The sequence below is a fragment of the Desulfogranum aggregans genome, from assembly GCF_055398265.1.
In genome coordinates, this window is record NZ_AP042447.1 from 10,001 (window position 1) to 240,686 (window position 230,686).

Sequence of the window (230,686 nt, forward strand, 5' to 3'; positions counted from 1 at the left end):
CCACCGACCTCACGCTTATCAGGCGTGCGCTCTAACCAAGCTGAGCTATAGGCCCATGACCTTGATCTCTCAAAACCGAACAGTAATATCCAAGCAGGGTTGATCCCATACAGAGTAACCTCTGTATCTTTCCTTATAAAGGAGGTGATCCAGCCCCAGGTTCCCCTAGGGCTACCTTGTTACGACTTCACCCCAGTTACCAGCCATACCTTGGCAGCCTGCCTCTGAAAGTTAGCTCAACTGCTTCTGGTACAACCGACTCCCGTGGTGTGACGGGCGGTGTGTACAAGGCCCGGGAACGTATTCACCGTGGCATGCTGATCCACGATTACTAGCGATTCCGACTTCATGGAGTCGAGTTGCAGACTCCAATCCGGACTGAGACCGGCTTTTCGGGATTTGCGCCTTCTCGCGAAGTGGCTGCCCTTTGTACCGGCCATTGTAGTACGTGTGTAGCCCTGGTCATAAAGGCCATGAGGACTTGACGTCATCCCCACCTTCCTCCGGTTTGACACCGGCAGTCCCTTTAGAGTGCGCAGCCGAACTGCTAGCAACTAAAGGTAAGGGTTGCGCTCGTTGCGGGACTTAACCCAACATCTCACGACACGAGCTGACGACAGCCATGCAGCACCTGTCACCAAGTTCCTTCTAATGAAGGCACTTTTCTGTTTCCAGAAAATTCTCGGGATGTCAAGACCAGGTAAGGTTCTTCGCGTTGCATCGAATTAAACCACATACTCCACCGCTTGTGCGGGCCCCCGTCAATTTCTTTGAGTTTTAATCTTGCGACCGTACTCCCCAGGCGGTGAACTTAATGCGTTGGCTGCGGCACAGAAGGGATCAACACCTCCTACACCTAGTTCACATCGTTTACGGCGTGGACTACCAGGGTATCTAATCCTGTTTGCTCCCCACGCTTTCGCGCCTCAGCGTCAGTATTCAGCCAGAAAGTCGCCTTCGCCACCGGTATTCCTCCTGATATCTACGAATTTCACCTCTACACCAGGAATTCCACTTTCCCCTCTGATACTCAAGCTTGGCAGTTTCAAATGCACTTCCACGGTTAAGCCGTGGGCTTTCACATCTGACTTACCATGCCGCCTGCGCGCCCTTTACGCCCAGTAATTCCGAACAACGCTTGCACCCTCCGTATTACCGCGGCTGCTGGCACGGAGTTAGCCGGTGCTTCCTTTAAAGGTACCGTCAAACATAACAGGTATTAACTGCTACGCATTTCTTCCCTTTTGACAGAGCTTTACGACCCGAAAGCCTTCCTCACTCACGCGGCGTCGCTGCGTCAGGGTTTCCCCCATTGCGCAATATTCCTCACTGCTGCCTCCCGTAGGAGTCTGGCCCGTGTTTCAGTGCCAGTGTGACGGATCATCCTCTCAGACCCGCTAACCATCGATGCCTTGGTAGGCCATTACCCCACCAACTAGCTAATGGTACGCAGACCCCTCCTCATGCAGTAGCTTATATCAGAGGCCACCTTTGCTTATTACACTTATGAAAAACAAGCACATCCGGTATTAGTCCACCTTTCGGTGGGTTATCCCAGACATAAGGACAGGTTATCTACGCGTTACTCACCCGTGCGCCACTCTACTAGTCTTCCGAAGAAGACGTTCGCGTTCGACTTGCATGTGTTAAGCACGCCGCCAGCGTTCGTTCTGAGCCAGAATCAAACTCTCCAGTTTAATATCTTCTGCTCAATCACTAACGATTGGACTTACAAACTTCAAAAAAACCAAAATCAATTGGCCCGCTTGTTATTACTGTTCAGTTGTCAAAGATCAAAACCATGGCATCCATGGCCGACGCATATCCAGTTGATATACGGTATGTTCTGCGTGAACCCCTGGTGAAAGCCGGGGCTCGTTTTGCTTGTCGATGTTTCGTCAAGCAACGGAGCGGGAAACTACCTTACTTCCGCCTTGCAGTCAACCTTTTTTTCAGCTCGATGTGAAAAACAAGCTGTCAGAAAGGCGGCATCAACGACCTGGCGCTGATGCCTTTGCTGCTGTCCGGCAACTGTCTGCTGAGCAACGGAGCGGGAAACTACCTTACCTCTGCCTTGAAGTCAACTCTTTTTTTGCCGCTTGCTGTCAAGAAAGCAATTTGTAAAAACATGTTGAAATCATTGGATAAGTAATGCGGCATCCCTGCCGCTGTTTGCCACCTGCGCAAGCAACGGAGGGCGAAATTAACGGAACCGACTACAGAAGTCAATACCTTTTTTGTCCACTAGCAGAAGTTCCTCGGCTCATGGTTATGCTCTGTCACGCTCAAATGCGTTGTTGACTACCGATTGTGTTTGCCTTGTACAAAGGTTTTGTCGTAACATGCCGACAATGTCAAAATTATTTAATTCTATCGTTTTTTAGGGGTCTGGAATTTATAGTCATGTCATCTCTCACCCATTTGCTTCCAACTATTCCCAATGTTAATGACTGCCTGTTCTCTCTTGCCGAGGTCGAAGAAATCGCAGATGTTCCACGTGATCGGCTGAAAAAAATTGTTCGTGATTTTCTTGACCATATTCGAAGCGAGATCCTTGCAGGCAGGGACCCTGGGCCCCTCTCTCTTGACAAGTACGGTTTACTTCCACGATTGATAAACGCGGTTGTCTCCGGCCACCAATATCATTTTCGCAGGGTTATCAACGGTACCGGCGTCATCGTGCATACCAACCTGGGGCGCTCACTGTTGCCTGATGAGGCGATGCATGCCATCCACATTGCCGGCTCCAGGTACAGTAATCTGGAATTTGATCTGTTTACCGGAAAGCGAGGAAGTCGCTACAGCCACATCGAGTCTATTCTCTGCGAACTGACCGGCGCTGAAGCTGCCCTGGTGGTCAACAACAACGCAGCAGCTGTATTGATTGTATTGGATACCCTCGCCAAAGGCCGGGAGGCCATCGTCTCTCGAGGCCAACTTGTTGAAATCGGAGGTTCTTTTCGCATACCTGATGTTATGGCGCGAAGTGGGGCCAAACTGGTGGAGGTCGGTGCGACTAATCGGACCCATATTGCCGATTATGAGCAAGCGATCAATGAACAGACCGGCATGCTGCTGAAAGTGCACTGCAGTAATTACCGTATCATCGGTTTTACCAGCGAAGTATCCAATGAGGATTTGGTCCGACTTGGTCGGTCACATGGTATTCCGGTGGTCGAAGACCTTGGCTCCGGATCTTTTGTTGATTTGAGCCGTTTCGGTCTGGAAAAAGAACCAACCGTCCAGGAAGTCGTAGCGTCCGGAGTCGATGTGGTCACCTTTAGTGGTGATAAACTGCTTGGAGGTCCCCAGGCCGGGATTATTGTCGGTCGTAAAGAACATATTGAGCGTATCAAAAAAAATCCGCTGAACCGGGCACTGCGTATAGACAAGTTTACGCTTAGTGGCTTGGAATCAATTATGCGATACTATCTCGATCAGGATAGGGCTATTGCCAGTATTCCCACCCTTGCCATGATCTCCGCATCACCTGATGAGGTGAAGGAACGTGCCGAGCGCTGCTGCAGTGCTTTGCTCGCCCAAAAGTTACCGGGAGGGAGCGTGTCGGTTGTAAAGACTTTTTCCAAGGTCGGCGGCGGAGCAATGCCGGAACAGCGAATATCCAGCTGGGCTGTCGCTCTTCAGGCCACAGCTCTATCCATTAATAGCCTGGAAGGGAAGCTTCGTCAGCAGGTCCCGGCCATCGTCGGCCATGTCGAACAGGATGCTCTATTGCTTGATATGCGTACGATTGCAGATGATGAAATTGAGCTTGTGGCTGCCGGTATCGGTACAGCTCTTGCCGAATCCTCCAGGAGGTGAGCGTCCTATGTCCCTCCTTGCAATCCATGATCAGGAGCGGCTGACAGTTGCTGACTTTGTTCTTCTGCAGACTCCTTTTACCTCGGCCGTAAATGCGCTGCTTCCGGTGCCGGCGTCGGTTTCCTTTGGCGCATATCAGGCTGGCGCACTCTTGCCCTCGCTATCCGACAAGGGAGTGTTTCCCTCGCTTGACCTCACGATGGGTGAGCCGCCTTCGCAGGCGACTGTTTACCATGATACATTGGTCATTCCGCTGTCAATGGGCGAGGGGGAAGGGGTAGGGGTGGTGGCCACAGGTGTTGACCCGTCATTGCTGAAAAAGTTCTCCAACCACTGGCTCCGTGATTTTCAGGCACAGGTATTTCGGCAGCTGCTGTTGGTGCGCAAGGTGCACACGGATCCTGATTCAGGCATGTATAATCGACGGGCTCTCCATCTCGTCCCCTCTCTTTCTGGTATTGCGGAGGTATCCTTGCTTTTTCTTGCCGTAGGTTTTGCCAGTCGTTCCGCCGCAATGGGTGCGACTCGTCTCCAGCAGGTGACCGATCTTCTGCATGCCGTTATGCCCGGTCTGTTCTTTTCTCTCGGTCCGCAGCTTTTCGGGCTGCTGCTTTTTGACACCTCGGCAGCAAAAAGCCTCCAGGTCTGTCGCCTGTTGCAGAAGCATCTCAAACGCGATGGCGTGCGGAGAGTGCAGGTCGGCATTGCCTCCGGAGAGCAGAAGAACGAGGTGGTCGAGGGTGCCTGGCGCGGACTCGTGGAAGCAGAGAAAAGAGGACCATTCGGGGTGTGCGATACCCGTGCACTGGCTGATCAGCCGTTTACAGTTGCCGATGCAGCTGTCTTGAAGCAGTTGCGTCGAGAGTGGCGTGGGTGCCTGCGCTTTACACTGGTAATTTTTGCCTGGGGGGATTTTTCAGGTACAGCCCGTGAAATGGAGAGAGGGTTACAGCACCTGTTGGCGGATGTCTCGCCAGTACTCATCAGTGAACCCGGGCACACCTACGCCTTTTTTCCAGCGCTTGAGGAGGGGTACCCGGCACAGCTTGCAGACCTGCTCGGGCTGCTTGGGGATCGTCTGGTCAAGCAGGGGATTGAGGCTGTGGGTATTGCCGGGTGGCCGATGTTGGACTTTTCTAAAACACAAACCGCTTTCAACTGTCATAAGGCCCTGTTGCACTGCTCTTTTCTTGAGCCGGGGAGCGTCACCGTTTTCGATCATCTCTCGTTAAACATCAGCGGTGACTACTATTTTGATCGTGGTGACTACCACGCTGCCAGTCGGGATTATCGTGATGGGCTGCGTTTGCGGCCGGATGATATCAATCTGTTGAACAGCCTGGGGGTAACACTGGTGGAGTTCAACCGTTATGCTCGAGCTGTCGAGTGTTTTTCTGCAGTGTTGAAACAGGAACCTGCTGATTACATGGCGCTTGTCAATCTCGGCCTGGCCCAATTGGCTGGCGGCAAGAAAATAAAAGCAATTGAAGCGCTGGAGCAAGCGCGTCAGGTCATACCCGATCTCCAGGCCGGAGCCGAGCTCTTTCTTCCCTTGGGCCGGCTCTATACCGAGTATGGTCAGACAGCATTGGCCGTGGCGGTGCTCCAACAATGGGCCACCCTTCCCGGAAGCGACAGGGAATACCTGCTTCATCGGTTGCTGGGAAAGAACTATTTTGAACAGGCAGAATACAAGCAGGCGATCAGTGCCTGCCAGCGAGCCCTGCGCATTTATCCTCAGGATGCCGTAAGTCTCAGTTTATTGGGCCTGCTGTACGTGATCGAGGGACAGGGCGATGATATCGGCCTGCGTCTCTGTGCCCAAGCAGTTGAGCTTGATCCTGCCAACCCTGATAACCATTATCGGCAGGCCCTGGCGCTCTTTCAGGCAGGCAAAGTTGCGCAGGCCAGAGAGACTGCCGGCCACTGTTTGCGGCTGCAAAGAAAGCATGTGGATTGCGGTATGCTGGTTGCACGGATAGAGCTTCTGGAAGGCTACACTATCCGGGCGGGCGGACGTCTGAAACGGCTGCAACGGCGACCGGCACTTACCCACCGGCAACAACGGGAAATCGAACGGATGCTGGTATCCATTTCGACCGGCGGAGTTGAGGGGGGAGATCTATGAGAAAGCATAAGATTCGAAGGGAAAATCAGTACTGTCTGGACAACATGGAACGTGGGGATTCATGGAGAATGTTTCGCATCCTCTCGGAATTTGTAGAAGGTTTTGATACCCTTTCGGGACTGCAGCAGCCGGCAGTGACCATCTATGGGTCTGCCCGCACCACTGAAGCAGACCCTGAGTACCAGACTACGCGGGAACTCGCAGCTCGGTTGTCCCAACTTGGCTGCGCCATCATCACCGGTGGAGGACCAGGTATTATGGAGGCCGCAAATCGCGGGGCCATGGATGCCGATGGGCTTTCCATAGGATTGAACATAGATCTGCCTCACGAGCAGGTGGGAAACCCGTACGTTAATCTGCCCCTTGATTTCAGGTATTTTTTTGTACGCAAGGTCATGTTCATGAAGTATTCGATGGCCTTCATCTGTATGCCCGGAGGATTCGGGTCGCTTGATGAATTGTTTGAGTCACTTACCCTTATTCAGTCGAGAAAGATCAAGCGGTTTCCGATTATTCTTGTGGGTACCGCGTTCTGGGGAGGATTGGTGGACTGGCTGCACGATCAGGTCCTGGGCTCAGGAAAAATCGAAAATGATGATTTATTACTGTTTGAGCTTCTGGATAACGTGGATGATGTGATACGATATGTTCGAAAGACAGTAATAGGGTGATATTAACACATTCAATGCAGGGGGAAGGAGTGCTATATGGCTCAAATTGATGCCTTTTTTAAACTCATGCACGACGAAGGCGCCTCGGATTTACACGTAATGGCCGGCCAGCAGCCGGTACTACGTATTCGCGGCGATATGGAACGGGTCAAATTCAAAGTGCTGGACAATGAGACCCTGAAGCAGATGCTGTATGAAATCTGCCCTGAAGATAAAATAAAGATTTTTGAAGAAACCGGTGACATGGACTTCGGGTATGAAATACCCGGGCTTGCCCGTTATAGGTGTAACTTTTTTCAGCAGAAAAATGGTATAGGTGCGGTTTTTCGTGAAATTCCCAGTGAGATCATGACCTGTGAGCAGCTGGGGCTGCCCAAGGTTATTTCTAAATTGGCCAGCCTACCTAAAGGGCTGGTGCTGGTTACCGGACCAACCGGTTCGGGTAAATCCACTACTCTGGCGGCTATCCTCGATGAATGCAATAAGACGCGAAAGGATCATATCCTGACCATCGAAGACCCCATTGAATTTGTGCATAAATCGCAGCAATGCGTCATTAATCATCGTGAGGTGGGGACACATACCAAATCCTTTACCGCAGCGTTACGAGGAGCGTTGCGCGAAGACCCGGATATAATTCTGGTAGGGGAGCTTCGCGATCTGGAAACCATTACTCTGGCCATGGAGGCATCCATGACCGGACATCTGGTTTTCGGCACATTGCATACCATGAATGCCATGAAAACCGTTGACCGTGTGGTTGAGGTGTTCCCTGCCAATCAGCAGGGGCAGGTACGGTCAACGCTTGCCGATGCCCTGAAAGCGGTCGTCTCACAGACACTGTTTAAACGGGTGGATATTAAAGGGCGGGTTGCCGCACTGGAGGTCTTGGTGTGTACCCCGGCTGTCCGAAACCTGATACGGGAGGCCAAAACCTACCAGATCCCCTCCATTATGCAGACTGGAAAGAAGTTTGGCATGCAGACCCTGGACGATGCAATAATGGATCTTTTACAGAAAAAGCGAATCAGTGCGGAAGATGCCTATACCAACTGTTTCGAAAAACAGAAGTTTGTCAAGTACCTCCGGCGTGCACCGGTTGATTTCACGGAAGTGTGAAACTCTCGGCAGGCTTGGTCTGGTCCAGCCTGCCGTGCGATTGAATACACCCTGCCAGAAGCTTTTTTTGGGCCTGGGTCAAGTGAAGGAAACGTGCTCCCTTAGTGAGCAAGAGGGAGGACTGGTCTGATTCTTGCCGCGCAAGGGGGGAGGTGGCAATAATCTCCAGCGGGAGTTGTTCGATAACCGTCCCGCTGTTGCAATCAAAAATATCAACCCGAAGGGTCTGGTCAGCTGCCAGACAACAATTGGTATTGGAGAAACATATCCCATTCTGGCTGATATTGTGAATTCTGGAAAACTGGGGAGGCTCCCCTGGTATTCGTAATACAAAAGAGGGCGGAAGTTGGTACCTGGCGTGACGACGTTGCTCCGCTGATTTTGTATACAGGCCGAAAGAGGTCAGGCGTTGCCCGCATTGTGCGCACACCAGAGGGGACACCAAAGAGGTTCCCTCGATCCATGAGTTTTTCCCTCTGTTCACCATTTTTTTCCCACCGCAGCACGGACATCTTTTCCCCAGACATACCATTTTCTCTCCTCCAGTACTGATGGTCAGACGATGTGGAGGGTGAAAATATTGCATGCCGCATAAAATTTCAAGGTTTAATAGACCTTATGAATGGGTGCTTTCAGCAAAGACCAACGGGGAAACGTTGGGCAGCGGAAAAAATTCTACCGGCCAAAACGCAAGGGCTGATTGATTACTGATTGAGGAACACGGTTTGTCTGACTGCCGATGGGGTGCGGCTTGCCGGGACAGCCAGTGATTTTCCAGTAGCGGTCGTGGCTCTCAGGTTTTTGCCGTCGGTAGTGCAGGTGATGGTGCCATCTCGGGACGTGAGCAGAACCTGATAATTGTTTTTTTCCCAGGCGGCTAAAAGTTTTGGGTGGGGATGGGTGCCGGCTTTGCCATAGCCCGCCGAGACGACGATCAGCCGCGGATTACTTGCCCGCATAAACGCCTCACTGCTTGAGGTAATGGAGCCGTGATGCGAGGCAATCAATACGTCGGTTGTTAAATCCTGGTAGTGTTTGAGGAGTACATGTTCCATGGATGACGGAATATCGCCGGGCAAGAGAAACGTTCGTGCCTTATGTCGGAGCCGTATGACCAGGCTCCGTTCATTATCCACCCCACCCCTGCTTTGGTCCACAAGGCCGTTCATCCCCATGCATGAAAGGCTGAAATATCTATCCGCGGCAATGGTCTTTCCTGCTTGCAGAGGCTGTATGTCGACCCTATGACTTCTCGCCGTCGCCAACAGGGCCTGGTAGGAGCGATTTTCTCTTGCATCCTGCCCGTTGACGTAAAGCACTGAAGGGGAAAAACGCTTCAGTACAAAAGGAATGCCGTTGAAGTGGTCGGCATCGGGGTGGGAGACAATTATGCCGTCAAGGCGCCAGATTCTCTGTTTCCATAGAAACGGTGCAATTACACTCTTGCCGATGTTGAAACGCCTTGAGCTGCCGCCGCCTCCATCGACGAGAATGTTCTGCCCGTTGGGAAGTTGCAGCAGGGAGCTGTTTCCCTGGCCAATATCGAGAAAGTGAACCGTTGTAATTTTACTTTGTGCCGGCCTATGCAGTGAGGAAAAAGAGCCGGCGATGATGCAAAACAGGACCAGGGCTGCCATCATCGGAACTTTGCTGCGACCCTTAACGAGTAGTATGACCGCGAGGTAGTAAAGGAAGATCTCAATAGCGCTGGGGGTGATTGTCCACAGGGTGGAAGAGGGGATTTGCGCAGCCGCTGCCGCAGCCCGTTGGGCAAACCATAATCCCGGCTCACCGCTTTTCAGGAAAACGAGGGCAAGTTCGGGTGCAGCATCCATGAAGAGGATGGAAAGCAAACCGGCGGGGAGGGCCCAGAGACAGATCAGCGGTTCGAGCACCAGGTTCATCAACGGCCCGACTAAAGAGAGGCGGTTGAAATGAAACAGCATTAAGGGGGCGGTTGCAGCAGTGGCTGCGCAGGAAACAAAAAAGAGCGATGTTGTTGCGGAAAAAAGGGTGCGGTACCATGGACGGGAGCTAGTCAACGGCTTTTGACTCGGACGAAAAAGAGGAAGGACGGGGAGGATGACGACAATGGCGATGATTGCAGCGAAGGAAAGCTGAAAAGATGCGGTGGGTAAAGATAACGGCGAGAGGAGCAGCATGAAGAGCGCGGCTGCAGCGATGAGGTGCAGCAGGTCTTTACTGCGTCGAATCAGCAGGGCATAGAGACCTAATCCGGCCATCAGCGTTGCCCGCACGACCGGTGGGTTCGCTCCGGCAAGAAGGCAGTACGCCACAAGGATTGGCAGGGTCATGGTGATGGCAAGGGTGGGAACATGGGTGTGCAGAAGCAACCACTGAGACCGTTTGCCAATGAACATCAAGCAGAATGCCGTCATCCCGCCAAGAAGGCCGAGGTGGAGCCCGGAAATAGCCAGAAGGTGCATAGCGCCGGCGGCTTGGAAATGCTCGATCAGAGGTGGCGGGACATTGCCGCGATAGCCAATAAGCAGTGCTTGGAAGAGACCGGCGTTTTCAGGGGAAAGATGTGCATGAAGAAAGCCTGCGATTTTCTGGCGTCTCCGTTCGGGTTCGTAACGGAGACGCTGAAGGAGAGACGAAGCTGCTGCCTCGGACACCAATAGCTGATTTCTCCCATTGATCCAGCCGGAAAGTCGGATGTTTTTTGCTGCCTGAAACCCTTTGTAATCAAAGGCTCCGGGGGTCTGGTAATTCCTGATAGGGGCAATGGTGGCAATGACCATGATTTTTCTGCCCGGTTGGACAATGGCAGTAATATCATCATGTATTGCCAGTTGGATACGTCCCTGGACAGCATGAAAATGGGGAGGTCGGTGTCCCTCCGGAGTCGGGAGGAGGGCGGCTTCGGTTTCCAGGACGAACCGGCTTTTTTCACCGTCGTATCCCACCATGGTGGAGACCGTGCCGATCAGTGTCGTCTTTTGCTTGGTGGTGATACTCTTGGCGATGTGGTCCTCAGGCCATGGTCCCTGCCTGGCATTATGGGTAAAAGCCATGCCGAGAAAACAAAAAAACAGCAGGCAGGAAACGACGCCGAAAAAGGGGGGGACTTTTCGTGAAGCAGTCACCGCAAACAGTGCAACCGCGAGGGCGGCGCCGGCAAGGATTGCCGGAGGAGGCGAGGAAGCGACGAGGCAAAAAGAGAGGGTGGATCCGGTAATATAGGCTCCAGTGACCCAGGGCAGCAGGTGTGTGCGGATATGATTGGCAAGAGAAGCGAACAACACCCGGGACCCTAATTGAGTTGTGGTCCGTCAGGTGTAAGCAATGGCTGCAGGAGTTGGAGATGTTGATTCACCACACCCTGGTGCTTGTGTACCCATTGTTTGGCCATGGTGCCTTGTTGACGACGTCGGCTCGAAGACGAGAAAAGCCCCAACAGCACCTCGAAGAGCCTCTCACCGGATTCTATCTCAACCCCCCCGCCACTGTCGACCAGACCGCTGGCAATCTCTGAGAAATCTTCCATATGCTTCCCAAAGAGGACCGGAATGCCGCATATGGCCGCTTCGAGCGGATTATGCCCTCCCTGTTCGATCAGGCTGCCGCCGATAAAGGCTGCATCAGCAATTTGATAGAGGACGGCTAATTCCCCTATGGTATCAAGGATAAGCACTTCTGCAGGTGCTGCTGCCGTCAAGACCGATCTTTTTCGGCAGGCAAGGCCGCTGCTGCGAGCGATGTTCAGGACATCATCACTGCGATCGATGTCACGCGGTGCGACTATAAGCTGCAGCCCGGGTATCTGCTTTTTCAATCGTGCATGGACTGACAGGAGTATGCTCTCCTCACCGGCATGGGTTGAGCCGCATATCCATATCGGGGCGCCGGGCTGCAGCCCCAGTTGACGGTAGAGGCTTGCCGGCATTGAGCGGGCGGCAGTGGGAAGATGGGTGTCGAATTTCAGGTTGCCGAGGGTATGGACGCGTTCTGCCGGTACGCCCAATTGAATCATCTTATTGCGGTCATTTTCTGTCTGCATGCACAGGGCACTGAACTGGGAAAAGAGAGGGCGAAAAAACCAGCGCAACCGACGGTACCGGATGAATGATGTCCGGGATATCCTTCCGTTGACCAGCACAGAAGGGATACCGGCCCGGCGAAGAAAAAAGAGCCAGTTGGGCCAGAAATCGGTTTCCGTCAGGATAAACAGGTCTGGCTGGAGGGTGTGGATGAAAGACCGTATACTGAAAAAGAGATCAAGGGGCGCCGCAATCACAGCGTCGACGTACGGCTGGACACGTTCTTTGGCAAGCCGCTCTCCTGAACTGGTAGTGGTGGAGAAGATGATGACAGCCGTGGGATAGGTCTTGCGAATGCCTTTGACAAGCGCCAATGAGGAAGTCGTCTCCCCCACGGAAAGGGCGTGGAGCCAAATGGTGGGAGAATGCGTTTTTCCTGGGGCAAGAGGAACGGCGCCCAGGCCCTTTCCCAATCGTGCACCAATACGCGAGCGGTATTTTTTTTTGCCTGCTACGAGCAACACCAGCAGGGGGAAGAACAAAAGGATGGCAAGGATGCTGAGCAGGTTATAGAGCAATATGGTGCTATAATATATCAAGAAATTTTCCTACCTGGGGAGCTTGCTGCGGTGTGAAAATCGATACCGACAGTTTAAGTTATTGGGCAGCGGCCCTGGTGATGTCGGCCAAGGTGTTTTCCAGGCGGCCGATAAGCTGTTCGCAGTCACGGATTGCGTGGCGTTGCTTAAGGTAGTGCGCACTGTTGTAGGTTATCCATACCTTGCCGTTTTCATCCTCCCAGATGAGCGCCTTTTGGGGCAGGTCCAGAGCCACACTCTGTTGGCACCTGATTAATGGTGCTCCTATCTTTGGATTACCAAAAATAAGCAGTTCTGTTTGTCGTAAATCCACACCAACAAGCGCCCCCCCCTCGGTGTGCTTGATGCGATTGAAGATGGTTATTCCTTTTTTCTGCAGGAGAATTTCCAGACGGTCGGCCGTTGCCCGTACCGAATGAGCGCTCTCCACATCAACGGTTCCACTTGCTGCTTGCAAGGGGCCAGCAAGAAAAAAGACAAGCAGCAGGGCAAGGTAAAGGTATTTCATGGTTGCTCCTTTTCTCAACATTCCGGGTGAGGAGAGGTCTTCAGCGCGATTCGTTGCACCATACGAATTTTGAGCAAAGACGACACAGCGGGTATCCTTCATCTTTATCCGGGAGAATACTAATCATTTCTTTATGGATTGATTCATCTGCCAGGGACTGACTCTCCCTGGGCCGGGGCAGCGATGAGGCAACGTGCCCGGCCTAGTTTTTATTCAACAGGGAGAGCTTCAACAGAGCCAATCGAACACCGTACCAGAGGATTGCCGCAACTTCCCGCAAGTGATAGAATATCCATTTTCCCGTTGCCGTGTCGCCGCGGCCTTCGGATGCGACACCTCTGGCCTGACGGCCGAGCGCTCGAAAAACAAAAACACTGCGCAGGATATGGTAGGAATCACTGACGACAAGCGCATCTTTCCAGTGGTGTTGTTTCATTATAGCAACACAGTGGCGGGCATTGTCAAAAGTGGAAGAAGAACTGTCCTCGAGGATGATCGCGTCAGGCGGCACCCCCATGTTCACCGCTAGTCTTTGCATGACCACCGCTTCCGCGGGCGGATGCTTTCCACGTCCACCACTCATAATTATATGTCCAGCCACGCCGTGCTTGTAGAGTTCCACGGCCTTGGTTACCCGTCGCGCTAGCGGGGGGCTTGGCTGTTCATTCGGCCATACCGCCGCTCCCAGGACGATGATCACATCGGTCTGCATGATGCTTCTCGAAGTATGATAGCCAAATCCCCCCTTGATGTGTCAAGCAAATCCTGTTCCGTAGCAGTAGGATACCCCATGAAAAAAAGGCGACCCTCATCCTGGTGGGAGAGTCCGGTTTGCTTAATATGACCCTTTTCGGCGGCTGGTCGGCAGTGGTGGTGGCCGGTGGCATGAAGGGAAACAGGCCCTGCAGCTCCCGCGTTAACAAAGAAGAGAGCAGCCGCCGGGAGGGTTGTGGTCCATCGTGTGGCAAAGGACATCGCGAGGGAGGTTTCCTGAAGGACAGAGCAGAAAATGAAGTACTCAATTTTGCTGCAGAGTGCGGTTTCGGGGGCGGCAGCGGAAAATGCGGCAGTTCATTGGTTCCTAGTTCACCAGTATCACAGTTTTTTTTATCTTTCTGCACTATAGCGGACCAAAGATGGTGCGTCAACGTCGTCGCAAGGGGCCGGCTGCCTATGATGTTGTCGATATATCGGGCAAGGTCCATTGCCCATGCCTGACACAGGGATACCATCGGAAATTGTGCCCTTGCCCCGTCGAAAGATGTGCTATAGTGAGTGTAAAAATACAAAGGGACACAACCGCTCACCCCACCATAGTAACGGTATATTTTATGAACAGTCAGCTGGCAGCGACCGGAATAGAGACAGAGGCAGCCGGGAAAGACTTTTCCTCAGCGTACACGGTCTATTCGCGTATTGCAGACAACATGCAGCAAGTGGTGAAAGGAAAGGAGGCAACCATCCGGATACTTCTGGCAGCGTTTTTCAGCGGCGGCCATGTGTTGCTCGAGGATGTTCCTGGAACCGGAAAAACAACCATCGCCAAAACGCTCGCCCGGTCGGTGGATACCGCATTTGGTCGAGTGCAATTTACTCCGGATATGCTGCCGTCAGATATTCTCGGCGTCTCAATTTACCGACAGCACAGCGGGCTGTTTGAATACATCAAGGGGCCGATTTTTGCCAATATTTTGCTTGCAGATGAAATTAATCGTGCCAGTCCGCGTACGCAATCGGCACTATTGGAGGCTATGGAGGAGGAGCAGGTGACGATGGAAGGAAGAAAGTATGATCTTCCTGAGCTGTTTTTCGTGATAGCGACGCAGAACCCAGTGGAGTCCCATGGGACCTATCCTCTGCCCGAATCACAACTTGACCGATTCATGGTGGAATTGTCTCCTGGATATCTTGACCGGGATACGGAAAGAGAAGTACTCGCAGATCAACTTACCAGCCATCCACTTACAGCTATTGAACCGGTAACTTCGCAGGAAGAGGTGAGGAATGCTGGACGTGCAATGCGGCATATTCGTCTGTCAACAGAGATGCAGTACTATATCGTTGATATTGTGGGTGCAACCCGCCAGGCTGAAGGCGTACTCCTGGGTGCCAGCGTCAGGGCCTCCCTGGCCTTGTTGCGAATGTCTCAGGCTCTTGCCCTTTTTCGTCAAAGGGAGTTTGTGACGCCCGACGACATCATTGAAGCCGCACCCTTTGTTCTTGGCCATCGTCTGGAGTTGAGTTCCCAGGCGCGTTATTCGGGGCTTACTTCCCGTGGAGTGGTGCATACTTTGCTTGAGCAGGTCCCTACACCGCGATGAGGTATCTACGCTATCGGCTCTATTGTTGGTCGTCCGGGGTGCGGCGCCGTGTAATGACATGGGTGACTCCCTTTGGCCGACACTTTCTCCTGTTTGCCCTGCTGATGAGCCTGTTTGGGCTCAATACACGGCAGACCATGATGTATCAGTTGGCGTCCATCGCCGTAGTTGCCGCGCTGATCGCTATACCTTTTGCCCTATTTTTCTCCACTTCTCTTCGGCTGCGACGTTTTTTTCCGCAAACCTGTGCGGTGGGCGAAGGCTTTGCTTACTCCGTAGAGGTTTACAATCCCGGGCCACGAAAGGTTCAAGGGGTGTTTTACCGGGAGCAAGTCTCCCCCGAGCTGCCAAGTTTTCAGCGATTTACTCATTTTTCCGACAGCCCTGGGGGGCGTCACCATTTCATCGATCGCCTTTTCGGCTATCGTCGCTGGCTTCATCTTGTTCAGCTCACTATCGGTTTTACTGATGAACCTTTTCCTTTACCGTCACTGCCTGCAGGCGGAAGCAGACAGGTTGAGACCCGGATCATGCCGCTGCGCCGAGGGTATATTCTTTTGCCCGGCTATGTGTTGTTTTCGGTAGATCCTTTGGGGATATTCAAAAAAGAAATATATTTTCGTGAACCCGAGAGGGTACTGGTTCTGCCAAAACGCTACCCCGTGATTGCTGCTGCTTTGCCTGGTTCGAGGAAGTACCATCAAGGAGGAGCGGGGGCTACCGCCGGCAGCGGGGATACAGGAGAGTTTGTGGGCCTGCGGGAATACCGGCCCGGTGATGCGGTCAGGCAAATTGACTGGAAAGCCACCGCCAGAACCCGGTCAACTATTGTACGTCAGTTGGAAGAGGAATACTTTCCGCGGATTGCCCTGGTCATCGACACCTTTTGCAATGAAGGGGCTGAACAGCTCTTTGAGGACGTTCTATCGATTGGGGCATCAATTATGAGCGAACAGGATCTCTCCCACCACCTGGTTGATCTGTACCTGGCCGCGGAAGCGGGCGTAGCACATTTAGCTGCGGGCAGGGGGCTGCCAGAGCGTTACCCTATGGTTGAGGCTCTCGCCTGCGCTGCACCGTGTACAAATGGAAGTTTTCAGCGCATGAGCGACGCAGTATTGGAACATGCCGATCTGCTCAGTGGTGCGATCGTCGTCTTGCTGGATATTGACGAGTGTCGAACCCGACTGGTAGCTCAACTGGAGCTGGCAAAAGTGGAGTGTCGGGTAATCGTCGTTACCAAAGACGAGCAGCAGACATTGAAAAGACTGGCGGCATCTTCCCTGACAGAGGCAAAATGTTTTCCTGTGGATACCCCCACAAAGCAGGTCGATCTGCGATGAAAACCCCTCCTTTTCTGCTGGCAGCATCGGTTCTTTTGTGGGGCGTGGAAGCCGGTCATCCGGTCATGGGATTGCTCGCTTTCCTGATAATATCCTGGGGACAGGTTCAAGGAGGCAGGTGGCAGCTCGAAACCGAGGATTTTGTCCGTGTGTCCGACCTCACATCCATACTTTTTCTGGCAGCAGCTGCTCTTATTCTGCTTCATGTTGATAAGCTGTTTTTTCTCAAGACGTTGATCGTCTGGCAACCATTGGTGTTGCTGCCGCTTGTACTCGCCCAGGTGCTCACCGGGGAAGAGAAAATAGTTATCGGCACCAGGATCGGTTTGCGGCGGAAGCGGATCTATGCTCATGAGCCGCTGGATTTCCGGCCCTATTATCTCGGGGTCTGCCTGGTCGCAACAGCCATGGCCAACAGTCGATCCCTCCTGTTTTTCCCCGGTGCCGCCGGTATTCTGCTCTGGTTAGCGGCCGCGAACAGAGGGCGCAGGTTTCCCTGGTGGGTATTTGTCGCCACCTGTCTGGTTGCCGTGGCTGGAGGGTACTGGGGTGCGAGAACCGCTGAACAGATGCATGGTATGCTGCGGGATCGAACCCGTCAGTTTTTTCGTTCATATTATTCCGGAAAATTTGCCGATCCTTTCCTGTCGCATCTCTCCTACGGAAAAATCGGTCAGCTTAAACTTTCGTCATCCATTGTTCTGCGTGTTGACGGTACACTGCCCGCACCTTCCCTGCTGCGGCAGAACAGCTATGAAACTTATCGGCGCAATACCTGGCACAGCAATAAAAAATTTGATTACCTGGTTGTCCGCGACTTGGGGTGGGATCTGCTCCCTCAGCCGCATCATCCGGGCGGAGAGGTGTCCATCGAGTACTATCTGCCAAAGGAGAAAGGGGTGCTGCCGCAGCCCTATGGGAGCTATCGGGTTGATGGGAAGACCCTGTACGAGCTGGCTCGAAAAAGCGATGGCGTTATCCGGATTATTGATGGGGCACCCCTTGTCAGCTACGATATTCGCTTCAACCGGGCAATGCATCCGTCGGTGGATCCACCAACCTACAGACACCTTGCCGTCCAGGCAGAAGATCGAAAGTACCTCGAACCCATCGTCCAACAATTACAACTGGGTGGACTTGCTGCAGCAGACAAGATCGAGCGGGTGCGGCGGTTTTTTGCAGAGGGCTTTTCCTACTCAACCCGACTACAAACCGACGAGCCGGGAGATTCGGCCTTGGAACTCTTTCTCTCCCGGGAACGCCGTGGTTATTGCGAGATATTTGCCACAGCCACCGCTCTTCTGTTGCGGCAGACAGGCGTTCCCACCAGGTATGTTACAGGGTTTCATGTTGCCGAGCGAAGTGTCCTGGAAGATAAATTTGTAGTCAGGGATCGCCACAGCCACGCATGGGCTGAGGCCTTTGTAGGGGGGCAATGGATTGTCGTGGACACCACTCCGGCCGACTGGTTGCACCGCGAGGAGGTGAACCGGTCGCGCCTGCAAACGGTGAAGGATTTTTTTTCGTATCTGCGGCTTCAATATGAGCACTTCCGTATAGGGACTGAGCAGAATTATAAAGTACTTTTGACTGCCGTGGTTGTGGTGCTGGCGGTCATTCTCCTTGTAAGGATTTATAGAAGGGTGAATGCACGGAGCCGCGCAAGGGAACCGGGCGCACGGAAAACGGCCCAGCCGGTGATTGATTCTCCTTTTTATCGGATTGTAGAGCGGCTTTCCGGATATGGTATGCCCCCTCAGCGTGGTGAACCGTTTGTGGGGTGGATGACAAGGGTCGCCAGACAGCAACAGTTGGATACGGAAAAACTGTTTGCAATGTTTGCCTTGCATCAGCGATTGCGGTTTGATCCCCAGGCAATAGACACTGCCGAGCAGCACCGGCTAGAAGTGATGGTTGAGCAATGGCTGGCCCGGCAGGATGCCGGGGATATTGAGCGTGGCACCCTATCCGCTCAGGACTGAGGGAAACATTGGAAGTCGAACAAGGCGAAGCTGACCGACGAGAACAATTTGGGCGCCCCATGGAGCTGTTGCGCACAGCCCTTGCTGGTTGATTCAGCTCAGGAAGAGTGAGCCGTCTCCTCGTAGATGAAAAGCGTTTGCACTTTCTCCCAAAAATTACCGCCCAAGACAAAAAGGCTGATGATCAGGAGGAGGTCTCCACCTAGGGCGTAAGGGATAGGGTGGTTGATAAAACCGGGAATAAAGGGTGCGATGTAGATCGATAGCCAGCCAAACAGGAGAGGTATGGAGAAAAGAACCAGGCCAATGTAATAACGCGTTCGACTAACATGTGCGGGGGAAACATGTTGCCTGAAGAAGGTTAAAAAACGTTGCCTACAGTAGTGATACCCGGGTTTCCCCATGATAGCGACCGCCAGGATTCCCAACACCTCCCCGCCAACGAGCATGACTCCCGAGAGCATTGACGTCGCGGCAGTCGACAGCTTGAGTGCCGTGACCAGCGGTATGCCAACCACCGGTAAACAGATACTGAAGAGAAAGGAGAGTGAACCGCACAGCAAACGCCATCTGGGAACAAGGTATCTTTTCTCACTGTTGGTTGAGCGGTTTATCCTGTTTTTACCTGTTTGAGGTGGAGGGAGCTTCATCTGTCAGTGTAATTTGCTCATCAACCGACTCAACAGCACCCCTGCAATGGCACCGATGATGGGGCCGATAACCAGCACATATTGAAACCCTTTGTCGCTATAGAAAACAAGCCATAGCCACAGTAAGAGGTGGGCGGCAAGAAACCCGCCGCTGAAAAAGGTGAGGGCACGATACGATCGTGGAGTGAGGAGTGCTGCCAGGGCGCCGAAAAAGCCGTAGACAACCCATCCTTCAGCCATTGCCGCTACGTTTTGCCCTCCCAGATTCAGTCCCCTGGTGATAGCGACCCCGTACACACCGCCGATGCACATGCCCACCACAGCCCGTTTAAAGGAAAAGCTCCTGATTCCGATCCATTGAATGCGTCGCAGTATCCCCGGGCTCGCGGTTTCTGTAGCTCCGCTATCATGAAGGAGCGACGTGGTGAGAGCCTGTAAACCGGCACTGTAGTCGAATGAGCAGTCGGCAACCTGAGAGTCAGCAATGAGCAGAGGAATTTCCGTTGGCTTGGCCAGGAGCGGATACACTTTTTTGTGGTGGTTTTGGGCAAAGAGTATTTCTTTGCGCACAAAGGCAGAATCTGCAGAAGCGGGAGTAAGGACAACAATAATCCCTTCTGATGCGCGCAGGGCTTGCTCAAGCACTTCATCCCAAACCGCGCCCGTGCTGATGTCACGGGTGTCAAGCCATACGTTTATCCCGGCTGCCCGCAGGTCGTCAGCTAGCCGCAAAGTAAAGTCGGCATCATAATGGCTGTAGCTGATGAAATAGGTGGATGTGTTCTGGTTGTTGTTGGTCATTGCAATATGGAGCGCTCCCAGTAGCCGCCAGCGGCCAGGTGGTCGATAACCTGCAGTCCGCTTGTTGCCAGTTGCCTCACCTGTTCCCGGGAACGTTCGAATTCGTAGACGTATGCAACGCATTGAGTCAACGGGAGGATTTCCTTCTGGCGCAGCACTGCGGGCAGCGAACTGGCCCCCTCATGGAGTAGGCGTTGCAATCCCTCGGAAGTGGCCTGGTCAGGTCGAGTTTCCAGGTTGCGGTGGGTAATGGCAAATAAAATAATACGGTACCGTCCCGGCTTTGATTGAAAAAGGGTAGTGAAATAATCAGCAATACTCATGGGCTCATTCTCCTCAAGTATGGCTGCCCAGCGGTCGGGTTCGGGAATGGGCTTTCCATGGCTATCGATGGCCTCCATCTGTGTCACAAGTGCAAACCCATCGTCGTGAATGGCATATGCAGACCAGGAATACATTTTTGCCCGTCGCATGGAATTTTTCAGACGGTCAAAAACTGATCCCAAGGTTTCGGCTTCAGTGCCTGTAAACAGGACGGAATGTGGGAGCAGGTACCTTGAGGTCCAGTTGGGAATCGGACGAGGCAACTGGCGAATATCGAGCAGGGGTGAGCTTTTTTTATCCGCAGCGGCTTCGGATTTCGCAACGGCTTCTGTTTCGACCTCCTGGATGGGTTCTGGAGTGGGTTGAGGAGCAGCTTCCACTGCTTTTTTTTGGTAGGAATAGGTCGTAGCCGGGCTTTCTTTTTTGAGGGCGCGACGAGCGGCCAGATAGCGGAGCTGCTGTGCCCCAAATTTACCTTCAGCAACGGAACGATAGATGGCACCGTCTGCCAGGGTAAACACATGGTCACTTCCTCTTTGCTGAAGAAAGAGGGTGCCTGTTTTGTCGTCCCACATTCGATAATACCCTGGTTCGAGTCGCGTCCCCAGGGCCCGTTCAAGGCGCAGCAATTCCTGCCTCGGCAACTCCCGGCCATTGCACAGGATACCGGTATCTCCTGCCGAAGCATTCCGTTCCAGCCTGCCCTGGGATACATCAGAAACAACCTTCCAGGCTCCACCCCTGCCGACAACGCCAAGCAGACCAGCCGTGGAATCGTACCAGTACTCATGCTGAGGCAGCAGGGGCGCAGTCATCCTGAGAATATGATTCGGTTGGGTAAGGATGCCATTGATACGAATGGCATTTTTTTGGGGGTTCGCAGAGGAAGCAGCCTGCAGGGGAGCGGGGGGCGATGAAAGAACGAGGAGAAGACAGACAATCAGGACGTAGAGAATTGGCTTATGTTTGATGCTGTACATGGGTTCCTCCAGCCGATGTATCCGTGCGGCCTCTAAGTGATATCGACACTTCACAGTGACCCTGCCACAGGGCAGATGGTGCCTGTTTTTTGTGCTTCCGTTCCTGCACAGTAGTTTTGCCGGCCGTACGGAAAATTTTTCCGCTCCTTTTTTCAACACTTTATGCTCATGTTCTGAGCTTCGCAATAGCCGGGAATCATACTTTTACCACTTTTTTCATTCTCAGAGAGAAAAGAGGTGGACCGATGAGCGAAGAGTAATGACCACTGACGGGTTGCGAATACGGGCAGGTATAGACTGGAATTCGGGCAACTGGCGGCACCTTTTTTGCTGTGCATCGATCGCCGGTGTGGAAAACGTCATGTGTTCTATTGCTGTTGCTCCGGGGCGATTGTGGTTGGTTTTGGTGAGAAGAGAGGAAGATTGTAGGAAGTGAAGTTTTTTTCCATTCGATTTCACTCTTGTAACCAGAGGTGGTATACTCTGCTCCAGAAGGGGAGTGCCCGATTATCATGTCACAAGGATGAGGAATCCTTAAGTGGGCAAAGCCGCGCTTGCGACCACGATCAACAGCATGCCTGCAATATCCTGAAAAAAGGTAGAGTACGCATTACCGCTGATCGCACTCTGTCCCAAATACAAAGAGAGCAAAGGGACTGCAATCATTTTTTGAAGAAAGTACAGCCTGTGAAAGGGACAAAATGAAGGAATCCGAACTAATTCGTTTACAGGTGCGGCGAACAGTCACCCTGCTGAAGAGCACCATTGCCAGGTATTACGATACCCTTTATGAACTGCGGCGATTGACGCTGATCCTTTTTGACACTCACCAAGGGAATGAGCTGCAAGTGGAAAAGTGGCTTGCCCGGGAAGGGTTCGACGTTGATGCAGATGGTTTTTTTCTTGCTCTGCCACTGCTTGAGCAGTTTCGGGCGGGTAAAGCCCCTGCAGATGCAATCAGTCATTCCTGGAATCCTGGGCTGCGGCACCACCCGGATGCCCGGTCAAGGATGTACAGCCTGCGGACCATTGGACCCTACCTGCAAGAGATCCATAGTCGTTTGTCTGGTATAGCCTGGATTTATTATCAGGATGTGAGCAATACATCTTTTCAGTTCCCCTACATAGATCAAGTCGAGGCTATTACCCCGGATTTTGAATGGTCTGGTTATCACACCTTTGTTTCTGTCAAACCCTCAGTCAATCCTGAGCGGGCAATTCGCTGGACCCCTCCGACTATTGATTATGCCGGGGAAGGACTGATCCTTTCAGCCTCTATCCCGGTATATCACCAGGAGCGTTTTGTGGGGGTCTGGAGCATCGATATTCCAGTGCGAAACCTGTACCAGGATGTGCTCAACGAGGCCTGTATCGCAGACCAGATCAATTTCCTGCTGAACTACCAGGGAGATATCATTGCCCATCCGGATATTCCCCTGAAAATAGATAAGGAAAAAGGCAGCTTCCTGCAGGAAAAGGTAAGTACTCTTGGTGGCGATTTTCATCGTATTGTGCCCCAATCACTTGTCGAGCAACAGGAGGGAGAGCTCCTTCTTCGGGGGGAGCGCAACCAGGAACTCTTTGTTTATTATGGCGTCGTTCCTGAGATAAACTGGATATTTTTGGTTTCCGTACCGGTTTCCTGCATGCTCGATGCAGCCAACAGGAGGATGCGAGCCGCTTTCGAGAAAATAAAGCAGGGTGATTTGGACTATCGACTCCAGGAACAGGATGCCAGCGGCCAGCACGAGCTGCTGATCGAGGGCTATAATGAGATGGTGGAAGCCCTGCGGAGACAGCGAGCGGTTCGCCTGCAGGCGGAGCAGGCCGAGAGGGAGAGTGCGGAAAAGTACCGACTGCTGGTAAATAATGCCAATGACGCCGTTTTTATTGTTCAGGGGAATTCCATTGCCTTTGCCAACCCCAGCTTTGTAGAGATGACCGGCTACACGGACCAGGAGCTGCCAGTCATAGACTTTTTTGACATCCTTCCGGCAGCCCATAAGAATGCTGTGATTGATTACCATGCAGCCATTCTCAGTGGGGACGATACGGAGTTGACACATACCTATAGCCTCTTCAATACGAACAAACAGAAGATTTGGGTCCAGGTCAACAGCGCCTTGATATCCTGGGAAGGTCGTCCCGGAATTCTAAATGTCGCCCGTGATATTACCGAGCAGAAGATGCTGCAGAGCCAACTGAATCATGCCCAGAAGATGGAGGCAATCGGTACGCTTGCCGGTGGTATTGCTCATGATTTCAATAATATCCTCTCCGCTATATTCGGCTATACCGAACTTGCCCGGTTGGACCTGCAGGAAGGAAGCGAACCGTATAAGTACCTGCAGCAGGTGCTGCAGGCCAGTCACCGGGCCAAAGATCTCATCGTTCAGATACTTTCCTTCAGCAGACAGCAGGAGGAAGAACTTGAACCCATACAAATCAGTCCGATTATCAAAGAGAGTATCAAGCTCTTAAGGGCGTCGTTTCCCGCCACCATTGAAATTAGGGAGCAGATTATTGCTGATCAGGCGATAATTTTTGCTGATGCGACAAAAATCCAACAGGTGTTTATGAATCTCTCCACCAATGCCTATCATGCCATGCGAGACAGGGGGGGGATTCTTGAGATCGCGCTTGATATCGTTGACATGCAGGATGAACCTATGGTTGCCCGTCTTGATCGTAACCAGGGGAAACATGTCAGGCTCCGTGTGCGCGATACCGGGTGCGGCATGGATAAGAAAACGTTGAAGCGGATTTTCGAACCATATTATACCTCCAAGAAAAAGGGTGAGGGCACAGGGCTGGGACTTGCGCTCGTTCATGGTATTGTTAAAGGATTTGAAGGTGTTATAACAGTTGACAGTGAAGTGGGGCAGGGCACAGAGTTTACTATTTACCTGCCGCAGACCACGGTTGAGGAGGATCAGGCAGCTCTCCTGAGCGAAGCGCTGCTGCAGACCGGTAATGAGCATATTCTGGTGGTCGACGATGAACATGCCATAGTGGATATCAGCAAGCGGATGCTGGAGACGTTGGGCTACACGGTGACAACCAGAACGAGCAGTGTCGAGTCCCTCGAATTGTTCCGCTCTCAGCCCGATCGTTTCGATCTGGTAGTGACCGATATGACCATGCCCAACCTGACCGGTTTGGAACTGGGCCAGCAGATACAGGGGATTCGTCCCGGATTGCCCATTGTTCTCTGTACCGGGTTTAGTGAACAGATCACCAGTGGTCGGGCCAAGCGGTCAGGCATCCTTTCCATTGTCATGAAACCGCTGGTACGGCAGGAACTTTCCCAGGCCGTCAGGCAGGCATTGGATCTGTCCGCGGGATCGAAGGAGCAATAGGACCCATATGGCAGTTTCCATTACTGAAGTCATCACCAAGGCCGAACAGAGGGAGCTATACAGGTTTCGGTATGGCATTTATGGCGAAGAACTGGGGAAGCAGCTTCCAGGCATGGATCATCGGCAAAAGCTGTACACCGACGGCCTTGACCGCAGTGCCTGTATTGTGGTTGCCCGGGATGATGCTACCGGACAAATCGTCGGTACCGTTCGCACCAATTATGCAGACCAGACCAGCTTCCCGCAGCAGTTGAGCGATGTTCTTCGGTTTGAATCCCTCCTGCCCCTGTTTGGCAAAACTTCTGTGAGTTATACCAGCGCTCTCATGATCGATCCAGGGTATCGGGGGACAACCATTGCCTCGCTGCTTGCGCACTATTTGTATGAGCGGGGCACCAGGCTTGGCTATGTCCTGGATATCTGTTTGTCGGAGTTGTCACTGGTGCACCTCTATTATCAGCTGGGATACCGACCATATGCACCTGCTTGTCGGATACAGAACAAAGCAGGGCTTCGTCTGCCGCTCCTTCTTGTTTCCCATGACCACGCCTATCTTGAACGGGTGCGGAGTCCATTTCGTCGTTTCTGCCAGGTGGACGGGGAAGGTGGTGGAGCTACTGCGGCGTTGATGCAGCAGCACTTTCCCGATTGGGAGGAACCTGCTGTTACTCCGTTGCAGAAGAAGGCCCTGTGGGCTGGGATAGCCCATAGATTGAGCGCCCTGCCATCGTCCAATTTTTTTCACGGTTTTTCCGAGGAGGAAATGCAGCGCCTCATGCAGTACATGCGTCGCTACCCGAATATCCGTATCCAGCGTGGAGAGCGGCTGTTCACCATGGGAGAAAAGGAGCGCAGCATGGGACTCGTTCTCTCAGGGCAATTGGGAATTACTTTTGATGAGGGCGAAGTCCCTCATTTCGTAGGTATACTGGAAGCAGGAGCCCTTTGCGGAGAGGTAGAGGCCCTCGTTGGCGGTGTCCGCTCAGCGGCCCTGGTAGCCCTACAGGATTCCGAAGTATTGATTCTGCCGTATAACCTGTTTGAGGTCATGGATAGTCATGATGTTGTCTTTGCCGGCAGGTTACGCATGAATCTCAACCTGCTTTTGGTCTCGCGACTGCACATGCTACACCTGCAGTTTATGCAGACTTATCGTCGAGCTTCCCATCGACATTACCTCAAGGATACTGTCATGCCCAAACAAATATCCACCCATCAGCAGATACCTGATGATTCCTATGCCATTTCTACCCTTGACGATCCGGTAAGGGAATTGGAGCGCCTGCAGCGACAGGCCTGGATGGGCAGAGAGTTGGAACAGTATTGGCTCAAACGAATCGGCTGCACGGACAACTGCACCTTTCTTGACCTGGGATCTGGCCCCGGCCTGACCTCCATTATGCTGGCGCAGTTGTTTCCCTGTAGCCGATTCATCGGGGTGGAACCGGACAAGCTGCTACGGGACCGCGCAAGAGAGCATGCCAGGCACCATGGCGTTGCGGAAAGGTGCACTTTTGTTGAGGGACGGGGAGAGGATATCCCTCTGGAGGATGGTCAGGTTGATTACTGTACTGCCCGTTTTGTTTTTCAGCATCTGTCCAATCCCTCGGAAGTACTCAAGGAACTGCAGCGAGTAACCCGGCCGGGCGGTAAGGTGATCATCCTTGATGTGGATGATAAAGGGGTTATCGTACACCCCGAACCTGAAGGGTTCCATGATTTTCAACAACGGACAGCCTCGGCACAGGCGCAGCTGGGCGGTGACCGCCACATAGGAAGAAAACTCGGCGGTCTCCTGCTGGACGAGGGGTTCAGTGCGGTCAACACCGAAGTCGTACCGGTCACCTCCCGGGAAATTTCGCTGGATGCCCTGGTAGACGCGGCTTTCAGCTTTAAAGAACAGACTTTGAAACGGATGGGGGCGTGGAAAAAAGAAGATCAGGTGCTGATCGATGCACTGAGGGGCTTCTCCACCATCGCCGGAGCATGGATGTTTGTCCCGATCTTTCTCGCCCATGGTGAGAAAGCGGAGGTGGACAAGAGGGCCTGACCGATAGGGACTACGGCCGGAAAGGGAGGCCGGATCCTTGAGCGTTCAAGAAAGGTACAGGTCCCGGCAGCGAAGGTATTCACTCAACAGCTGAGAACCGACAAAGGTTGTGTGCAGAAATTGGGCAAAGAAATCTGGCCCCCATTCTCTGGCCCCATCCAGGCATAGTTGGAGATAGGCAGGATGGGGCAGGAGTTCAGAATTGCTTTTCTCGCTTTTCCCCTGGTAGATGAAAATGGTTGCACAGGAGATGGTGTTTTTTCCTTGGGTCCAATGCCTTACGCTTTCGCTGGCAACCATTACCCGTTCATAGCCCTGCTCGCGTTTGTCCAGGAGGTGGAGATGTTTGGAGGATATCCCCTGCAGTAGTATGCCGTTCATCGCATGATTACGAGCCGGCATCACCGACAATACCGCTCGCTCTCTACCGCTGGCTGACCGCCAGGAGGGTTCCTGGGAAAATTGACGTCTGTACCCATCTACCAGCACTGGGAGCATTGTACGGCCAGCAAGCTGCTGTGCCTTTGCTTCACGCCTGTTCATCAGACTGCCATAAACAAGTATTCCAACCATCGATCCGTCAAGTAAGTCGCATGCCCCGCTCCGGGAGGCAGAGGGAATAAAGAGACCGGAGCGGAGGAGGGACGGAATACCACCCCATACGTGCCTCGGGTTGTGCTCCTGGTGATGGAAAAGAGCCCGCTTGTGTTTGTATATCTTACTCGCCTGACTATATCTCCTCTCTACAGTATGACTGCAGTATGAAGAAGCAAGGGGGGGCTGTTTTTTCCCTTCTGCAGGTGGGAGATGACGGTTTGGGGAAGAGCGTGCCGTCCCCTGTCAGTGAGCGACCGGACGAAAGCCGGTTCCGGGCTGTTCACCACCCTGGTAAAGGGAGGCAGGCAGTGGGGTCAGCAAAGGCAAGGAGGCCTCCTGGCCTCAGACCAGGGAGGCAAAAGCAGAAGAGGTCAGCTCGGCAGGCCGATTATTATCCAGGAGCCTATCTATTCTTTTTATTTTACACATAAGAGAATTTTTGTCTCTTTTTTAGCTTTCAAGCAGAATATTTGTCTTGACAGTCAGGATCTGGCGGTTATTTTGTTGGGACGAGGAAAGGATAACAGCCATGAGTGACGGCTGATGGAAAACAAAGGAACCGGGGTGCACTCGATGATCGATGCAACTAGCCTGAAAATACTGCAGATACTCCAGGAGAAAGCGCGAATACCCAATGTTGAGGTAGCCCGACAGATGGAAATGGCGCCCTCTGCGGTACTGGAGCGTATCCGCAAGATGGAGCGGCAGGGGGTCATCGAAGGATATGAAGTACGGTTGAATCCGGAAATGTTCGATCGCCGTCAGGTCGCCTTTGTCCAGGTTCGGGTGGCAGCTGGTGCAGCTGATGCAGGGGAGGCCTTTGCAGCTGTTCCCGAGGTGCAGGAAGTGCATTATGTTGCCGGCGACGACAGCTACCTGCTGAAAATGCGGGTGGCTGATACCGAAGAACTGGGTACTGTCCTCAGATGTAGGATTGCCGCGGTCGAGGGGGTTGTCTCTACCCGGACGGCAACGGTACTGAAATCGTATAAGGAAACGGCCAAACTGCCGCTCTCCACAACCCTCCATTGCAAGGATTAAGCGTATGCCCCTTTCATCTGACTATAAAGCACGACTGTATCCTCACCTGCCGGCCATGGCAGACCATTTCGGCACTCCTTTTCATGTGTATGATGAACAGGGAATTCGAGAGACTGGTGCCCGGCTCAAGGATGCCTTTGCCGGTATTGATGAGTTTCGCGAATATTATGCGGTAAAGGCACTGCCCAACCCGGCGATCCTTCGAATTATGCAGGACATGGGCTTTGGCTTTGACTGCAGTTCCATCACCGAACTGCTTCTCAGTCGCCAACTCGGAGCTGTTGGCGATGATATCATGTTTACCTCCAATAATACCAGTGAGGAAGAGTTCAGGCTGGCTGCAGCCGATGGGGGATGTATTCTTAACCTGGATGATATCTCTCTGCTAGATAAGATCGAAGAAATGCCGGAGTTGATCTGTTTTCGTTATAATCCAGGTGCGCGCCGATCGGGTAACGAAATCATCGGTAACCCGGTGGAGGCCAAATACGGGGTGAGTCATGATCAAATCATCGATGCCTACCGGAAGGCTCGCGACCGGGGGGTAAAGCGGTTCGGCATTCATACCATGCTCGCTTCCAATGAACTGTACCATGGCTACATGGTTCAGACCGCCGAGATGCTGCTCGACCTGATCGGCGAATTATACGCCCAGCTTGGGATTACCTTTGAGTTTATCAATATCGGCGGCGGTATGGGTATACCTTATACTCCCGATGCAACCCCGCTGGACCTTGAAGCCATGGGGCAGGGGATAACCTCCCTGTTTCAACGGTTCAAGCAGGCCAACGGGTATGCACCGGCATTATTTATGGAAAGCGGACGGTTCATGACCGGTCCCCACGGTGCCCTGGTGGTTACCGCCATCAATCGCAAGGAAATCTATCGTACCTATATTGGGGTGGATGCCTGCATGACAGCCCTGATGCGGCCCGCCATGTATGGGGCCTATCACCATATCGAGGTACTGGGGAAAGGAGAGGAAACAGCCGGTGAAGTGGTTGATGTAGTGGGCTCCCTGTGTGAAAACAACGATAAGTTTGCCATTCAACGGGCACTGCCAAAAATCGATAATGGCGACATCCTCATCATCCATGATACCGGTGCCCATGGACATGCCATGGGCTTTAACTACAACGGCAAGCTTCGGCCCAAGGAAGTGCTCTTCACCGTTGATGGGACGGTGGAGCTGATTCGCAGGGAAGAAACCCCGGCCGATTATTTTGCGACCTTGAATTTCGAACCCGATTCCCTCATCATCGGCTAACCCGGGGCTTCGTGAATCTGTTGATCTTTACAGGCGGCGAGTTGGACGTTCGTCGCCTGGTCCTCACCGACCGCAGGGCAGCGCATCTGCGCAACGTACTCCGCGTGGAGCAGGGCGATCTGGTCCGGGTGGGCATGATAAACGGGCCGATCGGCCATGGGACGGTCGTTGATCTTACCCCGCGTGAAGTGGTGCTGGAAGTGAGCCTGGAAAACCCGCCAGTGTGCAGCCTGCATGTTGAGCTGATCCTGGCGCTGCCGAGACCGATCATGCTGCAACGTATTCTCAAGCAGGCAACCGTGCTTGGCGTGCGTCGGTTTTATCTGATCCGCTCGCGCCGAGTGGAAAAATCCTTTTTTCAGAGTCCGGTTCTGGCGCCGGATAAGATACATGAACTCCTCATCGAGGGAATGGAGCAGGGGATGGACACCTGGCTGCCTGAGGTCAGTATTCATCGGCAGTTCAAACCCTTTGCCCAGGATTTCCTGCCCACCCTGGAAGGTAGCGGTATTATTGCCCACCCACGGGTAGGTACACCGCTGGCGGCGTTGGATGTGCCGAAGCCCGATGGAAGAGTGCTTCTGGCCGTAGGACCGGAGGGCGGGTGGAACGATTTTGAATTGGATATGTTTGCCAGTGCAGGCTTCCAGGCCTTCACCATGGGGGAGCGCATCCTGCATGTGGATACGGCCACCGTGGCCTTGCTTGCTCAACTCCAGTTGCTCTATGACCTGAAAAAACGTTGACGCATCTTGCCGGTCAGCAGGGTGTACTCCGGTAGCCCGCTCAGCTGCAGGGCGAGTGCGTAGACGACGCCCCCGCAAAAGACCAGGGCAAAAACGCCTGCGGCCTGGAATAGAACCGGTCCGTGCAACCAGGCTTCCAGTTGCCGCTGCAGTGCCCACACCGCAGCTCCCATCACCAGAGTGGCACTCAGGATTTTAAATAGCCCTCTCCCCAGGTAGGCCAGGGGCAGCCCATCCAGCTTCCTTATCAGGATAATTCCCAGAAACAGAAAATTACAGCCAATGGCACAGGAGGTCGAGAGAGCGATGCCGCGGTGCTGCAGCACGTCTATGATCATGCTGATGATCACCAGGTTGGCAGCCACCCCGATAAAACTGCCAATGACCGGATAGCGGGTGGTGTTGATGGCATAGAAGACAGGAACCATGACCTTTATGGCGGAATAGGCAAAAAGGCCGACAGCATAGAATTGGAGGGCCTCAGCGGTCTTGAGCGTATCAAAGGCGGAAAAACTGCCGTGCTCGAAAATGAGACGGATAATAGGCTCAGCCAGGAGTATCAGTCCGGCTGTGGCCGGCAGGGTCAGGCTGAAGACCAGAACCAGCGAGGAGATAAATGACTGCTTGAGTGCCTTTAGGTTTTTTTCCGCCGCCAGCTTGGCCATCACCGGCATGGCTGCAATGGAAAGGGCAACACCGAATATACCGATGGGCAGTTGTACCAGTCGAAAGGCATAGTTGAGCCAGGAGACCGACCCCTCAGCGCAGCTGGCGGCAAAATTGGTGTTGATGAAGATATTAAGCTGGGTTGCGGAAAGCCCGATGGTTGCCGGCAGCATCAGGAGCAGTATCCGGCGCAGACCCGGTTCGCGCAGGTTGAGGCGGGGGGTGAACCTGAAGCCTGCCCGCAGCAGGGAGGGTAGTTGAATGGAGAGCTGCATGGCCCCGCCGATAAGGGTTCCCCATGCCATTCCGGCAATGGCTGGGTGACCGTAATGGGGCAAGATAAAAGCCAGTGACACCCCGCCGACAATAGAGCCCAGGTTGAAAAAGCTGGAAGCCATTGCCGGAATAAAGAACCTGCCCTTGGTATTGAGCATGCCCATGACCACCGCTGCCAGGCTAACGAAAAGCAGAAAGGGAAACATGATCCTGGTCAGCTTGGCGGTAAGCAAGGTCTTTCCTTCAACCAGGGCAAAGTCAGGAGCGAGCAGGTGAACGATGAAGTCGGCGTAGTAAATCCCTACCAGGGATAATAGGCTCAGCAGGATGGCAAAGAAGATCAGCACAGAGGAGGCGAGTTCCCATGTGGCCTTGGCTCCCTTGTTGGTATCGTAATCGGAAAAAACGGTAACAAAAGCGGCGGAAAGTGCCCCCTCGCCAAACAGGTCTCTGAGCAGGTTGGGGATGCGAAAGGCGACCACAAAGGCATCGTAGGCATACCCGGCGCCGAAAAGGCCGGCAAAGAGCTGCTCGCGGACAAGTCCCAGAACCCGGCTGCACATTACAGCCACGCTCACAGCGCCAGCAGAGCGGGCAATTTTCCCCGTAGAACAACTGGGTTGGTCGGTTTTTTCAGTGGTCATGCATCACGTGGTGGTAAGGAGGTTATCGCTTGACTTTGCCAGTATAATCTGAATATATAAGAAACTGTTTTTTCAGGAGTAGATGGTTACCATTCCTGCCTGGAAAGAGAAAGTATTTTCCCGAAAACCGGATGGAAAGGTAATCTCCTTACAATTCAATCATGCACCCGTTTCACCGGAGGTATCCATGCAAGACGTTCAACACATAAGGAACACTGTTATTCTCGGACATGGCAACAGCGGTAAATCAACACTCGCTGAAGCGTTATTGTTTACTGCGGGCTCGGTGAAGCGGTTGGGTAAGGTGGATGATGGAACAGCCTCCATGGATTTTGAGCCGGAAGAGGTGAAGCGGCAGATTTCCATGAGTACGGCCTTCAACCATGTACCATGGCAGAAAAACGAGATATTCCTTGCTGATACCCCTGGAGACGATAACTTTGTCAATGAAAGTCGATTTGCCGCCCACGTAGCGGATAGCGCGGTGCTCACCGTTGGCGCGGTACTTTCCGTTCGTCCGCAGACAGAACGGTTTGTCGACATGGTGCAGGAGAATAATCTGCCCTGCCTCATCTGCGTGACGAAAATGGATCGCGAACGCGCAAATTTCTCTAAAACCGTGGATGACATCCGCGAAGCGTTTAAGCTCAATCCGGTGGTCCTCTACCTGCCCATTGGAGCAGAGGAGGATTTTAAGGGCGTTGTCGATATCGTTGCCAATAAGGCTTTGATATTCGATGATAAAGGCGGCGCCAAGGCCGAGGATGTGCCGGCAGAGATGCAGGACGAGGTGGCCGAACTGCGGGAAAACCTCCAGGAGTACGTAGCGGAAACCGACGACGACCTGCTGGAGCTCTTTCTCGAAGAGGGAGAGCTGCCCGATGATAAACTCAAGGAAGGGCTTGCCCAGGCGGTACGGAAAGCAGAAGTTGCCCCGGTCTGTGCGTGTGCATCCCTGGCCAACAAAGGTTCCAGCGTTATCCTCGACGCCATTGTCAATCTGTTGCCCTCGCCGGATCAGCGTCCGGCTGTGGAAGGCATTGATCCGGCCAGTGAGGAAGTGGTGGAGCGATCGGCAACCGTTGACGCCCCGTTTTCCGCCCTGGTGTTTAAGACCATGGCCGATCCGTTTGCCGGTCGATTGACTATTTTCCGGGTTTATTCCGGAAAGCTGGCAGGCGACAGCTTTTATAATACCAATAAAGAAACCTCCGAACGATTCGGTCAGCTGTATGTGATGGAAGGTAAGGAACAAAAGCCGGTAGATTTTGCCGTGCCCGGTATGGTTGTCGCGGTGGCCAAGCTCAAAGAAACCGCCACCGGCGATACCCTTTGCGCTGAATCGGATAAAATTCTGTTTGAAAGCGTAGAACCATTGCCCACGGTCATCTCTTACGCGGTCAGTGCCAAGAAGGGGGACGAGGAAAAACTGTTCGCCTCCATCACCAAGCTGCTCGATGAGGACCTGACCCTGAAGCTGACCAGAGAGCAGCAGACCAAAGAAGTGCTTATCTCGGGCGTTGGTCAGTCCCACCTGGAGATGGTCGGTGAGAAGCTCAAACGGAAGTTCGGTGTGGAGATGGAGCTGCGTCCGCCCAAGGTGCCGTATCGGGAAACCATCAAGGGCAGTACAACTGTCCAGGGCAAACACAAGAAACAATCCGGTGGTCGTGGGCAGTTCGGCGACTGTACGGTAGAGCTGTCGCCCCTTGCCCGAGGTGAGCAGTTTGAATTTGTTGATTCCATCGTCGGTGGGGTTATTCCCCAGCAGTACCGTCCGGCAGTGGAAAAAGGTATCCTGGAGGCCATGGAAAAGGGTGTTATTGCCGGGTACCCGTTTGTCGATTTAAAAGTCAATCTTATTGACGGTTCCTTTCATGCTGTAGACTCCTCGGAAATGGCCTTTAAAATTGCCGGGTCACTGGCATTTAAAAAAGGCGTGCTCGATGCGCAGCCGGTTCTGCTTGAGCCGATTATGGAAATGGAAGTAAAGGTGGGTAAGGATTTTGTCGGTGATGTAATGGGTGACCTGAACAGTCGCCGAGGCAAAGTACTAGGGATGGATTCCACTGATAAATATGAAATTGTCAATGCCCATGTACCCCAGGCAGAGATACTCCTTTATGCCCTGGATTTGACCTCCATGACCGGGGGACAGGGAACTTTTACCGTTAAATTCTCCCATTACGAAGAGGTGCCGGCAAGCATTGCGGAAAAAGTCATTGAAGCCCACAAGCAAAGTGAAGAGTAAGTCGTGATCAGCAATTCCCCAGCCGAGACCTACACCTGCGGCATCCTCACCCTCAGCGATAAAGGCTCTCGGGGGGAGCGTATTGATACCAGCGGTGAACTGTTGAAAGAGATGCTTGGTACGGCCGGTTTCGTGATCAAAGCCTATCAAATCCTGCCGGATCAGCAGTCGCTGATCGAACAGACCCTGGTCGACTGGGCAGACAACCTGGGGCTTGACCTGATCGTGACCACGGGCGGTACTGGGGTGTCGCCTTCGGATCAGACCCCGGAGGCGACCCGTACTATCCTGGACAGGGAGGTGCCCGGTATCAGCGAGGCCATGCGTGCGGCGAGTCTGGAGAAGACAATTCAGGGGATCTGGTCGCGGGGCATTGCCGGTATACGAAAGCACTCCCTGATCATTAACCTGCCCGGCAGTAGAAAAGCTGCCGGCGAAAACCTGGAGGCCGTACTTCCGGCCTTGGCTCACGGTATATACAAACTCAAGGGCGGAACCGCCGACTGCGCACAGGCCTGACGATGCTGCCGGGTCTGGCCGGCAGGGGCGGTACGACCGACGCACGAAAAAAGGGTAGAGTGAACAATCACTCTACCCTTTTTTTAGGCACTGTGCTTGATGCGTCCGGGGGGGGGCATGCTGTTTAAGGCTCAATAAAAACCTGTTTTCCCTTGCCGTTTCCAGCGGCAACCACTGAGCCGATCAGGTAGGGCTTTTCCCCCAGTGCCTGGAACTGGTGGAGGATATCTTCAACCTTATCAGCAGCGACTATGGCCAGCATGCCAATGCCCATGTTGAAGGTTCGATACATTTCGTCGATGTGGATATTACCTTTTTCCTGAAGATAATCGAAAATCGGAAGTACCGGCCAGGTGCCGGTCTGTATATGGGCGTCGCAGCCGGCAGGCAGTATACGCGGAATATTGTCGATAAAACCGCCGCCGGTGTTGTGCACCAGGCCGTTGATAGGGTAGCGCCGCAACAGTGTTGTAATGCTGTCCACATAGATGCGGGTGGGGCGAAGCAACTCCTCCCCAAGCGTGCAACCCAGTTCCTCGATGGTGTCTGCCACGTCCAGGCCCAGCTCTTCAAACATGATTTTGCGCACCAGGGAATACCCGTTGGAGTGGAGCCCTGAAGAGGCGAGACCTATAATCTGATCGCCTACCCGAACATCGCTGCCGTCGATGATATTGTTTCGGTCGCCAATACCCACCACAAAGCCTGCCAGATCGTAATCACCGGGCTGATACAGGCCGGGCATTTCCGCTGTCTCGCCGCCGATAAGAGAGCAGTTGGCAATCTTACAGCCAGCAGCAATCCCTTTGACAACTTCGGTGGCTACCTCCATGTCCAGTTTGCTGACCGAGAAGTAATCAAGAAAAAAAAGCGGCTTGGCGCCACTCACCACCACGTCATTGACACACATGGCCACCAGGTCGATGCCAATGGTATCATGCTTGTTGCATAACTTGGCGATATTCAGCTTGGTGCCCACACCATCGGTGGAGGCAATAAGCACCGGATCCTTGTAGTCTTCATTGCCAATGGCAAACAGCCCGGAAAATCCACCGATATCACTCAATACGCCGCGGCGGTGCGTATCCTTGACAATGTCTTTGATGGTGGAAACAAAACGATTGCCTTTGTCAATATCTACACCGGCTTCGGCATATTTCGAGGTTGGTTCTGTCATAGGTTTTTTGTGGGGGCAGCCTCCCTGCCTGGATAAAGGTAGGGAATGGTTGAGTAATAGTGGTGTATGCCTATTAAGGGTAAGTATAAAGAATACTTTTTTTTACTGAGTATTGTCAATATGTTTGTGGGGATTGCAACCCCTGTTTCTTTCTGGTAAGGAAATGGGATGGAATTGCTGATAACACTGATAGGTCTGGTTTGTGTTTTGGAAGGATTGCCTTATGTGGTCGCACCGGAAGGGATGAAGCGCTGGCTGGCGCAGTTGCTGGAAATGGAACCCGCCCAATTGCGAAAAATGGGCATCATAGCCATGGCTGTGGGTTTTTTTCTTTGCTTTCTCGGGCAACGAAGCGGCTTGTTTTCCTGAACGGAGCGCCAAGGTAGAGTAAATTACCACGCAGTATCCATGAGGAATGGTTGTCCCTCCTTTTATCGATTGACTTTTCTCCCCATCGTTCTGTAAGCTATATAGTTTTGCCACGATTGTCTGGAGGTGGAGAGCAACCTCCGGCAGTCAGCGCGAGGCATGGCCTGTTCAACCGGCGCTGTGTCCTTCAACTGCTCTTTTTTTCGCCAAAAAACGTTTTGGTCCGGACAGAGAGGACCATGAAACGATCTCCTTCAGGTTCATGAGGTAGGTATGATAGGAAAAACCCCGAAAAGGGAAATGGTCGGACTTGAGGGGAAAGTACTCCGCGATACCCTGCGGCGCCTGCATCGTCGGGCAGCAAAAGAAAATATTCGTAAGCTTATCCTCAAAACACATCCGGCCGATCTGGCCTGGGTTTTTCGATCCCTGAATTTTACCGAACAAAAATATATCTTCGAAATCCTGGCCCAGACCGATCAGGTAGCTCTCTTTCTCAGTGAGCTGGACGATCAGATCATGCTCGACCTGGTCGAAGGGCTGTCTCCCCGGTTTATGGCCAATGTGGTCACTGACATGGCATCAGATGATGCGGCTGATCTGCTCGAAGCGCTTCCCAACGAAGTGGCGGTGGAGATCCGAACCCACATGGAGGTCAAGGACCGGGACGAAGTCGAAGAGCTGCTCAAGTATGACCCTGACTCCGCCGGCGGTATAATGTCGCCCGATTTCATGTACCTGGATCAGGAGCTGACTGTTGAGGAGGCCATTGCCAAGGTACAGCGGCGGAGCGAAGAGAAGGAGATGGTCTTCTATCTCTACATCACCCATGGCGACGGTCAGCTTGCCGGGGTCCTCTCCCTGCGTGAGCTCATTCTCCATCCCATGCATCGGAAACTGAAAAATATCATGAACACCAACGTGATTACAGTGACCACCGATACGGATCAGGAGGAGGTGGCCCACATCGTTTCCCAGTACAACATGTTGGCGGTACCAGTGGTGGATGCAGCCTTTACCATGGTGGGGATCGTTACCGTGGATGATGTGATCGACGTTTTGCGTGAAGAGGCCAATGAGGATTTCATGCAGATGGCCGGGGCTGGACGCGACCAGGAGATCCTGCTCAAACCGCTTCACCAGAAGATTTTTATCCGCGCCCCCTGGCTGCTTGCCTCCTGGTTGGGTGGTGTCGGGGCCATGTATATTATCACCTCGTTTGAAGACGCACTGGCCAAGGTCCTCGCCTTGGCGGCATTTATTCCTATCATCGCCGGCATGGGTGGCAACATTGCCACCCAGTCAAGCACGATTATCGTCCGGGGGCTGGCTACTGGCCGGGCCAGTATGCAGCAGTTTTTTCAGATTGTCCTCAAAGAGTCCCTGGTCGGTATTGTGTTGGGGATTATTTTCGGCCTGCTCTTGGGGGTGATTGCCTTTTTCAGCTATGCCGACCCAATGGAGCTGGGACTGGTTGTCGGATTTTCCGTTTTTGCGGTGATGGCGATGTCCGCCATGGTCGGCGCCCTGGTCCCGCTGGTGCTGAAGCGGCTCAATATCGATGCAGCCGTTGCCACCGGCCCGTTTATCACCACGGCCGTTGATGTACTGGGCATTGGTCTGTACTTCATGGTTGCCAAAATGTTACTCAATCTATAGCCCATGAAACAATCATCTTTTTTTGGGGGCCCAGGCAGCACAAGGGGATTGTGGATACTGATTATCGGCGCGATGGTAGTGTGGCTGATTTTTCAGACTATTCAGCCCACCCTGCACGATCCGACAGCGGTACCGCGTACCATTGCTGCCCGAGGGGACCTGGCCGCTGATGAGCAAAATACCATTGATATTTTCCGCAATGCCGCTCCTTCGGTGGTGTACATCACCAGTATTGCCGTGCGCAGGAATCTTTTCAGCCTCAACGTCTACGAGATGCCCCAGGGGACAGGCTCCGGTTTTGTATGGGACAAGCAAGGGCGGATCGTAACCAATTATCACGTGATTTCTGATGCCAGCAGGATCGAGGTGACTTTGGCCGATCACTCCTCCTGGAAGGCCGTGCTGGTTGGCGCCGCACCGGACAGGGATCTGGCGGTGCTGCAGATAACCGCGCCGGCGAATAAACTCAAGCCCCTGGCCATTGGCGACTCCTCTTCCCTGTTGGTGGGGCAGAAGGTCTTTGCCATCGGCAATCCGTTCGGTCTTGATCAAACCCTGACCACTGGAGTGGTCAGCGCTCTGGGCAGGGAGATCCAGGCCGTAACCGGAAGAACCATCCATGATGTCATCCAGACGGATGCCGCCATTAACCCAGGCAATTCTGGCGGACCACTGCTGGACAGTGCCGGCAGACTGATTGGGGTGAACACCGCCATTTTCAGCCCCTCGGGCGCCAGTTCAGGGATCGGTTTTGCGGTGCCCGTGGGTGAGGTGAACCGGGTCGTGCCCCAGGTTATCCGACACGGCAAGGTGATCAAACCCGGTCTCGGGATAGTGCTTGCCAACAGGCGCTTGACCGACGATCTCGGCCTCGATGGCGTATTGGTGTTGCGCGTTGCTCCAGGCTCCAATGCCGAAAAGGCCGGGCTGCAGGGAACGCAGCAGGTTCGCGGCGGGCTTATTCTGGGAGATGTGATCCAGGCTGTAAACGGCGAGCCTGTGAAGGACTATGATTCCCTTCGTGATGCCCTGGAGCGCTATGCTGTGGGTGAGGAGGTTGTGCTCAGACTGCTGCGTGATGAAGGCACCATTGAGGTCGCCGTGGTGCTGGAGGCAAGCAATTAATCACCAAGCCGCATGACGGGAGTTTCCGCCAAGGGAGGCCGGTGGTGCTAGGAAAGCAGGGAAGGCTTTTTCCTGCGTGCTTTGCGCGAAATTCGGCCCAGCAGCCAACCGGCGAGCAGAACTCCGGAACCGGCCATGAACCACTTGATTGATTCGTTTTTCTTTAATACGGTGTTGGCAACGTGGATATCGTTGTTTTCCCGTTTCAACCGTTCGATTTCCGCCCGGGCATTGATCAACGCCTCCTTGGTCTGGACGACATCTATGGTCTCACGCTCCAGGGTCTGATATTTATCCCTGATATCGGTCCGTTCGGCGATGCAGCTGCTCAGCTCCACGGCCGTCTGGCTCTGGGCCCCTGTCAGTTCGTCGAGTTGCCCCTGCAGGGTGGCAACCTCTGCGGCCAGTGTTTCTTTTTCTTCAGTCAGCTGTTCAACCTGCTGCGATAACGGAGGCGTGGGGCTGAGGTAGCGCTTCAGGATCCATCCCTGTTTACCATTACCGAGCTTGACCTCGGCCCAGCCGTTCTTCTCCCCGATGTATTGCACTGCTGTTCCATCCTTGACAATGGAAACGATTTTAAACTCGGTTCCCTGTCCCCGTCTGACCGGAATCTCAGAAGAGGGCTGAACATACATGGTGCTGGCCCGGGCTGTTGCTGCCAGGAGCAGCGACAGGCCAAGAGCGGCGTAGATGGAATGACGTCGGCTGGTGCCGGTTGGCGGTACGGGTACTGTGCTCATCTCTTCTGTTGTAGGGTTGACGCTGAGGGGGTGCTGGCGGAGAAAGGACGCCTGAGCATGGCGGATGCCGCCTGCTTGCACGTGAACGGCTCCATATGTACCACGCTTTGGATGGTGTCGCCACCCCGTATCCGCTTGTCGTCCGCCATTGCCGTTGGGCAGCTTCACTGGTCGCTCGGTGTCGTCGGCGGGTTGGCGGAGACGTTTTCCTCCACCGGTGCAGAGACTTTGGCAGATATTTTCTTTATCCTCAGCCGGGCAAATTCCCGCATGTTCTGGTTTTTGTCGGATTCGTCAACGATTTCCCTGCCCAGAATTTCCTCGATAATATCTTCCAGGCTGATGACGCCGGTCACGCTGCCATATTCATCCACCACGACTTTGAGGTGCTGATGGCTCTCAAAAAAGTCGATGAAGACCCTGTCCAGGGGGGCGGTTTCCGGGACAAAAAAGACCGGACGCATGATGTGCGAGAGCTGCAGGTCGTTCTGGTCGAGTGCGGCCGCCATAAGTACCTCCTGGCTGAGCACCAGGCCGACCACGTTATCCTGGTCGCCGTCATATACCGGTACCCGGCTGTGCATCTGCCACTTGTCCTCGTCTTTTGAAGCTTCATCAATGGTCAGTGACTTGTCCACGGAAAAGGTAACAGTCCTGGGGGTCATCACTTTGCGGACCGATTTTTTGCCCAACTGGAGGATGTTGCCGATAATGGTCTCCTGGTCGGCTTCTATCTCCCCTGATTTTCTACTCAGGCTGGCAATGGTCTTGAGCTCGTCAGCCGAGATCTGCTGCGAAACCGAACTGGCGGGGACCAACCGGGTGACCGCCTGGCAGAGCCAGATGATGGGGCGCAGCACGGCGATCATCACCTGCAGCGGCGCGACGATATACGGTGCCAGTTGCCGGGTGAACACCACGCCGACAGTCTTGGGCAGGATTTCAGAGAAGAGGAGAATAACCAGGGTAAAGATGACGGAAAACCAGATCAGCGAATGCTGGCCGAAAAGGGCCACTGCCGCCGCGCCGGCAACCGATGCGCCGATGGTGTTGGCAATGGTGTTGAGGGTGAGAATGGCGGTGATCGGTTTTTCGATATTTTCCTTCAACCGGTTCATCCCCTCTGCCTGACGCGGATGCTTGGCCGCCATGAGTTCGACGTGCGGTACGGAAAGAGAATAGAGCACTGCCTCAAAAACACTGCAGAGGGCCGAGATAACTACCGCACAGCAGACAGATACCAGAAAAATAGTCAGCAAATGAACGTCCTCCGAATCGTGGATTTTTTTGCTATCTTAGCGGAAAAGAACAGTTTTGCCAATTGAGCTTCAGCCAACTTTAGTGTAAGAATTGTTCAACTGACTTATTCTTGCAATTCCAGCTGCGGTGGCGGCTCCCTCTGGAGCATCAGAGGGGGGCGTTGCACCCGGTGCCGAAGCATCTATTCTGTGGCAGCAGCACCATCAACGGATATCCAACTCGAGGTGATAATGATCAAACTGACAAGCAAGTCCCCGGAAGAGTTCGCTGGCGATCTCCTCGTGTACCTTGTTGAAGAAGGGAATGAGCGCCTGCCGGGCGAAACCGATTCCCTGGTCAACAGGGTGCTGTATCGGATAAAGGAACAGGGGGACTTCAAGGCGGAAAAAGAGGAAGTGTTCCTTTTTTATTCCGGGCTGACCGGTGAGGAAAGCGAGCTTGCCACCACTCGGGTGCTCTATGTCGGGCTGGGTAAGCAGGATGACAGCGTCGGGGGGCGCCTGGAACAGCTTCGTGTAGCCGGAGGCGTCGTTGCCGCCCAGGGATGCAAAGCCAAGGCCAGCGAGGTATTGGTGGTACTGCCCAAGGAATTTGTTCTTTCGCCGACAGAGATTGCCGAGAGCGTTACCGAGGGGCTGTTGCTCGGCAACTACCAATTCAACCATTATAAAACTGATGAAAAGGCGCTTGAGAAGACCAAAGCGGTGAAAACCTTTTTCCTGCACCACGGCGGATTGTCGTCCACTGCCGTACGCCGGGGCATGAACAGAGGGAAGATTCTGGCCGATGCTGCCTGCTCGGCCCGGGATATGGCCAATCAGCCCGGCAATGGCTGGACGTCTGCCGATTTTGCCGACTATGCCAAGCGGGCGGCAAAGAAAAATAAGCTCAAGTGCCGGGTGCTGGAAAAGCCTGCGCTCAAGAAACTGGGAATGGGCGGTATACTCGGCGTGAATCAGGGATCGGCCGAGCCGCCCCGGCTGGTGGCGCTTGAATATCGGACCGACAGGAAAAACCCCACAGTAATGCTGGTCGGCAAGGGATTGACTTTTGATTCCGGAGGGATAAGCCTGAAACCCGCTGCCGGAATGGAGGACATGAAATACGACATGTGCGGTGGAGCGGCGGTGATCACCGCCATGAAGGCTATAGCCGAGGATGAGCCCGCAGGGGTAAACGTCATCGGCCTGATCCCGACCACCGACAATATGTCCGGCTCTGCAGCGCTCAAGCCGGGGGACATTATCACCCATTACGGCGGCAAGACATCGGAGATTATCAATACCGATGCAGAGGGGCGACTCATCCTGGCCGACGCGCTTGCCTATGGAATCGAGACCTATGCACCTGAGGCGGTCATTGATCTCGCCACCCTTACCGGTGCGGTGATCATCGGCCTCGGGCATCACCGTACCGGTCTGATTGCCAACAATGATGAGCTCGCCCAACGCCTGCTGGAAGCCGGCGAGCGTTCAGGCGAGCTGCTCTGGCGGCTGCCCATCGGTCCTGAATACCGAAAGCAGATTGATTCCCAGGTTGCAGACATCAAAAATACCGGTGGCAAGAGTGCCGGGACCATCACCGCGGCCTGCTACCTGCAGGAATTTGTCGGCGAGGTTCCCTGGGCCCATCTGGACATTGCCGGAACAGCCTGGAACTATACGGAAAAATCATACGTCCCCAAAGGGCCTTCCGGGATCTGCACACGGACCCTGGTCAACCTGCTGCGCCACTGGAAGCCCCTGGAGGAACCGGCCGATAAGGATTGACAGCGAACACCCCAAGCCGAACACCAAAGAGGAAAATTCATGCTTGAAAAGAGAAAAGGAATAACCGTTTCCAGACAGATTATGGACGACCAGTTGCTCCATCCGGAAGCGACCGGCGGCCTGACCGGCCTGCTCAATGATCTGGTTGTAGCCGGAAAAATCATCAGCGCCGAGGTCAACATGGCCGGGCTTGCCGATATCCTGGGCCAGTCAGGGAAGACCAATATCCAGGGAGAAACGGTGCAGAAGCTTGATGTGTTTGCCAACCAGACCATCAAACGCCGCATGGAACAGTGCGGGTATGTCTGCATCATGGCTTCAGAGGAGGATGATGAGGTTATTCCTGTGCTCGACGGCTATGAAGGGGAGTACACTATTGCCTTTGATCCGCTCGACGGTTCTTCCAACATCGACGTCAACGTCAGCATCGGGACCATCTTTTCCATTCATCGCCGCCTGTCGGGCAAAGGCACGGGCAATGAGGCCGATCTGCTGCAAAAGGGAAACAAGCAGGTGGCTGCCGGCTATATCATCTACGGCTCTTCAACGGTGATGGTCTATACCACCGGGTCCGGGGTCCATGGGTTCACCCTTGATCCCAGTGTTGGAGAATTTTTTCTCTCCCACCCCTACATCACCATCCCGGACACCTGCCCCTACTATTCAGTGAACGAAGCCTACAGCAACTACTGGCTCGACTCCACCCGGGATTTCATCAATTACCTCAAGCGGGAGGAAGAGGGACTGGGACCATACAGCCTGCGCTATATCGGCTCCCTGGTTGCCGACTTTCACCGCAATCTGGTCAAGGGCGGCATCTTCCTTTATCCCAGGGACAAGAAAAGCCCGGAAAAGTCCGAAGGCAAACTGCGGCTGCTCTACGAGGCAGCGCCCCTGGCCATGGTGGTTGAACAGGCCGGCGGCAGGGCCATCACCGATGACGGTCGCCGCATCCTCGATATCGAGCCCAACAGTCTCCATCAGCGGGTACCGCTGATTATCGGCTCGAAAAAGGAGGTGGACCTGGCGGAACAGTTTTTTACCCGTGGAGGGCCGGCGTAATCCCAGGGGCCGCCATTCACACCGCGGCTCCGGGAAACAATGAGTAAGGTATAGTTATTTATTGTGTATTTGCCGGACAAGGTGCTTGATTTGTCCGGCGGCACTTGTCATAGTAGGCGACGTATCTGCTGTCAGCAGAGCGGTTACAGCTGCAGGCGGCCGGTAGGGGAAGTGAACGCATGACAACTCAACTGAGGAGGGTATGATGAAATTAGTTGTACGTACTGTTGTTGTACTTGCTGCACTGTCGATGATGGCCGCTCCCGCCTTTGCCCAGAAGGCTGTAAAATGGAAGCTGGCCATGACCTGGTCTTCGACCCTGACGCCGCTGGCGTCCCCGCCGTTGAAGCTGGCAAAGCTGCTGGAAGAGATGAGTGGCGGAAAATTCACCATCAGGGTGGAGGGCGCGGAAAAACACAAAGCCGCCCTCGGTATCCTGGATATGGTCAAGGGCGGGCAGTATGATATCGGCCACAGTGCTTCCTACTACTGGAAGGGCAAGGATATGGCCATGGTTTTCTTTACTTCGGTTCCCTTTGGCATGACTGCTTCCGAACAGTACGCCTGGTTCTACTACGGCGGCGGCATGGAGCTCATGCAGGAAGCCTATGACAAGTACAAGGTGATCAGTTTGCCGGGCGGCAACACCGGCGTACAGATGGGCGGCTGGTTTCGTAAGGAGATCAACTCCCTGGAAGACCTCAAGGGTCTGAAAATGCGTATTCCCGGCCTTGCCGGCGAGGTATTTGCCAAACTGGGCGTCAATGTAACCAATATCCCGCCGGGCGAACTCTACACCTCGCTTGACCGCGGAACCATTGATGCGCTTGAATGGGTCGGTCCGGCCATGGATATCAAGATGGGCTTTCACAAGATCGCTCCCTATTACTACACCGGATGGCATGAACCGGCTTCCGAGATGCAGTTCCTCATCAACAAGCGCGCCTATGAAAAACTGAGCCCTGAGTTCAAGGCCATGCTGGATACGGCAATCAAGGCGGTTACCGCGGAAATGTACATCGAAAACTTTGCCGGCAGCGTGGATGCCTGGGCGCAGATGAAGACCGAATTTCCGGACATCAAGGTCAAAACCTTTCCCAAGCCGGTACTCAAGGCAATGAAGGAAGCTGCAGACAGTCTCTACGACAGCTATGCTGAAAAGGATCCGCTGTTTAAAAAGGTGCTTGACTCTCAGCGATCCTACATGGAAAAAGCCCGAACCTGGAGCATCATTTCCGAGTTCAACTATATCGAGACCAGCAAGGTGCTTGCCGAGTAGGTTTCAGGCCTCCCGGGAATGTTGGTTGACCGCCCTGTCTAGTGGACCTCGACAGGGCGGTTTTGTGTTTACCCTGCTCGCGCGGCGAATCAACGCCTGCGCTGTCACGGACGCAGGTTCACGTCAGCAACGGATTACGCTCGCATGTTGAAAAAAATAGAATCCTTTATCAGTTGGACGGTCGATATCGTCGGCAAGGGGCTCTCGTTCCTGCTGCTCCTGATGGTGCTCAATGTCGCCTACGATGTGATGATGCGCTACCTTTTCCGGGCAAGTTCTGTGGGTATGCAGGAGATGGAATGGCACCTCTTTTCGGTGATCATCCTTTTTGGGGTGGGGGTCGCTTTAAAGCATGAAGGCCACGTCCGGGTTGACTTTCTCTATGACCGCATGGAAAAGCGGAAACAGGCGATGATCAATATTCTGGGCACTATCTTTTTTCTGCTGCCGCTGACACTGCTGCTCTTTTTCGGATCGTTTGAATTCGTGTACGATGCCTACAGCTCAGGAGAAATCTCCGAAGACCCGGGCGGGCTGCCTTATCGCTATATTATCAAGGGGATGATTCCCCTGGCATTTGCCTTCCTGCTTTTTGCCGCAGTCGGCTATATCCTCAAGAATATCGAACTGTACAGGAGGGGTAAATGACCGGGATAGTCATGTTTTTTGCCGCACTGGCACTGTTGGTCGTCGGGTATCCGGTTGCTTTCACCTTCGGGTCGGTGGCCATGCTTTTCGGTGCCATTGCCGCCTTTGTGGAGATGCTCCCGAACCCGACGTTCGTGGATGTGGTGGAAGAGTTCTTCAGCATGTTTTCGATGATGCCCTTTCGGACCTATTCGATCATGACCAATACCATCCTCATGGCGATTCCCCTCTTTATCCTGATGGGTATTATCCTGCAGAAATCGCAACTGGCTGAACGGCTGCTCGAGTCCATGGGCATCCTTTTCGGCAAGATCCGCGGCGGGCTGGCCATCAGTACGGTCCTGGTCGGCACCCTGTTGGCTGCCTCCACCGGCGTTGTCGGGGCATCAGTGGTTGCCATGGGCGTTATCTCCCTGCCGGTGATGCTCAAATACGGCTACAGTAAGAAACTCTCCACCGGTACCATCTGTGCTGCCGGGACCCTGGGACAGATCATTCCTCCGTCAATCGTGTTGATCATCCTGGGCGATGTCTTTCAACTGCCGGTCGGCGACCTCTTCCAGGCGGCACTGGCACCGGGGCTGGCGCTGGTCGGCTGCTATATTCTCTATATCCTGGTGATTGCCCTGATCGATAAGGGGGCCGCCCCGGAGATCGAGGTGCCGGCAGACCAACGCAAAGGCATGGTGTGGCGTGCGGTAAAAGCTATCGTGCCGCCGCTGACCCTGATTGTTCTGGTGCTCGGTTCTATCTTTGCAGGGGTGGCCACACCGACCGAATCGGCGTCAGTGGGTGCTCTGGGAGCCATGTTACTGGCTGCGGCCTACAGGAAACTGAGCTGGAAGATCCTGCTCGACTCGTCCATGGAAACGGTCAAGATTACGGCCATGGTGTTTGCGATCCTCATCGGGGCGACCGCGTTTTCCATGGTTTTTGTCTATACCGGTGCCGATCTGCTGGTAGAAGAGTTCATGATGAGCCTGCCGGGGGAAAAATGGGGTTTTCTCATTCTCTCCATGCTGTCGATCATGCTGCTCGGTTTTTTCATCGATTTTATCGAAATATCCTATATCGTGGTGCCGATTCTACTGCCCATCTCCGAGTCGATCGGCATCAATCCCATGTGGTTTGCCATTCTGATTGCCATGAACCTGCAGACCTCTTTTTTAACCCCGCCATTCGGCTTCTCGCTCTTTTACCTCAAAGGCGTGTGTCCGCCCGGGGTGATGACCGTGGATATTTACCGGGGGGTGATTCCGTTTATCGCGATTCAGATCGGGGTGCTGGCATCACTGGTTATTTTTCCCGGCTTCTACGGTTTTTAGCAGACAATCAAAAACGCGCCCTTTGGGCATTGGCCAGGGATGCAGAAGAGAAGACGATCATACCGACGGTTGTGGCTGCTGACAGCGATAGCAATGCTGCTGGCAGTGTTGAATTTTGAAGGGGGGTGCCTGGCCGATGCGCAGAAACCTGCACTGAACTCGTTCTTTAAGGTCAAGCGGCTGGGTGATCTTGATGCGATGAACCAGGCGCACGTCATCCGCTTCCTGGTGCCGTTCAATAAGGCCTTTTATTCCCTTGATCGGGGACAGCAAAAGGGCCTTTCCTACGAGGCTATCAAACTTTTTGAGCAGCATCTCAACCGGGAAAAGGCAAAAGGGCATGTCAAGATCAAGGCCGTCGTCATTCCCACCTCGCGCGACCGCCTGCTTCCCGACCTGGTTGCCGGATATGGCGACATTGCTATCGGCAACCTGACCATAACCCCGGAGCGCAGGCGTACGGTTGATTTTACAGACCCGTTTTTCACCGATGCCCGCGAGGTGGTCATTACTCCCAAGGAAGGGCCGAAGCTTTCCTCGCTGTTTGATCTGGCCGGCAAAGAAATTTTTGTCCGCCGGTCGAGCAGCTACCACGCCAGTCTGGTCAAGGTTAATCAGACCCTGCAGGCGGTAAACAAGCCGCTGATCACCATCACTCCGGCCGCCGAATACCTGGAAGATGAGGACCTGCTCGAGATGGTCAATGCCGGCCTGCTGCCCATGGTCGTGGTCGATCTGCATAAGGCCGAGCTGTGGAAACAGGTTTTTCCTGCAATCAAGGTGCACGAAAACATCGTGGTGCGCAGTGGCGGTCAGATCGCCTGGGCAATCCGCAAAAACAGTCCCCTGCTCAAGCAGACGCTCAACCGGTTTGTCAAAGCCAACAGGCAGGGTACTCTCCACTTCAATATGCTTACCCGCCGCTACCTGGAAAATGCTTCAGGGGTACGCAATAACACCTCGGAAGCGGAGATGAAAAAATTCCAACAGGTGGTTGCGATTCTCAAGCAATACGCCAACCGCTATGCCTTTGACTGGATAATGCTGGGCGCCATGGCCTATCAGGAGTCCGGGTTGGATCAGGCAAAGCGAAGCAAAGCCGGTGCGGTCGGCATTATGCAGGTGCTGCCGAGTACGGCCGCAGATCCCAAGGTCAATATATCGGAGATCGAGAAGCTGGAACCCAATATCCATGCCGGAACCAAGTACCTGCGCTTTTTGACCGACCGCTACTACGCCGACGAGGAAATCGACCCGCTCAATCAACACCTTTTCGCCTTTGCAGCCTACAATGCGGGACCGGCCCGCATCGCAGGTCTCCGCAAAGAGGCGGCAGCCCAGGGGCTTGACCGCAATACGTGGTTCAACAATGTGGAATTGATAGCTGCCCAGCGAATTGGGCGGGAGACCGTCCAGTACGTGGCCAACATTTACAAGTACTCTATCGCCTACCGCCTGATCCTGCGCAATATGTCCAAGAAGCAGGTGGGGAAAACGGTGCTGCGCGAGCAGTATGCCCGCTGACTTTTCTCCCGCTGCTTAATACATCTTGCGCTTGCCAAAGGAGGAGCCGATCACGTTAAAGCTGTCCTCAACAATAAACAACGCCTTATCGTCTTCATTGAAAACGATGTTCTCCAGTTTTTTGAGCTGGATATTGTTGGTGATTGCCATAAGAATCAGTTTATCCTGTCCGCTGAAGGCGCCCTTGCCTCGGATAAAGGTTGCGCCCTGGGCCATTTCCTCCTGCATCTGTTTGGCTATGCGCTGGCTGTAGTCGCTGATCACGTAGACGATTTTTCGCTGGTTGAACAGGACCATGACCCTCTCCATACTGATCGAGGTGATGAATACCATGATGATGGAGGCAATAACCATGTCCGGGGTGTAGAGCGTGGCCGCAAAGGCAAAGAGAACGGAATTAAACAGGAGAAAGACCCTGCCTACGCCGATGTTGAATCTGGTGTAGAGCACCACCGCAATGATATCAAGTCCACCTCCGGAGCCCAGGGAACGAAAGATAATCCCGCACCCGGCTCCGCAGGTGATTCCGCCGGCAATGGCGGCATAGATCTGTTCATGGATGTGGAAGTCGAGCGAAATAAACTGGGTCGCCAGGGTGGTGACGAGCATACCGTACAGGCTGTAGAAGAAGAATCGCCTGCCGACAAAAAAGTAGCTGACCGCAAACAGCGGCAGGTTCAGCAGCAGAAACCATATTGCCGGAGGCAGGAGACCAACGCTGTTATGTAACAGGAGCGCGGCTCCAAATACTCCGCCGGTGATAAAGTCGTGGTGAACAACAATGGCCTTGATGCCGATGGAAAAGATGACCGCTCCCACGGTGATCAGCAACAGGTTCCATGAGCGTGATTGCGTCAGGTTGGGCATGGTTCGCTCCTCGAAGGTAGCTCCGTACAGAGAGGTTTGCAAAAAAAGGTCGGGAACTGTATAGGAGGAAGAGGGAAAAGGGAAGTGTTTTGTGCAATGGGGCACCCTTTTTTTCTTTGCCTGGTGCGGACGCTTCCCGGCACAGACTGTTGAGTGGAATTGTTGCGTCCGTTGAAAAGGAGACCTGCGATGTACCTGCTACTCGGGGGAGGGGTGTTGCTCCTTCTGCTGCTTTTTTTTCTTGCCGGTCCGCGGGTAGAGGTCGATACCACCATCCGGCCGCTCACCCTGCCCGAGGATCTTGACCGCTACCTGGCTGAGCAGGAAGCTCTCTACAATGACCTGGTGCCCGGTACGGAAAAGATTATCCGCTGGGCAGGGGAACCCGGCCAAAAGACCCCCCTCTCGGTCATCTACCTGCACGGGTTTTCCGCGACCCGCCAGGAGTCGGCTCCGCTGGCGGACAGGGTGGCTGCAGCCTTGGGCGCCAACCTGTTTTATACCCGTTTCACCGGCCACGGCCGCACCTCCGAGGCCATGCTTGAATGCACGGTCAATGCCTATGTCAACGACATTGCCGAGGCCATGGCCATCGGCAGGCGGATCGGTGAGCGGGTCGTGGTTATGGGACTTTCCACCGGTGCGGCAGCAGCGACCTGGCTGGCCGTGCAGCCCATGGCCCGGCACGCCGCGGCCTTTATTCTGATTTCACCTAATTACGCCCTGGCCGACAAACGATCCGTGCTGCTGACCTTGCCCTGGGGCGGCCTGATCGGTGAACTGGTCAATGGGCCGGAGTACAGTTGGAAACCTCAGGGCGAGCTGCATCGCACCTATTGGACCTACCGTTTCCCGACCCGGGCCCTGCTGCCCATGATCGCCTTTATTCGCCTGGTCCGCTCTCTTCCCCTGGAAACCATCCATCAGCCGGTGTTAACCATTTATTCGCCCTATGACCGGGTGATTGATCCCCGGGCAATTCCCGCAACCTTTGCGCGGATAGGTGCAGCCGATAAACTCCTGGTGCCCATCGCCGATACCGAAGCCCCGGAGCGTCACGTCCTGGCCGGTGATATCCTTGCCCCCAACTGCACCAGCACCATTGCCGCAATCATTCTTGATTTTCTGCACAGTGCATTTTCGGGCACAGGTGGAGCCGGCTCCCACCACTGAAGGTCACTCTGCAAGAAAACCAGGGCCAACGACAGTTCAATCCCTGAGGCCACCAGGAGGGGTGCGAAGCTGCGATGCAACGTCAGCTTTTGTTGGCTGGCAAAAGAGAGCAGGAAAAGGAGATTACCTTCACTGCTGGCTTGCGTCCGCCAGATGGCCGACCATATCCAGAGGGCTGACCGCCGGGTTGCGCAGGTCCTTGACCACGTGGGTATAGACCATGGTGGTTTCCACCTTGGCATGCCCCAGGTAGTCCTGGATCTGGCGCAGGTCAACCCCATTGAGCAGCAGGTGGGTAGCAAAGCTGTGGCGCAGGGTATGCACCGAGGCATGTTTATCGATCCCTGCTGCCCGGACCGCGCTTTTCATCCCCCGCTGTACCGCACTGGCGCTCACGTGGTGCCGCCTGATCACCCCGGTGCGCGGATCAACCGACCGCTTACCGCTGGGAAAAACAAACTGCCACCCCCACTCTCTGGCAGCGTTTCGGTATTTGCGTTCCAGGGCATGGGGAAGGGAAGTTTCGCCACACCCCTCGTCCAGATCCTGGCAGTGCAGTTCCTTGATCCGACCCAGATGTTCACGCAGTTCCCCATGCACTGACTCGGCCAGAAGGGTGGTCCGGTCCTTATCGCCTTTGCCGCCGCGCACGTACACCAGCCCCTGATCGAAATCCAGATCCTGGATCCGCAGCCGCAAACATTCGGTGAGGCGAAGTCCCCCGCCATAGATGATGCGCAGCATCAGGCCGATGGTCCCTTCAAGATGGGGCAGCAGCCGCTGCATTTCTTCTACACTGAAGACAGTGGGCAAGCGTTTGCCCTGCCTGGCCCGTACGGTTTCCTTAAGGTCGCCGAGCTCCATTCGCAGCACCAGGCGGCCAAAGGTAAGGAAGGCACTGAAGGCCTGATTCTGGGTCGAGGCCGATACCCGACCCTGAACGGCAAGGCGGGCAAGATAATCACGGACCAGTGCAGGAGAAATGGAGATCGGCTCCCAGGTGGTCACGTTCTGCATTTTTGCTGCATATCGGAACAGGCGACGACACCACCCAAGGTAGGTTTTTTCGCTGCGATAGGCATAGTTTTTTAAGCGCAAGGCCTCGGTAAATGCCTGCAGGGCGGCATCCGGCAAAAAGGCGCCACGGGCATCAAGGGCAACCAGTGGTTTGGCCGGCTCCGCCTCACCCTTGATTTCCAGAAAGTTGACGAAGTAGAGCCGCACCGCCTGTTCAGCCTGACGCAGCTGCCATGATTCGACGGTGGGCTCGGCCTCAAGCACCTCAAGGTAGCGGGTCAACTGTTCGGTCCACGCATGTTCTGTTAGCGAGGAACGCTCCTTAAAAAAACGTCGGACCCACATCACGAAGTATTGTTCTCGACCTTGGGGTACCAGGTGATTGTTCAGGAGAAAATTCCCAAATTCCGTTGCTAGAAAAGTACTGTTTGTTGAGGACATAAACAAAAAAGCGAAATGAATAACGTATTATGCAGCAGACCGATAATAAGCACATAGTCCCAAAATACCGCGCCAAAAGCAGGTAAAGCAGGAGACAAAAGTGGGGGTGAACGAAAAGAAATTCCCGTTATGCGTCAACTGTAAAACTTCCAATATTTCCCCGGAAACCTGGACAGGTAAAAGTGCTTGCGATCAGGCATCCTGCGAGCTATATACTGTATATTTAATGCAATTTTTGCTAGTTATGAAAGATAAAAACACGGTGCAGACGCGTTCGCCGCTGGAAGTGTTGCAATGACAGGGGAAATTTTTCAGCAGGCAAAAGCTGAGCTGAAAAACAAAAAAGTAATCAGTGTGTGTAAAAACGTCTGACGCCTATTAAACGTTGGATTAATCAAATAAATTGCAGGAGACATAATGTCACTTGAAACAGAAATATCAGAACGAAGTCAAGAAATCTCTACAGATGCTTATGCCATGTCAGTAGGTGAGTTGATTTCATTATATAGAGATGGTGAGCTAGAAATTCATCCAGAATTTCAGCGATTTTTCAGGTGGACTTCGGAGCAAAAATCAAGATTTATTGAGTCACTTTTGTTGGGCATTCCGATCCCATCTATTTTTGTTTCTGAAACAGACAATGGCACTTGGGACGTTGTTGATGGATTACAAAGAATATCAACAATTTTGGAACTAATGGGAGAGTTAAAGGATCATAACTCTGAATTAGTAACTCCATTAGTTCTAGAAAAAACAAGGTACCTTCCTTCTTTAGAGAAAAAAGTTTGGGCGAATCCAGGAGAAAATCAAAGTGAATTGCCCCCGATGGCAAAATTAAAAATCAAAAGGTCAAGATTTGATTTAAAAATTGTATTAAACAAAAGTGACTCAAAGTCAAAATATGAATTATTTCAGAGGTTAAACACGGGTGGTTCTCTTGCTACTGACCAAGAAGTGAGAAACTGTATTTTAATAATGGTAAATAAAGATTTCTACGATTGGTTGGTAACTCTAAAAAATGATCCAAACTTTCAAATTTGTCTACCGCTATCTGAAAGACAAAAAGAAGAGCAGTACGACATGGAGTTACTAGTCCGTTTTGTTACTTTATGGGATATTGAGGAAACCGACCTTGGTTCAATAAAAGAAGTAGGAACATTTATCACCGATAGAATAATTGCCATAGCTGAAGACCAAGGCTACGATCGAGAAAAGACTGAGAATGCTTTCCGGAAAACATTTCAAACTCTAGGAGGTTCCATTGGAGAAGATAGTTTTAAGAAGTTTAATCAGAGTAAAAACGCCCCAAGTGGTCCGGTATTAATATCAATGTTCGAAATTGTAGCTCTTGGGATAGCATATAATTCACAAGTATCGAATTATTCAATTTCAGAAGAGACTCTTAATCAAAACCAAAAATCTTTATGGGACGATCCACAGTTTGTAAGTAGTACTGGGTCTGGCATAAGGGCATCAATAAGAATTCCCATAACAATCCCTATGGGTCGTTCTGCATATAGCCATGAAGATTAGAAGTACAATAGAGTTAAATACTGCTTTAAATAATGCTCTTGCTTGGCGTAAAAAGGAAATTACCACCTTATTATTAAATATTCGCAGCCAGAGGAGGGCTCATATAAAAAAAGCATATTTAAGAGCTTCAATCCCCATGATTTACGCACATTGGGAGGGATTCATAAAAGAGGCGTCAAGTTGTTATCTTGAGTTCGTCTCACGACAACGGTTACAGTATTGCGAGTTAACTACCAATTTTATTGCAGTCTCATGTAAATCCATAATATCTGACCTTTCAAAAAGTAAACGTATCAACACACATAATCAATTTATTGATTTTATAATGTTAAACCAGTCTGATCGAGCAAGAGTCCCTTATAATGGTGTAGTTGATACTGAGTCAAACTTGTCATCTAGAGTTCTTCAAAATTTGCTCAACACAATAGGTCTCCCATATGATGAATTCTGGAAAAGTAAATCACTTGGGATTGATGGAAAGTTGTTGCACTACAGAAATAAGATTGCTCATGGAGAAAAACATGAGATAGATGAAACCACATTTTTAGAATTACATGATCTAGTCATTAACTCCTTAGATTATATTAAAAATTCGATAGAGAATCACGCAACACAAAAAAAATATAAAAGAAATCCAACAAACCATTCCACCGGACTCGCTGAGGATCGCCGGTGAACTCACCGATGGCGTCCCGCTGCGCGCGACGCCATCGTTTCGAGCTGAGCGTAACCGCTCAAGCCTTTGGCTGGCGGCTCTATAGAATAACAATCGAAAAAACGCCGAACTCGAAACTGACAAGATGCCTGCTTGCTGATTCGCGGGCCGCCATCCAACCGCCGGAGCGGACATCGCCCCACAGGGAGGCCACTTGACAGTGACCTCCCTGCAGAACGCTGCCGCTCAGCTCGAAACGTTCGGCTTTTCTGCAAAGATGGTCGATAATATTTTAACCAAAAATAACAATATTTATAATGACCAATACTTTATTAATTGCAATTGGTTCCGTGCTAATGGCACTTGCAGGTCTCCTACCATCATCAAAGTCAGTCAAAATATTTAAAAGGCTAAATTTTTGGGCAATTATAATAGGTGGCTCTCTAGTAATTACAGGTTCAATTAACTCTCAAAGTGAAAAATCGAATTTCGAAAGGACTATTGCTGAAAAAACTCAAATAATTCATGACCTATCTAAAAAGTTAGAAGAACATTCTGATAAGCAGATTTCAATCATCTCTGGTGGTGACGGTTATATTTCAGTTTATCCAATTTATATCGATGGTATTAACCCCGCATTAATTGCATTAAATAGCAGCGATTACCCTATGTATGACATCAAGATGGAGGTATCCGATCTTGACAGGTTTAAGGTGTTTGAGAAAGAAAAAGGAGTATTTAAAGCAATAAATGAAGCCAATAAGAATTTCAAACTTGAAAACTTGGGGCCTCATTCTGGAACCATTACACCATATAGGGTTGATACCTTGTATCAAAACCTGAATGAAAGAACCTTCTCAATTAATATTTTTGCGAGAAATGGAAAAACTAATGAAAGGCTAAAGTTCGTAAAGGTTGGAAACAAATGGCTTAATGCATTTGAAATAAAGAGAGATGGAAAAGTTATATACACGCATGTGAAAGATGGTTTCCCAAAAAATGAAGACGGAAGCATAGATCTGAAATAGAAAAATGCCGAACAAAACGTTCGAGAGGGACGGCAAGAAGTTTGGGGCATTTTGCAAAAAAATCATAAAGGGCATCAATCCTTTCTAAGAAATCTTTAATTTCGCCGCCCCTCAACTTCACGATGCCGCCCCGCTGCGCGCGACGCCATCGTTTCGAGCTGAGCGTAACCGCTCCAGCACTTGGCTGACGGCTCTAAAAAAATTAATCGGGAAAATACGCCGAGCTCGAAATTACAAGATGCCTGCTTGCTGATTCGCAGGCCGCCATCCAACCGCCGGAGCGGACATCGCCCCACAGGGAGGCCACTTGACAGTGACCTCCCTGCAGGACGCTGCCGCTCAGCTCGAAACGTTGTGTGCCAAAAAGGATGAAAATATGACTCACAAAGTTAAAATACATGAGCTGTTTGGCCAGATAGCAAATGAAGTTTATGAATTTATAAAAGAATCAGAATCTAACTACGCTGAGCGTTGGGTACCAGCAACCTTTATAAAAGATGAATTAGATTTGAAAAAGTCCTCTTATCCACAAGAGAACAAAATAGACAATAAAACTGGTTGGTTATTCGCGACTATTGCAAGGCATTTAGAGGATAAGAATAAAATCATATTTAAAAAAGAAGGGAACAGATCATTTTATAAAACAGTTAGCTAATTTGTACCTTTAGGTCGATAGGGGTGTTGGACGAAGCCGCTACGCGGCAGAAAAACCAATGAGCTACATGCCCTTTTTGTTTCTGATACATTGTAACACTCCGCTCTGTCTGTGATAAAACAAAGGTGTACCGGCAAACTATTTGCCACTCATATTATCCAGCCCAAAGCGGAGGTTACAATGAATACAGGCATGCCTACTGGTCCCGAATTTGCTGCCTATTACCACAAACACCAGAAGTCGTTGAAGCTCAACGGCCTGCAGCCAAAAACCATCGAGGCCTACTCCAGGGCGCTCAGGCGTATTGGCAATTACTTCGACAGCAGGATCGACGACCTCACATCCGAGCAGTTGCTCGAGTATTTCCATGATTTATTGGAGCACCATTCATGGAGTACGGTCAAGCTCGACCTCTATGGTCTGAAGTTTTTCTATTCCCATGTACTCAAAAAGACCTGGGAAGATATCCCCTTGATCAAACCACCCAAGACTTCCAGAATACCCGACATTCTGACCATTGAGCAACTGAACCGACTGTTTGGTGCAACCAATAGGTTGAGCTACAGGGTTTTCTTTTTCACTGCCTACAGTTTGGGGCTACGCCTGGGAGAAGGGGTCAGGCTCACTGTCGGCGATATCGACCCATCCCGCATGCGGGTTCATATCCGCGACTCCAAGGGCAACAAGGACCGATTGGTACCGCTACCCGAAAAGACACTGCACACCCTGAGAGCATTTTGGACAGTTCACAAACATCCTCACTTTCTCTTCCCAAGCCGAAAAAGAGGGCTTAACAACGCCCGATTGGCCGAGCAACCGTTGGACCGAGGTGGCATACAGGTTGCCATGAAGTCAGTTACCAAAGATCTCGGCATAAAAAAAAATCTCATGCCACTCACTACGTCACAGCTATGCAACGCATATGCTGGAAGCAGGTGTTGATCTCCTTGAGTTACAGCAAATCCTTGGCCACGTCAGCATCCTAACCACCGCCCGCTACACCCACCTTACCAGCAACACCAAAAACAACGCCCGTCAAGCCGTCAACGCACTGGCCGACAGTTTTGAGATTACATGGGGAAGGGTCAAATGATGTTGCTCTCCTCTGTCATTAGCCAATTCCAAGACCGTTTCCTCAGCCGATATCAACATGTTGTGCTACCTGGGCACCTTAAAGCCTTACGGGCAATGGCGCAATGCAGGCAGGAGCACGGGCCGCACATGCTGGCACAATGCTCAGAGCGGCAGTGTCAACACTCGACCTATATTCCCCATTCTTGCGGGCACCGAAACTGCCCTCATTGCCAGAACCATGAAAGCCAACAGTGGATTGAGAGGCAGCTTGGCAAATTGCTGCCAAGCACATACTACCTGATAACGTTCACCCTACCGAGTCAACTCAGGGAACTGGCCTGGAAGAACCAGCGGATCATCTTCTCCCTGATGTTTGCAGCCGTTCAGGATGTACTGAAAACCTTTGCCAAAAATGACAAAAAACTTGGAGGAACCGCTGGGTTCACTGCCATCCTCCATACCCACTCCAGAAGTCTTGACTTCCACCCCCATATCCATGTGGTTATCCCGGCCGCGAGCATCAACCTGAAAACCGGGCTCTGGCGGGTAAAATCACCGGGCTATCTCTTCAACCATAAAGCCCTGGCCAAGGTCTTCAGAGCAAAATTGCTCCAGGCCATTGCCGGTAAAGAAATGCAGGTGCCAGCCGACTGCCCATCGATCTGGGTTGTTGACTGTAAAAACGTTGGCAATGGCAACAAGGCCATCGTTTATCTTGGCAGATATCTGTATCGTGGGGTAATCCGCGAACAAGATATTCTTTGGTGTACGGACACCAAGGTCACCTACCGATACCTTCATGCCAAAACAGGCCAATATCGGATAAAGACAGTCACCGGTGAATATTTCCTTTACCTGCTCATGCTCCATGTACTGCCAAAAGGCTTCCGACGGGCAAGGTGTTACGGGTTTCTCCACCCCTGCAGCAAAAAACTCATTCAATTTCTGCAGATGGTTCTGCGGGTACCTGGATTTACATTGCTGCCGACCAGCAGGAAACGACCAACGATAATGTGTCGAAAATGCGGAGCAGCCATGCAAATCATCATGACTATGCTACCGAAGCCACCGCCAAGGAAAGCAATGTGCTTGGTATAAGCTGCAAAGGAGAAATGGTTATGTAGCCTTGGACCAACATTTTTGCCCTTGAAAAAAACCGCTTACTGCCGGCAAGGTACTCCTGCGCTCAAAAAACAGTGTTTTCATCACGCTTTGTTAAAAATGTCTCTTTCAAAGATCAGAATTCCAAAGGCTGAAACAGCCTAAGCCTTATCTGCCGACTCTGGCAACCACCACTCCCATAAGATATTTTCTATATAGGTTACCAGGCTTGTCCAACAAACGGTTCAGACCGTGGCTCGCTTCGCTCTCACGGTCTAACCTTATTCGATAGGTGGTGGGGGATTGACACCCCTCATAGCGATTGTTGGCTTCGTAGCCCTTTTGTTATTTTTGTTGCGTTATTTAAGTTTCTTATTGATGCCATCGAATCAAAACAACATTAAGGGGGTGCCTATGAAAAAGACATTAAACGCTCGTACTCGTATATTTTTAAGCTCTGCAGTTGAAAGTTTATGGGCTACAGGAGTCGGGGTCGCTGCAGGACACCTATCGACCTAAGGGTATAAATAAAAATTTTCACACAACGTGGAGTTCTGCGCCTAAAAGGAAATTGATGTGATTGAAATCGTCAAAAAATTCTTGCCAACAAATACATCAAAAGTACTAATTCCATTAGTCTTCACGGCAGTCCCATCATCTTTGTTTCTTTACGATTTCCTTAATAGCTTAGGAATCAAAATAGAATATTTGGCAAAACCTGAGATTCGTTTTGTTCTAGCACTGGCTACGTTGTCATTATTGTTGTTCATTATTGTCGTCAATCTCTTAATTTTCATAAGAAAAATAAAGTCCAATGAACAACAAGAAACGCCAGATCCTAGCTCTCAAACTATCACTCCAAATATTCTCGAACTGTCGATCCTGACTCAAGTAATTAAGTTTAGGGCGTTAAACCAAGCTGGTAGTCCGGTATCAATTGCAAAAATAATTGATAGTGAACCTCAAATTGTTTTGGCTCACTTGAATAAATTACATAAAGAGCAACAAGTTACATACATCACTGGCGGTAAACCACCTACAATCGATACCGATTTCTTTATTTGCCCAAAAGGTCTTGAAAGAATCTCATTCCAAGCCAATACTAAGAAGAAAACCAGAAGAGTTAGAAGCTCAGATATAAGAAATTAAATAAAATAACTCACACAACCAAACGTTCCAGCGGACCCGCAAAGAGCGCGGGCCCCTGAACTCCACGTTGGTGCGCCAGGCGCAGCTTGGCGCTTCTTGTCGGGTGCCTCACCGTATGGTGGGAAGTCCCGATCGGGCAAAGCCTAGCCAGCAGCCCGTACCGAGTGTTGCGCGACTCGCGGAGCCGGAAAATCGGCGAACAACAGTCGTGAAGCGTACACAGGGAACACTGTAGGCCGCAGGGGAGACGTACCTCCCTCAAGCAATTCAGCCTCGTCAGAGTATAGTGCAGTTGGCGACGATGTTAACGTGTCGGAAGCCAGTACAACGGAATCGCTTTGGCAAGATTCCCGAGGGGCTGCCGGGGTCCGAGAGCGTGGCATGCAGTGAGAGAAGTGTCAGGAACCTGGGAGACCCTTCCATCTCCTCCTGTGAGCAGGAGGTAAGACGTTTCAACCACAAGAAGAACGTCTGATGGGTAGAAGGGAGTCAGATCATTCCATAGTACTCCGAGACGGTAGGGCCGATCACATGGGGAAGGGAATGACGATATTATGCAGCCCGCAAAGGAAACATATGCAGATACGACAGGCTGATAAACATATGCAAACCTCACTGCGGGGAATAGCAAAGAAAGCAAAGGAGGATCCACATCACCGATTCGGCAATCTGTACAGTCTCCTGAACGAAACAAACCTGTGCTGGAGTTTCAGCCAGCTTAATCGTAAGTCAGCGCCTGGAGTAAGCGGCGTTGATTGGGAGACGTTTGGGAAAGATCTTCAGGGTAATGTCAGGGGTATCACCACCGCCCTGAAGGAGAAACGCTATAAGGCCAAGCTTGTTCGCCGCCGCTATATTCCCAAGCCAGGTGGGAAACAACGCCCCCTTGGTATTCCGGAAATGGGTGACAAGTTGGTGCAGCATAGCGTAGCGCACATCCTTTCGGCAATCTTTGAACAGGATTTCCTGCCCTGCAGCCATGGGTATCGCCGTGGCAAGGGGCCCCAAAAAGCGGCTCTTCAGTTGAGCCAACGAATCCATCGTGGCAAGTTTCGGTGGATTTTGGATGCAGATATAAAAGGCTTTTTCGATCATCTTGATCATGATTGGCTGTTACGTATGCTTGAGCTGCGGATAGATGATCGCTCCTTTATGAATCTGATCAGGAAGTGGCTCAAGGCTGGTATCTTGGAGGAGGATGGCCGGGTAATATTACCAGTGACCGGTACTCCTCAAGGTGGTGTAGTTTCTGCCGTGCTGGCCAACATCTACCTCCACTTTGTGTTGGATCTCTGGTTTGAGAAAATCGTCAAACCTCGTTGTAAAGGAGACGCCTATCTCATGAGATTCGCTGATGATTATGTGTGCTGTTTCCAGTACCGGGAAGATTTGCATAAAGTGCAAAGGGTCATCGGCAAGCGACTTGGCAAGTTCAACCTCGAGCTTTCCAAAGAGAAGACGAAAGCAATCAAATTCACCAGATTTGAAACCGAGAAGAGTGAGACCTTTGTTTTTTTGGGTTTTGAATATCGATGGGTTCTGAGCAGGAAAGGGAAGCCACTGGTGAGTATGAGGACAGCAAAGAAGAAGTTCCAGCTGGCCCTTTCAGCAATGCGATCGTGGATAAAGACCAACCGCAGCAAAGGCTTGGCGGAAATCATGGAGCAACTGCGAGCGAAGCTCCAGGGGCACTACAATTACTATGGTGTCAGCGGGAACTATCGCAAGCTGAATTCCTTCTACCGCCTCAGCTGCGGGATCGTCTTTAAGTGGTTGAACCGACGCAGCCAACGGAAAAGCTTTAACTGGCGAGGATTTCTCGAACTTATGGAGTTCTTTGGTATCCCTCGACCCCGCATAATCGGTTATTGGGCCAAATAACGCTTTTGTACGAAGCGAATAATATCGAGGAGCCCTGTGCGGGAATACCGCACGCAGGGATCTGAGAGGGGGCGGTCGGGTAACTGGCCGTCCTACCTTAATGCCATAAAAAGCAGGATTCAAAATGCGAGCACATTACTTGCAACATGTACCGTTTGAAGGCTTGGGTAGTATCGAACCCTGGCTTCGACATGCTTGTTATACAATATCCAGCACCCAATTTTTCAACTCAGGTGTTCTCCCAGATATTGGTGATATTGATTTGCTCGTTGTCATGGGTGGTCCGATGAGTGTCAACGATGAAACAGAACACCCTTGGCTTGTAAAAGAGAAGAAGTTCATTAAAAGCACTATTGAAGCGGGTAAGCCTGTTCTTGGTATCTGTTTGGGAGCGCAACTCATTGCTAATGCAATGGGAGGTGAAGTTTTCGCAAATTCAGAAAAAGAAATTGGGTGGTTTCCTGTTGAAGCAGTTGAATCCGGAACTGCTTCAGTTTTTCAGTTTCCAGAAAAAATAGAAGTGTTCCATTGGCATGGTGAAACCTTCAGCCTGCCAAAAGGTGCTGTTCAACTAGCGAGAAGTAAAGGTTGTGAAAATCAAGCTTTCCAAATTGACAGCAATATTATCGGGTTGCAGTTCCACTTGGAAACCACGCCATTATCTGCACAAGCAATTGTCGAGAACTGTAGAGATGAACTTGTGGAAGGTGAATACATCCAATCCAAGGCACAAATTTTGTCCGCTCCTCAAAAGTGTTATCTATCAATAAACAGTTTAATGGGCAAAGTTCTTGAGCACTTACATGCAAGTGATGGCTGACAAGACGCTGCACCGGACGGCTCTAAGAAAATTAATAAGGAAAATACGCCGAGCTCGAAATTACAAGATGCCTGCTTGCTGATTCGTAGGCCGCCTTCCAACCACCGGAGGGGACATCGCCTCTCAGGGGGGCCACTTGACAGTGACCTGCAGAACGCTGCCGCTCAGCTCGAAACATTATGTGCAAAAAAAAACAAAGAAAGAGAATTAGGGCTTGCTGAGCAACAAGCAAGACCATGAATTTGTGTTTAAAAAATAGTATAATCGGCGTCGTAAGTGCACAGAAAACGGCTGACACCTTCCAAAACCCTTGCACCTTCCGACAGTAACACCATGTACAAGCATAATCAGAAGCAGCTCGAACTCCCTGAATTTTCTCTACCCTTTCATGGAGAGCTGGCACCTGACAACAAATGGGTAAAATTAGCTGCCTTGATCCCCTGGGTGCAGTTCGAAGAACGCTATAGGGAAAATTTCTCGAAATCCGGTACCGGGCACCCGGCTCTCTCTGTGAGAATGGCCCTCGCCGCACTGATCATCAAAGAAGAACTAGGTGTCAGTGACAGATTATGCGTTGAGCAGATCACGGAAAATCCGTATCTGCAGTACTTTTGCGGGCTCAAGTCCTTCATCACCATGCCACCGTTTGACGCCTCCATGTTTGTCCATTTCCGTAAACGCTTTCCGGCAGATGTGTTGAGCGAGGTCAACAATGCCATTGCAGAGAAGATGCACGGAGATCAGGACCCACCGGCACCCGGCCAAACACCCCCAGGAACCGATACCGAGACGACGAGCGACCAAAAACCATCTCGCAACAGCGGCCAGTTGCTGGTGGATGCCACATGTGCTCCTGCGGATATCACCTATCCCACCGATATCAAACTCCTCAACAAGGCCCGTGAGAAGAGTGAGCAGATCATTGATATCCTGCATGAAGCCAGAGGACGAGGATATAAGAAGCCGCGCACCTACCGTCAACGAGCCAGAAGACAATTTTTGTCTATTGCCAAAGACAAGCGGATGAGTCGCAAAAAGATTCGAAAGTGCCTCCGTCGGCAATTAGGGTATCTGCGGCGCAATCTCAACTCCATTGATCAACTTGGTGAGCATCAAGGATTTACACTGCTCGGCCGTCGCCATTATAAAGAGCTGCTGGTGATTTCTGAGGTATACCGCCAACAACAGTGGATGTACGAGAACCGCAGTCATCGTATTGATGACCGTATTGTCAGCATTAGTCAACCGCATGTTCGACCGATCAAGCGTGGTAAAGCTGCTGCTGACACTGAGTTCGGGGCCAAAATCAGTATCAGCCTTGTGCACGGCATCAGCTTTGTCGACCATATCAGTTGGGACAACTACAATGAAAGTTGTGACCTTATTGCTCAAATCGAGGCGTATCGTACGCGATATGGTTGCTACCCGGAATCGGTGCATGCCGATAAAATTTATCGTAACCGCGAAAACCGCCGATATTGCAAGCACCACCAGATTCGATTGTCTGGCCCCAGGCTTGGCCGACCGCCAAAAGTGACCCAGGAAAATGCCAAAGCACTCCAAGCAGCAAAACAGCAGGCCAGGCAGGATGAAATTGACAGAAATGCGGTTGAGGGCAAGTTCGGTCAAGGCAAACGCCGCTATAGTTTGAACCGGATCATGACCAAGCTGTCATGTACCAGTGAAACCGCAATCATGATCAGTTTCTTGGTAATGAACCTGAAACGGTGGCTGGCCATCGTCGTTTTATTATTTTTTCAAAGAACAAAAGCTCGATTTGCGAATGTTTGGTGGACGCCTCATAAACTTTCTTGCCTTTTGGCCGGGTTTAAAGCCATCGAAGCCGCAAGTGGTTAATCGTTGTTCAGCAAACCCGAATTAGAAATGGAACATGTATTTTTTTGTACCGGTCACGAGCTCAAAATTCCAAATATTGTGAAGAGTAAAGGTCTTTATCTATATGATGAACAAGGCAAAGGCTATATGGATTTAGAATCAGGTGTTTGGTGTACATCGCTTGGACATAATACCGTTGAGGTAAACAGAATAATAAAAAATCAAATTGACTCATTAATGCACGCTGGATTTTGTTATTCAAATGAAATACTGGAAAAAGCGGCTAAGTCAATTCTCAATGTCGCTGGATTTACTAACGGGAAAAGTGTGTTTCTTTGCTCCGGAAGTGAAGCGATTGAGATATCAAGGCAGATGGCTGACCACCTGACTGGAAAACAGATATCATTGACACTCCATGACTCATACCTTGGGGCGTATTCTTCAATAATCGACAAGTCCCAAAATTGGTATTTGCTAAATTGGGAACAGTGTAAGTTATGTTCCGATAGAGATCATTGTAAATTCACTGCTGTCCGGTTAAGGAAATAGATAAGGCCTGAAGAGCTTCTTTTTTGTATAATGATGTTACCGCTAACACATTAACATAAAAGGAGATTCAGGCCATGGCTCATAGTAACACGGTACTTGCACAATTGCTCAAACTTATTGACAGACATGAATTCCAATATTTGCATACGGGTCCTTACCGACCGCAACGAAAGTACCGTGCTCTCAGCCAGTGGGGCCAATTTACTATCATGATGTTTGCTCAACTTACCGGTAGAGCGAGTCTTCGTGATATCTGTGACTCCCTGCAGACACAAGCAGGAAGATTATATCATCTCGGAGTCAACCGAGTGAAGAAATCAACCCTAGCTGACGCAAACAACAAGCGACCTGCAGAATTCTATCAGGCTTTCTTTGAAAAGACCTACCAACGCTGCATGTCCATCGCACCAGGAAAAAAGAAATTCAAGTTCAAGAACAAGCTTTACTCGCTTGATGCCTCAACCATCGACCTCTGCTTGTCCGTCTTTCCCTGGGCAAAATTTCGTTCGACCAAAGGCGGTGTGAAACTGCACGCCTTGCTGGATCATGATGGTTATATCCCCAAGTTCGCTGCTATTACCGACGCGAAAACCTCAGACCTATCCTTTGCAAGAACCCTCGCGTTACCGGCAGGTTCGATTATTGCTGCCGACAGGGCGTACATAGATTTTTCCTGGCTGTATAAGCTCAATAAAAGAAAGAACTTCCTTGTTACCCGCCTCAAACGCAACATCAAATACAAGGTGACCGAAAGACGCCCAGTCCTTAAATCCAAAGGACTCACCTCTGATCAAACCATCATTCTTACCGGTACAAAATCAGACGAATGCCCCATACCTCTACGGCGAATAGGGTACAAAGACCCAAAGAGCGGCAAACATTACGTTTTCCTTACCAACAATTTCCACCTGGCAGCTAAAACCATTGCCGATATCTATAAAAGCAGGTGGGAGATTGAGCTTTTTTTCAAGTGGATCAAACAAAACCTGAAGATCAAAACTTTTCTCGGTACCAGCCGCAACGCGGTCATGACACAGATATGGATTGCCCTTATCACCATGCTGGTACTTTCTTACATGAAATTTTTGGCAAAACTGGGACAATCTATTACACAAATCCAACGAATTCTGCAGTTAAACCTGTTTAAAAAACAGAATCTGTGGGAGTTATTCAACCCTTTGCCTGTAAAACATAGAACTGAAAGTTATCAAAAAATGCTGTTTAATTTCAGCAAACTATAACCGGACACCAGTGTTGTAAATTATCATGTGAAGTGCTGCAGAATATACCAAAAGACGTTTCTGCTTTCATCTTTGAACCGGGTAGTTCTTCTGGATTTGTAAGATTTCCACCAAAAGGCTTGATACGTAATATTTCCCATATTGTTCAAGGCAATGGAGGGAAAATTGTTGTCAATGAAGTAACAACAGGTATCGGTCGGACTGGCAAATGGTTTGGATACCAACATTATGACATTACTCCCGATTTTATCGCTGTTGGTAAAGGAATTGGAAATGGATACCCTGTTAGTGTTGCACTCATCAACGAAACGGTCAGTAATCAGTTAGAACTAAAACCGTTTCATTATTCCCAATCCCATCAAAATGATCCTTTGGGAGCTTCGATCGCGTATGGTGTAATCCAGTGCATCGAAAAAAACAATTTGATATCGAAAGCGGAGAATAGTGGTTTACTTCTTCGCAAACAGCTTGAATCACTTATTGATAATGAAATTATTACGGAAGTTCGGGGCAGAGGGTTGATGTTTATTGTTGATATTAAGAACAAAGAAATTGCTGATTCCTTTTATAATGAGCTTATTGAGAGAGGGTATATTGTAGGGAACCGAGGTTCATCTTTAAGGATTGATCCACCACTTATAATCGGTGAACCAGAAATTGATGGATTTATTAACACATTAAAAAAAGTAAAAACACATATTGAATTAATCGCATGACAAGCGTTTATACCTGACGTTACATGCCGTGCGTTCCTCACTCTGGGTAACGCAGGTGAAACCAGTGTTATGTGAAATATTTTATGGAGAACTGTGTGGCTGGAAAAAAATATGGATCATGTTTGTGCGGTAAGGTTCAGTATGAAATTATAGGAAATTTTGAATCTTTCTATCTTTGTCATTGTAAACGTTGTCGTAAAGACACAGGGGCAGCTCATGCTGCGAATATTTTTTCAAAATCGGCAGAGTTAAGGTGGTTACAGGGGCATGAGTTTGTAAAGAAATATCAGTTACCCGAGACACAACATACCAAAAGTTTCTGTACAAACTGTGGTTCAGCTATCCCATATGAATCTAAAGAATTAAATATGGTTGTAGTGCCAGCAGGTAGTCTTGATAGTGAATTGGATATTAAACCAGATGCAAATATTTTTATGAGCAGTAAAGCTCCGTGGTCATATAAACTTGAAGAGTATCCATGTTTTGAGAAGTTACCTGATTAGAATAAAAACACATAGCCAAGCGTTTCACACCGCTACGGTCGGACGCGTGTGATCGCGCGCCGGTGAACTTAACGATGGCGTCCCGCTGCGCGCGACGGCATCGTTTCGAGCTGAGCGTAACCGCCAGTTATCATGGACCGTTCGACAATTGGAACGACCAAGCAATGCTTATAAAGATGCAACCTGTCACGACGTGATAAAATAGTCTGTAAATCAAATTCAAAATTATACAATGAACAATTTTACACAAGCAGACTCAGCATCCCTTTATGGTTCTGTTCATTTGGGACATCAAACTTACCTTGCTCAAGGAGCTATCCTGCGATCAGTCCCTGAAGGAATCACTATTGGCCATGACAGTGCTGTGTTGGAAAATTGTGTCCTTGTGGGACATCCTGAGTTGAAAACAACGGTGGGCCGCAAAGTCGTTTTTGGACACCGAACCTTTATCATTGGCGCTACCATTGGCGATTTGTGTGAAATCGGCAATGGTTGTATTTTGATGCCAGGCTCCACCCTCGGACATTGGTGTATCTTGGGCGAGGGGACTCTTATTCCAGAGGAGATGATCGTTCCTGAATATTCAGTGGTGGTGGGGCGACCTGGTCGAATCATTCGGTCATTAACAGAGGAAGACCAGGCCATGATCTCGCGAATGCGAGGAGGCGATATATCCTTGGCCGAGAGAGCGGACCAAATTGTTCAGGGATTATTAACGGAAGGAAAGCCTATGGGAAAAGTATATTCGTATAAAAACAAATCACCTCAAATCGCAGAAACAACATTCCTGTTTGATTCTTCAGAGATCACCGGCGATGTGATTATTGGAGAACATTGCGTCATTGGAGCAGGGGTGAAAATCATTGGCGACTCTCATGGCCCCGTTCGAATAGGTAATCACGTTCAAATTTTAGAAAATACCGTTCTGCACCTTTTACCTGACAATCAATTGATACTTGAGGACCATGTCATTATCGGTCCCGGTTGTATGATTCATGGTTGTGAAATTGGAGAGTGCACGGTGGTAGAGCCTGGAAGCATTGTTTGTGATTCCAGCAAGGTTGGGAAACATTCCATTGTTAAGGCAGGAACCCTGGTGAAACAGCGATCCAATTTTCCGGATTATTCTGTTGTAGAGGGATTTCCCGCAAAACAGAGTGATACCTTAACCCGCTCTCCGGAAAATCCGAAATGGACGTTCAATTTCAATGATTTACGGACGTTGCAATAGGGCACAGTCGAACAATTCGTTTAAGAAGGATTTTGGAGCAGCACTTCGCTTGTTCAAAGACCTCTCAGCTTGTCGTTAGTGCGCCAGGCGTAGCTTGGCGCTTCTTGTCGGGTGCCTCACCGTATGGTGGGAAGTCCCGATCGGGCAAAGCCTAGCCAGCAGCCCGTACCGACTGTTGCGCGACCCACGGAATCGGAAAATCGCTGAACAACAGTCGTGAAGCGTAGATAGGAATACTGTAGGCCGCAGGGGAGACGTACCTCGTTAGTTGAACAAGACCCTAGCTCCTCACTCAGGCTAGTTCGCAAAGGAAAAGGCGAACAAACCAATCCACCGGATGGAAAATAGGTCGTGCAAAATTGAAAAACAACGTCAAAAATTGCGGTGGTTGGTAAGCAGTTCGTTGCCACCGGGTACCCTAAACGTAGACATACAAAGGAAACAAGATGACTGCCGAACCCCAAGAAACGGTTACCCCTCAAGAGCAAAGATCAACATTTGTTAATGTTTTAGCATGGATATTTATTATTTTCGGGGGGTTCGCTACGTTTATTGGAATTTTGCAAAATATAATGCTTTACGCATTTCATCCAATACAAGAAGTGAGCAGTGCTGCGGCTCATTCTGAATCGTCAGAAAATTTGCCAGCTTTTGCTCAATTAATGTTTGACCATTTTGACCTGTTTTTTTTCCTGGCGCTGGTTTTTTCGGCAACAAGTTTCATATCAGCTATTGCATTGTTAAATAGAAAAAATTGGGCGAGAATTATTTTTATATTTTTAATGGGTGTTGGTATAGCATGGAATATTTTTGGACTGATTATGCAGTTTACTCTATTGCAATCTACCCCTGAAATTCATCCGCCACAGCCAGAGCTGGAATCCATGGTGCATGTTATGCAGATAGCAAGCGTGGTCATGGTGGCTGCTATGATCAGTTTATTTGGCTTTGTGATCAAGAAATTGTGCTCCCAGCAAATACGAAGAGAATTTGTCTGACTAAATCGTACCACAACGTACGCTGTCAAGCGGGAGCTATGCGTGAGGCAAAGTGCAGAGGGAGCAGTTCTTTGTCCGGCTCTTGATTGGTTCTGTCTTTCAGTTTTGGCATGGAAGACCACTCCCCGTTGATCAACCATATGTCATGTCCACAAGGTTGGGCGTCAGGTAGATAAATGCCGCCCTCTCAAAAGCAATGACAGGGGCCTCTGCTTATTACCTCCACGTGTGCAGACAAAGAGAATCCACAGTATGAAATTTCAAGTTAGCGATGCCGATCTTAAGGTCATCAGAGGGCGCTTTGAACGGTATGTTGCAACCTTCAGGGAGCCGGATGCCTCGCATCAGGCGAATATCACACTCAAAAGAGACCATAGCCTTCGGGTCTGCGATAATATTCTGCTCATCGGTAAAGCCCTCGGTCTTGGAGGTGATGAACTCCGCTTGGCTGAAATAATCGCTCTGCTGCATGATATCGGTCGTTTTGAGCAGTACGCGCAATATCGTACCTTTATGGACCGCACATCGGTTAATCATGCTGAACTCGGCATTCGCATCATTGAAGAAAGAGAAATACTGGCAGAGATGGCAACCGACCTCAAAGAGATGGTAATGCGTCCGATTCTCTATCATAACCGTGCTGCACTGCCTGAAAAAGAGACGCAAACATGTCTGTTTTTTTCACAGCTGATCCGTGATGCTGACAAGCTGGATATCTGGAATGTAACCACCAGTTATTACCTTGAAAACCATGGGAAAAAGAACCCTGTCATTGAGCTTGGGCTCGACAACCGAGAGGACCTCAGTCCTGCAGTGATCAATGACCTGCTCCATCAGCGCATGGTGGACATCAATAATCTTACCACCTTAAATGATTTTAAATTGCTCCAGGTCAGTTGGATTTATGATCTCAATTTTGTGCCCACCGTTCAAGAGGCAATAAAAAGAGGCTATCTGGAAAAAATGCGCTCTGTATTGCCAGACAGCAGGGAAATTGAAGAAATTTTCGCCATGGCCATCAACTATATGGAGAAGAGGATCGCTTCAGCCACAACGATGGGGCGGTGAGCTTGGCGGAAATCCTGTGCTGCTCGAACAGGGGCTTAGACAAACGCAGCCTTACTGTAGGAAAAATGAAACCATGAAAATTTGGGTGGATGCAGACGCCTGTCCTGTTGCCATAAAAGAAATCCTCTATAGAGCGGCGGAAAGGACGAAGGTGCAATTAATTTTGGTTGCCAATAGACAGTTGCACGTGCCCCGGTCTTCATTCATCCGTTTCGTCCATGTGCGCCAGGGGTTGGATAGAGCTGATAATGAAATAGTCAGAAAGGTGGAGCCTGCAGATCTTGTCATTACGTCGGATATTCCTCTTGCTGCCAGGGTTGTGGAGAAGGGAGGGGTGGCGCTCAATCCGCGTGGTGAGGTGTATACGGAAGAAAATATAGGTGAAAGGGTAAGTACCCGAGACTTTTTAGACAGTTTGCGTTCAAGTGGGATAGAGACTGGCGGGCCTTCTGCTTTTGGTGCACGCGATAAACAGGTCTTTGCCAATAGGTTGGATCAAATCATAACCAAATATACAAAGCGGGCCTAGCGAGACGGTTGGCTCCGTCTGTCTCCTGCGCTCACTGCATATGCTCTCCCTGTTGCTGGGCAGGAACATGCGCGTAACCGTTCGCTTTGCATGCCACCAAGGATATACTAATGAGTGATGATTACAGTCTGCTGATTGACCTGCACAGGGAAGGATATCGACAGGGGCCGGGCGGGGATGCAGAGACGGAGCTGGCCCTTAATCTGGCTGGGATCGATCGGCAAAAACCGCTGAAGATAGCGGATATTGGCTGCGGTACAGGGGCGTCCGCGATCCTGCTTGCCCGACTCCTGAATGCTCGGATCACGGCGGTGGACCTGCTTGAGGATTTTCTTGAGGTGTTGAAGCAGAGGGCTGAACGTGCAGGGGTGGCGGACAGGATAACATCCCTTGCCTGTTCCATGGATGACCTGCCCTTTGCTGCCGGAGAGCTGGATGGTATCTGGTCTGAGGGGGCAATCTATAGCATCGGCTTTGAAAAAGGCGTGGAGGAGTGGCGACGCTACCTGAAATCAGGCGGTTTATTGGTTGTATCAGAGCTTACGTGGCTCACCGATTCGCGTCCGGCCGAACTCCAGCGCCATTGGCACAATGAGTATCCCGAAGTGGATGTGGCATCGGCGAAAATCAGGGTGCTTGAGCAGCATGGGTATTCGCCTGTGGGATACTTTGTGTTGCCGGAGCATTGCTGGATGGATCAGTATTATCGCCCAATGCAGGCCAGGTTCGAGGATTTTCTGAACCGGAATGGCAACAGTGAGGCGGCGCGTGCAATCGTGGCCGCGGAACAACTGGAAATTGACCTTTATGAGCGGTACAAGGCGCACGTCAGTTACGGGGTGTATATTGCCAGGAAGACCGACTAATAGCGAAATAATGCCAAGGAGCAGCTGTAGTACCACAGGCGGCTGCTGGCTGCCGTTTTCTCTTCTCTGAGCAAATTGATTGATATGTGCCCAGATTTTCCGCAATGGCCGGAGAGGTGGATGGGCGATGAAAAAGATGTACGTCTTTACAGGTCCAGTTCGACCCCATCAGAGGAGAGAAAGCGCTGCAACACCCCTTCCAAAGCATACTGGCTGCGAAGAAGCGCCGCAGCCTCCCGTTCAAGTTGGCTTAATTCCTTTCCGCTGACCGATTCCTCTATCCGACGACAATTATAGTTAAGGCAAAACATGGGTTTAAAGAGAAAGATGCAGCCTGCTGCAGGGTTGAGGTAGCAGCACTCGGCAGGGTGCTCATTGATCTGTGCGACCTCCACTCCGGCCAGCAGGTTCATGACTATCTGCAGGCTGTCTGTCTCGCCTGCCATGTACCTGCTGCAGCACCCGCCGCACTCGGAGGCAGCGCAGGCAGAGCAGAGCCTGCCGAGCATCTGGCTCTGCATGTGGGTTGAGAGTGCCCGCTCCCTGGAGCGCATAAGGGCAAGAGCTGACAGCACATCAGCGCGTCGCTCGAGAGTGGGGCCGAATGTTTTAAAGAGATGGATCCCAAAGGCCAGGCGCGACTCCACGCTGCCGCAGTAGATCTTGTGCAGGAGTTTCGTTTGATTCACCACGTGTTCTCCCTGCCGTTAACGGCCAGAAAAGGGACAGAAGGATGGCCTGCCGATATGCTGATTAATATGGTCTTTATATTCCCTCTGGAGAAAAAAAGAACGCTTTTGTTGCACCCAAAGGTGTCAAGGCTTTTTCTTTCATCGTTGTGATGGTCTAACCGGGCAAAGGGGTGCCATCGGCAGGAGATGGCGTTCCCCTGTCGGGTGCATGGTTGCGTCGTGGTTTTACTCGGTGTTGAACCGTAGGGGGGAAAAGTTGATAAATCGCCAAATTACAGTTGCATAATCTGTAGCTGTGTAGGTAGGCTGTTGCTGATGGTTTGACCGAAATTCAGCCAGAAAAAGGAGGGGCTATGATCGAGCTCAATGTGAATGGAACCGCAAGAAAGGTCGATGTTGATCCGGAAACTCCATTGTTGTGGGTACTGCGCGATAATCTGGGGTTTACCAGTGTAAAGTACACCTGCGGAATTGCCGAATGCGGGATATGTACAGTGCTTATCGATGGAGAAGCGGTCAGATCCTGCTCAATAACCGCAGCTCAGGCTGTGGGCAGCAGGATATTGACCATTGAGGGGATCCCCGATGAGCACCCGGTCAAGCAGGCATGGATTGAAAAGCAGGTGCCCCAGTGCGGGTACTGTCAACCGGGCATTATGCTGCAGACCGTAGATTTTCTGACCAAGGTGCCCAAGCCCTCAGCGGAGGAGATCAATGCAGCCATGGATGACGTGGTTTGCCGATGCGGCTCGCATCCGAGAATGAAACAGGCTATCCAGCTTGCCGCAGAAATGAATGCAGCCTCGGAGGTGAAATCATGACAAGCGATTTGACACGCAGAGCCTTTTTGCAGCAGGGCAGCCTGGTCATAGCCGCGACAGCTCTCTCCGGCTCGGTGCAGCTGCTGAATGTATCGCCTGTGCAGGCATCGGCGGAGCTGCCGTTCAAGCCGCATGCGTTTGTAGAGATTGCCGCCGACGACTCGATAACCGTCTGGGTGGGGCAAACCAATCTCGGTCAGGGGACCCACACCGGCATCCCTATGATTATAGCCGACGAGTTGGAGGCTGCCTGGGAAAATATCCAGGTGAAGATGGCGCTGGCCGCAGAGCCCTTCAAGGATCCCCAGTGGCATGCCCAGTTGACCGGCGGCAGCACCAGTATACGCCATCGATGGGATATGCTCCGCCAGGTGGGGGCTGCAGCCCGTCAGATGCTGGTTGCCGCGGCAGCTGAACAATGGGGCATTGCCGCGGATAAATGTATTGCCCGGGAGTCGCGGGTCCTTCATCCGGATGGGCGCAGCCTGAGCTATGGTCAACTGACCGGGGCTGCCGGCAAACGTGAATTGCCCCAAGATCCACCCCTCAAGGATCCTGCGGATTACCGGATTATCGGCACGGCCAGGCAGCGCCTGGATATACCGGATAAGGTGATGGGGAAAAGCGTGTACGGGATTGATGTAGTCGTGCCCGGCATGTGCATTGCCGTGGTGGCCCGCCCGCCTGTGTATGGCGCGACCTACAGCGCTTTTGAGAAAAAGGCGGCCATGGGGGTCAAGGGCGTGGTGGACGTCATCCCTCTGGAGAACCGGATAGGGGTCTGTGCAGATACGACCTATGCGGCAATGAAAGGCCGGGATGCCCTGAACATTCAGTGGTCCAAGGGCTCGCACCCAGACCTGGATAATGCAGCACTGGACAGATTGTTTGAAGAGCACCTGGAGAAAAAGGGAGCTGTGGGTAAAGAACGGGGCAATACTGCCGGGGCGCTGGCGCAGGCGTCTACAACCCTGGCCCAGTCCTATAGATTGCCCTATCTCTCCCATGCCCAGGTGGAACCGATCAACTGTACCGCCCATGTGGAAAAGGACCGGTGTCGTCTCTGGGTGCCGACCCAGGGGCAGACCGTTGCTCAGATGACGGCTGCCAAGCTGACCGGCCTTCCCCCGGAAAAGGTGGAGGTAATGACCACCATGGTTGGCGGGGGCTTCGGCTTGCGGGGGGAACCGGATCCTGTAGAGGATGCGGTGCAGCTATCCATGGCCCTCGGCAGACCGGTGAAAGTGATGTGGAGCCGTGAGGACGATTTTGCCAATGACTACTTCCGTCCGGGCAGTCACTGCCGTATACAGGCCGGGCTGGATGAAAACGGGAAACTGGTGGGTTGGTCGCACAAGGTTGCCGCGCCCTCTGTCATGTCCAGGTCCATGCCCCAGTATGTGGAAAACGGTGTGGATCCTGACGCCATCAGCGGCATCAGAGATATGGTCTACGATGTCCCCAATCTGCTGGTGGAATATGTGATGCTCACCGGATCACCTGTACCGGTCGGTTGGTGGCGATCGGTGGGGTACTCGGTCAATACATTTACAGTCGAGTCGTTTATGGATGAACTGGCCCACGCAGCGGAAAAAGATCCGGTTCTGTTTCGTCTGGAGCATATGGAGAAGGGCTCCCGTCCCCATGCTCTGCTCACGCTGCTTGCGGAGAAAGGCGGATGGTCGGGTCCCGTTCCCCAGGGCAGAGCGCGCGGGGTCGCCGTGACGGGTTGTTTTGAATCCTTTGCCGCACACATAGCGGAAGTGTCGGTCAGCAAAGCGGGGAAGATCACGGTCCACAAGATGGTCTGTGCCATTGACTGCGGTACGGCGGTGTATCCGGATGCAATCAAGGCCCAGGCTGAGGCCGGGGTGGTTATGGGCTTGAGTGTAGCCATGCATGAGCGGGTCGACTTTGAGCAGGGCGGTGTGGGCACCCTCAACTATGATAGCTATCCGGTACTGACCATGTCGGAAGTGCCGGAGATTGAGGTGCATATCATGCCTAGCACTCTCAAGGCCGGGGGAATCGGCGAGCCTGTCTTGCCGTCGGTGGCGCCTGCTGTTGCCAATGCGGTATTCAACGCCACCGGAGTCAGGCTGAGAGCACTGCCGTTTGACATCGGTCAGCTGCGCCTGGGGGCGTAAACCTTCTGGCCCCGGCGTGGAGAGGGGAGCAGCCGGTATCTGCCATCCGGTTGCTGAACCAAGAAGCAGTGACAGGTGCTGCCTGGACGGGAGGATCTGTCACTGCATGTCGTTTCTTTTGCAAGTGCCTGCAAAATGCCTCTGGAAAAACGGATGATTTGGTAGCTGGGGCCAAGGAAATCTCGCCAGGGACGGATTGTTCACTCTGTAGGCGCAGCACCGCCGCAGTATCCTGGAGATGAGGAGCACGTTGATGAGATGTAGGGATTGTCGGTGCCGGTTGACCGGCAAAAATCACCATATGTACCGGTCGATATGAATCATGGCACCATCCAGTGAAAAAAGCTTTTCAGGCAAAGGTCTGTTTCCTCCGCAGTATGCGTTCACGCTCCTGCTTCCCCTGAGAAATATTTTCCTTTCTCCGCGGAAGCTGATTCAGCGGTTGGAGCTGCAGGAAGACCATACCGTGCTGGAGATAGGTCCGGGACCCGGATATTTCAGCACCCATGTGGCAAGGGCGCTCAAAACAGGGAAGCTGGTGGTTCTTGATATTCAGCAGGAAATGGTCGATCTCTGCCGAAAACGCCTTGAAAAGCGGGGCCTCACCAATGTGGAATACAAACTCGCAGACGGCAACAGGCTTGACTTTGCCAGTGGCCTCTTTGATAGAATATTTCTGGTTACCGTTCTTGGGGAGATCGAGAACCGGGAAGCATACATGCTGGAAATGCATAGAATTCTCAAGCCAGGGGGGGTGCTGTCGATCTCGGAGCTGGCGGGTGATCCTGACAAGCTCAGCCTTGGTGAGGTAGAGTCATTGGTTACGGCATACGGCTTTAAGGTCAGCCGCGTGTTTGGCAGCAGGCGAAATTTTACCGTTAACTGCAGAAAACCGGCAACAGCAGACCGGGTAACAGAACAGCGTGACCAATAACCATCAGTCCCAGGCCATATAGGAAGGTGCACGACGCAGGATGATCAACTGCGTTGCAAGCCGCACACCCGTCTTCCTCCTTGCCGTTTATTGAGGAGGCTGTCCCTCCACGGCCGATATGTTCTCCTCCCATGCAGGCTTTCCTTTTTCAAGCGTACATTCCAGATATTTCATCATCAATGTGTCGGTGATGTCACCCTCTTTTATGGTGACGACCTCTGCCTGTATTCTCCCTCTGTCGCCGTTGAGCCGGTTCAGCAGGTCTTGTTTATGCTGGTGTAAATCGTATTGCAGGGCCGCTTTTTTTGCCTCGATCAGTGACGGGTAGACCTGTTCACTGTTGTCCACCGATTCAAAGTCAATTTCGTTGTCGTTTACATGCACCATGTAAGCGACATCAACCAGGTATGCAGCATCCATAGCTTGCCTCCTCAAGAGTATTTTTCAGCAATCTGTTTTCGTTTGCTCTTCTCTACCGCAGTCCGCTGCCGGTTTCATCCTTTTTGATAAAAAAACACCTGTTGGCTCCGTACAGGAAACGAACAATGGGTGAAGCAGAGGCTTTTTGGTTGACCGGCCGTCATTTTTCTATTTAATATTTAGTTTTAATAATATAATAATATTTGTACATTTTTTATAGGCATTCATGAGGGAAGGGCAAGCCAAGGTTTTATCACCAGCAGAGGAACATCGGGTGCGGACCGTTGCCGCTGCCGGGCGGCACGGGTTGCGCAATCTGGTGTTATTGGATTTTTCCTTTAAGCTGGGACTGCGGGTCAAGGAGATGGCGTCCTTGACCATTGATGATGTGGTTGATGGGGAAGGGCACTTGGTGACGATGTTCCAACTGGCAAGTGATCGACCCAAAGGCGAGTACGGGCGATATGTCTACCTGACAAATAAGCGGGTGCGGAAGAACCTGCAGGCCTATCTGGAACAGCGATCAGGAGATAGCAATCGCTCCCTGTTCAAGAGCCAGAAAACAGCGTTTACCCCCAATAGTCTGCAGCAGGTGTTTAAGCGACTGTATGATGCTGCCGGGATTAAAGGGGCAAAGAGTCATTCAGGGCGAAGGACGTTCGCCACCAGGCTGATCGAATCCGGGTATGATCTGCGGTCTGTTTCTACGCTGATGGGGCATGCCCACGTCCAGACAACAGCCAGGTATATCAGTGAGAATCCGGTTCGATTGGGTGAAATGGTAGCACGGTTATAGCGGAGGGGGAGAGATGACTGCGGCAAGAGCGGTGGGGAGTTCCATGGCAGAAACCAAGGTGATTTTTCGCCTTGAGGGGTTTGGTAAGGTTACCTTGATCAATGGGCACGTGGATTTACCCGACCTTGTCCGGGAGTGCAGGGCGATCCTCAAAGGATACCGCAGCCAGCTAGACGGCCATCCGGATACCTATGCGGCCCTGACCCTCATCGATCGCTATGGTGGACGTATACTTGAGGTGGAGGATGCCGGGCTCAACGTCAGGATATCCTGAAAGGTCATGGTCGCCTGAAGCTGACGGCAACCCGGAGTGCTGTGCAGGGCAATCACAGGGTCTATAAACTGACTGGATTGTTGCCGCACTGAACTTTATCTTTCTTTTCCGGTGCGGACGGGCGAGCAATCTTGTGTAGGACTGGGGAGTGTCCAGTGTATTTTCGCCGCAAAAACGTTTTTATTCATTGAATCGTGGAGAGTTCACGTGTGCAATATTGTATGCCGTTATTGATACGTTAATTGTTCATGATACTTCCCCCCCCTGTAGTTGAGTTCCTGTGTCCCAAAAAACATTGCCGCAGACGTATCTGCGAGGCATTTTTTCCGTCCATGGTGTTGTTTCGCGTGTTCATGCATATTCAAATTTGCTGCCTTGCCCTGTTAAAGCAGGATATTGCAGGTGGCCAAAGGCAGTTTTCCCAAGATGAGCTAACTAGACCCTCGGTCTGTTACTTGAGCCATACTCTGTTCCAATGCTGTCTATTCCTGTTCGATAGTCGTCCATAGTCACTGCTTTTTTGTCAGCCTATTGGCACATAGAAGTGGTCTTTTGTGGTGCATATGCACCAAAAAACGTGGTGCATATGCACCACTAGGGGAGAGATATATTGAAGGCATGTACTTTTGTTCATGGATTACTGGTCAACGGTAATAAATAGAAAGCCGTGGAATATATCTTGCGTTGTTCTTTTTAAGAGCAGGATATTTTCAATCCTGTGAACAGCTGAATAATTTCATTTTTAGAGGTCAGTGCTGGGTATAAAATCTGAGTATATTTACTCATAAAAAATATTCCTGAGGAGTGCGCTATGAAAATAGATGATATATTGCACGAAAAATCGGTGGAGAATTTCATAAATACACATCAAAGCCAAGCCCAACAAATGCATGATGCCGCAGCATGTATGCTGAAAAAAAATAATGTTGATCAACCACAGATTGTTGCGGGGCTGCAGAAACCGCAAGGTGCATTTACAGAAAATCGGATCAATGTTTTTTTTAGTTTTAAATCCAAAGACTGGGAGACCGCTCAAACCATTGTCGAGTTGCTGCGTAAATGGTCGGCAGAGAAAATTAAAATTTTTTATCAGGGTGATTTCGGCAGGGAACTCACCGGGGAGGCTTGGAGAAATGCCATATACGAGGAAATCAAGAAGGCAAACTGGTTTATCCTTTTACTGCCCGATCCAAAAGATGACTATGACTGGTGCCTGTTTGAAACAGGGCTTTTCGAGGCGCAGCGCACGTGTGCTGATCGGTTGATCTGTTTGCATCACCATGAATTGAAACCACCTGATCCCATTATTGAATATCAGGCTGTGAGTGCCGAGCCGAGTGCGGTGAGAAGTATGTTGGAAATGATGTTCATCGAGGAAAATCCTATTCCGGGGATGAGACCATTGAACAAAAGCCTCGCAGATGACATCCCTGAGTATGCCGACATGATCATCAATGCCATTCGCTCGCCAGAGAAACTTATCAAAGAATTCTATGAACCCTGGATTGAGCTGCAGATTATACAACCAGCGGAGCTGGAAACAGTGGAGCAGCTTGACGAGGCACTTGTGGTGTCTATCAATACCGAAGCGCTGGCATTATTTGGATTGACGATTAAGAAAAAAACCTGGGGTGAGCTTCGCAGAAGTGTCATTGGAGGAACAAATAAAGACGGGGATCAGTGGCTTGTTGACCTGATGCGTCTTATCAGGAGCATCGGCAAAGGGGAAATTGCAGATCCCATTCAGGCGGTCTTTCAAGCGAAGAACGGTAAGATTTATAAACCCGGAGTGCTTGCCGTAGACAGGGCAGACGTAGGGGGACCGATCAAGTCGTTTCACTTATCTTTTCATGAAGATACCAGTACACTCGATCGTTCAGCGATGCCTCATGAGTTGTCTTTTTTGGGTAACCTTCTGCGAACGACGTTTCGATTTAGATGGGAGGTGCTGGAAAAGTTTTCTACAAGGCCGCTTACCGAAGAAGATCTTGCCCGTCTTGATACGGCGATATCGAGAATTGAACAGGACTGGGAATCACGAAATGTTGGGGAGGAAAAAGATATTTTTGATCTATTTACCGATGAAAAGAGTAGTGAGCGTGTAATAGAGATAATAAAAAAGTGGCGCAAAATACGAAACGATTTTAAAACAGGCCTCCTTGATATCGCGATGGAGGAGAAGGATGTAGCCTCTGCACAGAAAATAATGATTGATTTTTTGCCGGAAAACCAAGCCTTTCTCCAGATGGTTTCAGAGCGTTTCTCTAACTTTATCGCTGAGAGTTGAGCAGAATTACTGTGCTGATTGCTGCAGACCATCGTTTTTTTGTACGTCCAGTTGTTGCCAGATGCTGTAAGTTGTACGCTCTGGCTAAGCGGTTGTTGTTTTGCGAAGGTGTTTAAGGGTGGCTTTGTTGAAAGCTACTCTCTTGCATTTTTCTCCTTTTCCATCCAGAGTGGAAAGCTTTTTCCCCGGAGGATACATAATGAAGGTAAAGGAAATTATGGAGCCGGTTAAGCAATACTGGTTGCTGCCGGAGAGTACCCTGAACGAAGCCGTGTGCACCATGCGTAAAACCAAATGGCCCGGAGGAGGGACCGTTAGTGGAATGTTGGTGCTGGAGCACGGCCTCAAACTGGTAGGGGTGATTTCCGTGAAAGACATCATCCGGGCGGCAATTCCCACCTACCTGGACAACAACTTGAGGGGCGTCACCTGGGATGGGATGTTTGATGAATATGTGAAAAAGGCGGGTAATCTCCCTGTAGCCAAAGTGATGACCAGGGAGTTGGTCACTATTGAGGCTGAAGATACCCTGATGCACTGCGCCCATCTGCTGATCAGCAAAAAACTGCAGCGGCTGCCGGTCGTCGATGAGGTCGGCAACGTTCTGGGGATAGTGCACATTCGGAACCTGTATGAGCACATAACCAACATCATGTGCTCCCTTGAACCCTAGGAAATATTCATGTCCGTCTTTGAACAGAGCTCGATAGCCGGTGATCCGTCCTTCTGGATGGCGACGGTGATCTTTTCAGTTTCCCTGATAGCCATCATGACCGATAAAATCCATAAAACGGTGGTGGCTGTATTCGGGGCGTCTTTGGTCCTTGTGCTGAAAATACTTGATCAGCATGAGGCGTTTCACCTCGAGGAATACGGTGTCGACTGGAACGTTGTCTTCCTGCTGGTGGGGATGATGATTATCATCAACCTGGTGCGTCCCACCGGGATGTTTGAATATATTGCCATAAAAAGTGCGAAACTGGGCAATGGCGAACCGGTGAGGATCCTGGTTATTCTCTCCCTGGTAACCGCCGTTCTCTCTGCCCTGCTGGATAACGTGACCACGATCCTGTTGATTGCCCCGGTGACCCTGCTGATAGCTGAGGCGCTGCAGGTGGATGCGATTCCGTTTCTTATTGCCGAGGCCTTGTCTTCAAATATCGGTGGGACAGCCACCCTGATCGGCGATCCGCCCAATATTATGATTGCCTCCCGCGCGCATCTCAGCTTTGTCGATTTTCTCGTCCATATGCTGCCCGCGGTGGTGGTGATCATGGCGGTTTTCCTGGTGATCATCAGGATGTTCTTTGCCAATCGCCTCATAGCCGACAGAGCGTTAAAGCATCGGGTGATGAATATGCGCGAGAGCGAGGCCATTCGAGATAAGCGCATGTTGGTCAAGTCCATAGCCGTCCTGGCGCTGGTAATGATCGGTTTTGCTTTGCACGGCGTTCTGGGGTATGAGCCGGCCACGGTTGCGCTTTTTGGTGCCGGGTTGCTGTTGCTGCTGGCCGGTTCCTCCGAGCTGCATCGATCGCTGGTTGAGGTGGAATGGCCGGTAATTTTCTTTTTTATCGGCCTGTTCATCATGGTCGGCGGCCTGGTTAAGGTCGGGCTGATCAACATGCTTTCACTGGAACTCATTGACCTGACCCAGGGAAATATGATGGTCGCCTCAATGCTGATCATGTGGTTTTCTGCGATTGCTTCTGCCATTATTGACAATATTCCCTTTGTTGCGAGTATGAACCCCCTGATCGTGGACATGGCCAAGGAGATGTGGCCCCACCTCTCTGGAACAGCGCTATTGCACCACCATGAACTTATGCCCGTCTGGTGGTCCTTGGCTTTGGGAGCCTGCCTGGGAGGCAACGGCTCGCCCATAGGCGCATCAGCCAATGTGATTGTAGTAGGCATGGCGGAAAAGGCGGGCTACAAGATCAGTTTTTTACGGTTTATGGCCTATGGGGTCCCTGTGACCCTGCTGACGGTTTGTATGGCTATGGTGTATGTCTTGTTGCGTTATTATCTGTTTGCCTAAATCCTTGACAGTTGATTTCTACAATGCAATGCACACTCTTGAAACACACCAGCACGAGCGTATCCTGAGACGAGCAAGGGCCGGTCTGCGCTCACTCTATGTGGGCGACTCCCTTGCCATGCCTGTCCATTGGTACTACAATCCTCGCGATATTTTCAGCGATTTTCCCGGTGGTATCCAACAGCTTGAGCATGCGCCGCAACGGCATCCTTCTTCGATCATGTCACTTCATTCAACAGCTGGCGGCGGGCGACGGAAACGGGCCACCAACCAGGACAGGGAAATCGTTGGCGAGGTGATCCTCAAGGGGAAAAGAGGTTACTGGGGGGGTGCCAATCAGCACTATCATCAGGGAATGCAGGCGGGCGAGAATACCCTCAACGCCCATTGTGCACGGCTGGTAACCCGCGTGCTTGCAGCAGCCGGAGGCCGTTATGAGCGCCAGCGTTTTCTAGAAGAGTATATCGGGTTCATGACCACCGAGGAACCCCAGCATCCGGACACCTATGCAGAATCCTTTCATCGGGGATTCTTCGCCAACCTGGAAAGCGGCAAGCCACCCGATCGCTGCGGGGCTGTGACTCATGATACCGCTTCGGTCGGCGGCTTGGTAATGCTGGCGCCCCTTGCCATAGGGCTGCTTGTTCATGGAAACGCTCTGGAGCATGTCCAGAGGATCTGCAGAGAGCACCTGTTGTTGACCCATCCGGATGATTTTCTCGCCGGCATAGGTGATGCGTTCGTCGAACTTGTGAGCGGCTTGCTCTCTCGGTCAGAGGATACTGCACCCCGGCAACTGATAGCCGACGCGGCCCAACGTTCCATGGGGATAAATGTGGCCGGCCTGGTCGCCAGAGCTGGCAGCGACAGTGAGGTGGTGGGCAGGCGCTATTCCACGGCCTGCTATATTACCGATTCGTGGCCGAGTATTCTCTACCTGGCATATAAGTATGCGGAGAATCTGCAGGCTGCCTTGCTTGCCAATACCAACCTGGGTGGGGATAATGTGCACCGGGGATCGGTGTTGGGCGTCCTGCTCGGCCTTGCCACCGGCCGGACCGTGGACCGGTTTTTTTATGGGTTAGTCGATCACCAGGCCATTGATGCGGAGATAACCCGATTGATCCGGTCCCCGAAAAAAGGGTGAGTGAATGACACCCTGTATGGGGCTGGGTGGGGCACCCCGTTGCATCATCGAGCGGTCCGCCTTTTCCATACGGTACCCATTGCCGGACGAAGATTACACATAGCAAAGGCATCGTTCCACCCGCATAAAAATACCCTTTCGGTCTTCGTCTCCTAGGAGACCGGCAACCTGTAACAGAGAGAAGGATAGAGCAATGATTGATGTGCCTGAGTGTAATAAATGTGGCTCGAAATACACCTATGATGATGGAACACTCTTTGTCTGCCCAGAGTGCGGGCATGAGTGGTCAAAAGAGGTTGTACCGGAAAGGAATGCTGCTGAAAAATCCATTACAGACGCCAATGGAAATCCGCTGAGCGATGGGGATAGTGTTTCCGTGATCAAGGATTTAAAAGTAAAAGGGGCATCTACGGTGGTGAAGGTGGGTACCAAAGTGAAGAATATCAGGCTGGTTGACGGCGATCACGATATTGATTGCAGAATTGAGGGGATCGGCGCCATGAAACTCAAATCAAAGTTTGTGAAAAAAATATAACCGCATACACCAGCTATTCGAGACTCCTTCATGGCATCGTTCACGATCCCTGGTTGCCCCTCATCGTGGCCACTGCATCTGTAACAAGTCAGCCAATCTGTTGTCGAGCTTCCTTGAGTGGGGTACCCGTTCGGTACCCCATCGGTCGGTCAGGGCAAGAGCCTGATAAGCTGCCACACCACCAAGGTAACCGCTGCCATCAGCAACAGTACCTTGACCCTTCCTGCCACGTCGGGGTTGACGGCTGGCGGCATTTCCTCCCGGTAATCGTGAAAAACGTGGCCTTCGGAAGAATCCTCGGGTTTGATCATGAATACAACCAGATCCCGCCATTTTCTTAACTTTTCTCGCATGGTATCCTCCTGGATGGCTTGCTGTGGCTGAGGACCGATTTACATCTTCTTGCTTTACCCTTTACAATAATTATTGAGCGTAGATTAGTAAAATTAATTCATCTTAACTTTAGAGAAAGCAAGGCTAATGCTCCCCGAATTTAATCGGCTCAAGGGTTTTTCTTTATCTACACCAGCAGCAGCCTGATGATTGCCGGAGGCGGTGCGCCTACCCGGGCTGTTGATCGTCCTCTCTTTTTTTATTTTACCAGGAAGGTATCGATGCAGCGTGGAATTGTAGCCGAATGGAACGAGGACAAGGGGTTTGGGTTCATAACTCCCGCATCAGGCGAACGACCTCTTTTTTTTCACATCAGTGATTACAGCAAACAACACAGGCAGCCGGTGGAAGGGCTGAAGGTGAAGTATGTGCGGGAAAAGGATGCCAAAGGGCGAAGGTGCGCAGCTGATGTTCGCCCTGCCTGGGGGCACAAGCGGGTCAACCGGCAACTCCGGCAGAAAATGCTTTCGCTCACTCTTTTTACCGGTTTTACAGCCTTTCTCTTTTACCTTTCTCATGCCCGATTGATACCCATTGAGGTGGTTGGGGGCTATGCGTTGATGAGCAGCATTGCTCTATTAATTTATGCCAAGGATAAGCGTGCTGCAACAAGGGGAGAGTGGCGAGTTTCGGAGGGTACCCTGCACGCACTCGCTCTGGCGGGAGGGTGGCCTGGGGCCGCTATCGCCCAAAGTTTTTTGCGGCACAAGTCAACCAAGGTTTCCTTCAGGGCCATTTACTGGATAACGGTTTTTGTTAATTGCTGGGTTCTGTTTTGGCTGACGACACCGCAGGGGAGGCTCTGGATGCATGGTGTGTTGAACGGGCTGGGGCAGTAGCAATGTGGTCCGTCTGCTGCCTGCTTCCGTTTGTATATACTTGGGATATAGTGCGCAGGTAGCCGCTTGAAATGCCTGGACGTGGGCAGCGAATGTTACTCTTGCTGGCATGTGTTCGTAACTGGAGCGAGGCGGATTGATGATGGTGTTGGATGCATTGCATTGTCTGCACGATTCGGGCGAAAAATCAAGAAGATGTGTTGAAAAATGTTGCGTGGGAATGGTTTTCGTGGTAGCGCTCAAGAGTTATCTCTGTAACTTGCTGTTTGATGGACATTAACTGCCATTTTTCACCATTTAACCGTCAAGGAGGGATTGATCATGCGAACTTGTCTAATCATTGCAGTGGCTCTGGTGTTTATTACTGCTTCCACAGGCTATGCAGAACACGAATGGTATGTTGCTGGCTCTGTAAGTTACCTGATGCAGAGCGATAGTGATAACAGCGGCACCACAGGGGATTTCACTACTGGAAATGGCTCACCGGTTGTACCATTTGGGACCCCCATTGCTGCAGGAACACCATATGGATGGGAAACTGAATTTGACAGTGGGTGGGCGATATCCGGTGAAGGCGGGTTGATGTATGATAGTGGACTGAGATCCGGTATAGAACTGACCTACTCCAGTGCGGATGTTGATACGCATAAAAACGTAAATGTTGCCGGCACCGTTATAGACGGTGTAGATGCAGCTGTGCTTACCGGTTCCTCCAGTCAGCTTGGAGCAACTGTCGGCCAGGTCGTTGCAGATGGTCAGGGATCAATATCATCGACAGGGCTTTTTCTGAACATTTACTATGATTTCGTTCAATTAGGATCATTTTATCCCTACCTTGGTGCAGGTATTGGCTTCATGACGGTAGATGTGGAGTATGAACCATCAGGAGTGAAGATCATCGATGATGACGAGACAAAATTTGGTTTTCAACTGAAAGCCGGTGCAACATGGCGATGCACTGAGACTGTTGATATCTATGGTGAGTATGCATTCCGCATGACCGATGATATCGAAGTGGATAATTCCTTATTTCCAGGGAAATTGGACATCGAAAATAAACAACATCTGATAAGCGTGGGCGTAAGGTTTCGCTTTCCTTACTAGTCAGGCTCGTTAGACAGCTTGCTGGTGTCGAATTTTTCTCTGGAAAGCACAGAAAATTTTCCAGCACCGACGCAACGTTGTCACTGATTTCAGGCGAGAATGAAAAAAGTTCCATCAGGAGTAGCCTGATGGAACTTTTTTTGTTTGCAGGAAGGGGTGGGTTTTTCGGGCACAATACCCGAAGAGAACTAATTTTCCACGGCAACCAGCGAGATGGAGAGTGATTTTTCCAGGGCCTGGATCTTATCCAGCGCCTCCTGCTCAACCAATGCCGGTTTGATATCCTGACAGGTGAAGGAGAGCAGTGGCTTTCCGATTTCTTTTTCCAGGTTCTGAATTGCGGAAAGGGCATCTTTGTTCAGGTGGGAATAGCTGCACAGCATAGGAACCTCCATAGGGTTATGAGTGTGTAGTTCTAGTGCCTTGATACACATACTATGCAGCCATTTCCGGTATGGTGCAATGGGAGGAGAGACGGAGCAAAGTGGGAGGATAAACCTACTGGTTGGTCAGTGAGAGGAGGTAGGTCCGCAGGTTGACCTTTCGATGGGTAATGCCAAGTTTTTTACGGATGTTTTTGCGATGGAACTCGATCGCATCCACCGAACAGCCCTGGACATGGGCGATTTCCTTGGTGGTTCGCCCATCACGGATCAGGGCAGCAATTTGCATTTCGCTGGGGGTCAGCTGGAGCTTGAGCGAGGAAAAACGGGAAAAGAGGGGCGAAATGATATTCTCCAGTCCGGAGCGTATGGTTTCTGCCCACATTTTTTGCCGGGTACTTAAGGAACTGGCTGCCAACATTTCCAGGTAGGGAAAGAGCTGTTCCCGAACGTTACGTACCAGGTTTTCCTCCATTTCTTTTTTATCCTGTTCCCGTTGCCGCAAGAGCACCTTGAGCGCGGTGTTTGTTTCTTCCAAGGCGTCTTTCTGGACGTTTAATTCCTGCTCACTCGCTTCCAGCCTCAGGGTTTGCTCCCGCAACTCTTCTTCCAGCTGCTTGAGCGGGGTAATATTTTCGTGGCTGACCACTATATGCAGGTCGTCTTGACGCTGCAGACGGGTAGCCCGCATATAAAACCACCGTTTTTCTTCAGGAGAATGGCAGGGGTACTCCATCACAAATTCATCTATCCTCCCTTCGATGAGGTCGGTGATTCCCTGATAAACAGGATTTGCCTCCTGGGACGAGGGACCAAGGGAAGAAGTGCAAACCTGGAGGTAATTGATCCCAACCATATCCGGCCGCATGGTGACCGCATTGGCCCGGGCAAAATTTTTCCATGCTGCATTGGTGTCAAGAATCACTCCATGTCTGTCCAGGATGGCGACGTGGGCAGAGAGCGAGTCAAGGACGCTGCGACTGGAATCAGGGGAAGGGGGGTGCTTGTCGTGGGTATGCATCAGTAATCCCTGGGGGGAGGAGCGGAGAGTATGTACAGCCGGCTGCTTTCACGTCATCGGATGGATGAGCGAAGCTATGATTTCCAGTGCCTCGGCAAAGGTTAGAGGGGATGGGCTGCAGACAATATCTGGATCGACAACATGAACCCGGTCGTTTTTGACTGCAGTAGCATCCTTGAAGGTCCGCCATTTTTCTCGCTGCATGGCAGCGACGCCGGTTTCAGAGCCCATGATGGCGATGATGATCACGTCCGGGTCGTGGGCGAGTACCCGTTCTGTATTCATGGTCCCGTTTTTCTGGTCGCCGGCAATATTGATGCCGTTGCCATAGACAAGGTAATCGTTGGTGAATGAGCCTTTGACCGAAGAAAAGAGCGGCTGGGAACCAATCTGGAGAAAAACCTTTTGCGGAGGAGTAGCGGCATATCGATCGGTAACCGCCTGTACCCGCTGCCTGGCCTCCTCGACAATGTCCGCTGCTCGTTTTTCCAGACCCAGCAGCCGGCCAAGTTCAAGAAATTGGGAGCAGATGCCTGCAAAAGAAGTGGGTTGTTTAAACCGAACCACACGCAGGCCGAGCGCACGCATCTGTCGAAGCTGTTGGTCCTGGGTGAGTCCTGTTGCCAGGACCAGATCCGGTTTAAGGCTGACGATTTTTTCCAGGGACACCTGCATCACCGAGCCGATTTTCTCTTTGTTTTTTGCAGCTTCCGGTCGAACGCAGTAGCTGGTATTGGCTACCAGTCGATCATCAGCGCCGAGCAGGTAGACGCTTTCAGTATTGATCGGCCCAAGAGAGATTATGCGCTGTGGTGCCGGGTCCTGCGATGATGGAGTTGCGCCCTGACTATCTGCATAGAGAGAACCCGGCTGTATCGCGAGCAGAGAGAAAACGAGGAGCAGGGAGAACACCATCTTCATGAAAAGCAATTGTTTGAAATATTGATGTTTTCTAAAGAGACGGACGCTTCGCTGGTGTGCTGAATTACCTTGTTGATGCATGCTCAGTGGTCCCTAGGATAGTGTGGTGTGCGTACAGGACTGTTTGTTCCATAAAGTAGGTATACCTGTCCCGACATCAAGGGCAATGCGGCCAGTTAAGGCAACCCCAACCGGGAAATGGTTGTGCACAGGATTGACAACCGTTATTTGCCTATTTGTGCTTCTGCGCCCGCCAGCAGTGCGGCCAGGCCCCTGGCCAGCACGCGGGGGATGTGTTCGGGCGTATAGGGTGCCAGGTTGACATCAGGCTGACCGACCAGTTCAGCCGCTATGGTTTCGGTCCAGGCATCGATGCTGGTCATATCCTTGATAGTTCCTCTTTCCACCTCGTCACTGATAGCGAGCACTGCCTTGAGGAAATCAGCATATGAGGACTCGAGCAGGATACGCTCAAGCTGGGCCCGCAGTTGATGGGTCTTTTGAGGGCTCGTGACTTGACTGCACACAGCGTGGAGACTGATTTGCCTTTCCTTCAGCCGCTGAAAAATGGTTCGTCCGGCTGTCAGACCGTTTTGTAGATGAACCGCTTCCTGTACCCCGGCATAGACGGCCCTGGCAATGAGTTCGCCCATTTTGGTATGCCCGCCAGAGGAGTCTATGGGGTATCCATCGCCTTCAACCACCAGGATGTTGTCGGTTCCGGTGCCGGTCGCCTGGTGGGTCTGCGGGGTAGCGCTGGAGCGGATGTCCAGATCCTGCAAAGCGGCGGATTTGGCTTCGGTCGCACTAATGAGTGCCCTGGTCATGGCACGCTGAGAAAGGCGCATGTTGGTGAGGAGCAGGATATTGATGGTTCCGGGCGTGGTGGTTGGCGTTTGTGCGGGTTCGTAAAAAGCACCTGTATCTTTACCCATACGCACACTGTTGCTGCTCACTCCCGCGGTAACCAGCGCCGCGACCTCCATCTCTTTAAAGTGTTCCCTTGCCACGGAGAGGTTGTCCATATTGGCGCCGGTAAAGAGAATTGACGTCGATTGAGACGGTAGAGCCAGGACCTGCAACGTTTCTTCACGTAATGCCTCCAATCCCTGCCGGTGTCCAAGTCCCCACGAGGGTGGAGGAAAGTAGTGATTGGCCACGGTCGTGATCCCGCTGCGAGGACCTTCCAGGCTGGAGACCACCCTCATGGGACGGGTAAAGTCGACAATCACCGACTTATTTCGATAATCTTTGATATCCGACTCAACGATGCCAGCCTGGCGTACATAGTCGAGTTTGAGCTCGAGGGGAGTGGTCTTAATGACCTGCTCCGGGAGTACAAAACTGTCAGGTTCGCTGAATTCCCGGGAATAAATGCGCGCGGCGAGCCAGGAGACAAAGTCGCCGGTATGGGTGGCCGCCCTGCAGGTGAGGTCGCAGGGGAAGAAATAAATGCGGTTGTTTTTCACCGCATCCACCGTGTTCCAGTCCGGTTGGTGGAGGACATCGAGAAGCGAACGATCGTCCCCGCAGCCATAGAGGACCTGCGGGTTAAAGGTGAGCCACTGTTCCAGGCTCACCGGAAGAATGGTGCCGTTTGCACCGAGACTGATCGGCATGCCGCCGGCTGCTCGGATGAATTCATGCTGGAATGAATCGTCGCCAGGGGTCATGATGCTTTTCCGGCCCATGAGGCGCATGACCCGCTGCCGTTTTTCAGGGGGAATTGCGGCAGTTTTCTTTGCAATAATCTGCAGCTGTTCCTGTTGTCGGGTGATAATTTCCTCAGCCCTGTTTTCCCGGTTAAAGAGGCGACCAAGCAGGCGGATCTGTTCAAAGCTCTCAGCTATGGTTTGCGGCGACAGTTCCACCAGGGTGGTTGTGTCGCTGAAGCGTTCTCGCACCCCCTGCTGCAGGCCGGCATAAAAGATGAGGTCCGGTTTGAGAGCGGCAACCTGGTCCAGATCCGGAGTGAAAAAGCCACCGACCGTGGGTATGGAGCTGGTCTGCGGAGGAAGGACCGAGTGATAGGTGATCCCTCGAACAGTATCTGCTGCACCAAGGCGCAGCAGAATTTCGGTGATTGAGGGAACCAGGGAGACAACCGCCTGGGGTGGTGCATGGAGGATGATTGTGCGGTTGCCGGCATCGGTAAAGGTGAGGGAGGATGCCGCTGTCTGTGCGCTTGCAGGGAACAAGAGAAACATCATGGCAAATAAACGGAGTGTGAATTTCATGGCAGGCTGCGCAGGCTGAGAGAAAAGAAAGAGGGCGGCGTGCATGGCAGGCAGGATGGAGTCATCCTCCAGACGACACGCGCCGCAACGACGGTGGTTTTTTTTCCTCGGGGTGGTCACGGGTGATTTTTGCATTGCCTGGATTATCCTTTTTTCGGTCGATATATCCAGCTCACTGTGACCCAATTCCTTAGAGTTGTGGCACTTGTGCACCGCCTGACGAACAGTTCTGTAGAGTGGTGGGTGCAAAATCAAGCGGCAGGTGAAGGAGTGCCGCCCCCCTGAGGAGAAGAAGGGCGGCAAGGAGACAGCGGAAGGGCAGGCTGTTTTCCAGGGACAGCATGCATCCTTCCAGGTGCTCCGTCAGGTCAACCTGACGGATGAGGTACCAGGCAAGGGGAAAGAGGGTGAAGGTACTCGCCTGGCTGCAGAGGGGCAACACCCCTCTGTGTTTCTGTTCTTGTCGGGCAGGGGAGGAAACTCCTTCCCCGCCCTTGATGGTAAAGATGCCGAGCGCGTGGTTATGTCCCGGCAGGAGCGAGTTCAGCTCCATCAGTACTCCCAGCGCAACCCAAGAAACCAGTTGATGCCAGGCATGGGGTAGCCTTTGACGTATGCATACTCTTCGTCAAACAGGTTGCGCACCTCGCCGCGAAGGGTAAAAGCACCATAGGTTGCTGATTCGTAAAAACGATAGGAGGCCACCAGGTCGGCAACGGTGGAGGAGTCGAGCTCAACAACAGGGGTCGGGTATTCGCCGGATTCCCAGTCATCAACATCCTGTTCGCCGGTATAGGCGACATTGAAGCGAACAAAGGTACCTGCGCCGTCACCAACAACCAACCCGGCAGAGAGGGTGGTGCCGCTCACATACAGCAGATCTTCACCGGTTTCGTCATCCTCATATTCTGTAAGGAGGGTCAAACCCAGGTAGGGGCGTACTTCCCACGCCCATCCCATGGGGTCACCCACGTCATAACTGATTTCCCCCTCAAAACCGGCGATGGTGGCATCACCAAGGTTTTTCCAGGTGGCCGATCCATCCGGGAGATAGTCGGTGGTGATTTTGTCTTCAAAATCCGTGTAGAAATAGGTGAGGGAAGCGTTGAGGCTATTGAGGGCGAAATCCACACCGCCTTCGTAGGTGGCGCTTTTCTCGGGGTCAAGACCAGGATTACCTACTGTCCTGGTACCAAAAGAAGTGAAATCCGCTGCCAGCTGATCAGCAGAAGGCATTCTGAATGCCTCAGCGTACTGGGCGCGGAATTTGAGGTTGTCGGTGGCCATCCAGGCTAGACCGATAAGGGGGGTCAGGCGGTTCTGGTCCTCATCCCTGCCTGCAGGTTCTTCCACTTCAACCTCGTACCAGTCATAGCGCAGCCCATAGTTGAAGGTGAGGGTATCATCGACAAAGGTGGAATGACCCAGGAGGAAAAGCGCCGGATTGCTGTAGGTTGTTTTGTTGGGGGTCCAGGTGTTTTCCACATCGTAGTCCAGCCAGTCGAATCCAGCGGTCAATGTGGCCAGAGGAAAAGTTCCGGTAACCTGGGCCTGGGCACCCTGCTGGTCGGTCTCGTTGGAGGAGTCTATACCGGTGTCCCAGCCGGAGGCATTGGACGCAGTGGGGCTTTTCCACGTATTTTCGTCTTTGCCGAAAAAGTAGCGGACCATCCATTGGTACTGGTTGTTGTCGGTCGCGCCGGTGTACCTGGCATCCACGGAATAGTTGTCTTTATCCGTGGTGTTGTCCAGGTCGGGGTTGCTGAAATATCCCGGATCGCCTGCATCATCGACTTGAAATCCGGTATAGATTATACCCAGTCGATTGGTATCGGAAAAGGAATAGCCGAGATTGGCGCTGATCCCGGTCTGATAGTCGATGCCGGTGTTGGGGAAAGTATCGCCGCTGCCGGTATCGTAGTCCCCTTCTGTTCGATAGGTGAAGGATCCGGCAAAATCAATATTGTTCTGGTCTACCATACCGCCGATGGAGCCTTCACCGGTATCAAAGGATCCGCCGCCGCCCTCTACAAACAGGCTGTTGGCTGTACCCTGTCGGGTAATGACATTGACCACCCCGCCCATGCCTGCAGAGCCATACTGTACGGCTCCCGGCCCGCGGACAATCTCGACCCGTTCAACATTTTTCGTCAATATCTTGGCGGCATTGCCGGTGCCTGCACGACGACCGTCCAAAAGAATCAGCACTTTGCCCTGAAGATCGTTACCATGGGTATCGGTGCGAAATCCGCGAATGCCAATGGAGGTGAGGGTGCCAGGATACTTCTGGAGGTGACCGATCCCGTTTTCCGCCAGCAGGTCTGCAACATTGCGGCTGGCAGATTGTTCGATTTCTTCCCGATCGATAACGGTAAGGTTGGCGCTTACCTTTTTTTTGCTTTCGGCACTCCGGCTGGCAGTGACGACTACTTCGTCCATCATGGTGGGCTGCGGGGATGCCTCAGCGCCGATGGCGGCAGTGGCTGGCAGGCAGGCAAGCATGGGAAACAGTAAAGCAGGGTAAACCTTTTTCATTCCTTATTTCTCCTCCTTTTGGGTGATGCTTTGTCCGGAGAGAAATAAAAAAATCCCCGAACCAATGAGTACGCAATTGATCCGGGGATGCCCTGATTTAAATCCACAGATACAACGAAACCTCTTGTCCACGGAGGTCTCTGCAGCATGCAACCTCAAGAAGGGTGATCCGCTCACCCCGGCTGCATGCCGGTACGACGATGTATGTGTACCTCGTTTCAGGCAGGTCTTCTGACTTTCGGATCATCCTTTATGCTGCGCCTTCCCGTTGTTTGGTCAACAGTGGCATTAATGCAGCATTTTGTCCCCGATTACAGCGGCGGGCCCGTCCCAGAGTCTCACTGGGTTCCCTTGAGCTTGCGTGCAAGCACCTGAAACGGAGAAAATCTAACCGCAAATGGTGGAACAAGTCAAATGAAAAAGCAGAGGAATTTCATGCTGCTACATGGTGGTACGGGCGGATGGTGGGCTGGCGCGGCTGCACTCCCTGCGGGAGTGGTTTCAGCAGCAGGGATATCTAGCCTTGATTGTTGATTGTTTTCGGCCTGATAACCTCAGTTTGACCGAGACAGTGGTGACCATGGCCGGATTACTGAAGTTGGTGGTGGTCGACCTGAGTGGGGCGAGTGCACCGGCTGAACTTCAGGCCATCCTTGCCCAGGTGAAGAAACTGGTGCTGGCATTTGGCGACGGGTACGCCCTGTTTCCGGACCTGGAGGATCAGGTACATGTGCTGCACAGTGAACAAGGGGAGCGTGGCCTGTTCTAAGGGCTGGAGGAGAAGCTGATCATCAATAGCACGGAAAGATCGTGGTATTGCCTATTTCTTGCTTGACAATCTGCCTGACAGCTTTAGTATAGAAAAAATTGCTCTACACCTTACTTCGACTGAATATGATACTTCGCCTCGCTCTACTTCTGCTACACAATGCACTGCTACCCGATACCGTGGCAGATGAGGGCGCTGTCTGTTAAGAGCGAAAAAGAATTGATCCCTTAAAGCCACGGTTTATGTAAACCGTGGCTTTTTTTTTGTTTTTTTGACTTCTGTATACCTGGAGATGCCCATGGATCCCTTAAAAACCAAGAAATACCGTCCCTATCCGTTGGTTAACCTGCCTGATCGCTCCTGGCCATCGGCGATCATTGATACTGCTCCTATCTGGTGCAGCGTCGATCTGCGGGACGGCAATCAGGCGCTTGTACAGCCGATGAACCTTGAGGAAAAAATGGAGCTGTTCAAGCTGCTGACCGACATAGGATTCAAGGAGATTGAAGTAGGGTTCCCGGCAGCGTCTCAGATTGAGTATGATTTCATGCGTATGCTGATTGAGGAGGGTAAGATTCCCGACGGAGTAACCATTCAGACCCTTACCCAATCCAGGGAACCGCTCATCAAGAGGACCTTTCAGTCCCTTGAAGGTGCCAAAGAGGCTATCCTCCACCTCTATAACTCCACTTCCACCCTGCAGCGGGATGTGGTGTTTAAAATGGACAGGAAACAGATTATTGCCCTCGGAGTTGCCGGCGCCAGGCTGATTCATCAGCTGGCCAAGGATACCGACGTACGTATTCGCTACCAGTATTCGCCGGAGAGCTTCACCGGTACGGAGCTTGATTTCGCCCTGGAGATATGTGAAGCCGTCATGGATGTGTGGGAACCGACTCCTGAGAATCCGGTCATCCTCAACCTGCCTGCCACGGTGGAGATGTCGACTCCCAATATCTACGCCGATCAGATAGAATGGTTCTGCCGAAACCTCACCAGCAGGGACTGTGCCCTTATCAGTCTGCACGGCCATAACGATCGGGGTACCGCGGTGGCCGCCACCGAGCTTGCGTTGATGGCCGGGGCGGATAGAGTGGAAGGGACCCTGTTCGGCAATGGCGAACGGACCGGGAATGTTGATCTGGTGACCCTTGCCCTCAACCTGTTTACCCAGGGGGTAAACCCCGGACTTGATCTGTCCAATATCAATAAGGTGATCAACGTGTATGAGCGGTGCACCAAAATGAGTGTGCATCCCCGTCATCCCTATGCCGGGGAGTTGGTGTACACAGCCTTTTCCGGTTCTCACCAGGATGCTATCAATAAAGGTATGGATGCGGTATCGGGAGATAGCGATGGCCAATGGGCCGTCCCTTATCTGCCCATTGATCCGGAAGATGTCGGACGTACCTATGAGTCGATCATCCGCATCAATTCACAATCCGGTAAGGGCGGTGTGGCCTATGTGATGGACAATGAATTCGGTTTCAAGCTGCCCAAGGAGATGCATCCGGGGTTTGGGCGGGTAGTGCAGGAGATTGCCGATAGTTACGGTGATGAGTTAAGCTCGGAGATGATCTACCATGCCTTTGAAAAAGAGTATCTTTTTTCCCGCAACGGCTATGCCCTGAAGGCCTTCAACGTGCTCAAACGGCACCTGGATAATGACGAGGAGCTTTCAACCGCTGAAGTGGAAGCCATGCTTGAAGTTCATGGTGAGCAAATCTGGGTGGAAGCTGTCGGCAACGGACCGTTGGATGCGCTCTGTACCGGGTTGCGTAAGGCTCTGGATCTTGATTTTACCCTCCATGCCTATCATGAGCACGCCCTCACCCGCGGCAGCTCGTCGAAAGCAGTCACCTATATTGAGATTTATGACCAGGACCATGAAAGCTGGTGGGGCGCCGGGGTGGATACCGATATCATCATTTCTTCGGTCAAAGCGTTGCTCAGTGCACTGAACCGATCGGCAAACAAGGCGGCTGGCCATTAATGGTTTACGTTTACAGAGGGGAGTGGTTGTGTCCTTGTTAGATTCTTTTAACACCGTTTTCCAGATCGTTACCGATTGGCTGTTGATCATCCTCGGGTTACTGCTGATCGTGGTGGCTGCCCGGGCCATTGATGTCGAGATGGTTAAGTATGGGGTGATTGCGTTCGGTGGGTTGCTCTCGGCTACCGGGTTCTGGTTCCGGTATCGACGGGTCAAAGGGGCCCGCAGGAAGAAGTCCTGATTGATTGGTTGGCCATGCTGATGGAGGTGCTTGCTTCTCTCTTGTAAACAATCGGATTATTCAGGATAGCCACAATAAATATTTGGTTGCGCGATGTTTCTTCTCTTTCAGTGGCCAACAACGGAACACGTCGCTTCCTTCCATGGTTAATGGAAAGGTACGTCCCTGGAGGAGGAGTCAGTCGAGCTGCAGGAACCGTAGAATAAATGCGGCCATCTCATCCGTCTGTTCGGTGGAGAAATGCGGCAATCCTTGCACCGGTTCATCGCTGACTACTGCGACTACATTGTCCACCTGGAGGTGGAGGTAATCCGAGCCTTGCCGGTGGACTTCGATTTTTGGTACCTCCGATGTATGCTTGAACCCCTCGGCCACGACCAGGTCCGCCCGGTCACCGTACCTTGCTGCCAGTAGGAGGAGGTCTCTGACAGGGACGGTGGTCCTCAACATCAGCTGGTCAGGAGCAACTAAGGCCACACTCTGTGCGCCTGCTCGTGCGTAGGTGTGGGTGTCGGTGCCGGGGGTGTCCAGTTCGATGCCGGTTTCCTTGGTCGATTTGATCACGCATACCGCAAACCCCTGTTCGGCAAGACGGGCGACCACCCGGGCGGCCAGAGTGGTTTTACCGGAATTGTGCCATCCGATAAAGCTGATAAGAGGAGGGGTACTCATCAGTTCGCCCCTTTTTCTAATAAAAAGGGAGCATACCGTTTATCGGTTTTCATGATGTGGTCGATGAGCCAGTCTTTGAGAAAGACGAGCAGGTCGGTATCGACTTCCGATGATCCTGCCCTGAACTGGCGCTGGAAGGCAACCACCTGACTGACCAGGGTGGCATGCTCCTCCCTGTGTTCCTCGGCTTCCGGATAGCTGTAGTGGTCAAACAGTTGTTCTTCAGTTTGAAAATGTTTTCCGGTGTAAGCGATTAACTCGTCGAGAATGGTGCCCACCTCGGCGCGGGAGGAATGGTTGAGGGTAAGCCGGTGAAGGCTGTTTACCAGTTCAACCAGTCGTTTGTGCTGCCCGTCAATCGAGTCTATACCTGTAGCGAGTTTGTCCATCCACGCTATGAGTTCTTTTCCTGCAGCTGCTGATTCGCTTTGTGCGGCCGGCGTCTTGCCGAGTTGAAAACGGTTTGTTTCGTTCTGCAGCTCCTCAACCACTCCAGAGAGCATTTCTGCACTGATTTCAACCCGTACGCTGCACTGGCGAGAATTGTCGGTCAGGCTGCTTACGCTGTTGATTTCCTCGGCGATTTCTCGTGATACCGCGCTGCTCTGGGCAACATTGTCGCTGACCTCGCCGATCCCCTGGGCTGCGGAGTGGATATTCTCGGCCACGGTGGCTGCTGTTGCGCTTTGGGTCTCGACAGCCGAGGCAATGGAGGTGACGATATCATTCACATCGGTGATGACGGTGGAAATGCGTGTTATTTCCGACACCGTGTCGTCAGTCGAGTTTTGGATGCCTTCGATTTTAGCTCTAATTTCTCCGGTAGCCTCTGCGGTCTGCTTTGCCAGTTCCTTGATTTCGTTGGCTACCACGGCAAAGCCTTTTCCCGCCTCGCCGGCCCGGGCTGCTTCAATGGTTGCATTGAGCGCCAGCAGGTTGGTCTGTTCGGAGATATCGGTAATAACCCCGGTTACCTGTGAGATTTCTCTGGCTGCGACCCCCAGTGCATTGACCTTGGTGGAAGAGGCATGTACATGGGATACCGCTTCTTCGGTGATGGCCGCTGCCCGATCAGTGTTGACTGCAATGTCATCCATGGCCCTGGTCATGTCTTCAATGGCCAGCGAGACCGCCTGTACATTGCCGGCAGTTTGTTCGCTGGCCTGGGAGACCGTGCCGACATTCACGCTCATTTCCTCGGCCGCGGCCGCCACGGCCGCAGTTTTTTGGGCTGAGAGTTCGGCATCCCTGCTCATTTCATGGGCGGCTGCACCAAGGGTTGCTGACATATCCTCCATCCGTTGCCCCTCTGTGAGGAGCTTGCCAATCAATGTCTGCAGGCTGGTAACCATATGCTGCAACGAAGCCTGCAGGCTCGCCTGGTCGACTTTCGTTCGCTCTGGAAAGGAAATGTCCAGGTTGCCCTCGGCAATACTTTTGGCCATGGCAACCATTGCCGAAGGTTCTCCGCCCAATCGGCGAAGAATAGAGCGGGCATTGAGGAGCTGAATGATGAGGACGACTGCAAGGCAGAGGCCCGTTCCAGCGAGCAGGTATCCCCTGGTTGCGCCAACAATCTCATGGCTTTTCGTGGTGAGTTGACCAATGGTGTCTCTGGCATCCTGGGTTGTACCTTGCTGCAGGGTTCCGATGGATTGATCCAGTGAAGCAAGGATAGATTGCGCTTCCCTGTCGATGAGCTGCTCAACCTCTTTCTGGTTTGCGGCGACCAGTTCGTCCAGGAGCTTGTTGGTTGAGGCTGCCGCCTGCTGGGATTGGGAGATATCCAACGCCAGGAACACAGCACCCATCACTTCATCATCAACCGTGATCTGATGATTGGCAACCAGCAGGTCGTCTTTGCCCATGGCTTCCAGGATAATGGCTTTGGGGTTGGGCATGCCCTGTGCGGGGAGCAGTTCCCGCATGCGTTTATTTTCCAGGTTGACCGTACGGGTCAGCGGCTGTTTTTGGCTGTCGAGGAAAAAGACAAAAACCAGCTGGTCGTCCTGTAAGGCCTGTTGGGCATATCCTTCCAGGGTAGAGTAATCCTCCATGATGACTGCCGGTCGGCCAAGCTGGCCAAGCAGCTTGGCCTGAGCGTGCGCCTTTTCTTCTTCCAGGTCGGAGATTTTCTGGTTCATGATCTGGGTGACCCTGGTAAGGCTCTCCCGGGTGGAACTGGTCACCGTCTCCTGTACCGTGGCGTTCATCGCCGCCAGCTTGTGTTGTTCCGTGTCAGCGAATTGCTGCATGTTGTTATCAATGGTTGAGCGTACCCCCTCAAAGGAATCACCGATCAATTGCCGAAGCTGGGTGGTTGCACTGTTTTGGGCTATCACTGTAACGGAAACGACCGCTCCCAGGGTCAGGACAAGAGCGAGTGCAACCGGAGCAATAAGCTGGAGGCGAAAATTATGGCGAAACAACGAGCCGATCATAGGTTGGTCTCCTGAAATATACATATAAATGGTACCTGGGGTCGATTTTATCACAGGCGGGCTGACTGGTGAAATGAATTCCTCAGCTTTTTCCCAAAGCGCTCTTCTGCGATGAACGACCGGGGAGGGGAGATTGTCCCTGTCTAAAAGTACCAGGTGAGTATCAGGTAGAGTTGGGTGGATCTGTTGGTGGTGACTTCCCTCGCAGGAAGGGTGATGGTACCGAATTCACTGTCCGTCCCGTCCATCGGAATGGTGCAGCCGGCGAGCAACTGCAGTGAGGAGGAGATACTCCGGTCCACTCGTGGCTGGAGCAGCAAGGCCCCTGTCTGCCTTGGCCAGGTCGTCGTTGGAGAAATCCGAGTCCATGCACGATAGGCTCATCATGGACGGCGGCAACTTGATGCCCCGGTTGATTTCCGGGTTAAAGGTCCACATTTCCCTTCCCTTTTTCAAAGTACCGTTGCCTGCATCCTTGGGTGGCGCCAGGACAAAAACAGACCGTTGCGTCGGCCTTTGGTCCAGCCTTTCATGCGCATGGATCGCTCAAAGTCAGGACGGTGGATGGTGAGGGTGAAGGTGGCGATGGAGCGGGTACCACGCCAGTGGTCAATGGCATGCTCAGGGATGGCAAGCGCTTTGTCGGCCGATTGTTCGGCGAGCACAGGGGGACGTACCACAGAATAGAGCAGCAGAAGGCGGTGAGCAATCGAAAAAAGAAAGCGGTTTCAGGATAAAACGCATGGCAGCCACTTCTTGCATGTAGATGCTGCATGCTACACCGGTTTTCCCTCCAGATCAACCAGGATGGCGTGCATTTCCTTGGGGCCATGGGCGCCAAGAACCATGTGTGCTTCGATGTCCGCTGTTTTGGATGGTCCGGTGATAAAGACCAGGGAGTCCGGCAACGAGGTGCTCTGGAGTTGCTGATAGGCCTGCTCCAGGTTGAGCAGCAGTCGATGGATGGGGAGAAGGGCAATATGAATGGAAGGAACCAGCGAGGTCGACCGGGGACGGCCGGGAGCCGTCAAATGAAGAAGGGTGGCGGATTCTGCCACGCCCCAGTCGGCTGCGGTGATGCCGATGAAGCTGTTCATGGTGTGCTGCCTGACTGTGGCTGCATCGCCTACGCTGCGATGGAGGGGAATGTCTAAAGCAGCCAGCATCGATTCCAATTGCAGGGCATCAATATCCGGATGCGCATGGGCGATAATCTCTTTTCGGGCAGTGAATTCAAGCTTGCCAGCCGTAGCGATGGTTCCAATCGTGGCAGCAGCGGCCTGCCACCCGGAGCAGAGGTGGGTAAGGAGGTTGAGTGGCCTGGCCTGCTCCATGAACAGCTGTACCGGCTGGTGCTGTCCTGTGTTGTCATGACTGTCGACCGGGTAGGTCGTCTCACCTTGAAATCGCACCAGTTCGGAAAAGCTAGTGGCTGTTCGCTGCGGGTGACCGGCGCAGATTCGGCGTAAGCGTGCGAGCGGTTCCGGGTGGGCGTTCATCGGGACCTCCGTTGTTTTCCGGGATTGATGGATCGCCTGCTTACTCTCTGCTGCCAACGATCCCTGAACGAAGAAGAGGCGATGGGCGGCAGGTCGCGTGTGGCTGTCCATCCCCTGCCTTTTCCCGGTAGGTTGGAGCATGTATGATTCCGATTGAGAAAGGGCCGTTGGAGTATGCCCGCCGCCCGGATCAAGAAATGGTAGAGACGGGGACGACGAATCATATGGCTCCAGAGACGAAAAAAACGCTGTTCCTTTGGGTTATGGGGCGCTACTCCCCAGTGCGCGTCACCGTAGGCCAGTTTATGGCGCAGGGCGGAGAGCATTCGCGGGAGATCGTTATCCACCGGGCACACCTCGCGGCAGGCACCGCACAGGGTTTCTCCTTTGCACAGGTCCGCGAATTCATTGACCCCGAACAGGAGCGGGGTTATCACTGCACCGATGGGGCCGCTGTAGGGCGAAGCGTAGGCGTGTCCGCCGATCCGTCCGTAGACCGGACAAATATTGAGACAGGCGCCGCAGCGAATGCAGGAGAGCACTTCCTGAAACTCCGGGTCACCGAGAATCTTTGAGCGACCATTGTCAATAATCACCAGATGGAATTGTTCCGGCCCGTCCGGTTCCTCCTCCCCGGCAGGTCCGCCGAGAAAGCTCACATAGGTGGAGAGGTCCTGGAGGGCGGCGCCCCGGGTGAGCAGCTGCAGCAGCGATTGATGCTCGGCCAGGGTGGAGGCCACCCGCTCCATGCCCATGAGTGCCACATGGATTTTCGGCATAGTGGTTGCCATCCGGATATTGCCTTCATTGGAAACCAGCGAGACGTGGCCGGTTTGGGCGCAGGCGATATTGCAGCCGGTGATGCCCATGTCCGCGGAAAGCAGTTTTTGGCGCAGAGCTGTCCGCGCAGCCTGAGTCAGGGTAGGCGGATCATCGGTGTAATCAATCCCCAGCCGGTCGGCAAAGAGACTGCCGATCTGTTCCCGGTCAAGATGGATGCAGGGGGCGATGATGTGCGAGGCGGTGTCCTGGTTAAGCTGGACAATGTACTCGCCCAGGTCGGTCTCCGTTACTTCGATTCCGGCCTGCTCAAGCGCCTGATCCACGCCAATTTCCGCCGATGTCATGGATTTTCCTTTGACCACCTGCCGTACCCGGTTGTCCTGGGCCACCTTGAGCACGTAGCGTGTTGCATCTTCGGCTGTTTCGGCAAAGTAGACCCGGCCGCCTCGACCTTCAACATTGGCGGTCAGTTCTTCCAGAACGAGGTCGAGGTGTGCCAGGGTCGACGTGCGTCGTTGTTTGACCTTTTGTCGCAGGAATGGGTCATCCAGTGATTCCCAGATGCGAAGGGCTCCCTGGCCGAAACGTCCTTGCATGCCACGGAGGCTTTTTTGCAGGCAGGGGTTGTTGAGTCCGTCATGGGCAAGACGGGCGTAGGCAGAGGAAGAATGATTTTTAGCCACGGTTCTTCCCTCCGCCTGGCGCCAGTAGCTGGGCAATGTGCAGCACCTGGACATCTTCACCCCGACGGGAAACGCGGCCCTGGATATTCATCAGGCAACTGATGTCGCAACCGGTTACTGTATCTGCCCCGCTTGCCAGGATGGCATCGATCTTGTCATCCACCATGGCCGTGGATATCTCCGGATAATGGACGGCAAAGGTGCCGCCAAAACCGCAGCAGCGGTCACTGACCGCCATCTCCACCAGCTCGAGTCCACGGACATTGTTGAGCAGCTGTCGGGGTTGCTGCCTGATGCCCAGTTCTCTGGCAAGATGGCAGGAGTCGTGATAGGTCACACGACCTGGGTAGACAGCCCCGGTGTCGGTGACGCCAAGGACATCGATCAGGTATTCGGTCAATTCAAAGGTACGTTTACCAACGGACTCGGCGCGGGTGAGCAGGCGGGGATCGTCTTGAAAAAGGGATGGGTAGTGATGACGAACCATGTGCACGCAGGACCCGCTGGGGCAGACAATGACCTCGGCCTGGTCAAATACATTGAGAAAATGTTGCGCGGCTGCGGCAGCCTCACGACGGTAGCCGCTGTTGAATGGAGGCTGGCCGCAGCAGGTCTGGTCAGCGGGGTAATCAACCGGGACAGCGAGATGGTCGAAGAGGTCAACCATGGCTTCCCCAACAGCAGGAAACATGGAGTCAACCAGGCATGGAATAAAGAGGGTAACGGTTGGAGGATGGGACATATTACGGCTCCTGACCGGTTATTTCGGCCAGCAAAGAAAGAATAACACCAATACCAAGAGGTGCGAGGCATGTATTGCGCGACATGTGCGGGCTAAACCTACACCGAAAGCGGCACATGATAAACACAAACGGCATTTTGGGCAAAGAAAAGATGCATCGGGAAAAGGGAGGCCGCACCGGTCATTGGCAGGAGGGGGTACAAGGGAGAAAGAGTGTGGCAATCGGCCTTTTGTCTTATGATTGCAACAAGATACTGGAATGAATCAGACGATGGAGTTCGAACGACGCTGTCTGGTGAGCTGATCTGCAGCCGGTGGTCGGGACAGGGCGGGACCGTCAGTTTTTTTATTGAGGTGTATTTTCAAGGGTGTCCCAGATAAGTCGGGGATCAAAAGATTCAGCCGCGAACATGGTGATAACCACAACCAGAGCAAAAAACAAGGCACCCATACCTGCGGCAATATTGGCCAATGCTCCTAAATGGACCAGGGCAACCAGAATAGTAATGACAAATATATCAAGCATGGACCAGCGGCCAATGGCCTCAGTAAGGTGGTAGAGGCGGGTGAGATCGACAGGGCGCCAGTTCCAACGTAACTGTACAGAAAGCAGTAAGAGGATGAGGATAGCGAGCTTGAGCAACGGGACAAATACACTGGCAATAAAAATGATCAGTGCAATCGGCCAGCTTCCGGAGTGGATAAAATAAATCACACCACTTAAGATGGTGTCCGACTGGACCATGCCAATGGAGGTTGTATAGGTGACAGGTAATATGTTGGCAGGGATATAGAAAATGAAAGCCGCAATAACAAGGGCCCAGGTGCGGGCGATACTCTCTGGCTTGCGACTGGTCACGGTTGCGCCGCAACGAGGGCAGGTGCCTTTGTTTTGAGACAGCTTACTCACCAGATGACAGCGATGGCAGGAGGCTAATCCTGCTTTTCTGGCGGTTATGCTCGAATTCTTCAGGAATGCTCGATTTTTTTCCATATCAGATGATTATCTAAGGTCACGGTCATGGCAGAAAGCACAAAAATGAGCGCAAGGAAAGCATAGAGCGCCACTCCTGGAATAATGGTTGCCATTTTCATCAGCTTAACTGCGGAAACCAATATCCCTAACATAAAGATTTCCAACATTCCCCATGGCTTGAGCAGAAAATACAATCGAAAAACAGGAGCAAGCATTGGCGGGACGCTACCTGCCCGTAACGGTATCAAAATGTAGAGCATGCAGGCCAGGTGGACCGCCGGTACGATGAAGACGGTAAACAGGACCAAGCTGGCGAGAATATACATATCCTGCTGATACAGTTGATAAATGCCTGTGGTAAGCGTGGTTTCCCGCAGCTGTGCACCAATTTTGAATCCCAGAAAGGGATGAGTATTGGCGATCAGGAAAAAAATGGCGCCAGCCACCGCAAAAGCGAGCGAGCGATTGATGCTGTCCCGCTTTGGCCGATACAGGGGAGTGCCGCAACGTGAACAGCGGGCAGCACCGCCAAGGGGGACTTTTCCAACCCGGTGCAAGAGGTCACATGCATGGCAGGCAATGAGGTGATCAGACATTTTTCCTGTCCTTATAACGGGGGAAGTACAGAGCGCCTTGATACGCCATGAGCACATGCTCAACGTCTGGTAACGTACTGCATGTTTTTCTGCGATGAGAGAGAAGTGCCAATAGTCTTTCCCTGGTGTTTGAGGCCGGTTTCCTGGCTAAGTATACTGTTTTTTCGGCAGAGGTCAAAACTTAAACCCCTACCACGTAGTGGATTGCGTAAGACCTTTTCCTGCATGACCTTGCCATTATCCAGGGCAGATTCTTTATCTTTACAAGAAATGCTGGCAGATATTCGGAGCGTTGCCGCGTGTGTGCTCCTGCACCTGGAAACTTATTGCAGGGTGGTGTGTTTCTGCATGAGCCCGGTGAAGGCATCCAGGAGCTGATTAATTCGCTGTCTGAATATTATTTCATATGCGAGCAGGTAGCAGGCGCTGGCCAGATACGACAGGCATATGCCTGGGATAACCCCGAGGATAGGATAGGAAAAGTGGATACAGATTGCGAACAGGACTAATGCCAGCATTCCTTGCGGCAGTTCACGAAAGACCGTATTGATGATGCCCGGACCGTAATGGATATGGAGAATGACAACGGTGGGCAGAATGGTGGTGGGAAAGGCAGAAAAAAGACCGGACCACTGGGGACCGATGAGGGTCGCGGTGCCGGTAACCAGAAGAATAACCAGGGCGGCAGCCAGCGCCCGACAACCGATGATCAGGGGCGTCAGTTGCACCTGCTGTTTTAAGGCTGCAAAGGGGAATAGACGAAAAAGGACAGCGGCCGCAGGGAGGGCCAGTGCCACCAACAGATTGCGCAGGCGGATATCTTCCGGAAAGCACCGCATGATCAGCAGCGCGGTAGCGAAATACGCGGCAAGAGCAAAAAGCACAGAAGTAATGATCCCGGGCAGCCGGGGAAGTCTTTGTATTCTGGTTGCCCCATTATAGGCCATGCAGAATCCAAGGGAGGCAAGCACTCCCTGGATGGACCAGAGGGCACTCTCAGCAGCAAAAAAAGGACCCTGTTCCAGGCCAATGAAGAACAGGGCCAAACCAAGCCCGAGGGGGAAACCGAGCAGCACCCCGGCAAATCGCGGCGAAAGCCGTTCGGCAACCCAGGTGACCGCTACCACCATCAGGGCGGAAATTACGATTTTCCATCCTATCAGCAACACGTTGGCTCACATTAATCCCAAGACCCGGGGGATGAACAGGGAGAGGGAAGGAAAGACCACCACCACCACCAGGGCGATGATCATTGCCGCGACCATAGGGATCACCGCTTTAAAGGTATCTTCAATGCGGATGTGGGCCAGCTGCGTGGTGACATAGAGATTGACCGCGACCGGTGGAGTGAATTGGCCGATGGCAAGGTTCAGGGTCATAACCACGCCAAACCATACCGGATCCCACTGGTAGTGGATGATGATCGGCATAAAAATCGGAAGAAAGATATAAAAGATGGAAATCGCGTCAATAAGCATCCCGCCGATAAAGATCAGCAGGTTGATCAGGATAAGCACTACCCATTCATTCTGACTTATTCCCATCAGCATACCGGCAAAAGTGTCCAGTATCCCGACCGTTGATCCGGCCCAGGAAAAAAGGCCGGCAAAGGCGACAATCAGCATGACAATGGCAGAAGCCTCAGAGGCCTCAACCAGGATGGCGTAGAAAGAGGAAAGGCTGAGGGTCCGATAGATGACAAACCCCAGCAGTAAACTGTAGAAGACAGCAACTACTGCAGCTTCCGTGGGGGTGAAGATGCCGCCGTACAGTCCGCCCAGGATGATTACCGGAGCCAGCAGCCCCCAGAACGCCTCCCGAAAAGAGGTGAGCAGGCTTTCCTTGTTTTTTTCCGTTTCGGTTACCGCACCATAGCCTTTTTTCCGAGCAACCCACACGGCCGGGATCAGCAGGGAGAGCCCGGCGAGGAAACCGGGAACAGCCCCGGCCGCAAAAAGGGCGGGAACCGAGGTGTTGGTAATGGCACCATAGATGATCAGGGCAATGGAGGGGGGAACGATGATAGCCGTTGACCCGGCTGCGGCAATAAGGGCGGCACTGTAGCCACGACTATACCCCTGGGCATACATTGCCGGAATGAGGATTGCGCCTATGGCGGCAGCGTCTGCCGGGCCGGAACCGGAAACACCACCAAAGAAAACGCACACCGCGATGGCAACAATGGCCAGGCCTCCCTTGCGCCTGCCCACAAGCAGGTTAGCGAAGTGAATGATGCGCTGGGAGATGCCGCAGCGCTCAAGAATAAAGCCGGCAAGGATAAACAGTGGAATGGCCAGCAGCGGAAACTTGGCGATGCCGGCAAAAAAATTGGGTGCAATCACCGGCGTGCCGAGATCAGCCGCCCATATGACAAAGAAGGTCGGCAGCCCAATGGAGAGCGCAATGGGTGCACCGGCCAGCAGGAGGGTAAAAAAACCGACAAACAGCAGGATTCCCATTATTTTTTCTCCCGAAAATCTTGAACCGTGGCGATCGCCATCCGCAGAACGATCAGTGTGCAGCCAATGGGGATGCAGGCCGTGTACCACCATTGCGGTAGACCGAGTGATTCTGAGGTGATCTCCAGCAGTCGTTCATCAAGCAATTGGCGGTACCCAAGATACCCAAGACAGGAAAAGAGCAGGATGCCGGCAATGGAAATGACGAGATTCAGCCAGCGGCGGGCACTGTGGGGTAACTTCTCTTGAAAAAACAGCATCCGCAGGTGGCGGCGTCGGCGAAAGGCACAGGATGTGCCAAAAAGGGTCAGCCAGACCAGGGCATTTATTTCAAGCTCCTCAGTGAAGGCCAGCGGGTATTCAAAGAGGTAACGGGTAATGACATTGGCAAAAGCCAGGCAGGCCATACCTGCAAGAAGCGTGGCGCCGAGCACCTCCTCCAGGTGCCCGGCCAGCCATTGAAAATGTGTACGCATGATTTATTATTGTGCAGCCTCTATTGCTTTTTCCGCCTTGGCAACAAGGTCGGCACCTACTTTTTCCACCCATTTATCATAGACCGGCTGGGTTTGTTGACGAAAGACCATGCGCGCCTGCTGATCCAGTTCAACAACTTCCATGCCGTTGCTGCGCAGTGTTTCCAGGGCACTCAGGTCTGGAGCGATGAGTCCCTTGCGGACGATAGCTCGTTGCTGAGCGGCGGCTTCTTTTGCGGCCTGGCGGATGATTTCCTGGTCTTCGGGGGTGAAGCTGGCCATTACCTTGTTATTGACAGTGAGCATCAGCGGGTCAATGACATAACGCCAGATGGTGGCATACTGGTGGAACTGCCAGATCTTTACCGGTATTTCGATAGCTACCACCGGGTTTTCCTGGCCATCGACAACACCCTGCTGGAAGGCCACCTGGGCATCTCCCCAGTTCATATTGACCGGGTTTGCGCCAAGTGCTTTCATGGTATCAATAAATATCGGTGTGCCGACCACTCGAATTTTCATTCCGTGGAGGTCTTCGGGCTTACGTACCGGGCCTTTGGAGTTGGTCAGCTCACGAAAACCGTTTTCTCCCCATGCAAGCAGGGTCACGCCCTTATCGTGGAGAAGCGTGGCGATTTCTGCCCCAACCTCACCGCCGGTAACCGCATCAAGTGCCTTGTAATCAGGAAAAAAGAAAGGCAGATTGAACAGATTAAGCTGTTTTATAGTGGTGGACCAGTTGATGGTGGAGGCAAAACAGAAATCGGCCACACCCTGGCGGTGGATGAGAAATTCGTTGGTCTGTTTGCCGGCCATCAGAGATGAGGAGGTGTACACTTTGATATTGATGCGTCCGTCGGTCCGTTCGCGGACCAGGTCAGCAAAGGCTGTGGCCCCTGCTCCCCAGGGGAGTTTGGGTCCGACCACTACGCTCATTTTGTATTCTTTCTTGTAGCCCGCAGCCTGTAAGGCCGCGGGAACAAGAAGGGTCGCGGCAAGGAGAAGAAAAAACAGTCGAATGTGTCTGTGCATAATGCCTCCTGAGGAAAAGGTGGAAAGAAAAAGGAGTTAACGGACGACGATGATAGAAGAAAGGGGGGAGGAGGTCAACCCATAATCACCATGAATGAGCAGGAGTCGGTGCTGGTAAAGGCGCAGGAAAGCGAGGAGGAGAAAAGAGGCGTCCGCATGGAGGCCGGATTATTTTCAATCGCCCAGTCGGTTGATTGCCCGGGCAAGTTTTTTTTCAACCACAGGCGGCAGCACCGCATGGTTCTCCCTGCTGATGAGACCGATACAGAGGGAGTCCACAGGCTGAGCACCCATGGTCTTGGCCGCCAGTTTGAGTTCTTTGATGGTGCTGTAAAACACTCTTCCCCACAGTCCGGGTGCTGCACAGGAGGTAAGTACCACTGCTTTTTTACCCTTCAGACCTTTTTTTCTTAATTGAGGGGCATGCATCTCCCAGGGCCAATAGGCATAGACCACCAGCCGTTCCATGAACCGTTTAAACAGCGCGGTTACAGTATAAAAATTGGTGGGTGAAGCAAGGATGTAGCCTTCGGCATGCTCTATCTTCTCGATAAGCTCGCCCATCGCATCGTCCAGGGGGCAGCGTCCGGGCGAGGTTCCCGGCAGTTGGGTGCAGGTTCGGCAATTGGTGCAAAATTCGATGGGGTAATCGCGCAGTTGGAGAACTTCCACCGTCATCCCCTTGGCTTGTGCCTGATGGACAAGCACTTCAATGGCTTGGTCGGTGATCCCGCTGGGTCTATACGATCCATTGATAGCAAGAATATGCAGCATGGCAGCCTGTCGGAGGATGGTGATGTGCATGAAGGAACCGGCATTTTGCCCTGCCGCAATCCTTTGTTAAACTCCCCTTTTCTATAATGAAAAAAAAGGAGGTTGGCCAGCAGTAAGTTGTTATTTTTTCCTGAAATATAAGCCACTGCCCACTGTAGCTGGAAGAGAATCCGGCCACATGGTTTACCGACCTGGTTGTAGTTCGTGATATGTACCTGGTGAAGATTTACCATTTTCCAGGAAAAGGACTGAGCGCCGTACTGGGGAGTACGGCTGAGGAGCCCTTTTTCACCTGCATGCCTTCCATTATGCAGGTTTTAAGATTGTTATTTAAACTTTACTTTGCTGAATAAAATTTATTTTTACTTACTATTTTGTTTGCAAAAAACATCAATTTCTTTTATGCAATCCCCTGGACCCCCCGGTGGGGAGGGGCGCCTCGTAGTATTTCCGCCCATCTTCAGGGAGTTAATTCGGACCGTTCGCTCGGTTGGCTTCAGGTGATTTTTTAGTGGGAGTAAAGGGTGAGACGATCAACTGAGCGTTGAAAACCAGTACTGTTAACCTTTTTAAATGAACACAAGAGGATTCCGTGCCGATGCAAACACAGACCTATAATGTCCTCACCATCCTTAAGGAAAATCTGCAGCAAAGCCATCCGCAGTTGGTTCCTTCCTCCACTATTGCCAACCAATTGCAGGTTGAATTGCCTGCACTGAAACAGGCGCTTAAGAGGTTGGAAGGCATAGGCGTTATTGAGACCGATCCTGATCAGGAGTTCAATCTTATTACCCCGAAAGGGTTGCTATGGCTTGGTGAGTATAACCCTCTGCTACAAGGTGAAAAGCAGGCGTTTGCCACCCCGTGGGGAGCAACGGAAGAGGAGCTCGCCGACAGGCTGTATAATACCACGCCCATCTGATTCTAGGTCCAACTGTACGTATTGTTTTTTCTTTCCCTATCCCCCAGGCCAGCCCCTCGAAATTGGTAGCTTTTACCTTGACATCTGTCGGTAAAGGCGGAGAGAAATCAAGGTAGCTATTGAAAAAAAGCCCTCTCCCTTTATGACGGGAGAGGGCTTTTTTTGGAAGTATCCATCGTTTTTCTTTTTTGTTGCTGCATGTTTTCAGGAAAAAAAGTCTTGTTCAACAGGGCATATGGAGGGGAGCGGTTTCTCCGCTCTGCAAGAAAGGATACCCCCTGTTGGGTTCTTGTTTTGCGTTCCATGAAACATTTGCTAGTATTCCAGACGCTACTCCCAACACTCCTACAACTATTGACCAGAAAATACATACTATGGAAAGTACTGGAAACAAGCAACTGGACACCCTGCTCGGTGGATTGCGAACAGGGGATAATGTGGTCTGGCATGATGAGTCCGGGAGCCTTGCTCCAGCTTTTTTCTTCACCTTCATGCGATCTTCTTTTGACGATGGAAACCATATAGTCTACGTGAGTTTTGACAGGTCTCCAAAAAATTTGCTCTCTACTCTTGGGAAACTGGCTGAAAACAGTTTGTTGACTATTCTCGACTGCTTTACCTATGGGAAAGGAGGAGGGAGCGACCTTTTTTTGAAATTTTATCAAAACGCTCAACCCTGGACCCAGTGTAAAGTGATCCCTGTCAAGAAACCCGAGAGTCCTGAAGCACTTGCCGATACATTAGGGACGGTCTACGGGATGTGCGGGGGCAGGGTGAATTATATATTCGAAAGCCTCACCGGTATTCAGGATTTGTGGGAAAGCGAGGAAAAAACCTTGAAGTTTTATACCCGAACCTGTCCAAAACTTTACGAGCTCAATACTATCGCCTATTGGGAGCTGGAGTATAAAGCACACAGCAGCAGGCTCATCTCCGGTGTCAGCCAGATAGCACAGGTGGTTATGGAGTTGAGCGTAAAGAGGGGCCAGAACTATCTCACTGTAAAAAAAGCCGAGGGAAGAAACCATAAAAGTGCCAATACTGCCCACGGTTACTGGATGAATGACGGGGTCCCGGCATTTGATCGAAAACGTGGAGGAATGGGGGGGAAAGTAGACTTAGGAAGGCGGATTAAAGCATGCAGGACCAGTAAAGGGATGGCACAGACCGCGCTGGCAAAGCAGGTAGGCGTGACCCCCAGTACCATATCGCAAGTTGAAAGTGGCCAGATCTATCCCTCGATACCAGCCTTACTCAAAATAAGCGAATTGCTTTCAGTGGATATGGCTTCTTTTTTCGGAGGGGATGATAAAGCTGGAGAGCGGATTTTTTATCCTCAAGCCGAAGCCTCAGAGATCACTATTCCCGGAATCACCGGCAAGGGGATCGTGGTAAAGGCACTCATGCCGAGAGAAAGGGCCGATGGATTTGAGCCCTATATAGTTGAATTTGAACCAGGAGCAGCCTGTAAAACACATTTTTTGCATCACAAGGGAAGTGAGTTCGGCTTCCTTCTTTTCGGAAGCCTTCTCCTGCAATATGGAAGCGAGGATGAAAAAGAGCTGGAGGAGGGTACTCTTGTCAATCTGAGCTACGATATGCCTGGCGGATGGAAAAACAATTCAAGCAATATCGCTAGGCTATTGTGGGTAAGGATAAAAAAATAACCTGCGAGCGTGCCGAGAGCGGCAGCTCGCAGGAAACCAAACGCGCTTAGAGCTAAAAGGTGTTGAGAATTCTCATGGCCGATTCATTGTTGACCTCGGTCATGAACGGGATGCCCGTTTCTTTGGCAGTTTCCCTGTTGCCTGCAATGAGATCTTCCCGTGAAATTTCATTCAGGTTGAATTTTCGTGCTCCAGCCATCAGTTGCTGGAGCCCGCATCCCAGTTTATCCGCCATAGTCCAGAAGGCGATGGCTCCGTAAGGAATATTTTTCATTTCCTCCTTGCCTACAACTTTTTCCACGTCGTGGTAACAGGCAAAGATTTCTTCTGCCGAAGAACCGATTTTGCTTACTGTGGAAGGGAGTTTGTCCCAGTTGCCATGGACCTTTTCTCTATTTTCGGGCTTGAGTACGCCTTCAATATTTGATCCGAGAAATCCTGGGATCATGATGCCGCGGCCCATGCAGATTAACTTGGCATATGGCGCGCCTAGAGCAAGGCCTTTGAAGATGCTGTCTTCATAAGAGAATCCGCCGGCAAAAGAAAGGTCAACCACTTTCTGTCCTTTCGCGGCAAGTACAGAGGCATATTCATATGCTTTGGCGTGGAGGTGAACCGATGGAATCCCCCAACTCTGCATCATGTTCCAGGGGCTCATGCCGGTACCACCGCCAGAACCGTCGATGGTGAGCAGGTCGAGTTTGGCGTCGGTGGCGAATTTGATCGCCATTGCAAGCTCTTCCATACCGTAGGAACCTGTTTTGAGGGATATTCTCTTGAAACCGAGGCTGCGCAGGTAGTCTACGCTTTTCATGAAATCTTCCTTCACATCAGCGACAGATGCCAGGTTGGTGGCGCCGAGGCGAGAGTGACGGGCAAAGGCCTTTACTGCACCGGCTTTGTAGGCGTCCTGCACTTCGGGAAGCAGAGGGTTGGGGTCGACAACATAGCCCCTCTTTTTGAGGAACATGGCGTAGTCAAGGCTCCTGACCTGGATCTCCCCACCTATATCCTTTGCTCCCTGACCCCATTTCAACTCAATTATGCAATTATCTCCATATTTTTCAGCAACATAGTTGGCTACTCCATTCCGGGTGTCCTCCACGTTGAGCTGAATGATAATGGCACCATAGCCGTTGTAGTAACGAAGATAGGTCTCTATTCTGCGGTCGAGTTCCGGGGCCTTGGTGATTTTACCATTGCTCATCTCTGATTGCTTATCAACGCCGACAACGTTTTCACCAACCACTACAGGGATGCCGACCAGCGAGCATCCGACGGCGAATGAATCCCAGTATTTGGCAGCGATAAAGGTGGAGCCAAGGGCTCCGGTCATGAGCGGGATTTTACACTTGGTTTTGATCTCGTTGCCAAATTCAGTTTCCAAACTGACGTTGGGAAAGATACAGTCGTCCGGATCGGAGGAAAGGGTTTGATGGAGTCCTTTGGAACCGTAGGCGTGGCCTTGGATTCTCAGGGAATTGTAAGAGACGCCGACATGGGTGGTGTTATTTGCGCCGGCAGTTACTAAACCGAAATCTCTGGGGTATAGTAGTTTTCTGCCGAGCATCCCGGAGAGCCAAGTTTCGCATTTGCCCTGGCAGTCGGCTCGGCATAGGGTGCAAAGTCCTGATTCAGCAGAGTTGCCGCGATTTACTGTTCCAAGAACGTCGTTTGCTTTTGAAAAACGCATGTGCCTGATGCTCCTTGTATCTGTATAGGCCTGGTGGTTGAGGGGCCTCCGGATAACAAGAAGTCCTGGCGAAAAAAAACACGGGCTCCCTGTGGTTATCCGAATAGAGACGCCCTTGTCTTTACAAACTATACGTCGGCATACGCCATTGTATGCCGGTGTACCTGAGTAGTGAGGATTACGTGTCGGCCTATTATTAGCAAAACTGAAAATTTGTCAATATTTTTTTGAATTAATAAAAAAAGACATGGGCGGGAGGCATAAAATAGAGAGAGGGGCTGAAGAAAAGGAAGAACGGAAGGGCACTGTACGTAAGAAATATTGGGGGGATGCTGCCGCGATCGATAGTTGAGGATGCTTTATTGAGAGAGTTCTTCGGACAAAATTAATGCTTCGGCAATCTCACCCATGGAGCGTCTGGAATCCATACTTTTTTTCTGAATCCAGCGAAAGGCTTCAGTACTACTAATATTTTTTCTGGCAATTATGATTTCTTTTGCTTTTTCAACCAGCTTTCGTGTTCGAAGCTGTTCTTTTGCTTTTCGGGCATCCACTGCCAGTTTGGTAGTATGTATGGCCAGTGCAGCCTGGTTGGCCACAGTGGAGATCAGGTTAATTTCAGATTCCGAAAAATCATGGGGTCTGTCGGTGAAACAGTTGAGTACTCCGACGACATTGTCGTTGCCTACGGTAAGAGGGACACCGGCCATGGAAACAAGTCCCAGTTTTCTGGCCATTTCTTTTTCCTTGAACAGATCATCTGCTAAAACATCCCTTACCACCAATGGATGACCACAGGCTACAACCTTACCAACAACCCCTTCATCAAGGTGAAGCATCCTATCTTGGACATAATCCCTGTCGATAGCCTGGGTTGTTTTCAGCCTGATTATCTTTTTCCCATTCATCGTTTCAACCAGCCATAGCGAGCAGATTTCAACTCCAGTAACCTGCGCAGTAACCATGACTATGAATTTGAGGACATCCTCAAGATAGTGGTCAGAGATAACCGCCTGGCTGATCTCCATAAGAGCTTTGAAATATTTTTCGTATAATTCCGGTGAGCTATTCTGCATAATGCCGACCTGCAATATGAATGACACATAGACCGTACACACGTGTATCGTGTGTACGGGGATGCAATAATAGAGGTATGGCCGATTGCGGCCTCTAGTTTTGAGCAGTACAGGAGGTGTGCTGAACCAAATGCCAGATGATGGAGAGAGTCTGATCCCCATTTGATGGACGCAATAGGAACAAATGGCAAGTGGTTCGCCCGGCGCGAGACCGGTGCCTGGCTTCTATGTATGTTTTTCACCTATACCTCAGATAAGCGGCAAATCATACCATGTAGCCGTTTTACACTGCAACGAAAAGCTGTGGATACCCATTGACTTCAGGGCGGTTTCAGGCCAACAATGGTGATTGCTGCACTCTTTTGCACAATAGCTTTCCCCTGGAGTCTGCCTGTGCCATTCATATTCTGAAACACATCCTTTAAGCAGACAGCGCGTGGGCAACAGTAGGAAAGAGTATCTGTGGAGAACGTGAGGCGAGCGAGTGTTTTTCCTGCCGCTAAAAGTGAACGAGGGGTTTTTCCATGCTAGCTCCTTTGCATGGAGGGGAATGCGACAATGTGGTAAGTTACGGAGTATGGACGTCAACGCCAGCGGTAGAAGCACCAAGTTTTATCTGGTTGTTTTTCTTTATTCTATCGAAACGCCAAATGAAGAATGAACTTCGAGGAACGTGCACAATGGGAATGCTACGAATGGTTGAAAAAGGTGGAAACTATGCCCAGCATCTTGATTTACCTGCCTTTTACATGAATGATTTTTCAGTTATTGGATTGGTTGTCGGCGGGCTGCAGCAGGCAACAGATGTGCTTGCGAAAAATGGAATTGCAGTAGAGCAGAGCGATGCGGCAACCGTGGTAACCTTTCACGATGAAGAAGAAATGCACGCTATTCTCTCAGCACTGTCCACCGAGCAGGTGGATTATAGCCTCTCAGACCTGGTCAGCTGTGCCTACCAGGGATGATGACCTGACGTCCACCAGTTGGGTGGAACGGTATTCTCAGAAGGTGTAGCACCACAACCGGCAGTGGGGTGGCTGTGTGGTATTGCGAGCAGGGAATGTCCCCTTTTTCTCACAGGAAATTCTTGCCTGGAAGACGGGATACGACTATAACAGTTCTTTCTTTTCGACGCGGAGAGTTCTATGACAAGAAAAGCAAAAGAGGAGCAGCATGCCGTTGAGGTGGTCTGCCCTAAATGCCGTCAGACACAGATAGTCTATTTTCCCAAAGAGCCCATGCCCGTGTGTCAAAAGTGCAGGGTAGAAATGGTGCTCAAAGAGATACTAACCGAAGGAAAATACAGCTGACCAAGGGAAGCTGGCAATCGGTGGGCTGTCAACGGTCTGCACAATCACCCTGTATCTGCAAGGAGAAAAAATGATGAGAGGAATGAAGTACGCGATTGTGGCGCTGATCAGCGTGTTGGCTATGGTTGCCAGTGCGGTTGCCGCTGATATTGATTTGGCCAGCAAATCAACCATTGAATCTATCTTAAAGCGCGGGGAACTGCGTTGCGGCATCGACTCGGGATATATGCCCTTTGAGATGACCGATAAAAGTGGAAAATTTGTCGGGTTTGAGATTGACCTCGGCCGTGAGTTGGCCAAGGCTATGGGCGTGAAATACGTTCCGGTTAATATGGCGTTTGACGGGATCATACCCGCTCTGCTTACCGATAAAATTGACATCATCACCGCCGGGATGACTGTCACCCAGGAACGTAACCTGAAAGTCAACTTTGTTGAACCGTTTATCGTCATCGGGCAGACCGCGATGGTCAGCACCAAGAATAGGGGCAAGGTTGAATCCTATCGCGACCTGAATAACCCTATGTATACCGTGGTTTCCAAGCTTGGAACAACCGGAGAAATGGCGGCAAAACGTTATCTTCCCAAAGCGAACTATAAGTCCTTTGAAACCGAGACCGACGCAGCGCTTGAAGTACTCAATGGCAAGGCCGACGCAATGATCTACGATTTGCCGTTTACCTCTATTTTCACTGCCGAGCAGGGCGGTGAAAAACTGTTTTTACTGAAAAAGCCATTTACCTTTGAGCCGCTTGCCTGGGGAATTCGCAAAGGCGATCCTGATTTTATCAATTTCCTCAATAACTTCATGCACCAGATCAAAAATGACGGTCGCTATGAAAAGCTGTACCACAAGTGGTTCGAAAGCACTGAGTGGCGTAAAAACATCCAGTAAAGTATTTTTCTTACAACCGGGAGGGGGCGCCCTCCCGGTTTCCTTACTTATTCAGCGGTATCCTCCATGTTTGATTCCACGGCTCGTGCACAGAGAGCGAGACAATACAATTTGTTCTGGTATGTTGTTTACGGGTTCATCGTTGTCGGCGTATTAGGCGGACTGTATGCAGCAACCCTGCAGGTCGACTATGTCTGGCGATGGAACCGGATACCCAAGTATTTTTATTACGAAGAACAGATTGATATTCTTACCGAGATAGAGGGCTACGTCAGTTCTATCACTGTCAACGGTGATACTGCTCAGGTTGTGGTTTCAGGGGACGATAATATCACCGAATCTTACGCAGTACCGGCGAAAGGGCTGGCGGTTGGTGAAAGTGCTACGGTATTTATGGGCGATGTCCTTGCCACGGAAACCAGATGGCAGGCAGGACTGTTGATGGTCGGCCTGTGGATAACCCTGAAGGTGAGTTTCATCGCCATTATTTTCGCGATCATTCTTGGTCTGCTCACTGGACTGGCTCGTATTTCCCAAAATCCTGCCCTGCGGATGTCGGCCATTACCTACATCGAACTGATCCGCGGCTCCCCGCTCCTGGTGCAGATTTTCATCTGGTATTTTGTTCTGGGCACCCTGATCAATTCGTTGCTGGGGACATACGGCCTTGGACAGATTGCGCCGTTGTGGTTCGGGGTGGCTTCATTGGCCATTTTTGCCGGCGCCTATGTTGCCGAGATTGTCCGGGCAGGGATTCAGTCTATCCACCCGGGGCAAATGGAAGCCGCCCGATCACTGGGGATGTCGAAATATCGGGCCATGCGCCACATTATCCTGCCGCAGGCATTCCGCAGGATTCTGCCACCGCTTGCCGGACAGTTTATCAGTATGATAAAGGACTCCTCACTCCTGGGAGTGATTGCCATCCGGGATCTGACCAAGGCGACCAGAGAAGCGGTAACCACCAGTCTGCAACCGTTTGAGTTGTGGTTCGTTTGTGCGTTGTTGTACCTGGTGCTTACCTTTGCCTTTTCCATGTTTGTCCAATATCTGGAGCGACGTTCTGTTCAGTGATTTCCGGCGGAGAGAATACAACCATGATAGATGTTCAGCATATTTATAAAACGTTTTACACTCCGGCGGAAATTCAGGCGCTGCATGATGTATCGCACATCATCGAGCAGGGACAGGTGGTAGTGGTTATCGGCCCTTCAGGTTCCGGCAAATCCACCTTTCTGCGTTGTCTCAACCGGTTGGAATACCCTGATTCGGGCCATATCTACATCGACGGGGTGGATATTCTTTCGCCTAAGACCGATATCAACCTGGTACGTGAGGAGGTGGGAATGGTGTTCCAGTCGTTTAACCTCTTTCCGCACATGACAGTGATTGAAAACCTCACCATTGCGCAGCAGGTGGTGCGCAAACGTTCAAAAAAAGGAGCGATAGATACCGCTATGGCATTGCTGACCAAAGTCGGCATCCGTGACAAGGCCGGAGTCTACCCGACCCAGCTTTCCGGGGGGCAGCAGCAGCGGGTGGCTATTGCCCGCTCTCTGGCCATGGAGCCGAAAGTGCTCCTTTTTGACGAACCCACCTCTGCACTGGATCCGGAAATGATCGGCGAGGTGCTCGACGTCATGAAAACCCTGGCCATGGAGGGGATGACCATGGTGGTTGTTACCCATGAGATGGGGTTTGCCCGTGAAGTGGCCGATGAGGTGTTGTTCATGGATGAAGGCCGAATCATGGAAAAAGGATCGCCGGAGCATTTTTTCACCAACCCGGAATCCGAAAGGACGCAGCTCTTTCTTAAGCAAATTCTGTAATTTTTCTAGTACATCTAGCAGTGGTTGTGTCATGCAATATCGTTCTTCCTCGGCACCGTGGGTTTCCCTGGGACATTCCCTGTTTTTTTTGTTTCGCTATCCAAAGCTGATTACCGTTTCCACCCTCCTGGTAATGTGTACAGGTCTGCTGACTTGGCTTGGCGTATATGAAAGCCTTCGATTTATCGATATGCTTACCGGAGATTTTTTCGTCCATCCGCCACAAGTTGATCATTTTTGGGGGGTTCCGCTCGTGTGGGGCTGGACTGTGCTGCGCTGGCTGTTTTTGATCGTTTCCCGAATTATTGCCTTCTACCTGGCGTTCCTGCTTGCCTACTGCATTACCTCTCCCGGTTATGTGTTTCTCAGTTTTCTTGCAGGAAACCGGTATACCGGACAGGTCAGGGAAGGTGAGGCCGCCATGACGCCTGGCGGTATCCTCATCGATCTATTTGAAGGCCTCAAGATCGCGTTGCTCGGCATTGTAGTGACCATGGCCGCCCTGGTAGTCAATTTTATTCCGGTTATCGGCCAGGTGGCAGCGTTTCTGATCTATGTTTTCTATTCTACCCTGATGTTTATTGATTTCCCTTCATCCCGCTATCGCTGGAGCCTGGGCCAGAAAATAGCCTGGATTAAACGGCACCATACCCAGGCTTTTCGTTTGGGCCTGCTCCCTGCTGCCATCAGCATGATTCCTTTTTTCAACGTATTATTCATGGCGTTCTTTTTTCCGCTGTTTACCGTGCACACCACCCTTAATTATCTGAGCATAGAAGGTCGGCGGTAGGTTCAGGCCGCTCCGGGCGGCAGGGTTACTCTCGACAAAAGGTGAGAGTGAACCCTGTGAGGATCGCTTGCACAGACACGCAAAAAAAACAGCTATTTGTGCTACGTTGTGGCTCTTGTCTCCCTGGTTGATCAGACTTATTTTTCTTAACAAAGCAATCATTTGGTTCGGCCACAGCAGGTCGTGTATCAGCGTATGTGGAGAGTAGTGGCCGTGCCGAAAAAGGGGGCTGGGCAATATGGCAATTTGCCACAACATATCGCTACCATTGTGGGCCGCAGAGCGGCAATATATGCATGCCGATCGGGTGAGGGTTATTTCCCGACAGTTTTGTATCGGCCGCATTTTCCGCACCACCCTTTGCCACCCCTCCTCTTTCCTTTTTCATTGGTTACCAACAACCATCATCCCCTGTGCTGATCGGAGCTTCAGGCAACGGATGATGGATGGTATGTGGGGAAAAAAGGCGACGGCATTTCCTGTTTCCGGTGAAAGAAGCAGCCCCGGCAAGACAGATGTGCTGCCCTTGTAATGAAAGGACACCTGACGGATAACGACAGCGTTCAACCGTCCGGGACTCGTTAACACTCGTACTGTAACAGTGCAAGGAGGTCGACCATGCAGAACATTTCAAAGATTATTGTGCCGGTAGATTTGCAGCAGCACACAGACAAGTTGGTTGAATATGCCATGGGGGTAGCAGGGGTTCTGAACGCTGAAGTTGCCTTTGTCCATGTGGTAGCGCCGCTTGACAGTTATGCGGGCGTTGTACATCCCTCCTGGGATCAGGTGGAAAAAGAGATGAAAGCCCACGCTGAGAAAAAGGTCGCCGATCTGGTTGCCGATAATGAAGGCAAATGCGGAGGGTGCAGCGGCGAGGTTCGCTACGGGGATGTGGTTGATCACATCCTTGATTTTGCCGAAGAGGCCAAAGGGTCGTTAGTCATCATCGGTACCCACGGCAGAAAGGGTCTGGAAAAAGTAATGCTGGGGAGTGTTGCCAGTGAGGTGGTGAAAAAAGCGCCTTGCCCGACGCTGGTCTTTAACCCCTATAAATGAGGCTAAAGGCAGCTTGCCGCTGTGACCGGGCGCGAAGTTTGTTCGAGCCGTATCAGGCAGATGATGGAATCGGAGGCTACACATGGCAAAAAAAGAGAAAGGTACCGACATCGTAAAAAAAGAGCAAGGTACCGTCGGTGCCCCGTTTGATGAAATGGATCGGTACATGAGCAATTTTTTCCGCCATCCCTTTGGCATGATGCGTCGCGGATGGCCGGATTTTCCATTTCCTGAAATAGGAGAAATGTCACCATCCGTTGATGTCTATGAAGAGAATGAAGAGGTGGTTGTAAAGGCTGAACTGCCGGGAATGAAAAAAGAGGACGTCCATATATCGGTCTCGGAAAAGATGATTACCATTTCCGGAGAAAAGAAGCAGGAGGAGAAGGTCGAGAAAAAGGATTTCCACCAGGTGGAAAGGAGGTATGGTTCTTTTTGTCGCAAACTTCCCCTTCCCGAGAATGTGAAGGTGGAAGATGCCAAGGCTTCCTTTAATGACGGTTTGCTTGAGATCCGTCTTCCTAAAACCAAACCTGCTAAACAGAAAAAAATTACCATTTCCTAACCCAGCAGATAAAGACCCTGTCTTTGTTTCGGTGAGCGGCGTCCACGATGCCGTTCACCTTTTTTTGTCGTTCTTGCAACCCAAGCAGCCGTCCTTTTGGCACATTTTCCCGTTCCCACAGTTTGTTCGCCTCTGCTTTTCCCTACACCTGAAAACCAATGGATACCTGGACTGTGCAACTCGTTGAGGGCGCTTTTATCGAGAAAAATCCTGAAAAATGGGAGAAAACCAGCTGAAGGTTTGCGCAGCTGGTGTAATTTTCATGAAAATTTATGGCGGGTTGCACGCTATCACCTTGCCCCGGGACGCCAAGCGGGTATGATAGAGAGCGGTAGGCAGGCAGCATGATGAAGACGCATTCTGCATCCGGAATACTAAGCCGGTCCGTCGTTGGGTGCTGTGCCGGTGTCTTCGGCAGGTGGATTTTTTGATCAGCAGAGAGGGTGTATGGAGGAGAATACTGGACATTCGCGTCAGTCGGTGGAGCGCTCAGCACTGGTTGTTGCAACCCTGACCTCCTTTATCGGGCCATTCATGATTTCCTCGGTGAATGTCGCCTTGCCGGCAATTGAACGCGATTTTGGTCTGGATGCCATCCAGCTCAGCTGGGTTGCAACCTCCTATTTGCTGGCTATGGCTGTAGCGTTGGTGCCGGCGGGAAAATTGGCCGATATCTATGGCCGCAGGCGTCTTTTCGCTCAAGGCCTTTTCATCTATTTTCTCGGTACCCTGGCAACGATTTTTGCCTCCTCCTACCTGGTCCTTCTCGTGACCCGTATTCTGCAGGGCATCGGCGGCGCCTTGTTTATTGCCACCGGCATGGCGATACTTACCTCTATTTTTCCTCCAGAGCGACGAGGAAGGGTTATCGGTATCTATGTTGCGGCAGTGTATATCGGGCTTTCTGTAGGTCCTTTTTTTGGCGGCATGTTGGTTGAGCACTGGGGATGGCGGTCTATTTTTTTCTGTATGACTCCTGTAACCCTCGGCGCGTTGCTGGTTACGCTCCGGCAACTCAAAGGCGAGTGGTTCGGCGAGCAGGGGCAGCGATTCGATCTGGGGGGCGCGCTTCTTTACGGCACTGCTGTGCTGGCTATGGTCTACGGGGCCACCCGAATCCTTAGCGTTGCAGGGTGCCTGCTCCTGTTAGGCGGTCTGTTGCTTTTTGCATTGTTTTTTCGTCACCAGCTCCGCACCTCCTTTCCTGTGTTTGAAGTCCGTTTACTGATCGAAAATAAAACCTTTGCTTTTTCCAGCCTGGCCGCTCTGTTGAACTATTCTGCGACCTTTGCAGTAACCTTTTTGCTCAGCCTCTATCTCCAGTATCTGAAGGGCATGACACCCCAGGCTGCCGGAACCCTTCTCATGGTTCAGCCACTGACCATGGCGGTTCTTTCGCCATTTTTCGGCAGGCTTTCCGACCGGAATGATCCCCGCTATCTGGCTACAGCCGGCATGACTATTACCGTTATCGGGGTAGCCCTTTTAACCACCCTTACATCGGCAACATCGATAGGCTTCATTATCGCTGATCTGTTCTTTCTCGGTACTGGATTTGCCCTATTCAGCTCTCCCAACATGAGTGCCATTATGGGCGCAGTGGAGCGGCATCATTACGGGGTGGCCTCCGGGGCTGTGGCCACAATGCGCCTGTTTGGCCAGATGTTCAGTATGGCAACGGCAACGGTTGTGTTGTCGGTGATTGTCGGCAACCGGCAGATAGTGCCCGCAACCCATGATCTGTTTCTGCAGAGTATCCATATCTATTACATCCTCTCAGCCCTGTTTTGCTCTGCAGGAATTTATTTTTCCTGGTTTCGCGGTAGTGCCCATACCTCGGGCAACAGCTAACACACAGGTATCACTTGTACTGTCTCCTGGTATTCTCCGCGATCTGAGGGAGCTGTCGTCCATGCAGCGGACACTGCGCCTGGAAGCGGCAGCCGGAAAAAGGGTGGTAGGCGTCAACTGAAACGACGATTTTTTCAACCCTGTACTCCACACATCCGGGCGCAATGGCTAATTTCCCGCATAAGGAGGTAAAGGCGTATGCAATCCCTGAATACCGACCTGGCAGTTATCGGCAATGGCATTGTCGGCGCGGCAACGGCGTTGGAGTTGCAATCGCGTTTTCCCGAGATGGACATCGTGCTTGTGGACAAGGAACAGGACTGCGCTCTCCATCAGACCGGACGTAATTCCGGAGTGGTGCATGCAGGCGTGTACTATGCTCCAGGCAGCTTGAAGGCCCGATTGTGCAAGAAGGGTGCTGCGCTCACCAGGGACTTCTGCCTTCGTCACCGCTTACCTTATGCGCAGTGCGGCAAACTGCTGGTCGCCACCGATGACCTTGAACTGGAGCGTATGGAAGCACTTCGTGAACGGTGCAGGGAAAACGGCATAGCAGTGGAGCCGGTTTCGTGTTCGGGCCTGCGCAAGCGTGAACCAGATATCGTCGGCAAGGGTGCCCTGTTTGTCCCGGCCACGGCAATTACCGACTATGCCCGGATCAACCGTCAGTTGAATGCACTTTTTCAGGAGCAGGGAGGCAAGATCCTTTTTGGAGCAGAGGTAACCGCTATCAGGGAGCAGGAGCGGTCGGTTCATGTAGAGGGGAAAGGGCTTTTGTTGAAGACGCGCTACCTGATTGCCTGCGGTGGACTGATGGCTGACCGGCTGGCCAGGATGGCGGGCCTTGGTCTTGCCTTTCAGATTATTCCCTTTCGCGGAGAATATTACAGGCTCCCTGGTCGATATAATGACCTTATTACTCATCTTATCTACCCCATTCCCGATCCTGCGCTTCCTTTTCTCGGGGTGCACCTGACGCGGATGATCGACGGCTACCTGACCGTTGGGCCCAATGCCGTGCTTGGCTGGAAAAGGGAGGGATATGGGCGGATGAACATAAGCCCGACTGATATTGCCCAGATGGTCTCCTTTCCCGGCTTCTGGCGTGTGATTAGCGCCAACCTGCAAGGCGGGCTGAGGGAAATGACTGATTCCCTTTTCAAGCGCAGGTACCTCAGGCGAGTACAGAAGTACTGCCCCCGGTTGAAGGTCCATGATCTGCTCCCTCACCCTGCAGGGATCAGGGCGCAGGCGGTGATGGCCGATGGCCGTCTGGTGCATGACTTTCTCTTCGCTGAAACCCCGCGATCACTCCATGTCTGCAATGCTCCCTCGCCTGCCGCCACCTCGGCGTTGCCTATCGGCGAGTATCTGGCAGATACCTCGATCGAAAAATTCGGGTTGTAAGGGGCGGATTATGCATGCAAAGAACTTACGATACGGCCGTGCACAAGTTTCGTTAGGATTCCCCCGACAGGTCCAAACGCTGACCATTGCTGACCCCGTCTGCACGGTTGCCAGGGAGGCGTTCGTCGATGATGTGTGCAGGTGCATCGGTGCCGGGAAAATAGACGGACCGGTGGCAATTGTCGTCGCCGACAAGACCAGGTTGTGCGGATATCCGTTGGTGCTTCCCTGGGTGGTGGAAAGTTTACGCCTTCTTGGTGTGGCTGACAGGCAGATCACCTTTTATATCGCCTACGGCACGCATCCCCGGCAAAGCGAAGGAGAATGCATCGCCGCCTATGGAGAGACCTACAGGCAGTTTCACTTTGTCCATCATGACTGTGCCGAGGAAAAAGCGTTCATCTCTCTTGGAGAAACTTCACAGGGTACAGCGGTGAAAGTACGTCGCGACGTAGTGGAGTCCGAATTGATACTCACGGTTGGTGCTGTTTCTCACCATTATTTTGCCGGTTATGGCGGGGGAAGGAAGCTGCTTTTTCCCGGTTTAGGGGAAAAGCGGGCCATCTATGCCAACCATGGACTGTTTTTGGATACAACCGCACCTCGACTGCACCCGGGATGCCGGCCGGGAAATCTCGCGGGTAATCCTCTGGCCGCAGATCTCGAAGAGGCGCACAGGATGTTGCCGGCTTATCGCTCGGTGCATGGAATACTCAACAGCCATGGAGAGCCGGCAGCGTTTTATTGCGGGCGTTCCTATGCGGATTTCTTATCGGTCTGTCGGCAGCTGGACACGTACTACCGGTGGCCTGTCGATCGTCAATTCGACCTCCTGGTTGTCTCTGCCGGCGGGTTCCCCAAGGACATCAACTTCATTCAGACCCATAAATCCATCCATAATACCGCACCATTGGTTCGTGATGGCGGTACCCTCCTTGTCCTGGCTGAATGCCGCGACGGCATAGGCTCATCAACCTTTTTGCCTTACTATCAGATGGGCGGCTGGAAAGAGGCTTTTGCCGAATTGCGAAAAAGCTACAGCGGCAATGGAGGAACCGCCTTGGCCATGATGGAAAAAACATCACGTCTCCGTATAGCCATGGTTACCGAGCTGCCGCTGGATGTGTGTCGGTTGATGCAGGTGGAAAAACTCAGTCTTGGTGAGGCCGCAGCAATGGTCAACAGAGAAACAGGGAGAGTAGGGTGCATCGATAATGGCTCACTGCTGGTGGCTGATCGGCACGCTCTCGATTGATTCCTGTCCTGTCGGTCCCCCACACTGATGCAGGCTTCGGTGATCATGGTGAGAGCCGAATCAGGCCGCGCACACCGGTCGGGTTGCACCGGTTACAGATACTTTTTCTCCAACCGGGATATTCTTGCTTGATGTCTGTTTGTTTTTTAAGCTGTTGAAAGCCTTGTCTCCTACAGACAAGATTTTCGCCGGCCTAAACGGCTTCTTATTTCCCAGAGCATGTTGAGGGTATATGGATACGTTTTTTATTGTTACCGCTTTTGTGCTTGGTTTTGTTGCAAAACAGGTGGGGCTCCCGCCTTTGGTCGGTTTTCTTGCCGGTGGTTTTGTGCTCAACGCTCTGGGGTATACAGCAAGCGACCTGCTCTATCAGCTCTCGGATATTGGCATAATTCTGCTGCTGTTCAGCATTGGTTTAAAGGTGCAGGTTCGCCGGTTGCTGCAGCCCCAGGTCTGGGGTACTGCAACCGTGCATATGGCTTTTACGGTCGTGGTATTGGCTGGTTGCCTGCTGGCCATCAGTCTCACCGGATATGCTTTTTTCAGTTCTCTTGATGTGTCAAAAACATTGCTTCTGGGTTTTGCTCTCAGCTTTTCCAGTACGGTCTTTGCGGTAAAGATCCTTGAAGAAAAGGGCGATTTGACCTCCAATCATGGCCGCCTGGCCATTGGTATATTGATTATGCAGGATCTGTTTGCGGTCCTGTTTATTACCTTCTCCAGTGGTAAATTGCCTTCTCCCCTTGCCCTGGGGCTCCTTGGCCTGCTGCTGCTGAAAAAACCACTGGGGGTTGTTTTGGATCGCAGCGGCCATGGAGAGTTGCTGGTATTACTGGCCTGTATTCTTCCCGTCGCCGGTGCCTCGGTTTTCGAACATGTTGGTCTCAAACCGGACCTGGGAGCGCTTGTACTGGGTATGATCCTTGCCGGTCATCCGAAAACCGATGAACTCGCCAAAGCCATGTTCGGGTTCAAGGATTTGTTTCTGGTCGGTTTCTTTCTCACCATAGGCATGGCTGAGCTGCCAACGCTGCAAATACTGGAGGCAGCCGGTGTGCTGGTCCTGTTTATCCCGTTCAAGGTGGTCCTGTTTTTTTTCCTGCTGACAAGGTTTCGCCTGCGGGCTCGCACCAGCCTGTTTACCACTCTGCATCTGTCCAATTTCAGTGAGTTTGGTTTAATTGTCGGAGCGCTCGGGGTCAAAGAGGGATGGTTAGGCAGTGAATGGCTTATTATCCTGGCGGTGGCGGTCTCGCTCTCCATGGTTATTGCCTCGCCGTTTGGCAATATGGCAGCAAGTATTTATGCCCGCTATCATACTTTTTTCAGCACATTTGAAACCAAAGAACGAATGCCCGACGACAGAGTCATTGATATCGGTGAGGCTACCATCGCCGTTCTGGGGATGGGAAGGGTCGGGCAGGGAGCCTACCAGCACCTGGAGCACCACTATGGAAAACAGGTGGTAGGCGTGGATTTTGACCGCGAACGAGTTGCCGCCCACCTGGAGGCTAATCGTCGGGTCATCCATGGCGATGCTGGCGATTATGATTTCTGGAGCCGCGGCGTGTCACGACCGGAGCAGGTGCGGCTGGTGCTGTTGACCATGTCTCATGCGGCCAACCTGCAGGCTGTCAGAAGACTGCAACAGGTCCCCTTCTCGCTGGCTATCGCAGCTACGGCCCGCTATGCCGATGAGGTAGCCTCGTTGAAAAAAGCAGGGGCTGATCATGTATTCAATCTCTATGCAGAGGCGGGTTCGGGCTTTGCTGATCATGTATGCGAGTTGGAAAAAATAGTCCCATCGACCAAGAGAGGAACGACCTATGATGCAGCCACCTAAAGAACAGACCGGCAGTTTTCTCACCCTGCTGCTGTGCCTTATCGGGCTGATGCTGGCAGCCCCATTTACAGGATCTCGCCAAGATCCGCTGCTGGCGCATCTGGTGACCTCGGCGGTTCTTTTTGCCGGACTCTGGAGCCTGTTTCACAGGCGAAAAGTGCTCGCCGTGGGGGTGTTATTATTTTTACCGTCCCTGGCAGCACGCTGGTCCTATATCTACTGGCCTCGCGATCTCTTTCTGTATGCCATGTCCATCGGAACCGCGCTGTTCATGCTCTTTAATGCCTACGCTATTTTTACCTATATACTTCATCAGCGAAAGCCGCGGCCTGATACCATTTACGGAGGGATCTGCATCTATTTTTTTCTCGGGTTTCTCTGGGCTGAACTCTATGCGCTGACCGAGCTTGTTGTCCCCGGCTCCTTTTCATTTACCGTAGAAGGGCTGTCTTTGGCTTCGATCAAAGCAGAATTGAGTTATTTCAGTTTTGTCACCCTGGCTACTCTGGGGTATGGAGAGGTCACGCCGGTGAGCGATATGGCGCGGACGCTGGCTGTAATGGAGGCCGTCGTGGGGCAGATGTTTGTCGCGGTTTTCATCGCCCGGCTGGTTGGATTTCATCTTGTCGGTTCTCCAGAAAGGAAATGATCTGCACCTGAGACGGCCCGGCAGCTGTCTATTCTTTTTCATTGAGGTGATTCCAGGGGCAGAGACGCCGTTCCAAAAAGTCGAGCAGCAGGTAGAGGGAAAAGCCCAGTAATGCCATACCGGTTATTCCACTGTAGAGACTCACATAGTCTGCTCGCCCCCAGGAGTCCATGATGATATAGCCAAGCCCCCGGGTGGTGGCAAAGGATTCCACAAAAAAAAGGATCGCCACGGCCGTGCCGATGGAAATACGCAGAGCGGTGAGGATTTTCGGCAGGGATGCCGGAAGGATCACATGGAGATAGAGTTGAAGGCGGGTTGCTCCCAGCGTCTGGAGAGAATAGAGGTAATTTTGGTGAATCCCTTTGGCCGCATCCCTGGTTGTGACCAGGATCTGGAAAAAGATGACCAGGGCAATGAGCACGATCTTGGACAGGTTGCCGATACCAAAAAGAATGATCACCAAAGGCAGCAGGACAACATGGGGGATAGGGTAGAGGAGGTATACGAATGGCGAAAGCCTGCGATGCAGGGGAGCCTCACTGCCGATGAGGAGCCCCAGCGGGATGGCTGCCGCGGCGCCGAGAACAACCCCGGCAACAGCGCGCAGGGCGCTGATCGCGATATCGTCAACGATGTTTCCCTGAAAGAGCTTGGAGAAAAAATCACTCAGCACCTGCCACGGCTGGGGCAGGGCTATCGAGTTAAGCAACAGGGCCGTTCCTTCCCAGAGCAGGAGCAGGAGCATGGCTGCCAGAACGATGTCGCGCTTAACCAACATTGCACTCTTCCGTGAGCTGTGAGCGCAACATGGTGCAGCGTTCGAAAAAGAGGCGGCTGGTTCGGTAGTCGACGTCGCCTGCTTCCCTGTTGTCCATGGTTGCCGCTATGAATCCCGGGCTGCCGCTCAGGACGATGATCCGTCGCCCGAGAAAAACCGCCTCTTCGATGGAGTGAGTGACAATCACCGGAGTGATGGCTTTTTCCTGCCAGATGGTGAGGATAAGGTTCTGCAGTCGTTCCCTGGTGAGCGCATCAAGGGAGGACAATGGTTCATCCATCAGCAGGATATCGGGCTCAATGACCAGTGCCCTTGCTATAGCGACCCGCTGCTGCATACCGCCGGAAAGTTGTCCCGGGTAGTACGAACTGAAAGCGGACAGACCCATTTCCTCCAGCACGTCTTCAACCCTGGGTTTGATGAGCTGGTGAGCCAGTTTTTGTACCACCAGCCCGAGGGCAATGTTCCCGTAAACGGTTTTCCAGGGCAATAACCCGTAATTTTGCAAGATGGTACCGCATCTGGCTCCGGCGCCAGTGATTATTTTCCCCTGGTTGGGTTGAAGCAGGCCGGCAAGAAGAAACAGCAGGGTTGTTTTCCCGCACCCGGAAGGGCCGATGATGGCGCAACTGTCCCCAGGCTGGAGCTCAAAAGAAATATTTTCAAGTATCTGGTGTTCTTTTCCTGGTTTTCCATAGCGGAAAGCAAGGTTGCTGACCCTGATCATACACCCTTACCGGAAGATTTCGGTGGCCACGATGTGTTCATAGGCAATCGGCTCTACCAGCTCTTTGGCCACCATCCACTCGATGACCGGGGTAAACAGTTCGCGGGGGTAGGCGATTGGTTCGGGATAGCCAGGAATCGGGTAAGAGCTGGCCAGCTGAGGTGGAATCCTTCCTTTTTCCACAAACAGGGAACGAAATCGTTCCGGATCGCTGTTAATCATCCTCACTGCTTCCCCATAGGCAGCGAAAAAGCCGGATATCTCTTGCCTGCGTTGCTCAAGCACCTGATTGCGGAATACGATTACGGTCTGAGACAGACTTTGCTCGACCTGGGCATCGGATAGCAGCCTGCGTGCGCCCCGGCCCTCTGCTACCGAGGCGAGCGGCTCGGGAAGGGTGGCTGCCTGGACGGAGCCGGAGAGGAGCATCTGCATGCGGATGGGCATTTTTTTGATTTCTATTTTGTGTATTTCCTCCGCTGTAAAGCCCTGGGAGGCAAGCAATCGGTCGGTTACATATTCGATAATGGTTGCTGTGGAAACGGCGATTTCCACATTTTTCAATGCTTCTACGCTGGTGATGTCAGAACCTGGAGCAGCAAGTATGGCAAAGACACCCTCTTCCGGAGCAGCGCCCAGGCAGAGAGAGGTGATGCTGATGAAATTTCGGCCTCGGTCAAGGTGGATGGCACCGACAGGATCGTCTATGGCACCGTCAATAGCGCCGGCAGTCAGGGCGCTGTCCCGTTCCAAAGCACTTAGAAAAGGTACCAGTTCCACCCGGACGCCATTGCTGGCGTACAGGCCCTGCTCTTGGGCCACGTAAAAGGGGACCACGTCTTCGATGAGCAGCGTGCCAATTTTTAAGGGTGGGGCCCCCTGTACAGGAGCAGCCGCCAGAAGAAAAAGTAAAAGAAAAATAATTCGTTGCATATCGCTCACCCTCCGGTCAGTTGGGTTTTCGGCTCTGCGGTGTCTGCCAACCAGAGCAGTATGGTATGGATAAAGACCAGCATAGATCACTGAATCAAGGAAAATGGAAAAATACAGGCGGCAACGGTACGCTTCCAGCTGAACTTCCCCCTACGTGGCACTCAACACAACAGACTACCACGATTGCCTGGAGTTGTGGAGCTGAAAACAACGTGGGTGCGTGCTGTTTTTTCTATAGTGGAATTGCGGGTTGCGGGGTGTATTTTTGCAGAGGAAGACGAAAAATACGGACCACATGGTTGGACACATATCCCGGCACTGTCTGCTCGCCGGCAAGACGCGCTCGGAGAGATTCTCTCTTGCGACCGTCTTTATGCATTGTCCGTCTGTGCATCCAGTAGCTCACGGATGGTGAGGGCAAGTAAGCGGCTGTTCACTGGCTTCATCAGAAATTTACTGATACCAAGTTGTTGAGCTTCATTTTCTGCAATGACGGCACTGTAGCCGGTGGAGAGAATGATCGGGAGATCTGAGCGAATCCGCAGCATTGCCGTTGCCAGGTCTATTCCTGTCAGGCCCGGCATGGTTTGATCGGTTACAACAAGGTCATAGGCGTATGGATTGGCTTGAAAGGCTGCAAGTGCCTGTTGGCCGTTGGTCACCGCAGTAACCGAATACCCCAGCCTTTCAAGGATCTCCTTATACATCAAGGCTATGGTTTCCTCGTCATCAATCACCAGAATGCGTTCACTGCCGAGGGGAAGCGTATCCAGGCGTGCCGATTCCTTATGGAGGGGCAACGGATTGTCTCCGGAAGGCAAAAAATACACATGAAAGACGGTTCCTTTGTTCTGTTCACTTTCAACATGAATAAAACCACCAAATGCTTTGACAATGCCATGGACAACCGACAAACCCAGTCCAATACCCATGTTGATTTCTTTAGTGGAAAAGTAAGGATCAAAAATACGGCTGATTATCCGGGGGTCGATGCCGCAGCCGGTATCTCCTACACGTAGTTCAACATACGCCCCCTCTGGAACACCGGGCTTATTCCTGGTGTCGGCAGCTGTCAGCTTTACTGCGTGCAATTGGATAGTGATGATACCTTTCTCCTCATGCATGGCGTGTACAGCATTGGTGCAGAGGTTGATGAGAGTTTGATGAATACCGGTTGGGTTGGCGAGGATGGGGCCACACTCCGGATCAATCTTTTCTCGTATTTCAACGGTGGCAGGAAGCGTTGAATGAAGCAGCCTGACGGCTTCCCTGACCACCGAGACAGGGTCCGTGGGGTAAGTGGTATTCTGCTCTTTCCTGCTGAAGGTTAAGATTTGCTGAACCAATTCCTTAGCTCTTTCGCTCCCCTGGAGAATTGGCTCCAGGTATTTATTGATTTCGCTGTTTTTCGGGAGACCCCGTTTGAGGAGGTCGGTATACCCGATGATGGATGTGAGTATATTGTTGAAATCATGAGCAATGCCTCCGGCAAGGGTGCCAATGGCTTCCATTTTCTGTGCCTGGAGAAGCTGGTTCTGTAGCTGGTTTCGTTCTTGCTCGGCTTGTTTTTGTTTGGTGATGTCGCGTCCGACGCCGATGATTTCAATCACCTCTCCCTGGGCATCGACCACGGCTGTATCCGCCCATGCAAACCATCTCCAGCCATCCCTCGTCATGGCACGCTGTTCCATGTAGGCCGTGTATGGCGGCTGAAATAATGCCTCCATGGCCTTTGCCGTGGATTCCTGATCCTCTTCGTGCACGAGCGGCATGAATGTTTTACCGAGTAATTGCTCTTCCTCCATGCCAAAGGTTGTGCAATAGGATGGACTGACAAAGAGAAACTGTCCTTCAAGGTTCACTTTGACTATCATATCTGTCTGATTTTCAACCAGAAGCCTGTAGTTTTCTTCTCTTTTCCGTAAGGCCTTTGTTGATATATCGATCCTTTTTTTCAGGCGATTGATAAGGAAGAAAAGGAGCACAGAGGTTACCACAATGAAAAACAATCCCTTGAAGATCGAGTACTTCATTATGGTGTCGGGGTCGTGGAGAAACCAGTTGAGTACGGTATCTGAAAAGAGAATCCAGATGGTTGCGATTGCGGCATACACGCCGACGATCAGCGAGATCTCTTGTTTATTTTTCATCTGGGAAAGCCATGATGACCTTTAGTTTTGTTACATACAGGGGGAAAAATTAAAACGCCTACGCATTTATTTTTCTACATCCACTATGATGGTCATTATTTCATCGCTCAGCTTGCCAAGAGCGTGGCTTTGACCTTGAACAAATGCATCATAGCTTGAATCATTGGTTTTAATTCGAATTTCACTGCGCTTCATGGCAATGAATTCCTTTGTATCTCCTCTTAAAAGATTCCAGCGGGCGATAAGGACGACATCTCCTCCAAGCTGACCATCAAATCGGACCAGATCCATGGTCACTTGATAGTCAATCGGAACGCTAGAGCGCCAGGGAAACAAGAAAATAGAGTCAGTCTGCAATTTGTAACCAATATTTTCAGCAAGAACGTTTGCAAAGTTGCTTTTAAACGATCCTGACCATTGGTTATATTCGGCTTGATTGACGGTATGGTCTATGCGGGTAACAATTCGATTCTGATTGAGGTAATCAGCAATTTTAATGGGACCAATACCCACTGAAACTTTTCTTTGTATTGCTTGTTCTGGTTGGACGCCTTGAGTATCAAATATTGATGTAAGCGTATAAATGTTTGGTTGAGGACTTCTCCATGCGCATCCATAAAAAAACAAAAGCGCAATTGTTGTTGACAAGCAGACTGCAAGAACTTTTATCATATGAATTTTTCCTTAATTTTCTTTTCCCATGAGAATCGACTCAGGATGTCTTTCCAGGTAATCAGCCAGCTGTCGTAATGACCTCGACATAGCAGAAATATTTTGAAGCGTTTCTTCTGCTTGTATGATTATAGGGGCATTTTCAGAGGATATTCCTCTAAATCCTTCAAGACTTTTTTCAATACTGTTTGTCAGTGAGTCTAGGTCAGCATTGGCTGATAAGATCAGTTTGTTGAAATTCTCAGTTGTTTTTTTCAAATCTGATGAAAGCGGTTCAACCTGACTGTCCAATTCGTGGAGAAGCTTCCGAGAATCTGAAAGGGTGCCATCCACTTGTTGCGCCAAAGGGTCTATGTGGGCGTCAATTTTCCCAGTAGCATTTTTGACATTATCTGCGGCAAGCCTGAAGGAATGTATAGCGTTGATTATCTCTGGATCATTCACCAACTTGCTAATACCAGATATAGACTGTTCCAGGTTATTCATCATGCCTTTAAAATCGCTTTGCTGAAGTATCTGGAACAACCGTTCTGTGGTAGAAGGAATTGTTGGAATTTCAGGGGTTTCCTGAATCGTATACTTCAGTTTTGCTGGTGTCTCTGGATAATAGGCAAGCTCGATCATCAGTTGTCCTGTAATAAAGCTTTGCGTTGTCAGCACCCCTCTCAGACCTCTATCAATTAACTTCGGAAGCATGACTTCAGGGCTGATTCGTTTTTCCCCATCTACTATCAGTACGCTGTTGGGATCTATATCGATGTAGACAGGGATTATGTAATCTAACTTTTCATGATCAGCCAGCACTACAATCTCAGTAACTGCCCCCACGGCGACCCCGTTGAATAATACTGGCGCGCCCACGCTGAGTCCTTTTATGGATGTGTCGAAATAGAGTACATATTTGTCAGTTTTTTTGAAAAACTTACCCGAACCAAAAAGTACGACACTTGTTGCCAAAAGAAAAACAGCAATAACTACAAAGCCGCCAATCATCATTGTGTTAGCTTGTTTTGCCATTATACCCACCGAAAAGAGGAGATTAAGGGTGTCTTGAGTAGTTTGATTTTTCAATCAAGATTAAGGCATGGGAAAAATTTTATCATAGGCATAGACCGCATAGTGCGAGGATAACATTTTGACCAAAACGAATAAATTGGCAAAAAAAACAAGTACTCAAGGTGGCTTTAACTCTTCCCCACGGGTCAGGAACATATGCAAGGTAGGGTCACGACTCTCAGCAAGGAGTTTGTTCGGATCCCCTGTTGCCGTCATAGTCCGCTGAGAAACATCAAGAAATACCGAATTGTCACCTATGGCAAAAATACTTGCCAGTTCATGGGTCACAATCACCATTGTCGTACCCATACTGTCCCGCAACTCAAGAATCATGTCATCCAAACGCCGCGCACTCACCGGGTCAAGCCCTGCGGATGGCTCATCAAAAAAGAGAATTTCTGGATCAAGAGCCATGGCTCGGGCAATCCCAGCCCGCTTTTGCATCCCGCCACTTATCTCCGAGGGGTAGTACTCTCCAAAACCTGCAAGTCCGACCAGCTCAAGTTTAAGCTCTACGACCTCTTCAATCTCAGTTGCACTCAGGGTGGTATACGTTTCTAATGGTAGAGAAACGTTTTCAGCCAAGGTCATTGAACTCCAAAGCGCACCACTTTGATACATTACACCTGCTCGTCGAATAATCTGATCGCGGATTTCAGGCTCAGCACCCCAGAAGTCTGTTGTGCCATAAAAGACTTTTCCTTTGGCCGGACGTTTTAGACCTGTGAGAATAGTCATAAGCGTACTTTTACCACAACCGCTTCCACCCATAATAATGAATATATCCCCATGGTTGATGGTAAAATTTAAATCGCGCATAAGAACAAAATCACCGTAACCCATGGTGAAATCTTTTACTGTTATGTGAGGTAACCGGTTGGTCATGATATATTACTTTGGCAATTCGGTCGTGGTGTAGAGGAAACGAGTGTATTATTGAGGCGTCAAGCCTCAAAAAAAACCTCACGTTTTTTGTTCATCAATTTTTATTCCTCAGATGAAATGTGGCTTTTGTTCAGGTCAAATACCCAGCATGTTGCAGATAATTGTTATTATTGCTGTTGAAAGAATAATCCCAACTACAGCTGTAACCACCGCAGAAGTTGCTGCCTCACCTACAGCCGAAGCACTTCGTCCACATTCCATTCCCCGCATGCATCCAGAGAGTGAAACGATCACACCAAAAACAATTCCACTGAAAATTCCGATTCCTAAATCCCAAAGACGAACCGCTGCAATTGTTTCGTTGTAATATTGAATAAGTCCGATATCCAGCATAACGACGCCAACAACCATTCCTCCTAAAATCCCCATGATGTTGGCATACAGGCAAAGTAGCGGCATCATCAGTGCCAAGGCCAGCATTCTCGGTAATACCAAAAATTCCATAGGCGAAATACCCATGGTTTTTAATGCATCTATTTCTTGGTTTACCTGCATAGTACCCAGCTGGGCGGCAAAAGCCCCTCCGGTGCGGCCTGCCATCACAATACCTGTCATAATAGCTGCCATCAGTCGAACCATGGCTATGCCAACCAGGTCTGCCACGTAAATTTCAGCACCAAAAAGCTGTAGTTGAATAGCTCCAACAAAGGCCAGGATAAGCCCAACTAAAAAGCTGATTAAGGAGACGATTGGTAGAGCCTGCCCTCCACAACTTTCCATGGTCAGGAGCATATCCCTACGACGGAAGCGGGCCTTTCCACGGAAAAGTTGCACGAGAGCTAAGCTTGCCTCGCCTATGAAATCAAGCATTTTGCCTGTAGATTGAAACAGTTCGACCGTATCACTGCCAACATTCACCAGAAAAGGTGTCTTGCTGCTTGCTTTACGGGCACCCTTCTTTTCTGGTACGGCAGCAGCAAGAGTTAATAATTTTTTTGCTCCATCAGGTAATCCACTGCTTTCAACTCTTACTTTCTTTGCTCGGCATAATGTCCGTAGACGCTTCATATAGATTAATAAACCAGAGTCCCATTCACTCAGTCGGCGAGAGTCAAATTTGATTGTTGTTGGGGGGGAAGAGTGCAGGCGCTGATAGACCTCTTCAGCTGATGAACCAATATCTCCGAGCTTCCAAGAGCCAGTGAGAACGAGTGTCATAGTGCTATCGTCGCTCTCTTGAAGAGTAACTTCACCAGATTTTTCCATCAGCTATACTCCTTTCGAGAAAGCACTGCATGTTAGGTTCTGTCCTCATGTTTCTCCGTGTGAGGGTTTCTGCTCTTGAGCAAGTCCGCAGGTATTGTTTTATTTTCTGTTCTTATCCAGGGTCAACCACGCTGATTGACAAGAGTTATGGTTAATCCATTGCAAAACCAATGGGGTTAAGCACAGGCGGGAGGGGCTGATATGATGGTTGATTTATTATTCTACATTTTGCTTATATTTTCAGTCAGTTCAATTTTCATTGCGTTTCAAAATTATTGTGAGTCAATGTGGCTTGAATATTTTTGTTACCAAAGGAAAGGGGGAGCGCTCTTTCTGCCTTTTCGAAAATCTATCAAAAACGAGTACAGCCATCCAGGCATAGATAGTCACAGCTACGAAAAGGCTGGTTCTTACAAGCAAAGCTGTATAAACATCCTTTCCAGTGGCACTGTCGGCCACGGCCGGGCCGACAAGAAGCAGTAGGGTAATCATGACATTTTGCCAGAAGGAGGGGGTAAAATTACTCGTAAAGATGCCATAGAATTTTGCCGAAATGTAGATCCCGAAAAAGAAGATCCAGAGAAAGAACATCCAGAGGTTAGGAGCTATCCCCAAGCCCAGCCAGAGCAACACTGCAAACAATCCGCCCATAATGGTTGAACCCAGAAGCTCCAGACCCACGTTGCGGGCTTGGGAAACACTCGTCTGTTGCCCCAGAGAAACTGCTTTCATGATCATAGGGAGATATACCTGGGGGTTATAGAGACCCAGGAGGTAACTGGGGAAGACAATTAAGGTCGTCTGCAAAGCCAGCCAGCTTGACTCCTGTGGCTGCAAGCCCGGCTGGGTGGCAGGTGGTGTGTCGTCCTCTGGGAAAAAAGGGTACACTATCCACTGGCAGACCAGTACAACCCCGATAGCAATGATGATGGTTTTGACCAATGAGAGAGCGATTGCAAAGCCCATCATGCCTGCTGCTGAGATGATGGCTACCCCCATGGTCAGCAGTAACCCTACTATCTCTTTCCCCAGGTTGAGACTAAAATAGTTACTTACAAAGAGTCCCACCATCACAAGCATTAGGGCTGTTGCAGGATAGCTTCTCAGCATTGGGACCAGGAGCAGGCCGGTTCCCAAGGTGATGCATATAACGAGGACCATGCCTATGAAGGCTTTGAGCCTCATGGGTGGCTTTGGGGCAGCCGTTAAAAAAAAAGCGAGAAGAGGCGCCATATGAGGTAAATCCAACGCCAAAGCATAGCCTGCAGCTAATGAGAGAGCAGTAGTCAGGCTGAGACGGAATACTCTCCGTGCTTCAATAACCATTTTCTCTTTTGTACATCTCAGTAGGCATAGGAAAAAAAGCTGACCAAGCGAATATGAATTTTTGCCAACCAGGCAATAAACCCACTTCCCTCTCCATAGGCAACCACAGAAGCTTGTCCGCCGATTCTTAACTTTGCCGTTAAATCAGGATATTGGGCTGAGTCAAAATGAACGTATACCGGAAAGCGCTGAGATTGGCGCAACCAATCTCGATCATTGTCTATAGTGGGCAAGGTCCCAGGTGCCGGAGCTTGGCCTGAACTTACCCCTAAGCCTATGCTGCTGATTGTACCCTGGTATACTCTACCCGGAAAAATATCAAAAATAATCTCTACCGGCGTACCCGGGGTAATGCGTCCGAGATTATTTTCTGTGTATTCTGCCCGAACCCAGACATCTTTAACCGCAACCAAGGTCATCACGGGCGTGCCAGCTCCTGCATAGACACCGACATCAGCACGAAGGTCTGTAATCACACCGCGTGAAGGTGCTTTGACAATGGTTCTCTCTAAATCCAGTTCGGCTTTTTTAACGGCTGTGAAGGCGACTTTGAGCAGACTGTTATCCTCTCTGTCCTCTCCACCTTTTTTTTCTACTGCCTGTTGAATACTTGCCTCAGCTGCTGCAACTTTAGCCTTTGCGCTATCGAGGTTTGCCCGAGATATCTCGACTCGGCGGGTAGAAATGGTGCCAGGATCTTCTTTGCGCAGCCTTTCAAGTCGTCTGGTATCTTTTTCCGCTTTCGTCTGATTGGCTAAGGCAGCACTGAGATTAGCCCGAGCAGATTTCACTGCTGCGTCGCCGGCTTCCACCTGGCGCATCGTATTCTCCAAATCCGACCTGGCTTTTTCCAGAGCAATTTCATACTGGCTGGGGTTAATACGGAAAAGTTGCTCGCCTTCTTTCACTTCCTGGTTGTTCTTTGTCCATATTTCAGTAACAATTCCAGATACCTGAGGAGCAACGCCAACAACGTATCCCTGCACCCTCGCTTGTTTGGTATATGGGGTGTAGCGATCGGCGACCAGGTACCAGAGCAGACTGCAAATGATGAGGCCGAAAACAAGCCAACCACCCTTTTTCACGGCGCCGGGGGCGGTGGAAGCCTGATCCGATGAATCCGTGGCATTTCCATTTTTTTTTTCTTCAGCGTCACTCATTGACTTGACCTTCAACGTCGTTTTTCGATTCAGGTAGTGACATCTGTAACATATCACCCCAATCAGTCCTCTCTTCCATGACTCGACGCATATCCTCAGGGACAATATCTTCAGTGGAAGCAGGCTGCCAACCGCCTCCCAGTGCCTTGTAAAAAGCGATTACCGAGTTAATGTGCGCACCCTGATTCGATACAAAGTTTGCAGATTGTGCAGCAAGAGCGCGTTGTGAATCCAATACTCGTTGAAAGGCTGAATATCCTTCCTGGTAACGAGAACTTGATAATTCCAACGACCTTTGTGCAGCTTTCAGTGCGTGGGATAAAATTGTACCCTGCTCTCGGGTCTTTACAACACTGATCGCGGCATCATCAAGTTCCCGGGCAGCTTGAAGTACTGTATTCTGGTATGCTTCCAGTGCCTGCTGTAGGCGGGCATCCTGGACCCTGACATTATTCTTAATTCGTCCATAGTTAAAAAGGTTCCAGGTGAAGTTTGGTCCAATTCCAAGGGCTAGGGTGTCAATGCTGGAGTCCAGCGAATCACCTGACCATCCGAGATTGCCTAAAAGGGAAATTGACGGGTATAGGTCTGCTTCAGCAACACCTATCTGGGCTGATTGGGCGGCAACTTGCCAGGCCGCAGTACGGATATCAGGGCGGCGCATCAGTAAATTTGCCGGAACCGACCTGATCACCTGTGGATCCATGGAGGGCAGTTCAGCAATTGAGCCTTCCAATTCCTTTAATCCGCCCGGTGGTTTACCGAGCAGAACGCCTAAAGCATTACTGATCTGCTGCAGATTAATCTCAAGGTTGGGGATGGCAGACAACGTCGCCAGGTATTGGGTTTGAGCCTGTTGCCAATCTAATTCAGCGGCCTGTCCACTTTCATAGAGTCGTTTGGTTATTTCCAGACTTCGTTTCTGCAAATCGGCATTCATCTGTGCTATTTCGATTTGTTTTTCAGTGGTCCGGTAGGCATAGTAGGTTTGTGCAACCTGACTGCTTAACAAAACCTGCAGGTTCTGTTGGGTGGCAATCGAAGCAAAATAGGCAGCGTCTGCAGATTCAATGCCGCGCCTGAAACGGCCCCAGAAATCAAGCTCCCAACCAATGTTGAACCCAAGGTTATACTCGGTCAAATCATTATGCTGCCCGGAATTCTTCCCTTCGGTCTGCCAGGAGTCGATCCTGACCAGGCCACCTGTTGCCTGTTGCAGCTGGGGAAACCTGCTCCCAATAGATATGCCTAACAATGCCCGACTTTCTATTATCCTTAAGCCGGCAATGCGCAGATCAGGATTGTTTTTCCGTGCGATCTCAATCAATCTGTTCAGGGTCGGGTCTTGAAAAATCTGCCACCAGAAACGAAGATCGTCCTGCCCTGCAACAGCAGGTTGAGCCTGGCCGTATAGGTCAGTTTGATACGTGTCCAACCATTCTACATGTGGCTCATTGTAATCCGGTCCCAGCATGGTGCATCCCTGAAAAAGGGCCGGCGTGAACAGCAACACCACACAGAACAGCAATCTATTCATCGGTGCTCCATTGCTGCTTTTTCACCGGACTTTTTTTCAAGCATACTCACAAGAGGATTGGCACTTATACCATGAAGAATAACACTTAATAAAACAGTGCATATCATGGTCATGGATATTGTTTCGCCACCGGGAAGATGTTCATTGAAGACGATGACGCCGAAAACGATACTGGCCAGGCCTCGTGGCCCGAACCAACCCATGAAGAGTTTTTCTGTAGTACTGAGCTCTGATCCGCGCAGACAGAGAAAGACTGGCAGCATTCTCACAACTGTAAGGCTGAGAAGAGAATATACCATCACCTGCCAGGTGAACGCGGGGAGGGATGGTCCAACTACTGCAGCACCAAAAATAACCCAGGTGATCATGGCCAGAGTATCACCCGTTGCCTCAGCGGAGACCATCAGTTTGTCTAAGGACTCTTTATGCTTTGTCGCTATGCGTCCAAAGAGCAACCCGCCACAGAAAGCTGCTATGAATCCGCTGCCACCGGTTATTTGCGCAGTAGTAAAACAGAGGATCGCAAGTGTTACTACCGGCAACTGTCGCCACGTTTCGTTAATCCAGTTAAATCTGGCAGCAATCTTCAGTACTATTACGCCAATTGTGGTGACAATCACTGCACAAAGTAAACCAATGCCTATTTCTTCGATCATCAGATTGAGGAGCAGGCCGTCCTCTGCTTCACCGCCTACAACAAGCGTTAAAAAGGTTAAAAGAACCGGAACACAAATTCCGTCGTTCAGCCCGCTCTCAACATTCAAGGTCTGGCGAATAGGAGCAGGAACCGCTGGGTCGGTCACCACTGCCTTGCCAAGAGCAGCATCCGTGGGCGCCAACATCGTTGCTAGCAGTGCAAGGCCCAGAAGAGAAACATCCCATAATAAGACGACCCCAAGGGCAAAACCTAAGAGAATAGTAAGGGGAAGGCCAATGAGTAAAAGCCTTTCAGGTAATTTTATATGTTGTCTAAGGACGCGGAAATCGGCACCTGCGGCGTCAGAAAACAATACAATACCAAGAGTAACCTCTGCAATAACACGCAGGCCCTCAGCATCGATCTGCAAATCGAACAATCCTAATCCGGCAGAACCAACTGTCAGGCCAAATAGAGTATAAACCAGCGCGCCGTTGATAGGGGTTTTTTCAAACCAGCCACCTACAGAACTATAAAAGAAAGCAAGTAGAGCAAGCAGGGCAAGATTCTGGTAGATCATGGATAATACACCTCAACGCGTGTATAATTATGGTAACAGTCTCATTAAAACAGTTTCATAATTTTCCTTTTGCACCGTTTTTATTAGTATTCTATCTTTTCTGTAAACTCAAGAAAGTTGTTGGCAAGCGCAGTCCGGCCCTGATTCTATCGATCGCCTTTTTGAAAAAAGGAAGGGGAAAGTGATGACCAGTAGCAGAATGTGCCCTTAGCACTGGCGATCAAACTCTTGATTGAATACGGCTTTGAGGGGGGTGGTGCATTGAATGTAGTATGATTTTATTGTACTTGGCGATGCACTTGATCCCAGTTGAGCAGTTATCGACATGCTCCTGGCGGGCCTCACGATCACGTCTATGGTCACCAGCCCAACGCATAACCGGCGAGACCGGCTGTCAGGCCCACTGTAAAATTTATTCCCTTTATGCAAAGAAAATCGTGTCCGGATTCTGCCAGCAGCGGCAGCATGCCGTGACCGTCCTGGACGATTGAGCTGGCGAGAAAGATGCTGAACGGGATGGTGCCTTCAACAAAGAGCGTCAAAAACAGGATATGGGGACCAGACTCGGGAATAAGCCCCACCAGGCAGGCGGTCAGCAGCACAGTAAGTTGGTGTGCATGAATCCATCCTCCGAGGTGGAGACGATCAACGAAAAGGTACAGCAGCAGCAAGGCACCAAAAGTCCAGGCAAATATTCGCGGTACGTGGGCTTTTACCACATGACCCCACAGGTGCTCCTCAAGAAAATGATCCGGCACCGTGACAACGATCCCCATGGCTGAGAGTGAAAGCAGGAGAACTGTCCACCGTATCCAGTTCCACTCCTTTGGCCCAACCAGGCCCAGTGTCATGGCTACCAGAAAAAACAGGGATAGACCAGCGAGAAGAGCGCGGTAGGGAGAGCAGTGCCTCCATTGCATTGCCAGCAGTTCCTTGGAAAAGCACCTGCAGGTTGCCTCCTCGTGCAGGTCAAAATCAATATGGCAGTGGGGTGCGCGGGCCTTTTGTCCGATCCGGAGCGCATCCGTCGCATAACCGGTACCCAGGCCGATAACCAGGAGCAGGAAAAAAACCGGTAGTGATTGCTCAGGGATCATGGAGAGCATGACAAAGGATTCATCACCGCTGGTGGCAATCATTGCCGCCACCACTGCCCCCAGGCTGATTTCTCCATGGGTATAAAGCGATACGGCGGCAAAAGCGCCCAGGCACCCGGGGGTTGCCCCCAGGAAAGCAGCCAGAAGATACTGTCGCCATCGTCCTCCGCGCAGCCCCTGTTGCCAAACCCCTCGGCTGATAACATTGAGATACTCTATGATCACCATCATCATAAAGACGCAGCCGGTGATCATGAGGGCATGGCTGGTGGTCTGTCTAAGGACGGCAATCATGAAGTGGCACTGAGGACTTGATTGGCAATCTCCATGAATATTTTTCCGGTTGCAGAATCGGGAGAAGCCTCCATTAATGGCACCCCGCTGTCTCCTCCCAAGCCAACGGCAGGGTCAAGAGGCAGGGAGCCCAGCAGGGGAATGCCTGTCTGTTGGCTGAGTTTCTCCCCGCCTCCGCTGCCGAAGATGGCAATCGGCTCGGCTGTGTGACCGCAGGAAAAACCGGCCATGTTTTCCACCAAGCCGATGACCGGCTGTCCTATTTTTTGAAACAGGGTGATCGATCGACGCACGTCGGCAAGGGCAACTTCCTGGGGGGTGGTGATCATCAGCACCGAGCAGTGCGGCAGTGACTTGGCTATAGTGATGGATGGGTCGCCGGTTCCGGGTGGAAGGTCGATCACCAGGTAATCCAACTCGTTCCACCGCACCTGGTCAAGGAGTTGATGAATCATCTTTGATACCAGGGGGCCTCGCCAGATAAAGGCTTCGTTTTGTCCTGCGGTCATCCCCAGCGACATGACCCGCATGCCATATTTATCTTTGGGAATGATCATGTTGTCCTCCTCGTCCACCGCTTCGGTGATATCGAGCATGAGGGGGACGCTGGGACCATAGACATCGGCATCAAGCAGGCCCACCTGAAGCCCCTGCCGGGCAAGGGCAAGGGCTACGTTAACGGCGATGGTTGTCTTGCCGACGCCGCCTTTGCCGCTGGCGACGGCAAGAAAATGTTTTACCTTGGCGACGCCTTTCAGCGGTGCTGGAGGAAACAGGCGCTGCGCCTCACCTTTGCTGAGTTCCTGGCAGTCCACCTGGACCGAACGCACGCCGTCAACGTGACTGACGGCATTTTCAATTTGCTCAACTAAGGCGTTTTTCACCGGGGAGCGCAGGCTTTTCAGGGCCAGAACGAGCGAAACGTTATCGTCGTGGATGGAGAGGTCCCGAATAAGACCGATCTCGAGCAGGCTTTTTTTCAATTTAGGGTGTTGCACAGTGTTGAGTGCCGCACGAACGTGCTTTTCCTCTATCATTTTGCTCTCCTAGGGTACTTCCAGCAGGTTGTCCCCATTCTGGGGTGGTGATGATCAACGCAGAGCGCTCTCAGTATGCAGTCAACGGCGCCTCCTGCCGCCGCCCATGCCACGGCCTCCGCCGCCTCCCATCCCTCTGCCACCCATTCCTCTTCCACCTCCGCCTAGTCCCCGTCCTGCTCCCATACCCGGTCCACGGCCGGTTCCCGGTTGGCCTGTTTCGGTTGTCTGCGGGGAGGTCTCATCGCTTTTTTGCGGTGAAACCTTACCGATCGAATCCCGATAATGGTTCAATGCTTCCTCTACGTTCATTTCGCCGGAAACCCCTTCTATCAACTGGATACCGGAACCTCGAAGCGCGTCCTGGGCATTGGGCCCCAAATGTCCAGTGAGCAGGGCTTCAACTCCCTGGTCCAGCATAATTCGGGCGGCGCCTATTCCTGCACCCTGCGCATCGGCCACTGCCGTGTTTTCAATGGCCTGAGCCTGGTCGGTTTCAGTATCGATAAGCATGAAGTAGGGAGCCCTGCCAAACCTGGGGTCTACAGCAGATGTCATGGTGTTACCGGTTGATGTAATACAGAGTTTCATGTCTTCCTCCTCGACGGACTACTCGCTGAAGAGTAGCCGGATACCTGGAAAATGAGTACAGGGTGGGCGGCATCACCGTCCAGCCCCTTTCTGTGCATATACCAAGCAAAGATAATGCCATTGAAAAGTAAGTAGAAAAAAACTATTGTTTTCCTTATGTTGTGTGTTTCGGTAGGGGAGAGGCGGGGGGATATCTGCAAATATTTGCAGAGAGCGAAGCGGCAACCCTGCCTAGTAGTGATGGGGGAAGGGGAATGGCTGTTAAGGGATATCGAGTTTTCGGCGTCGGTAACGGAGCGTGGAATATTTCATGCCCAGCAGCTTGGCGGCACGGGTTTCGTTGCCATCGCTTAAACGAAGCGCTTCGTTGATATAGGTTTTCTCCACCGAGCGAAGCAATGCAGAGAGGTCGACGCCTTGATGGTCGAGTTCCGGGCGAAGCTGAGCGGTCAACGATAAACACTGTTCACAGGGAAGCGCATTGCGAATATCCAGATCTGCAAGGCTTATCAGCGGCTCCGAGGCTACAAGGGCGGCTCGTTCCACCATATTCTTCAGTTCGCGAACATTTCCCCGCCATTGTATCCGCGTCAACGATCGCTCGGCTTCCCTGCTGAAACCGGCAAAGGATTTGCCGAATTTATTTCCGAACTCAACGAGAAATTGCTTGGCTATAGGGAGTATATCCTCCGGATGGTCGTTTAACGATGGGGCTTTGAGGGTGACAACCCCGATTCTGTAATACAGGTCTCGGCGAAAGGTTCCCTCATCAAGCATTCGCTGGAGGTCCTTGTTGGTGGCTGATACGATTCTGGTGAGTACGCACTGCTTGATGGAACTGCCGACCTTATAATATTCGCCTGTTTCCAGGAAGCGGAGCAGTTTGGCCTGGGCATCCAAATCCAGGTCGCCTATTTCATCAAGAAAAAGGGTGCCGCCAGCCGCCTGCTCAATCATCCCTTTTTTTCCGGATGGGTGAGCTCCACTGAATGCGCCTTTTTCGTAGCCGAATAACTCACTTTCCAGCAAGTCTCTGGGGATGGCGGCGCAGTTGACCGCAATAAACGGCCCCTGAAAGTGCGGGCTTCTGTAATGAATGGCGCTGGCAATCAGTTCTTTTCCGGTGCCTGACTCGCCGAGTATAAGAATTGGTGTATCAGGGCTTTGAGCAACTTTTTTAATGTATTGCATCACGTCTTGGATAACTTTGCTCTCGCCAATAAAAATGGGAAGGTTTTCTTTGAGACACTGTTCCTGTAAATTATGGACCTCCTTTCGCAAGCGGATACTCTCCAGGGCGTTTCGGATCGTCACTTCCAGGCCATCCATCTCAATTGGTTTGACCACATAATCATATGCCCCCATTTGCATGGCCTGGATAACGGTGGCAATGTCCTCATAGGCAGTGATCATGATTACCACCATTTCCGGATACCGGGTTTTCATGGCTGCAAGAGCTTCCAATCCGTTCATTCCGGGAAGCCCTATGTCCAGCAGGACCAGGTCCGGCACGTCATCGTTCATCATCTCCAGAGCGGATTCGGCATTGGTAAAGCAGCTGCAGTTGTACGTTGCAGGTAATCCGCAGGCAATACCCCTGGCTAACGACTGCTCGTCGTCAACGATATAGATGGAGTACATCATCTTTTTTCGGCCTCCTGCCTGACTGGCAACTCGATAATGAACATGGCGCCTCCCCATTGGCTGGGTTGCACGTATATCATCCCGTGGTGATCGCTGATGATTCTCTGGCACAGGCTTAATCCGATGCCTGATCCGTAATATTTGGTAGTGAAAAACGGATCGAATATTTTTTCAGCATGGTCGGCTGTCACCCCTGAACCGGAATCTGCCACCGTTATGGTGAGGGCGTGGCCGCCACTGTTGGTAATGGTGCCCATGGTTGATATCGCCACTCGCCTCTCCCCGCGCTGTTCGCTTAATTCTTCCAGAGCGTTGGTGAGCAGGTTGATAATCACCTGTTCGATCAGCTGTTCATCCAACAGAGTCTTTGGGAGATTTTTTGCAAGATTGACCTCCAGGGTTACGCCGCTTTTGCGCAGGGTGACCGCTGATAATTCAATGGCATTGGTTACACAGCGGTTGATGCCTGTCATTTGCATCTGCCCTTTGCCGGGTTTGGAAAAATCCATAACCCGTTTGACAACAGCCTCTATTTTTCTTGAGGCTGCATTCATCTCCTGTATCACATCTGCCAGATCAGGTCGATGTTCAGCCGAGGACTCTTCGCCGATGAGGACCTTTTTCAGGGTACTCAGGTACACATTGATGGTAGACAGGGGGTTGCGGATCTCATGAGCAATACCTGCTGCGACCCTTCCCAGGGAGCTCATCTTATCCTGGATGGAAAGCAGGCGTTCCAGCTCTTTGCGTTCGGTGAGGTCTCGGGCAAAAATGCAGGCATACTCCCGGCCGCTGAAGGTGATGTGGGAGGTATGCGTCTCCACCGGGATTGTGGTGCCAGAGGAGGTTCTATGGGTCGTCTGCTCCCTGTGAGAGGATTTTTTCAGCACCGACTGCCAGTGCAGGCGAAAGGTTTCCGCTGTCAGATTGGGGTTGATATCCCCAATGTCCATGGAAAGAAGTTGATCCCGGCTGTAGTTGAGCTTTGCACAGAGGGTGTCGTTAACATCGACGATTCTTCCTTCTTGGCCGAGCCAGTAGATCATGTCATCGGCATGGTTAATGGAAAAACGGGTAAAGCGAAGCGTTTCATTGGCCAGGTGCCGTTCGGTCACGTCTTGAACAATGGAGAGAATAAACTCTCGGTTAAACAGCGGGATTCCTTTAACGTTGACAATCCGTTGTTCACCGCTGCTGGTCGTGTGGGCAAGGTTGTTCCATATCATTTTCGCCGGGTCGCCGGTTGCTATATCCTGCAGAGTCCTTCGTTGAATGGCGCTTCTGTATCGGGGGTCGGGATAGACATGGACGAGAAATGATTCGAAATCACTGAGTACTTCCCGCGGCCATCCATAGATTTCAATAAATTTCGGGTTCATATACCGGGCAAGTCCATCGTCTATCGAACCAACGGCAATGCCGATAGGCAGGTTGTCTAAAATAGCCTCGATCAATTCATTGCGTCTGCTGAGTTCTTCCCTGCTTTCCCGGAGACCTTCGTATAATCGCTCCAGATCATGGTTTTGCTGAAGTAACGCTGCATAGGCATCGGTTAACTCGTGCGTGCGCTCCTCGACCCGCTGTTTCAGTAGCAGCCGTTCCTTGACCAGGGCTGCTTCCAGTTGTTTTCTTTGGGTAATATCACGATTGCTTGCTCTTCTCCCCAAATGGCTGCCATCATCTGCAATTACGGGTTGGCAGTAATGCGATATCCAGCGTTCCTCGCCTGTTTGAGTGGTAATGCGGAAATCGAGATGAAAAACAGCGTCAGTCATTCTTTCCTGCGCATGATGGGTCTCCAGGGCTGACTGTTCATCGGGATGGGTGATCATTTTCAGCAGGTGGGAGCAGTGGGTGAAGGCATCTCTGGAGTAGCCGGTAATTCGTTCAAACGAGGGAGAGAGGTAGAGGAGCCGTCCTTCGGGGTTTATCCAATATTCCCAGTCATAGGTGAAATCAGCCACTGATCGGAAGGTATGGGCTTGTTGTTTAAATTCTTTTGCCCTTCGGTCAAGTTTGGAAAAATTGTGCCTGAGTTCTTCTTCGTCTTGTTTGCGTGCAGTAATGTCTTGAACCGTTTGCACCGCGCCCCATACCTTGCCTGCGTGGTCCTTCAGAGGAGCAGCGGTGAGGAACAACCATCTGGGGCCTTCGCTGCTTTCCGAAAAGTACCCTTCTCCCTCATACCCCCCTTCCACGAGCAAGGTCTGGCGAAATCCGTTTCCGCAGAGGGCCTGTACCTCGCTTAAGGATGCATCGTCTACAATGAGATCGACCAACAGCGGCTGCTTTTGGGAATAAAAGGCACGCCAATGTGTATCTGTTCCTTCCATTCGTGCTGCAGCAAGGGCTGTCAGCGCTTCACAGGCAGGGTTCCAGAGAATGATGGTATGGCGGTTATCGATGGCAAAGGTTGGAATGGGGCTGGACGTGAGCGCCAGAATCGAACTTGGGGCTGGAGCATGCATTTTCTATTCCCCCGCAAAACAGGACCCTAAGGAGAGGAGGGCTGGATAACCTCTCGACAACACGCGCATGGAGACGAATTTTTCCTCATGTGGCACCCTACCACCTTGGAACCATATCTGCAAAAAATTGCATTTTTAACTGCAAAAAAAAGCACTTCTTGTTGCCATATTTTTTTGTGTTCAGTGAGGATGGCTGTAACGCACCGAAACACATCCATTTTTTAGATAACAGGCCCTGGCACGATTTCTGCCACTTAATAACTAGAACAGGAAGATTGCAGGAAGGGAAGTGGCGACCAGGTCACTATTATCTTTCACCGGACGGACCGGATGGTTTAGGCGATAGAGGGGTATGCGGCGAAATCAGCACATCTTGCTCATTGATGGGGACGAAGGGATACGGAATTCCTTGTCCTTGTTTTTGGGTTCTCACTCATGGGTGGTGGATACTGCGGAAAACGGCACGCAGGCATTCGATGCTTTGCAAAAAAAGCACTATGTCGTTGTCCTGTGTGATGAATTGTTGCCCGATACCAGCGGAATACATCTGTTGGAACACATTTACCGTCGCTGGCCGGAGGCCAAGACAATCCTTTTCCAGCTCTATGGCAACCGTAAAGCTGTTGAGCCCACCAAAAATGGGCCAATCAATGGTCTCCTGACTAAGCCGTTTACCGGCTCGGAGGTTGAAGATGCCCTTTTGGGGCTGCTCGGCGTGCATTGCCGAGCCCCACAAAGCTTCACAGGGAAGAATCCCCTGGAAGAAAATCGGCCAGCTCGTTTCTGCCGGGACGCCGCAGGGAGGGAAAAAAGGTGAACACCCGATCTTCAGAGGGAGCCCAAGCAGCGATTGAGCGCATTCTTACTGCTGATGCGACCGCCAAGGAAGTGGTGAAGCGGGCCGAAAATGAGGCAGAGCGGGTGATGCATGCTGCCGAGCAGGAGGCAGAAGCAGTCCTGGCGGTCCTGGAAAAGGGAAAGCAAGAACTCCTGAGGGAGGAGATAGCACCGCTTATCCGCCAGGGAGAGGAGCAGGCGCGGCGGACAATCAGGGAAGCAGAGCAGTATATTGAGCAGCTCCAAAGAAAGTTGACTACAGGCAGGGAGGCCCTGGTGAGCGAACTTCTCGATCTCCTCCTGGGTGGCGGTGAGCAGGAGACCAAGAGAGCGAGCGGGGGGAAGTGATGCTGATTGCTGCAGCTCGATACGGCTATCTGCATGCCAAAGTAAGGGCCTTGCGCAGCAGCAGACTGGGTGAACAGGACCGTCATGTGCTGCTGTATGCCGGTGACCTGAAAACCTGTCTTGCCTATCTGGTTACCACCTCCTACGGCCAGTGTTTTGACCGGACTGATGGTGATGAGCCGGTACTCTCCACGCTTGAGCGGCGGCTTGCTCGACCGCTGTTCAGTCACTATGACGCTATACTCCACGCCTGTCATTCAAGGAGGGCCCGTGAGGTGATTATAGCCCTGTTAGCTCGCTTTGAAGTGGAAAACCTGAAGGTATTGCTCCGTGCCAGGGTCAGAGGAGAGCCAAAGGAGAGGGTACACCAGCTGTTGTATCCAATCGGCCGCCTCAGTCGATTGAACTGGGATGGATTATGGCAGGCAACAACCATGGCCGATCTGCTGCAAATGCTTCGAAATGAACCGTATCACCGGGCATTGCTGCATGCACTGCCGCAGTTCGAAGCACAGCATCGTCTTTTTCCTTTGGAGATGGCACTGGATCTCGCCAGGGTCGACCGATTGCGGCAGGCTGTTGACCAACTTGGCCGAAGGGACAGGGTAAAGATTGGCGGAATTATTGAACTCTGTGTCGACGTGTTCAATATATCCTGGGTGATACGGCTGAAAACCGTATATGGGTTGAGCCCTGAGGAGATTATTCACTATACGATTCCCGCTGGAAAGACCGTTTCTCTTTCCATGCTCATGCATTTGGCATCGGCAGCTACTGCCGAGGAGGGGTGTGGAAGGTTGCCTGTGGCGCTCCAGCGGTATCTCGGCGGAGTAGCCGAATGGGATGAGGTTGAGGGGCGTCTTGGTATGCATGTGGTAGCCACCCTGCGGCAAACCCTTGCTGGCCTGCCGTTCCATCTTGGAATAGCCGCCGCATACCTCCTGGAAAAAGAGATTGAACTGAAGAACCTGGTAACCCTGCTCCAGGCAAAAGCCGCTCGACTGACCACCAAAAGGATCCTTGCCCTGGTATCATGGGAAACCACGGAGAAACAGTATGCTTCGATCGGTTAAACTGACCAGAGTTACCATTCAGGTGCCTGAAGAATACCTCTCTGCAGTAATGGGTATCCTAGGTGATTTACGTCTTCTTCACCTGATCAGAGTTGAGGAAACACCCATGGGAAAGTTGGGGTATGTCGCCCATGTGAATGTGGAAATGGTCAACCGATACGATGCCCTGTTGGCACGGCTCACTCGTTTGCTCGAAGAGCTTGCCATTACAGCGCCTCCTCCGATGATCAGGTCCATTCCGGAACCGGGAAAGCTTTTCTATCAACTGGAAGAGGCATGTGCAGCTAATGAGGGTCATGTTGCCGAGGCCCTCAGTCTGCGACGGGAGCAACAGCAGACTGTCTCGGCCCATCAGGAGCTGATAGATCAGCTGGAACTGCTTAGGCCCCTTTCCGTGCGCCTGGAAAGGCTGGCCGCTCTGCGTTTTGTGTGCTGCCACGTAGGCTTGGTTCCTAAAGAGCATCTGGAGCGTCTGGAGAGCAGCCTGGAAGCCATCTCGCATACCCTGATCCCTGTCAATCACAAGCAGGGACGGGTGGTCCTGTTGGCCATGACGCTCAAGGAGGATGAACAGGTCCTGTTGCAGGTATTGAAAAGCGCTTTCTGGGATCCGTTGGAGATCAAACCAGAGCTGACCGGAACCGTTGACGAGCACCTGGAGAGACTGTACCGGGAGATGGAGCAGGCAAGCCGCCAGCTTCGTGCGCTTGACCAGGAAATACAGTCCCTTGGCCGTCAGTACGGGACCCAGTTAATGGTACTGCGTGAACAGGTGTTTATGGCACGCCAGCTGTTGCAGGCCCAGGAAAAATTTGGACGGATCGATCACACCTATCTGCTCTCCGGTTGGCTGCCCCGGGACTTGTTTGAACAATTGAGCCGAAAGGTCAAAAACACATGCTCGGACAGGGCAATGGTGGAGCAGGTCGCCCCTGAGGAGATCAAGGAGGTGCGCTCCGGTATTCTTTCCATCCCCGTGCTTTTCAATAATCCTGCCCTAATTCGGCCATTCGAACGATTGACAATGCTCTACGGGACGCCTTCCTACGAAGAGGTGGAGCCGACCGGGTTTTTGGCGATAACCTTTCTGCTCCTGTTTGGGATGATGTTTGGCGATGTAGGCCACGGGTTGGTGCTGAGCGTAGTGGGCTACCTGGTGTTTAAAAAAATGTACAGCTACACCGATTACGGCATCATTCTCATGGAAAGTGGGTGTGCTGCTGCGGTTTTCGGTTTGCTGTACGGCAGCGTTTTCGGCATGGACACCTGGATTCCCGCACTCTGGATGCGACCAATGGATAATGTACTCTACTTCATGCAGGTGTGCGGGGTGATAGGGGTCGGTATGATCAGTACAGGGCTTGTGCTCAATGCGGTCAATGTGCTGCGAAGGCGCCGCTACGCAGAACTGTTTTCTGCATCCGGTCTTGCCGGCGCACTCCTGTACTGGTTGGCAGCAGCACTGGGTATCCGATGGTACCTGGCAGGCCCGCTTAGCGGGTGGGAAAAGACAGCGGCTTTCGCTGTTGCAGGGGGGCTCGTTGTACTGATGATTCTCCAGCGCCCGGTCTTGATGCTGCTCCGCACCAAGATCACGAGGAAAAATCCAGCGGTCTTGCAGGGGGTCGGTATTGCGCTGCTGGAATCCGTCATTGATCTCTTTGATGGGCTGCTGCGTTATTTTTCCAGCACCATTTCCTTTGTGCGTGTTGCCGCGTTTGCGTTTGCCCATGCGGGCCTGTTCATGGCGGTGTTCACTTTAGCCGACATGATACGCAGTGCACAGGGGACTGGTTTTCTGTACCTGCTGATCCTTGTCGTCGGCAATATCATCATTATCAGCCTTGAAGGGTTGGTGGTGTCCATTCAGACTGTACGCTTGGAATATTACGAGTTTTTCAGCCTGTTTTTTCGTGGCGGCGGAAAACTTTTTCAACCGATGTTCAAAGAAAAAACAGAGCAACATGAGAACGAGTATTCAAGGAAAGGTGGTTGATCATGCAATGGAAAACACTGTGGGTGGTGCTGGCATTTGTCATGTTTCTGCTTTTACCGGCAGTCGGGTTTGGTCAGGAAGCGGTTACCGCCTCCTCGTCTGCTCAGGATTCGGTGAAGTGGGGGTTTATTGCCGCGGCAATTGCCGTAGGAGCGTCTTCACTCGGGGCAGGAGTTGCGGTCGCCCTGGTGGGTTCAGCCGCCATGGGGGCGTTGAGTGAAAAACCGGAGATGGCGGGCAGGGCCCTGATTTTTCTCGGCTTGGCTGAGGGGATAGCCATCTATGGGTTGATAGTTGCCATAATGATTTTGGGAAAAATTTAGAAGGAGTGGTGCAATGAAGGTGTTGGTTATTGGTGATCCCACCACGTGTATGGCGTTTTCACTGGGTGGGATAATGACCCGCAGCGTCACCGGAAGCGTAAGCGCACGCGAAGCGCTGCAAGCTGCTGCTGACAATGAACAGGTCGGCCTGATCCTGATTACGGAAAGGGTCGCTTCGCTCGTTCGCCCGGAGGTGGAGGTCATGCTGGATGCTCGCCATCTGCCACTGGTGGTGGAGATACCTGACGATGCCGGACCGGTTCCCGGACGACCCACTGCCGGAGAGTTGATGGTAAACCTGATGGACCATTGAAACGGGGTGCAAAATGTTGCTGCCGGATAGGGTTGCGCTGCTCTGCAGGAATATTCACGAGAAGGGGCAGGCTGCCGCCCAGGAGGTGCGTGAAACGTCCATTGCTAAGGCTGCACAGCGTGTTGCAGAGGCTAAGCAGCAAGTTCGTGCCGCCCTGGAAGCATTTAGGGTAAGCAAGCGGCAGGAAACGTTTGTTCAAGTGAGAAAACGCGAAGACGCGGCAGTGTTGAAGGCCAGACAGATGGTCCTTCATGCCAAAGAAGAGGCGCTGCATACACTATATCTCGACCTGGAACAGCGTCTTCATGCACAGCAGGCAACCGAAGCGTATCCGGGAATACTGCAGCAGCTTGCCCTGCAGGCGATCCGGCAGCTCCCCGGTGATCGGATGTGGATTCAAGTCCGGCAGGCGGATCAGGGACTGGTGGATACAGCCTTTTGCGCTTTGCTTGCCGCAGAGAGCGGGCGAAAGGTAAAGGTGCAGCTTTTGCCTGAGCCTGCAGCTATCAGCGGTGGTTGTCTTGTTGTATCCGGCGAGCAGCGGATACTGATTGATTGCTCGTTCACCGCTTTACTCGACCGCAACCTTCCCCGGTTACGGGAACTTTTCACTCAACGGATAGTGGAGGAACAATGAAGTCCACTCTTCCCCAGGATCAACGGGATGTTTCCGGTCGCCGCACCGCGACCATCCGGAGAATAAGCGGTCCTGTACTTTCCGTTTCGCCCGCATCCGTCTTAACCATGAATGAATTGGTTGAAGTGGGCGAGAACAGGCTGCTTGGCGAAGTGATCAGTCTTGACGGAGAACATGCAACCGTCCAGGTGTATGAAAATACATCAGGCATTGTTCCCGGGATCAGTGTTGTGGGGTTGGGAATGCCCCTTTATGTGGAATTGGGACCGGGCTTGCTCGGAACGTTTTTCGACGGTATTCAGCGCCCGCTCAGTCAACTTCGAAGGGAGTGGGGCGACTTTATCCGGCGGGGAAGAACCGGTTCCCCCCTTGATCGGAACAGGTTGTGGTATTTTACCCCGCTGTTGCAGGTTGGCAGCCGGGTGCAGGGTGGGGAGATCCTGGGAGAGGTGATGGAGTCAAAACGTATAGTCCATCGGGTGTTGATACCGCCACATGTCGACGGCGTACTGGAGACTCTTGCTTCAGGGGGCAGTTACACCCTGGAAGACCGGATCGGGACGGTAAGAAAACCTGATGGTGAAACCCACGTTCTGCGCCTGTTCCATCGCTGGCCGGTCAAGCAGCGTCGTCCCTATGCCCAGCGGCTGGTGCCCAGCGAACCGCTCATAACCGGGCAGCGGGTTATTGATACGTTTTTTCCGCTTGCCAAAGGAGGGACTGCTGCAATTCCCGGCGGCTTTGGCACGGGTAAAACCATTACCCAGCACCAGCTCACGAAATGGACCGATGCCGATATCATCGTATATATCGGCTGTGGGGAACGAGGTAATGAGATGACAGGGGTACTGGTTGACTTGCCCAAGCTGCTGGACCCCCGCAGCCAGCGGCCGTTAATTGAACGAACCATTCTCATTGCCAATACCTCGGATATGCCGGTCGCTGCCCGTGAAGCCAGCATCTACACCGGGATCACCATTGCTGAGTACTACCGCGACATGGGATATGACGTTGCTTTAATGGCCGATTCAACCTCACGATGGGCTGAGGCGCTGCGGGAGATTTCCGGCAGGCTGGAGGAGATGCCGGCAGAAGAGGGGTTTCCTGCGTACCTGGCCAGTCGTCTGGCCGCCTTTTACGAACGTGCCGGACAGGTGGTCAGTTCCAACGGCCGCACGGGCTCGGTTACCTTGATCGGGGCTGTTTCACCGCCAGGTGGTGATTTTTCCGAACCGGTAACTACGCACACCAAGCGTTTTGTGCAGTGTTTCTGGGCACTGGACAAGGAATTGGCAGGAGCACGCTATTTTCCCGCCATCCATTATCTGTACAGCTATTCAGGGTATGGTGAACGGGTTGAGCCATGGTGGCGAGAACAGGTAGGGCCGAAGTGGAGGGAGCTGCAGAACAAGGCCATGCGGCTGCTGCAGGAGGATGCCAGGCTGGAAAATACGGTCAAGCTGCTTGGAGAGGAAGCCCTTCCCGATGACCAGAAGCTGATTATCGAAGGAGCGCGACTGCTGCAGAACGATTACCTCCAGCAAAGTGCATTTGACCCGGTGGATACCTTTGCCAGTCCGAAAAAGCAATACCAGCTCCTTGCCATTCTTCTCTATTTTTTTGATCGGCTCACCCAGGTTGTCAGTATGCGGATTCCCCTGTTCAGGGTCATGGAGCTGCCAGTTGTCGCTCGGCTGCACCGCCTCAAGACAACGGTGACAGGAGATGACCTGGAACCTTTTGAGGAATTGAAACAACAGATTGACCAGCAGGTGGAGGCATTGCTCGAGCACCACCAGGATGGTAGCTTCGCCAAGCCCATGGAGGAGCCTGCAGAAAACGATCATGCTTTTTTCGGGAGGTAAGTATGAACGTAGGTGAGCAGCAGCGTGCCGCAGGGCTTCCGTCGGCAGCGGAACCCCAACTTGAATATGTGGGTCTTGATCGGATTGCCGGTCCACTGGTGGTGGTGCAGGGAGTCAAAGGTGCAGGATTTGACGAACAGGTGGAAATCCTCCCTCCTCTAGGGCCGGCGCGTCGTGGCCGCGTTCTTGCCGTAAGTGAAAAGGCAGCCGTTGTCGAGGTGTTTGAGGGGACGGTTGGCCTGGATCAGGTAAAGACCAGAGTTCGTTTTCTTGGGCGCCCGTTTGCTATCAAGCTTGCAGGAAAAGAAGCACTCGGCAGGGTATTCGATGGTCTGGGGAGGCCTTTGGACGGCGGACCGGGCATGCTGCAGGGAGAAGTGAAGGACATTAACGGCCTTCCAATCAATCCGATTGCCAGGAGCTATCCCCAGGAGTTCATACAGACCGGGATTTCCGCCATTGATGGAATGAACACCCTGGTACGGGGCCAGAAGCTGCCTCTATTTTCCGGCAGTGGTCTGCGCCACAATGACCTGGCTGCCCAGATTGTCCGACAGGGGCGCTTGCCAGGAGGAAATGATGCGTTTGCGGTCGTCTTCGCCGCTATGGGGGTACGGCATGACGAGGCGGAAACCTTTCGACAGAGCTTTGAGGAAAGCGGGGTGCTGAACAAGGTGACGATGTTGCTCAACCTTGCCGATGACCCGGCTGTTGAGCGACTGATTACACCCCGGATAGCGCTTACCGTGGCCGAACATCTGGCCTTTTCCGAGGAGATGCATGTGCTGGTGGTGCTCACGGATATGACCAATTACTGCGAAGCGCTACGTGAGGTTGCAACCTCCACCGGCGACATTCCAAGCAGAAAAGGGTACCCCGGTTATCTGTACAGTGATCTTGCCTCGATGTATGAGCGTGCCGGTCGCATACAGGGCAGAGCAGGATCGGTAACCCAGTTGCCGATTCTGACCATGCCTGATGACGACATAACCCATCCCATTCCGGACCTGACCGGCTATATCACCGAGGGGCAGCTGGTGCTCAGTCGTTCCCTTGCCCTCCAGGGCATCTATCCACCCATTGACGTCCTGCCCTCTCTTTCCAGGCTCATGAGTGATGGTATCGGTGAAGGGAGAACCCGTGAAGATCACCAACACGTTGCCAATCAACTTTATGCCGCCTACGCCCGGGCGCGGCAGGTGCAGCGTTTGGTTGCCATCATCGGGGAGGAGGATGTTTCTTCTGTGGACCGGCTTTACCTTCAATTCTCCCGCGAGTTTGAGCAGCATTTTCTCGGCCAGCGACCGGAAGAGGAACGGCAGGTGAGCGAGACTCTTGATCTGGCCTGGAAAATGTTGTTGTTGTTGCCTGAGCAGGAACTTACCCGGGTGAAGCCGGAGGAAATCCAACGGTTCGGCCACCCAAAAGTTGCTGCGGAAGGTCCAGCCGTGGATGGAACCCCTGGAGATTGATCATGCCAGCGTCTGATATGCCCGCCACCAGAAGCAACCTTCTTCGTTTACGCAGTGAAATGGCTTTTGCAGGTGAGGGGTTGGCCTTGCTGGAGCAGAAAAAAGAAATACTGGTCCGCCAGATTTCCTCGTTGGCGGTCAGGGCGGAAAGGGTGCGCCGGGAGATGAACCAGCGCCTCGCTGCTGCGTATGAACACCTCCACCTGGCAATGATCACTCATGGAGAGGCAACCGTTGCAGCGGCCGGGCTTGGCCTGCAGGCCGGAGAGGAGGTCTTCGTGCGGGAACGAAGCCTGATGGGGGTTGTACTTCCCCTGGTTCGCATTCGCCTTCCACGGCTGCGACCTGGATACGGGCCATTCGGTACCGGGCAGACAATCGATGCCACAGCTCTGGCAATCCACCGGGCCATGGAACTGGCTGGAGAGTTGGCAGAGATGGAGGTGGGTATTCAGCGGTTGATGGGAGAGTTGAGAAAAACCCTGAAACGTATCAACGTGCTTTCACAGATCTATGTTCCCCGCTATCAGCAAACGATTGCGGCCATTGAGATCAGTCTGGAAGAGCGGGAACGCGAGGATCTGTTTCGGCTCAAGCGCATAGCAGGTCAACGGGAAAAAGGGAGAAGCATCGATGGGTGAGGAGAAGGATAAGCTGTTCCCTAAAATTCTGGTTCCGGTGGACGGATCAAAATTCAGTTTGCATGCGGTGAGCCTTGCCGCCCGGATGGCCAGGTATCATGAGGCCTCCCTGGTTCTTCTGCACGTGCTCGACACAATCGCCGCTGAACGTCTGCATAGACGGGGTGTGGTCAGTTATGAGGCAACGCTCCTGGAGATGGAAAAGAGTGCCCGTGGATTTTTGCAAAGTCTTTCCCTGGAGCTTCAAACAGAGGGGCTGCCCGTTGAACTGGTCCTTGTTGCAGGCATTCCCCACGAAATCATTCTCAGGGAGGCCGAGCGGTCTGGGGCTACCCTGATAATCATGGGTAAACTCGGCAAGCACGGAATCGGTCGTATCCTGCTTGGTTCAGTGGCCGAGCGGGTAATCGAGTTTTCCACTCTGCCGGTGATGCTGGCAACCACATGATTTGGCGTCGTGCGCGGGTGAATTTTCCATAGGTTACCTTCCCCTCCTTATCCTCAATGTGGGTTTTTCATTTTATTTGCAATTTTCCCGGTTCGCCGTATAAGTGGATTCGCTTCTCTCCCGACATGAACGAGATGGTGGTTCCGGAAAACGGATCTGCCTGTCAGCTGCCTTGCCGCAGCGTCGTTTATCTGTGCTGTTCAGGCAGGCCATTCTTTGTCCCTAAAAAGCTCACTACTGCCGGATAAATGGATGGAAAGAGAGCAGAAAAGATTACTGATCAATGTACCCGGGGCTCCGGGTTGAATAATATGTTTCAGGAGGAACAGATGAATTGTACCAGGATGAATGAGCAGGTCTATCAGTTAAAGGTCAATATAGAAGAAGAGGGCTATCTCTTTGAGGGGCTCTGGCCGGTGCCCAACGGGGTGAGCATTAACAGCTACCTTGTTAAGGGACGCCAGACCGCCCTGATCGATATGACCCAGGACGTGCTGGCCTTGATGACCTCACTTGAGCAGCAGATCGAACAGGCCGGGGTTGCACTCGGCGATATCGATTATGTAGTTGTTAACCATATGGAGCCTGATCACTCCGGCATGCTCAGTACCTTTGCCGAGAAAAACAGGCAGTGCAGATTTGTCTGCAGTGTCAAGGCCGTTCCCCTGTTGGAGCAGTTCAGCGGAATTCCCAAAGATCGTATCGATACCGTGGGGGATGGTGACACTCTTGATCTTGGCGATGGAAAGGTGTTGCGTTTTTTTCTTATTCCCAATGTGCACTGGCCGGAGACCATGGCCACCTACCTGGAGCCGGAAAAAATTCTTTTCCCATGCGATGCCTTTGGTTCATACGGAGCCGTTGGAGAGCAGGCCTTTGACGATCAACTCTCCGATGAACGGGCAGCCTTTTTTGAGCAGGAAGCACTTCGTTACTATGCCAACATCGTGGCAACCTTTTCACCCTTTGTGGAAAAGGCCATTGACAAGATCGGTTCCCTTGAAATCGACGTTATTGCTCCTTCGCACGGGATAGTATGGCGCAAGGACCCCTCAGTCATTATTGATCATTACCGCAGGTATGCCTCCTATGCCAAAGGTCCGGCAGAGCCAGAGATCTGTCTGGTGTGGGCCTCCATGTATGGAAATACTGGAAAATCCATTGCTCCCCTGCTCAGGGGAATTCGCTCGGAAGGGGTTGAGGTGACCACCTTTCGGGTACCGCAGGATGACATCGGCCATATCCTTGCCGCAGCCTGGAAGGCTTCCGGGCTCGTGTTTGCCATGCCCACTTATGAGTACAAGATGTTTCCCCCCATGGTCTCGGTAGTCGAGGACCTGATGATCAAGAAAGTAAAAAACAAAAAGGTCTTGCGAGTAGGCTCCTACGGTTGGGTTGGGGGGGCGGAAAAAGATTTTCGCACCAGGACCGAAAAAGCCGGTTGGGATATCATGGACAGTGTGGAGTATCAGGGCTGTCCCATGGCAGAGGACCTGGAGCGAATGGAACAGGCCGGAGCTGAGTTGGCTCGTCGGGTTAAAGAGTTTTGTGTGGTGTAAAGGTTTCTGACCACCCTTTCCCTTGTGGTTGATGCCGCTGGCAGTCTGTGCAGGCTGCCGGCGGCCTTCTCTCTTGCACGTTTTTCAAATTTTGGTGAGTATCGCTTAAGACCTGGGATCTAGCGAACGGTTACAGAATGCCGGAACTTGGCAGTGGCGCTGACAAAAAAGAGCAAACCTATGATGATGAGCAGCAGGAACCGAGGCCAGACAATGGTGAGCCCGGCTCCCCGATAGAGAATCGCCTGGGCAAAGTCGACAAAATGGGTGGTTGGGGCCGCAAGCATCACCTGCTGGACCCATTCCGGCATGCTTTCTCGTGGGGTAATGCTGCCGGAAAGCATGTGCAGGGGCAGAATGGTCATGATCAGGAGCAGCCCGAGCTGGGGCATGGAACGGGCGGTGGTACCGAGAAAGATGCCCATTGAAGTGGTGGCAAACAGGTGCAGTGCCGTCCCGGTAATGAACAGCGGGATTGAGCCATGGATTGGTACGCCCAGCAATCCGTGGATGACAAGCAGCAACGAGAGAAGAACCGCAACCAGAACAATTCCCCCGTTGGCCAGTATTTTTGCCGCGACAATCTCCACCGGCCGCACCGGCATGGCCAGGAGATGTTCCAGGGTACCATGTTCCCGTTCCCGGATAATCGCTGCCCCGGTCAGGATAATCGACAACATGGTCACATTGCTGATCAGTTCCATGATACTGCTGAACCAGATGCCGGTCAGGTTCGGATTGTAGACATAGTGCGGCACCAGGGTGATGGGCTGTTTTACAGAGGAAACCCGCCCGCCAAGGAAGTCCAACAACTCGCCGCGGATAATGTTGGCGATATAGTTGTTGCCGATAAAGGCTTGCGATACCCGGGTTGCATCGATGTTGATCTGCAGCGCCGGGTTTCTGCCGGCAAGCAGGTCTCGTTCAAATCCGCTTGGGATACAGAGAACAAAGGTGTAGCTTCCCTTGTCCATTCCCTGATCGATTTCGTCCCACTTGATGGAAACGGGTGGTTGAAAATAGGGTTGATAGAAGGCGTCGCTGATTTTTTTTGCCAGTTGGGAGTGGTCTTCATCCACAATGGCGATGGGCGCGTTGTGCAATTCCCTGGAGGTCGCTGAGGCCGCCGCATAAATGGCGCCGGTAAAGGCCCAGAGGATGAGCAACAACAGGATTTTGTCGTGCCAGAGACTCTTCAGTTCCTTCATGAACAGGGTGAGAACCGTATAGTGCCACCGATATTGCCGCTTCATCGCTCCTGTCTCCTGAGCAGCAGGATCGAGAGCAGGGTGATTACCGGGGGAAAGATCGCCAGGTGAAGAAATTCCGTGGCCAGTTGCGAAAAGCCAAGGCCCTTGGTGAACACGCCACGGGCAATGATGATGAATGAAGTGGCCGGCCAGTGGTTTCCGATAATTCTCCCCAATCCTTCCAGTGAGCTGACCGGTTCCGTCATGCCTGAAAAGTTGACGGTTGCCAGCATGGTGAGGATAGCGGTTCCCGCAAGGGCTGCAATCTGGGTTCGGGTAAAGGCGGACATAAGTAGGCCAATACCGGTGGAGGCGGTAACATAGAGCAGCGCAGCACCCGAAAGAAAGAGGACGTCCCCTTTCAAGGGAACGGAGAATATGCCGATGTCCACCACGAGCAGCAGGTAGAAACTCAGCATGCTGACCCCGATGTAGGGGAGCTGCTTGCCAAGCAGGAACTCAAGGCGGGATGATGGGCTCAGGTAGAAATTGACTATTGACCCCAGCTCCTTTTCCCGGACCACCGACAGGGCTGTGAGAATAGCAGGAATAAAGATCAGGAGCAGCGGAATAACTGCCGGGACAATGGCGTAAATACTGCTGAAATCCTGGTTGTATCGATAGCGCGGCAGCAGGATGGCTGAAATCGTGGCGGTGGAGAGAGTTGGCTGGCGTTGGGCTCGTTCGGTAAGATACTCCTGGTGGAGTCCCTGGATATATCCGCCGATGGTTTCCGCCCGAAAAGGCATGGCGCCGTCGATCCATACGGCCACCTCTGCCGTACGGCCACGTTTTACCTTTGCACTGAACTCGGGTGGAATTTCTATGGCCAGGCTCAGTTCTCCGTTGCCCATGCGGTGTTCAAGCTCCCGTACGTCGTGCAGGGGAGGGCGCTGGATGAAATATCGGGAGCCAGAGATGTTCTGTACGTATTCCCGACTGAGCGGGCTTTGATCACGATCGAGCACAGCAAAGTTCAGGTCCTCTACGTCCATGGAAATACCATAGCCCAGCACCAGCATCAGCAGCGCCGAACCAAGCAGGGCAAAGGTCAGTAACACCGGATCACGAAGGAGCTCAAGGGCTTCACGCTGACTGTAGCCCAGGAGACGGCGTATGCTGAAAAACGGCGCTGGTCGGCCAGTGGATGTGGGTTGGGAGGGGTGTCGGCTCACCGGTTGAGCGATCTCGCTTGGCTGGATATCTTCCAGGTAATCGATAAAGGCCTTTTCCAGGCTGTCGGTGCTGCGGGCGGCGCAGATGGCCGCCGGCGAGTCGCTGACCAGGATTTTACCGGCATGCATCAGTGAGAGGCGATCGCAACGTTCGGCCTCGTTCATGAAATGGGTAGAGAGAAAGATGGTTACGCCTTTTTTTCGGGAGAGTTCGACCAGCAGATCCCAGAATTGATCCCTGGCAACAGGGTCGACCCCGGAGGTGGGTTCGTCGAGAATAAGCAGTTCAGGCTCATGAATTACCGCTACAGCTAGGGAGAGCCGTTGCCTGATCCCCAGAGGAAGGCATCCTGCCTCTGCATTACAGTACGATTGCAGCTCTAAGCGATGGAGCAGCTCATTGACTCGTGCCTGGATTTTTTTGTCCGGAAGATGAAACAGCCGGGCGTGGAGCAGGAGATTCTGGCTCACGGTCAGCTCTTCGTAGAGGGAAAAAGCCTGGGACATGTAGCCGACGCGTTCATTCACCGCCCGAGCTCCCTCGCGGACCGGTTTGCCAAACAACATGGCTCTGCCGCTGGTCGGGGGCAACAGGCCTGTGAGCATTTTCATGGTCGTGGTTTTCCCGCAGCCGTTGGAGCCGAGAAAACCGAATATTTCGCCCTTCCTGATGTTCAGGTCCACGCCCTTGACTGCTGTAAAGGCACCAAAGCGTTTGGTCAGCTGGTGAGCGGCAATGGCTGTGGGAGCTTGCTGTTTGTCAAGCGGCGGTATGCACAGCCTGTTGTGACTGCGACGGAAATTTTCCGGAAGCAGGCTGATAAAAGCAGCCTCCAGCGTGTCGGTCGCAGTGATTTGTTTCAGTTCAGCCGCACTGCCAGTTTGCAGGAGTTTCCCTGCATGCATAGGGATTAACCAGTCAAAGGCCTCCGCCTCCTCCATGTAGGCGGTGGCAGCAACAATGGTCATTTCGGGACGACGGCTGCGAATCTCATCAATGAGTTTCCAGAATTGGCGGCGAGAGAGCGGGTCCACTCCAGTGGTCGGTTCGTCAAGGATGAGCAGGTCGGGATTGTGGACCAGAGCACAGCAGAGCCCCAGTTTTTGTTTCATGCCGCCGGAAAGTTTCCCGGCTTGACGAGCGGCAAAAGGGGCCAGGCCGGTTGCTCCAAGCAGTTGATCGATCTGTTGTCGCCGTTGCCGGCGGTCGATGGTGAAGAGGTGGCCGAAAAAGTCGATATTTTCCCTGACTGAGAGGGTCGCGTAGAGGTTCTTTCCAAGTCCCTGTGGCATAAACGCGATACGCGGTGCAATATGATGACGGTACCGGTGGTTACGGATACTGCCCCCGAACAACTGGATGGAACCTTCCTGCAGGCCCCGTGCACCTGCAATCAGCCCAAGCAGGGTTGATTTGCCCTGACCATCCGGGCCGATAAAGCCAACCAGCTTTCCTAGGGGGATAGCGAGTTGTTCACAGTCCAGGACCCGGGTTCCACCATAGCTGTGGCGAACCCCGCGCAGTGCTATTACCGGCTTGTTGCTGCTCACTGGGGAAGCCTTATCTGCAGTGCTTCAGGCCAGGAGTGGCCACGATCCATCAGGATAAAGGCCTCACCGGGGACGCCGGTTTTTACTGCCTGGATGTACCTGCGGAGCAGGGTGGGATCAATCTTGATTTTTACCCTGAACATGAGTTTTGCCCGCGCTTCCCGGGTTTCTACAGCTTTCGGTGTAAATTGTGTGCGGGGAGCGACAAATGATACGCTCGCTGGAATGACGTATTCCGGAAGCGCATCGAGCCGGATGCGGGCTTCGCTGCCGATGAAAATTCTTCCTGCCTGGGCGGTTGGAACAAAAATAGTCATATACACATCGGTCAGGTCGAGTAATGTTAATACCCTGCCGCCTCCGCCGAGTACCTCGCCTGGTTGGGCTAATCTGTAGAGTATTCGTCCATCTACAGGTGCAACCAGTCGGGTTTCGGCAAGTTCACTCCGCACCCTGGCAATCCTGGCCTTAGCAGCTTCAACACCAGCTTCAGCTGCAGTTACCTTAATTTGAGCGGCCTTGAGCGCTGCAGCTGCTGTGTCATGGTACGTCTGTGCCTGATCGAGTTTTTTTTGTGAAATATTGTTGGCCTTGGAGAGTTTGACTGCACGCTCTTTTTCCCTGCGGGCGTATTGGAGTTCACTCCTGCGAACGCTGACCATTGCCTCGGCATATTCCCGCTGTATGCGTACTTCACTGAGCTCTGCCTCTGCCTCAAGCATACGGGTTTCCAAGGTATATGTGTCCATTCGGGCCAGGAGCTGTCCTTGAACGACCATATTCCCCTCGTCAGCCAGCACCGAGGCCAATCTTCCGGCATACTTGGTGGCAATATCATATTCGGTTGCCTCGATTCGCCCGTTCCCCGAGGCGATATAGGTCGGCAGGTCGTCCGCGTTGCGGAAAACGATCAGATACCAGGCAATTGTCGCAGCCACGGCTGAAACAAACAGGAACCCCCACCTGAAAACAGGCTTATACTCCATGGTGATCATGCCTCAAGCGCATGTGATGCATACGGCCGTTTCGCTCTTTGTTTTGTGTGAATGACGCTCAGTACAGGGACCGACGAATGACGGAATATCTTTTCGGCATTGGACCCCAACATGGTGCCGACGACATTGCTTCGACCTTTTTTGCCGATAACAACCAGGTCAATTCCCTCTTCCACAATTTTCTGCAGGATAACCCTGAACGGGACCCCAGTCTCGACTACCAGGTGAATTTTGCCTGCATCGGCAGGAAAATGGGTGTCGATCATTCTCTGCATCTGCTCCCTGCGGTTGTTTTCCATATTGTGTATGCATTCTTCCGCATCGATTTTATGAGGGTAGTATCCACTAACCGTGCGGATCGCTTCCACCTCACGAATGTTGATAACGTTTAAGACCACAATTTCAGTGAGGAGTCCTCTGGACAGGGCTACCCCATATTCCATGGTGCTGTGGGAATAGTCGGATAGATCGACACATACAAGCAGCTTCTGTATCTCTTTCATTGTTTCTCCATTGAGTAACCTGCATAGAACATATTGGCCAGGGTGCTGCCGGAAGCAAACCGGCCCTAGTTCCTAAAAATAGCAACTACCATGCCATCAATAGATGACAGCCTGACAAGGGTTTGAGTGATTTTGGCTCTGCCATGGTGTCTGGATTGCTTACACCCTGTAAAAAATACTGACATTTGCAGCGGGTATGGTGCTGTGGCAAACGCCTGATGGTTGGCATCTGGTCAACGTGTTTCTGGCTGGGGAAGGGACAGGCAGGGCCAACAGGTGGTTGATGGGTGGTTTGCGGTTGGGTGGCATATTTTATGCTTCGGAAAGGGTACCGTGTCTTTGTTGAATGGTTGGCAAAGGCGTAAAGTAAACGCACCACTAAAGGTGCCAACGATGTTTTTTCACGAGGAGAAAGAAGGTATGTCCGCTCAAATAGTGATTGACCAGGAAGAATGTTTAGGATGTGAAGCATGTGTAGAAAGCTGTCCGGAAGTATTTGCCATCCGCGAGGACGATGGAAAGGCATACGTCCTTGAAGGGGCTGATCCGTCAGCAGGCTGCATAGAGGATGCTATAGCCTCTTGTCCTGGTGAGTGCATTACTCTAGAGTAATGGAAAGCAGAAAATGGAAGTGAACGGATTGTCGGCAATTTTCTCCTCGGTAAAGGAGATCGGCACGCATGTGCAGGGAGGATGAGCTATGCCTGGATATGACAGAACAGGTCCGATGGGTCAAGGAGCCATGACCGGAAGAAGACAGGGAGTGTGCGGGACCGGAGCACGAAATGCTGTGGGGGACCAATTGTTCTATGGAAGAGGAATGGCCTGCCGACGAGGGTTTGGCAGGGGGTGGGGGAGGGGGGTCGGCTTTGCCGGCCGGCCAGCGTTTTCTGGGCCGGCGCGCACGCCGGCAACGGAAAGACAGGCGCTTGAGGCAGAAGCTGGTGATCTCCGGCAAGCCCTGGATACCATCGAACAGCGACTCCGCGACTTGGAGGAATGATCGGAGCTGTTATCCCGAGGGGAGAATCCCCTCGGGGTACATCAGATGACGATTCACCTTGCCATTCTTTTCCAAGTGAAAAGAGGACGCATGAAGAATCAGGTGCGCAAAATAGGCCCTTTAGCGTTTCACTACCCAGATCCCGGAAAAAATGAGCAGGCTTGTGATTACCAGGCCTGTTTCAAAAGAGAACACATCACCACAGATTGCCAGACCAGCTGGTAGCAGGCCGCTTCCTATAAGCGGTGCCACAGCAATGCTGAGGGAAAGAGTCAATGCTCGATTTTCATGTGAAGAAATTGCTGAGGCCATTGACAGCATTGGCGGAAACAGACAGGCTGATGCAGCTGACTGCACAAAAACAGAAGGAATCATAATATAGTCAGGTCCGCTGCCAAGTCCCAGCACCGCAGCTCCCGTCAATCCAAGAGCAATCGTAATTGTGGTTGCTGGACTCAGTCGGTCTGTCAGCCAGCCAGAGAATAGCACTAAAACAACTCCTGGAATCCTTGACAAGCCAAGAAGCTGGTTGGCATAGCTCAATTCAAAATCCCTTTCGGTTACGAGAAATACGGGAGTCATGGAATACACTCCTGTTTCCACAGCTACGGCAATACTCAGCAAAACACAGAGTTTCCAAAAGGATGAATCAGATACAATTTCGCGAATTCGATGAATATTTGGGGGCTGTGGGCGTTGGTCGCCGTCTACCCCTTTTTTCATGTAGAGAAGGCCCAAAACAACCATGAGCACAGAAGCAGAAAGATAGCCATAACGCCATGAACCTAACAGCATAGCGGCTGTTGCCGTAAACGGGACAACAATAAGCGCCAGGTTTGGTGCCAGTTCGTGAATACCCAGAGCCTTTCCCCAGTCTTTGGGGTGAACCAGCAGAGTAATCAGGGCAATACCTGAAGGCACATAGAGCCCGCCCGCCAGTCCCAGACCCATACAACCGACAGCGAGGCCCCAAAAACCGTCTGATCGGGTGATGAGCAGCGCGGCGGCAGCTGAACCCAGTATTGACAGAAGAATACATCGCCTGTATCCCCATTTGGCTGACAAAAAAGCGGCTCCAAGCTGGCTGAGGCTGAAACCACATCCAACCAATAAGACGAACATACCGCTTTGAGTATGGTTCAATCCCAACTCCAGCTCAATTTCAGGCAGTAAAGGCCCCGTAAGCTGTCGGGTTATAAAATGAAAAAAGAAAATTACCGTAAGGAAAAATACAGGCGAATAATTTCTCAAGGCCTTTGCTCTTGACGACTTGCAATGTTGACCTGCTCCTTTGTCAGAAGCCACGGTCTTGCTCCTCTTGATCAAAACACATTTTTTAAGACTCTTTTTCTTTGTTAGCACCAAGCAAACCCTCGACACTCCTGGGAAGAGAATAATACTGACTCCAAACGTGAAGAGTGCCAAGCACGAAATCAAGGTATTCTTTCAGGAGATGTGCTCATTACTGTTTGTTGCTCTCAGGGTGGGAGGAGGAGTTGTCATTTGTCTTGGTTCAACGAGACGTCGGCTGACTGTTGTAATCTGTGTCCATTACCATGCCTGGGGACAAAGCCTTCTGGACATTCAGCGTTATGCCTTTGTCGCTACCTGATGCCAGCCTTTTCCATGCAAGCTATATCATGTTGCCAGGCGATAGGTATTACCTTTTTTACTTATAGAAAGATTTGTGCTACCACTCTTGCCGCGTTGCGAAGATATGTCGTCAAGCCTATCGTAGGCAAAGATTTAAAATCAAAAAGGAGAAGAGAACAATGTATAAAAATTGTTTGCTTTGTCTGATCGCATTTTTGCTCAGTACGTCAACCGCTTCTGCGTTTCTGTCGGGTAAATACAACTTCATTTCCCCCGAGGATCTGCAAAAACGCATTGAAGACAATTCAGCCATGATCCTGGTTGATATCTGTCCGGTTGAGCAATTTGCCAAAGCACACATTCCAGGCTCGATTGAAACAAATGCCTACCCGGTGAAAACCGATGAACAACGAGCGGCCTTGAACCGTTTGCTGCCACAGATTCTCGAGAGTCAGGATGATGTCGTTGTTCTCTGTCCTCGAGGTGGCGGAGGTGCCAAAAGAACCTATGACTATTATAAAGACAATGGTGTCGCTGAAAGCCGGCTGCTGATCCTTGAGAAAGGCGTGGACAATTGGCCTTTTGCCACTGAAGCGAAGTAAGAAACATTCATGCATTTGCCTCGAGTACAACCGAAGAAATCACTGCTCTCAAACATGGTTCTGAAAGGAATCCTGATACTGGGGATCGTCACAGTATTTTCGGTTTTCTTTGGTACTGGCCTGCATCATGAACTGACACTTTCCGCAGTAAAATCCCACCAATCGGTGCTCCAACAGCTCTATGCCGGACATCCGTGGCTGGTCGTTAGTGGCTTCCTCGCCTGCTATCTGCCCGTTATAATCCTTAACCTTCCCGGCGCAGTGGTGCTCGGACTGGTTGCCGGTTCGATTTTTGGCACCTTGGTTGGGACATTGTTGGTGTCTTTTGCCAGCACTATAGGGGCAACCATGGCATGCGCCCTTTCCCGCTACTTGTTCCGGGACATGGTACAACGGCGATTTGCCGACAAGCTGAAACGGGTCAATGCGGGCTTGCAGGACGAGGGCGCTCTTTATCTTTTTTCTCTCAGGCTGCTGCCGGTCATTCCCTTTTTTATCATCAATCTGGTCATGGGGCTGACAACACTCCGTCTGGCCACTTTTTTTTGGGTTTCACAACTCGGCATGCTGCCAGGAACATTTATTTTTGTCAATGCCGGCAACCAACTGGGTCTGATAGATTCTTCGGCTGAAATCTTATCCCCGGGTTTGCTGGCCGCCTTTGCCCTCATGGGTCTTTTTCCACTTGCAGCCAAACGCTTGCTTGTGTGGCAGAGAAGATCACGACTGACGAGCCGGCAACGGCAGCAGGCGAATACCAAATTATCAGTCCTTCCCACATCTCTATCTCACCAGCTGGCTGCAATTGAAAGTCATTGTAGCGAATGTGGGGCATGCGTCAGAAACTGCGCCTTTCTGAGCCATTATGGCACCCCCAAGGCCATTGTCGCAAATTATGACTTTACCGATGCCAAAGCCCAGTCAATGGCTTACGAATGCAGTCTCTGCGGCTTGTGTACTGCAGTTTGTCCGGATAAACTTGACCCGGGCAAACTATTTCTCGACCTGCGAAGGGCATTCGTTACAAACGGTTGGTTCAACGAATCGACCTACAGCAAAATCCTCAGCTACGAGAAGGTTGGAAGATCGAGGCTTTTTTCCTGGCAGGGAATTCCCAATGATTGCGATACCGTATTTTTCCCCGGCTGTAATTTGCCCGGTAGTCGCATGGTAACCACATTACGCCTGTTTGAGCATCTACAGCGTACCATCCCAAAAATTGGAATGGTGCTCAATTGCTGTAGTAAACCCTCCCATGACCTTGGCCGACAAGAGTATTTTTTTGCAGCTTTTGGTGCGTTGCGCCAAAGCCTTCAGCGGCAGGGAGTCCAGCGTGTTCTGGTTGCCTGTCCAAACTGTTACAAGATTTTCCAGCAGTATGGTGAAGGCCTGGAAGTGCAGACAGTTTATGAGGTGCTTGAGGTGGAACAGGTAGCTGTGCCAATGGAAAAAGCATGGAATGCAGTGAGTGTTCACGACCCCTGCTCTATGCGAGATGCTAATGCTGTGCAGCAGTCCGTGCGTCGACTGGTTGACGGTCTGGGCCTGGATCAAGTGGAGATGAAGCACCGGGGGCGTTACACAATCTGTTGTGGCGAAGGGGGCACGGTGAATGCCGTTCGTCCCTCCTTTGCCAAAGGCTGGGCAAACATGCGAGCAAGGGAGAGCCGTGGTCGCCCAGTGGTAACCTACTGCGCAGGCTGCTGCAGTTTCCTTGAACGGATCATGCCAACGTCCCATCTCGCCGACCTGCTCTTCCTGCCTGATTCAGCAAGGCCAGGCCAAAAATCGGCAACTCGTGCACCGTTCACCTATTTGCAACGACTCCGTTTGAAAAGAAGACTGCAAAAAGAATCTTTTCTCTCCGGCTCTGTAACCGCTGATTGACAACCATAATACCTGTCCTGCCCAAAGAGCAGAAGACCATAAATAATTTCAGCAAATTCGAAGAGGTAAAGGAACCACCTCAAGCTGGTGCGCCAGTCTATTCGCTCTTGAAACTATCTTTGGGAATCTCTACTTTAAAATTTTATTATTTTCTATCGATTTCGAGGAAATAGAGAGTTTTCCTATAAGTAAAACCTAAATTGAAAGCTTCGGCTTTAAAATATAGGCTGCCAGAAATAGTTACAACCCTTTCATCTTGACAATAATTTTTCCCAATAAATCTGAAAAGGTATTAATTTCTTTATTCGTCAACTACGTTGATACTGGGGTTTAAAATTCAAAATCAACACCTCGGCGCTAAGCCTGCTCCCGCGGGCCTTGGCAAAGGACGCTGTTTTTCGCGTGTGCCTACGTTATTGCAGTACCGTTTTTAACAGTTTTTATACCAAAAACCTCGTGAAGTCGGTCAATTGAAAGGCAGTTCAGCATGGACTTCGCCACCTTGGGTAGCTCATTTAATTGGTAAAAACTGTGATCTGGTGTGGCGAACTCCGTTGCCTGTATTTTAGACGCAACCCGTCTAATCTGTGACCAGGGTTTTTTGCATTTCAGCTCCGCTATCCGCTCTACGAATAGTGCCAACACACATATTTTTACATGGGCTTCTATTCGCCTTTCAGCCCAATGGTACATTGGCATCATTTTGATCTGCGTACGCTTAAGTGAGCGGAAGCACCGCTCAATGACCATCAGGCCACGGTAACCATAGGCCGCATCCTCAAGGCTCAGGTGGATGTCGTTGGTTTCCAGTACCCACTTGCCATCATACTTTGCCGCAGCCTTTATGGCTTTACGGTCGATCCGGACGGTGCCCTTCTCAGTTATGGTCAGGTATTTTTTGTACCTTCGAGAACCCAACAGGGCTATAGCCCATTTCCTGGTTGCACTCTTGTCTTTGTGCTGCTTGAGTTCCCATTCAAGCATGGCAACAATTTTTTCTCGGTGGGTGGCCTGCCGTCTGGCCTCCGACGGATTATAACAGACGATATATCGCTTGCCGTTGGCGAGGTTCACCTCTTTGGCATGAAGATTTTCAGAGAATTCCCTGTAACGACCTGGCTGCGAAAGAACTGTTTCCTTAACCTCCTTGACACTGGCCATCCTGGTGGCAAGCAGATATGTGCCGCAGGCCTTAGCCAGTTCCTTTCGATTCCCTTCGGAGTTCATCCCGGAATCAGCAACGAACAGCGCCCTGCCAAGATTCCACCCTCGAAGATCGCTTTTTATGGTCTCGACAGTACTGACGTCAGCAGTATTGCCGGGGAATACCCAACTTCTCACAGGGATACCCTCTCGAGTAACAGCCAGGGCGACAACGACCTGAGGCGCCCATGTCCCTTCTTTCGTATGACCATACTGCCGCGGGCCTTCCTCATCCTCATAATCAATGGCAAAAGATGCTGTAGTGGTATCATAGAAGATGAGATCCACCGTCAGGTTCAGCAGGTTGGCCACATTGTAAAAGATCTCCCGCTCTACCTTATCCGAATGGCTATGGAGCAAGTCCATGGCCTCATACATGTGATGCAGTTGCAAGCTGTCACACCCTGGCAGATATACAGTTTCAAGCCACCTGTCCCAAACACCAAGTTTTGATTCCGGAGTACACAGTCGATTGGCAACCATGGCAAGCAGGGCTTTTTCATAGGGAACCTGCTTCTTTTTGGCAACCTCCCTGAATATTTTGCCGATACCGTATTGCTCCCACAGTTCCTCGATGATTTTAACTGTACCGAAATCGACGGTCCGGAGGATCTTGACATCTTCCGGTAAGCCGCCTTTGCGCACTTCACCGTCCAGAGGATCAATAACCTCGACGCCGCAGACTCTGGCAACGGATCGGCATAACCGCACCAAGGCTTCACGGTCCAACTGGTCTGCCCGCCCGAAGCTGTGGATAATTTTAGCAGTCACCTTACCGGTGACCGGATGCCGTTCGTTATGGGCCAGCTGGTAGTATTTTGTTACCGAGCCGTCTTTGTTCTTTCGTTGAGTAGTTCGCAAATACATGATTGCCTATCATGCTAAATGCGTATCCCCAACCTGTCAATAAAAAACTACTCAAACGTGTGCCTACAGGTTTTGACCAAAATCAGGAGACTTGAAAGTGCAACGTGCTGATATTAGGTGATTTTATTTTTCGACTGCAGTAAAACGTGCCTACAGTTCTCAAACTAAAGTGATATTTCATGAGTGAATGCTTCATAAAAGCGATGATGCTCTAGACTGATCAAGCACCTGGGTTTCAGGTGCTTGTCAAGTGGGATATAGTTCTGATCTAATTTAGATTAAAATATTCAAATTTAAATAGAGAGTATTTCTCGATTAATTAATGATGTTGATATTTGAAATGTTTGGTATTTTCCTCTCCCTGCTCTGAAAAATTGCAAGTCACCCCCCAGTCGCCAACTTCATCAAAAGTGAAGTTTGCTGCATACATTCCGCCACCGAAAGGCATTAATTTACCGGTCTGTTTTTTTCCAGATGGTGAGATAACTTCAATTTCTCCTTTGGCCTGTTTCAGTTGTTTGCTATTTTTTGAGAGCGAAACCATGATATGATGTGTCTTCCCCTCAGGATCTTTCATTTTCATGCTTTCCAGGCTCATAACTTGAAAGACGGCTTTTACCCCATTAGAATCATCTACGTACTTGAAATGCTCTGCGGAATTTTTCTTGTCATGTGCCATTGAGCCGTGATCCATTTTGTCACCTGACATATCTCCGTGGCTTCCATGGTCACCACTTTTCATAGCCCATGCGGACGATACGGCAAAAAAAAGTACCAAGGCAACTATCATTCCTTTAGACTTGATCATACTATTCTCACTGGTGTCCGGTTATAGTTTGCTGAAATTAAACAGCATTTTTTGATAACTTTCAGTTCTATGTTTTACAGGCAAAGGGTTGAATAACTCCCACAGATTCTGTTTTTTAAACAGGTTTAACTGCAGAATTCGTTGGATTTGTGTAATAGATTGTCCCAGTTTTGCCAAAAATTTCATGTAAGAAAGTACCAGCATGGTGATAAGGGCAATCCATATCTGTGTCATGACCGCGTTGCGGCTGGTACCGAGAAAAGTTTTGATCTTCAGGTTTTGTTTGATCCACTTGAAAAAAAGCTCAATCTCCCACCTGCTTTTATAGATATCGGCAATGGTTTTAGCTGCCAGGTGGAAATTGTTGGTAAGGAAAACGTAATGTTTGCCGCTCTTTGGGTCTTTGTACCCTATTCGCCGTAGAGGTATGGGGCATTCGTCTGATTTTGTACCGGTAAGAATGATGGTTTGATCAGAGGTGAGTCCTTTGGATTTAAGGACTGGGCGTCTTTCGGTCACCTTGTATTTGATGTTGCGTTTGAGGCGGGTAACAAGGAAGTTCTTTCTTTTATTGAGCTTATACAGCCAGGAAAAATCTATGTACGCCCTGTCGGCAGCAATAATCGAACCTGCCGGTAACGCGAGGGTTCTTGCAAAGGATAGGTCTGAGGTTTTCGCGTCGGTAATAGCAGCGAACTTGGGGATATAACCATCATGATCCAGCAAGGCGTGCAGTTTCACACCGCCTTTGGTCGAACGAAATTTTGCCCAGGGAAAGACGGACAAGCAGAGGTCGATGGTTGAGGCATCAAGCGAGTAAAGCTTGTTCTTGAACTTGAATTTCTTTTTTCCTGGTGCGATGGACATGCAGCGTTGGTAGGTCTTTTCAAAGAAAGCCTGATAGAATTCTGCAGGTCGCTTGTTGTTTGCGTCAGCTAGGGTTGATTTCTTCACTCGGTTGACTCCGAGATGATATAATCTTCCTGCTTGTGTCTGCAGGGAGTCACAGATATCACGAAGACTCGCTCTACCGGTAAGTTGAGCAAACATCATGATAGTAAATTGGCCCCACTGGCTGAGAGCACGGTACTTTCGTTGCGGTCGGTAAGGACCCGTATGCAAATATTGGAATTCATGTCTGTCAATAAGTTTGAGCAATTGTGCAAGTACCGTGTTACTATGAGCCATGGCCTGAATCTCCTTTTATGTTAATGTGTTAGCGGTAACATCATTATACAAAAAAGAAGCTCTTCAGGCCTTATCTATTTCCTTAACCGGACAGCAGTGTACTATTCTCCAGAAATTTTACTGTTTAAATTTTTCAATCCCTTTCAAGAAATACACACCAGATAGGGCTCATTAATTTAGAATTAGATTATGATGCTATCAGCATTGGCTCCCCATAATGCTTAAAGCGTGAAATACTCAGTAAATCAACACATTGAGCAATATGAGAAAACCTAATCATTAAATAACAGGCTGCAATTAGAATATCGGCATTGCCACGGATAACGGGGTTATTGTCTGTACTTATCTACAGCAAATCTTCAGAGAAAAATCACCGGATACAATTGAAGCTATTCGGGCAGCTACAGTAGAGGTCGGTGACAGGCGTGTTCGTCTTGCCATGATGACAAGTGCCACAACCATACTGGCATTATTACCTGTGCTCACCTTTACAGGAAGGGGCGCGGATGTAATGGTGCCAATGGCGATACCAACCTTCGGTGGTATGATGCTTGCCATTCTGACTATTTTTATCGTTCCGGTTTTCTATTGCAGCCTCGCAGAATTAGCTCTTAAATTTAAGCTGAAAACAACACTAACCCAAAAAACAGAGGGTAATCAGAAAGTAAGGAATTTTATAATAAATTGTGATCAATCGAGGAAACCTTCAGGAGTATCGACTATTGGGATAAAGGAGTCAAACCCAGAAATTTCAAAGATTTCTCGGACGTGATCCTGGGTATTACACACAGCAAACTTATTACCATTTTTCTTGAGGGTGCGGGCAAAGTTAAATATAACCCTTAGTCCTGCACTGGAAATATAATCAAGATCAGCAAAATTAATTATAATTGGTTTTTCATGCGGTATCTGGAAAGAAGAGATCCAATTTTCAGCCTCTTCGGCGGTCGCAGAGTCAAGGCTACCGATGATATTGATAGATGTATATTTGTTATTGCTTTCAGATGTCGTGATTTTCATAAATAATTGATCAGTGGTTATTTAATATTTTTTTTAGGCAAAGAATGTTTTTGTTGTCTTCTCTGGTATATGTATAGCTATCTATAAAATTTTTTACCAAGTGTAAACCAAGCCCTCCAGGTTGCCGTTTTTCCAGAGGCAGGCTTATGTCAGGAGGTGCAATTTCCAAAGGATTAAAAGCTGGACCACTATCTTTGTATACAATTAGTAGTTCATGGTTTGATTGATATATGGTAATTTCAATGGAATTTTGTATACTTGTGGAAGTATATTTATAAAAATTGGTCCACAATTCTTCAGCTATGAGCCTTACTTGGTACATGGTTTTCTGGGAAAGTCCCCATGTCACAGCCAACTGCTCGATTTGTATTCGAAAATCTTCAAATGATTTATTTGATGCATCTAGAAGAAAATGTGCTTTCATACTATCATTGGCTACAAATTTTTGCCTTCTCTAAAGTAGATATTCCTATTTCTGGCTTAATATGATTATTTTGTGCATTTTGAACTAAACATTTTGTAGACTTTTTCCGAGCAAAAAAATCACCCTCTTTTACCTGTAACAAGCTCGTATAACTGATTTTTTTGCCCCATTAAATCCTCATAAGGGCCGTATTCAACCAGTTTTCCAGATTTCATTACACCGATGAAATCGAAATTTTGTATAGTATCCAGACGGTGAACAACGGCAATAACCGTTTTTTCTCCTTTCCACCTTTCTAGTAGGCGTTGGATTCTTGTCTGAGACTTGTTGTCCAAGGCTGAAGTTGCTTCATCCATGAGAACTACTTTCGGCTCTTTCAATAACACTCTGGCAATGGCAAGCTTCTGCCGTTGTCCACCAGATAAGTTGTCACCCATGTTTCCGACATTATGTAACATGCCAGCATCAGCAACATCCTCCAGGCAGTCCTCTTCTATTAACAGGCGAATAATTGCTTGACTTATCTTTTCGTTGGGTATGGTTTCTTCTGTCTTAATCTTACCGTAAAGAATGTTATCAAGAACAGACCGACCAGAAATAGCTTGATTACTTTTCAGAGGTGCCAATATGCCTGCATACTCATTATTATCAATAATCCTGCGCCAAGAAGATCGGGCCGAGAGAATTGTATCATCTAAGCCTGTCGGTATAACAATGGAAGAGTGAATACCAGGAATATAGAGTAGAGCAGGTTTTAGAAAAAGATGCTCCTCGTCTGGAGATAAATCGGACTTCGAAGAAGCATCTATTTTGTTGATTAAAGTCACGTATTCTGATGGCTCGCCTGCAAGAAGAGGTAAAAAATTCAGCTGAGTATTGTCATCTTGAGATGAAAACTGCAGCTCAACGGATTCTTTGGCTATTTGCTTGCCTAAACGCAACAGCATGTCAAAGAGGTTATGATTTCGAAGAAAAGTATGGAAGGTTGGTTTAGCCAGCAGTTGGTCAATAGCACTGTCAGGACTCCGTGATACTGAAAATGTGATATTTTCTAGGACTGTGGAATATTGAAGGTATGTATTCGGGTCGTAAAATTCGATGAACTGGGAAATGTCCGGTTCTAAAGTTTTTTTAAAATTTTCGCGCATGGTAATAATTTTTGAGCTGATAGTAGAAGTTGACTGCTCAAAACTTGTCTCAAGACCAAATCGAATGATATCAACAAAAAATCCAGCCTGCTGCAGGCAGAGAATAAGATGATCCAGGGGTGGAGATTGGTAGGTATTCTTTTCCTCAGTGGGTTGATCATAGGCAGCCCCATGAGCATAAATAAGATTATCCAGCACGCTACCTGAAAAAATAAAGGGGTGTTGTGAAATGTACCCCACTTGCTTAACTAGTTCTCTTTTATCTATGTCCTTGATTTCGGCTCCGTCAATTTTTATGGAACCGTTGGTATAGGGAAGCATCTTGCCAATGCATTGAACCAGGGTAGATTTGCCACTTCCAGAAAAGCCCACCAAGGCTAGATGCTTTCCAGGCAGCAGGGTAAAGGATACCTGTTGTAATATTGTTTTTCCTTCCGCCAGTGCGTACCCCGCATCGGTTAATTGCACTGTTCCATTTATGGGTACAGGTTTATTTTCTTTTTCTGGAGATGACTCGGTAACCGGAATATCAAAGATTTTCATGGTTCGTTTATAACGAACTGAAGCGTCCTGGTATACCTGATAAAATTCAATAAGTTGCTTCCAAGGATCATAGAGTTTTTCTTGTGCTGAAAGAAAAGCTACCATTGAGCCAAGTTCCAATTGGCCCTGCATTACCAGGTAACCGCCAAAGATGAAAACAGCAAAAGGTCCAAGACCAATAAAATAATTATTTGCTGTTTTGATGCTGAAACGAAATAAGGACCATTTGAGCCGAATGGTTCTTAGCTGTTCAACAAGTCGATTAAACTTTTGTTTTTCATGTGTGTGTGCAGCATGAACATTGATTTCGTGTATACCGGTAATAGACTCAGTAATCTGGCTTGCCACCAGCCGAGATTGATCTACTCGCTTTTTATTGAATCGGTTGGCCTTTTTTTGTAGGTATGGGATTAAAATGACAACAATCGGATAAATTGAAAGGGTAATAAGAGCAAGTTGTGGATTCAGCCAGAGTAGATAACCTGCAAAGGCCAACAACGTAAGTATATTGGATAGAGGTACAGCTAGAGCCATCCCTGCAAAAGTACCGGCTGATGCCAACTCGGTCATAAGGCCTGTTACCACTACTCCTGGTTGAGTATTACGAAAAAAAAGAAGAGGTAAAGAAACAATATGGCTGTAGAGTTCTTTTCTCATAGCCAGCATGGCATCTTCACCTATTCGTGCCTGAAGATAATTGACAACTAGTTTACTGGCACCGGTTATGGTAACGGCAAGTAAGTAAATTCCACAGTATAAGAGTAGTGAGTCAATTTTTTTTAGTACTATCGCATCGTTGACAATTCGTTTCTGCATCTCAAGTGGTATCACTCGAGTAGCCACCATCACAGAAATAACCAGAAGTAAAAGCAATTGCAACTTAAGGTTCTTGCGAAAGGCCCACGACATGAGTTTCTTTTTGGTTATGGGCTGGTGGCTTTGTTGGCTCTCAACACTCATATTATAATGTTTTTACATAATCTTAAGGCTGGGTGGTGACAGGAAGTTATTGCTCAATGCAATCTGGTTCAAGTACAATTACAACAAGGGTGATATCGTCAGCCTGCTCCGCATTTCCTCGAAAAGATGTTACCTCCTCAGTGATTCGTTGGATTATTTGAGCAGGTTCTCTTTGATAATTGTCACGAATAATTTTTTTCACCCTATCTTTACCAAATTTTTCCTTTTGTTCATTTTTCAATTCCCACAACCCGTCACTGCCGATTATAAGTACATGTCTGGAATGGGTGAGAGTTAAAGTATTACCCACATATTGAAACTCAGTATCAAGGCCAAGTACCAATCCTTTTCCATGCAACTCGTCAAAGGTATTATTTTCAGGTGTATAGAGCAGGGCAGGTTCATGGCCGGCACGCACCCATTTGACTTGCTTTGGAGATGGTTCTATTTCGAGGTAAAACAAGGTCGAAAAATTACCATACTGGAGTGTGTCCCAACAGAGGTAGCGATTAACATCGGTAATATGTTCTTCTGCCGCTCCAGGTTGCTGGACACGAACACGCAGCAAAGCTCTAAGTGTTGCCATGAGTAAGGCTGCACCAATACCGTGGCCAACAACATCACCTACAGCAACATGTAGCCTACCAGCATGAATTTCAGACTCAATGAAATCAAAATAATCACCTCCGGTTTCATCACAATAGAGACTAATACCAGCTGCAGTTATTCCAGTATCAGTATAATCGTTTTGAGGTAAGAGTGTCATCTGTACCTCTTGGGCAATTTCCATTGCTTTTTTCAACTGCATCCCACGCTTGATTTGCGAAGTCATACGGTTAAAACTGTAAAGCAAGTCACCAATTTCATCTTTTGTAGTAATTTTAAAAGGTTTGCTGAATTTGCCATTTGCCAATTCATCAGCTGCTTTTGATACCTGCACGATTGACTGTGTGGTCTGTTTCAGGCTGGAAAGAATAAACCATAGCAAGATCGTTATACATGACAGAGCGGTGATAATATAAGCGATTCTGAATTTGATCAGCGGCTGTAAGACCTTCTCGCCAGGGGCGATAATCACCAAGGTCCAATTTGCTTGCTTTAATCGGTAAAACCCGCTTATTTCCTCTGGTGGGGAGCCTTCGCCAAAGACAATACCTGATTCCTTTTTTTGTAAGGCTATAAATGTATTATGTTCAAGTATATCATCTTCGCCAAACCTGTGGGTCGAAATGATACCTGTTTTTTTATCGCCATTAATTGTCTGAGCAAGAATATTTCCACCTTCATCAACAATATAGGCTTTATAGATGTTCCACCATTGAGATTGAATTGTCTGTGCTATGAGTTGTTCAAAATCAAGACCAATTTCAATATTACCCGTGACTTCATGTTCCGGGTTTACCAGTTGGGTACGGAGAAGAACAGTTTTTTCCTCTAACCCTACTTCATAGAGAGGAGGACTAACTGCCGAGATTTCCTCCGTAGCGTTATTGCTGTCGCTCCAGTAACGCATATGCCGTCTCATAATGAGACCATTTTTTTTAATTTCCTTTGGCCATTCGGCTCTAATCTCAGTAACACCCTTGATTTGATACAATCTTTTTAGAATAAAATCATGAAATCCATCATCAAAATCTTTTTTGGTCAAGCCCTCGAGAAGTGAAAGGAGTTGCTTGGGTCGATCAAGCTGCATGTCGATATTATGAGCCGCTTTTTCGAGTTGAGCCAGCGCCGTCTCTCCCCACTGGTCAACCAGTACGTTGCGAACACCTATAAAACCAACAAAACCTGTCAGGGATAAAAAAAGAAAAACAGGTATTATAATAAGCACCAACGTTCGTTGGCTCAGCGTTTTCGGTTGGTACATAAAATTATCTGTTTATTGAGAGGTCAATACCGGAAAATGAATAAACCAAATAAATATAAGATAAATCATATACATTTTTGTCGTTTTTGTCATAAAGAGCTGAGAAATAATCAGCTATTTTTTTCATTCAGGGAAAAACCATTGGCATAATTTAGAATTATGTTTGTATCTCAGAAAACGGCGCACAGCTAGACGAGCAGCATCATTTTTTTTGTTTCAATGAGAGGCTATGCATTAAGCTACCGGGCCGACACTACTACTGTCCTGTTTTTCAGGATTTTCATCCTGCCTTACCAGACTATTATTGATGGGAATACCTCATTGTGGGAAAGGCCTAGCTACTAATTCTTACTAACCCTTTGCTATACCTGTTTTTTCGAGAGAATCCAGAAAAACAGATATATGAATAATTGCTGGTGTAATATTTGCTTTTCAAATGGTAGCTCAAAATGCAGAACAAAGATTCATCTTTTCGCATATATGAGGTTTTCCAATGACTGAGACTGACGACAATAACCCTGGAGAGAAAACATCAAAAACAGATCATAGTTCAAATCAGAATTATGTCGATCCTGTGTGCGGTATGGGAACTGAAGATAAAGATGAATTGATCCTGCACCGTTACAAGGAAAACAGATATTATTTCTGCAGTGAACACTGTCTTGAAAAGTTCAAGAGAAACCCAAAAATCTATTTAGATGAGTACAACGACAAAAAGGATAGTAACTCATCGACAAAAACGGATTCCAATAATCAATACACCTGTCCTATGCATCCGGAAGTGATTAAGGATGAACCAGGTTCATGTCCCAAGTGCGGGATGGCGCTGGAACCGATGACGGTCAGTCTTGAAGAGGAGGACAAAGAGGAATATTTCGATATGCGTAAACGATTTATTGTTGGCGCAGTTTTTACTCTGCCGTTGATGATCATTGCTATGCGGGGTATGCTTCCGGGCGGACAATATGTCGAAGAGCTAGCTTCTCCACAAACCCTTGGCTGGATAGAATTGTTTCTGGCAACTCCTGTAGTCCTCTGGTGTGGAAGGGTATTTCTGGTGCGAGCGATAGATTCATTGCGTCAACGTAGCCTTAATATGTTTACGCTCATAGGTCTCGGCGTTTCCATGGCATATGTCTACAGCGTTATCGCAGTGATATTTCCAATGATATTTCCTGAGGCCGTACGCGGGCCTGATGGAGCCGTTGGAGTCTACTTCGAAGCATCTGCAGTGATCGTAACCCTGATACTCTTGGGTCAAGTCCTTGAACTGAGAGCACGCAATCAGACAGGAGTAGCTATTAAGTCATTACTCGGTCTCGCTCCCAAAACGGCTCACAAAATTGACGATGCCGGTAATGAAACAGATATTCCTCTTGAAGATGTTCAGGTTGATGATTTACTGAGAGTGCGGCCTGGTGAAAAAATACCGGTTGACGGAGTCGTGACGGATGGTTCGAGTTCAGTAGATGAATCGATGATCTCGGGCGAACCGGTCCCTGTCAAAAAAGAACGTGATGATGAAGTCATCGGCGCTACCGTCAACGGTACAGGTTCCTTGACTATTCGTGCCGACAAAATTGGTAACGATACAGTTCTTTCCCAAATTGTACACATGGTCGCTGAAGCACAGCGCAGCCGTGCTCCTATTCAAAAGCTGGCGGATGTCGTGGCCAGCTATTTTGTTCCAACCGTAATAGGCGTATCAATTATTGCCTTTTTTATATGGTTTTTTTATGGCCCGGAACCGCAGCTGGCTTACGCGCTCATTGTTTCAGTATCAGTACTTATTATAGCCTGTCCCTGCGCACTTGGACTTGCCACGCCAATGTCGATCATGGTTGCGACAGGTAAAGGCGCAAGCTTGGGAGTTCTTTTCAAAAATGCTGAAGCAATAGAAACCCTGCGTAAAATTGACACGCTTGTTGTCGACAAGACCGGTACGCTTACCAAGGGTCAGCCGGAGCTGACGGATGTCGTACCAGTAGAAGGTATGTCCGAAAATACATTACTTTTCCATGCTGCAAGCCTGGAAAGGGTCAGCGAGCATCCCTTGGCTGAAGCGATTGTCCGCAATGCAAAAAAACGCGATATAGCCCTAACCGACACCACCGAATTTGAATCGCATACCGGAAAGGGTGTCTCTGGCAATGTTGACGATGCTATCGTATTGCTTGGCAACCTGAAACTGATGGAAGAGTTTGGCATAGATATCTCTTCTCATGATGATGAAGCCGATCAAATGCGCGATGATGGCCGTACCGTTATGCATGTTGCAATAGACAATAAACTGGCTGGCTTACTGGCCGTGTCCGATCCGATAAAAGAAACCACGCCGGACGCAATTTCAAAGCTCCACGACGAAGGGTTGCGGATTGTCATGCTAACCGGCGATAACCGCTCCACTGCCAATGCGGTCGCTGCAAATCTCAATATAGATGAGGTGATACCAGAAGTCCTGCCAGAGCAAAAAGCAGAAAAAATAAAAGAATTCCAGAATAATGGCAGTGTCGTTGCTATGGCAGGGGACGGCATCAATGATGCGCCTGCTCTGGCTCAGGCTGATGTTGGCATAGCAATGGGTACCGGAACTGACGTGGCTATGGAATCAGCCGGAGTAACGCTCGTAAAAGGCGATCTCAATGGAATTGTTCGTGCAAAAATCCTTTCCAATGCGACTATGACCAATATCAAACAGAATTTGTTTTTTGCATTCATCTACAATGGGCTGGGAATACCAGTCGCCGCAGGAATTTTGTATCCTTTTTGGGGCATCTTGCTTTCTCCAATCATAGCGGCAGCCGCCATGAGCCTGTCATCTGTTTCTGTTATCGGTAATGCTCTGAGACTGCACCATAAAGAAATCGACTAATTTAATCCACGGTGTTGACATGAACAATAACATGAAAAGAAAGTATCTCGTTTTTCTCGTTTTTCTCGTTTTGACAGTTCCTTTGGTGGTCTTATCAGGTTGCTCCCACCAGAGAATGGGCCAGTCCTTCCAGGGATGGAATCACATGATGGGCGGAGGCTTTGGAGGGATGTTCATGTGGCTCATCTACCTTCTCATAGGAGGGGCAATTATCTATTTTATTTTTTCGCGGAGAAATGATGTGCATAAAAAAGATAATTCCCCACCGCAGAATTATCTCGATATTCTCAAGAACCGCTATGCCAGTGGAGAAATAGATAAAGAAGAATTTGAGCGGCTCAAAAACGAGCTCGAAGATTAAGCATTGTATCGTTTTGGACAAAGGTATCGAGTTGGTTAGGACTGTTGTCAATTGACAAAGATTATGATCGTATAACAGTGGATTAATGCCATAGAGAGGAAAACCATATGCAGAAAAAAAACAAAGGCAGCATTAAAAAATATTTGAGATTCATCGCAATGATTGGAACATCAATGGTGGTGATGTTCTTTTTGATGTATTTACATTCTTACCAGATCATTAATCATGCCAGGTTCAGTGAAACGCGATTGTTTATGACCTTTATAATGGGTGGTGCAATGATGATTGTCATGCTGTCTTTTATGCTCGATATGTATAAAAACAGCAGAGTCAACATGGTCATTTTTACTGGAGCCGCCATACTGCTACTCATATCTGTATGGCTTGTCCGGAGTCAGGTGACTGTAACAGGAGTTGATTACATGGAAGGTATGATACCGCATCACTCAATTGCTATTCTTACAAGTGAGCGAGCCAAAATTTCAGATCCACGTGTACGTGAACTCGCAGATAAAATTATTGCTGCACAGCGAAGAGAAATCAAAGAAATGGAGTGGCTGATTGAAGATATCAAAACTAACGGTATAGCAGCGGACCGGCTAGAAGCCACAGCAAGGCCTGTGCCGCAATTTTCAGGCATGTGAGATTAAGAACCAAGATATCTGTCCTATACATGGTTAACACACCAAAATCACCAGAAACAGTTTATGGTAATTACGAACAGAAAAAGATTTCATGACGATGGTTGGTCTAAGGCTTAGTAAGCCAGCCGCCATACTTGTTCGTTGGGTTAATCTTGTTTTTTTATCATTCTGAACAAACAATGGGTACGAACTTTGAACTCGCCCAAATCGTGTTCTTGAGATTGAACTCCATCCTGTTGTTACTGTGGTCAGGAGGTTATCCAGGCTTACCGTTTTTGCGACATAGTTAGTTTCCCTAAATTGTCTGTTGTTTTTTCGACCTCCTGCAAGGCCTTTAGGAGGTCTTTACAATGAAAGGAGTATCTTACCATGGCTGAACATATCAAGTTGTCTTTCGGTTTCATTTTTCTGATTTTATTATTTTCTTCGACCGGATACGGCATGGTCCGAGAATACCGCTTGGTTATCGATCAACAGGAGGTCCGGATCGGCGACAAACATGCTTCCGGCATGACCATCAACGGTTCGATACCTGGTCCGACGCTCTATTTTGAAGAAGGTGATCTGGCACGTATCCATGTCGAAAACAGGATGGACGTATCGACCTCAGTACATTGGCACGGCCTTTTGGTGCCACCCGCCATGGATGGAGTTCCGTATGTTACCCAGGTTCCAATACAACCAGGGGCCACATTTATTTACGAGTTCCCTATCAGGCAGACCGGAACTTACTGGTATCACTCCCATTCAGAGCTACAGGAGCAGAGAGGCCTGTACGGCTCCATCGTAATTGCCGATAACCAGCACCAGGTTGACCGCGATCTGATCCTGTTGCTATCGGATTGGACAACCGAAGAACCTGCTTCAGTACTGCGTACGCTTAAACGCGGCAGCCATTGGTATGCTCTGGAAAAAGGTTCTTCCCAGTCAATTTTCGGCGCCGCAACTGTCAATCATCTGGGTGACTATTTCATGCGGGAATTGCAACGAATGCCAGCCATGGATATTGCCGACATAGCCTATGACTATTTCCTCTCAAATGGTTCACCTGAAACACGACTTGAAGCAAAACCGGGAGAACGTATCCGTTTGCGTGTGATAAATGGCTCTGCCACGACTTATTTTCATCTCAATTTTGGAGGGGGGCCAATGACCATTGTCAGCGCTGACGGGCAACTGGTCGAGCCGGTGAAAAGCGACCTTTTCCTTATCGGTGTGGCTGAAACCTATGATCTGCTCCTAGACCTGCCATCCGATGGAAGCTATGAGTTTCGGGCAACTGCCCATGATGGTTCGGGTTATACTTCTACCTGGCTTGGTTCCGGAGCCAAACACTCGGCCAAAATGATCCCAAAGCCGAACCTCTACCAACCGATGAACCATGGTGAAATGACCTCCATTTTTGCCTTAACTCCTGCAGGGACAATGGGCATGCCTGATACGGCAGTGGACAAGGGAATGTTTGACCAATCCGGCATGTCCCATAACATGAAAGACACAATGTCCGGCCATTTCATGCACGCCCCAACTCATGATGAAAATCCCCCTGGTATCAAGAATAAAAGCCAGTACGCCATGTCTAGGAATTATCACTCCATCGCGGATAACAAAGCAGGCCATGATATGGATATTTCGGCAGAAACTCATCAGCCGCAATCTATGCCAACTATGCAAGAGCATCCGGGTTCAGCCCGGCCATATGGTTCCAGTTTTGGCCTCTTGGTACCTGATATTGCCTCGCGTCCGTATCTTGCCAGTGAAGGTGGACCAAAGCGACCACAAACCCCATACAAAATGCTCAGTTCTGCTACTCCCTCAAGTCTACCGGAAGATGCCCCTGTTCGCGAGATAAGACTGACTCTTGATGGCGATATGGAGCGCTATACCTGGTTTATCAACAACAAACCAATCTCAGAGAGCGACTCTATCGTCATCAGAGAAGGTGAGATCACCCGCTTCATCATGATTAACCGGACTATGATGCACCATCCGATGCATCTTCATGGTCATTTTTTCAGGGTACTCAATGGTCGGGGTAGCAAAGCTCCGCTCAAACATACCGTAGACGTGGCACCCATGAACACTACAGTTATAGAGTTTTACGGAAACGAAGTTGGCGACTGGTTCTTTCACTGTCATCTGCTCTATCACATGAAATCAGGTATGTCACGTGTGATACATTACAAACAATACACTCCATCGCCTGAGACGGCAGCAGTCAGACATTTTATCTATAAAGATCCTTTCTACTTTTACGGCATGGCAGATATACTTTATTCCATGACCGAAGGCGAACTGACTCTTGCTAATTCACGCTGGGATTTTTCGGCTACCTGGGAGGTCGGTTGGCAAGGTGTGGAAGAAACAGAATGGGAAGGTTTGCTTAGCGCTAGTTACTATATTAATCGATTTACTTCTTTTTTTGCGGGGATGAACATTGAGGGTGAGGATTCTGAGTCTGAAGAAACACGAGGGGTGTTTGGCCTTAACTACCTTTTACCCTTGAACCTCGAATTTGGAGCTTGGCTCGACACCGATGGGGGGGGGCGTTTCATGTTAGAAAAAGAATTTGAACTGACGCCACGGCTTGGCCTTCACGGGGAAGCAAAATATGACACCCACGAACTATGGGAGGGCAAGATTCAGCTCGAATATATGATCAATAAGGATTTCTTGGGGATAGCTAACTGGCATTCAGAGTATGGAGTCGGGATAGGGGTTCAGGTTCGTTTTTAGACTGATAATTTTTAAAATAAGGGGGGATTTTTATGAAATATGTTGGTGTGTTTACTATCACGCTGTTATCTGTTCTGGGAGTAATTCTCGGAACTGCCAGAGCACATGAGTGGAAAGCACCGAAGAAAGCTGCAGAGCTGCGCAACCCTTTGGCCGCTAATGAGCTTACTATTGCTACCGGAAGAACCTTGTACCGGCAGCACTGTAACTATTGTCATGGTGACGATATGCAGGGTATGACGGTCGAGTCGACTGGTCTCAGCAAGCCAACGCCGGATCTGATGAAAAACTTGAAGATGCACAGTGAGGGAGGATTTTTCTGGAAAATACGTGAAGGTAGAGGTGATATGCCAGCCTTTAAAGAAGTACTTACGGATAAGGAAATATGGTCGATTATCACTGCCATAAAACAAGCTACAAAAGAGAAATGATTGCAATACTATCTGGCTATTAACAAAGCGGAGTTTGTGTTGTTTTTATTTGTGGCAAACTTTACGTATAATTCCTATCCAGAAAGATTGGTCACCCTTAAATTCTGCCCAAAACTACGAAATGTTGGATTTAAGATTGTCCATGATAGTGTTAACATCTATGTTAATATTGTTGCCCCTGGAATGGGAACTTGTTTACTAAAACGAAGCAGTACAACAAGCTCTTGTGAACTTGCCAGTGGGACTACAGGCAAGGTACATTCACCTGACCGAACAAATGTTGGTATATGGCCTAATTTCACAGGATTTCGATTTAGAGGTCTAACCCAGCGTAGCTTCCGCACCTTATTTTTGCAGATATCGGGCGAGGTCATGTTCAAGCCCGTCGCATTTACCCTATCCATAAAGTGTTTCTATCCAACGTATTGTCTCTGTGTCATTCACTTTTCCAAGGTGGTGTTGAGTAGTTGAAAAATTCGCATGTCGCAAAATAACTTTGCTGACCATTTCTATGGGAGTTCCAGATATTGAGGCAAAAGTTGCTGCATGCCGGCGAAGATCATGCGGTTTAAGGTTTATGTTGACTATTTCCCCTGACTTCTTCACCATTGACCATGCTGTAACATATGAATAGGAAAAATCCGCTCAATATCATGGCAATTATGGGCTTTCACGTATTCGTTTAACTTTGCCGGGATTTTACGTGGAACATAAACTGTCTCCTCCGGTCTGCCACTTTTCGGATTCTGGATTTTGAGAAAATTCTCCTGTCGTTAAGTTTCTTTATTGGTTTCTATAGGTCCGGCAACCAGAAAAGGAGACGCTTCAATTTTTTCTGCCGACATCATATTTACAATTCTGTCAATTGAGCTTAAAATCATGAGCTGCTCCCAGTCTCTTAAGGAGTGAAAGGACTCGGTAAAGTCATCCTGCAATGGGGATGGTGCGTTCTGTAGTAATTGAGTCCCAGCCTCCGTTATAGATATGAGTGATCGACGTTTATCCAGCTCCGATTTTCTTCTCGAGATAAGATCCTTCTTCCCCAATCGGTTCAGGATTTCAGTGACAGTTCCTTGGCTTAACGAGACAGATTTAGACAACTCAGAGACAGAGAGCGATTCATATTGAGCCAATTCCTGCAAGATGACCAGTTGCGGGCTTGTAATTCCCACTGTTTTGAGAAGGTGTTTGGAGTGCAGGTCAATTGCCTGGGTGATTTTCCGTAAACCGATCAATAACTCTTTGCTTCGTTGGCTTTGATTATCTTTCAACTTCTGCTCCATATTTCCTAAGAAATCTCAATACGTCTGGCTGTTTTTGTTCAACAATCGGCGGCCGGGAATCATTATCCATCCCCTGGTTTCTTCAACAATATTATAGACCAAGCGCTAACATATATCATTTGATTCGTTTCTGAGTCTTCGAGATTTTCATTAGATTGCACCAGTGGGTAGGCATGAAAACCATAAATACATAGTCTACAATGCAATATAAACTATGTGCACAATGTTTTAGCACTTGGTTTACCGGCTGTTTTCTTTTTGTGCAATGTGATGATATATCAATTATATGTGTTTTTTTTGCGTGTGCCAGGGGGGCAGAACTTCGGTTATATGGCAGCTTGTTAATATGTGTACAATTGACATTTTGCTTTGTAGACTGTATAATTTCCTTCAGAAGAATAAGAGGGCTTATCGTAAAATTATAGGGAGAGGTCAACAACAGAGGGTTGCAATTGCCAGAGCTCTTGCAATGCGGCCTAAAGTTATGCTGTTTGACGAGGTCACCTCTGCGCTTGATCCCGAGGTAATCGGCGAGGTAACAAAGGTTATTTGTCAATTGGTCAGCAAGCATAACCTCACCATGTTGATGGTGACTCAACAGATTGGTTTCGCCCGGGAAATTTCAGACAGGGTCTGTTTCTTTTATAACGGCAGAATAGAGGAACAGGGCGCGCCTGACGAGCTTTTGGGCAGCCCGCAAAAAGAACCGACAAAGAGATTTCTTGATGCTGTATTTGAGGCTGGCTAACCGAAAGACCCTCCCGGCCGATATCCTCAACCATCAACAGTACAATCTATCATGAAAGCAAGTGATCTAGGCTCCGTTCTCATACATGGAAAATCAATAATGAAGCGGAAAGGTGGAGTCTGGAAAGGCAGTTTTTTCAAGAATATCCATAAAACTATTCACTGGATGATTTTGTTCGTTTTCTGGAACAGCAATATGGAAAAACACAACCGGAAAAGCATCCAAATCAGAACTTTCAATTCTAACATCAGCCAATCCAGGAATTAGCGAACACTCCAGTGAAGCAAGGAGAAGGTTATCTTTCTTGATAGTGTATCGCTTTTGAGCAGAGGAATGAATGAAAATTGAAAAGCTCATTTATCCTCCATCCGGATGTTCGTTGAGAAGGCGCCTAAGAAGAGAATAACCAGATCAAAGCAGGTAATGCATTGAGTTGATTCTCCAGTCCGCATATTTCATGAAATATGCGGACTGGGGTGAGGCCTGCTTGTTACTATGAGTACTATTTTTCAGGAGATGAAAAAAATGGATGAAGTAAGCGATGACGAGCCATCGCAAAAATTAGACTCGATCGATTTTGAGAAGCTGGCATGGAATAAAGAACTTGCTAATAATGTGAGTTCTTTACAAGCGCTCAAGAAGTATTTTCCTCTAACAGAAGAGGAGGAACACTCCCTCCAGGAAGTGTTGGATAATCATCCCATGAATATCCCACGCTACTATCTCAGTCTCATCAACCACAAAGACCCTGACGATCCCATCCGAAAACTTGCAATACCCACTGCTGAAGAACTAGTTGTGGCTGGCCAGATGGGAGAAACAACCGGTGACCCATACGGTGATGACAAACATAACAAGGGTAATGGGATTCTGCATAAGTACCCTTACTCCGCCTTGGTTGTGGCCACCGAATACTGCTCGATGTACTGTCGACACTGCTTTAGAAAGCGAATTGTCGGATTGGCCAATGACAAGACCGTAGAGAATTTTCAGAATGCTGCCAAGTATATTGCCAGACACAAGGAAATTACCAATGTGATAATTTCAGGGGGAGATCCCATGATGTTGTCAACAAGCGTAATTGCCAGGATGCTTGAGCCTTTGAAGGAGATAGAGCATGTAAATTATGTTCGTATAGGAACACGAACTCCGGTGGTATACCCTCTGCGCTATTTGGACGATGAGCTGATTGAGGTCTTGCGAGAATTCAACCAGCATAAGACTCTCTACATCCCCACCCATTTCAATCACGTCAACGAGCTTACCGATCTGTCAAAGGAGGCTGTTATGCGTATCCGCAATAGCGGCATAACCGTCAATAACCAGGCAGTGTTTCTACAAGGTGTCAATGACTCTGTTGAGGATATTGAAGACTTGATGAACGGACTCGTGCGTTTTGGTGTGAATCCCTACTACTTGTATCAGTGTATGCCTGTTTCACGCGTCAGGCATCATTTCCAGGTGCCTCTGAAACGTGGGGTCGACATTGTATCAGAAGCTAAGCGTCGGCTGGACGGCTATGCAAAACGATTTAAGTTTATCATGGGCCATGATATCGGAAAAATAGAGATCTGTGGTCGCAAGGACGACACCTTGGTGATGAGCCAGATTCATGCCCGTCCCGAACATCCTGAAGAAGCCTCTCGCATTCTCATGGGTAAAATGACAGAAAGCGCAGGATGGCTTGATGACTTACAACTGATTGAATGAAAATCGGTTTTAGCCCGCAAATTTCATTAACTCTTCGGGTGAGTGTTATATGCCATACTCAATTGGGAGGAGGCAAAACGAACCTGGAAGAGAGGGTGTTCAGCAGTTAGGAGCTACGGCGTGTTTACCCTCACAGACCAGCCCCTGTGATCCACGGGGGCGAGTCTTGATTTGTGAATCATTTGTTCTCCCTCCTGAGAAGCAAGGTGTTTCATTAACGTCCTGAGAAACTATTGGTGTTTAGCAATCAGATTACACCGAATTTCTACTGTTTTTGATTTTACCTGATCATCCGTTTCAAGCCCACCCCTCTCTACGCAGGGCAGCCTTGTCGTCATGAGTCATTGCCTGCTCACTACCTCGTAAAACAGAGTACAACACTTCAATTAATATCAACCACAAGAGATAGATCATGTCATTAAATAATATGCAGGACTGGCAGGCTCAGTTGAGCAATTTTGTCAATACAATTGGGCGATTGGAAGAACATGTCAACCTGACAGAAAATGAGCGCAAGGCCTTGGAGTCAAATACAACTACTTGGGGTACTACTCCATATTTCGCATCCCTGATGAACCGAGACGATCCCACATGTCCAATCCGCAGACAGGTTATCCCCTCGAGTGAAGAACAAAATAATGTCTATGGCATGGATAATTATCTGATATGGAAAGAAAATCGAGATAATGAAGAAAATCGGCCAGATACCATTGCCCGTCAATACAAAGACCGTGTTGCCTTCACTGTCAATCAGACTTGTACCATTTACTGCCGTCACTGTTTTCGCAAGGAATTAGTCGTGAATAAGGATTTACGACTCAACTTCGACTTTGAAGAAGGGCTGGAGTGGATATCTCAGCACCCTGAAGTTAGGGATGTGCTGATAACCGGAGGAGACCCTTTGTTGCTCCCGGATGAGAAAATTGCATATCTCATCGATCGGTTGAGGGGGATGGAGCATATCGAAATAATTCGTTTCGGATCACGCGCACCGATTGTTTTACCGCAAAGAATTACAAAGGATCTCAAAGAGATTCTCGGTGGATACCATAAAGTGCCAATCTGGCTCAACACACAGTGTAACCACCCGAAAGAGCTGACCGATGAAGTTGCAAGAGCTGTCTATGATCTGAATACCTGCGGCGTCAATGTAGGGAACCAGGCCGTATTACTTAGGGCTTGCTGAGCAACAAGCAAGACCATGAATTTGTGTTTAAAAAATAGTATAATCGGCGTCGTAAGTGCACAGAAAACGGCTGACACCTTCCAAAACCCTTGCACCTTCCGACAGTAACACCATGTACAAGCATAATCAGAAGCAGCTCGAACTCCCTGAATTTTCTCTACCCTTTCATGGAGAGCTGGCACCTGACAACAAATGGGTAAAATTAGCTGCCTTGATCCCCTGGGTGCAGTTCGAAGAACGCTATAGGGAAAATTTCTCGAAATCCGGTACCGGGCACCCGGCTCTCTCTGTGAGAATGGCCCTCGCCGCACTGATCATCAAAGAAGAACTAGGTGTCAGTGACAGATTATGCGTTGAGCAGATCACGGAAAATCCGTATCTGCAGTACTTTTGCGGGCTCAAGTCCTTCATCACCATGCCACCGTTTGACGCCTCCATGTTTGTCCATTTCCGTAAACGCTTTCCGGCAGATGTGTTGAGCGAGGTCAACAATGCCATTGCAGAGAAGATGCACGGAGATCAGGACCCACCGGCACCCGGCCAAACACCCCCAGGAACCGATACCGAGACGACGAGCGACCAAAAACCATCTCGCAACAGCGGCCAGTTGCTGGTGGATGCCACATGTGCTCCTGCGGATATCACCTATCCCACCGATATCAAACTCCTCAACAAGGCCCGTGAGAAGAGTGAGCAGATCATTGATATCCTGCATGAAGCCAGAGGACGAGGATATAAGAAGCCGCGCACCTACCGTCAACGAGCCAGAAGACAATTTTTGTCTATTGCCAAAGACAAGCGGATGAGTCGCAAAAAGATTCGAAAGTGCCTCCGTCGGCAATTAGGGTATCTGCGGCGCAATCTCAACTCCATTGATCAACTTGGTGAGCATCAAGGATTTACACTGCTCGGCCGTCGCCATTATAAAGAGCTGCTGGTGATTTCTGAGGTATACCGCCAACAACAGTGGATGTACGAGAACCGCAGTCATCGTATTGATGACCGTATTGTCAGCATTAGTCAACCGCATGTTCGACCGATCAAGCGTGGTAAAGCTGCTGCTGACACTGAGTTCGGGGCCAAAATCAGTATCAGCCTTGTGCACGGCATCAGCTTTGTCGACCATATCAGTTGGGACAACTACAATGAAAGTTGTGACCTTATTGCTCAAATCGAGGCGTATCGTACGCGATATGGTTGCTACCCGGAATCGGTGCATGCCGATAAAATTTATCGTAACCGCGAAAACCGCCGATATTGCAAGCACCACCAGATTCGATTGTCTGGCCCCAGGCTTGGCCGACCGCCAAAAGTGACCCAGGAAAATGCCAAAGCACTCCAAGCAGCAAAACAGCAGGCCAGGCAGGATGAAATTGACAGAAATGCGGTTGAGGGCAAGTTCGGTCAAGGCAAACGCCGCTATAGTTTGAACCGGATCATGACCAAGCTGTCATGTACCAGTGAAACCGCAATCATGATCAGTTTCTTGGTAATGAACCTGAAACGGTGGCTGGCCATCGTCGTTTTATTATTTTTTCAAAGAACAAAAGCTCGATTTGCGAATGTTTGGTGGACGCCTCATAAACTTTCTTGCCTTTTGGCCGGGTTTAAAGCCATCGAAGCCGCAAGTGGTTAATCGTTGTTCAGCAAACCCTACTTAAAGGAATTAATGATGATGTAGCTACCTTCAAGGAGTTGCATCAAAAACTTCTTAGAGTAAGGATCAAACCGTATTACGTTTTTTATTGTGAAGCGGCACCGGGAATTGATCATTTCCGCACACCGGTAGAAAAAGGGGCTGAGTTGATTCGTGACGCTTTGCGAGGACATACAACAGGTCTTGCCCAGCCAATGTACGTGGTTGCCACCAATATAGGCAAAATTCCGTTGATGCCTGACTACTATATTACCGGTAAGGATGAGCAGGAGTATACGTTGACAAACCATAAAGGGCAGACTACTACCCTGCCATTTATACCTGAATAGATTTAATTATCCCTTGGCCAGCTCGATGCTCAAGGAGCGTCTTCCTCTGTCATTGTCTCTGTTCATTCTGGGAATTATTACCGTAACCTTCATCCATGGATTTATTTTACGACGTTTAAAAAAATATACGATGCTTTCAGTGATGAAAAAACCATTAACTGGCCAGCAATTGCCATCAACCTGAACCATCTGCTTCTGTCCAGTATAGGCACCGGCTTGATCCTGGGAGCATTTTATCTTTTACAACTCAATTCTCTGGGTTTGAAGAAAAACAATCTCATACCTCCCGCTGGTTGTCATATTTTTAATTGTTGGTCACATTGGCTTGGACACTCGCTATTTGCGCCAAAACAGCACGATCTTCGGATCATAAAAGTCAATGATGTTGTGGCCAAGGTAGGATATAGAATTATGCTACTTCTGGGGCTTTGCCTTTCCCTGCGCACCGCTCAGGGACTTCTCGAAGTTGGTTATCAGTTCACAGAAGCTGCAAAAGCAATACTGACACTGCCGATTATTGGCATAGGAAGTGCTTTGCTCTGGCTGCTCTCTAAAAAAATAATTCAAGCCCGGCAAAATATAAAAGAAGATTCTGAGAATACTGACACCGAATCAGCAATCGAAAGTACCTTGCTGTTTTTGCTTTTTCATTTTCCAAATCACAACGAGCATTCTGGAGCCCTTGTTCAGCAGAGGCATTACTCCAGAGGAGTCTTGTCCGACCTTGCTGCCCATTGGTGTTATCTTTTTTTAAAATTGGCCATGGGGTAATATCTAGTGTTGGTGGTTGATAAGTAAAAAATGGAAAACAGGATTTGCTTTCTCACTTACCTAACAGTAGCATTTTTTAGAGATCCCAAGATAGCCTCAATACGAAGATAGCTTCAACGGTTTTACCTACTTTTCTGTACCTTGCCGATTTTGATCCATCTGGTAGGTGGCCGCATCCTTGCCCCCTTCTCCCTGAAGAGCAATAGGAATAAATTAAACTCGCATAACTTCAAGAAATTATTAATTTTAACCTGGTGGCGCTAAGCTCAAAGCGCCTCCTTGGAGAAGAATATACTTATTGTAATTGACTGGTGATTAATTTTATAACACAATTCAATTTATAAACCAGTTGCGAATATCGGGGATTATGTAATTTGGGCTAAATTGAAATCATTTTCTTAAAATGCATTAAAATGTTAGAGTTATGTTATGCTAATTAAAAAAAATGTATCTATTATTCTTTTTACTATATTAATTTTTTTCTCTGAATTTATATTTGGATTTGTATTTGCTGATGCTTTTAGTTTTGTAAGTATTGATAAAGAAATGATTGAAATTAGAAAAGGACCAAGTGTCAATAGTTCAGTAGTTATGGAAGTGTTCAAGGGGTTCCCGCTAAAAATTTTGCAAAAGCAAGGGCAGTGGCTATACGTGAGTGATTTTGAGCAAGATGCTGGATGGGTTCAATCTCATGATGTTACTACGTGTAATACAGTGATTGTTTCCTCCCAACAGGGGGCGAAGATGATGTCAGGCCCATCATTAAACTCTCAACTTAAAGCCCGTGTTGAACGACAGGTAATTCTTCGGAAATTAGCTGAAGAAAGAGGTTGGGTGAAAGTGATTGCTGGCGAAGGTACTTCTGGCTGGATTAAATCAAGCCTATTGTGGCCGGAGGTAGAAAAACATACAACCTATGAAAAGACATCAAACATGACACAAATGCCATCTAAGAAGTCTAATAGTTATGCTCCTTCTGGACCTCGCTGGAAAAAGCCTGTTGATTAATTGGCAATAGTTAAACAAGGTAGCAAGCCTTATTAAACAGTTACTTGGAATAAATTACTAGCACCAGAACATTGAAAACATTTCTAATTTGGATCACTATCCTGACGCTTTATTCGGGCGCTTTCTGCCCGGTTTACTCGGAAGAAAGTCCCTCGCTTAAACAACTGAGAATAAGCCAGGATCAGGAATATATTCGGCTGAGGGAGTTGTACGATCGTTTAGGAGCCAAAGTCGACAAGAACAGTCCGGAATATCAGAAACTTCGTGAAGAATACTCGGCTGAAAGAACCAAGATACGAGAAAAATACACGAACCTGGAAACCCGGGGGCAAAACGTCGAAGCAATTTTGAATGATCGTGATCTCAAGGGTCGCATACAAAACACCGGGTCCATGCCGGCAAGCGTCAACGCAGATGTTGACCTGAAAGCCACCGACTTGGAGGCAGCGGAGAAGCTTGCAGACAAATGGTCGAACCAGAAAGGGAAAAAGCAGCAATATTATACGGTCGACAACCCGACTACTCCCACAACAACCCGCCCGAAAGATTTCAACAAAGTCATCAAGGTTGTCAATCCCAACACCGACACCACACTCTGGACCCCGGGTAACGAGAAAGTCCATAAGGCGAAAGTGCCCGACCCCGATGCCTGGACAACCTCAGGAGGACTCAAGGGAACCGGCAATCTCGACAGCTCCCGTGATAAGAGAGGCTACTATCTGGACAACGAGAAGAAGTTCCACCATGCCGACCGCCCCATAACGAGCGTTGCCGGAGCGCACGACGAAGAGCTGAAGACCTTCTCGAAGAGCGTTTCGAAGGCAGGCGGCAGCAAGGGTGCGAACATCGCAATGGACAACCCGGAATTCTACCAGCAGGCCGAGATCATGCAGAAGTACGGGGACCCGGTTCAGGCCGGCATCGTCGATCTGGGCGACCCACCGGACGTGCGCATCAAAAAGATCGAAGCATGGAAGCAGAAAGCCCGCGACGAGATGGAAAAGGCGAAGCGTGTGAGCCAGCAGCTCGGAGATGCGGCGGGTACGGCGCGGGACGATCTCGCCCAACAAATGCGGGATCAGGGGCATGCTGATATCGCCGACCGCATAGACGAAAAGCGGCGGAAAGTCGCAGATTCAAACCGCGCTGCAGCTGCCGAAAATAAGCGGCTCAAGGCGGAACGCGATGCGGCGTACAACGATGCAGGGAATACAGGTGGGCCAGATACGCCGGGCAATCCGCCTCCCTCAAAACAGCAGTTTACGGGTGATCAGCCGGGAGATTCAAGCTTCGGCACCGGCGGCGACCCCGATGTACCCGGTGATATCTCCACCGACACAAAGGGAGTGAACCAGGGAGGGTACGGCGAGATAAAAGTCAATAAGCCGGGCTCCGCTCCCAAGGATGGGAAGAGCGATAAAATCGCTATCCAGGATATTCGTAACGAGATAGACCCTGAAACAGAAAAAATTATACAGGAAAAGGGCTTTGGCTCAAAAACCGGAGGGATACAGAAAGACCCCAAAACAGACACCAAATGGGTGAAGGATCCTGAACTCGGAGACCTTGGCAACCCGAATCAGACCCACGGCCAGGTGACGGAAGTCGATGGCAATAAAAAGTTATCGGAAGTTGTCACAAAAACGAAAGAGATCAAGCAGGCCGAATTGGAAAGGCAGCGTATCGAGAAAGAAAAAAGCCTGTTGGATACCAAGGTGGGGAATGCAGAGACATCCCGAAACGCAATGGTCGATGATCCGGGTGCCCCCCTTGCAACCGGAGAGCAGCGAACAGCAACGGGTGATCCCGGTAAAACCAAAGCTGGACAACTGGAAACAGGGGATGGTGTAGATCAATCGTTTTCTACCAAGCAGCAGAGCATTACAAATGGGGACACCCCTGCCATCGATGGCGGCAAAACCCCAAAAGGTACTTCCGACGTTGACCTTACCAGCGGAACTAAGAAACCAGTAAAATCATCAGGTCTGGACGTCGACGCCCCGAATTCAAAGGGCGCCGCCGATGTCGGCCCCGACGTGGATGTACTGGATGCCGTGGAAGCGGCCGGGCAGATCTACCAGAGCGCAACTAACGTCGCCGGAGAGGCAATCGACCAGAATCGGGATCTGAACAGCGGTGACGCGGCCACGGTGGCTGGAGATCTCACCCCGGGAATCAGGGAATACCAAGGGGCACGGGAGGCAACCAAAGACTACCTGGTGCAGAAACAACTGGAAAGATTGGAGCGCCAGGAGCAGATCAGAAAACTGGAAGAGAAGAAAAATCTGACCCCTGAGGAAGAAGACCAACTGCACCATCTCAAAAGTGCCGAGTCCCGCGCCCCGGACACAAATACCGTCTCCGGAGCAGCAAGCGCGCTGATAACCGACACGATGGACGGATATATCCAGCGGATGAGGGAGCGTAAAAAAGCGGAGGCGAGAGAAGGTAAGCCGGATAACTGGAAAGACGGCATGTCGATGGCCGGGGAAATGGCCTCTGATACCGGCAACGCCGTCCTCAACGCCCTCAACCCATTGAATCCCTTTGCGGAATCGCTTCCAGAAACGGCAACCTGGGATGAGCGCCAGGCATGGGCCAGCCAGAAGGATATGATTACCAAGTACCTCAACAGCGAGGCGACCAAGGTCGACAAAGCCAGTCGCCGAAACGCCGACAAGCTCAACCAACTCCTCACCGAGGGAGACTTGAGCGATCCTGAGGTTCAGAAATCCATCGATGCGCTGCTGGCCGAGCTGAGGCGGGATCGTGAACGGCTGGCGGACCTTAATGGTGCGGCTGATGGACTCCCGGAGGTGGACCCCGAGAAATTGAAACATCTAAGAGATCTGCAGGCGACCCTCCCGGATATCGACTCGATGGAGGAGTGGCGAAACCAGTTGCTCGCGGAGCGGGAGAGAGCGGACTCGTGCCCGAAAAACACGGTCCGTCTCAACGACCAGGACAACAACATTCAGTGTGTCTCCTGTGAAGAGGTAGAGAACGACTTCAATGCGTCGCTGAACGAAGGGTACCGAACCTACGCCGAATCGCTCATCTCACTGGCCAGCACCTGTGCGTGGACCAGTGGCGCTCGGGAGCGGCTGCTCCAGAAAACTGCCGGAGATGATTGCAGCAAGCAAAAACCGGGGAGCAGCCCGGTTTTCTCCGGCGACACCTATAAGTGTAGATGCCCCACCGGCAGCTCGGTGGATCTCAAAGATGAAACCGGACAGGTGCAATGCGTCTCCTGCGACGTGCTCCATGGTGACTTCGATGTCGCGCTCGGTGCCAACGAAAAAGAGTACGCCCAGGCGCTGCTCGAGATGTCGGTCGGGTGCGGCTGGATTGCCGAGGGGCAGAGAAAACTGGACAATTACGGCAACTGCCCGGACAGTACGGTCCGCCTCAGTGATGAGTCCAATACGATCCACTGCGTCTCCTGCGAAGAACTGCAGGGAGATTTTACCGCTGCCCTGGAAGGCAACGACCGGGAATACGCGCAAATGCTGATCGACGTGGCCCCCAGCTGCGGCTGGGTCGTCGAGGCAAACCGGCAGATGGAGCGGACCAAAGAGTGCCCGGCACACACCGTCAAGCTCAGCGACCAGGCCGACAATGTGGAGTGTGTATACTGCGATGATCTGTACGGGGATTTTAATGCAGCGCTCGCGAGTGGCGACCAGGGATATGCACGGACGCTTCTTAACCTCTCCGCCACCTGCGGATGGGTCGTCGAAGGTAACAAACAGCTGCGAAACGCACAAAACTGTCCAGCGAACGCTGTGAAGCTTAGCGACAACAGCGGGCAGAACCACTGTGTCCCTTGTGACGAACTGTACGGAGACTTCAGCGCAGCACTGTCCGGCGGCGACCGCGCCTATGCGGAAACCCTTGCCGATCTGGGTTCTTCCTGCGGTTGGAGCAGCCAGGCGTGGAACGTACTGAATACGCCGCAGTCATGCCCTGAGGACACGGTCATGCTCAGTGACCAACAGAACCAGATCAAATGCGTTCCCTGCTCCATGCTTTACGGTGACTACAGTGCAGCACTGCAGCAGGGCGATTCCGACTATGCGGACACGCTCGTGAACCTCGCCTCCGCCTGCGGGTGGGCGCAGTCGGTTGCCGGGCAGAATTTGTACGCAAACCAGCAGGCGGAATTCGACCAGCGCTGCAACGATCAAGTTCCAGGCAGCTCTGCGGTGATCAACGGCGACCGCTATTCCTGCTACTGCCCCGAAGGGATGCTCACCCTCACCAATTCAAACGGATCATCGTGCCAGAGCTGCGAACAGATTCGCGGCTACATCAATTCCGCACTGCAGCGTAATGACCTAAGCACGGTAAGGGGGCTGATGTCCGGCGCCCAGAGCTGCGGCTGGTACAATGAGGCGGTCCAGGTCGTTGCCGGCATAGAGCGCGACCGTCAAAATCAGAAAAACAATCAGTTCAATAACCAGAACAATGCGTGGTGGATGCGCCACTGGGCCAACATGATGAACGAGATGAACTCGGGCGGCTCAGATGATATACCTCCGGAATATTACGAAAAAAGAAAAAAGAAGACAAAGGCTCAGGCCCCGCCGCCCAAACAGCCGGTAAAGAAAACGACACCTCCTAAAAAGACTCAGCCCCCTAAAAAGCAAACAGGTGGGTGTATCGGAGGTCCGTGTTGCAAAGGCCATACAAAGATTTGTTCTAATCCCGACGGCACAAAATCACGCTATCCACACATGGCAATTGATAGAAATGAAGACGGACATTGTGACATATGTGGCGGAAGCTATAGCGCAAAAGGTGGCGGTATTGCTCCTGGATTAAAATATGTGCTGCGTGGCAACGGATATAGCTGCAAATAGATACTAAACTTTTTAAGTAATCTCACCGGAATTTGGGTAAAAAGAAAGCTCGGAGGCGAAGGTGTCTATACCGACAAAAACGATGTGCAATCCGACGTGGTGATGAAAGATGTAAAAGATGTATCTTCAACAGATATTATTATCGAAGATTTCGATAATAGTTCCAGTCGCAACAACTACAAGACACGTGCGTATAGTACACCCGTTCTTCCGCAAAACAATACACCTTGCGGCCGACGCTGGAAGAAAGGCAAACTAATTTAACATATTACGGATAATGCGTTTCCCTTCAGATAGGACTACTATCATGCGATATACGAGGATTTTTATCGTTTTGACCATCTGTACAGTCGCTATCGCAATTTTGTGCGGATCCCAGTCCCCCCTCCATTCGGCCTCTGGGCAGCGCTGGAAAAAACCTACGGAGTCTTCAGTTACTGCCGCAACTTCCGAAGGTCTGGCAAATCTTGAAGCACAAGCGAAAGTAGATCCCTACGACCATGAACTCTGGCAAAAGCTCGGTAGTCTTTACTTCGACAATGGTGAACACCACAAAGCGATAGAAGCGTATCGCACATCCCTCAAGCTGTACCCGGAAAACAGTGACGTGTTGTCGGACCTCGGAATCATGTACCGCCAGTCGGGAGCCCCGCAGAAAGCGATCGAGGCTTTTGACCGCGCACTTGCCGTCGACCCCGATCATTATTGGTCCCTGTTCAATAAAGGAGTGGTCCTGCACTACGACCTGGGGAAGACGGAAGACGCCGTCCGCTGCTGGCAAGGTGTTCTCGATATCAAGCCTGAATTCAAGCTAACAGATGGACGTCCGCTTCGGGAGGTTATCGACCAGTTTAATGCAAGCAAAGGCCAATGAGTGTACGGAGGACGATAAAATGAAACACCTGTTGCTGGCCCTGCTGTTCCTGGTGCTTGTAACGACTGAGTGTTCCGGAGCCGGCTGCGTATCCGGCAATTGTGTAAACGGAAGCGGCACCTATGTCTGGGACAGCGGGGCGCAGTATTCCGGACAGTTTAGGGGGCAGAAGCGGCATGGACGCGGAACGTTTACCTATGAAAGCGGTGAGACCTATACCGGGGACTGGGTAAACAACCAGAAGCACGGGCAGGGCACCTATGTCTGGCTGAACGGGTCCCAGTTTACAGGAGGCTGGCAGAATAACAGGGCGCATGGGGAAGGCATCTATACCTTTGCAAATGGCCAACGGGCCGCGCAGGTGCTCAACATGGGGCAGCTGGTGTCGGAAAGAGTCTTGCCTTCACAAAATAACGTTTCCCGGCCATCGGTGCCCCGGTCGGTTCCTTTATCGAGCCTGCCGTCAGGAAGGCGATGGAAGAAAGCGAATTAAAAGACAAAGAGCAACAGAGGAGCAGAGAGATTGATCCATGAGTCATATCAGATACGGTTTCGTTTCGATCATTTCATTTCTTGTTATACTGTCGGTTTTATGTGTTTCCCCCGGGACGAGCAGCAGTTCTTCCTTCCGTAAATGGAAAAAACCCGGCGCTGACAACGGGGCGTCTACTCAGCAGTTGCCTGCTATTGCGAAACAAGGAACACTGCGCGTTGGCATGACTCCGGGAATGATGCCGTTTGGACTTCTTGCCAAGTCGGGAGCACTGATCGGTTTTGATGTTGATCTGGCCACCGACATCGCGAATCGGCTCGGAATGAAGTTGGAGTTGAAGCAGATGAAATGGGATAGGCTGATTCCCGGACTTCTCGCCAACGAGATTGATCTCATCGTCACTGCGATGGAGATTACGGAAGATCGACAGCGGTCAATGAGTTTCGTGCCCTACTTCAGCGGTGGTCTATCGGTCCTGGTACGAACGCGAGATTCACTATCCCTGGAAACGTATAGGGAGCTTAATAATGATCAATTCACTATTGCGATAAAGCAGAGCGAATTTCTAGAAAAAGCGGTACGAAACAAGATGCCCCATGCACGGATATCCCGTTTCCCGAATTACAATAAAGCCGTGGAGGCAGTCCGAGACGGCAGGGCCACCGCGACGGTTGCAGATCTGATATTCAACCGGATAGTGATCTTGAAATACGGCCCTGACGTGTTCACGGTCCAGCCGAGTCTGCTAACCGAGCAGACACTCGGGATTGGCTATCGAAAAACTGATCAAGAATTCGGATCCTGGCTCGATAACTATATTGGTGATATCAAGAAGAACGGGACGTACGATAGGATAGAAGCCGCATGGTTCAACGACTCCGCATGGTTGTCAAAATTCTGAACGTAATGCCCCGCCTTGAAAAATGCCACTACTATGGCGCTAACAAAATAACAGTACATTGAATTATCTGCTCATTGCCATATTCGTTATTGGAGCGGTGATCTGCTGCCTCAACCTGTACTACTCCCATATCAGCTACCTGCTCCATCGCATCTCCGGAAAATATGCAGATACGTTTCAAGGGGCGTCGGGAGTACCGATGGCAGGCTCACTACTGGTGGTAATTGGTCTGCTGGGTACGTGGCGGAATCCGTTGTTTTTCTGGTCGGGGATTATTTTTTTGCTCATCGATACTTGCGGGCCATTGTGGATGGCCGGAACCTTGATCTACATGGAAGTTTGGGGAAAACGAAAAGATGACTGATCCGGTTCCCGATGCACAGAGACCACAGGCAAAAAAGAGAAGACCAGGCTGCCTGATAATTTTCCTGGTTGTCCTGGCATTGCCGCTGCTCTGGTACAATGCTGCTTCGACAAAGATCGAGAAGGAAAATGAGTTCAGGCTCCATCTTTTTCAAACCGTGGTTACGGCGATAAACAGCTATTTTCAGGCCCACCAGCGCTATCCGGACGATCTCTCACTGCTCCACATAAACCAGCAGAATATTGTCGAGGAGTATGAAGAATCGGGGGTGCTTGATTACTATCGAGATCCGTTGGGGTCTGAATGGTACACTTTTACATGTAGGTATTCAGGGATAGTGGCTTCGGGAAGTGGCCGCCATCGCGTTGGATGGTCCGGTATCCAGTACAGCAACCAAAAAGATAAACTTCCGTTACCTCCCGGAACGAATGGGCAGCCAGGTGACAATGGATTCTATTTTGCGGATTTCCATTAAAGGACACCCTTATAAACCAGTATTGATTAATCACTGTATATACGTAATAAAAACGAGACCGAGAATATGGTAAAATAAGGTCATCAACATCCTGTTTTTTCCAAGGAAGAAGGAGGACGTGACGACCAATTCACTCAATTTCCCAGCAAAACATTACCCTACTGATTGGCTCCAATCAGTCCATTCAACCAACCACTCTTTGCTCATTCCGCTTCAGGACAATGCAGCCCTTGAAGCAGAATCCTTACGGACATTGTTCGCACCTTCTGCCGGTGCCCTGTATGTGTACCGTCCCAGTAAACGACGACAGGCCCTCAATAAAGCGGTGGACAAGCTGGAGGCAAGTAATCTGCCAGGCTTCGAGTATGTAATTTCCTACCTTTACGGCAAATATCGTAGCAACCACTCAATCTCTTCAATCAGTCAGACAGGAAGGACGGTTCATGCTTTCCTGTTGTTTTTCAACGGATTAGGGCGTCAGGATATTCGCCAAATCCAGCGAAAAGATATAGCGCAATACGTGGAGCACGAACAAGAGCGTGGTTTAAAAATCAACTCAGTACGCAATCACCTTCACACTGTATATGCCTTTGTTAATTACCTGGTAAATAACGATATATTGCCAGCAGAGATTCTGCTCAAGAAGATCAGGTTAAGAATGCCGGAGATCTTGCCCAAAGCCATCCCACCGGAGGATATGGATAACTCCCTGAGCATCCAGAACCCCAATAGTGGAAGAGCAGAAGAGACGGTTTATGTTCCACGAAAAATCCTGGTAAGGTTAAGCCAGTATGTAAAAGCAAATAATTTCGACACGGATGAACGTATATTTCCGATATCATACGTTGCAGCCTGGTCAATGGTGAAGAAGGCAGGAAATTTGGTCAACATAGAGCTTCGGCCACACGACCTCCGCCGCCATGCAGCTACCTATGCCTCAAGGTCTGGTACCCCAATAGAAATCGTCAGCAAGGTCATCCTGCGGCATGTCGATCTTTCAACGACTCAGCGGTATCTCGGGAAGGTCAATGATATTGAAGCAATTCGGTGGATCGAAACGCTTTATGGATAAGCATTCAGCAACGGGCGGGAACAGGCTCTCGCCCGTTAATGATCAGGAATAGTGTTAAATTGAAGCATTGACAGAATATTCAGACCTTCTTTAATGGTAATGCTAACGAGAGGTATTCTTTCTCGCCGGTAGCTTCGGCAATCAGCTCGTATTCGTTTGTTAAATGGATTTGACTCACTCTTTGTCAAAACTGTCCACAGCTATTGCACCCATAGATGCCGGCATAGTGATAACTATAATGCGTTTTAAGGACGTTGTAGGATCGTCCAGCATGGGTAGTTTATCTAAGCACAGTAAAACCAATCCAACAACTAACGCTGTCATTAAGTAAGCTACCACTATACGAAAAATGAATACAACTAAACGGGACTTAACATTTTTCTGAAATACACTTTGATAGGTAAACAGAGCGAGAAATAAAACAGAGAGAGTAAATAGCATAATCAAATTAGGAAAGGGCAATGTTTCCCCTAATCGCCATGCTTCTTCAGAAAAAGAAATTGGTACTGTGAGCGCAAATGCTCCTACAAATACCTGACTTGCATCTTCCAAATTGAAACTAAATTTCATTCTTGCACTTTTTATCCAGTTACTGTTCTAAGCAACTTCATAATTTACATGTTTTCCATTTCGCACGATCTTAAAAACATCATAATCCTTTATATAATTTTGCCATATCCATTGGCAAGTTCATTAACTTGATAAAACCATTAATTTAGCCTTACTCCTGTCCTTCGCCGAACTTGCCCTTTCGAAGCAGCAGTCACCTCCCGAATCCGGTTCTCTTTATCGCGGCAGGAAAAGGGAAAGGAGTATCAGGCGTGGTGTGGTCTGGGCCGTGTTGTTCATTGTGTCGGCATGACCCGAAGGTTTCACGGGCGATCGATATTGTACTTATCCATTTTCGCATGCAGGGTAGGCCGAGAAATGCCCAGCAGCCTCGCGGCCTGAGACCGATTTCCTTTGGTCAGATCAAGCGCCTCCTTAACCAGTAACGCAGCTACATAATCCACACAGAATTCAAAGGACTTGTGCTGTCTGCCGGAAGCCAGTACCGAGTGAATCCAATTCTGTACATGTTCAGCAGGTGCATTATGGTCCTCTTTTGGGCAGCGAATGACATTGGAGAAGGTGATGTCTTCCTGCTGGATGGGTGCGCCTCGATTGAAGATAAGGGTTTTTTTTAAGGTGTTGGAGAGTTCACGAATATTTCCCGGCCAGTCATAGGCCATGATTTTATGCACTGCAGCCCGTGTGATCCCTGGACTGGGGATAGACATCTGTCTGCTGAGCCGCGTGAGCAGGTAGTTGATCAGCGTATCCATATCTTCTCTCCGCTCTCTGAGCGGCGGCATGGTGATGGTCACTACGCGCAGCCGGTAGTAGAGGTCCTCACGAAAGGTTCCCTCAGCTACCGCGTTTTCCAGGTTTTTGTTGGTGGCAGCGAGAATGCGAACATCCACATCGATCGGTTCTTTGCCGCCAATGCGTTCGATGGAGTTTTCCTGAAGCAGGCGCAGCAGCTTGGCCTGGGTTGAGAGCGGCATGTCGCCGATTTCGTCAAGAAAAACAGTACCGCCGCGTGCTTGTTCTATCTTGCCGATTTTACGGTGATCAGCCCCGGTGAAGCTGCCTTTTTCGTAGCCGAACAGCTCACTTTCCAACAGAGATTCCGGAATGGCAACACAGTTGATGACCACAAATGGTTTACCGGCGCGGTCGGAGTGGTTGTAGATGGCGCGGGAGGCCAGCTCCTTGCCGGTTCCCGATTCTCCACGGATGAGAACGGTCGCATCCGTTGAACTCACTTTGCCGATGGCTTTGTACACCTCAAGCATTTGCCGGCAATTACCTACGATGGCATCATGGCCGGAAAAATCGTCGCTTTCAGGGTTGACCATTACCGGTTCTGAGCGGCGGGTACCAGTGAGGAGGCCACTTCTGACCAGTTGCACCATTTCAGGCGGATTAAAAGGTTTATAAATAAAATCATACGCTCCTTTTTGAATGGCATCGATAGCGGCTTCGGTGTTGCCCGCAGAGGCGGTGCAGATAACGGGAACCGGGGGACAAAGGGAGTGGAGAAAATCCAACACGTCAAATCCTGATCTGTCCGGCAGGTGCATGGCCAGAATGATCAGGTCAGGATGAAGGGTCTCGGCCTGGTCCATGCCCTCTGTACCATTGAGGGCAGAGGCCACGGAATACCCCTCCTGCTCAAGGGTTGTGGAGAGACTGCTGCATAGCGCAGGATCATCATCAATAATCAGGATGACATGCATGGGTATGCCTCGCGTGCCGGCGGTCAGTACGTGGATCCATTTCCCCGTTGTTCTTGGTCCTTTCGCAGGGGCGCTTTATGGTATGAGCTGTACGCTCTAAGGCCACGTTTTTTTCAGCTGGGTACTTTTTTGCAACACTTCTGTTGCAAGTTCAACTAGTTAATGATACCTCCGTCGACAGTTTGGTTCAACGGGTTTCTGGTCTGTAGTGGAAAGGGGGCAGGCGGATGGCGTGGAATAAATTAGGTTTTCTGCCACTGGATGGCAAGAAAGGCGCCTGTGTCCGGGTGCAGGTGTTGCCCCTTGCGCTCGATGGAGGGGATCTGGTCGACCGGATCGTGTTTCAAAAAGTGGATAGCGGTCCTGGTCACAGCGGCTGATGGAGCAAGTGCCCGCATTTCTTCCGGTGAGCGAAAGTGGATATGCTGAAAGAGCGTATGGCCGTTGTCAGCATTTTGCAGTCTCCGCTCTGCCCAGGGACTGAGGCTGTTGAGGGTGGTTACCACCACCAGACCACCTGTGCGAGCAACCCGGTTAAGTTCTGCTATTGCCTGGGAGGCATCGGCGATAAACTCAATGGCCGTCATGGAGAAGACCTTGTCAAAGCTGTTGTCGGCAAAAGGGAGGGCGCATATATCACCCTGGAGTCCAGCGAAGTGTCCCGTGTCTAGAAGGGTTACGGCTTTGTGCACCATGGGCAGGGAAAGGTCAAGACCAGTCACTGAAGCACCTGCAATCAGCACCTCCCGGGTAAATATTCCGGTGCCGCAGCCGGCGTCCAGAATATGTTCCTCGGGAGCCGGTGTCAGGAGGTCCAGCAGGAGGTCAGTCTCGTATTGCTTCACCAGTCGTCCGGTCGGGGTGGTGAACCAGGCATCGTATCTTTCGGTCCAGGAGTCGAACAGTGCGGTAGTCATGTCCCTGTTGGTTGAAGAGGTTATGGATTCTATGACTGATTCCTGTGAAAGATACTGGGGATGTCCCTGCTCGTCGGTTGAGTGGAGCAGGCATTGGCTCCAGTCTGCCAATGCATGGTGTCGCCCCAACCCACTCCTGAACATCCGCTCGACTGTTGTCCTCCAGCCGAGGTGTATTCCTCACGAGTGTCACATACGAGAAAAATACAACTATGGGCTGTGGGAGGCCTCTACCAGGCTGCAGCTTTATGTTTAACCTCATATGTGCATATCCGTAAAGAGGGATTTCGTGTCTCTGTTAACACGTCGATTTATATAAAAACAGGGATTGTTCTTCATGTCCTCCTGCAGGTTGTTTTGGTTGGTGACGGAGTGCGCTGGCAGCTCTGTAAAAAATGAGTAATGTTTAATAACGCAATTGGCAAAGGGTGCGTTTAGGCAGGGGTGAAAGGTGGGCAGAAATGGTGGGTGAGCAGGATGGAAAAGGCGAGGATAACTGACTATTCGTTCGGGCAATTGATCTATAAGGGGGTAACCTATCGTAAGGACCTTATTATCCTTTCCGATGGTAGTGTGCTGCATCCCTGGTGGCGGCAATCAGGGCATCACCTTGTGCTTGCAGACCTGCGGGAGGTGCTTGACACTCCGGTTACGGTGTTGGTCGTAGGTACTGGAAATTCGGGAATGATGAAGCTCAACTCCCATACCCTTGCAACCCTTGAAAAAGAGGGGTGAACGTGGTTGCAGCGCCGACAGCTGAGGCGGTTATCCGGTATAACAGTCTGGGAGCACACGCCGACAGGGTGGTCGGGTGTTTTCATCTTACCTGCTAAGTTGTGTGAGAATGCTCCCTGGCACACTCCAGGGTGCTCTTCTGGTTGGTGCGTCGGCGGTATGGAGCGGAGGATCACCTTTTCCCGGCGCGTTGGCTTTATATTTCCTCTTGATAAGCGTACATTTCGTGATCAGCCGCTATCAGCAGATCGCTGGCGGGAATGACAGGTAAGTCATCCCGCAATTCCATATCATGGAACAGGGCCACAAATTCATCGCTTCGTCTGGTATTGATCGGATGTTTGAGTGCACCGCTGCCTTATGTTCCAGCAATGAAGCCTGTGCAGGCGAGCGAGAGGTGATGCGGGAGGTGAACAGTCAGTTCACAGGGTACTGGGTGAAAATTTCGATCAGGCGTCGATCTGCCCAGCTGTTGAGCCTGTAATCTTCAAGAAAACCACAATGCCCGCCATACTGTACCTGGTCAACCTGCAATACAGGAGAAAGGGAGGGAATATTTGGATGGATGAACGGTGTTATGGGATCATCGCTGGCATGAATGATGTGGGTGGGGGTGGTAAGTGTACTGAGCATGGTGCTGCTGATGGCATAGGCGGAGAGATAGGCGCGGGTGGTCGGGTGGTCGGTATGACGGGGGACAAAATAATCGTGCATTTGCGTGAGAGTGCGGAGGCCAAGCAGGGTCTGTTCGCTGTCGAGATCAGGAAACAGACGAAATTTCTTTTGCAGTGAACGTTTCCATTTATCGACAAAATAGCGATGGTACAGGGGGTGCTGCTCCTCCAGTGCCTCGGTTGCTGCAACCGGATCGATGAGGGGGCTGATGGCGGCTGTAGCTGTCAGTTGAAGGGAAGCCTCCGGTGCACGAAGTGCAACGCGCAAGGCAAAGTTGCCCCCAAGCGAGAAACCGGCAAGGAAATGACAGGGATGCGGAAACCGGTCGTGAACAGCGGCAATGGCCTGCACGACCTCCTCCAATCGGGTGGAATTAAACAGTTGCCGGTTAAGATGATGGCTGTGGCCGTGATCGCGAAGATTCAGGCGGAATACGTTGAATCCGGCATCGTAGAGAGCGCTGGCGGCAGAGAGGAGGTAGGCAGAATCAATACTGCCTTCCCAACCATGGATAAGTGTGACCTGTCCCTTGGTATTGGCCTGGTTTGAGCTCATCGCACCCAGCAGACGTACACCGTCTCCGCAATCGAGAATATGCTGCTGACTGTCCCTGCGAAGCCTGGCAGCACGTCGCCCTGCAACCAGCTTTCGTGGTGCCAGGCTGGCCAGTACTGTCTGTACATGGGGGTTCCTCAGGAGGCGGGGAGGGGTAAATGGTACCGGCATTGGAGAGATGCTCCTTTAAGAGTGGAATACTCATGCAGTGGGCAAGGTGGTTTCCTTGCAGAGGCGGCAGGGATGTTCACCAGCTTGCAGCGGTGGAAAGCAGGCCGCCTGCAGAGACAACCTAGGCATGCGCCCGGTGGAATCAATCGGTTTTCGTGCGGATCAGCGGCATGAGGAGAGAGGAAGAACACCCTGCTTTTCCGGACCGCAGCGTTGGAAAAGCAGGGTAGGCAAAAGATCGCCGGATTGGTTATTTCTTTCGGGGATATGGCCAGGCCATGATGCCGCCTTCCATAACCTTGACATTGGTGTAGCCGTGCGCCTGAAGAACGACCGCCGCCTCGTAGCCCCTGAGGGATATTTTACAGAAACAGATGATTTCCTTGTTTTTGTCTTCCGGGAGTTGGTCGAGACGGTCGCGGAGCGCTCCTATAGGGATCAGCTGCTCATCGATGCCCAGGTGCATCTCTTCGTATTCTTCCGGACTGCGACCGTCCATATAAAACGGTTGTTCATTGTTTTGGACCTTCTCCCATACGGCTGCAGCGGAGATACCATTCATTCTGCCCTTGAGTTTATTCTGCATGATGTGGGCAGAGGCAATGAAGTGGTCGATGGCCAGGGAAAAGGGCGGTGCATAAGGGAGGTCGGCGTTTACCAGGTTGTCGACAGTCAGCTTGCCTTTGATCGCCATGGCGGCGGTGGCTATCTGCTTGGAGACATCACCGGGACCGACACACTGGTAGCCGAGAATTCGCTGGTCAGAGGTGCTGACAAGCAGTTTGGAGACCAGTAGCATCGCGCCCATAAATCCGGGTTTGTCCGGGCTGGCGTTGACGATTGTTTCATAGTCGGTAATTCCTGATTTTTCAGCCATTTTTTCCGTCAAGCCGGTTGAGCCTGCACTGAAATCAAAAATCTGGCAGATGCCCGAGTGATAGGTTCCGGGAAAGGTGACACTGTTGCCGAGTATTGCATTTTCTCCGGCCACCCGCCCCTCCAGGTTTGCCAGGTCGCCCATGGGGGAGAAGGTCTTGCCGCCCACGTTGAGGTTATCTATTTCCACGCAATCTCCGGCAGCATAGATGTCGGGATCCGAGGTCTGCATGAAGTTGTCAACGGTTATGCCTCCCAGCTTTCCGACCTCAAGTCCGCAATCGGCGGCAAGCCGGCTGTTGGGGCGAACGCCGATAGACATGACCGCAAGTTCGCAATCCAGCACCGTGCCATCAGCAAGGGTTACCCCGGTAAGCTTTCCGTTTTCTCCGTTAAATGCCTTGAGACCGGTGCCGGTGATGACCTGGGCTCCTTTGGCTTTCATGTGATTTTCCACCAGCTTGGCCATTTGCCAGTCAAGGAAGGGGAGGACCTGATCCAGCAGTTCGACCACCGTTACCTCAATACCGGATAACTGGAGCGCTTCACAGGTCTCAACACCGATCAATCCCCCGCCGATGATCACCGCCTTTTTTACCTGCTTTTCGTCACGGACCTTGCGCAGGTAGTCAGAGTCCTGCATGCTCAGGAGGGTCGTGATTCCCTCGAGTTCGATGTTGGGAATGGGGGGCATGTTGGGGTTGGCCCCGGTTGCGATGATGAGCTTGTCGTAGGGAAACTGCTGCTCTGCCCCGGTATTGACATTTCGGCAGGTAACCTGTTTCTTCTGGCGATCAATTGAAATGACCTCCGTTTCGGTGAGCGCCGTTATACCTTTCGCCTTGTCAAAAAAAGTTGCATCGCGAACGACCCCGGTAGGTGTACAGAGCAGTTGGTTCCGGTCGTCAAACAAGCCACCAACATAATACGGCCATCCACAGGAGGCCATGGAAAGGTCCGGATCTTTCTGGATGATGGTGATATTGGCAAACTCATCCAGCCGTTTGGCTTTGGCGGCTGCTTTTGCACCGGCTGCCGATCCGCCGATAACTACAATGTTTTTCATGGAGTCTCCTTGGTAAAGTAATCAATACTTCTTATTGTATAAAATGTTTCGTGTACTATAAACGTGTTGGTGTAACTAGCTGTTAATGTTGCCCATACCGGTAGTGCGCTGTTACGCACCGGCATTTTAAGGACCATATCTCCGCCCGCTTGCCAGGGGATTATTTTTTCTGTATGTAATTGCTGGTCATATACACAAAACCAGCCTGACAGGCCAGGGAAAATGTCATATGGTGGTGATGTTAAGGAGAAATACCTATTTCGCCCTTTGTTGCATATTATTTTGTTTCAGGCGGTTAGGCATTTTGAAAAAGGGTAAGAAAAAAATCAGTAGTGCTGACAGGCCCACCACCTGTCACTTGGCCGAATGGAACGCAAGGGCAGGGGAATGAAAAAGGAAAAAGCAGTCGCGGCAAATGTCACGGAAACCATTTTAGAGAGTATCTCTGACGGTGTGTTTACCGTTAATCACGAATGGCGGATTATGTCCTTTAACCGTGCCGCCGAGGAAATCACCGGAATCCCCAGGGAAGAGGCTATCGGCAGGTATTGCTGGGAGGTTTTTCGGTCCAACATGTGTGAAGGTGACTGTGCACTCAAACGCACCATGAAAGAGGGCAAAGCCTTTGTAAGTACCTTTACCTATATCATCAACAGCGAAAAAAAACGGATCCCCATTGCCGTCTCGACGGCACTGCTCAAGGGGGAAGACGGGCACACTCTGGGCGGCGTGGAAACCTTTCGAGACAATACGCTGGTGGAGGAGCTGCGCAAGGAACTGAGCGGCAGCTGTAAGCTGGGAGATATGGTTAGCGCCAGCTCGGTTATGAAGCGGATCTTCTCCACCCTCCCCTTGATTGCGGAAAGTGATTCCACGGTGCTGATTGAGGGGGAAACCGGGACCGGCAAGGAGATGATGGCCAGGGCGCTGCACGAACATTCCCTGCGGCGGGAGAAACCGTTTCTCGCGATTAACTGTGGTGCCCTGCCCGATACCCTGCTGGAGTCTGAACTTTTCGGCTACAAAGCTGGTGCATTTACCCACGCGGTGAAGGATAAGCAGGGCATCTTTGCCGCTGCAGCCGGAGGAACCATTCTTCTGGATGAACTGGGGGAGACCAGTGCGGCTTTTCAGGTCAAACTTCTGCGAGTACTTGAAGAACGAGAATTCCAGCCTCTGGGCAGTGTAAAGAAACAGGCAGCCAACGTACGTATACTTGCAGCAACCAACCGTGATTTGAATGAACTGGTGCAGAGCGGTGGGTTTCGCCAGGATCTTTTTTACCGGGTCAATATCGTGCGCATCCAGCTTCCGCCCCTGCGGGAACGAAAAGAGGACATTCCTCTTCTGGTTGACCGCTTTATTGCCAAGATGAACCGCCTGCGCGGTAAAGCGGTATCCGGTGTCAGTGATCAGGCGCTGGAATTACTTATGGCGCATACTTTTCCAGGGAATATAAGAGAGCTGGAAAATATTATCGAACATGCACTCATCCTCTGTTCACAGGGAGTGATTGAGCGGGAGCATCTTCCAGCCTACCTGTTCGACCAACCCTCCAACCAGAAATATGCGGCGCCTGAGATGGCCACCATTCAATCAGCCGTTGCCACCACCGAGGTCGAACAGATTAAAGCGGCCCTGAAGCGCAACAACTACAATCGAACGGCAACAGCGAGGGACCTCGGAATGCACAAAAGCACCTTGTTCCGCAAGATCAAAAAATTAGGGGTTGCATTACCGGAGGTAGACGGACGTCACGCTGGCAGAGGATAGCGAGCACACTGTCCTCCGGGCGTTGCACTCCTTGGGAGTGCGAAGGCCAAAAGGCAGCGAAGCTTCAACGCTGAAGTGCTGAGCTTGCCGTGGGGTAATGAACGAGGGTTTCACATATGAGGGAACGGGCCTGGTTGTAATCAAGGATGTTCGCCTGTACAGCTGCCTGCAGACGCAGGAACAGATGGTGAAACATATCTTCCTGGCGGTGGACCATGTTACAGGGTGAAGTGTTAGTACGTCTCTCCGCAGGAACCGAGGAGGGGCTGAACATACGGGCATGTTCCACAGCAGGTTGATCGACATCAAATTTTTTCGCAAGAAAAGCCGTCAGTTTTCTGGCCTCTCCTGAGGTGATTTTTTTCTGTCGTAAGTGGTGTTCTACTGTGTGTATTACCGACCAGGCGTTTTCCTGCCTGTATTTTCTGATAAAATAATCCCGTAACTCTGTTACGGCCTTTTTTTTCTCTTTTTCGAGCATGGATTGTTTTATGTCATAGATCATGAGGTACCTTAAGTGGTGACTGAGAGGAGCCTGTATTACGGCGTTTATGGAAATAATAATCATTCCCAGGGTCATTCTTCTTCTATAAGCATTTTTTTCCGTTAACAGCAGAAAATAAACCATGCATCCCCTGAGAGAGGGTGTGAGGCATGGTTTATTGTCGGCAAAAGAGCGTTGCGACTATGCGCCGCTATAGAGTCGCATAGGGTCGCATGGTTGCGTCTGTGCAGGTGCGGGCTTATCCGTATTTTTGCTCAAGATATGGATAAGGAAGTGTCGTACCATGTACAGATGAACTGTAGAGAAAAAGAGTATTCATTTTAAGTTGCTGTGAATGTGGTGAAAAATCGTTTTGTCGACAACTTTGAAATGTGCAGCAGCAGATATTTGCAGAGTGACGATGAGTCCTGGCACGCTGGTTGCTTTATAGTGGTATGGAAAGGCAAACTCTGCAACGCAATGTCGCTATAACGGTATGGGAAGACCGGGTATCACCGGTGTTTGACGCCGCGCACACATTGCTGATTGCACAAACCGAAGCATCGCACGTTGTTGATACGCAATATCATCGCTTTGACCCTACGCGTATGACCCTGTTTATTGAACTGCTCAAAGAGCAGAACGTAACGGTTTTGGTCTGTGGAGCCGTGTCCGAAGAGCCGGCGCAACTGGTGGAAGGTGCAGGGGTGACCCTTATTCCTTTTATAGCTGGGAGTATCAGCGCGGTTTTGAAGATGTTGGTTGTTGACCGACCAATGTGGAGTTCGCTGAAGATGCCCGGGTGCGGCAAAAGTATCTGTTGCAGGGGAAAAATTCGTCGGGGACAGGAAATACAGGCTGATCAAATTGAACCCGCCTTCAAGTATCCGTCCTAAGGAGTTTCTACATGGGTGTGGAAAACAAGTATGAGGTGATTGAGACAACCACTGCACTGGATAAGCGCCACCAGCCTCAGGATCAAGTGCCGCAGGTACAGAGGACAGGGACATGGATGCCTCGACCAGTTGACCGAACCGGCCTGCTGCCCAGAGTCCTTTCTCATTTGGTGCTCATGGCTCAGCGACTGGTCGGAAGCTCTGAACCGCAGCCTCGTTGCCGTAATCAATCGGGTCGTGGAAGAGGGGCGTGTCGGGGCGGTCGTGGCCAGGGAAGAAGAAACCGCTGCTGAGTAGGCGGTAATCAAGAGTGCATTAAGGAGTGAGTGTACGTGAATATATTGTTGGTATACCCCAAAGACATTTCAATTCAATCGTTCCAGCAGACCTTGGCAGAGGAAACAGGCGCCGAAGTGGCGGCAACCGAAAGTACCAGTGAGGCACTGCAACAGATAAAGGATGGAGCTGTTGATGCCGTGGCCGTGGCTGAGCAACTTGAAGGTATGTCCGGAGTTGCATTTGTGGAGCAGCTGATCAAGGTTAACCCGCTGGTCAATGCAGCACTGTCCAGCTCGCTTGCTCCTGGAGCCTTTCATGAGGCGACCGAAGGGCAAGGGGTGCTGCTGCAGTTAGCTGTAAACCCGGATGCGGGAGATGCCAGGCAGTTTGTTGAAAAATTGACAAAAGTTACCAGTTTGCTCTAGCAGGTGAGAGAAGAACAATGATTATCAGTGTGGCCAGCGGTAAAGGCGGAACAGGAAAGACCACGGTCTCCACGAACATGGCAGTGGCAATTGACCGTGAAGTGAAGTTTCTTGACTGTGATGTGGAGGAGCCCAATGCACATCTTTTTCTACATCCCGAGGTAACCCGAACGGAAACAGTGGCAACACCGGTTCCCAAGGTCGATGCAGCCTTGTGTAATCAGTGCAGGAAGTGCATGGATATCTGTCGTTTTAATGCCATTACTGTCGTCGGTGAGAAGGTACTTGTATTTCCAGAGCTGTGTCACAGCTGTGGAGGGTGCATGCTGGTCTGTCCTGAAGGGGCCATTTCGGAGACCGATCGGGAACTAGGATGCATTGAATATGGCGCATGCGACCATATCGCCTTTGCCCACGGCAAAATGCGTATTGGCGAGGCCATGTCGCCTCCTTTGATCAAGGAAGTGCGGAAGAATGAAGACAGGAATGCGTTAACTATTATTGACGCTCCTCCCGGCACCTCCTGCCCGGTTATTGCTGCCATTCATGAGGTCGATTTTGTGCTGATGGTCACTGAGCCTACGCCGTTTGGGCTCCACGATCTCAAACTGGCTGTAGAAGCTGTTAAGCTCTTAGGCATCCCCAGCGGACTGGTGATAAACCGCAGTGACCTGGGTAATCGTGAGGTGTACGATTATGCCAAAGAGCAGCAAATACCCATTCTACTGGAAATTCCCTTTGACCGAAAAATTGCAGAAACCTATTCGGCTGGTAAGATGATGGTGAAGGAGATGCCAGAGTGGAAAGAGAAATTTGCACAGCTTTTTGAAGATATAGAGCATATTGTTGAAGCATAAACGAGAGTGAGAAGCATGCGCGAGTTAGTCATATTAAGTGGAAAAGGAGGCACTGGCAAGACGAGTTTGACGGCCGCTTTTGCCCATTTGGCCAAAAACAAAGTCTTGTGCGATGCAGATGTTGATGCTGCCGACCTGCATCTGCTGGCACAGCCCCGTGTGCAGCAAACCACTGACTTTATGGGCGGGGGATTGGCCGAAATCGACCCTGAGCGGTGCATTGAGTGCGGCACCTGCCGCGAGGTATGCCGTTTTGGCGCCATCGCACCAACCTTTATTGTAGATCCCATCCTGTGTGAGGGATGCGGGGTGTGTGTAGACCTCTGTCCCGAAAAGGCTGTAGACTTTCCTCCACAGAAGTGCGGGGAGTGGTTTATCTCCGATTCCCGGCTGGGACCCATGGTGCATGCCCGACTGGGAATAGCCGAGGAGAATTCAGGTAAACTTGTCAGTCTGATTCGTAAGGAGGCACGACAGTTGGCCGAACAAAATGGCCAGGACCTGCTCATTACTGACGGCCCTCCCGGCATCGGCTGTCCGGTCATCGCAGCAATCAGCGGCGCTACCGCGCTGGTGATCGTGGTTGAGCCGACTGTTTCCGGTATTCATGATATGCTCCGGGTTGCAGACCTGGCCGCACATTTCCAGATTCCAGGCATGGTCTGCGTCAATAAATTTGATCTCAACCAGGAGCTCACTGAGTCAATTGAGCGAGCGGCTGAAGAACGGAACATGAAGGTGGTTGGCAGGGTTCCTTTTGATCCGATTTTTGTCCGCTCAATGGTTGAGGGACTCAACATCTTTGAATATGCGGATGAGCAATCCGCAACCCTGCAGGCTGTGCAGGAAATATGGAAAAAAGTAGTGAATTCATCGGTGCTCAACAGTATGGGCGTGGTGGATTTAAAAGCAACAATTCAATAATAAGTGAGAAGAAGAACAATGGCGATGATGAGAGTAGCGATTCCCTCGAATGGTGAAGGCGGTTTAGAAGGCACGCGTGCAGGTCACTTCGGCCACTGTGATGTCTTTACCTGTGTGGATTTTGAAAACGGGGAAATTAAAGACGTGACGATCGTCCCTAACCGTGAGCATGTGCAGGGGGGATGTATGGTACCTGTCAACCTGCTGGCAGAAAACAAGGTGAACGCTCTTGTCGTTGGCGGTATCGGCATGCGACCGTTGATGGGTTTCCGTCAGGTCGGAATTGAAGTCTATCACGATGCGGAGCGTCCGGATATCAGGCCGGTTGTGGAAGATTTTCTGGCTGGCAATCTGCCGTTGATTACCGATAATGATGTCTGTGGCGGTGGAGGAGGCCGTTAAGATAAATTTTTTCTTTGACCCGTCCGGTAATACTTTTTTTGCATTAATTTCAGAGTTTCTCCTACCTCGGAACGCTTGTTTCCTTTCTGAAAGTACTGACCCTTTACCGGATGGGTCATTTTTTTGCTCTCTCGGTCGCCGACCCCCGGAGGTCGTCACCGCAGAGAGCATCCTGGTGGATAGAGGAAAGATTCGGTATCTGGATTTACCCGCTGCATCTAGGCCGATATGTTGGCCTGCTGTTGATGCTCACCGATATTCTGCTCTTGCCGGTATGAGGATTTTGTACTAATAACGGAGAACGACTCATGAAGATAGCAATTACTGCAAAAGGCGCTACGCTTGATAGTGAAGTGGACCCTCGTTTTGGCAGGGCCCGCTACATAATGATTGTGGATACGCAATCCATGCAATTTGAAGCGATTGATAATACGGAAAATATCAACGCGTTTAAGGGGGCCGGGATACAGGCAGCCACCATGGTCAGCGATAAGGGTGCAGAAGTGCTGATGACCGGATACTGCGGTCCCAAGGCATTTCAGACCATTGCCGCTGCCGGAGTGAAAGTGGTCAGCGATATTTCCGGAACAGTCGCCGAGGCCGTTGAAAAGATGAAAAGTGGCGATGTCACCTACACCGATAGCCCCAATGCCGACGGCCACTGGTAAAAACGGACAAGCTGAAAAGCAGGCCGCCTTGTGCGGCCAGTAATCATTTGATCAGGGTTTATGAGGGACCAGGGAGGACATGAACGACGAACAGTTTAATGCCATGGTGGACGCCATTCAGGAAAAGGTGTTTGATGATGCCAAAGAGGCCTATGGTGCAGTGGGTTTTGACCGCTGGCGTCACCCCAAATACCATGGCCGGATGAACGATGCTGATGCCAAGGGGCGCATCACCGGTAGCTGTGGCGATACCATGGAAATGTATGTGAAAATCGAAGCCGACAGGGTGACTGATGCCTCCTACGCCACCGATGGGTGCGGATCCAGTAACGTGTGCGGATCGTTTGCCGCGGAAATAGCCATCGGAAAGACCGTTGAAGAGATCTTTGACTTGACGGGTGAAGATGTGCTGGAAAAGATTGGTCAATTTCCCAAGCAGGAAGAGCATTGTGCCTATCTGGCTATCAAAACCGTGCAGGATGCAGTAAACAACTACATGGTGAAGCAGGTCGCTTCCAGGCAATAGGTGCTGGGAAGCTCAAACCACCCCGCAAAAGATTCTCCACCGACCTTAAACCGACACCCACTGCCGCGGCAATGCTGTCTCCAACAGTGGGGGCCGGTGGAGGTGTTTTCCCCCTCCGGCAGCAACCGCTGTCTCACTTCATTCTTTTTGCATCTCTATCGGCAATGAACACTCACTGATGCCGGTGTACATCTAAACAGGTGCCTGTTTCTCTGGTGGAATATCCACCCATTTTTTCCAGGGTTTGTTGAAACGGCTGGGAGTTAATGATCGCCAGCAGGGTTTCGATCATGGGCAGCTGGAGAAAGGCGTCGTCAATAAGCAGGTCATAGCGTTCCTCAGTTACCGGAATGAAGTCCAGACCAAGTGCTTTGGCTGCGCTCATGATCCCCAGGCCCACATCAGCTTTTCCTGAGAGCACGGAGACCGCCACCGCCATGTGGGTATATTCATCAAAATCATACCCGGTTATGTCGTCGGGATCGAGACCCTGTTGCTCCAGTTCGTAATCGAGGAGTACCCGAGTTCCGGATCCGGCCTGCCGGTTGATGAAGGTAATGTCGTCGCGGATCAGGTCGTGGATAGTCTTAACCCCTTTGGGGTTACCTTTCTGGATGATGAAGCCTTGCTGGCGGTGAGCGAGGGTAATGAGCGATATCTTTCGACCTGGCAGATACTTTCGGATGAAAGGAACATTATAGGTGCCGGATTCCGGGTCCAGCAGGTGGGAGCCGGCAATATGGGTCATTCCCCGCTGCATGGCCATGATCCCTCCCAGTGAGCCAACATGGGTTGACGCCAGATAGTAGGCCGGCACATGCTGCTGTAGAGAATCCCGGAGCAGGTCAAGGCTTAAATCGTGACTGCCGGTGCTGAGAATAGTGTTCTCGATAACTGTTTTCGGTTGGAGGAGTTCCAGGGTGGCCAGACTGCCTTTGGTCTCGCCTTCCGAAGCCGCATCAATATGCAGCATGGCATTGGCCCTGGTCAGGGTGGTGATGGCTCCGGAGCCTTTTTTCAAGGGGACGGCCACATAGTTGTCGCCGATTTTTCCGGTGATCATCCGCCGAAACTCTTCAATACCGCTGCGCGAGGGGATGTCTTTGGCCAGAATGGCTGGAACGCAGACCGGTTGCGGCAGGTTGATCCCCTGCATCTGGGCCAGGAGCGGCATGACAAACTGTTCAAAAGCGATAATTGCCGAGACCGGATAACCCGGAATGCCCACTACCGGTTTATCGGCGACCTTCGCCAGAATGGTTGGCTTACCGGGCATGATGGTGACGCCGTGGACCAGGATTTCACCCAGGTCATCGATGATGCGCGCCGTATAGTCTGCGCTGCCTGCCGAGGAGCCCGCGTTAACAACGACCATGTCTGTGTCGGTAGCCAGGATATCCTCCAGGTGTTGTGTTAACGTCGGATAATCGTCAACCACAATGTCGCTGACCCGTACAATGGCCCCGGCTTTTTCAGCGAGACCGGCCAATACTGCCGAGTTTGATTCAATGGTCTTGCCCGGCGGGGGGGGGAGTGTCGACGCTGTCGAGCGGCACGAGCTCTGAACCGGTGGGGATGATGGTGATGATCGGTCGGGACCGTACTTCCACCGTGGTACAGCCGGCGGTGATCATGGCTGCAATATCAGCCGGCTGGATGAGGTGGCCGGTTGGAAAAAGTAACTCTGTAGCAACAATGTCCTCTCCAACCTTACGCACATACTGCCAGGGAAAGACCGGTTCCCGAATGACGGCTTCACTCTCCTCCTGGTTGAGGAGGATGTTTTCCACCATAATCACGGCGTTGCTTCTGGGCGGGAGGGGGTGTCCGGTATTGATCAGGGTCGCCTGGCCACCTGCAATATCGAGGGTGATCGGGTTATCGTCGGCTGCAGCAAAAGTGTCCTCGGCCTTTACGGCAATACCATCCATGGCTGCGGAGTGAAAAGAGGGTGAGGAGAGTCTGGCAAACACCGGTGCTGCTGTCACCCTGTCGCAACTTTCCTTGACCGGTATGAATTCTGTCTGGGGGGTGATGGCGGAAAACTTGGACCAGAAGATATGCTGAGCATCTTTTCTGGATTGCATGTTCAGGTAAATCTTTCTTTTCATGTCAGTTTTAGCTGTGTTAAATGCTGGGGAGTAAGGCGTTATATCTTTTGCCCATGGAGTGGGCGGTGTTCGAGTGAATGAGTACCTCAGGGAAAGAGCAGGACTGAGGACTCGGTGCCTCTGTCTATTCCTTCCACATCTCTGCCAATGCAGAGTAGTCCGTCTGCTTTTACCAGTGGACTGAGCAAACCGGATTTTCCGTAAATCGGGGTGGCCAATGGAGGGGCGTCGCCGGATTGGGGGGTCAAGTGAACTCTGACATACTCTTCACGGCCAATGGTTGACGGGATTTGCTGATCAGTTATCGCCTGGACTCGATTGAGGCCGATAGTGCAGGGCAGGCCTTGGATTTTACGAAGCAGCGGGCGAACAAAGAGGTAGAAAACGACCATTGCTGAGGCGACATGCCCTGGTAAGCCAAATAGTGCCTTATTGTTCTGGGCGGCCAGGATGGTTGGTTTTCCCGGTCGAATGGCCACTCCATGGGCAAGGAGTTGGGCATGGGGAATCTGTTCAAGTACTTCCAAGGTAAAGTCCCGCCTGCCGACGGAGCTTCCTCCGGAGAGAAGCAGCATATCAGCCTCCTCAAGGGCTGTAATGCATGCCTGCCTCATTGTATCGAGATCGTCGCCGATGATTCCGAGCGGCAGTGCTTGACCGCCGGCCTCTTCAACCAACGCGGCAAGAGTGGTTGAATTGATGTCGCGAATCTGGCCCGGGCCGGGTTGCTTGTCGGGTGGAACCAACTCGTCCCCTGTGGAAATGATGGCCACCTTGGGTTGGCGATAGACGGGTATGGTGTGCATACCAAGACCCGCCAAAACCCCGAGATCCGCCGGGCGAAGTTGTCGACCGCGTTCAAGAACGGAAGCTCCGTCCTGGTAATCTTCTCCGGCACGTATCGTGTTTTGATTGGGAGCCACCGGCCGATAAATTTCTACTGTTTGGTCATCAAGCTGGTGGGTGTACTCCACCATCACCACCCCGTTTCCTTTCTGCGGTAATTCCCCGCCAGTCCATATGCGAAGTGCCTGGCCAGGTCGCAGCGTATACTGTGTGCCGGAGCTTCCCATGGCAATTTCGCCAATTACCGTCAGCAGGGCCGGTTCCGATTCGGAACAACCGAATGTATCTTTTGCGCGGACGGCGTACCCATCCATGGTGGAGCGGGAAAAAGGGGGGAGGTCGTCTCCGGCGGTTACCGCCTTGCCAAGCACCCGGCGGTGGCCTGACGAGAGGGGGATATTTTCTGTTTCCAAGGGATGAAACTGGTCAAATAGCTCGGTGAATTCCACTGAGCTGATGAGTTTGAAAAAACCTTTCATCTGATCATCGGCATGAGTTGAGTATTGGCGTGCGGAAAGTGATGGGTCATCGCTGCGCAAGGGAAGAGCGGTAAAAAGGATACTGCATTGTTTACCACCTTTTACTGAGAGCAGCGGCTTTTTGCAACTATTTAACCTGCACGTTACTCAAGGAGGGGGCGATCCCGGCATAGACTCGTAGGTGTTATGCTTGAGATCGATCTGCATCCAGGCGTTATGCAGCGACGATGGCAGTCCCAGGAGGAGCTTGGTCACCTCGCAGGCCTGAAAACTGGCGATGGTTGCCACGGTAAAGGAAAGTACCGGCGGTGGTTCTTGGGCGCTTTTTTGCTGCTCCCAACCCGGAAAAATGGCGGAAGGCAGATGAAAACCAGGCAGCTGAACCCCGACTTGACCGTACCAGTGGGAGACCGCACCGTGAACCATGGGAATGCCCAGTTGATTGCAGAGGTCCGCCAACTCGAAACGGGTGGCGATAGAATCGAGGCAGTCGACAATTACTTCCGGCAACGCATCTTTTTCCGGTAGTCGACCGCGAAAATCAGCAGCTACCGAGGTGGGGGTACAGCCGGTGCCGATGGAGACAATGCGACGAGCTGTAACCTCTGCCTTGTTTTGGCCCAGGGTCGATTCCAGCGCGTTGATCTGCCGATTGCAGTTGCTCGGGCTGAAGCTATCCGGGTCATAAAGAGTGAGCCTGCCGATACCTATTCTGGCAAGCTCTTCGGCGACAAAACCGCCAAGGCCTCCGCAGCCGATCACAGCTACGTGACTGTTGCACAACTGCTGCTGCTGGTGTAGGGAGATCGCTTTGCGGTTACGTTCAAGCTCTATTGGGAATTCGGCCACGTTTCCTCGTACCGTGTTTGATTAACTCCTAAATTGGTGACCGCTCAGCGTCTGAGCAGTTCCCGTTGTCCGCCCTTCGCCGATATGACCGTGAGCGATGCACAACACAGACCCAGCAAACTGTCTGCGCCCTCAGCCTAAACGGCATACCTGGAGGCTTGGCAACGCATTGATATACTTTGGTGTTACCAATTACGTCGCTGTCCAGCACAGGCTCCGCTGTTGAATAAGCGTAGATTCAGGTAACGAATAATCTCTGTGCAAGCCTAAAAACTCTGGACCGCCATGTCAAGAGAACGGTGCTTTTCTTTGACGTCTGCGCCGTTTGGAATGGCGGTTCCTCTCCTGGTCAGGGGTGTTGGCAAATTGTCTTCAAGGAGGGCATGACGCGCTGTTATCTGTGGTTATTTTTGGTTATTCTTGAGGAAAACTAGTTGGTTGTACCATATTCTTGTTGACGAGCACGGAGAAGAATGACCAATATAGGTGCTAAAAAATCAAGTCCTGGCAGGAGGGGACATGAGTAAATTGATGACGACCCGGGAAGTGGCGGCATTTCTCAATGTTAATGAAAAGATGATCTATACCCTGGTTGCGGAGAAGGATCTGCCGGCAACCAAGGTGACCGGCAAATGGCTGTTTCCCCAGCACCTGGTTGAGCAGTGGGTGGACAATAATACAACCAATTTTCCCAAACAGGCCGGCCAATTCCCGGCTGGAAAAGGGGTCGTCATTCTTGCCGGCAGCAATGACCTGCTGCTGGATAAGGTTGTTTCTCAATTTAACGCATCGGTCAAGGGAAGCCTGGCGGTCTTTGCCAATGTTGGCAGTATGGGGGGGATTCACGCGCTGCGTCAGGGATTGTGTCATATCGCCTCCAGCCACCTGGTGCAGGATGATGACAAGGACTATAATTTTCAGTTTGCCTTTGAAGAACTGCAAACCATGCCGGTAGTAGTGAATTTCTGCAAAAGGCAGCAGGGGTTGTTGTTTAAAAAGGACAATCCGTTTGTCATTGAGCAGTTTGCCGACGTGGGGAAAAAGGGTATTCGGCTAGTCAATAGGCCGCTGGGAACCGGCACCCGGCTTCTCCTGGAAAAGGAGTTGAAGCAGGCAAAATTATCCGGCAGCCGGATCAAGGGGTATGATCATGAAGTTTCCAGGCACCTTGATGTTGGCCTTGAGATATTGGCGGACAGGGCGGATGTCGGTCCCGGTATTGAAGCCGTTGCCGGCATGCTGGGATTGGGATTTCTGCCGTTGCGTTGGGAGCGGTTTGATCTGCTCATCTCCCGCCATCTCTTTTTTGAAAAATCCATCCAGCAGTTTCTTGGCATGCTGGAGCAGGATGCATTCAAAGAGACCGTTGCCCAGACCATTGGGTATGACGTTGGTCTGTCTGGTAAAATGGTCTTTCAGGTTGACGGGTGATGGCACCTGTCAATGAAACCAGGCAATATTTATCAAAAAATACACAAAGGAGAATAAATGAAATTTTTTAAAGGAACCATAGCGGCAGTATTGTCGTTGCTGTTGGTCAGCGGTATGACCATGGCCGAAGAGAAAGTGCTGAAAATGTCCACCACCACCAGTACCCAGGCTTCCGGTTTGTTGGATGTGCTGTTGCCGGCTTTAGAGAAGGATACCGGCATTAAGGTGAAAGTTATTGCAAAGGGAACCGGTGCTGCTATTCGGGATGGTATGGACGGCAATGTTGATGTTATTTTTGTACATGCCAAACAGCGTGAGGAAAAGTTTGTTGCAGATGGGTATGGCACCAAGCGGTATGCTGTAATGCACAATGATTTCGTGATCCTGGGACCTACAAGTGATCCAGCCAAGATCCATGGTATGAAGGATGCGGCCGCGTCCCTGAAAAAAATTGCCGAAGCCAAGGCGCCGTTCATCTCCCGCGGGGATGATTCCGGTACCCATACCAAAGAGCAGGCATTGTGGAACGCAACCGGCTTGCCGTTGGAAACCCTGACCTCTACCATCGTGAAAAAAGGTAAAAAAGTGGAAGTTACTTATGCCCATCCGGCTGGACTCGGTGAGTGGTATAACTCCGTTGGCCAGGGAATGGGAAAGACATTGACCATTGCTGATGAAAAACAGGCCTATACGCTTGCCGATCGCGGCACCTATATCAAGTATAAGTTCGGTCGGGATGTACCCATCGATCTGGAAGTACAGTGCGAAGGCGATCCTCTGCTGGCCAACCCTTATGGTGTTATTCCGGTAAATCCCAAAAAACACCCGCATGTGCAGTATGAAGTGGCCAAAGAATTTGCCCAGTGGCTGACTTCGGAACGAGGGCAGAATCTGATCGGCGGCTATCGGCTGTTGGACAAACAGTTGTTCTATCCCGATGCACTCTAGCCAGGGCGTAGTGTAAACGTGCGGTATTGCCGTACTTGAACAAGATCAAAACGCGCATCCTTTACCGGGGTGCGCGTTTTGTATTTATGTGTTTTCTTCACTTTTGCTGTATGTTGCCTCATGTCCTTTTTTCTTGATAGTTTTCTCTCTGCAATCAGTCTGGTCCTGACCCTCGATCCTGAGCTTTTCCGGGTGGTCGGGGTGTCGCTGCGCGTCAGTTGCATTTCGACCTTGGTTGCCGCGCTCGGCGGGATTCCGCTGGGATTTTTTGTTGCCTATGGCAATATCCCGGGCAGGCGAATCGTTATTACCCTGCTCAATACCATGCTTGCTCTGCCGACAGTAGTCATTGGCTTGTTTGTGTATGCGTTTATCTCGCGAAGAGGAGTCTTTGGCGTTTTCGACCTTCTTTACACCCAGAATGCGATCATCATCGGTCAGGTGATTCTCATCACCCCCCTCATCGCAGCGCTTACCATCGCCGCTGTCAGCCGCATTGATGAGCGCTATTCCATGACCGCCAAAACCCTTGGCGCGACGACTTTGCAGACCGTTCTTGTTATCCTTCGTGAAGCACAGTTCAGCATTTGCGCTGCAGTGATTTCTGCTTTCGGACGGGTGGTCTCGGAAATCGGTATTTCTATGATGCTGGGAGGGAATATCAAGGGGTTTACGCGCACAATGACCACGGCCATGGCCCTGGAATATGACAAGGGGTCGTTTACCCTTGCCGTTGCTCTGGGCCTGATCCTGATGAGTATCAGCCTGGCTATGAATATTATGTTTAACTTTGTACAGGGGAGAGGGCGGCTGTGAGGCAGTATGCACTTCATAATGTTACACAGGTCTACAGCGGCAGGACCGTGCTCGATATAGAGCAGTTGGAAATTGCGCCGGGCAGAATATATGGCCTGCTGGGCGCCAATGGTGCCGGCAAAACGACCCTGTTCAATATTCTGGCCTTTCTCGAACCTCCGGCTTCCGGGCAGATTCTCTTTCGCAACAAGCCGGTTTTTTTCGACCGAAAAGAGCTGCAACGGCTGCGCCAACGAGTGGTCATGGTTCACCAGTACCCGATAATGTTTTCCACTACGGTTGCCAGGAATATCGAGTTTGGGTTGAAAATTCGTAAAATTGAAAAGGCGCGGCGTCAGCAGCTCATCGATGAATCCCTGGAGATGGTAGACCTTGTGGGGTACCGAAATGCGGCCGCCGCAGAGCTTTCCGGTGGGGAGACTCAACGATTAGCCATTGCCAGGGCATTGGCGTTAAAACCCCAGGTAGTTCTGTGTGATGAGCCAACTGCCAATGTTGATGTGGAAAATCAAGCTGTTATACGTGCATTGTTAACCAGAATGAACCAGGAAATCAAATGCACCATCCTGTTTACCACCCATGATCGTCTTCAGGCGGCGGGCCTGGCGGATGAGACCATTGTTCTGGAAAAGGGGCGACTGGTCTCCACCACCTATGAAAATATTTTTTCCTGCACGCTCAAGAGCAAAGAGAAGGGCCGAAAAGTGTGCCTGCTGCAGCAGAAGGTACCGTTTCTCCTTTCGGGACGCGTCCCTAAGAAGAATACCTCCAGCTGCAGGGTCTACCTCAATCCGGAAAAGATCCGGCTAATGAAGGACGATGGCAGCGAACAGGAGAGGCCTGGCACACTCTGTGGTGATATAGGGCTCATGATGGCAGAGGGAAACCGGGTGCGGCTGGCCGTCAATGTGGGGGTAATGGTCACCGTCATCCTTCCCATGGAGGAGTATCGGCGTCATCGTTTTGCTGTTGGAGATGCGGTTACTCTAAAGCTCAAGCCTGATGTTGTTGAATGGCTGTAGGAAAAGAGATTCCCGAAGCAGGAGAAAGGAGCGTTTTGAGTGATGGCCTGAAGCTGGTAGGAGGGGCCGAAGGGGTATCCTGCTCGGGAATCTGTCTGCGAGGCAAAAGGGGAATCGGCTGATTACCAGAGCAGGGAAGGGGGGTGTAAGGAGTTTTTGAGTGATATATTGGAGAAGCGTCACAGAAAACAGCAACTATGGTCCAAATGGTATCAACCTGCCCTGGTAATCAGTCCGAAATTTGTACAATCGTCGGCTTGAGGGAGATGGTAGCATGCGCAATTGCTTCCCTCACGCTGACTGTGAATACCTTTTAGCATATTATGCACAATTTGCATATTCTTTTTTGTGCACGTCTCCTTTTTTTCTAGCAGTACGGCTGGTGCAGCAGCCGTTGGGGCTGTTACCCCTTGATATGCTTATACAAAAGTACGGATGCGCTGATGGACGAGGAACGGAAACGACAATTGCTGGCATGGGTCAATGCCTCTGGTGCTGCGCACGCGGCATGGATTCGTTCGTGCGATCTGGTGATAGAGCAACGCTTTGCATCCATGTGTTCTTTACCCGGCTGCCCGAGCTATGGGTTATCGCCAAGCTGCCCTCCCCATGGCATGACGCCGGAAACTTTCCGTTCCCTTGCCCAAATGCATGCATGGGTGCTGGTGTTTGCCATAAAGGCGGAAGAGGAGGTGCTGTTGGGTAAAGGGAGGCTGGCAATAGCCAGAGCCGTCCATGAAACTGCCGCAGCACTGGAAAGGGAGGCGCTTGCTCAGGGCTGTTCCTCTGCAGTCGGGCTGGCCGCTGGATCATGCAAAGAGCTTTTTTGTGCAGAAGCCCCCTTCTGCAGAGTTGTAGAGAAGGGGGCTAGTTGTCTTTTTCCGGAGAAAGCCAGGAGTTCCGTATCCGGTGTCGGATTGCATGTCCGTTCCCTGTGCGATTGCCTGGGATGGAAACTGCAATGGTCCGAGAAACAACAGGGCCGGGAGGTGACCACGCTACTTATGCTGGGAATGGTACTCGTTGCCTCTCCTGAAGAGATGGAAGAGGGGTATGATGGAACCCTTCCGCTGAACTTATGAGTGGGCTGTTGCTCGAGGTTTTATTTTTCCACAAGCCTCCTCAGGTAAGTGATCCACTGCTCGAATCCCTCGCCGGTGGTAGATGAGACAGACAGAACCTCCATCTCAGGCTGAATTTTCAGGGCTTCGCTGGTGGCCTCTTCCGGGTTAAAGTCGAAATGTTCCAGCAGGTCGGTCTTGGTGATGATAAAGAGATCGGCCCCTTTAAAGGTGGTGGGATATTTTACAGGTTTATCTGATCCTTCGGGGACAGAGAGCAGTACCGCTCGGTAGTGTTCACCCAGGTCAAAAGTGGCCGGACAGACGAGGTTGCCGACATTTTCGATAAAGATAAGGTCAAAGCCCTCACCCTTTCCAAAGTGTTCCAGAACGTGCAGGCCGCCATGGACCATAGGGGCGTCCAGATGACAGGCACCGCCGGTGGTCAGCTGTACTGCAGGGATGCCCTTTGCACGGATTCTGTCCGCATCGCGCTCGGTTTCGATGTCTCCTTCGATCACACCTATCCTTACCTCGTTACCCAATTCGTCGATGGTGCGTTCCAGGAGGGTGGTTTTTCCTGAACCAGGACTGGAAATGAGGTTAATAGCGATGGCACCCATTTTTTCGATGTGTTTTCTGTTGGATGCCGCCTGTTTCTCATTGGCTTCGAGCAGGCTTTGGTTGACCTCGACGATTTTACTCTCGGTATGGTGATCGTGTAGTTGACAGCCGCATACATCGCACATGGCAGTTACTCCATTTCAAGTTGTTTAAGGATAAGTTCTGTTCCCCCTTGAGGGGAGAGGCGCGTTGATCCACATGACGAGCAGAGCGGGCGGCTCATGGTATCGTGAAAATCTCTCGGGTGAGCACCTGGCT

At 50.9% G+C, this 230,686-nt stretch carries 205 protein-coding genes, 1 tRNA gene, 1 rRNA gene, 3 pseudogenes and 1 riboswitch (2 of these 211 cut by a window edge); of the genes and pseudogenes, 124 read left to right on the top strand and 86 right to left on the bottom strand.

The window, feature by feature from the left end:
- Both ACZ52Z_RS00045 and ACZ52Z_RS00050 read right to left on the bottom strand, forming a co-directional pair.
- Positions 1–55, bottom strand: a tRNA-Ile gene (locus tag ACZ52Z_RS00045) (it extends 23 nt beyond the left edge of the window).
- An 82-nt stretch (positions 56–137) separates the two neighbouring features.
- Positions 138–1,697, bottom strand: a 16S ribosomal RNA gene (locus ACZ52Z_RS00050).
- 706 nt (positions 1,698–2,403) lie between these two features.
- Here ACZ52Z_RS00050 and selA point away from each other — a divergent pair.
- From selA to ACZ52Z_RS00070, 4 genes are read left to right on the top strand one after another with little or no spacing between them, the layout of a single operon-like run.
- On the top strand, positions 2,404–3,822 hold the full coding sequence (gene selA, locus ACZ52Z_RS00055; RefSeq protein WP_464268727.1) for an L-seryl-tRNA(Sec) selenium transferase: 1,419 nt from the start codon (positions 2,404–2,406) through the stop codon (positions 3,820–3,822).
- A gap of 7 nt (positions 3,823–3,829) precedes the next feature.
- Positions 3,830–5,950: a tetratricopeptide repeat protein gene (locus ACZ52Z_RS00060; protein ID WP_464268728.1), complete on the top strand. Its 2,121-nt coding sequence runs from the start codon at positions 3,830–3,832 to the stop codon at positions 5,948–5,950.
- Positions 5,947–6,621, top strand: a complete 675-nt coding sequence (locus ACZ52Z_RS00065; protein WP_464268729.1) for an LOG family protein — start codon at positions 5,947–5,949, stop codon at positions 6,619–6,621. The genes ACZ52Z_RS00060 and ACZ52Z_RS00065 overlap by 4 nt, the downstream gene beginning before the upstream one ends.
- 36 nt (positions 6,622–6,657) lie before the next feature.
- Positions 6,658–7,740, top strand: a complete 1,083-nt coding sequence (locus ACZ52Z_RS00070) for a type IV pilus twitching motility protein PilT (protein ID WP_464268730.1) — start codon at positions 6,658–6,660, stop codon at positions 7,738–7,740.
- On the opposite strand, the gene ACZ52Z_RS00075 is transcribed toward ACZ52Z_RS00070, so the two are convergent.
- The 5 genes from ACZ52Z_RS00075 to ACZ52Z_RS00095 form a co-directional block, all read right to left on the bottom strand.
- The gene (locus ACZ52Z_RS00075) at positions 7,727–8,227 is read right to left on the bottom strand and encodes a PilZ domain-containing protein (RefSeq protein WP_464268731.1); all 501 of its coding nucleotides are present in this window, start codon (positions 8,225–8,227) and stop codon (positions 7,727–7,729) included. The two genes, ACZ52Z_RS00070 and ACZ52Z_RS00075, sit on opposite strands and share 14 nt — an antisense overlap.
- Positions 8,228–8,444: 217 nt before the next feature.
- Positions 8,445–11,009 (bottom strand): DNA internalization-related competence protein ComEC/Rec2, encoded by a 2,565-nt coding sequence (locus ACZ52Z_RS00080; RefSeq protein WP_464268732.1) that lies wholly within the window; start codon positions 11,007–11,009, stop codon positions 8,445–8,447.
- A gap of 8 nt (positions 11,010–11,017) precedes the next feature.
- Positions 11,018–12,343, bottom strand: coding sequence for a 3-deoxy-D-manno-octulosonic acid transferase (locus tag ACZ52Z_RS00085; protein ID WP_464268733.1), 1,326 nt, complete (start codon positions 12,341–12,343; stop codon positions 11,018–11,020).
- 58 nt (positions 12,344–12,401) lie between these two features.
- Complete coding sequence (locus tag ACZ52Z_RS00090; RefSeq protein WP_464268734.1) at positions 12,402–12,851, bottom strand: DUF302 domain-containing protein; 450 nt, start codon at positions 12,849–12,851, stop codon at positions 12,402–12,404.
- A 202-nt stretch (positions 12,852–13,053) separates the two neighbouring features.
- A complete protein-coding gene (locus ACZ52Z_RS00095; RefSeq protein ID WP_464268735.1) occupies positions 13,054–13,563 on the bottom strand; it encodes a YdcF family protein in 510 nt (169 codons plus the stop codon).
- Positions 13,564–14,182: 619 nt separating this feature from the next.
- Between ACZ52Z_RS00095 and ACZ52Z_RS00100 the strand changes: the two genes are divergently transcribed.
- From ACZ52Z_RS00100 to ACZ52Z_RS00110, 3 genes are read left to right on the top strand one after another with little or no spacing between them, the layout of a single operon-like run.
- Positions 14,183–15,172, top strand: a complete 990-nt coding sequence (locus ACZ52Z_RS00100) for an AAA family ATPase (RefSeq protein WP_464268736.1) — start codon at positions 14,183–14,185, stop codon at positions 15,170–15,172.
- Positions 15,173–15,225: 53 nt separating this feature from the next.
- Positions 15,226–16,515 carry a DUF58 domain-containing protein gene (locus ACZ52Z_RS00105; protein ID WP_464268737.1) on the top strand — a complete coding sequence of 430 codons (1,290 nt, stop codon included), beginning with the start codon at positions 15,226–15,228 and terminating at the stop codon, positions 16,513–16,515.
- A complete protein-coding gene (locus ACZ52Z_RS00110) occupies positions 16,512–18,497 on the top strand; it encodes a transglutaminase-like domain-containing protein (protein ID WP_464268738.1) in 1,986 nt (661 codons plus the stop codon). The genes ACZ52Z_RS00105 and ACZ52Z_RS00110 overlap by 4 nt, the downstream gene beginning before the upstream one ends.
- A 98-nt stretch (positions 18,498–18,595) precedes the next feature.
- On the opposite strand, the gene ACZ52Z_RS00115 is transcribed toward ACZ52Z_RS00110, so the two are convergent.
- The 4 genes from ACZ52Z_RS00115 to ACZ52Z_RS00130 form a co-directional block, all read right to left on the bottom strand.
- Positions 18,596–19,147: a hypothetical protein gene (locus ACZ52Z_RS00115; RefSeq protein ID WP_464268739.1), complete on the bottom strand. Its 552-nt coding sequence runs from the start codon at positions 19,145–19,147 to the stop codon at positions 18,596–18,598.
- A 3-nt stretch (positions 19,148–19,150) separates the two neighbouring features.
- A complete protein-coding gene (locus ACZ52Z_RS00120) occupies positions 19,151–19,948 on the bottom strand; it encodes a toll/interleukin-1 receptor domain-containing protein (protein WP_464268740.1) in 798 nt (265 codons plus the stop codon).
- The gene (locus ACZ52Z_RS00125) at positions 19,945–21,252 is read right to left on the bottom strand and encodes a hypothetical protein (RefSeq protein ID WP_464268741.1); all 1,308 of its coding nucleotides are present in this window, start codon (positions 21,250–21,252) and stop codon (positions 19,945–19,947) included. Before ACZ52Z_RS00125 ends, ACZ52Z_RS00120 begins: the two co-directional genes overlap by 4 nt.
- A gap of 222 nt (positions 21,253–21,474) precedes the next feature.
- A complete protein-coding gene (locus ACZ52Z_RS00130; RefSeq protein WP_464268742.1) occupies positions 21,475–21,615 on the bottom strand; it encodes a hypothetical protein in 141 nt (46 codons plus the stop codon).
- A 338-nt stretch (positions 21,616–21,953) separates the two neighbouring features.
- On the opposite strand from ACZ52Z_RS00130, the gene ACZ52Z_RS00135 reads away from it, so the two are divergent.
- Together ACZ52Z_RS00135 and ACZ52Z_RS00140 are read left to right on the top strand one after the other, a co-directional pair.
- Complete coding sequence (locus tag ACZ52Z_RS00135; RefSeq protein WP_464268743.1) at positions 21,954–24,611, top strand: ATP-binding protein; 2,658 nt, start codon at positions 21,954–21,956, stop codon at positions 24,609–24,611.
- Between the two features lie 7 nt (positions 24,612–24,618).
- Complete coding sequence (locus ACZ52Z_RS00140) at positions 24,619–26,661, top strand: GNAT family N-acetyltransferase (RefSeq protein WP_464268744.1); 2,043 nt, start codon at positions 24,619–24,621, stop codon at positions 26,659–26,661.
- Positions 26,662–26,706: 45 nt separating this feature from the next.
- Here ACZ52Z_RS00140 and ACZ52Z_RS00145 read toward each other — a convergent pair whose 3' ends face one another.
- The gene (locus ACZ52Z_RS00145) at positions 26,707–27,234 is read right to left on the bottom strand and encodes a gamma-glutamylcyclotransferase family protein (RefSeq protein ID WP_464268745.1); all 528 of its coding nucleotides are present in this window, start codon (positions 27,232–27,234) and stop codon (positions 26,707–26,709) included.
- A gap of 567 nt (positions 27,235–27,801) precedes the next feature.
- Here ACZ52Z_RS00145 and ACZ52Z_RS00150 point away from each other — a divergent pair.
- Genes ACZ52Z_RS00150 through ACZ52Z_RS00160 form a run of 3 tightly spaced genes read left to right on the top strand, consistent with a single transcriptional unit; the run spans position 27,802 to position 30,312 of the window.
- Positions 27,802–28,299, top strand: a complete 498-nt coding sequence (locus ACZ52Z_RS00150; protein WP_464268746.1) for an Lrp/AsnC family transcriptional regulator — start codon at positions 27,802–27,804, stop codon at positions 28,297–28,299.
- A 4-nt stretch (positions 28,300–28,303) separates the two neighbouring features.
- Positions 28,304–29,566, top strand: coding sequence for a diaminopimelate decarboxylase (locus ACZ52Z_RS00155; RefSeq protein ID WP_464268747.1), 1,263 nt, complete (start codon positions 28,304–28,306; stop codon positions 29,564–29,566).
- Between the two features lie 11 nt (positions 29,567–29,577).
- Positions 29,578–30,312, top strand: a complete 735-nt coding sequence (locus ACZ52Z_RS00160; RefSeq protein ID WP_464268748.1) for a 16S rRNA (uracil(1498)-N(3))-methyltransferase — start codon at positions 29,578–29,580, stop codon at positions 30,310–30,312.
- Here ACZ52Z_RS00160 and murJ read toward each other — a convergent pair.
- A complete protein-coding gene (murJ, locus tag ACZ52Z_RS00165; RefSeq protein WP_464268749.1) occupies positions 30,291–31,898 on the bottom strand; it encodes a murein biosynthesis integral membrane protein MurJ in 1,608 nt (535 codons plus the stop codon). The genes ACZ52Z_RS00160 and murJ overlap by 22 nt on opposite strands.
- Before the next feature lie 187 nt (positions 31,899–32,085).
- Between murJ and fusA the strand changes: the two genes are divergently transcribed.
- Both fusA and ACZ52Z_RS00175 read left to right on the top strand, forming a co-directional pair.
- Positions 32,086–34,149 (top strand): elongation factor G, encoded by a 2,064-nt coding sequence (gene fusA, locus ACZ52Z_RS00170; RefSeq protein WP_464268750.1) that lies wholly within the window; start codon positions 32,086–32,088, stop codon positions 34,147–34,149.
- 3 nt (positions 34,150–34,152) lie between these two features.
- On the top strand, positions 34,153–34,668 hold the full coding sequence (locus tag ACZ52Z_RS00175; protein WP_464268751.1) for a MogA/MoaB family molybdenum cofactor biosynthesis protein: 516 nt from the start codon (positions 34,153–34,155) through the stop codon (positions 34,666–34,668).
- 124 nt (positions 34,669–34,792) lie between these two features.
- Here the strand turns inward: ACZ52Z_RS00175 and purM are convergent, their stop codons facing one another.
- Complete coding sequence (gene purM, locus ACZ52Z_RS00180; protein WP_464268752.1) at positions 34,793–35,845, bottom strand: phosphoribosylformylglycinamidine cyclo-ligase; 1,053 nt, start codon at positions 35,843–35,845, stop codon at positions 34,793–34,795.
- 168 nt (positions 35,846–36,013) lie between these two features.
- Here purM and ACZ52Z_RS00185 point away from each other — a divergent pair, with 168 nt between their 5' ends.
- From ACZ52Z_RS00185 to ACZ52Z_RS00195, 3 genes are all read left to right on the top strand, one after another.
- The gene (locus ACZ52Z_RS00185; RefSeq protein WP_464268753.1) at positions 36,014–36,214 is read left to right on the top strand and encodes a DUF2065 domain-containing protein; all 201 of its coding nucleotides are present in this window, start codon (positions 36,014–36,016) and stop codon (positions 36,212–36,214) included.
- 273 nt (positions 36,215–36,487) lie between these two features.
- Positions 36,488–37,873: a magnesium transporter gene (mgtE, locus tag ACZ52Z_RS00190; protein WP_464268754.1), complete on the top strand. Its 1,386-nt coding sequence runs from the start codon at positions 36,488–36,490 to the stop codon at positions 37,871–37,873.
- A gap of 72 nt (positions 37,874–37,945) precedes the next feature.
- Positions 37,946–38,998 (top strand): S1C family serine protease, encoded by a 1,053-nt coding sequence (locus tag ACZ52Z_RS00195; RefSeq protein ID WP_464270732.1) that lies wholly within the window; start codon positions 37,946–37,948, stop codon positions 38,996–38,998.
- A gap of 47 nt (positions 38,999–39,045) precedes the next feature.
- On the opposite strand, the gene ACZ52Z_RS00200 is transcribed toward ACZ52Z_RS00195, so the two are convergent.
- Both ACZ52Z_RS00200 and ACZ52Z_RS00205 read right to left on the bottom strand, forming a co-directional pair.
- Positions 39,046–39,909 (bottom strand): TIGR04211 family SH3 domain-containing protein, encoded by an 864-nt coding sequence (locus tag ACZ52Z_RS00200; protein ID WP_464268755.1) that lies wholly within the window; start codon positions 39,907–39,909, stop codon positions 39,046–39,048.
- Positions 39,906–41,000, bottom strand: a complete 1,095-nt coding sequence (locus ACZ52Z_RS00205; RefSeq protein ID WP_464268756.1) for a hemolysin family protein — start codon at positions 40,998–41,000, stop codon at positions 39,906–39,908. Before ACZ52Z_RS00205 ends, ACZ52Z_RS00200 begins: the two co-directional genes overlap by 4 nt.
- Before the next feature lie 231 nt (positions 41,001–41,231).
- Here ACZ52Z_RS00205 and ACZ52Z_RS00210 point away from each other — a divergent pair, with 231 nt between their 5' ends.
- The 6 genes from ACZ52Z_RS00210 to ACZ52Z_RS00235 all read left to right on the top strand — a co-directional run bounded on the left by ACZ52Z_RS00210 (position 41,232) and on the right by ACZ52Z_RS00235 (position 48,608).
- On the top strand, positions 41,232–42,770 hold the full coding sequence (locus tag ACZ52Z_RS00210; RefSeq protein ID WP_464268757.1) for a leucyl aminopeptidase: 1,539 nt from the start codon (positions 41,232–41,234) through the stop codon (positions 42,768–42,770).
- A gap of 39 nt (positions 42,771–42,809) precedes the next feature.
- Positions 42,810–43,832, top strand: a complete 1,023-nt coding sequence (fbp, locus tag ACZ52Z_RS00215; RefSeq protein ID WP_464268758.1) for a class 1 fructose-bisphosphatase — start codon at positions 42,810–42,812, stop codon at positions 43,830–43,832.
- Between the two features lie 205 nt (positions 43,833–44,037).
- Positions 44,038–45,111 (top strand): TRAP transporter substrate-binding protein, encoded by a 1,074-nt coding sequence (locus ACZ52Z_RS00220; RefSeq protein WP_464270733.1) that lies wholly within the window; start codon positions 44,038–44,040, stop codon positions 45,109–45,111.
- Positions 45,112–45,255: 144 nt separating this feature from the next.
- Complete coding sequence (locus ACZ52Z_RS00225) at positions 45,256–45,759, top strand: TRAP transporter small permease subunit (RefSeq protein ID WP_464268759.1); 504 nt, start codon at positions 45,256–45,258, stop codon at positions 45,757–45,759.
- A complete protein-coding gene (locus ACZ52Z_RS00230) occupies positions 45,756–47,084 on the top strand; it encodes a TRAP transporter large permease (RefSeq protein ID WP_464268760.1) in 1,329 nt (442 codons plus the stop codon). Before ACZ52Z_RS00225 ends, ACZ52Z_RS00230 begins: the two co-directional genes overlap by 4 nt.
- A gap of 39 nt (positions 47,085–47,123) precedes the next feature.
- Positions 47,124–48,608 carry an MltF family protein gene (locus ACZ52Z_RS00235; RefSeq protein WP_464268761.1) on the top strand — a complete coding sequence of 495 codons (1,485 nt, stop codon included), beginning with the start codon at positions 47,124–47,126 and terminating at the stop codon, positions 48,606–48,608.
- A gap of 15 nt (positions 48,609–48,623) precedes the next feature.
- Here ACZ52Z_RS00235 and ACZ52Z_RS00240 read toward each other — a convergent pair whose 3' ends face one another.
- Complete coding sequence (locus tag ACZ52Z_RS00240; protein ID WP_464268762.1) at positions 48,624–49,475, bottom strand: YitT family protein; 852 nt, start codon at positions 49,473–49,475, stop codon at positions 48,624–48,626.
- 189 nt (positions 49,476–49,664) lie between these two features.
- Between ACZ52Z_RS00240 and ACZ52Z_RS00245 the strand changes: the two genes are divergently transcribed.
- The gene (locus ACZ52Z_RS00245; protein WP_464268763.1) at positions 49,665–50,648 is read left to right on the top strand and encodes an alpha/beta hydrolase; all 984 of its coding nucleotides are present in this window, start codon (positions 49,665–49,667) and stop codon (positions 50,646–50,648) included.
- 129 nt (positions 50,649–50,777) lie between these two features.
- On the opposite strand, the gene ACZ52Z_RS00250 is transcribed toward ACZ52Z_RS00245, so the two are convergent.
- Positions 50,778–52,010: an integron integrase gene (locus ACZ52Z_RS00250; protein ID WP_464270734.1), complete on the bottom strand. Its 1,233-nt coding sequence runs from the start codon at positions 52,008–52,010 to the stop codon at positions 50,778–50,780.
- 513 nt (positions 52,011–52,523) lie between these two features.
- On the opposite strand from ACZ52Z_RS00250, the gene ACZ52Z_RS00255 reads away from it, so the two are divergent.
- From ACZ52Z_RS00255 to ACZ52Z_RS00345, 19 genes and pseudogenes are all read left to right on the top strand, one after another.
- Positions 52,524–53,639 carry a DUF262 domain-containing protein gene (locus ACZ52Z_RS00255; protein ID WP_464268764.1) on the top strand — a complete coding sequence of 372 codons (1,116 nt, stop codon included), beginning with the start codon at positions 52,524–52,526 and terminating at the stop codon, positions 53,637–53,639.
- The gene (locus ACZ52Z_RS00260; RefSeq protein ID WP_464268765.1) at positions 53,629–54,315 is read left to right on the top strand and encodes an MAE_28990/MAE_18760 family HEPN-like nuclease; all 687 of its coding nucleotides are present in this window, start codon (positions 53,629–53,631) and stop codon (positions 54,313–54,315) included. The genes ACZ52Z_RS00255 and ACZ52Z_RS00260 overlap by 11 nt, the downstream gene beginning before the upstream one ends.
- 296 nt (positions 54,316–54,611) lie before the next feature.
- A complete protein-coding gene (locus ACZ52Z_RS00265) occupies positions 54,612–55,322 on the top strand; it encodes a hypothetical protein (protein ID WP_464268766.1) in 711 nt (236 codons plus the stop codon).
- Positions 55,323–55,635: 313 nt separating this feature from the next.
- Complete coding sequence (locus ACZ52Z_RS00270; protein WP_464268767.1) at positions 55,636–55,977, top strand: hypothetical protein; 342 nt, start codon at positions 55,636–55,638, stop codon at positions 55,975–55,977.
- A gap of 192 nt (positions 55,978–56,169) precedes the next feature.
- Positions 56,170–57,070, top strand: a pseudogene (locus ACZ52Z_RS00275) (tyrosine-type recombinase/integrase).
- On the top strand, positions 57,067–58,149 hold the full coding sequence (locus ACZ52Z_RS00280) for an IS91 family transposase (RefSeq protein ID WP_464268269.1): 1,083 nt from the start codon (positions 57,067–57,069) through the stop codon (positions 58,147–58,149). The pseudogene ACZ52Z_RS00275 and the gene ACZ52Z_RS00280 overlap by 4 nt, the downstream one beginning before the upstream one ends.
- Before the next feature lie 579 nt (positions 58,150–58,728).
- Positions 58,729–59,301: a hypothetical protein gene (locus ACZ52Z_RS00285; RefSeq protein WP_464268768.1), complete on the top strand. Its 573-nt coding sequence runs from the start codon at positions 58,729–58,731 to the stop codon at positions 59,299–59,301.
- A gap of 576 nt (positions 59,302–59,877) precedes the next feature.
- Positions 59,878–61,182 carry a group II intron reverse transcriptase/maturase gene (gene ltrA / locus ACZ52Z_RS00290; protein ID WP_464268769.1) on the top strand — a complete coding sequence of 435 codons (1,305 nt, stop codon included), beginning with the start codon at positions 59,878–59,880 and terminating at the stop codon, positions 61,180–61,182.
- 124 nt (positions 61,183–61,306) lie between these two features.
- Entirely contained in the window at positions 61,307–62,002 is a 696-nt protein-coding gene (locus ACZ52Z_RS00295) for a type 1 glutamine amidotransferase (protein WP_464268770.1), read from the top strand.
- A gap of 333 nt (positions 62,003–62,335) precedes the next feature.
- Positions 62,336–63,859 (top strand): IS5 family transposase, encoded by a 1,524-nt coding sequence (locus ACZ52Z_RS00300; RefSeq protein WP_464267038.1) that lies wholly within the window; start codon positions 62,336–62,338, stop codon positions 63,857–63,859.
- A 27-nt stretch (positions 63,860–63,886) separates the two neighbouring features.
- On the top strand, positions 63,887–64,387 hold the full coding sequence (locus ACZ52Z_RS00305; RefSeq protein ID WP_464268771.1) for an aminotransferase class III-fold pyridoxal phosphate-dependent enzyme: 501 nt from the start codon (positions 63,887–63,889) through the stop codon (positions 64,385–64,387).
- A gap of 74 nt (positions 64,388–64,461) precedes the next feature.
- A complete protein-coding gene (locus ACZ52Z_RS00310; RefSeq protein WP_464267775.1) occupies positions 64,462–65,628 on the top strand; it encodes an IS4 family transposase in 1,167 nt (388 codons plus the stop codon).
- Entirely contained in the window at positions 65,625–66,344 is a 720-nt protein-coding gene (locus ACZ52Z_RS00315) for an aminotransferase class III-fold pyridoxal phosphate-dependent enzyme (RefSeq protein ID WP_464270735.1), read from the top strand. Before ACZ52Z_RS00310 ends, ACZ52Z_RS00315 begins: the two co-directional genes overlap by 4 nt.
- 83 nt (positions 66,345–66,427) lie before the next feature.
- Positions 66,428–66,847, top strand: a complete 420-nt coding sequence (locus ACZ52Z_RS00320; protein ID WP_464270736.1) for a GFA family protein — start codon at positions 66,428–66,430, stop codon at positions 66,845–66,847.
- A gap of 232 nt (positions 66,848–67,079) precedes the next feature.
- The gene (locus ACZ52Z_RS00325; protein WP_464268772.1) at positions 67,080–68,078 is read left to right on the top strand and encodes a DapH/DapD/GlmU-related protein; all 999 of its coding nucleotides are present in this window, start codon (positions 67,080–67,082) and stop codon (positions 68,076–68,078) included.
- Between the two features lie 446 nt (positions 68,079–68,524).
- Positions 68,525–69,076 carry a DUF2127 domain-containing protein gene (locus ACZ52Z_RS00330; RefSeq protein WP_464268773.1) on the top strand — a complete coding sequence of 184 codons (552 nt, stop codon included), beginning with the start codon at positions 68,525–68,527 and terminating at the stop codon, positions 69,074–69,076.
- A 252-nt stretch (positions 69,077–69,328) separates the two neighbouring features.
- Positions 69,329–70,144 carry an HD domain-containing protein gene (locus tag ACZ52Z_RS00335; protein ID WP_464268774.1) on the top strand — a complete coding sequence of 272 codons (816 nt, stop codon included), beginning with the start codon at positions 69,329–69,331 and terminating at the stop codon, positions 70,142–70,144.
- A gap of 73 nt (positions 70,145–70,217) precedes the next feature.
- Positions 70,218–70,673, top strand: coding sequence for a YaiI/YqxD family protein (locus ACZ52Z_RS00340; RefSeq protein ID WP_464270737.1), 456 nt, complete (start codon positions 70,218–70,220; stop codon positions 70,671–70,673).
- Between the two features lie 110 nt (positions 70,674–70,783).
- Positions 70,784–71,539, top strand: coding sequence for a class I SAM-dependent methyltransferase (locus ACZ52Z_RS00345; RefSeq protein WP_464268775.1), 756 nt, complete (start codon positions 70,784–70,786; stop codon positions 71,537–71,539).
- Between the two features lie 146 nt (positions 71,540–71,685).
- Here the strand turns inward: ACZ52Z_RS00345 and ACZ52Z_RS00350 are convergent, their stop codons facing one another.
- Positions 71,686–72,228 carry a hypothetical protein gene (locus ACZ52Z_RS00350; protein WP_464268776.1) on the bottom strand — a complete coding sequence of 181 codons (543 nt, stop codon included), beginning with the start codon at positions 72,226–72,228 and terminating at the stop codon, positions 71,686–71,688.
- Between the two features lie 356 nt (positions 72,229–72,584).
- Here ACZ52Z_RS00350 and ACZ52Z_RS00355 point away from each other — a divergent pair, with 356 nt between their 5' ends.
- The 3 genes from ACZ52Z_RS00355 to ACZ52Z_RS00365 all read left to right on the top strand — a co-directional run bounded on the left by ACZ52Z_RS00355 (position 72,585) and on the right by ACZ52Z_RS00365 (position 76,133).
- Positions 72,585–73,052, top strand: coding sequence for a (2Fe-2S)-binding protein (locus tag ACZ52Z_RS00355; RefSeq protein ID WP_464268777.1), 468 nt, complete (start codon positions 72,585–72,587; stop codon positions 73,050–73,052).
- Entirely contained in the window at positions 73,049–75,199 is a 2,151-nt protein-coding gene (locus tag ACZ52Z_RS00360) for a xanthine dehydrogenase family protein molybdopterin-binding subunit (RefSeq protein WP_464268778.1), read from the top strand. Before ACZ52Z_RS00355 ends, ACZ52Z_RS00360 begins: the two co-directional genes overlap by 4 nt.
- 322 nt (positions 75,200–75,521) lie before the next feature.
- Positions 75,522–76,133, top strand: a complete 612-nt coding sequence (locus ACZ52Z_RS00365; protein WP_464268779.1) for a class I SAM-dependent methyltransferase — start codon at positions 75,522–75,524, stop codon at positions 76,131–76,133.
- 87 nt (positions 76,134–76,220) lie between these two features.
- Here ACZ52Z_RS00365 and ACZ52Z_RS00370 read toward each other — a convergent pair whose 3' ends face one another.
- Positions 76,221–76,553, bottom strand: coding sequence for a hypothetical protein (locus ACZ52Z_RS00370; protein ID WP_464268780.1), 333 nt, complete (start codon positions 76,551–76,553; stop codon positions 76,221–76,223).
- A 226-nt stretch (positions 76,554–76,779) separates the two neighbouring features.
- Between ACZ52Z_RS00370 and ACZ52Z_RS00375 the strand changes: the two genes are divergently transcribed.
- The 7 genes from ACZ52Z_RS00375 (at position 76,780) to ACZ52Z_RS00405 (ending at position 83,633) form a co-directional block, all read left to right on the top strand.
- Entirely contained in the window at positions 76,780–77,349 is a 570-nt protein-coding gene (locus ACZ52Z_RS00375; protein ID WP_464268781.1) for a tyrosine-type recombinase/integrase, read from the top strand.
- 13 nt (positions 77,350–77,362) lie between these two features.
- Complete coding sequence (locus tag ACZ52Z_RS00380) at positions 77,363–77,623, top strand: hypothetical protein (RefSeq protein WP_464268782.1); 261 nt, start codon at positions 77,363–77,365, stop codon at positions 77,621–77,623.
- A gap of 907 nt (positions 77,624–78,530) precedes the next feature.
- Positions 78,531–79,910, top strand: a complete 1,380-nt coding sequence (locus ACZ52Z_RS00385; protein ID WP_464268783.1) for a hypothetical protein — start codon at positions 78,531–78,533, stop codon at positions 79,908–79,910.
- Between the two features lie 199 nt (positions 79,911–80,109).
- Positions 80,110–80,583, top strand: coding sequence for a CBS domain-containing protein (locus tag ACZ52Z_RS00390; protein WP_464268784.1), 474 nt, complete (start codon positions 80,110–80,112; stop codon positions 80,581–80,583).
- A gap of 9 nt (positions 80,584–80,592) precedes the next feature.
- A complete protein-coding gene (locus ACZ52Z_RS00395; protein ID WP_464268785.1) occupies positions 80,593–81,951 on the top strand; it encodes an ArsB/NhaD family transporter in 1,359 nt (452 codons plus the stop codon).
- A gap of 28 nt (positions 81,952–81,979) precedes the next feature.
- A complete protein-coding gene (locus ACZ52Z_RS00400; protein WP_464268786.1) occupies positions 81,980–83,098 on the top strand; it encodes an ADP-ribosylglycohydrolase family protein in 1,119 nt (372 codons plus the stop codon).
- Between the two features lie 193 nt (positions 83,099–83,291).
- Positions 83,292–83,633 (top strand): zinc ribbon domain-containing protein YjdM, encoded by a 342-nt coding sequence (locus ACZ52Z_RS00405; protein ID WP_464268787.1) that lies wholly within the window; start codon positions 83,292–83,294, stop codon positions 83,631–83,633.
- 149 nt (positions 83,634–83,782) lie between these two features.
- On the opposite strand, the gene ACZ52Z_RS00410 is transcribed toward ACZ52Z_RS00405, so the two are convergent.
- Entirely contained in the window at positions 83,783–83,986 is a 204-nt protein-coding gene (locus ACZ52Z_RS00410) for a hypothetical protein (protein ID WP_464268788.1), read from the bottom strand.
- Positions 83,987–84,247: 261 nt separating this feature from the next.
- On the opposite strand from ACZ52Z_RS00410, the gene ACZ52Z_RS00415 reads away from it, so the two are divergent.
- Both ACZ52Z_RS00415 and ACZ52Z_RS00420 read left to right on the top strand, forming a co-directional pair.
- On the top strand, positions 84,248–84,865 hold the full coding sequence (locus tag ACZ52Z_RS00415) for a DUF1294 domain-containing protein (protein WP_464268789.1): 618 nt from the start codon (positions 84,248–84,250) through the stop codon (positions 84,863–84,865).
- 321 nt (positions 84,866–85,186) lie between these two features.
- Positions 85,187–85,969 (top strand): outer membrane protein, encoded by a 783-nt coding sequence (locus tag ACZ52Z_RS00420; protein WP_464270738.1) that lies wholly within the window; start codon positions 85,187–85,189, stop codon positions 85,967–85,969.
- Positions 85,970–86,157: 188 nt separating this feature from the next.
- On the opposite strand, the gene ACZ52Z_RS00425 is transcribed toward ACZ52Z_RS00420, so the two are convergent.
- The 6 genes from ACZ52Z_RS00425 to ACZ52Z_RS00450 all read right to left on the bottom strand — a co-directional run bounded on the left by ACZ52Z_RS00425 (position 86,158) and on the right by ACZ52Z_RS00450 (position 93,066).
- Entirely contained in the window at positions 86,158–86,352 is a 195-nt protein-coding gene (locus ACZ52Z_RS00425; protein WP_464268790.1) for a hypothetical protein, read from the bottom strand.
- A gap of 115 nt (positions 86,353–86,467) precedes the next feature.
- Complete coding sequence (locus ACZ52Z_RS00430; protein ID WP_464268791.1) at positions 86,468–87,373, bottom strand: LuxR C-terminal-related transcriptional regulator; 906 nt, start codon at positions 87,371–87,373, stop codon at positions 86,468–86,470.
- Between the two features lie 48 nt (positions 87,374–87,421).
- Positions 87,422–88,294 (bottom strand): helical backbone metal receptor, encoded by an 873-nt coding sequence (locus ACZ52Z_RS00435; RefSeq protein WP_464268792.1) that lies wholly within the window; start codon positions 88,292–88,294, stop codon positions 87,422–87,424.
- A 224-nt stretch (positions 88,295–88,518) separates the two neighbouring features.
- Positions 88,519–90,666 (bottom strand): adenosylcobinamide amidohydrolase, encoded by a 2,148-nt coding sequence (locus tag ACZ52Z_RS00440; RefSeq protein ID WP_464268793.1) that lies wholly within the window; start codon positions 90,664–90,666, stop codon positions 88,519–88,521.
- Between the two features lie 55 nt (positions 90,667–90,721).
- The gene (locus ACZ52Z_RS00445; RefSeq protein ID WP_464268794.1) at positions 90,722–91,084 is read right to left on the bottom strand and encodes a hypothetical protein; all 363 of its coding nucleotides are present in this window, start codon (positions 91,082–91,084) and stop codon (positions 90,722–90,724) included.
- Complete coding sequence (locus tag ACZ52Z_RS00450; RefSeq protein WP_464268795.1) at positions 91,084–93,066, bottom strand: TonB-dependent receptor plug domain-containing protein; 1,983 nt, start codon at positions 93,064–93,066, stop codon at positions 91,084–91,086. The genes ACZ52Z_RS00445 and ACZ52Z_RS00450 overlap by 1 nt, the downstream gene beginning before the upstream one ends.
- Before the next feature lie 204 nt (positions 93,067–93,270).
- A riboswitch (cobalamin riboswitch) is annotated at positions 93,271–93,456 on the bottom strand.
- Between the two features lie 55 nt (positions 93,457–93,511).
- Here ACZ52Z_RS00450 and ACZ52Z_RS00455 point away from each other — a divergent pair.
- The 3 genes from ACZ52Z_RS00455 to ACZ52Z_RS00465 all read left to right on the top strand — a co-directional run bounded on the left by ACZ52Z_RS00455 (position 93,512) and on the right by ACZ52Z_RS00465 (position 96,069).
- Positions 93,512–93,835 carry a hypothetical protein gene (locus tag ACZ52Z_RS00455; protein WP_464268796.1) on the top strand — a complete coding sequence of 108 codons (324 nt, stop codon included), beginning with the start codon at positions 93,512–93,514 and terminating at the stop codon, positions 93,833–93,835.
- A gap of 298 nt (positions 93,836–94,133) precedes the next feature.
- A complete protein-coding gene (gene leuA / locus ACZ52Z_RS00460; protein ID WP_464268797.1) occupies positions 94,134–95,828 on the top strand; it encodes a 2-isopropylmalate synthase in 1,695 nt (564 codons plus the stop codon).
- Positions 95,829–95,856: 28 nt separating this feature from the next.
- Complete coding sequence (locus tag ACZ52Z_RS00465; RefSeq protein ID WP_464268798.1) at positions 95,857–96,069, top strand: hypothetical protein; 213 nt, start codon at positions 95,857–95,859, stop codon at positions 96,067–96,069.
- A 177-nt stretch (positions 96,070–96,246) separates the two neighbouring features.
- Here ACZ52Z_RS00465 and mobB read toward each other — a convergent pair whose 3' ends face one another.
- From mobB to ACZ52Z_RS00535, 14 genes are all read right to left on the bottom strand, one after another.
- A complete protein-coding gene (mobB, locus tag ACZ52Z_RS00470; RefSeq protein WP_464268799.1) occupies positions 96,247–96,741 on the bottom strand; it encodes a molybdopterin-guanine dinucleotide biosynthesis protein B in 495 nt (164 codons plus the stop codon).
- Entirely contained in the window at positions 96,741–99,182 is a 2,442-nt protein-coding gene (locus ACZ52Z_RS00475; protein WP_464268800.1) for a bacteriohemerythrin, read from the bottom strand. Before ACZ52Z_RS00475 ends, mobB begins: the two co-directional genes overlap by 1 nt.
- Before the next feature lie 228 nt (positions 99,183–99,410).
- Complete coding sequence (locus ACZ52Z_RS00480) at positions 99,411–99,638, bottom strand: outer membrane lipoprotein-sorting protein (protein ID WP_464268801.1); 228 nt, start codon at positions 99,636–99,638, stop codon at positions 99,411–99,413.
- Entirely contained in the window at positions 99,635–99,862 is a 228-nt protein-coding gene (locus ACZ52Z_RS00485; protein WP_464268802.1) for a hypothetical protein, read from the bottom strand. Before ACZ52Z_RS00485 ends, ACZ52Z_RS00480 begins: the two co-directional genes overlap by 4 nt.
- A 96-nt stretch (positions 99,863–99,958) precedes the next feature.
- Positions 99,959–100,681 carry a LutC/YkgG family protein gene (locus ACZ52Z_RS00490; RefSeq protein WP_464268803.1) on the bottom strand — a complete coding sequence of 241 codons (723 nt, stop codon included), beginning with the start codon at positions 100,679–100,681 and terminating at the stop codon, positions 99,959–99,961.
- Positions 100,678–102,147 (bottom strand): LutB/LldF family L-lactate oxidation iron-sulfur protein, encoded by a 1,470-nt coding sequence (locus ACZ52Z_RS00495; protein WP_464268804.1) that lies wholly within the window; start codon positions 102,145–102,147, stop codon positions 100,678–100,680. Before ACZ52Z_RS00495 ends, ACZ52Z_RS00490 begins: the two co-directional genes overlap by 4 nt.
- A complete protein-coding gene (locus tag ACZ52Z_RS00500; RefSeq protein WP_464268805.1) occupies positions 102,140–102,889 on the bottom strand; it encodes a (Fe-S)-binding protein in 750 nt (249 codons plus the stop codon). Before ACZ52Z_RS00500 ends, ACZ52Z_RS00495 begins: the two co-directional genes overlap by 8 nt.
- Positions 102,890–103,235: 346 nt before the next feature.
- Complete coding sequence (locus ACZ52Z_RS00505) at positions 103,236–103,883, bottom strand: paraquat-inducible protein A (RefSeq protein ID WP_464268806.1); 648 nt, start codon at positions 103,881–103,883, stop codon at positions 103,236–103,238.
- Positions 103,859–104,461: a paraquat-inducible protein A gene (locus tag ACZ52Z_RS00510; RefSeq protein ID WP_464268807.1), complete on the bottom strand. Its 603-nt coding sequence runs from the start codon at positions 104,459–104,461 to the stop codon at positions 103,859–103,861. Before ACZ52Z_RS00510 ends, ACZ52Z_RS00505 begins: the two co-directional genes overlap by 25 nt.
- A gap of 323 nt (positions 104,462–104,784) precedes the next feature.
- Complete coding sequence (locus ACZ52Z_RS00515; RefSeq protein ID WP_464268808.1) at positions 104,785–105,630, bottom strand: hypothetical protein; 846 nt, start codon at positions 105,628–105,630, stop codon at positions 104,785–104,787.
- Between the two features lie 6 nt (positions 105,631–105,636).
- Positions 105,637–106,920 carry a TRAP transporter large permease gene (locus ACZ52Z_RS00520; protein ID WP_464268809.1) on the bottom strand — a complete coding sequence of 428 codons (1,284 nt, stop codon included), beginning with the start codon at positions 106,918–106,920 and terminating at the stop codon, positions 105,637–105,639.
- Positions 106,920–107,396, bottom strand: coding sequence for a TRAP transporter small permease (locus ACZ52Z_RS00525; protein WP_464268810.1), 477 nt, complete (start codon positions 107,394–107,396; stop codon positions 106,920–106,922). Before ACZ52Z_RS00525 ends, ACZ52Z_RS00520 begins: the two co-directional genes overlap by 1 nt.
- Positions 107,397–107,402: 6 nt before the next feature.
- The gene (locus ACZ52Z_RS00530; protein ID WP_464268811.1) at positions 107,403–108,428 is read right to left on the bottom strand and encodes a DctP family TRAP transporter solute-binding subunit; all 1,026 of its coding nucleotides are present in this window, start codon (positions 108,426–108,428) and stop codon (positions 107,403–107,405) included.
- 174 nt (positions 108,429–108,602) lie between these two features.
- Positions 108,603–109,232 (bottom strand): flavodoxin family protein, encoded by a 630-nt coding sequence (locus tag ACZ52Z_RS00535; RefSeq protein ID WP_464268812.1) that lies wholly within the window; start codon positions 109,230–109,232, stop codon positions 108,603–108,605.
- Between the two features lie 562 nt (positions 109,233–109,794).
- Here ACZ52Z_RS00535 and ACZ52Z_RS00540 point away from each other — a divergent pair.
- Complete coding sequence (locus tag ACZ52Z_RS00540; RefSeq protein WP_464268813.1) at positions 109,795–110,124, top strand: helix-turn-helix domain-containing protein; 330 nt, start codon at positions 109,795–109,797, stop codon at positions 110,122–110,124.
- A 374-nt stretch (positions 110,125–110,498) separates the two neighbouring features.
- Entirely contained in the window at positions 110,499–111,791 is a 1,293-nt protein-coding gene (locus ACZ52Z_RS00545; protein WP_464268814.1) for a helix-turn-helix domain-containing protein, read from the top strand.
- Between the two features lie 52 nt (positions 111,792–111,843).
- Here the strand turns inward: ACZ52Z_RS00545 and ACZ52Z_RS00550 are convergent, their stop codons facing one another.
- Positions 111,844–113,484 (bottom strand): glutamate synthase-related protein, encoded by a 1,641-nt coding sequence (locus ACZ52Z_RS00550; RefSeq protein WP_464268815.1) that lies wholly within the window; start codon positions 113,482–113,484, stop codon positions 111,844–111,846.
- A 359-nt stretch (positions 113,485–113,843) separates the two neighbouring features.
- Positions 113,844–114,560, bottom strand: a complete 717-nt coding sequence (locus ACZ52Z_RS00555; RefSeq protein ID WP_464268816.1) for a GAF domain-containing protein — start codon at positions 114,558–114,560, stop codon at positions 113,844–113,846.
- Positions 114,561–115,240: 680 nt separating this feature from the next.
- Between ACZ52Z_RS00555 and ACZ52Z_RS00560 the strand changes: the two genes are divergently transcribed.
- The 13 genes from ACZ52Z_RS00560 to ACZ52Z_RS00620 all read left to right on the top strand — a co-directional run bounded on the left by ACZ52Z_RS00560 (position 115,241) and on the right by ACZ52Z_RS00620 (position 128,013).
- Positions 115,241–115,525, top strand: coding sequence for a hypothetical protein (locus ACZ52Z_RS00560; RefSeq protein WP_464268817.1), 285 nt, complete (start codon positions 115,241–115,243; stop codon positions 115,523–115,525).
- 180 nt (positions 115,526–115,705) lie between these two features.
- The gene (locus ACZ52Z_RS00565) at positions 115,706–115,870 is read left to right on the top strand and encodes a hypothetical protein (RefSeq protein WP_464268818.1); all 165 of its coding nucleotides are present in this window, start codon (positions 115,706–115,708) and stop codon (positions 115,868–115,870) included.
- Between the two features lie 73 nt (positions 115,871–115,943).
- Complete coding sequence (locus ACZ52Z_RS00570) at positions 115,944–116,765, top strand: transporter substrate-binding domain-containing protein (protein ID WP_464270739.1); 822 nt, start codon at positions 115,944–115,946, stop codon at positions 116,763–116,765.
- Between the two features lie 66 nt (positions 116,766–116,831).
- Positions 116,832–117,839, top strand: a complete 1,008-nt coding sequence (locus ACZ52Z_RS00575) for an amino acid ABC transporter permease (RefSeq protein ID WP_464268819.1) — start codon at positions 116,832–116,834, stop codon at positions 117,837–117,839.
- A gap of 23 nt (positions 117,840–117,862) precedes the next feature.
- Positions 117,863–118,594, top strand: a complete 732-nt coding sequence (locus ACZ52Z_RS00580) for an amino acid ABC transporter ATP-binding protein (RefSeq protein WP_464268820.1) — start codon at positions 117,863–117,865, stop codon at positions 118,592–118,594.
- A 31-nt stretch (positions 118,595–118,625) separates the two neighbouring features.
- Positions 118,626–119,384 carry an EI24 domain-containing protein gene (locus ACZ52Z_RS00585; protein WP_464268821.1) on the top strand — a complete coding sequence of 253 codons (759 nt, stop codon included), beginning with the start codon at positions 118,626–118,628 and terminating at the stop codon, positions 119,382–119,384.
- A 618-nt stretch (positions 119,385–120,002) separates the two neighbouring features.
- A complete protein-coding gene (locus tag ACZ52Z_RS00590) occupies positions 120,003–120,443 on the top strand; it encodes a universal stress protein (RefSeq protein ID WP_464268822.1) in 441 nt (146 codons plus the stop codon).
- 82 nt (positions 120,444–120,525) lie between these two features.
- Positions 120,526–121,008 carry an Hsp20/alpha crystallin family protein gene (locus ACZ52Z_RS00595; RefSeq protein WP_464268823.1) on the top strand — a complete coding sequence of 161 codons (483 nt, stop codon included), beginning with the start codon at positions 120,526–120,528 and terminating at the stop codon, positions 121,006–121,008.
- Positions 121,009–121,455: 447 nt separating this feature from the next.
- Positions 121,456–122,859: an MFS transporter gene (locus ACZ52Z_RS00600; protein WP_464268824.1), complete on the top strand. Its 1,404-nt coding sequence runs from the start codon at positions 121,456–121,458 to the stop codon at positions 122,857–122,859.
- Positions 122,860–123,057: 198 nt separating this feature from the next.
- Positions 123,058–124,266 carry an L-2-hydroxyglutarate oxidase gene (gene lhgO, locus ACZ52Z_RS00605; protein WP_464268825.1) on the top strand — a complete coding sequence of 403 codons (1,209 nt, stop codon included), beginning with the start codon at positions 123,058–123,060 and terminating at the stop codon, positions 124,264–124,266.
- Positions 124,267–124,276: 10 nt separating this feature from the next.
- Entirely contained in the window at positions 124,277–125,521 is a 1,245-nt protein-coding gene (locus ACZ52Z_RS00610; RefSeq protein ID WP_464268826.1) for a lactate racemase domain-containing protein, read from the top strand.
- Between the two features lie 232 nt (positions 125,522–125,753).
- Entirely contained in the window at positions 125,754–127,364 is a 1,611-nt protein-coding gene (locus tag ACZ52Z_RS00615) for a cation:proton antiporter domain-containing protein (RefSeq protein WP_464268827.1), read from the top strand.
- On the top strand, positions 127,348–128,013 hold the full coding sequence (locus ACZ52Z_RS00620; protein ID WP_464268828.1) for a potassium channel family protein: 666 nt from the start codon (positions 127,348–127,350) through the stop codon (positions 128,011–128,013). The genes ACZ52Z_RS00615 and ACZ52Z_RS00620 overlap by 17 nt, the downstream gene beginning before the upstream one ends.
- 28 nt (positions 128,014–128,041) lie before the next feature.
- Here ACZ52Z_RS00620 and ACZ52Z_RS00625 read toward each other — a convergent pair whose 3' ends face one another.
- The 17 genes from ACZ52Z_RS00625 to ACZ52Z_RS00705 form a co-directional block, all read right to left on the bottom strand.
- Positions 128,042–128,794 (bottom strand): ABC transporter permease, encoded by a 753-nt coding sequence (locus tag ACZ52Z_RS00625; protein WP_464268829.1) that lies wholly within the window; start codon positions 128,792–128,794, stop codon positions 128,042–128,044.
- Positions 128,784–129,521 carry an ABC transporter ATP-binding protein gene (locus ACZ52Z_RS00630; protein ID WP_464268830.1) on the bottom strand — a complete coding sequence of 246 codons (738 nt, stop codon included), beginning with the start codon at positions 129,519–129,521 and terminating at the stop codon, positions 128,784–128,786. Before ACZ52Z_RS00630 ends, ACZ52Z_RS00625 begins: the two co-directional genes overlap by 11 nt.
- Positions 129,522–129,527: 6 nt before the next feature.
- Positions 129,528–130,454: a MetQ/NlpA family ABC transporter substrate-binding protein gene (locus tag ACZ52Z_RS00635; RefSeq protein WP_464268831.1), complete on the bottom strand. Its 927-nt coding sequence runs from the start codon at positions 130,452–130,454 to the stop codon at positions 129,528–129,530.
- 371 nt (positions 130,455–130,825) lie between these two features.
- On the bottom strand, positions 130,826–132,604 hold the full coding sequence (locus tag ACZ52Z_RS00640) for a hybrid sensor histidine kinase/response regulator (protein WP_464268832.1): 1,779 nt from the start codon (positions 132,602–132,604) through the stop codon (positions 130,826–130,828).
- A 66-nt stretch (positions 132,605–132,670) separates the two neighbouring features.
- Positions 132,671–133,276: a PqiC family protein gene (locus ACZ52Z_RS00645; protein WP_464268833.1), complete on the bottom strand. Its 606-nt coding sequence runs from the start codon at positions 133,274–133,276 to the stop codon at positions 132,671–132,673.
- A gap of 12 nt (positions 133,277–133,288) precedes the next feature.
- Positions 133,289–134,293 (bottom strand): MlaD family protein, encoded by a 1,005-nt coding sequence (locus ACZ52Z_RS00650; RefSeq protein ID WP_464268834.1) that lies wholly within the window; start codon positions 134,291–134,293, stop codon positions 133,289–133,291.
- Positions 134,294–134,449: 156 nt separating this feature from the next.
- Positions 134,450–135,217, bottom strand: a complete 768-nt coding sequence (locus ACZ52Z_RS00655) for an ABC transporter ATP-binding protein (protein WP_464268835.1) — start codon at positions 135,215–135,217, stop codon at positions 134,450–134,452.
- A gap of 135 nt (positions 135,218–135,352) precedes the next feature.
- Positions 135,353–136,483 carry an MlaE family ABC transporter permease gene (locus tag ACZ52Z_RS00660; protein WP_464268836.1) on the bottom strand — a complete coding sequence of 377 codons (1,131 nt, stop codon included), beginning with the start codon at positions 136,481–136,483 and terminating at the stop codon, positions 135,353–135,355.
- 282 nt (positions 136,484–136,765) lie between these two features.
- Positions 136,766–137,809, bottom strand: a complete 1,044-nt coding sequence (locus ACZ52Z_RS00665; protein ID WP_464268837.1) for a DUF2955 domain-containing protein — start codon at positions 137,807–137,809, stop codon at positions 136,766–136,768.
- A gap of 17 nt (positions 137,810–137,826) precedes the next feature.
- Positions 137,827–138,969, bottom strand: coding sequence for an HlyD family secretion protein (locus ACZ52Z_RS00670; protein WP_464268838.1), 1,143 nt, complete (start codon positions 138,967–138,969; stop codon positions 137,827–137,829).
- Entirely contained in the window at positions 138,962–140,506 is a 1,545-nt protein-coding gene (locus ACZ52Z_RS00675; protein WP_464268839.1) for an efflux transporter outer membrane subunit, read from the bottom strand. Before ACZ52Z_RS00675 ends, ACZ52Z_RS00670 begins: the two co-directional genes overlap by 8 nt.
- Positions 140,503–141,723: a cation:proton antiporter gene (locus ACZ52Z_RS00680; RefSeq protein ID WP_464268840.1), complete on the bottom strand. Its 1,221-nt coding sequence runs from the start codon at positions 141,721–141,723 to the stop codon at positions 140,503–140,505. The genes ACZ52Z_RS00675 and ACZ52Z_RS00680 overlap by 4 nt, the downstream gene beginning before the upstream one ends.
- A gap of 359 nt (positions 141,724–142,082) precedes the next feature.
- A complete protein-coding gene (locus tag ACZ52Z_RS00685) occupies positions 142,083–143,114 on the bottom strand; it encodes a putative manganese transporter (RefSeq protein WP_464268841.1) in 1,032 nt (343 codons plus the stop codon).
- Complete coding sequence (locus ACZ52Z_RS00690) at positions 143,111–144,151, bottom strand: Mrp/NBP35 family ATP-binding protein (RefSeq protein WP_464268842.1); 1,041 nt, start codon at positions 144,149–144,151, stop codon at positions 143,111–143,113. The genes ACZ52Z_RS00685 and ACZ52Z_RS00690 overlap by 4 nt, the downstream gene beginning before the upstream one ends.
- 81 nt (positions 144,152–144,232) lie before the next feature.
- The gene (locus tag ACZ52Z_RS00695; protein ID WP_464268843.1) at positions 144,233–144,742 is read right to left on the bottom strand and encodes a NifB/NifX family molybdenum-iron cluster-binding protein; all 510 of its coding nucleotides are present in this window, start codon (positions 144,740–144,742) and stop codon (positions 144,233–144,235) included.
- A gap of 261 nt (positions 144,743–145,003) precedes the next feature.
- Positions 145,004–146,386 carry a sigma-54-dependent transcriptional regulator gene (locus ACZ52Z_RS00700; RefSeq protein WP_464268844.1) on the bottom strand — a complete coding sequence of 461 codons (1,383 nt, stop codon included), beginning with the start codon at positions 146,384–146,386 and terminating at the stop codon, positions 145,004–145,006.
- Entirely contained in the window at positions 146,383–148,854 is a 2,472-nt protein-coding gene (locus ACZ52Z_RS00705) for a PAS domain-containing sensor histidine kinase (protein ID WP_464268845.1), read from the bottom strand. The genes ACZ52Z_RS00700 and ACZ52Z_RS00705 overlap by 4 nt, the downstream gene beginning before the upstream one ends.
- A 352-nt stretch (positions 148,855–149,206) precedes the next feature.
- Here ACZ52Z_RS00705 and ACZ52Z_RS00710 point away from each other — a divergent pair, with 352 nt between their 5' ends.
- The 12 genes from ACZ52Z_RS00710 (at position 149,207) to ACZ52Z_RS00765 (ending at position 160,366) form a co-directional block, all read left to right on the top strand.
- Entirely contained in the window at positions 149,207–149,671 is a 465-nt protein-coding gene (locus ACZ52Z_RS00710) for a response regulator (protein WP_464268846.1), read from the top strand.
- Positions 149,668–150,039 (top strand): hypothetical protein, encoded by a 372-nt coding sequence (locus ACZ52Z_RS00715; protein WP_464268847.1) that lies wholly within the window; start codon positions 149,668–149,670, stop codon positions 150,037–150,039. Before ACZ52Z_RS00710 ends, ACZ52Z_RS00715 begins: the two co-directional genes overlap by 4 nt.
- Positions 150,039–151,112 carry a V-type ATPase subunit gene (locus ACZ52Z_RS00720; protein ID WP_464268848.1) on the top strand — a complete coding sequence of 358 codons (1,074 nt, stop codon included), beginning with the start codon at positions 150,039–150,041 and terminating at the stop codon, positions 151,110–151,112. The genes ACZ52Z_RS00715 and ACZ52Z_RS00720 overlap by 1 nt, the downstream gene beginning before the upstream one ends.
- Positions 151,096–153,108: a V-type ATP synthase subunit I gene (locus ACZ52Z_RS00725; protein WP_464268849.1), complete on the top strand. Its 2,013-nt coding sequence runs from the start codon at positions 151,096–151,098 to the stop codon at positions 153,106–153,108. The genes ACZ52Z_RS00720 and ACZ52Z_RS00725 overlap by 17 nt, the downstream gene beginning before the upstream one ends.
- 2 nt (positions 153,109–153,110) lie before the next feature.
- Positions 153,111–153,431 carry an ATP synthase subunit C gene (locus tag ACZ52Z_RS00730; RefSeq protein WP_464268850.1) on the top strand — a complete coding sequence of 107 codons (321 nt, stop codon included), beginning with the start codon at positions 153,111–153,113 and terminating at the stop codon, positions 153,429–153,431.
- A 13-nt stretch (positions 153,432–153,444) separates the two neighbouring features.
- On the top strand, positions 153,445–153,744 hold the full coding sequence (locus ACZ52Z_RS00735) for a V-type ATP synthase subunit F (protein ID WP_464268851.1): 300 nt from the start codon (positions 153,445–153,447) through the stop codon (positions 153,742–153,744).
- 13 nt (positions 153,745–153,757) lie between these two features.
- Positions 153,758–154,381, top strand: coding sequence for a V-type ATP synthase subunit E (locus ACZ52Z_RS00740; protein WP_464268852.1), 624 nt, complete (start codon positions 153,758–153,760; stop codon positions 154,379–154,381).
- A complete protein-coding gene (locus ACZ52Z_RS00745; protein ID WP_464268853.1) occupies positions 154,378–156,246 on the top strand; it encodes a V-type ATP synthase subunit A in 1,869 nt (622 codons plus the stop codon). The genes ACZ52Z_RS00740 and ACZ52Z_RS00745 overlap by 4 nt, the downstream gene beginning before the upstream one ends.
- 2 nt (positions 156,247–156,248) lie before the next feature.
- The gene (locus ACZ52Z_RS00750; RefSeq protein ID WP_464268854.1) at positions 156,249–157,718 is read left to right on the top strand and encodes a V-type ATP synthase subunit B; all 1,470 of its coding nucleotides are present in this window, start codon (positions 156,249–156,251) and stop codon (positions 157,716–157,718) included.
- Positions 157,719–157,720: 2 nt separating this feature from the next.
- Positions 157,721–158,359, top strand: a complete 639-nt coding sequence (locus ACZ52Z_RS00755) for a V-type ATP synthase subunit D (RefSeq protein ID WP_464268855.1) — start codon at positions 157,721–157,723, stop codon at positions 158,357–158,359.
- Positions 158,352–158,807 carry a universal stress protein gene (locus tag ACZ52Z_RS00760; RefSeq protein WP_464268856.1) on the top strand — a complete coding sequence of 152 codons (456 nt, stop codon included), beginning with the start codon at positions 158,352–158,354 and terminating at the stop codon, positions 158,805–158,807. Before ACZ52Z_RS00755 ends, ACZ52Z_RS00760 begins: the two co-directional genes overlap by 8 nt.
- A 329-nt stretch (positions 158,808–159,136) precedes the next feature.
- On the top strand, positions 159,137–160,366 hold the full coding sequence (locus ACZ52Z_RS00765; protein ID WP_464268857.1) for an FprA family A-type flavoprotein: 1,230 nt from the start codon (positions 159,137–159,139) through the stop codon (positions 160,364–160,366).
- Between the two features lie 119 nt (positions 160,367–160,485).
- Here ACZ52Z_RS00765 and ACZ52Z_RS00770 read toward each other — a convergent pair whose 3' ends face one another.
- The 4 genes from ACZ52Z_RS00770 to ACZ52Z_RS00785 are packed head-to-tail and all read right to left on the bottom strand — an operon-like array spanning position 160,486 to position 165,840.
- Positions 160,486–161,619 carry an ABC transporter permease gene (locus tag ACZ52Z_RS00770; protein ID WP_464268858.1) on the bottom strand — a complete coding sequence of 378 codons (1,134 nt, stop codon included), beginning with the start codon at positions 161,617–161,619 and terminating at the stop codon, positions 160,486–160,488.
- Positions 161,616–164,342: a ribosome-associated ATPase/putative transporter RbbA gene (rbbA, locus tag ACZ52Z_RS00775; protein WP_464268859.1), complete on the bottom strand. Its 2,727-nt coding sequence runs from the start codon at positions 164,340–164,342 to the stop codon at positions 161,616–161,618. Before rbbA ends, ACZ52Z_RS00770 begins: the two co-directional genes overlap by 4 nt.
- A complete protein-coding gene (locus ACZ52Z_RS00780; protein ID WP_464268860.1) occupies positions 164,339–165,328 on the bottom strand; it encodes an HlyD family secretion protein in 990 nt (329 codons plus the stop codon). The genes rbbA and ACZ52Z_RS00780 overlap by 4 nt, the downstream gene beginning before the upstream one ends.
- A gap of 5 nt (positions 165,329–165,333) precedes the next feature.
- Positions 165,334–165,840 carry a universal stress protein gene (locus ACZ52Z_RS00785; protein ID WP_464268861.1) on the bottom strand — a complete coding sequence of 169 codons (507 nt, stop codon included), beginning with the start codon at positions 165,838–165,840 and terminating at the stop codon, positions 165,334–165,336.
- Between the two features lie 420 nt (positions 165,841–166,260).
- On the opposite strand from ACZ52Z_RS00785, the gene ACZ52Z_RS00790 reads away from it, so the two are divergent.
- Both ACZ52Z_RS00790 and ACZ52Z_RS00795 read left to right on the top strand, forming a co-directional pair.
- On the top strand, positions 166,261–166,452 hold the full coding sequence (locus ACZ52Z_RS00790) for a ferredoxin (protein WP_464268862.1): 192 nt from the start codon (positions 166,261–166,263) through the stop codon (positions 166,450–166,452).
- Between the two features lie 88 nt (positions 166,453–166,540).
- Entirely contained in the window at positions 166,541–166,843 is a 303-nt protein-coding gene (locus ACZ52Z_RS00795) for a DUF5320 domain-containing protein (RefSeq protein WP_464268863.1), read from the top strand.
- Between the two features lie 120 nt (positions 166,844–166,963).
- Here ACZ52Z_RS00795 and ACZ52Z_RS00800 read toward each other — a convergent pair whose 3' ends face one another.
- A complete protein-coding gene (locus ACZ52Z_RS00800; RefSeq protein ID WP_464268864.1) occupies positions 166,964–168,268 on the bottom strand; it encodes an MFS transporter in 1,305 nt (434 codons plus the stop codon).
- Between the two features lie 347 nt (positions 168,269–168,615).
- On the opposite strand from ACZ52Z_RS00800, the gene ACZ52Z_RS00805 reads away from it, so the two are divergent.
- Together ACZ52Z_RS00805 and ACZ52Z_RS00810 are read left to right on the top strand one after the other, a co-directional pair.
- Positions 168,616–169,038 carry a rhodanese-like domain-containing protein gene (locus tag ACZ52Z_RS00805; protein ID WP_464268865.1) on the top strand — a complete coding sequence of 141 codons (423 nt, stop codon included), beginning with the start codon at positions 168,616–168,618 and terminating at the stop codon, positions 169,036–169,038.
- Positions 169,039–169,047: 9 nt separating this feature from the next.
- Positions 169,048–170,925 (top strand): VTT domain-containing protein, encoded by a 1,878-nt coding sequence (locus tag ACZ52Z_RS00810; RefSeq protein WP_464268866.1) that lies wholly within the window; start codon positions 169,048–169,050, stop codon positions 170,923–170,925.
- A 408-nt stretch (positions 170,926–171,333) separates the two neighbouring features.
- Here the strand turns inward: ACZ52Z_RS00810 and ACZ52Z_RS00815 are convergent, their stop codons facing one another.
- The 3 genes from ACZ52Z_RS00815 to ACZ52Z_RS00825 form a co-directional block, all read right to left on the bottom strand.
- Entirely contained in the window at positions 171,334–172,995 is a 1,662-nt protein-coding gene (locus ACZ52Z_RS00815) for an IS1634 family transposase (RefSeq protein WP_464267206.1), read from the bottom strand.
- 319 nt (positions 172,996–173,314) lie between these two features.
- Positions 173,315–173,803 (bottom strand): hypothetical protein, encoded by a 489-nt coding sequence (locus ACZ52Z_RS00820; protein ID WP_464268867.1) that lies wholly within the window; start codon positions 173,801–173,803, stop codon positions 173,315–173,317.
- 21 nt (positions 173,804–173,824) lie between these two features.
- The gene (locus ACZ52Z_RS00825; protein ID WP_464267775.1) at positions 173,825–174,991 is read right to left on the bottom strand and encodes an IS4 family transposase; all 1,167 of its coding nucleotides are present in this window, start codon (positions 174,989–174,991) and stop codon (positions 173,825–173,827) included.
- A gap of 310 nt (positions 174,992–175,301) precedes the next feature.
- Between ACZ52Z_RS00825 and ACZ52Z_RS00830 the strand changes: the two genes are divergently transcribed.
- Positions 175,302–175,763 carry an efflux RND transporter permease subunit gene (locus ACZ52Z_RS00830; RefSeq protein ID WP_464270740.1) on the top strand — a complete coding sequence of 154 codons (462 nt, stop codon included), beginning with the start codon at positions 175,302–175,304 and terminating at the stop codon, positions 175,761–175,763.
- Here the strand turns inward: ACZ52Z_RS00830 and ACZ52Z_RS00835 are convergent.
- From ACZ52Z_RS00835 to ACZ52Z_RS00850, 4 genes are all read right to left on the bottom strand, one after another.
- Positions 175,682–176,011, bottom strand: a complete 330-nt coding sequence (locus ACZ52Z_RS00835) for an STAS domain-containing protein (RefSeq protein ID WP_464268868.1) — start codon at positions 176,009–176,011, stop codon at positions 175,682–175,684. The genes ACZ52Z_RS00830 and ACZ52Z_RS00835 overlap by 82 nt on opposite strands.
- Positions 176,012–176,021: 10 nt before the next feature.
- A complete protein-coding gene (locus ACZ52Z_RS00840) occupies positions 176,022–176,435 on the bottom strand; it encodes an ATP-binding protein (protein WP_464268869.1) in 414 nt (137 codons plus the stop codon).
- 119 nt (positions 176,436–176,554) lie between these two features.
- Complete coding sequence (locus tag ACZ52Z_RS00845; RefSeq protein WP_464268870.1) at positions 176,555–179,086, bottom strand: ABC transporter transmembrane domain-containing protein; 2,532 nt, start codon at positions 179,084–179,086, stop codon at positions 176,555–176,557.
- Positions 179,087–179,132: 46 nt separating this feature from the next.
- Positions 179,133–180,953: a SpoIIE family protein phosphatase gene (locus ACZ52Z_RS00850; protein ID WP_464268871.1), complete on the bottom strand. Its 1,821-nt coding sequence runs from the start codon at positions 180,951–180,953 to the stop codon at positions 179,133–179,135.
- 493 nt (positions 180,954–181,446) lie between these two features.
- Between ACZ52Z_RS00850 and ACZ52Z_RS00855 the strand changes: the two genes are divergently transcribed.
- From ACZ52Z_RS00855 to ACZ52Z_RS00875, 5 genes are all read left to right on the top strand, one after another.
- On the top strand, positions 181,447–183,825 hold the full coding sequence (locus tag ACZ52Z_RS00855) for a heavy metal translocating P-type ATPase (protein ID WP_464268872.1): 2,379 nt from the start codon (positions 181,447–181,449) through the stop codon (positions 183,823–183,825).
- Positions 183,826–184,000: 175 nt separating this feature from the next.
- Positions 184,001–184,186 (top strand): SHOCT domain-containing protein, encoded by a 186-nt coding sequence (locus ACZ52Z_RS00860; RefSeq protein ID WP_464268873.1) that lies wholly within the window; start codon positions 184,001–184,003, stop codon positions 184,184–184,186.
- A gap of 107 nt (positions 184,187–184,293) precedes the next feature.
- Positions 184,294–184,830 (top strand): DUF305 domain-containing protein, encoded by a 537-nt coding sequence (locus tag ACZ52Z_RS00865; protein WP_464268874.1) that lies wholly within the window; start codon positions 184,294–184,296, stop codon positions 184,828–184,830.
- A 369-nt stretch (positions 184,831–185,199) separates the two neighbouring features.
- On the top strand, positions 185,200–187,566 hold the full coding sequence (locus ACZ52Z_RS00870; protein WP_464268875.1) for a multicopper oxidase domain-containing protein: 2,367 nt from the start codon (positions 185,200–185,202) through the stop codon (positions 187,564–187,566).
- 32 nt (positions 187,567–187,598) lie between these two features.
- The gene (locus ACZ52Z_RS00875) at positions 187,599–187,997 is read left to right on the top strand and encodes a c-type cytochrome (RefSeq protein ID WP_464268876.1); all 399 of its coding nucleotides are present in this window, start codon (positions 187,599–187,601) and stop codon (positions 187,995–187,997) included.
- Positions 187,998–188,770: 773 nt separating this feature from the next.
- Here ACZ52Z_RS00875 and ACZ52Z_RS00880 read toward each other — a convergent pair.
- Complete coding sequence (locus tag ACZ52Z_RS00880; protein ID WP_464268877.1) at positions 188,771–189,280, bottom strand: MarR family winged helix-turn-helix transcriptional regulator; 510 nt, start codon at positions 189,278–189,280, stop codon at positions 188,771–188,773.
- A gap of 430 nt (positions 189,281–189,710) precedes the next feature.
- Here ACZ52Z_RS00880 and ACZ52Z_RS00885 point away from each other — a divergent pair.
- Positions 189,711–190,028, top strand: a pseudogene (locus ACZ52Z_RS00885) (ATP-binding cassette domain-containing protein); the annotation flags it as partial.
- 93 nt (positions 190,029–190,121) lie between these two features.
- Here ACZ52Z_RS00885 and ACZ52Z_RS00890 read toward each other — a convergent pair.
- Positions 190,122–190,385, bottom strand: coding sequence for a hypothetical protein (locus ACZ52Z_RS00890; protein WP_464268878.1), 264 nt, complete (start codon positions 190,383–190,385; stop codon positions 190,122–190,124).
- Positions 190,386–190,553: 168 nt separating this feature from the next.
- Here ACZ52Z_RS00890 and ACZ52Z_RS00895 point away from each other — a divergent pair, with 168 nt between their 5' ends.
- The 13 genes and pseudogenes from ACZ52Z_RS00895 to ACZ52Z_RS00955 all read left to right on the top strand — a co-directional run bounded on the left by ACZ52Z_RS00895 (position 190,554) and on the right by ACZ52Z_RS00955 (position 205,730).
- Positions 190,554–191,738, top strand: a complete 1,185-nt coding sequence (locus ACZ52Z_RS00895; protein ID WP_464268879.1) for a KamA family radical SAM protein — start codon at positions 190,554–190,556, stop codon at positions 191,736–191,738.
- Positions 191,739–192,150: 412 nt separating this feature from the next.
- Positions 192,151–192,924 carry a KamA family radical SAM protein gene (locus ACZ52Z_RS00900; RefSeq protein WP_464268880.1) on the top strand — a complete coding sequence of 258 codons (774 nt, stop codon included), beginning with the start codon at positions 192,151–192,153 and terminating at the stop codon, positions 192,922–192,924.
- 112 nt (positions 192,925–193,036) lie between these two features.
- The gene (locus ACZ52Z_RS00905) at positions 193,037–194,560 is read left to right on the top strand and encodes an IS5 family transposase (protein WP_464267038.1); all 1,524 of its coding nucleotides are present in this window, start codon (positions 193,037–193,039) and stop codon (positions 194,558–194,560) included.
- 8 nt (positions 194,561–194,568) lie between these two features.
- Positions 194,569–194,910 (top strand): annotated as a pseudogene (locus ACZ52Z_RS00910) (KamA family radical SAM protein); the annotation flags it as partial.
- Positions 194,911–195,321: 411 nt separating this feature from the next.
- Positions 195,322–195,681 carry a hypothetical protein gene (locus tag ACZ52Z_RS00915; RefSeq protein WP_464268881.1) on the top strand — a complete coding sequence of 120 codons (360 nt, stop codon included), beginning with the start codon at positions 195,322–195,324 and terminating at the stop codon, positions 195,679–195,681.
- Positions 195,682–196,110: 429 nt separating this feature from the next.
- Complete coding sequence (locus ACZ52Z_RS00920; RefSeq protein ID WP_464268882.1) at positions 196,111–196,689, top strand: SH3 domain-containing protein; 579 nt, start codon at positions 196,111–196,113, stop codon at positions 196,687–196,689.
- A gap of 71 nt (positions 196,690–196,760) precedes the next feature.
- Positions 196,761–201,551 (top strand): hypothetical protein, encoded by a 4,791-nt coding sequence (locus ACZ52Z_RS00925; RefSeq protein WP_464268883.1) that lies wholly within the window; start codon positions 196,761–196,763, stop codon positions 201,549–201,551.
- A gap of 307 nt (positions 201,552–201,858) precedes the next feature.
- Positions 201,859–202,425 carry a tetratricopeptide repeat protein gene (locus tag ACZ52Z_RS00930; protein ID WP_464268884.1) on the top strand — a complete coding sequence of 189 codons (567 nt, stop codon included), beginning with the start codon at positions 201,859–201,861 and terminating at the stop codon, positions 202,423–202,425.
- Between the two features lie 19 nt (positions 202,426–202,444).
- A complete protein-coding gene (locus tag ACZ52Z_RS00935; protein WP_464268885.1) occupies positions 202,445–202,918 on the top strand; it encodes an MORN repeat-containing protein in 474 nt (157 codons plus the stop codon).
- 223 nt (positions 202,919–203,141) lie between these two features.
- On the top strand, positions 203,142–203,819 hold the full coding sequence (locus ACZ52Z_RS00940; protein WP_464268886.1) for a transporter substrate-binding domain-containing protein: 678 nt from the start codon (positions 203,142–203,144) through the stop codon (positions 203,817–203,819).
- Positions 203,820–203,877: 58 nt separating this feature from the next.
- Positions 203,878–204,183, top strand: coding sequence for a hypothetical protein (locus tag ACZ52Z_RS00945; protein ID WP_464268887.1), 306 nt, complete (start codon positions 203,878–203,880; stop codon positions 204,181–204,183).
- Complete coding sequence (locus tag ACZ52Z_RS00950) at positions 204,176–204,658, top strand: hypothetical protein (protein WP_464268888.1); 483 nt, start codon at positions 204,176–204,178, stop codon at positions 204,656–204,658. The genes ACZ52Z_RS00945 and ACZ52Z_RS00950 overlap by 8 nt, the downstream gene beginning before the upstream one ends.
- Before the next feature lie 118 nt (positions 204,659–204,776).
- A complete protein-coding gene (locus ACZ52Z_RS00955; protein ID WP_464268889.1) occupies positions 204,777–205,730 on the top strand; it encodes a tyrosine-type recombinase/integrase in 954 nt (317 codons plus the stop codon).
- Positions 205,731–205,904: 174 nt separating this feature from the next.
- On the opposite strand, the gene ACZ52Z_RS00960 is transcribed toward ACZ52Z_RS00955, so the two are convergent.
- The 3 genes from ACZ52Z_RS00960 to ACZ52Z_RS00970 form a co-directional block, all read right to left on the bottom strand.
- Positions 205,905–206,300, bottom strand: coding sequence for a DUF2391 family protein (locus ACZ52Z_RS00960; protein ID WP_464268890.1), 396 nt, complete (start codon positions 206,298–206,300; stop codon positions 205,905–205,907).
- Between the two features lie 302 nt (positions 206,301–206,602).
- On the bottom strand, positions 206,603–208,012 hold the full coding sequence (locus ACZ52Z_RS00965; protein ID WP_464268891.1) for a sigma-54-dependent transcriptional regulator: 1,410 nt from the start codon (positions 208,010–208,012) through the stop codon (positions 206,603–206,605).
- Positions 208,013–208,254: 242 nt separating this feature from the next.
- Entirely contained in the window at positions 208,255–209,058 is an 804-nt protein-coding gene (locus ACZ52Z_RS00970) for a class I SAM-dependent methyltransferase (RefSeq protein ID WP_464268892.1), read from the bottom strand.
- Positions 209,059–209,406: 348 nt separating this feature from the next.
- Between ACZ52Z_RS00970 and ACZ52Z_RS00975 the strand changes: the two genes are divergently transcribed.
- Positions 209,407–209,664 (top strand): MTH938/NDUFAF3 family protein, encoded by a 258-nt coding sequence (locus ACZ52Z_RS00975; RefSeq protein ID WP_464268893.1) that lies wholly within the window; start codon positions 209,407–209,409, stop codon positions 209,662–209,664.
- Positions 209,665–210,081: 417 nt separating this feature from the next.
- Here ACZ52Z_RS00975 and ACZ52Z_RS00980 read toward each other — a convergent pair whose 3' ends face one another.
- Both ACZ52Z_RS00980 and ACZ52Z_RS00985 read right to left on the bottom strand, forming a co-directional pair.
- On the bottom strand, positions 210,082–211,065 hold the full coding sequence (locus ACZ52Z_RS00980) for a YheT family hydrolase (RefSeq protein ID WP_464268894.1): 984 nt from the start codon (positions 211,063–211,065) through the stop codon (positions 210,082–210,084).
- Positions 211,066–211,315: 250 nt separating this feature from the next.
- Positions 211,316–213,007, bottom strand: coding sequence for an FAD-dependent oxidoreductase (locus tag ACZ52Z_RS00985; RefSeq protein ID WP_464268895.1), 1,692 nt, complete (start codon positions 213,005–213,007; stop codon positions 211,316–211,318).
- Positions 213,008–213,394: 387 nt separating this feature from the next.
- On the opposite strand from ACZ52Z_RS00985, the gene ACZ52Z_RS00990 reads away from it, so the two are divergent.
- Positions 213,395–214,780, top strand: a complete 1,386-nt coding sequence (locus ACZ52Z_RS00990; RefSeq protein WP_464268896.1) for a sigma-54 interaction domain-containing protein — start codon at positions 213,395–213,397, stop codon at positions 214,778–214,780.
- A gap of 64 nt (positions 214,781–214,844) precedes the next feature.
- Here the strand turns inward: ACZ52Z_RS00990 and ACZ52Z_RS00995 are convergent, their stop codons facing one another.
- Positions 214,845–215,285, bottom strand: coding sequence for a hypothetical protein (locus tag ACZ52Z_RS00995; RefSeq protein WP_464268897.1), 441 nt, complete (start codon positions 215,283–215,285; stop codon positions 214,845–214,847).
- Positions 215,286–215,719: 434 nt separating this feature from the next.
- Between ACZ52Z_RS00995 and ACZ52Z_RS01000 the strand changes: the two genes are divergently transcribed.
- The 8 genes from ACZ52Z_RS01000 to ACZ52Z_RS01035 all read left to right on the top strand — a co-directional run bounded on the left by ACZ52Z_RS01000 (position 215,720) and on the right by ACZ52Z_RS01035 (position 220,241).
- Complete coding sequence (locus ACZ52Z_RS01000) at positions 215,720–216,160, top strand: NifB/NifX family molybdenum-iron cluster-binding protein (protein ID WP_464268898.1); 441 nt, start codon at positions 215,720–215,722, stop codon at positions 216,158–216,160.
- A 39-nt stretch (positions 216,161–216,199) separates the two neighbouring features.
- Positions 216,200–216,457, top strand: coding sequence for a hypothetical protein (locus tag ACZ52Z_RS01005; protein WP_464268899.1), 258 nt, complete (start codon positions 216,200–216,202; stop codon positions 216,455–216,457).
- Positions 216,458–216,492: 35 nt separating this feature from the next.
- On the top strand, positions 216,493–216,864 hold the full coding sequence (locus tag ACZ52Z_RS01010; protein ID WP_464268900.1) for a hypothetical protein: 372 nt from the start codon (positions 216,493–216,495) through the stop codon (positions 216,862–216,864).
- A 17-nt stretch (positions 216,865–216,881) separates the two neighbouring features.
- Positions 216,882–217,721: an ATP-binding protein gene (locus ACZ52Z_RS01015; RefSeq protein WP_464268901.1), complete on the top strand. Its 840-nt coding sequence runs from the start codon at positions 216,882–216,884 to the stop codon at positions 217,719–217,721.
- A gap of 15 nt (positions 217,722–217,736) precedes the next feature.
- Positions 217,737–218,645 carry an ATP-binding protein gene (locus ACZ52Z_RS01020; RefSeq protein ID WP_464268902.1) on the top strand — a complete coding sequence of 303 codons (909 nt, stop codon included), beginning with the start codon at positions 217,737–217,739 and terminating at the stop codon, positions 218,643–218,645.
- A gap of 18 nt (positions 218,646–218,663) precedes the next feature.
- Entirely contained in the window at positions 218,664–219,047 is a 384-nt protein-coding gene (locus tag ACZ52Z_RS01025) for a NifB/NifX family molybdenum-iron cluster-binding protein (protein WP_464268903.1), read from the top strand.
- A 308-nt stretch (positions 219,048–219,355) separates the two neighbouring features.
- Positions 219,356–219,715, top strand: coding sequence for a NifB/NifX family molybdenum-iron cluster-binding protein (locus tag ACZ52Z_RS01030; protein WP_464268904.1), 360 nt, complete (start codon positions 219,356–219,358; stop codon positions 219,713–219,715).
- 79 nt (positions 219,716–219,794) lie between these two features.
- Positions 219,795–220,241, top strand: a complete 447-nt coding sequence (locus ACZ52Z_RS01035; protein WP_464268905.1) for an iron-sulfur cluster assembly scaffold protein — start codon at positions 219,795–219,797, stop codon at positions 220,239–220,241.
- Positions 220,242–220,413: 172 nt separating this feature from the next.
- On the opposite strand, the gene ACZ52Z_RS01040 is transcribed toward ACZ52Z_RS01035, so the two are convergent.
- The 4 genes from ACZ52Z_RS01040 to ACZ52Z_RS01055 all read right to left on the bottom strand — a co-directional run bounded on the left by ACZ52Z_RS01040 (position 220,414) and on the right by ACZ52Z_RS01055 (position 224,526).
- On the bottom strand, positions 220,414–221,730 hold the full coding sequence (locus ACZ52Z_RS01040; protein WP_464268906.1) for a substrate-binding domain-containing protein: 1,317 nt from the start codon (positions 221,728–221,730) through the stop codon (positions 220,414–220,416).
- Between the two features lie 16 nt (positions 221,731–221,746).
- Positions 221,747–222,352 (bottom strand): hypothetical protein, encoded by a 606-nt coding sequence (locus ACZ52Z_RS01045; protein ID WP_464268907.1) that lies wholly within the window; start codon positions 222,350–222,352, stop codon positions 221,747–221,749.
- 86 nt (positions 222,353–222,438) lie between these two features.
- The gene (locus ACZ52Z_RS01050) at positions 222,439–223,677 is read right to left on the bottom strand and encodes a molybdopterin molybdotransferase MoeA (protein ID WP_464268908.1); all 1,239 of its coding nucleotides are present in this window, start codon (positions 223,675–223,677) and stop codon (positions 222,439–222,441) included.
- 147 nt (positions 223,678–223,824) lie between these two features.
- Positions 223,825–224,526 (bottom strand): HesA/MoeB/ThiF family protein, encoded by a 702-nt coding sequence (locus ACZ52Z_RS01055; RefSeq protein ID WP_464268909.1) that lies wholly within the window; start codon positions 224,524–224,526, stop codon positions 223,825–223,827.
- A 519-nt stretch (positions 224,527–225,045) separates the two neighbouring features.
- On the opposite strand from ACZ52Z_RS01055, the gene ACZ52Z_RS01060 reads away from it, so the two are divergent.
- The 5 genes from ACZ52Z_RS01060 (at position 225,046) to ACZ52Z_RS01080 (ending at position 229,825) form a co-directional block, all read left to right on the top strand.
- Positions 225,046–225,957: a substrate-binding domain-containing protein gene (locus tag ACZ52Z_RS01060; protein ID WP_464268910.1), complete on the top strand. Its 912-nt coding sequence runs from the start codon at positions 225,046–225,048 to the stop codon at positions 225,955–225,957.
- Positions 225,958–226,014: 57 nt separating this feature from the next.
- Positions 226,015–226,905, top strand: coding sequence for an ABC transporter substrate-binding protein (locus ACZ52Z_RS01065; protein ID WP_464268911.1), 891 nt, complete (start codon positions 226,015–226,017; stop codon positions 226,903–226,905).
- A 120-nt stretch (positions 226,906–227,025) separates the two neighbouring features.
- Positions 227,026–227,721, top strand: coding sequence for an ABC transporter permease (locus ACZ52Z_RS01070; protein WP_464268912.1), 696 nt, complete (start codon positions 227,026–227,028; stop codon positions 227,719–227,721).
- Complete coding sequence (locus tag ACZ52Z_RS01075; protein ID WP_464268913.1) at positions 227,718–228,743, top strand: energy-coupling factor ABC transporter ATP-binding protein; 1,026 nt, start codon at positions 227,718–227,720, stop codon at positions 228,741–228,743. The genes ACZ52Z_RS01070 and ACZ52Z_RS01075 overlap by 4 nt, the downstream gene beginning before the upstream one ends.
- A gap of 443 nt (positions 228,744–229,186) precedes the next feature.
- Positions 229,187–229,825: a DUF2284 domain-containing protein gene (locus ACZ52Z_RS01080; RefSeq protein ID WP_464268914.1), complete on the top strand. Its 639-nt coding sequence runs from the start codon at positions 229,187–229,189 to the stop codon at positions 229,823–229,825.
- 20 nt (positions 229,826–229,845) lie between these two features.
- Here the strand turns inward: ACZ52Z_RS01080 and hypB are convergent, their stop codons facing one another.
- Positions 229,846–230,553, bottom strand: coding sequence for a hydrogenase nickel incorporation protein HypB (gene hypB / locus ACZ52Z_RS01085; protein ID WP_464268915.1), 708 nt, complete (start codon positions 230,551–230,553; stop codon positions 229,846–229,848).
- Positions 230,554–230,558: 5 nt separating this feature from the next.
- Positions 230,559–230,686 carry the 3' portion of a hydrogenase maturation nickel metallochaperone HypA/HybF gene (locus ACZ52Z_RS01090; protein WP_464268916.1) on the bottom strand. 259 nt of this gene lie beyond the right edge of the window, so only the last 128 of its 387 coding nucleotides appear in the window; its start codon lies off the right edge, out of view; the stop codon is at positions 230,559–230,561.

Excerpts from the sequence above, each read along its gene's own strand:
- ACZ52Z_RS00630 (WP_464268830.1), bottom strand. The coding sequence starts at position 129,521 with ATGATCAGGGTCAGCAACCTTGCTTTCCGCTATGGAAAACCAGGAAAA.
- ACZ52Z_RS00550 (WP_464268815.1), bottom strand. The coding sequence starts at position 113,484 with ATGCGTTTTTCAAAAGCAAACGACGTTCTTGGAACAGTAAATCGCGGC.
- ACZ52Z_RS00255 (WP_464268764.1), top strand. The coding sequence starts at position 52,524 with ATGTCACTTGAAACAGAAATATCAGAACGAAGTCAAGAAATCTCTACA.
- ACZ52Z_RS00860 (WP_464268873.1), top strand. The coding sequence starts at position 184,001 with ATGTGGCTCATCTACCTTCTCATAGGAGGGGCAATTATCTATTTTATT.
- ACZ52Z_RS00070 (WP_464268730.1), top strand. The coding sequence starts at position 6,658 with ATGGCTCAAATTGATGCCTTTTTTAAACTCATGCACGACGAAGGCGCC.
- ACZ52Z_RS00615 (WP_464268827.1), top strand. The coding sequence starts at position 125,754 with ATGGATACGTTTTTTATTGTTACCGCTTTTGTGCTTGGTTTTGTTGCA.
- ACZ52Z_RS01030 (WP_464268904.1), top strand. The coding sequence starts at position 219,356 with ATGAAGATAGCAATTACTGCAAAAGGCGCTACGCTTGATAGTGAAGTG.
- ACZ52Z_RS00210 (WP_464268757.1), top strand. The coding sequence starts at position 41,232 with ATGATCAAACTGACAAGCAAGTCCCCGGAAGAGTTCGCTGGCGATCTC.
- ACZ52Z_RS00520 (WP_464268809.1), bottom strand. The coding sequence starts at position 106,920 with ATGGGAATCCTGCTGTTTGTCGGTTTTTTTACCCTCCTGCTGGCCGGT.
- ACZ52Z_RS00505 (WP_464268806.1), bottom strand. The coding sequence starts at position 103,883 with ATGGAAAAAAATCGAGCATTCCTGAAGAATTCGAGCATAACCGCCAGA.
- ACZ52Z_RS00755 (WP_464268855.1), top strand. The coding sequence starts at position 157,721 with ATGCCAGCGTCTGATATGCCCGCCACCAGAAGCAACCTTCTTCGTTTA.
- ACZ52Z_RS00645 (WP_464268833.1), bottom strand. The coding sequence starts at position 133,276 with ATGATAAAAGTTCTTGCAGTCTGCTTGTCAACAACAATTGCGCTTTTG.
- ACZ52Z_RS00060 (WP_464268728.1), top strand. The coding sequence starts at position 3,830 with ATGTCCCTCCTTGCAATCCATGATCAGGAGCGGCTGACAGTTGCTGAC.
- ACZ52Z_RS00150 (WP_464268746.1), top strand. The coding sequence starts at position 27,802 with ATGGAAAACAAAGGAACCGGGGTGCACTCGATGATCGATGCAACTAGC.
- ACZ52Z_RS00545 (WP_464268814.1), top strand. The coding sequence starts at position 110,499 with ATGGAAAGTACTGGAAACAAGCAACTGGACACCCTGCTCGGTGGATTG.
- ACZ52Z_RS00865 (WP_464268874.1), top strand. The coding sequence starts at position 184,294 with ATGCAGAAAAAAAACAAAGGCAGCATTAAAAAATATTTGAGATTCATC.
- ACZ52Z_RS01035 (WP_464268905.1), top strand. The coding sequence starts at position 219,795 with ATGAACGACGAACAGTTTAATGCCATGGTGGACGCCATTCAGGAAAAG.
- ACZ52Z_RS01000 (WP_464268898.1), top strand. The coding sequence starts at position 215,720 with ATGGAAAGGCAAACTCTGCAACGCAATGTCGCTATAACGGTATGGGAA.
- purM (WP_464268752.1), bottom strand. The coding sequence starts at position 35,845 with ATGACAGAACCAACCTCGAAATATGCCGAAGCCGGTGTAGATATTGAC.
- ACZ52Z_RS00635 (WP_464268831.1), bottom strand. The coding sequence starts at position 130,454 with ATGCAACGAATTATTTTTCTTTTACTTTTTCTTCTGGCGGCTGCTCCT.
- ACZ52Z_RS00705 (WP_464268845.1), bottom strand. The coding sequence starts at position 148,854 with ATGCATGCTCCAGCCCCAAGTTCGATTCTGGCGCTCACGTCCAGCCCC.
- ACZ52Z_RS00880 (WP_464268877.1), bottom strand. The coding sequence starts at position 189,280 with ATGGAGCAGAAGTTGAAAGATAATCAAAGCCAACGAAGCAAAGAGTTA.
- ACZ52Z_RS00620 (WP_464268828.1), top strand. The coding sequence starts at position 127,348 with ATGATGCAGCCACCTAAAGAACAGACCGGCAGTTTTCTCACCCTGCTG.
- ACZ52Z_RS00320 (WP_464270736.1), top strand. The coding sequence starts at position 66,428 with ATGGAGAACTGTGTGGCTGGAAAAAAATATGGATCATGTTTGTGCGGT.
- hypB (WP_464268915.1), bottom strand. The coding sequence starts at position 230,553 with ATGTGCGATGTATGCGGCTGTCAACTACACGATCACCATACCGAGAGT.
- ACZ52Z_RS00525 (WP_464268810.1), bottom strand. The coding sequence starts at position 107,396 with ATGCGTACACATTTTCAATGGCTGGCCGGGCACCTGGAGGAGGTGCTC.
- ACZ52Z_RS00415 (WP_464268789.1), top strand. The coding sequence starts at position 84,248 with ATGCAGCGTGGAATTGTAGCCGAATGGAACGAGGACAAGGGGTTTGGG.
- ACZ52Z_RS00410 (WP_464268788.1), bottom strand. The coding sequence starts at position 83,986 with ATGCGAGAAAAGTTAAGAAAATGGCGGGATCTGGTTGTATTCATGATC.
- ACZ52Z_RS00370 (WP_464268780.1), bottom strand. The coding sequence starts at position 76,553 with ATGGATGCTGCATACCTGGTTGATGTCGCTTACATGGTGCATGTAAAC.
- ACZ52Z_RS01060 (WP_464268910.1), top strand. The coding sequence starts at position 225,046 with ATGAGTAAATTGATGACGACCCGGGAAGTGGCGGCATTTCTCAATGTT.
- ACZ52Z_RS01080 (WP_464268914.1), top strand. The coding sequence starts at position 229,187 with ATGGACGAGGAACGGAAACGACAATTGCTGGCATGGGTCAATGCCTCT.
- mobB (WP_464268799.1), bottom strand. The coding sequence starts at position 96,741 with ATGAGTACCCCTCCTCTTATCAGCTTTATCGGATGGCACAATTCCGGT.
- ACZ52Z_RS00105 (WP_464268737.1), top strand. The coding sequence starts at position 15,226 with ATGACATGGGTGACTCCCTTTGGCCGACACTTTCTCCTGTTTGCCCTG.
- ACZ52Z_RS00490 (WP_464268803.1), bottom strand. The coding sequence starts at position 100,681 with ATGAACGCCCACCCGGAACCGCTCGCACGCTTACGCCGAATCTGCGCC.
- ACZ52Z_RS00395 (WP_464268785.1), top strand. The coding sequence starts at position 80,593 with ATGTCCGTCTTTGAACAGAGCTCGATAGCCGGTGATCCGTCCTTCTGG.
- ACZ52Z_RS00765 (WP_464268857.1), top strand. The coding sequence starts at position 159,137 with ATGAATTGTACCAGGATGAATGAGCAGGTCTATCAGTTAAAGGTCAAT.
- ACZ52Z_RS00940 (WP_464268886.1), top strand. The coding sequence starts at position 203,142 with ATGACTCCGGGAATGATGCCGTTTGGACTTCTTGCCAAGTCGGGAGCA.
- ACZ52Z_RS00075 (WP_464268731.1), bottom strand. The coding sequence starts at position 8,227 with ATGGTGAACAGAGGGAAAAACTCATGGATCGAGGGAACCTCTTTGGTG.
- ACZ52Z_RS00805 (WP_464268865.1), top strand. The coding sequence starts at position 168,616 with ATGTATAAAAATTGTTTGCTTTGTCTGATCGCATTTTTGCTCAGTACG.
- ACZ52Z_RS00965 (WP_464268891.1), bottom strand. The coding sequence starts at position 208,012 with ATGCATGTCATCCTGATTATTGATGATGATCCTGCGCTATGCAGCAGT.
- ACZ52Z_RS00680 (WP_464268840.1), bottom strand. The coding sequence starts at position 141,723 with ATGATCTACCAGAATCTTGCCCTGCTTGCTCTACTTGCTTTCTTTTAT.
- ACZ52Z_RS00125 (WP_464268741.1), bottom strand. The coding sequence starts at position 21,252 with ATGTACAGCATCAAACATAAGCCAATTCTCTACGTCCTGATTGTCTGT.
- leuA (WP_464268797.1), top strand. The coding sequence starts at position 94,134 with ATGGATCCCTTAAAAACCAAGAAATACCGTCCCTATCCGTTGGTTAAC.
- ACZ52Z_RS00115 (WP_464268739.1), bottom strand. The coding sequence starts at position 19,147 with ATGAAGCTCCCTCCACCTCAAACAGGTAAAAACAGGATAAACCGCTCA.
- ACZ52Z_RS00640 (WP_464268832.1), bottom strand. The coding sequence starts at position 132,604 with ATGAAAAATAAACAAGAGATCTCGCTGATCGTCGGCGTGTATGCCGCA.
- ACZ52Z_RS00840 (WP_464268869.1), bottom strand. The coding sequence starts at position 176,435 with ATGAAAGCACATTTTCTTCTAGATGCATCAAATAAATCATTTGAAGAT.
- ACZ52Z_RS00110 (WP_464268738.1), top strand. The coding sequence starts at position 16,512 with ATGAAAACCCCTCCTTTTCTGCTGGCAGCATCGGTTCTTTTGTGGGGC.
- ACZ52Z_RS00735 (WP_464268851.1), top strand. The coding sequence starts at position 153,445 with ATGAAGGTGTTGGTTATTGGTGATCCCACCACGTGTATGGCGTTTTCA.
- ACZ52Z_RS00750 (WP_464268854.1), top strand. The coding sequence starts at position 156,249 with ATGAACGTAGGTGAGCAGCAGCGTGCCGCAGGGCTTCCGTCGGCAGCG.
- ACZ52Z_RS00265 (WP_464268766.1), top strand. The coding sequence starts at position 54,612 with ATGACCAATACTTTATTAATTGCAATTGGTTCCGTGCTAATGGCACTT.
- ACZ52Z_RS00230 (WP_464268760.1), top strand. The coding sequence starts at position 45,756 with ATGACCGGGATAGTCATGTTTTTTGCCGCACTGGCACTGTTGGTCGTC.
- ACZ52Z_RS01025 (WP_464268903.1), top strand. The coding sequence starts at position 218,664 with ATGGCGATGATGAGAGTAGCGATTCCCTCGAATGGTGAAGGCGGTTTA.
- ACZ52Z_RS00930 (WP_464268884.1), top strand. The coding sequence starts at position 201,859 with ATGCGATATACGAGGATTTTTATCGTTTTGACCATCTGTACAGTCGCT.
- ACZ52Z_RS00760 (WP_464268856.1), top strand. The coding sequence starts at position 158,352 with ATGGGTGAGGAGAAGGATAAGCTGTTCCCTAAAATTCTGGTTCCGGTG.
- ACZ52Z_RS00790 (WP_464268862.1), top strand. The coding sequence starts at position 166,261 with ATGTCCGCTCAAATAGTGATTGACCAGGAAGAATGTTTAGGATGTGAA.
- ACZ52Z_RS00130 (WP_464268742.1), bottom strand. The coding sequence starts at position 21,615 with ATGACGTTTTCCACACCGGCGATCGATGCACAGCAAAAAAGGTGCCGC.
- ACZ52Z_RS00355 (WP_464268777.1), top strand. The coding sequence starts at position 72,585 with ATGATCGAGCTCAATGTGAATGGAACCGCAAGAAAGGTCGATGTTGAT.
- ACZ52Z_RS00795 (WP_464268863.1), top strand. The coding sequence starts at position 166,541 with ATGCCTGGATATGACAGAACAGGTCCGATGGGTCAAGGAGCCATGACC.
- ACZ52Z_RS00185 (WP_464268753.1), top strand. The coding sequence starts at position 36,014 with ATGGAATTGCTGATAACACTGATAGGTCTGGTTTGTGTTTTGGAAGGA.
- ACZ52Z_RS00325 (WP_464268772.1), top strand. The coding sequence starts at position 67,080 with ATGAACAATTTTACACAAGCAGACTCAGCATCCCTTTATGGTTCTGTT.
- ACZ52Z_RS00900 (WP_464268880.1), top strand. The coding sequence starts at position 192,151 with ATGTCATTAAATAATATGCAGGACTGGCAGGCTCAGTTGAGCAATTTT.
- ACZ52Z_RS00120 (WP_464268740.1), bottom strand. The coding sequence starts at position 19,948 with ATGACCAACAACAACCAGAACACATCCACCTATTTCATCAGCTACAGC.
- ACZ52Z_RS00580 (WP_464268820.1), top strand. The coding sequence starts at position 117,863 with ATGATAGATGTTCAGCATATTTATAAAACGTTTTACACTCCGGCGGAA.
- ACZ52Z_RS00745 (WP_464268853.1), top strand. The coding sequence starts at position 154,378 with ATGAAGTCCACTCTTCCCCAGGATCAACGGGATGTTTCCGGTCGCCGC.
- ACZ52Z_RS00510 (WP_464268807.1), bottom strand. The coding sequence starts at position 104,461 with ATGTCTGATCACCTCATTGCCTGCCATGCATGTGACCTCTTGCACCGG.
- ACZ52Z_RS00095 (WP_464268735.1), bottom strand. The coding sequence starts at position 13,563 with ATGCAGACCGATGTGATCATCGTCCTGGGAGCGGCGGTATGGCCGAAT.
- ACZ52Z_RS00345 (WP_464268775.1), top strand. The coding sequence starts at position 70,784 with ATGAGTGATGATTACAGTCTGCTGATTGACCTGCACAGGGAAGGATAT.
- ACZ52Z_RS00140 (WP_464268744.1), top strand. The coding sequence starts at position 24,619 with ATGGCAGTTTCCATTACTGAAGTCATCACCAAGGCCGAACAGAGGGAG.
- ACZ52Z_RS00090 (WP_464268734.1), bottom strand. The coding sequence starts at position 12,851 with ATGAAATACCTTTACCTTGCCCTGCTGCTTGTCTTTTTTCTTGCTGGC.
- ACZ52Z_RS00685 (WP_464268841.1), bottom strand. The coding sequence starts at position 143,114 with ATGATTGCCGTCCTTAGACAGACCACCAGCCATGCCCTCATGATCACC.
- ACZ52Z_RS00455 (WP_464268796.1), top strand. The coding sequence starts at position 93,512 with ATGGTGGTACGGGCGGATGGTGGGCTGGCGCGGCTGCACTCCCTGCGG.
- ACZ52Z_RS00890 (WP_464268878.1), bottom strand. The coding sequence starts at position 190,385 with ATGAGCTTTTCAATTTTCATTCATTCCTCTGCTCAAAAGCGATACACT.
- ACZ52Z_RS00995 (WP_464268897.1), bottom strand. The coding sequence starts at position 215,285 with ATGATCTATGACATAAAACAATCCATGCTCGAAAAAGAGAAAAAAAAG.
- ACZ52Z_RS00225 (WP_464268759.1), top strand. The coding sequence starts at position 45,256 with ATGTTGAAAAAAATAGAATCCTTTATCAGTTGGACGGTCGATATCGTC.
- ACZ52Z_RS00815 (WP_464267206.1), bottom strand. The coding sequence starts at position 172,995 with ATGTATTTGCGAACTACTCAACGAAAGAACAAAGACGGCTCGGTAACA.
- ACZ52Z_RS00375 (WP_464268781.1), top strand. The coding sequence starts at position 76,780 with ATGAGGGAAGGGCAAGCCAAGGTTTTATCACCAGCAGAGGAACATCGG.
- ACZ52Z_RS00825 (WP_464267775.1), bottom strand. The coding sequence starts at position 174,991 with ATGGCTCATAGTAACACGGTACTTGCACAATTGCTCAAACTTATTGAC.
- ACZ52Z_RS00340 (WP_464270737.1), top strand. The coding sequence starts at position 70,218 with ATGAAAATTTGGGTGGATGCAGACGCCTGTCCTGTTGCCATAAAAGAA.
- ACZ52Z_RS00530 (WP_464268811.1), bottom strand. The coding sequence starts at position 108,428 with ATGCACAGACACATTCGACTGTTTTTTCTTCTCCTTGCCGCGACCCTT.
- ACZ52Z_RS00365 (WP_464268779.1), top strand. The coding sequence starts at position 75,522 with ATGGCACCATCCAGTGAAAAAAGCTTTTCAGGCAAAGGTCTGTTTCCT.
- ACZ52Z_RS00720 (WP_464268848.1), top strand. The coding sequence starts at position 150,039 with ATGCTGATTGCTGCAGCTCGATACGGCTATCTGCATGCCAAAGTAAGG.
- ACZ52Z_RS00915 (WP_464268881.1), top strand. The coding sequence starts at position 195,322 with ATGCTACTTCTGGGGCTTTGCCTTTCCCTGCGCACCGCTCAGGGACTT.
- ACZ52Z_RS00845 (WP_464268870.1), bottom strand. The coding sequence starts at position 179,086 with ATGAGTGTTGAGAGCCAACAAAGCCACCAGCCCATAACCAAAAAGAAA.
- ACZ52Z_RS00360 (WP_464268778.1), top strand. The coding sequence starts at position 73,049 with ATGACAAGCGATTTGACACGCAGAGCCTTTTTGCAGCAGGGCAGCCTG.
- ACZ52Z_RS00145 (WP_464268745.1), bottom strand. The coding sequence starts at position 27,234 with ATGGTTGGAATACTTGTTTATGGCAGTCTGATGAACAGGCGTGAAGCA.
- ACZ52Z_RS00570 (WP_464270739.1), top strand. The coding sequence starts at position 115,944 with ATGAGAGGAATGAAGTACGCGATTGTGGCGCTGATCAGCGTGTTGGCT.
- ACZ52Z_RS00555 (WP_464268816.1), bottom strand. The coding sequence starts at position 114,560 with ATGCAGAATAGCTCACCGGAATTATACGAAAAATATTTCAAAGCTCTT.
- ACZ52Z_RS00380 (WP_464268782.1), top strand. The coding sequence starts at position 77,363 with ATGACTGCGGCAAGAGCGGTGGGGAGTTCCATGGCAGAAACCAAGGTG.
- ACZ52Z_RS00675 (WP_464268839.1), bottom strand. The coding sequence starts at position 140,506 with ATGAATAGATTGCTGTTCTGTGTGGTGTTGCTGTTCACGCCGGCCCTT.
- lhgO (WP_464268825.1), top strand. The coding sequence starts at position 123,058 with ATGCAATCCCTGAATACCGACCTGGCAGTTATCGGCAATGGCATTGTC.
- ACZ52Z_RS00445 (WP_464268794.1), bottom strand. The coding sequence starts at position 91,084 with ATGGAGCTGAACTCGCTCCTGCCGGGACATAACCACGCGCTCGGCATC.
- selA (WP_464268727.1), top strand. The coding sequence starts at position 2,404 with ATGTCATCTCTCACCCATTTGCTTCCAACTATTCCCAATGTTAATGAC.
- ACZ52Z_RS00665 (WP_464268837.1), bottom strand. The coding sequence starts at position 137,809 with ATGGTTATTGAAGCACGGAGAGTATTCCGTCTCAGCCTGACTACTGCT.
- ACZ52Z_RS00240 (WP_464268762.1), bottom strand. The coding sequence starts at position 49,475 with ATGCCCAACCTGACGCAATCACGCTCATGGAACCTGTTGCTGATCACC.
- ACZ52Z_RS00100 (WP_464268736.1), top strand. The coding sequence starts at position 14,183 with ATGAACAGTCAGCTGGCAGCGACCGGAATAGAGACAGAGGCAGCCGGG.
- ACZ52Z_RS00400 (WP_464268786.1), top strand. The coding sequence starts at position 81,980 with ATGCACACTCTTGAAACACACCAGCACGAGCGTATCCTGAGACGAGCA.
- ACZ52Z_RS00695 (WP_464268843.1), bottom strand. The coding sequence starts at position 144,742 with ATGAAACTCTGTATTACATCAACCGGTAACACCATGACATCTGCTGTA.
- mgtE (WP_464268754.1), top strand. The coding sequence starts at position 36,488 with ATGATAGGAAAAACCCCGAAAAGGGAAATGGTCGGACTTGAGGGGAAA.
- ACZ52Z_RS00450 (WP_464268795.1), bottom strand. The coding sequence starts at position 93,066 with ATGAAAAAGGTTTACCCTGCTTTACTGTTTCCCATGCTTGCCTGCCTG.
- ACZ52Z_RS00135 (WP_464268743.1), top strand. The coding sequence starts at position 21,954 with ATGAAGGAATCCGAACTAATTCGTTTACAGGTGCGGCGAACAGTCACC.
- fusA (WP_464268750.1), top strand. The coding sequence starts at position 32,086 with ATGCAAGACGTTCAACACATAAGGAACACTGTTATTCTCGGACATGGC.
- ACZ52Z_RS00770 (WP_464268858.1), bottom strand. The coding sequence starts at position 161,619 with ATGAAGCGGCAATATCGGTGGCACTATACGGTTCTCACCCTGTTCATG.
- ACZ52Z_RS00335 (WP_464268774.1), top strand. The coding sequence starts at position 69,329 with ATGAAATTTCAAGTTAGCGATGCCGATCTTAAGGTCATCAGAGGGCGC.
- ACZ52Z_RS00295 (WP_464268770.1), top strand. The coding sequence starts at position 61,307 with ATGCGAGCACATTACTTGCAACATGTACCGTTTGAAGGCTTGGGTAGT.
- ACZ52Z_RS01065 (WP_464268911.1), top strand. The coding sequence starts at position 226,015 with ATGAAATTTTTTAAAGGAACCATAGCGGCAGTATTGTCGTTGCTGTTG.
- ACZ52Z_RS00310 (WP_464267775.1), top strand. The coding sequence starts at position 64,462 with ATGGCTCATAGTAACACGGTACTTGCACAATTGCTCAAACTTATTGAC.
- ACZ52Z_RS00565 (WP_464268818.1), top strand. The coding sequence starts at position 115,706 with ATGACAAGAAAAGCAAAAGAGGAGCAGCATGCCGTTGAGGTGGTCTGC.
- ACZ52Z_RS00950 (WP_464268888.1), top strand. The coding sequence starts at position 204,176 with ATGACTGATCCGGTTCCCGATGCACAGAGACCACAGGCAAAAAAGAGA.
- ACZ52Z_RS00625 (WP_464268829.1), bottom strand. The coding sequence starts at position 128,794 with ATGTTGGTTAAGCGCGACATCGTTCTGGCAGCCATGCTCCTGCTCCTG.
- ACZ52Z_RS00250 (WP_464270734.1), bottom strand. The coding sequence starts at position 52,010 with ATGTGGGTCCGACGTTTTTTTAAGGAGCGTTCCTCGCTAACAGAACAT.
- ACZ52Z_RS00610 (WP_464268826.1), top strand. The coding sequence starts at position 124,277 with ATGCATGCAAAGAACTTACGATACGGCCGTGCACAAGTTTCGTTAGGA.
- ACZ52Z_RS00575 (WP_464268819.1), top strand. The coding sequence starts at position 116,832 with ATGTTTGATTCCACGGCTCGTGCACAGAGAGCGAGACAATACAATTTG.
- ACZ52Z_RS00590 (WP_464268822.1), top strand. The coding sequence starts at position 120,003 with ATGCAGAACATTTCAAAGATTATTGTGCCGGTAGATTTGCAGCAGCAC.
- ACZ52Z_RS00855 (WP_464268872.1), top strand. The coding sequence starts at position 181,447 with ATGACTGAGACTGACGACAATAACCCTGGAGAGAAAACATCAAAAACA.
- ACZ52Z_RS00730 (WP_464268850.1), top strand. The coding sequence starts at position 153,111 with ATGCAATGGAAAACACTGTGGGTGGTGCTGGCATTTGTCATGTTTCTG.
- ACZ52Z_RS00600 (WP_464268824.1), top strand. The coding sequence starts at position 121,456 with ATGGAGGAGAATACTGGACATTCGCGTCAGTCGGTGGAGCGCTCAGCA.
- ACZ52Z_RS00710 (WP_464268846.1), top strand. The coding sequence starts at position 149,207 with ATGCGGCGAAATCAGCACATCTTGCTCATTGATGGGGACGAAGGGATA.
- ACZ52Z_RS00435 (WP_464268792.1), bottom strand. The coding sequence starts at position 88,294 with ATGAAGATGGTGTTCTCCCTGCTCCTCGTTTTCTCTCTGCTCGCGATA.
- ACZ52Z_RS00220 (WP_464270733.1), top strand. The coding sequence starts at position 44,038 with ATGAAATTAGTTGTACGTACTGTTGTTGTACTTGCTGCACTGTCGATG.
- ACZ52Z_RS00065 (WP_464268729.1), top strand. The coding sequence starts at position 5,947 with ATGAGAAAGCATAAGATTCGAAGGGAAAATCAGTACTGTCTGGACAAC.
- ACZ52Z_RS00980 (WP_464268894.1), bottom strand. The coding sequence starts at position 211,065 with ATGCCGGTACCATTTACCCCTCCCCGCCTCCTGAGGAACCCCCATGTA.
- ACZ52Z_RS00810 (WP_464268866.1), top strand. The coding sequence starts at position 169,048 with ATGCATTTGCCTCGAGTACAACCGAAGAAATCACTGCTCTCAAACATG.
- ACZ52Z_RS00390 (WP_464268784.1), top strand. The coding sequence starts at position 80,110 with ATGAAGGTAAAGGAAATTATGGAGCCGGTTAAGCAATACTGGTTGCTG.
- ACZ52Z_RS00935 (WP_464268885.1), top strand. The coding sequence starts at position 202,445 with ATGAAACACCTGTTGCTGGCCCTGCTGTTCCTGGTGCTTGTAACGACT.
- ACZ52Z_RS00870 (WP_464268875.1), top strand. The coding sequence starts at position 185,200 with ATGGCTGAACATATCAAGTTGTCTTTCGGTTTCATTTTTCTGATTTTA.
- ACZ52Z_RS00670 (WP_464268838.1), bottom strand. The coding sequence starts at position 138,969 with ATGAGTGACGCTGAAGAAAAAAAAAATGGAAATGCCACGGATTCATCG.
- fbp (WP_464268758.1), top strand. The coding sequence starts at position 42,810 with ATGCTTGAAAAGAGAAAAGGAATAACCGTTTCCAGACAGATTATGGAC.
- ACZ52Z_RS00425 (WP_464268790.1), bottom strand. The coding sequence starts at position 86,352 with ATGCTGTGCAGCTATTCCCACCTGAACAAAGATGCCCTTTCCGCAATT.
- ACZ52Z_RS00660 (WP_464268836.1), bottom strand. The coding sequence starts at position 136,483 with ATGGAAAAATCTGGTGAAGTTACTCTTCAAGAGAGCGACGATAGCACT.
- ACZ52Z_RS00655 (WP_464268835.1), bottom strand. The coding sequence starts at position 135,217 with ATGACCAACCGGTTACCTCACATAACAGTAAAAGATTTCACCATGGGT.
- ACZ52Z_RS00905 (WP_464267038.1), top strand. The coding sequence starts at position 193,037 with ATGTACAAGCATAATCAGAAGCAGCTCGAACTCCCTGAATTTTCTCTA.
- ACZ52Z_RS01015 (WP_464268901.1), top strand. The coding sequence starts at position 216,882 with ATGATTATCAGTGTGGCCAGCGGTAAAGGCGGAACAGGAAAGACCACG.
- ltrA (WP_464268769.1), top strand. The coding sequence starts at position 59,878 with ATGCAGATACGACAGGCTGATAAACATATGCAAACCTCACTGCGGGGA.
- ACZ52Z_RS00690 (WP_464268842.1), bottom strand. The coding sequence starts at position 144,151 with ATGATAGAGGAAAAGCACGTTCGTGCGGCACTCAACACTGTGCAACAC.
- ACZ52Z_RS00235 (WP_464268761.1), top strand. The coding sequence starts at position 47,124 with ATGCAGAAGAGAAGACGATCATACCGACGGTTGTGGCTGCTGACAGCG.
- ACZ52Z_RS00330 (WP_464268773.1), top strand. The coding sequence starts at position 68,525 with ATGACTGCCGAACCCCAAGAAACGGTTACCCCTCAAGAGCAAAGATCA.
- ACZ52Z_RS00920 (WP_464268882.1), top strand. The coding sequence starts at position 196,111 with ATGCTAATTAAAAAAAATGTATCTATTATTCTTTTTACTATATTAATT.
- murJ (WP_464268749.1), bottom strand. The coding sequence starts at position 31,898 with ATGACCACTGAAAAAACCGACCAACCCAGTTGTTCTACGGGGAAAATT.
- ACZ52Z_RS00895 (WP_464268879.1), top strand. The coding sequence starts at position 190,554 with ATGGATGAAGTAAGCGATGACGAGCCATCGCAAAAATTAGACTCGATC.
- ACZ52Z_RS00960 (WP_464268890.1), bottom strand. The coding sequence starts at position 206,300 with ATGAAATTTAGTTTCAATTTGGAAGATGCAAGTCAGGTATTTGTAGGA.
- ACZ52Z_RS00195 (WP_464270732.1), top strand. The coding sequence starts at position 37,946 with ATGGTAGTGTGGCTGATTTTTCAGACTATTCAGCCCACCCTGCACGAT.
- ACZ52Z_RS00990 (WP_464268896.1), top strand. The coding sequence starts at position 213,395 with ATGAAAAAGGAAAAAGCAGTCGCGGCAAATGTCACGGAAACCATTTTA.
- ACZ52Z_RS01050 (WP_464268908.1), bottom strand. The coding sequence starts at position 223,677 with ATGAAAGGTTTTTTCAAACTCATCAGCTCAGTGGAATTCACCGAGCTA.
- ACZ52Z_RS00440 (WP_464268793.1), bottom strand. The coding sequence starts at position 90,666 with ATGCAAAAATCACCCGTGACCACCCCGAGGAAAAAAAACCACCGTCGT.
- ACZ52Z_RS00585 (WP_464268821.1), top strand. The coding sequence starts at position 118,626 with ATGCAATATCGTTCTTCCTCGGCACCGTGGGTTTCCCTGGGACATTCC.
- ACZ52Z_RS00785 (WP_464268861.1), bottom strand. The coding sequence starts at position 165,840 with ATGAAAGAGATACAGAAGCTGCTTGTATGTGTCGATCTATCCGACTAT.
- ACZ52Z_RS00700 (WP_464268844.1), bottom strand. The coding sequence starts at position 146,386 with ATGATGTACTCCATCTATATCGTTGACGACGAGCAGTCGTTAGCCAGG.
- ACZ52Z_RS01020 (WP_464268902.1), top strand. The coding sequence starts at position 217,737 with ATGCGCGAGTTAGTCATATTAAGTGGAAAAGGAGGCACTGGCAAGACG.
- ACZ52Z_RS00385 (WP_464268783.1), top strand. The coding sequence starts at position 78,531 with ATGCTGAAAAAAAATAATGTTGATCAACCACAGATTGTTGCGGGGCTG.
- ACZ52Z_RS00595 (WP_464268823.1), top strand. The coding sequence starts at position 120,526 with ATGGCAAAAAAAGAGAAAGGTACCGACATCGTAAAAAAAGAGCAAGGT.
- ACZ52Z_RS00305 (WP_464268771.1), top strand. The coding sequence starts at position 63,887 with ATGGAACATGTATTTTTTTGTACCGGTCACGAGCTCAAAATTCCAAAT.
- ACZ52Z_RS00300 (WP_464267038.1), top strand. The coding sequence starts at position 62,336 with ATGTACAAGCATAATCAGAAGCAGCTCGAACTCCCTGAATTTTCTCTA.
- ACZ52Z_RS00420 (WP_464270738.1), top strand. The coding sequence starts at position 85,187 with ATGCGAACTTGTCTAATCATTGCAGTGGCTCTGGTGTTTATTACTGCT.
- ACZ52Z_RS00985 (WP_464268895.1), bottom strand. The coding sequence starts at position 213,007 with ATGAAAAACATTGTAGTTATCGGCGGATCGGCAGCCGGTGCAAAAGCA.
- ACZ52Z_RS00500 (WP_464268805.1), bottom strand. The coding sequence starts at position 102,889 with ATGTCCCATCCTCCAACCGTTACCCTCTTTATTCCATGCCTGGTTGAC.
- ACZ52Z_RS00560 (WP_464268817.1), top strand. The coding sequence starts at position 115,241 with ATGGGAATGCTACGAATGGTTGAAAAAGGTGGAAACTATGCCCAGCAT.
- ACZ52Z_RS01070 (WP_464268912.1), top strand. The coding sequence starts at position 227,026 with ATGTCCTTTTTTCTTGATAGTTTTCTCTCTGCAATCAGTCTGGTCCTG.
- ACZ52Z_RS00650 (WP_464268834.1), bottom strand. The coding sequence starts at position 134,293 with ATGGCAAAACAAGCTAACACAATGATGATTGGCGGCTTTGTAGTTATT.
- ACZ52Z_RS00875 (WP_464268876.1), top strand. The coding sequence starts at position 187,599 with ATGAAATATGTTGGTGTGTTTACTATCACGCTGTTATCTGTTCTGGGA.
- ACZ52Z_RS00835 (WP_464268868.1), bottom strand. The coding sequence starts at position 176,011 with ATGAAAATCACGACATCTGAAAGCAATAACAAATATACATCTATCAAT.
- ACZ52Z_RS01045 (WP_464268907.1), bottom strand. The coding sequence starts at position 222,352 with ATGAAAAGAAAGATTTACCTGAACATGCAATCCAGAAAAGATGCTCAG.
- ACZ52Z_RS00725 (WP_464268849.1), top strand. The coding sequence starts at position 151,096 with ATGCTTCGATCGGTTAAACTGACCAGAGTTACCATTCAGGTGCCTGAA.
- ACZ52Z_RS00975 (WP_464268893.1), top strand. The coding sequence starts at position 209,407 with ATGGAAAAGGCGAGGATAACTGACTATTCGTTCGGGCAATTGATCTAT.
- ACZ52Z_RS00740 (WP_464268852.1), top strand. The coding sequence starts at position 153,758 with ATGTTGCTGCCGGATAGGGTTGCGCTGCTCTGCAGGAATATTCACGAG.
- ACZ52Z_RS00430 (WP_464268791.1), bottom strand. The coding sequence starts at position 87,373 with ATGCATACCCACGACAAGCACCCCCCTTCCCCTGATTCCAGTCGCAGC.
- ACZ52Z_RS00405 (WP_464268787.1), top strand. The coding sequence starts at position 83,292 with ATGATTGATGTGCCTGAGTGTAATAAATGTGGCTCGAAATACACCTAT.
- ACZ52Z_RS00780 (WP_464268860.1), bottom strand. The coding sequence starts at position 165,328 with ATGGAGTATAAGCCTGTTTTCAGGTGGGGGTTCCTGTTTGTTTCAGCC.
- ACZ52Z_RS00245 (WP_464268763.1), top strand. The coding sequence starts at position 49,665 with ATGTACCTGCTACTCGGGGGAGGGGTGTTGCTCCTTCTGCTGCTTTTT.
- ACZ52Z_RS00260 (WP_464268765.1), top strand. The coding sequence starts at position 53,629 with ATGAAGATTAGAAGTACAATAGAGTTAAATACTGCTTTAAATAATGCT.
- ACZ52Z_RS00850 (WP_464268871.1), bottom strand. The coding sequence starts at position 180,953 with ATGTACCAACCGAAAACGCTGAGCCAACGAACGTTGGTGCTTATTATA.
- ACZ52Z_RS00280 (WP_464268269.1), top strand. The coding sequence starts at position 57,067 with ATGATGTTGCTCTCCTCTGTCATTAGCCAATTCCAAGACCGTTTCCTC.
- ACZ52Z_RS00155 (WP_464268747.1), top strand. The coding sequence starts at position 28,304 with ATGCCCCTTTCATCTGACTATAAAGCACGACTGTATCCTCACCTGCCG.
- ACZ52Z_RS00820 (WP_464268867.1), bottom strand. The coding sequence starts at position 173,803 with ATGATCAAGTCTAAAGGAATGATAGTTGCCTTGGTACTTTTTTTTGCC.
- ACZ52Z_RS00475 (WP_464268800.1), bottom strand. The coding sequence starts at position 99,182 with ATGATCGGCTCGTTGTTTCGCCATAATTTTCGCCTCCAGCTTATTGCT.
- ACZ52Z_RS00535 (WP_464268812.1), bottom strand. The coding sequence starts at position 109,232 with ATGCACATCACCATCCTCCGACAGGCTGCCATGCTGCATATTCTTGCT.